The sequence below is a fragment of the Streptomyces sp. NPDC002513 genome, assembly GCF_053595355.1.
On the sequence record NZ_JBSFXK010000001.1, the window covers coordinates 110,586 to 300,454 of the forward strand.

The 189,869-nt window shown below is 70.9% G+C and carries 162 protein-coding genes, 4 tRNA genes and 10 pseudogenes (1 of these 176 only partly in view); 100 read left to right on the forward strand and 76 right to left on the reverse strand.

Going from position 1 to position 189,869, the window contains the following annotated elements; all coding sequences use genetic code 11:
• A protein-coding gene (locus ACWD5Q_RS00545; RefSeq protein ID WP_451424772.1) for a hypothetical protein crosses the window boundary here: on the forward strand, positions 1-68 show its final stretch. Its footprint begins 97 nt before the window's first position; 68 of the gene's 165 nt are visible here — the last part of the coding sequence; its start codon lies beyond the left edge, outside the window; it ends in the stop codon at positions 66-68.
• A gap of 235 nt (positions 69-303) precedes the next feature.
• Here the strand turns inward: ACWD5Q_RS00545 and ACWD5Q_RS00550 are convergent, their stop codons facing one another.
• Positions 304-1,179 carry a MaoC/PaaZ C-terminal domain-containing protein gene (locus tag ACWD5Q_RS00550; protein WP_451424773.1) on the reverse strand — a complete coding sequence of 292 codons (876 nt, stop codon included), beginning with the start codon at positions 1,177-1,179 and terminating at the stop codon, positions 304-306.
• A gap of 382 nt (positions 1,180-1,561) precedes the next feature.
• On the opposite strand from ACWD5Q_RS00550, the gene ACWD5Q_RS00555 reads away from it, so the two are divergent.
• From ACWD5Q_RS00555 to ACWD5Q_RS00575, 5 genes are all read left to right on the forward strand, one after another.
• The gene (locus tag ACWD5Q_RS00555; RefSeq protein WP_451424774.1) at positions 1,562-2,473 is read left to right on the forward strand and encodes an ABC transporter ATP-binding protein; all 912 of its coding nucleotides are present in this window, start codon (positions 1,562-1,564) and stop codon (positions 2,471-2,473) included.
• Complete coding sequence (locus ACWD5Q_RS00560; protein ID WP_451424775.1) at positions 2,473-3,189, forward strand: ABC transporter permease; 717 nt, start codon at positions 2,473-2,475, stop codon at positions 3,187-3,189. The genes ACWD5Q_RS00555 and ACWD5Q_RS00560 overlap by 1 nt, the downstream gene beginning before the upstream one ends.
• A 12-nt stretch (positions 3,190-3,201) precedes the next feature.
• Positions 3,202-4,497, forward strand: coding sequence for a sensor histidine kinase (locus ACWD5Q_RS00565; protein ID WP_451424776.1), 1,296 nt, complete (start codon positions 3,202-3,204; stop codon positions 4,495-4,497).
• A gap of 291 nt (positions 4,498-4,788) precedes the next feature.
• On the forward strand, positions 4,789-5,247 hold the full coding sequence (locus tag ACWD5Q_RS00570; RefSeq protein ID WP_451424777.1) for a hypothetical protein: 459 nt from the start codon (positions 4,789-4,791) through the stop codon (positions 5,245-5,247).
• Positions 5,244-5,558, forward strand: a complete 315-nt coding sequence (locus tag ACWD5Q_RS00575; protein WP_451424778.1) for a hypothetical protein — start codon at positions 5,244-5,246, stop codon at positions 5,556-5,558. The genes ACWD5Q_RS00570 and ACWD5Q_RS00575 overlap by 4 nt, the downstream gene beginning before the upstream one ends.
• Before the next feature lie 240 nt (positions 5,559-5,798).
• Here the strand turns inward: ACWD5Q_RS00575 and ACWD5Q_RS00580 are convergent, their stop codons facing one another.
• Complete coding sequence (locus ACWD5Q_RS00580; protein ID WP_451424779.1) at positions 5,799-7,052, reverse strand: helix-turn-helix domain-containing protein; 1,254 nt, start codon at positions 7,050-7,052, stop codon at positions 5,799-5,801.
• A gap of 399 nt (positions 7,053-7,451) precedes the next feature.
• Here ACWD5Q_RS00580 and ACWD5Q_RS00585 point away from each other — a divergent pair, with 399 nt between their 5' ends.
• The 8 genes from ACWD5Q_RS00585 (at position 7,452) to ACWD5Q_RS00620 (ending at position 14,054) form a co-directional block, all read left to right on the forward strand.
• The gene (locus tag ACWD5Q_RS00585) at positions 7,452-7,736 is read left to right on the forward strand and encodes a hypothetical protein (RefSeq protein ID WP_451424780.1); all 285 of its coding nucleotides are present in this window, start codon (positions 7,452-7,454) and stop codon (positions 7,734-7,736) included.
• A complete protein-coding gene (locus tag ACWD5Q_RS00590) occupies positions 7,733-7,960 on the forward strand; it encodes a DUF7848 domain-containing protein (protein ID WP_451424781.1) in 228 nt (75 codons plus the stop codon). The genes ACWD5Q_RS00585 and ACWD5Q_RS00590 overlap by 4 nt, the downstream gene beginning before the upstream one ends.
• 232 nt (positions 7,961-8,192) lie before the next feature.
• Positions 8,193-8,825, forward strand: a complete 633-nt coding sequence (locus ACWD5Q_RS00595) for a response regulator (RefSeq protein WP_451424929.1) — start codon at positions 8,193-8,195, stop codon at positions 8,823-8,825.
• Positions 8,826-9,037: 212 nt separating this feature from the next.
• Entirely contained in the window at positions 9,038-10,777 is a 1,740-nt protein-coding gene (locus ACWD5Q_RS00600) for an MFS transporter (protein WP_451424782.1), read from the forward strand.
• Between the two features lie 130 nt (positions 10,778-10,907).
• Positions 10,908-11,570, forward strand: coding sequence for a class I SAM-dependent methyltransferase (locus tag ACWD5Q_RS00605; RefSeq protein ID WP_451424783.1), 663 nt, complete (start codon positions 10,908-10,910; stop codon positions 11,568-11,570).
• Between the two features lie 10 nt (positions 11,571-11,580).
• Positions 11,581-12,483, forward strand: coding sequence for an N-acetylmuramoyl-L-alanine amidase (locus tag ACWD5Q_RS00610; RefSeq protein WP_451424784.1), 903 nt, complete (start codon positions 11,581-11,583; stop codon positions 12,481-12,483).
• A gap of 158 nt (positions 12,484-12,641) precedes the next feature.
• Entirely contained in the window at positions 12,642-13,412 is a 771-nt protein-coding gene (locus tag ACWD5Q_RS00615; RefSeq protein ID WP_451424785.1) for a DUF5336 domain-containing protein, read from the forward strand.
• 267 nt (positions 13,413-13,679) lie between these two features.
• Positions 13,680-14,054, forward strand: a complete 375-nt coding sequence (locus ACWD5Q_RS00620; protein WP_451424786.1) for a hypothetical protein — start codon at positions 13,680-13,682, stop codon at positions 14,052-14,054.
• A 14-nt stretch (positions 14,055-14,068) separates the two neighbouring features.
• Here the strand turns inward: ACWD5Q_RS00620 and ACWD5Q_RS00625 are convergent, their stop codons facing one another.
• Entirely contained in the window at positions 14,069-14,623 is a 555-nt protein-coding gene (locus ACWD5Q_RS00625) for a hypothetical protein (RefSeq protein WP_451424787.1), read from the reverse strand.
• A 162-nt stretch (positions 14,624-14,785) separates the two neighbouring features.
• On the opposite strand from ACWD5Q_RS00625, the gene ACWD5Q_RS00630 reads away from it, so the two are divergent.
• On the forward strand, positions 14,786-15,079 hold the full coding sequence (locus ACWD5Q_RS00630; protein WP_451424788.1) for a hypothetical protein: 294 nt from the start codon (positions 14,786-14,788) through the stop codon (positions 15,077-15,079).
• A 57-nt stretch (positions 15,080-15,136) separates the two neighbouring features.
• Here ACWD5Q_RS00630 and ACWD5Q_RS00635 read toward each other — a convergent pair whose 3' ends face one another.
• From ACWD5Q_RS00635 to ACWD5Q_RS00645, 3 genes are read right to left on the reverse strand one after another with little or no spacing between them, the layout of a single operon-like run.
• The gene (locus ACWD5Q_RS00635) at positions 15,137-16,207 is read right to left on the reverse strand and encodes a prenyltransferase/squalene oxidase repeat-containing protein (protein WP_451424789.1); all 1,071 of its coding nucleotides are present in this window, start codon (positions 16,205-16,207) and stop codon (positions 15,137-15,139) included.
• Entirely contained in the window at positions 16,204-17,004 is an 801-nt protein-coding gene (locus ACWD5Q_RS00640) for a class I SAM-dependent methyltransferase (protein WP_451424790.1), read from the reverse strand. The genes ACWD5Q_RS00635 and ACWD5Q_RS00640 overlap by 4 nt, the downstream gene beginning before the upstream one ends.
• Positions 16,998-18,509, reverse strand: coding sequence for a glycosyltransferase family 4 protein (locus tag ACWD5Q_RS00645; protein ID WP_451424791.1), 1,512 nt, complete (start codon positions 18,507-18,509; stop codon positions 16,998-17,000). Before ACWD5Q_RS00645 ends, ACWD5Q_RS00640 begins: the two co-directional genes overlap by 7 nt.
• A gap of 215 nt (positions 18,510-18,724) precedes the next feature.
• On the opposite strand from ACWD5Q_RS00645, the gene ACWD5Q_RS00650 reads away from it, so the two are divergent.
• From ACWD5Q_RS00650 to ACWD5Q_RS00690, 9 genes and pseudogenes are all read left to right on the forward strand, one after another.
• Positions 18,725-19,369 carry a TetR family transcriptional regulator gene (locus tag ACWD5Q_RS00650; RefSeq protein ID WP_451424792.1) on the forward strand — a complete coding sequence of 215 codons (645 nt, stop codon included), beginning with the start codon at positions 18,725-18,727 and terminating at the stop codon, positions 19,367-19,369.
• A gap of 696 nt (positions 19,370-20,065) precedes the next feature.
• Complete coding sequence (locus ACWD5Q_RS00655) at positions 20,066-21,301, forward strand: prenyltransferase/squalene oxidase repeat-containing protein (RefSeq protein WP_451424793.1); 1,236 nt, start codon at positions 20,066-20,068, stop codon at positions 21,299-21,301.
• A gap of 50 nt (positions 21,302-21,351) precedes the next feature.
• Positions 21,352-21,996, forward strand: a complete 645-nt coding sequence (locus tag ACWD5Q_RS00660; protein ID WP_451424930.1) for an SCO2322 family protein — start codon at positions 21,352-21,354, stop codon at positions 21,994-21,996.
• Entirely contained in the window at positions 21,993-23,090 is a 1,098-nt protein-coding gene (locus ACWD5Q_RS00665; RefSeq protein ID WP_451424794.1) for a CbiQ family ECF transporter T component, read from the forward strand. Before ACWD5Q_RS00660 ends, ACWD5Q_RS00665 begins: the two co-directional genes overlap by 4 nt.
• The gene (locus ACWD5Q_RS00670; protein ID WP_451424795.1) at positions 23,087-24,844 is read left to right on the forward strand and encodes an ABC transporter ATP-binding protein; all 1,758 of its coding nucleotides are present in this window, start codon (positions 23,087-23,089) and stop codon (positions 24,842-24,844) included. Before ACWD5Q_RS00665 ends, ACWD5Q_RS00670 begins: the two co-directional genes overlap by 4 nt.
• Positions 24,841-25,719, forward strand: a complete 879-nt coding sequence (locus ACWD5Q_RS00675) for an ECF transporter S component (protein ID WP_451424796.1) — start codon at positions 24,841-24,843, stop codon at positions 25,717-25,719. Before ACWD5Q_RS00670 ends, ACWD5Q_RS00675 begins: the two co-directional genes overlap by 4 nt.
• A 149-nt stretch (positions 25,720-25,868) precedes the next feature.
• The gene (locus ACWD5Q_RS00680) at positions 25,869-26,423 is read left to right on the forward strand and encodes a DoxX family membrane protein (RefSeq protein WP_451424797.1); all 555 of its coding nucleotides are present in this window, start codon (positions 25,869-25,871) and stop codon (positions 26,421-26,423) included.
• A 428-nt stretch (positions 26,424-26,851) separates the two neighbouring features.
• Positions 26,852-27,268, forward strand: a complete 417-nt coding sequence (locus tag ACWD5Q_RS00685) for an aggregation-promoting factor C-terminal-like domain-containing protein (protein WP_451424798.1) — start codon at positions 26,852-26,854, stop codon at positions 27,266-27,268.
• A 188-nt stretch (positions 27,269-27,456) separates the two neighbouring features.
• A pseudogene (locus ACWD5Q_RS00690) lies at positions 27,457-27,711 on the forward strand (hypothetical protein); the annotation flags it as partial.
• Here ACWD5Q_RS00690 and ACWD5Q_RS00695 read toward each other — a convergent pair.
• Complete coding sequence (locus ACWD5Q_RS00695; RefSeq protein ID WP_451424799.1) at positions 27,671-29,719, reverse strand: bifunctional glycosyltransferase 87/phosphatase PAP2 family protein; 2,049 nt, start codon at positions 29,717-29,719, stop codon at positions 27,671-27,673. The pseudogene ACWD5Q_RS00690 and the gene ACWD5Q_RS00695 overlap by 41 nt on opposite strands.
• A gap of 374 nt (positions 29,720-30,093) precedes the next feature.
• On the opposite strand from ACWD5Q_RS00695, the gene ACWD5Q_RS00700 reads away from it, so the two are divergent.
• Positions 30,094-31,521: an MFS transporter gene (locus ACWD5Q_RS00700; RefSeq protein WP_451424800.1), complete on the forward strand. Its 1,428-nt coding sequence runs from the start codon at positions 30,094-30,096 to the stop codon at positions 31,519-31,521.
• A gap of 248 nt (positions 31,522-31,769) precedes the next feature.
• Entirely contained in the window at positions 31,770-32,444 is a 675-nt protein-coding gene (locus ACWD5Q_RS00705) for an O-methyltransferase (protein ID WP_451424801.1), read from the forward strand.
• 97 nt (positions 32,445-32,541) lie between these two features.
• On the opposite strand, the gene ACWD5Q_RS00710 is transcribed toward ACWD5Q_RS00705, so the two are convergent.
• Positions 32,542-32,937, reverse strand: a complete 396-nt coding sequence (locus tag ACWD5Q_RS00710) for a hypothetical protein (protein ID WP_451424802.1) — start codon at positions 32,935-32,937, stop codon at positions 32,542-32,544.
• 120 nt (positions 32,938-33,057) lie between these two features.
• On the opposite strand from ACWD5Q_RS00710, the gene ACWD5Q_RS00715 reads away from it, so the two are divergent.
• Positions 33,058-33,483 carry a DnaJ family domain-containing protein gene (locus ACWD5Q_RS00715; RefSeq protein WP_451424803.1) on the forward strand — a complete coding sequence of 142 codons (426 nt, stop codon included), beginning with the start codon at positions 33,058-33,060 and terminating at the stop codon, positions 33,481-33,483.
• 168 nt (positions 33,484-33,651) lie between these two features.
• Here the strand turns inward: ACWD5Q_RS00715 and ACWD5Q_RS00720 are convergent, their stop codons facing one another.
• Positions 33,652-34,269 carry a hypothetical protein gene (locus ACWD5Q_RS00720; protein ID WP_451424804.1) on the reverse strand — a complete coding sequence of 206 codons (618 nt, stop codon included), beginning with the start codon at positions 34,267-34,269 and terminating at the stop codon, positions 33,652-33,654.
• 5 nt (positions 34,270-34,274) lie between these two features.
• Positions 34,275-34,952 (reverse strand): hypothetical protein, encoded by a 678-nt coding sequence (locus ACWD5Q_RS00725; RefSeq protein ID WP_451424805.1) that lies wholly within the window; start codon positions 34,950-34,952, stop codon positions 34,275-34,277.
• A gap of 321 nt (positions 34,953-35,273) precedes the next feature.
• On the opposite strand from ACWD5Q_RS00725, the gene ACWD5Q_RS00730 reads away from it, so the two are divergent.
• A complete protein-coding gene (locus tag ACWD5Q_RS00730; RefSeq protein WP_451424806.1) occupies positions 35,274-35,801 on the forward strand; it encodes a GNAT family N-acetyltransferase in 528 nt (175 codons plus the stop codon).
• Here the strand turns inward: ACWD5Q_RS00730 and ACWD5Q_RS00735 are convergent.
• The 3 genes from ACWD5Q_RS00735 to ACWD5Q_RS00745 form a co-directional block, all read right to left on the reverse strand.
• Positions 35,798-37,951 (reverse strand): DHA2 family efflux MFS transporter permease subunit, encoded by a 2,154-nt coding sequence (locus ACWD5Q_RS00735; RefSeq protein WP_451424807.1) that lies wholly within the window; start codon positions 37,949-37,951, stop codon positions 35,798-35,800. The two genes, ACWD5Q_RS00730 and ACWD5Q_RS00735, sit on opposite strands and share 4 nt — an antisense overlap.
• Positions 37,952-38,357: 406 nt before the next feature.
• Complete coding sequence (locus tag ACWD5Q_RS00740) at positions 38,358-39,023, reverse strand: HAD-IA family hydrolase (protein WP_451424808.1); 666 nt, start codon at positions 39,021-39,023, stop codon at positions 38,358-38,360.
• 210 nt (positions 39,024-39,233) lie between these two features.
• Positions 39,234-39,815: a TMEM165/GDT1 family protein gene (locus tag ACWD5Q_RS00745; protein WP_451424809.1), complete on the reverse strand. Its 582-nt coding sequence runs from the start codon at positions 39,813-39,815 to the stop codon at positions 39,234-39,236.
• Positions 39,816-40,635: 820 nt separating this feature from the next.
• Here ACWD5Q_RS00745 and ACWD5Q_RS00750 point away from each other — a divergent pair.
• The 4 genes from ACWD5Q_RS00750 (at position 40,636) to ACWD5Q_RS00765 (ending at position 44,928) form a co-directional block, all read left to right on the forward strand.
• Positions 40,636-41,166 (forward strand): hypothetical protein, encoded by a 531-nt coding sequence (locus ACWD5Q_RS00750; protein WP_451424810.1) that lies wholly within the window; start codon positions 40,636-40,638, stop codon positions 41,164-41,166.
• A gap of 273 nt (positions 41,167-41,439) precedes the next feature.
• Positions 41,440-43,515, forward strand: coding sequence for an FAD/NAD(P)-binding protein (locus ACWD5Q_RS00755; protein ID WP_451424931.1), 2,076 nt, complete (start codon positions 41,440-41,442; stop codon positions 43,513-43,515).
• A gap of 105 nt (positions 43,516-43,620) precedes the next feature.
• Positions 43,621-44,073: a DoxX family protein gene (locus ACWD5Q_RS00760; protein ID WP_451424811.1), complete on the forward strand. Its 453-nt coding sequence runs from the start codon at positions 43,621-43,623 to the stop codon at positions 44,071-44,073.
• A 255-nt stretch (positions 44,074-44,328) separates the two neighbouring features.
• A complete protein-coding gene (locus tag ACWD5Q_RS00765) occupies positions 44,329-44,928 on the forward strand; it encodes a DedA family protein (RefSeq protein ID WP_451424812.1) in 600 nt (199 codons plus the stop codon).
• A gap of 172 nt (positions 44,929-45,100) precedes the next feature.
• Here ACWD5Q_RS00765 and ACWD5Q_RS00770 read toward each other — a convergent pair whose 3' ends face one another.
• From ACWD5Q_RS00770 to ACWD5Q_RS00780, 3 genes are all read right to left on the reverse strand, one after another.
• A complete protein-coding gene (locus ACWD5Q_RS00770; RefSeq protein WP_451424813.1) occupies positions 45,101-45,349 on the reverse strand; it encodes a DUF2277 domain-containing protein in 249 nt (82 codons plus the stop codon).
• Positions 45,350-45,474: 125 nt separating this feature from the next.
• The gene (locus ACWD5Q_RS00775) at positions 45,475-46,062 is read right to left on the reverse strand and encodes a hydrolase (RefSeq protein ID WP_451424814.1); all 588 of its coding nucleotides are present in this window, start codon (positions 46,060-46,062) and stop codon (positions 45,475-45,477) included.
• Between the two features lie 251 nt (positions 46,063-46,313).
• Positions 46,314-46,763: a MarR family winged helix-turn-helix transcriptional regulator gene (locus tag ACWD5Q_RS00780; RefSeq protein ID WP_451424815.1), complete on the reverse strand. Its 450-nt coding sequence runs from the start codon at positions 46,761-46,763 to the stop codon at positions 46,314-46,316.
• A gap of 162 nt (positions 46,764-46,925) precedes the next feature.
• Here ACWD5Q_RS00780 and ACWD5Q_RS00785 point away from each other — a divergent pair, with 162 nt between their 5' ends.
• The 3 genes and pseudogenes from ACWD5Q_RS00785 to ACWD5Q_RS00795 all read left to right on the forward strand — a co-directional run bounded on the left by ACWD5Q_RS00785 (position 46,926) and on the right by ACWD5Q_RS00795 (position 49,749).
• Positions 46,926-47,270, forward strand: coding sequence for a hypothetical protein (locus ACWD5Q_RS00785; RefSeq protein WP_451424816.1), 345 nt, complete (start codon positions 46,926-46,928; stop codon positions 47,268-47,270).
• Positions 47,271-47,308: 38 nt separating this feature from the next.
• A pseudogene (locus tag ACWD5Q_RS00790) lies at positions 47,309-47,776 on the forward strand (alpha/beta fold hydrolase); the annotation flags it as partial.
• Positions 47,777-48,303: 527 nt separating this feature from the next.
• Positions 48,304-49,749, forward strand: a complete 1,446-nt coding sequence (locus ACWD5Q_RS00795; protein ID WP_451424817.1) for a DUF7405 family protein — start codon at positions 48,304-48,306, stop codon at positions 49,747-49,749.
• A gap of 83 nt (positions 49,750-49,832) precedes the next feature.
• Here the strand turns inward: ACWD5Q_RS00795 and ACWD5Q_RS00800 are convergent, their stop codons facing one another.
• From ACWD5Q_RS00800 to ACWD5Q_RS00810, 3 genes are all read right to left on the reverse strand, one after another.
• Positions 49,833-51,374 carry a beta-propeller fold lactonase family protein gene (locus tag ACWD5Q_RS00800; RefSeq protein WP_451424818.1) on the reverse strand — a complete coding sequence of 514 codons (1,542 nt, stop codon included), beginning with the start codon at positions 51,372-51,374 and terminating at the stop codon, positions 49,833-49,835.
• Between the two features lie 1,233 nt (positions 51,375-52,607).
• On the reverse strand, positions 52,608-52,952 hold the full coding sequence (locus tag ACWD5Q_RS00805; protein ID WP_451424819.1) for a hypothetical protein: 345 nt from the start codon (positions 52,950-52,952) through the stop codon (positions 52,608-52,610).
• A gap of 49 nt (positions 52,953-53,001) precedes the next feature.
• The gene (locus ACWD5Q_RS00810) at positions 53,002-53,400 is read right to left on the reverse strand and encodes a hypothetical protein (protein WP_451424820.1); all 399 of its coding nucleotides are present in this window, start codon (positions 53,398-53,400) and stop codon (positions 53,002-53,004) included.
• 305 nt (positions 53,401-53,705) lie between these two features.
• Between ACWD5Q_RS00810 and ACWD5Q_RS00815 the strand changes: the two are divergent.
• A pseudogene (locus ACWD5Q_RS00815) lies at positions 53,706-54,140 on the forward strand (tyrosine-type recombinase/integrase); the annotation flags it as partial.
• 66 nt (positions 54,141-54,206) lie between these two features.
• Here ACWD5Q_RS00815 and ACWD5Q_RS00820 read toward each other — a convergent pair.
• Both ACWD5Q_RS00820 and ACWD5Q_RS00825 read right to left on the reverse strand, forming a co-directional pair.
• Positions 54,207-54,281, reverse strand: a tRNA-Val gene (locus tag ACWD5Q_RS00820).
• Positions 54,282-54,430: 149 nt separating this feature from the next.
• Positions 54,431-55,204, reverse strand: a complete 774-nt coding sequence (locus tag ACWD5Q_RS00825) for an IclR family transcriptional regulator (RefSeq protein WP_451424821.1) — start codon at positions 55,202-55,204, stop codon at positions 54,431-54,433.
• A 129-nt stretch (positions 55,205-55,333) separates the two neighbouring features.
• On the opposite strand from ACWD5Q_RS00825, the gene hutH reads away from it, so the two are divergent.
• The 4 genes from hutH to ACWD5Q_RS00845 all read left to right on the forward strand — a co-directional run bounded on the left by hutH (position 55,334) and on the right by ACWD5Q_RS00845 (position 61,630).
• Positions 55,334-56,869: a histidine ammonia-lyase gene (hutH, locus tag ACWD5Q_RS00830; protein ID WP_451424822.1), complete on the forward strand. Its 1,536-nt coding sequence runs from the start codon at positions 55,334-55,336 to the stop codon at positions 56,867-56,869.
• A 147-nt stretch (positions 56,870-57,016) separates the two neighbouring features.
• Entirely contained in the window at positions 57,017-58,219 is a 1,203-nt protein-coding gene (gene hutI / locus ACWD5Q_RS00835; RefSeq protein WP_451424823.1) for an imidazolonepropionase, read from the forward strand.
• Complete coding sequence (locus tag ACWD5Q_RS00840) at positions 58,212-60,977, forward strand: aminotransferase class I/II-fold pyridoxal phosphate-dependent enzyme (RefSeq protein WP_451424824.1); 2,766 nt, start codon at positions 58,212-58,214, stop codon at positions 60,975-60,977. Before hutI ends, ACWD5Q_RS00840 begins: the two co-directional genes overlap by 8 nt.
• Positions 60,978-61,120: 143 nt before the next feature.
• Complete coding sequence (locus tag ACWD5Q_RS00845) at positions 61,121-61,630, forward strand: HutD/Ves family protein (RefSeq protein ID WP_451424825.1); 510 nt, start codon at positions 61,121-61,123, stop codon at positions 61,628-61,630.
• Between the two features lie 127 nt (positions 61,631-61,757).
• On the opposite strand, the gene hutG is transcribed toward ACWD5Q_RS00845, so the two are convergent.
• Both hutG and hutU read right to left on the reverse strand, forming a co-directional pair.
• On the reverse strand, positions 61,758-62,738 hold the full coding sequence (gene hutG / locus ACWD5Q_RS00850) for a formimidoylglutamase (RefSeq protein ID WP_451424826.1): 981 nt from the start codon (positions 62,736-62,738) through the stop codon (positions 61,758-61,760).
• Positions 62,739-62,743: 5 nt separating this feature from the next.
• Positions 62,744-64,429, reverse strand: a complete 1,686-nt coding sequence (gene hutU / locus ACWD5Q_RS00855) for a urocanate hydratase (RefSeq protein ID WP_451424827.1) — start codon at positions 64,427-64,429, stop codon at positions 62,744-62,746.
• A gap of 215 nt (positions 64,430-64,644) precedes the next feature.
• On the opposite strand from hutU, the gene hutC reads away from it, so the two are divergent.
• Positions 64,645-65,400 (forward strand): histidine utilization repressor, encoded by a 756-nt coding sequence (gene hutC, locus ACWD5Q_RS00860; protein ID WP_451424828.1) that lies wholly within the window; start codon positions 64,645-64,647, stop codon positions 65,398-65,400.
• 3 nt (positions 65,401-65,403) lie between these two features.
• Here the strand turns inward: hutC and ACWD5Q_RS00865 are convergent, their stop codons facing one another.
• Positions 65,404-66,249, reverse strand: coding sequence for an IclR family transcriptional regulator (locus ACWD5Q_RS00865; protein ID WP_451424829.1), 846 nt, complete (start codon positions 66,247-66,249; stop codon positions 65,404-65,406).
• A gap of 150 nt (positions 66,250-66,399) precedes the next feature.
• Between ACWD5Q_RS00865 and ACWD5Q_RS00870 the strand changes: the two genes are divergently transcribed.
• On the forward strand, positions 66,400-67,854 hold the full coding sequence (locus tag ACWD5Q_RS00870) for an amino acid permease (RefSeq protein ID WP_451424830.1): 1,455 nt from the start codon (positions 66,400-66,402) through the stop codon (positions 67,852-67,854).
• Between the two features lie 169 nt (positions 67,855-68,023).
• Positions 68,024-69,550 carry a hypothetical protein gene (locus ACWD5Q_RS00875; RefSeq protein ID WP_451424831.1) on the forward strand — a complete coding sequence of 509 codons (1,527 nt, stop codon included), beginning with the start codon at positions 68,024-68,026 and terminating at the stop codon, positions 69,548-69,550.
• Between the two features lie 67 nt (positions 69,551-69,617).
• Here the strand turns inward: ACWD5Q_RS00875 and ACWD5Q_RS00880 are convergent, their stop codons facing one another.
• The 3 genes from ACWD5Q_RS00880 to ACWD5Q_RS00890 all read right to left on the reverse strand — a co-directional run bounded on the left by ACWD5Q_RS00880 (position 69,618) and on the right by ACWD5Q_RS00890 (position 74,389).
• A complete protein-coding gene (locus ACWD5Q_RS00880; RefSeq protein ID WP_451424932.1) occupies positions 69,618-70,736 on the reverse strand; it encodes an amidase domain-containing protein in 1,119 nt (372 codons plus the stop codon).
• A 176-nt stretch (positions 70,737-70,912) separates the two neighbouring features.
• Entirely contained in the window at positions 70,913-72,229 is a 1,317-nt protein-coding gene (locus ACWD5Q_RS00885) for a hypothetical protein (RefSeq protein ID WP_451424832.1), read from the reverse strand.
• Positions 72,230-72,286: 57 nt separating this feature from the next.
• Positions 72,287-74,389 (reverse strand): transglycosylase domain-containing protein, encoded by a 2,103-nt coding sequence (locus tag ACWD5Q_RS00890; protein ID WP_451424933.1) that lies wholly within the window; start codon positions 74,387-74,389, stop codon positions 72,287-72,289.
• 846 nt (positions 74,390-75,235) lie between these two features.
• Between ACWD5Q_RS00890 and ACWD5Q_RS00895 the strand changes: the two genes are divergently transcribed.
• Entirely contained in the window at positions 75,236-75,457 is a 222-nt protein-coding gene (locus tag ACWD5Q_RS00895) for an FmdB family zinc ribbon protein (RefSeq protein ID WP_451424833.1), read from the forward strand.
• Between the two features lie 115 nt (positions 75,458-75,572).
• Here ACWD5Q_RS00895 and ACWD5Q_RS00900 read toward each other — a convergent pair whose 3' ends face one another.
• The 3 genes from ACWD5Q_RS00900 to ACWD5Q_RS00910 all read right to left on the reverse strand — a co-directional run bounded on the left by ACWD5Q_RS00900 (position 75,573) and on the right by ACWD5Q_RS00910 (position 80,046).
• Entirely contained in the window at positions 75,573-76,385 is an 813-nt protein-coding gene (locus tag ACWD5Q_RS00900) for an HAD family hydrolase (RefSeq protein WP_451424834.1), read from the reverse strand.
• The gene (locus ACWD5Q_RS00905) at positions 76,382-78,805 is read right to left on the reverse strand and encodes a phosphoribosyltransferase (protein WP_451424835.1); all 2,424 of its coding nucleotides are present in this window, start codon (positions 78,803-78,805) and stop codon (positions 76,382-76,384) included. Before ACWD5Q_RS00905 ends, ACWD5Q_RS00900 begins: the two co-directional genes overlap by 4 nt.
• A gap of 74 nt (positions 78,806-78,879) precedes the next feature.
• Entirely contained in the window at positions 78,880-80,046 is a 1,167-nt protein-coding gene (locus ACWD5Q_RS00910; RefSeq protein ID WP_451424836.1) for an HpcH/HpaI aldolase/citrate lyase family protein, read from the reverse strand.
• A 232-nt stretch (positions 80,047-80,278) separates the two neighbouring features.
• Between ACWD5Q_RS00910 and ACWD5Q_RS00915 the strand changes: the two genes are divergently transcribed.
• Positions 80,279-81,151: a TerD family protein gene (locus tag ACWD5Q_RS00915; RefSeq protein ID WP_451424837.1), complete on the forward strand. Its 873-nt coding sequence runs from the start codon at positions 80,279-80,281 to the stop codon at positions 81,149-81,151.
• Positions 81,152-81,187: 36 nt separating this feature from the next.
• Here ACWD5Q_RS00915 and ACWD5Q_RS00920 read toward each other — a convergent pair whose 3' ends face one another.
• The 6 genes from ACWD5Q_RS00920 to ACWD5Q_RS00945 form a co-directional block, all read right to left on the reverse strand.
• Complete coding sequence (locus ACWD5Q_RS00920) at positions 81,188-81,919, reverse strand: TerD family protein (protein ID WP_451424838.1); 732 nt, start codon at positions 81,917-81,919, stop codon at positions 81,188-81,190.
• 187 nt (positions 81,920-82,106) lie between these two features.
• Positions 82,107-83,255, reverse strand: coding sequence for a DUF475 domain-containing protein (locus tag ACWD5Q_RS00925; RefSeq protein ID WP_451424839.1), 1,149 nt, complete (start codon positions 83,253-83,255; stop codon positions 82,107-82,109).
• Between the two features lie 50 nt (positions 83,256-83,305).
• Positions 83,306-83,881 (reverse strand): TerD family protein, encoded by a 576-nt coding sequence (locus tag ACWD5Q_RS00930; protein WP_451424840.1) that lies wholly within the window; start codon positions 83,879-83,881, stop codon positions 83,306-83,308.
• A gap of 798 nt (positions 83,882-84,679) precedes the next feature.
• Positions 84,680-85,255, reverse strand: coding sequence for a TerD family protein (locus tag ACWD5Q_RS00935; RefSeq protein ID WP_451424841.1), 576 nt, complete (start codon positions 85,253-85,255; stop codon positions 84,680-84,682).
• Between the two features lie 112 nt (positions 85,256-85,367).
• Positions 85,368-85,826, reverse strand: a complete 459-nt coding sequence (locus ACWD5Q_RS00940) for a peroxiredoxin (protein WP_451424842.1) — start codon at positions 85,824-85,826, stop codon at positions 85,368-85,370.
• Positions 85,827-86,021: 195 nt separating this feature from the next.
• Entirely contained in the window at positions 86,022-86,459 is a 438-nt protein-coding gene (locus tag ACWD5Q_RS00945; protein WP_451424843.1) for a DUF3052 domain-containing protein, read from the reverse strand.
• A gap of 456 nt (positions 86,460-86,915) precedes the next feature.
• On the opposite strand from ACWD5Q_RS00945, the gene aceE reads away from it, so the two are divergent.
• Together aceE and ACWD5Q_RS00955 are read left to right on the forward strand one after the other, a co-directional pair.
• Complete coding sequence (aceE, locus tag ACWD5Q_RS00950) at positions 86,916-89,663, forward strand: pyruvate dehydrogenase (acetyl-transferring), homodimeric type (protein ID WP_451424844.1); 2,748 nt, start codon at positions 86,916-86,918, stop codon at positions 89,661-89,663.
• An 86-nt stretch (positions 89,664-89,749) separates the two neighbouring features.
• Entirely contained in the window at positions 89,750-89,878 is a 129-nt protein-coding gene (locus ACWD5Q_RS00955) for a hypothetical protein (RefSeq protein ID WP_451424845.1), read from the forward strand.
• Between the two features lie 183 nt (positions 89,879-90,061).
• Here ACWD5Q_RS00955 and ACWD5Q_RS00960 read toward each other — a convergent pair whose 3' ends face one another.
• Positions 90,062-91,690: an MFS transporter gene (locus ACWD5Q_RS00960; protein WP_451424846.1), complete on the reverse strand. Its 1,629-nt coding sequence runs from the start codon at positions 91,688-91,690 to the stop codon at positions 90,062-90,064.
• Positions 91,691-91,802: 112 nt separating this feature from the next.
• Here ACWD5Q_RS00960 and ACWD5Q_RS00965 point away from each other — a divergent pair, with 112 nt between their 5' ends.
• From ACWD5Q_RS00965 to ACWD5Q_RS00975, 3 genes are all read left to right on the forward strand, one after another.
• Positions 91,803-92,447: a TetR family transcriptional regulator gene (locus ACWD5Q_RS00965; RefSeq protein ID WP_451424847.1), complete on the forward strand. Its 645-nt coding sequence runs from the start codon at positions 91,803-91,805 to the stop codon at positions 92,445-92,447.
• Positions 92,448-92,685: 238 nt separating this feature from the next.
• Positions 92,686-93,903, forward strand: a complete 1,218-nt coding sequence (locus tag ACWD5Q_RS00970) for an alpha/beta hydrolase (protein WP_451424848.1) — start codon at positions 92,686-92,688, stop codon at positions 93,901-93,903.
• Between the two features lie 66 nt (positions 93,904-93,969).
• The gene (locus tag ACWD5Q_RS00975; protein ID WP_451424849.1) at positions 93,970-94,830 is read left to right on the forward strand and encodes a DUF4429 domain-containing protein; all 861 of its coding nucleotides are present in this window, start codon (positions 93,970-93,972) and stop codon (positions 94,828-94,830) included.
• Between the two features lie 33 nt (positions 94,831-94,863).
• Here ACWD5Q_RS00975 and ACWD5Q_RS00980 read toward each other — a convergent pair whose 3' ends face one another.
• On the reverse strand, positions 94,864-95,880 hold the full coding sequence (locus tag ACWD5Q_RS00980; RefSeq protein ID WP_451424850.1) for an aldo/keto reductase: 1,017 nt from the start codon (positions 95,878-95,880) through the stop codon (positions 94,864-94,866).
• Complete coding sequence (locus tag ACWD5Q_RS00985) at positions 95,877-96,353, reverse strand: MerR family transcriptional regulator (RefSeq protein WP_451424851.1); 477 nt, start codon at positions 96,351-96,353, stop codon at positions 95,877-95,879. Before ACWD5Q_RS00985 ends, ACWD5Q_RS00980 begins: the two co-directional genes overlap by 4 nt.
• 95 nt (positions 96,354-96,448) lie before the next feature.
• Here ACWD5Q_RS00985 and ACWD5Q_RS00990 point away from each other — a divergent pair, with 95 nt between their 5' ends.
• The 5 genes from ACWD5Q_RS00990 to ACWD5Q_RS01010 all read left to right on the forward strand — a co-directional run bounded on the left by ACWD5Q_RS00990 (position 96,449) and on the right by ACWD5Q_RS01010 (position 101,424).
• Positions 96,449-96,919, forward strand: coding sequence for a GNAT family N-acetyltransferase (locus ACWD5Q_RS00990; protein ID WP_451424852.1), 471 nt, complete (start codon positions 96,449-96,451; stop codon positions 96,917-96,919).
• A 162-nt stretch (positions 96,920-97,081) separates the two neighbouring features.
• Positions 97,082-97,621 carry a hypothetical protein gene (locus tag ACWD5Q_RS00995; protein WP_451424853.1) on the forward strand — a complete coding sequence of 180 codons (540 nt, stop codon included), beginning with the start codon at positions 97,082-97,084 and terminating at the stop codon, positions 97,619-97,621.
• Positions 97,618-99,003, forward strand: coding sequence for a KGGVGR-motif variant AAA ATPase (locus ACWD5Q_RS01000; RefSeq protein WP_451424854.1), 1,386 nt, complete (start codon positions 97,618-97,620; stop codon positions 99,001-99,003). Before ACWD5Q_RS00995 ends, ACWD5Q_RS01000 begins: the two co-directional genes overlap by 4 nt.
• The gene (locus ACWD5Q_RS01005) at positions 99,003-100,475 is read left to right on the forward strand and encodes a hypothetical protein (RefSeq protein ID WP_451424855.1); all 1,473 of its coding nucleotides are present in this window, start codon (positions 99,003-99,005) and stop codon (positions 100,473-100,475) included. The genes ACWD5Q_RS01000 and ACWD5Q_RS01005 overlap by 1 nt, the downstream gene beginning before the upstream one ends.
• A gap of 127 nt (positions 100,476-100,602) precedes the next feature.
• Positions 100,603-101,424: a serine hydrolase domain-containing protein gene (locus tag ACWD5Q_RS01010; protein ID WP_451424856.1), complete on the forward strand. Its 822-nt coding sequence runs from the start codon at positions 100,603-100,605 to the stop codon at positions 101,422-101,424.
• On the opposite strand, the gene ACWD5Q_RS01015 is transcribed toward ACWD5Q_RS01010, so the two are convergent.
• Positions 101,390-101,866, reverse strand: coding sequence for an ATP-binding protein (locus ACWD5Q_RS01015; RefSeq protein ID WP_451424857.1), 477 nt, complete (start codon positions 101,864-101,866; stop codon positions 101,390-101,392). The two genes, ACWD5Q_RS01010 and ACWD5Q_RS01015, sit on opposite strands and share 35 nt — an antisense overlap.
• Before the next feature lie 83 nt (positions 101,867-101,949).
• Between ACWD5Q_RS01015 and ACWD5Q_RS01020 the strand changes: the two genes are divergently transcribed.
• Complete coding sequence (locus tag ACWD5Q_RS01020) at positions 101,950-102,789, forward strand: helix-turn-helix domain-containing protein (RefSeq protein WP_451424858.1); 840 nt, start codon at positions 101,950-101,952, stop codon at positions 102,787-102,789.
• Positions 102,758-103,021, forward strand: a pseudogene (locus ACWD5Q_RS01025) (DUF397 domain-containing protein); the annotation flags it as partial. The gene ACWD5Q_RS01020 and the pseudogene ACWD5Q_RS01025, both read left to right, overlap by 32 nt.
• Positions 103,022-103,287: 266 nt before the next feature.
• Here ACWD5Q_RS01025 and ACWD5Q_RS01030 read toward each other — a convergent pair.
• Together ACWD5Q_RS01030 and ACWD5Q_RS01035 are read right to left on the reverse strand one after the other, a co-directional pair.
• Complete coding sequence (locus ACWD5Q_RS01030; protein WP_451424859.1) at positions 103,288-104,316, reverse strand: zinc ribbon domain-containing protein; 1,029 nt, start codon at positions 104,314-104,316, stop codon at positions 103,288-103,290.
• A gap of 501 nt (positions 104,317-104,817) precedes the next feature.
• The gene (locus ACWD5Q_RS01035) at positions 104,818-105,516 is read right to left on the reverse strand and encodes an IS607 family transposase (protein ID WP_451424860.1); all 699 of its coding nucleotides are present in this window, start codon (positions 105,514-105,516) and stop codon (positions 104,818-104,820) included.
• A gap of 799 nt (positions 105,517-106,315) precedes the next feature.
• Between ACWD5Q_RS01035 and ACWD5Q_RS01040 the strand changes: the two genes are divergently transcribed.
• A complete protein-coding gene (locus tag ACWD5Q_RS01040) occupies positions 106,316-106,543 on the forward strand; it encodes a hypothetical protein (protein ID WP_451424861.1) in 228 nt (75 codons plus the stop codon).
• Positions 106,544-106,662: 119 nt separating this feature from the next.
• Positions 106,663-106,937 (forward strand): annotated as a pseudogene (locus tag ACWD5Q_RS01045) (IS5 family transposase); the annotation flags it as partial.
• Positions 106,938-107,047: 110 nt separating this feature from the next.
• Here ACWD5Q_RS01045 and ACWD5Q_RS01050 read toward each other — a convergent pair.
• Positions 107,048-107,704 carry a pirin family protein gene (locus tag ACWD5Q_RS01050; RefSeq protein WP_451424934.1) on the reverse strand — a complete coding sequence of 219 codons (657 nt, stop codon included), beginning with the start codon at positions 107,702-107,704 and terminating at the stop codon, positions 107,048-107,050.
• 85 nt (positions 107,705-107,789) lie between these two features.
• Here ACWD5Q_RS01050 and fasR point away from each other — a divergent pair, with 85 nt between their 5' ends.
• The 5 genes from fasR to fabF all read left to right on the forward strand — a co-directional run bounded on the left by fasR (position 107,790) and on the right by fabF (position 112,792).
• Positions 107,790-108,995, forward strand: a complete 1,206-nt coding sequence (gene fasR / locus ACWD5Q_RS01055; RefSeq protein WP_451424862.1) for a fatty acid biosynthesis transcriptional regulator FasR — start codon at positions 107,790-107,792, stop codon at positions 108,993-108,995.
• An 89-nt stretch (positions 108,996-109,084) separates the two neighbouring features.
• Positions 109,085-109,999, forward strand: coding sequence for an ACP S-malonyltransferase (locus ACWD5Q_RS01060; RefSeq protein ID WP_451424863.1), 915 nt, complete (start codon positions 109,085-109,087; stop codon positions 109,997-109,999).
• A 16-nt stretch (positions 110,000-110,015) separates the two neighbouring features.
• Complete coding sequence (locus tag ACWD5Q_RS01065) at positions 110,016-111,047, forward strand: beta-ketoacyl-ACP synthase 3 (protein WP_451424864.1); 1,032 nt, start codon at positions 110,016-110,018, stop codon at positions 111,045-111,047.
• Between the two features lie 104 nt (positions 111,048-111,151).
• Complete coding sequence (locus ACWD5Q_RS01070) at positions 111,152-111,400, forward strand: acyl carrier protein (RefSeq protein WP_451424865.1); 249 nt, start codon at positions 111,152-111,154, stop codon at positions 111,398-111,400.
• A gap of 120 nt (positions 111,401-111,520) precedes the next feature.
• Complete coding sequence (gene fabF, locus ACWD5Q_RS01075; protein WP_451424866.1) at positions 111,521-112,792, forward strand: beta-ketoacyl-ACP synthase II; 1,272 nt, start codon at positions 111,521-111,523, stop codon at positions 112,790-112,792.
• 148 nt (positions 112,793-112,940) lie between these two features.
• Here fabF and ACWD5Q_RS01080 read toward each other — a convergent pair whose 3' ends face one another.
• Positions 112,941-113,435: a DUF3145 domain-containing protein gene (locus tag ACWD5Q_RS01080; RefSeq protein ID WP_451424867.1), complete on the reverse strand. Its 495-nt coding sequence runs from the start codon at positions 113,433-113,435 to the stop codon at positions 112,941-112,943.
• A gap of 250 nt (positions 113,436-113,685) precedes the next feature.
• Between ACWD5Q_RS01080 and ACWD5Q_RS01085 the strand changes: the two genes are divergently transcribed.
• Entirely contained in the window at positions 113,686-114,582 is an 897-nt protein-coding gene (locus ACWD5Q_RS01085; protein WP_451424935.1) for an SGNH/GDSL hydrolase family protein, read from the forward strand.
• A 121-nt stretch (positions 114,583-114,703) separates the two neighbouring features.
• On the opposite strand, the gene ACWD5Q_RS01090 is transcribed toward ACWD5Q_RS01085, so the two are convergent.
• Positions 114,704-117,157: a beta-glucosidase gene (locus tag ACWD5Q_RS01090; RefSeq protein ID WP_451424868.1), complete on the reverse strand. Its 2,454-nt coding sequence runs from the start codon at positions 117,155-117,157 to the stop codon at positions 114,704-114,706.
• A gap of 101 nt (positions 117,158-117,258) precedes the next feature.
• Here ACWD5Q_RS01090 and ACWD5Q_RS01095 point away from each other — a divergent pair, with 101 nt between their 5' ends.
• Positions 117,259-117,840, forward strand: coding sequence for a TetR/AcrR family transcriptional regulator (locus tag ACWD5Q_RS01095; RefSeq protein ID WP_451424869.1), 582 nt, complete (start codon positions 117,259-117,261; stop codon positions 117,838-117,840).
• 35 nt (positions 117,841-117,875) lie between these two features.
• On the opposite strand, the gene ACWD5Q_RS01100 is transcribed toward ACWD5Q_RS01095, so the two are convergent.
• Both ACWD5Q_RS01100 and ACWD5Q_RS01105 read right to left on the reverse strand, forming a co-directional pair.
• Positions 117,876-118,685 carry an EI24 domain-containing protein gene (locus ACWD5Q_RS01100; protein WP_451424870.1) on the reverse strand — a complete coding sequence of 270 codons (810 nt, stop codon included), beginning with the start codon at positions 118,683-118,685 and terminating at the stop codon, positions 117,876-117,878.
• A 133-nt stretch (positions 118,686-118,818) separates the two neighbouring features.
• Entirely contained in the window at positions 118,819-119,841 is a 1,023-nt protein-coding gene (locus ACWD5Q_RS01105) for an NADP-dependent oxidoreductase (RefSeq protein WP_451424871.1), read from the reverse strand.
• Between the two features lie 162 nt (positions 119,842-120,003).
• On the opposite strand from ACWD5Q_RS01105, the gene ACWD5Q_RS01110 reads away from it, so the two are divergent.
• Entirely contained in the window at positions 120,004-120,456 is a 453-nt protein-coding gene (locus tag ACWD5Q_RS01110; RefSeq protein WP_451424872.1) for a MarR family winged helix-turn-helix transcriptional regulator, read from the forward strand.
• Positions 120,457-120,492: 36 nt separating this feature from the next.
• Here the strand turns inward: ACWD5Q_RS01110 and ACWD5Q_RS01115 are convergent, their stop codons facing one another.
• Positions 120,493-121,290 carry an SCO2400 family protein gene (locus tag ACWD5Q_RS01115; protein WP_451424873.1) on the reverse strand — a complete coding sequence of 266 codons (798 nt, stop codon included), beginning with the start codon at positions 121,288-121,290 and terminating at the stop codon, positions 120,493-120,495.
• Between the two features lie 208 nt (positions 121,291-121,498).
• Positions 121,499-121,742 (reverse strand): annotated as a pseudogene (locus ACWD5Q_RS01120) (NADP-dependent oxidoreductase); the annotation flags it as partial.
• On the opposite strand from ACWD5Q_RS01120, the pseudogene ACWD5Q_RS01125 reads away from it, so the two are divergent.
• A pseudogene (locus ACWD5Q_RS01125) lies at positions 121,723-122,108 on the forward strand (MarR family transcriptional regulator). The pseudogenes ACWD5Q_RS01120 and ACWD5Q_RS01125 sit on opposite strands and share 20 nt — an antisense overlap.
• A 310-nt stretch (positions 122,109-122,418) precedes the next feature.
• Here the strand turns inward: ACWD5Q_RS01125 and ACWD5Q_RS01130 are convergent.
• The 7 genes from ACWD5Q_RS01130 to ACWD5Q_RS01160 all read right to left on the reverse strand — a co-directional run bounded on the left by ACWD5Q_RS01130 (position 122,419) and on the right by ACWD5Q_RS01160 (position 129,309).
• Positions 122,419-122,655: an acyl carrier protein gene (locus ACWD5Q_RS01130; RefSeq protein WP_451424874.1), complete on the reverse strand. Its 237-nt coding sequence runs from the start codon at positions 122,653-122,655 to the stop codon at positions 122,419-122,421.
• Positions 122,656-122,673: 18 nt separating this feature from the next.
• A complete protein-coding gene (locus ACWD5Q_RS01135; protein ID WP_451424936.1) occupies positions 122,674-123,930 on the reverse strand; it encodes a type III PLP-dependent enzyme in 1,257 nt (418 codons plus the stop codon).
• A 23-nt stretch (positions 123,931-123,953) separates the two neighbouring features.
• A complete protein-coding gene (locus tag ACWD5Q_RS01140; RefSeq protein ID WP_451424875.1) occupies positions 123,954-125,330 on the reverse strand; it encodes a preATP grasp domain-containing protein in 1,377 nt (458 codons plus the stop codon).
• Positions 125,331-125,658: 328 nt separating this feature from the next.
• Entirely contained in the window at positions 125,659-126,804 is a 1,146-nt protein-coding gene (locus ACWD5Q_RS01145; protein ID WP_451424876.1) for an acyl-CoA dehydrogenase family protein, read from the reverse strand.
• Positions 126,791-127,504, reverse strand: a complete 714-nt coding sequence (locus ACWD5Q_RS01150) for a hypothetical protein (protein ID WP_451424877.1) — start codon at positions 127,502-127,504, stop codon at positions 126,791-126,793. The genes ACWD5Q_RS01145 and ACWD5Q_RS01150 overlap by 14 nt, the downstream gene beginning before the upstream one ends.
• A complete protein-coding gene (locus tag ACWD5Q_RS01155; protein ID WP_451424878.1) occupies positions 127,501-128,355 on the reverse strand; it encodes a hypothetical protein in 855 nt (284 codons plus the stop codon). Before ACWD5Q_RS01155 ends, ACWD5Q_RS01150 begins: the two co-directional genes overlap by 4 nt.
• A gap of 18 nt (positions 128,356-128,373) precedes the next feature.
• Entirely contained in the window at positions 128,374-129,309 is a 936-nt protein-coding gene (locus tag ACWD5Q_RS01160) for a 3-oxoacyl-[acyl-carrier-protein] synthase III C-terminal domain-containing protein (RefSeq protein ID WP_451424879.1), read from the reverse strand.
• A gap of 459 nt (positions 129,310-129,768) precedes the next feature.
• Here ACWD5Q_RS01160 and ACWD5Q_RS01165 point away from each other — a divergent pair, with 459 nt between their 5' ends.
• Complete coding sequence (locus ACWD5Q_RS01165; protein ID WP_451424880.1) at positions 129,769-131,100, forward strand: MATE family efflux transporter; 1,332 nt, start codon at positions 129,769-129,771, stop codon at positions 131,098-131,100.
• Between the two features lie 117 nt (positions 131,101-131,217).
• Here the strand turns inward: ACWD5Q_RS01165 and ACWD5Q_RS01170 are convergent, their stop codons facing one another.
• Positions 131,218-131,922, reverse strand: coding sequence for a 4'-phosphopantetheinyl transferase family protein (locus tag ACWD5Q_RS01170; protein ID WP_451424881.1), 705 nt, complete (start codon positions 131,920-131,922; stop codon positions 131,218-131,220).
• Positions 131,923-132,402: 480 nt separating this feature from the next.
• Here ACWD5Q_RS01170 and ACWD5Q_RS01175 point away from each other — a divergent pair, with 480 nt between their 5' ends.
• The 14 genes and pseudogenes from ACWD5Q_RS01175 (at position 132,403) to ACWD5Q_RS01240 (ending at position 149,806) form a co-directional block, all read left to right on the forward strand.
• On the forward strand, positions 132,403-133,419 hold the full coding sequence (locus ACWD5Q_RS01175) for a beta-ketoacyl-ACP synthase III (protein WP_451424882.1): 1,017 nt from the start codon (positions 132,403-132,405) through the stop codon (positions 133,417-133,419).
• Between the two features lie 45 nt (positions 133,420-133,464).
• A complete protein-coding gene (locus ACWD5Q_RS01180; RefSeq protein WP_451424883.1) occupies positions 133,465-133,695 on the forward strand; it encodes an acyl carrier protein in 231 nt (76 codons plus the stop codon).
• The gene (locus tag ACWD5Q_RS01185; RefSeq protein WP_451424884.1) at positions 133,695-134,915 is read left to right on the forward strand and encodes a beta-ketoacyl-[acyl-carrier-protein] synthase family protein; all 1,221 of its coding nucleotides are present in this window, start codon (positions 133,695-133,697) and stop codon (positions 134,913-134,915) included. The genes ACWD5Q_RS01180 and ACWD5Q_RS01185 overlap by 1 nt, the downstream gene beginning before the upstream one ends.
• A gap of 362 nt (positions 134,916-135,277) precedes the next feature.
• Positions 135,278-136,572: pseudogene (locus tag ACWD5Q_RS01190) on the forward strand (DUF1015 family protein).
• An 813-nt stretch (positions 136,573-137,385) separates the two neighbouring features.
• Complete coding sequence (locus ACWD5Q_RS01195) at positions 137,386-138,078, forward strand: DNRLRE domain-containing protein (protein ID WP_451424885.1); 693 nt, start codon at positions 137,386-137,388, stop codon at positions 138,076-138,078.
• 97 nt (positions 138,079-138,175) lie between these two features.
• Positions 138,176-138,430: a hypothetical protein gene (locus ACWD5Q_RS01200; RefSeq protein ID WP_451424886.1), complete on the forward strand. Its 255-nt coding sequence runs from the start codon at positions 138,176-138,178 to the stop codon at positions 138,428-138,430.
• Between the two features lie 618 nt (positions 138,431-139,048).
• Positions 139,049-140,761: an exo-alpha-sialidase gene (locus ACWD5Q_RS01205; protein WP_451424887.1), complete on the forward strand. Its 1,713-nt coding sequence runs from the start codon at positions 139,049-139,051 to the stop codon at positions 140,759-140,761.
• Positions 140,758-142,449: a LamG-like jellyroll fold domain-containing protein gene (locus tag ACWD5Q_RS01210; protein ID WP_451424888.1), complete on the forward strand. Its 1,692-nt coding sequence runs from the start codon at positions 140,758-140,760 to the stop codon at positions 142,447-142,449. The genes ACWD5Q_RS01205 and ACWD5Q_RS01210 overlap by 4 nt, the downstream gene beginning before the upstream one ends.
• Positions 142,450-143,189: 740 nt before the next feature.
• Positions 143,190-144,056 (forward strand): alpha/beta fold hydrolase, encoded by an 867-nt coding sequence (locus ACWD5Q_RS01215; protein ID WP_451424889.1) that lies wholly within the window; start codon positions 143,190-143,192, stop codon positions 144,054-144,056.
• A gap of 55 nt (positions 144,057-144,111) precedes the next feature.
• The gene (locus tag ACWD5Q_RS01220) at positions 144,112-145,374 is read left to right on the forward strand and encodes an ATP-grasp domain-containing protein (protein ID WP_451424890.1); all 1,263 of its coding nucleotides are present in this window, start codon (positions 144,112-144,114) and stop codon (positions 145,372-145,374) included.
• Between the two features lie 280 nt (positions 145,375-145,654).
• Positions 145,655-145,948, forward strand: coding sequence for a phosphopantetheine-binding protein (locus tag ACWD5Q_RS01225; RefSeq protein WP_451424891.1), 294 nt, complete (start codon positions 145,655-145,657; stop codon positions 145,946-145,948).
• Positions 145,949-146,022: 74 nt separating this feature from the next.
• On the forward strand, positions 146,023-147,009 hold the full coding sequence (sbnA, locus tag ACWD5Q_RS01230; RefSeq protein ID WP_451424892.1) for a 2,3-diaminopropionate biosynthesis protein SbnA: 987 nt from the start codon (positions 146,023-146,025) through the stop codon (positions 147,007-147,009).
• Positions 147,006-148,073, forward strand: coding sequence for a 2,3-diaminopropionate biosynthesis protein SbnB (gene sbnB / locus ACWD5Q_RS01235; RefSeq protein ID WP_451424893.1), 1,068 nt, complete (start codon positions 147,006-147,008; stop codon positions 148,071-148,073). Before sbnA ends, sbnB begins: the two co-directional genes overlap by 4 nt.
• A complete protein-coding gene (locus ACWD5Q_RS01240) occupies positions 148,070-149,806 on the forward strand; it encodes an AMP-binding protein (protein ID WP_451424894.1) in 1,737 nt (578 codons plus the stop codon). Before sbnB ends, ACWD5Q_RS01240 begins: the two co-directional genes overlap by 4 nt.
• A gap of 275 nt (positions 149,807-150,081) precedes the next feature.
• On the opposite strand, the gene ACWD5Q_RS01245 is transcribed toward ACWD5Q_RS01240, so the two are convergent.
• On the reverse strand, positions 150,082-150,729 hold the full coding sequence (locus tag ACWD5Q_RS01245) for a response regulator transcription factor (protein ID WP_451424895.1): 648 nt from the start codon (positions 150,727-150,729) through the stop codon (positions 150,082-150,084).
• 1,068 nt (positions 150,730-151,797) lie between these two features.
• Here ACWD5Q_RS01245 and ACWD5Q_RS01250 point away from each other — a divergent pair.
• The 3 genes from ACWD5Q_RS01250 (at position 151,798) to ACWD5Q_RS01260 (ending at position 156,124) form a co-directional block, all read left to right on the forward strand.
• Positions 151,798-152,841, forward strand: a complete 1,044-nt coding sequence (locus ACWD5Q_RS01250) for a LuxR C-terminal-related transcriptional regulator (protein WP_451424896.1) — start codon at positions 151,798-151,800, stop codon at positions 152,839-152,841.
• 363 nt (positions 152,842-153,204) lie between these two features.
• Positions 153,205-154,911, forward strand: coding sequence for a pyridoxal phosphate-dependent aminotransferase (locus ACWD5Q_RS01255; RefSeq protein WP_451424897.1), 1,707 nt, complete (start codon positions 153,205-153,207; stop codon positions 154,909-154,911).
• Positions 154,912-155,404: 493 nt separating this feature from the next.
• The gene (locus tag ACWD5Q_RS01260; RefSeq protein ID WP_451424898.1) at positions 155,405-156,124 is read left to right on the forward strand and encodes a transglycosylase SLT domain-containing protein; all 720 of its coding nucleotides are present in this window, start codon (positions 155,405-155,407) and stop codon (positions 156,122-156,124) included.
• Between the two features lie 129 nt (positions 156,125-156,253).
• Here ACWD5Q_RS01260 and ACWD5Q_RS01265 read toward each other — a convergent pair whose 3' ends face one another.
• The 3 genes from ACWD5Q_RS01265 to ACWD5Q_RS01275 all read right to left on the reverse strand — a co-directional run bounded on the left by ACWD5Q_RS01265 (position 156,254) and on the right by ACWD5Q_RS01275 (position 158,844).
• Complete coding sequence (locus ACWD5Q_RS01265; protein ID WP_451424899.1) at positions 156,254-156,760, reverse strand: ATP-binding protein; 507 nt, start codon at positions 156,758-156,760, stop codon at positions 156,254-156,256.
• A 177-nt stretch (positions 156,761-156,937) separates the two neighbouring features.
• Positions 156,938-158,155 carry a PP2C family protein-serine/threonine phosphatase gene (locus ACWD5Q_RS01270; RefSeq protein WP_451424937.1) on the reverse strand — a complete coding sequence of 406 codons (1,218 nt, stop codon included), beginning with the start codon at positions 158,153-158,155 and terminating at the stop codon, positions 156,938-156,940.
• A 230-nt stretch (positions 158,156-158,385) separates the two neighbouring features.
• Positions 158,386-158,844 (reverse strand): RrF2 family transcriptional regulator, encoded by a 459-nt coding sequence (locus ACWD5Q_RS01275; protein ID WP_451424900.1) that lies wholly within the window; start codon positions 158,842-158,844, stop codon positions 158,386-158,388.
• 64 nt (positions 158,845-158,908) lie between these two features.
• Between ACWD5Q_RS01275 and ACWD5Q_RS01280 the strand changes: the two genes are divergently transcribed.
• Complete coding sequence (locus ACWD5Q_RS01280; RefSeq protein ID WP_451424901.1) at positions 158,909-161,878, forward strand: beta-galactosidase; 2,970 nt, start codon at positions 158,909-158,911, stop codon at positions 161,876-161,878.
• A 177-nt stretch (positions 161,879-162,055) separates the two neighbouring features.
• Here ACWD5Q_RS01280 and ACWD5Q_RS01285 read toward each other — a convergent pair whose 3' ends face one another.
• Together ACWD5Q_RS01285 and ACWD5Q_RS01290 are read right to left on the reverse strand one after the other, a co-directional pair.
• Entirely contained in the window at positions 162,056-162,901 is an 846-nt protein-coding gene (locus tag ACWD5Q_RS01285) for an SMP-30/gluconolactonase/LRE family protein (protein WP_451424902.1), read from the reverse strand.
• Positions 162,898-163,671: an IclR family transcriptional regulator gene (locus ACWD5Q_RS01290; protein WP_451424903.1), complete on the reverse strand. Its 774-nt coding sequence runs from the start codon at positions 163,669-163,671 to the stop codon at positions 162,898-162,900. Before ACWD5Q_RS01290 ends, ACWD5Q_RS01285 begins: the two co-directional genes overlap by 4 nt.
• 388 nt (positions 163,672-164,059) lie before the next feature.
• On the opposite strand from ACWD5Q_RS01290, the gene ACWD5Q_RS01295 reads away from it, so the two are divergent.
• The gene (locus ACWD5Q_RS01295) at positions 164,060-164,653 is read left to right on the forward strand and encodes a hypothetical protein (protein ID WP_451424904.1); all 594 of its coding nucleotides are present in this window, start codon (positions 164,060-164,062) and stop codon (positions 164,651-164,653) included.
• A gap of 44 nt (positions 164,654-164,697) precedes the next feature.
• Here ACWD5Q_RS01295 and ACWD5Q_RS01300 read toward each other — a convergent pair whose 3' ends face one another.
• Both ACWD5Q_RS01300 and ACWD5Q_RS01305 read right to left on the reverse strand, forming a co-directional pair.
• Positions 164,698-165,378 carry an ABC transporter ATP-binding protein gene (locus ACWD5Q_RS01300; protein WP_451424905.1) on the reverse strand — a complete coding sequence of 227 codons (681 nt, stop codon included), beginning with the start codon at positions 165,376-165,378 and terminating at the stop codon, positions 164,698-164,700.
• Positions 165,375-166,502, reverse strand: coding sequence for an FtsX-like permease family protein (locus ACWD5Q_RS01305; protein WP_451424906.1), 1,128 nt, complete (start codon positions 166,500-166,502; stop codon positions 165,375-165,377). The genes ACWD5Q_RS01300 and ACWD5Q_RS01305 overlap by 4 nt, the downstream gene beginning before the upstream one ends.
• An 88-nt stretch (positions 166,503-166,590) precedes the next feature.
• On the opposite strand from ACWD5Q_RS01305, the gene ACWD5Q_RS01310 reads away from it, so the two are divergent.
• Positions 166,591-167,193 carry a TetR/AcrR family transcriptional regulator gene (locus ACWD5Q_RS01310; protein ID WP_451424907.1) on the forward strand — a complete coding sequence of 201 codons (603 nt, stop codon included), beginning with the start codon at positions 166,591-166,593 and terminating at the stop codon, positions 167,191-167,193.
• 75 nt (positions 167,194-167,268) lie between these two features.
• Here the strand turns inward: ACWD5Q_RS01310 and ACWD5Q_RS01315 are convergent, their stop codons facing one another.
• Complete coding sequence (locus ACWD5Q_RS01315) at positions 167,269-168,156, reverse strand: ATP-grasp domain-containing protein (protein ID WP_451424908.1); 888 nt, start codon at positions 168,154-168,156, stop codon at positions 167,269-167,271.
• 200 nt (positions 168,157-168,356) lie between these two features.
• On the opposite strand from ACWD5Q_RS01315, the gene ACWD5Q_RS01320 reads away from it, so the two are divergent.
• The 3 genes from ACWD5Q_RS01320 (at position 168,357) to ACWD5Q_RS01330 (ending at position 172,432) form a co-directional block, all read left to right on the forward strand.
• Entirely contained in the window at positions 168,357-169,844 is a 1,488-nt protein-coding gene (locus tag ACWD5Q_RS01320) for an acyl-CoA synthetase (protein ID WP_451424909.1), read from the forward strand.
• Positions 169,837-171,198 (forward strand): carboxyl transferase domain-containing protein, encoded by a 1,362-nt coding sequence (locus tag ACWD5Q_RS01325; protein WP_451424910.1) that lies wholly within the window; start codon positions 169,837-169,839, stop codon positions 171,196-171,198. Before ACWD5Q_RS01320 ends, ACWD5Q_RS01325 begins: the two co-directional genes overlap by 8 nt.
• A gap of 196 nt (positions 171,199-171,394) precedes the next feature.
• Positions 171,395-172,432: a rod shape-determining protein gene (locus tag ACWD5Q_RS01330; RefSeq protein ID WP_451424911.1), complete on the forward strand. Its 1,038-nt coding sequence runs from the start codon at positions 171,395-171,397 to the stop codon at positions 172,430-172,432.
• A 210-nt stretch (positions 172,433-172,642) separates the two neighbouring features.
• On the opposite strand, the gene ACWD5Q_RS01335 is transcribed toward ACWD5Q_RS01330, so the two are convergent.
• The 4 genes from ACWD5Q_RS01335 to ACWD5Q_RS01350 are packed head-to-tail and all read right to left on the reverse strand — an operon-like array spanning position 172,643 to position 176,642.
• On the reverse strand, positions 172,643-173,599 hold the full coding sequence (locus ACWD5Q_RS01335) for an amidohydrolase family protein (protein ID WP_451424912.1): 957 nt from the start codon (positions 173,597-173,599) through the stop codon (positions 172,643-172,645).
• A complete protein-coding gene (locus tag ACWD5Q_RS01340; RefSeq protein WP_451424913.1) occupies positions 173,596-174,030 on the reverse strand; it encodes a hypothetical protein in 435 nt (144 codons plus the stop codon). The genes ACWD5Q_RS01335 and ACWD5Q_RS01340 overlap by 4 nt, the downstream gene beginning before the upstream one ends.
• Before the next feature lie 21 nt (positions 174,031-174,051).
• On the reverse strand, positions 174,052-175,242 hold the full coding sequence (locus ACWD5Q_RS01345) for an FAD binding domain-containing protein (RefSeq protein WP_451424914.1): 1,191 nt from the start codon (positions 175,240-175,242) through the stop codon (positions 174,052-174,054).
• Positions 175,242-176,642 carry an MFS transporter gene (locus ACWD5Q_RS01350; RefSeq protein ID WP_451424915.1) on the reverse strand — a complete coding sequence of 467 codons (1,401 nt, stop codon included), beginning with the start codon at positions 176,640-176,642 and terminating at the stop codon, positions 175,242-175,244. Before ACWD5Q_RS01350 ends, ACWD5Q_RS01345 begins: the two co-directional genes overlap by 1 nt.
• Positions 176,643-177,103: 461 nt before the next feature.
• Between ACWD5Q_RS01350 and ACWD5Q_RS01355 the strand changes: the two genes are divergently transcribed.
• Entirely contained in the window at positions 177,104-178,852 is a 1,749-nt protein-coding gene (locus ACWD5Q_RS01355; protein ID WP_451424916.1) for a helix-turn-helix domain-containing protein, read from the forward strand.
• A 344-nt stretch (positions 178,853-179,196) separates the two neighbouring features.
• On the opposite strand, the pseudogene ACWD5Q_RS01360 reads toward ACWD5Q_RS01355, so the two are convergent.
• Positions 179,197-179,612: pseudogene (locus ACWD5Q_RS01360) on the reverse strand (MFS transporter); the annotation flags it as partial.
• Between ACWD5Q_RS01360 and ACWD5Q_RS01365 the strand changes: the two are divergent.
• From ACWD5Q_RS01365 to ACWD5Q_RS01375, 3 genes and pseudogenes are all read left to right on the forward strand, one after another.
• Positions 179,594-179,899: pseudogene (locus ACWD5Q_RS01365) on the forward strand (transposase); the annotation flags it as partial. The pseudogenes ACWD5Q_RS01360 and ACWD5Q_RS01365 overlap by 19 nt on opposite strands.
• A 457-nt stretch (positions 179,900-180,356) precedes the next feature.
• Positions 180,357-180,626, forward strand: a complete 270-nt coding sequence (locus tag ACWD5Q_RS01370; protein WP_451424917.1) for a type II toxin-antitoxin system Phd/YefM family antitoxin — start codon at positions 180,357-180,359, stop codon at positions 180,624-180,626.
• Positions 180,616-181,086 (forward strand): PIN domain-containing protein, encoded by a 471-nt coding sequence (locus ACWD5Q_RS01375; protein WP_451424918.1) that lies wholly within the window; start codon positions 180,616-180,618, stop codon positions 181,084-181,086. The genes ACWD5Q_RS01370 and ACWD5Q_RS01375 overlap by 11 nt, the downstream gene beginning before the upstream one ends.
• A gap of 347 nt (positions 181,087-181,433) precedes the next feature.
• On the opposite strand, the gene ACWD5Q_RS01380 is transcribed toward ACWD5Q_RS01375, so the two are convergent.
• The 4 genes from ACWD5Q_RS01380 to ACWD5Q_RS01395 form a co-directional block, all read right to left on the reverse strand.
• Positions 181,434-181,955 carry an LLM class flavin-dependent oxidoreductase gene (locus tag ACWD5Q_RS01380; RefSeq protein ID WP_451424919.1) on the reverse strand — a complete coding sequence of 174 codons (522 nt, stop codon included), beginning with the start codon at positions 181,953-181,955 and terminating at the stop codon, positions 181,434-181,436.
• Positions 181,931-182,004, reverse strand: a tRNA-Ile gene (locus ACWD5Q_RS01385). Before ACWD5Q_RS01385 ends, ACWD5Q_RS01380 begins: the two co-directional genes overlap by 25 nt.
• A 166-nt stretch (positions 182,005-182,170) precedes the next feature.
• A tRNA-Asn gene (locus tag ACWD5Q_RS01390) sits at positions 182,171-182,243 on the reverse strand.
• Between the two features lie 5 nt (positions 182,244-182,248).
• Positions 182,249-182,321, reverse strand: a tRNA-Asn gene (locus ACWD5Q_RS01395).
• 164 nt (positions 182,322-182,485) lie between these two features.
• On the opposite strand from ACWD5Q_RS01395, the gene ACWD5Q_RS01400 reads away from it, so the two are divergent.
• The 4 genes from ACWD5Q_RS01400 (at position 182,486) to ACWD5Q_RS01415 (ending at position 188,451) form a co-directional block, all read left to right on the forward strand.
• Positions 182,486-182,791 (forward strand): YtxH domain-containing protein, encoded by a 306-nt coding sequence (locus ACWD5Q_RS01400; RefSeq protein ID WP_451424920.1) that lies wholly within the window; start codon positions 182,486-182,488, stop codon positions 182,789-182,791.
• Positions 182,792-182,997: 206 nt separating this feature from the next.
• Positions 182,998-184,452 carry a xylulokinase gene (locus ACWD5Q_RS01405; RefSeq protein ID WP_451424921.1) on the forward strand — a complete coding sequence of 485 codons (1,455 nt, stop codon included), beginning with the start codon at positions 182,998-183,000 and terminating at the stop codon, positions 184,450-184,452.
• A gap of 337 nt (positions 184,453-184,789) precedes the next feature.
• Positions 184,790-186,523, forward strand: coding sequence for an ABC transporter ATP-binding protein (locus ACWD5Q_RS01410; RefSeq protein WP_451424922.1), 1,734 nt, complete (start codon positions 184,790-184,792; stop codon positions 186,521-186,523).
• Positions 186,523-188,451 (forward strand): ABC transporter ATP-binding protein, encoded by a 1,929-nt coding sequence (locus ACWD5Q_RS01415; RefSeq protein WP_451424923.1) that lies wholly within the window; start codon positions 186,523-186,525, stop codon positions 188,449-188,451. The genes ACWD5Q_RS01410 and ACWD5Q_RS01415 overlap by 1 nt, the downstream gene beginning before the upstream one ends.
• Positions 188,452-188,484: 33 nt before the next feature.
• Here ACWD5Q_RS01415 and ACWD5Q_RS01420 read toward each other — a convergent pair whose 3' ends face one another.
• A complete protein-coding gene (locus ACWD5Q_RS01420; RefSeq protein ID WP_451424924.1) occupies positions 188,485-189,702 on the reverse strand; it encodes an RNA polymerase sigma factor in 1,218 nt (405 codons plus the stop codon).
• Positions 189,703-189,869: the final 167 nt, after the last annotated feature.

The window sequence follows — 189,869 nt, forward strand, 5'->3', positions numbered from 1 at the left end:
AGGAGGCCACGCACGGCCGGCACCGCAAGCCGTCCGGGCAGGCGGAGGACACCGGCACCGCGTTCTGACCGGCACGAGGAAGCGCGAACCGACGGCGCCCATCACGGTGGGCGCGCCGGTACCACGGTGAGCGCACCGGTCGCCGGACCGGACACGGCCCCGCACGTCGCATGACGTGCGGGGCCTTTCCGTGCGGGGGCTCACCCGGGCCCCGGCGGTGGCGGCGGACGGACGGCTGTTCAGCGATCCGTCGGCCGTCACCCCGTGCCGGCACTCGGACGTGCCGGACGACGGTGCCGGCACTCAGGCGTGCCGGACGACGGTGTCGGCGAGGACGGGCGCGTCGTCCCGCTCGACGGCGCTCACGGCCACCCGCACCGCGCCGTCCTGCCGCCACACGCGGATGCGCAGGGTCTCGCCGGGATACACGACTCCGGCGAAGCGCGTGGCGTAGGAGCGCACCCGGGTCACATCGCCGCCGAGCAGGGTGTCGACGACGGCCTTGAGCGTGATGCCGTAGGTGCACAGGCCGTGCAGGACGGGCCGTTCGAATCCGGCGAGCTTCGCGAACTCGGGGTCGGCGTGCAGCGGGTTCCAGTCGCCGGAGAGGCGGTAGAGGAGGGCCTGGTCCTCGCGCAGCGGCCGTTCGACGGTCCTGTCCGGCTCGCCCAAGGGCGCGGGGAGCCGGGTGGAGGGGCCGCGGTCGCCGCCCCAGCCGCCCTCTCCTCGTACGAAGATCTGGGCGTCGTCGGTCCACAGCGGGCCGTCGGCGTCGGCGACCTCGGTGCGCATCACGAGGACCGCCGCCGTGCCCTTGTCGTACACGGCGGCGATGCGGGCGGTGGCGGTCGCGGTGCCCGCGACGGGGAGGGCACGGTACACGGTCAGGGACTGGCCGCCGTGCAGGACGCGGGCGAGGTCGACCTCGACACCGGGCATGGACAGTCCGCCGATCACGCCGGGCGCGCCGGCGCCGGCGACGGTGGCGAAGCTCGGCAGGACGTGCAGCCGGGACTCCAGGGTGTAGCGCAGCTCGTGGGGGTCGGTCGCGGGGCTGTCCCGGTCGGGGCGGGTGCCCGCGCCGATGCCGAGGTGGTACAGCAGGACGTCCTTGCGGTCCCAGGTGATCTCGCCGGAGCGGGGTTCGGCGGCGAGGGCCTTGGCTGCGTCGATGGGCATGGGGCTCCTGACACGGGCGGGTAGGACCCCGGTGCGGCCGTCCGCGCCGTCGGCCGCACCGGGGTCGTCACGGGGCCGCGGGAACCGCCCGTACCGGAACGCGTTCCAGTACGGCGACCCCCTGTATAGCCCAGGGCTCCTCGCTCGTGAAGGCTCCTGACGGTGCGTCAGTTCCATGGGTGGCCAGAGCGTCGGTTCCGTGGACGGCACCTCGTCGGCACGGCGCCGGTTCCGTCGGGAGCCGCGCCGGACCCGTGGACGGCACCGCACCGGTTCCGTGGGCGGGCCCGTACCGGTCCCGCCCGGCCGTGACATTTGTCCTGCCCGAACCCGTACAAGCGCATCTGCCGGACGGGCACCCTCCGCCCGTAGTGTCGGGCGCATGACGAAAACGACCGGGACACCACCAGCCGTGTCCTTCACGGGGGCGGTCAAGACCTACGGCACGGTACGCGCCGTCGACGGCATCGACCTGGAGATCGGGGCCGGCGAGACGGTCGCCCTGCTCGGCCGCAACGGCGCCGGCAAGTCGACCGCGATCTCACTGCTGCTCGGCCTGAACGAGCCCGACACCGGCATGGTGGATCTGTTCGGCGCCTCCCCCGAACAGGCCGTACGCGCGGGCCGGGTGGGCGCCATGCTCCAGGAGGCGCGGGCCGTGCCCCGGGTCACCGTCCGCGAGCTGGTGTCCTTCGTGGCCGGACGCTACCCCGACCCGCTGCCCGTGGCCCGGGCGCTGGAGCTGGCCGGGATCACCGCGCTGGCGGGCCGGCGCGTGGACCGGCTCTCCGGAGGACAGACGCAGCGGGTGCGGTTCGCGGTCGCGCTCGCCGGGAACCCGTCGCTGCTCGTGCTGGACGAGCCGACGGCGGCCCTGGACGTGGAGGCGCGCCACGCCTTCTGGGACTCGATGCGGACCTACGCCCGCGGTGGCCGCACCGTGCTGTTCTCCACGCACTACCTGGAGGAGGCGGACGCGTACGCCGACCGGATCGTCGTCATCGACGGCGGCCGGATCGTGGCGGACGGCACGGGCGAGGACCTGCGGCGGTCCGCGGGCGGCAACCTGGTCTCGATCGACCTGGCGGGCCGGGGCACCGACGGGCTGGACCTGCTGCCCGGGGTGCGGTCGGTCCAGGTGCGCGGGGACCGTGCGCTGCTGCGCACCGACGACTCGGACGCGACGGTGATCGCTCTCGCCCGCCTGGGCGCGATACGCGGCCTGGAGGTCGCCCCGGCGTCGCTGGACGACGCGTTCCTGGCCCTGACGGCACGCGAGAAGGAGACCGTGTGATGGGGGACTATCTGCGGCTCGAGGTGCGCCGGACCCTGCGCGACGTCGGCTTTGTGATCGGCGGGGTCGCGATGCCGGTGATGATGTACCTGCTGTTCACCAACATCGGTGCCGCCGACGGCGTCTGGAAGACGGCGTCCATGGTGAGCATGGCGGCCTACGGCGCGGTCGGCTCGGCACTGAACACCGGCGGCGGGGTCGCCGAGGACCGGGCCATCGGCTGGCTGCGGCAGCTCAGGGTGACGCCGATGACCCCGCGCCAGGTCGTCGTCGGCCGGGCCCTGACCGGTGGGGTGACCGTCCTGCCCGCGATCGTCGCGGTGCTCGCGGCGGGCGGCCTGGTCAACGGGGTACGGCTGGCCGCCTGGCAGTGGGCGGCGATCGCCCTGCTGCTGTGGCTCGGCTCGGTCCCCTTCACCCTGCTCGGCCTCGGCAACGGCTACCGGATGACCGCGCAGACCACGGGCGTGACCAACATGGTGTGCAGTCTGGGGCTCGCGGTGCTCGGCGGCCTGTGGTTCCCGGTCGCCCTGTTCCCCGGCTGGCTGCGCACCCTGTCCGCGTACACCCCCACCCGTCGCTTCGCGCAGCTCGGCACGGCGGTCGCCGAGGGGCACGCCCCGGCGCTCACCGCGGTCGTGATCCTGGCCGCTTGGCTGGGGGCCTTCGGTTCCTACGCCGTGCTGTCGTACCGCCGAAGCGCGGCGACCGTCTGAACGGGGAAAGAGATGTCCTGGACACACAAGATCTCACGAGGATGGGACGCGTGGCGGTCGGCTGCGCGGGAGGGCCGAGAGGTCCAGCGGTGGTACCAGGAGAACAAGACACGTCTGAACGCCGAGTGCCGCGCGGCGCGCAAGGCCGGGAAGCTCCCGGAGAACCCGGGCCCGCCGCCCAGCGGCTTCACCCTGCTGCCCTGGCTGCTGATGGGGATGGGCGCCTTCTCGAACATCTTCCAGGGCAAGACCCCGAACCCGTGGATCGGCGTCCTCGGCCTGTTCACCTTCAACTCGCTCTATATCCATGTGGCGTTCCGCGTCTTCTCGAAGGAGGCGCGCGAGGCCCGCTCCACCCGGGTGGCCCTCGGCCTGATGGCCGTGGTGACCTGCGGACTCGCCATCGGCTACGGCGGCACGTGGCTGCTGTTCTTCCCGCTGCTCGGGCTCGCGACGGGTGCGGTCCTGCGCGGGCACCTGCGTGCCTACGGCACGGCGGTCGCCCTGCTGGCAGGGGGCGTCAGCTGCTTCCGTGACGGCTGGAACGGCCTGAACATCGGCTACGCCACCTGGATCTCGACCATGGTGACGGCCGCGATCCTCTCCCTGTCCGAAGCCGTACGGGAACTGCGCGCCGCCCGCGAGGAGCTGGCCCGGCGCGCGGTGGAGGAGGAGCGGCTGCGCTTCTCCCGCGACCTGCACGATCTGCTCGGCCACACCCTCTCGGTGATCGTCGTGAAGTCGGAGGCGGCCCGCCGGCTGGCCCCCCGGGACCTGGAGGCGGCGCTCGCGCAGGTCACGGACATCGAGTCGGTCGGCCGCCAGGCGCTCACCGAGATCCGTGAGGCGGTGACGGGCTACCGCGAGGGCAGCCTGGCCACGGAACTGGACCGGGCCCGCTCGGCCCTGGCCGCCGCCGGCATCGAACCCCGCGTACGCCGGTCGGGCCCTCCCCTGACCCCCCGGACGGAGGCCCTGCTCGGCTGGGTGGTGCGCGAGGCGGTCACCAACGCCGTGCGCCACAGCGGTGCCGCCCACTGCGACCTCACCATCGAGGGCACCCCCGAGCGCGTCCGTCTGACGGTCGAGGACGACGGGGACGGGGCGCCCGTGCGGCCCGCCCCGGAGGGCGTCGGAGGCACGGGTCTCAAGGGCCTGACCGAGCGCCTCGCGGCGGCGGGCGGCTCCCTGCGGGCCGGCCCGTCACCGCACGGCGGCTTCACGGTCACCGCCGAACTCCCCGTGGACGCCGAGGACCCCGCCGAGCCGGTGGAGGTACCGCTGGCCACGGCGCCCAGGGCGACGTGAGCGACCAACTCACGTCGTCCGCCCGTGGCCGCTGTCCCAGGTGTGGGGCCGCCGTCGCGTGCTGTGCAGGGGCCGTGGCCACAGTGGCGGAGGCATCCCGCGCGCCGGTTTCCGGCTCGTGGCGGTGCGCACCGCTGATCAAGCCAAGGGGTAGGCGGCAATCAGACGGGCTGAGTAACGGCCAGGGTGATCACGACGGATGGTGATCTTTTCGTAACCAAGCTCCTTGTCCGATAAGTGCCTTTTGTTCATCGGTGAGCTGATGATGTGATCGCCTCAATGAAGAAGATCATGAGACTCACTGCCGCCATGGCGTTCGCCGCTTCGCTGATGTCGGGGACTGCCAGTGCCGCTCCGATGCCCGCGCAGCCGCACCCGTGGGACCATCGGGTCAAGTGCCAGACAGACGACCCGGAGGGCAGGCACATCGTCACCCGCTACGGGAACTCGGAGCTGGGCTGGTATCACTTCACAGGCCGTCACAACATCAAGAAATGCTCCACCCTGTACGCAGCCCTGCACGGCCGTGTGGACCGAGACGATCACCACGGACACCTGGAGTACGACGGGGTCGAATTCGAGACAGGCGTCCCCAGGCCGCGGCAGGTGAAGTTCACGGTGGTCGTGCAGTACACGCGCAAGACCACGGACGGCCGCTATGATGCCGGTCGCGGTCAGAAGATCGGCGTCATCACGGCGTACTGCCACAACCAACCGGGGAACAAGTGTCCGGCATGGGCCAAGCTGTGAACTCTCCTGAACCAGGCGTCGAGCAGGCAGCCACCGGCCGTCTGCTCGATCTCGCCCGCTCCTTTATCACCACGCACGTGTCGTGGAAACCACTGTTCATCGGCGCGGTCATCACGGGCGACGACCGCATGCGCCTCTATTTCCGTTCACCTGAGCGGGACCGCACCTATGGTGTGGACGTGCTGATCAGCAATACGGGGCCCGGTCTGACCGGCGCTCTGGTATCCCCGGCGTTCCTGGCCAACGAGCACTTGCATCTGCCTTCCGACGATCCGCACTGCGATGTGATCGTGGATCTCACCGACTACTGACGGATGGGATGCGTCACGCTCACTCGCTGGTCAGCGCAAGGCGGTGGGGGCCAGCCGGATTGTCTGTGGCTGCATCCGGATGCGTATGGTCTTGGGCTTGTCGGCCGCTTTCACCGGTTCAACGGGGTAAGGAACGTGTTCAGGTGCCGTCCCGACAGCTTTTTACTGTCGGGACAACCTTATTAAATTCCCCGACGCCATAACCCTGGACCTGCCCGTCGCATTCTCGTAACGCTCGAATCAGAACACGTAGGGATCCTCGTTGATCAAGTGCCCCATGTGCTCCAAGGTGTCACGCATGCTAGTAGGGGATTCCGTAAGAGAAATTCCTTTTTGTGAAGTGCGATCGAGAAGCTTGAGCGTCCTAGCCGAGGTAGTCTCGCCGACCGTGGGGATTATGGACTCGGATAGCTCCTGAGCCTCGCGCCAGGCATGAACTTCTAGGTAGCAGTCGAGCAGACGCACCGCTGAGATGTTCCGGTATCCGACTTTGGCTCCCGCTTCCTGGCGTAGGGCCCGCAGGAGATACGGGATCGCACTCTTCCACTGCTCGGACTCCTGGAGGGCAAACCCCTGATTCCCGTCGATCTCGTCAACGGTGACCCACCAGGACCAGAAAGGATCACTGTTACGATCACTTTCTTGCGCCAGTGAACGCGCGCGATTGAAAGTTATTGCAGCTTCCGCGCCCTGTCCCGATTGAGCAAGACCCTTTGCTTCTCGCACTCGGAAGATGGCTTCGATGCGCGGGGAAAGGGTGCCGTAGTCGAGGATAGATCGCGAAATTGCCAATTCTTCACGCGACCTCCCCAGCCAGCCGGCCTGCATAGCCATGTTCTGCAAAATCAACAGCTCAATGGCTCGGTCCCCCGACAACTTCGCCAAGAACAACGCTTCTTGGTTGAACCGCCGGGCGGCGCTGTGATTTTCCGCATCAAACAGCGCCCATCCGGCTACTTCTGCCAACTCGGCGGCAGCAGCTCGAATGTCTTGTTCGTAGCGAGGTTCATAGTCTCCCTCCCCCAGCCTCCTGTGTACAGCCTTGAATGCCCGGGCCGCCATTTCGGCGATAGGGAGTCCGCTTAGTTCGTTATCGAGGACGATTAGCCGCTTTGACGTATCGCGGATTGCCTGTGCGTATGTATCGCCTCTTCCCTCGACCAGCAGAGGCAGGCGTTCAGATTCGACCTCCGACGCCGACTGAGCATACGACATTTCCCAGGGGCGAGGCGCAAGGCGGAGATAGTGGCCGGGGATACGGAACGCGTCTGCGATGTGCTCGATCTTCGCTATGGTGGAAATTACAGCTTCGCCGCGAGCGATCTGACTCACGCGAGACGACTTGATGTCGCAGGCTTCCGCGATCCGATTGAAGCTGATTCCGGTCCACTTGCGAATCAGCTTGAAGAGGGTACCGAATTCATGTGCCGCTAAGGCGTGCCGTACATCGTCCCTCTCAAGCACGTCTCGCGGAATTGCTGTCAGCGGTTCCACACGCGCCCCCGTTTATCAGCCGGTGACCATTCATTCTAGACCCGTGATGGGTCACCCATCGTGGGCTAGGCAGCAGTTGCCCCAACCGGAAGGTTTGGAGAAGCAGCAAGGACCCCCGCGACGCAGCGAACGTCCGGGGGCGTGGCCACCAACCCCATGGAGGTTGACGACAGTGCACAAAACTACAGCCGGACTCCCCGAAGGGCACCAGCCAGCGGGGGCTGAAACCGACGCGCGGCAGTGGGAATACACGACTTACGCGCCCACTGGTGAGACATGCCCGGCGTGCGGGAAAACGATCAAGAGCCTTGAGAGTTGCCGCCGGGCGATGCTGGCCCGGCCTGACACGGCTCCGATCGTGGCGTACTGGCATACGGCGTGCGCCCCGAAGGTGGGACAGTGACCGCCGCGCGCCAGTGCGGCAGCGCTGCGGAACCCCGCGCGAACTTGCCTGAGGGGTGGACCTCGTTCCCGTCGCAGCCGGACAGCGAAGGCCAGGCCCACTGGTACGCGACGGCGCCGTACGACGTGAGCGCGATCAGGGAGCCGTTCGACCAGTGGCCTGATCACCCGGCAAGGCGCCTGTGCCACACGATCGTTGGCAAATCCTGGGACGAACTGTGCTCCGCGGCGACCGCTCAGGTGGAGTTGTACGAGGAACTGACTGGCGGTAAGCAGCCGTGACCCGCGCCGCCCTCCGATACGTTCCCCACACGATCCGGCACGCTCCGGATCTTGAGTCGACTCGTGAGGCCTTCTGCACTTCGAACGCCTGCGGGGAGTCATCCCGTCCCGGCGACGAGGAACAGATCCAGCTCTGGTGCCTTCGCCACACGGGCCGCAACCCGACACACAACGTCTTTCGGCGCGTGTTCACCGACCATGCGCGCGTGATCCGCGACGAGTAGATCCCCGCCCCTTCCGTGACCGTGGCGACGCGGGGCGGAGGGGCGGGTCGCAAAACGGCGCGGGGACCGATTCCCCGCAGGAGCATCACGAAGGGGTGGGCACATGACCGCAGCCCCTGAGTCACAAACGCCCCGTCCGGTCACATGCCGGGCGGGGCTTTCGGCTGCCCGCAGATCCGCCTGACGCGTCCCGGCAAGCACCCCGCTCTATAGCCTGTCCCGCGTGAACGAGATGCCACGGGACCACCGGCCCGCCCCGTCCATCCGCGTCCTGCTCGCCGAGGACCAGGGCATGATGCGCGGCGCCCTCGCCCTGCTGCTCGGCATGGAGGCGGACATCGAGGTCGTCGCGCAGGTCGCGACGGGTGACGCCATCGTGGACGCCGTGCTGACCCATCGCCCCGACGTGGCCCTGCTGGACATCGAGCTGCCGGGCATGAGCGGGCTGGACGCGGCGGTCGAGCTGGGCCGGCAGGCGCCGGACTGCCGGGTACTGATCCTCACCACCTTCGGGCGCCCCGGCTATCTGCGTCGCGCCATGGAAGCGGGCGCCGCCGGTTTCCTGGTCAAGGACGGCCCGGTGGAGGAGCTGGCCGCGGCGATCCGGCGGGTTCTCACCGGGGAGAGGGTCGTCGACCCGGCTCTGGCCACGGCCGCCCTCAGCGCCGGTCCCAACCCGCTGACCGCCCGCGAGTGCGACGTACTGAACGCCTCCGTGGACGGGGCGACGGTCGCGGACATCGCCGCGAGGCTCCGCCTCTCGGAGTCCACCGTGCGCAACTACCTCTCCTCCGCGATCGGCAAGACGGGCACCCGCAACCGCATGGAGGCGATGCGGGAGGCCCGCCGGCAGGGGTGGCTGTAGGGGACGGCGGGAGCCGGTGGGGCATCCGGTCCCCGAGGCCGTTTCCCTGACGACGGATCAGTTCATCACGGGATGGTCACGGATTCCTTAGCGGGTCGAAGCATCGGAATAGTTGCCCGTGCATACAAGGTTTACCCGGCACTTATCCGGCGCGGATCCCGTCGAACGACCTCATCCGTACCTCGTCACTTCCGGCCTGGAGGCCTCACCTCATGACGCACACGACGACCGACCAGGCCCCGCGGAGGCCGTCCGGCGCGATCGTGCCGGTGCTCGCCTTCGCGGGCATCGTGGTCGCGGTGATGCAGACGCTGCTGGTCCCGGTCATCAAGGATCTGCCCCAGTTGCTGAGCACCGCGCCCAGCAACGCCACCTGGGTCCTGACCTCCACCCTCCTCTCGGGCGCCGTGGCCACCCCGATCATGGGCCGCCTCGGCGACCTCTACGGCAAGCGGCGGATGCTGCTCACCAGCCTGGCCGTGATGGTGATCGGCGCACTGGTCAGCGCGCTCACCGACGCCCTGCTGCCGATGATCGTCGGCCGTACGCTCCAGGGCTTCGCGATGGGCGCGATACCGCTCGGCATCGGCCTGATGCGCGACATGCTGCCCCGTGAGCGGCTGGGCTCGGCGATGGCCCTGATGAGTTCCTCGATCGGCGTCGGCGGCGGACTCGCCCTGCCCGCGGCGGCCCTGGTCGCCCAGCACGCCGACTGGCACACCCTGTTCTTCGGCGCCGCCGGGCTCGGCGTCCTCTCGATCGTCCTCACCCTGCTCGTCGTGCCGGAGTCCGCGGCGCGCGCCGGTGGCTCCTTCGACCTGCCGGGCGCCCTCGGCCTGTCCGCCGGTCTGGTACTGCTCCTGCTGCCGGTCACCAAGGGCAGCAACTGGGGCTGGGCCTCGGGCACCACGCTCGGCCTGTTCGGCGCGGCCGTCGTGGTCCTCCTCCTGTGGGGCCTGTTCGAACTGCGGGTGGCCGCCCCGCTGGTCGACCTGCGCACCACCGCCCGCCGCGAGGTGCTGCTCACCAACCTCGCCTCGATCATGGTCGGCGTCTCGTTCTACGTCGTCTCGCTCGTGCTGCCGCAACTGCTCCAGCTTCCCGCCGCCACCGGCTACGGCCTCGGCCAGTCGATGGTCGTCGCGGGCCTGTCCGTGGCCCCGCTCGGCCTGACGATGATGTTCACCGCGCCGGTCTACGCCCGTCTCTCCGCCCGCTACGGCCCCAAGGTCACCCTGATCACCGGCCTGGTGATCATCGCGATCGGCTACGGCGGCGGCCTCGGCCTGATGAACGCCGCCTGGCAGACCGTCGTGACCTCGGTGATCCTCGGCGCGGGCATCGGCCTCGCCTACTCCTCGCTGCCCGCGCTGATCGTCGGCGCGGTCCCGGCCTCGGAGACGGGCGCGGCCAACGGTCTCAACACCCTGATGCGGTCCATCGGCACCTCGGTCTCCAGCGCCGTCATCGGCATGGTGCTCACCAACACCGCACAGCAGGTGAACGGGGTGGCGATCCCGACCATGCACGGCTTCCGCGTCTCGTTCCTCATCGCGACCGGCGCGGTGGCGCTCGGCCTGCTGCTCGCCCTGTTCCTGCCCCGGCAGCGCCCCTCGGCCCGGACCCGGTTGCGCGCGAGCAGCGAGGAGGACGCCAACCTGGAGCGGGCGGAGGAGGTCCTGCGGGGCTTCCGCGGCCGGGTCCTGGACGCCGGGGGCGCCCCGGTCGCCCGCGCCAAGGTCACCCTGATCGACCGCCGGGGGCGCCAGGCCGGTGCCACCCTCTCCTCGGAGGACGGCAGCTATGTGCTGGCCGTACCGGCGCGGGGCCCCTACGTCGTGGCCGCCCGGGCGACGGGCCACGCCCCGCGCGCGGCGTCGGCCACCCACACGGGCGACGACCGCCCGGTCGACCTGGATCTGTCCCTGCCGGGCGAGACCGTCCCGGCCTGACCGGCTCCGCCACTGCCGCACCCCCGGTCGCCGCCGCGGCGGGGGGTGCGGCAGCATGGGGCGCCTACAGGTCCGTACGGCGCCTTCGCCGCGGTACGCGCCTGCCCGCACCGACGACGAAAGGACCCCCATGCCCGCGGCGCCCTCCCCCGAGATCCAGGCCTCGTTCGAGGCCGCGAAGGGGTTCATGCCGCTGCGCGAGGGGCTCGCGCTGTACGAGGCCGCCGTCGAGGCCGGACGGCTGGGGCTGCCCCTGCTGGAGGTCGGCACCTACTGCGGGCGCTCCACGATCCTGCTCGCCGACGCGGCCCGCGCCGCCGGGGTCACCGCGCTCACGGTCGACCACCACCGCGGCAGCGAGGAGCAGCAGCCGGGCTGGGACTACCACGACCCCGCGACGGTCGACGCCGAGGTCGGCCTGATGGACACGCTGCCCACCTTCCGGCGCACCCTGCACAGGGCGGGCCTGGAGGACCACGTGGTCGCGCTCGTGGGCCGTTCGCCGCAGGTGGCCGCGGTCTGGAACAGCCCGCTCGGCCTGGTCTTCGTCGACGGCGGTCACACCGACGAGCACGCGAACGCCGACTACGAGGGCTGGGCCCCCCATCTGGCCGTAGGCGGCCTGCTCGTCATTCACGACGTCTTCCCGGAGCCGGAGGACGAGTTCACCGGCCAGGCCCCTTACCGCGTCTACCTCAGGGCCCTTGAATCCGGCGGGTTCACGGAGGTCTCGGCGACCGACTCGCTGCGCGTCCTGAGGCGAACAGGGGCGACGGACGCGGGGCGCGGTTAGGGTCGCAGGCATGTCGAACGCTGGACCGGACCTCGATGCCCCCGAACCGCGCCGCCCCCGGCGCGGGCCGCTGATGGTCGCGGCCGCCGCGCTGGTGCCGGCCGCCGTGCTCGGCTGGCTGGTCTACGAGGCGGTGGCCGACAGCGGCGGCGGACCGGCCGGGGCGGCGTCCCGGACGCTCCCGCCCGCCACCGCGGGCTCCCCGGCACAGGACGGCAAGCTCTCCCCCGCCGGGTCCGGCTCGCTCAAGGGCAAGGTCGTCCTCGTCGACCCGGGACACAACCCCGGCAACTTCCGGCACACCACCGAGATCAACCGCACGGTGGACATCGGAACCACCCGCAAGGAGTGCGACACCACCGGCACGTCCACCAACTCCGGGTACACCGAGGCCCAGTTCACGCTGGACGTGGCGCACAGACTGCGCACGATCCTCGAACGGCAGGGCGCGACCGTGAAGTTCACCCAGGACGGCGACCGGCCCTGGGGGCCGTGCGTGGACGAGCGGGCGCACATCGGCAACACCGCGCACGCGGACGCGGCCGTCTCCGTCCACGCCGACGGCGCGGCACAGGGCGACCGAGGCTTCCACGTCATCCTTCCGGCCTCGGTGCACCAGGGCTCCGCGGACACCCGCCCCATCGTGGGTCCCTCGCACGACCTGGGCACCCGCATCAAGGACGGCTTCAGCCACGTCACCGGCAGCCCGCTCTCGAACTACCAGGGAAACGGCACCGGTCTCGTCGTCCGCGGCGATCTCGGCGGCCTCAACCTGTCCACGGTTCCGAAGGTGTTCATCGAGTGCGGCAACATGCGCGACAGCAAGGATGCCGCACTGCTGACCAGCGGGGCGTGGCGGCAGAAGGCGGCGCAGGGGATCTCTGAGGGAATCGTGAGTTTCCTGCGCGGGTAGTGCTCACCCGCCCGGGCCCGGCGGACACCCAGGCCGGGCGGACGATAGGGTCGTCACTGCGATGAGGGCCCGCCCGCGCGCTTCACACCGCGGCCCGAGGGCGACATGGCGACAGCGACGCCTCCACCGACCACGAGACGACAGACGAAGGACCCGTAGTGAATATCCGCTCCCTCACGAGAGGCGACGGCGTGGTGATCGGAGCAGCGGTCGTGCTGTTCATCGCCTCGTTCCTCGACCTCGCCGGCTGCGGCAACGCCGGCGCGATCTGCGCCCAGCTCAACCTGCCCAACGCCTGGGACGATCTCGGACTCGGGCTCGGCACGTACACGGCCGGGGTGATCGGGGGCGCGCTCGTCGTGTTCACCCGGCTGCTCCCCGCGCCGCGCAAGGTCGCGGGCCTGGAGCTGGGAGCCTTCGGGGCCGTGCTGACCGTCGCCGCCGCCTGGGTGCTGCTGTGGACGCTGATCGACACCAGCCAGGCGGGCGCCGGTCTCGTCCTCGGCTTCATCGCCGCCCTGGTGCTGGCCGCCGCCGCCATCGCCACCCCGCTCGTCCCGGCCCTGCAGACCGCCCTCATCCCCGCCCCCAAGCCCGCCGCGCCCCAGCCCTACGGCGCGCAGCCGGGGACCAACTACGGCTACCCGGGCGCCCAGCAGCCCTACGGCGGCCAGCCCCAGCAGCCCCAGCCGTACGGCGGCCAGCCGCAGCCCGCGCCCGCGCCCGCCGCGGAGTTCTCCCCGTTCTGGTTCGCCGTGCCGGTGCCGCGCCCGCTGTACGCGGAGGACGGCACCCCCGCGCCGATCGCCGAACTCGCCCCGGGCATCTGGTACCTGGCCGTCGAACAGCGCGGCCCCGGCCTGGTGGCGCAGACGCAGGACGGCCGCCGTGGCGTGCTCCAGGACACGAGCGGCATCCAGCGCGGCTGAGTCGCGCGGCCGGACCGCTTCCGCACGGCCCCCCGCCCTTCCGGGCGGGGGGCCGTCGTCGTAGCCGAACACGTAAAGCTCCGAGCAACGGCCCGGCCCACCGTTGACCGACCGCTCCAGGTCGCTCGACGGCTGTCTCATCCGTGCCGGTCCCGACAGTGGCCATGGTTCCGGCCGCCCCCTCGCCTCACCTTTCGCAGGCCCGCGTCGTCGGGGTGGTGAGACCTTATCGATCTGCTGCCCGAGGGCGGAAAAGGGGACCGTGACATGGCCACTCAGGTGACGACGACGGTGAAAGTACAGCGCAGTTCCTCGTTCCTTCAGATCGCGATCGCCCTGCAGACCCTGACCATCTTCCTTCAGGCGGTCTCCGCCGGACTGCTGCTGACCTCGTCCTACGGAGAGACGCTGCACGGTGTCGGAGCCCGTGTGATGTACGGGGCGTCGATGCTGTACGTGCTCGCGGCGGTGCTGGCGTGGAAGCCGGGCGGCGGCTCGCCCCGGCCCGTCTGGCACGCGTCAGGTTTCCTCGTACTCGCCTCGGTCCAGGTCGTGCTCGGCATCGCGCACGTCCCGTCGGTCCATCTCCCCCTGGGCGTCTTGATGTTCGGTCTGAGTGTGCTGGCGCTGGCCCGGCGCTGAGCTCCGCCCCGGGGTCAGCCCCGTGCGAGCTGGGGACCCGACGGCACCTGGTCGTGTACGCGGGCGCCCGCGCTCTTCCCCGCGGCCTTCACCTTGCGGATGACCGCGTCGAAGGCGGCGACGGCCGTCGCGTCGCCCTTGCGGAGCTTGCCCGGCAGATGCTTGAGGGAGTCGATGGACGCGCCGAGCGGGGCGAGGGCCCGGGACAGCGCCGGGTCACTCCGGGCCTGGTGCTGCGCGCTCTTGAGCCGGCTGTAGGCGAAGGTGCCCGCGACGCCCGCCTTGAGCAGCGTGGAGGTGCGTCCCTCGGCGCCGTCGGCGAACGCACCGGCCTTCCACGGCTTCACGATCCACTGGCGGACCGCCCCGGCCGCGAGGCCCGCGTTCAGCGCGTACCGGGCCTTGGCGAGTTTCTGCCGCTGCGCCGGGGTGGACGGGGCCGGCGAGGGGACCGTGATGTAGGCGGCCACCTCCCGGGTGACGCTGCCGCTCCCGCAGGCGGTGGCACCGGCGAACAGGGCGCCGCACAGGGCGAGCGCGAGGGCGAGGGCGCGTATCGGCACGGGCACGGGGTCCTCCGGGTCGAGCGAGGCGACTGCTCCACCGGCAGCCTCTCCCACCCCGCCCGGCCGCGCCGCCCCACAGGGGCCGGGCGGGTGAATCCCCTGTCCCGCACGGTCTTCGCAGGCCCCGGCGCGTTTCGGCGGAAGGCGACGGGCAATCCGGAGGGCATGTCCCCTCGATATCGCAACGGTGCCGGTCACATCGGCACGCTCATAGCGGTCGTCGCCGATGTCATGGCCCTCATCCTGGGCCTGTGGATCCTGATGTACCTGCTGGACGCGAACCTGGGCAACGGCCTGGTGCGGTTCGTCCACGACACCGCGCAGTGGCTCGCGGGCTGGTCGCGTGACCTGTTCACGTTCCACGAGGCCTGGGCCCGCGTGGTCGCCGGGTACGGTCTGGCCGCGGTGGTGTACCTCTTCATCGGCCACACCATCGCCGACCGCATCCAGCGCCACTGAGAGCCGCCGGCGCCACCGGGACCGCGGTCGCGGTCCCGGTGGCAGGCAGGCCCGGCCTCAGGCGCAGCAGTCGGGGTCCAGGCCCCGGGGCAGGCGTTCGCCGCCGAAGACCGCGCAGGTCGGCTCGTCGCCGCCGAGCGCCGCCACGGCCAGCAGGAGCGAACCCGCCGTCCAGGTGGTGAGTTCCCGCGGCCAGATCGCCTGGTCCTCGAAGACGTAGCCCGTCCAGTACAGGCCCGTCTCCGGGTCCCTCAGGTGCTGGATCGACTGGAGGATCTCCAGCGCGCGGTCGGACTCGCCCATCACCCACAGCGCCAGGGCGAGTTCGGCTGACTCGCCCCCGGTCACCCACGGGTTGGGGACGACGCAGCGCACTCCGAACCCGGGCACCACGAAGCGGTCCCAGTCCCCCTCGATGCGTTCCTTGGCCTCCGCGCCGGTCACGGCACCGCCGAGGACGGGGTAGTACCAGTCCATCGAGTAACGGGCCTTGTCCAGGAACCGTTCGGGGTGCCGGCGTATCGCGTGCCGCAGCGCGCCCACCGCCAGCTCCCAGTCCGGCTGCGGCTCCTCCCGCTGCTCGGCGATGGCGAGGGCGCAGCGCAGCGCGTGGTGGATGGACGAGCACCCGGTCAGCAGCGCGTCCGCGACGTCCGTGCCGTCCTCCAGACGCTTCCAGCCGATCTGCCCGCCGGGCTGCTGCAACCGCAGCACGAACTCCACGGCCGCGTACACCGTCGGCCACATCCGGTCCAGGAACGTGTCGTCGCCGGTGGCCAGATAGTGGTGCCAGACGCCGACGGCCACATACGCGACGAAGTTCGTCTCGCGACCGCGGTCGGTGATGTGCTCCGGGTCTCCGTCGGCGTACGCCGCGTACCAGGAGCCGTCCTCGTTCTGGTGCCGGGCCAGCCAGTCGTACGCCCGCTCGGCCGCCGTGTGCTCCCCGGCCGCGTCGAGCGCCATGGCCGCCTCTATGTGGTCCCACGGGTCGAGGTGGTGCCCGCGGAACCACGGTATGGCCCCGTCCTCCCGCTGTACGGCGAGGACCCCGCCGACGGTCGCGGCGGCCTGCTCGGCGGTGAGGACCCCGGGCAGGACGAGGTGCTCCGTCCGGGGCGTCGTCACTGGGCGGCCGCCTCGGTGGACTCGGAAGACCCGGCGGACTCAGAAGACCCGGCGGACTCGGCGGACGGCTCGGCGAGCCGCGGCAGGTGCGGCTTGGTCGCGTAGGCCACGAAGCTCTTGCCGATCACCGGGTTCAGGGCCTGTTCGGCGACCCGGGTGGCGAGCGGCTTCTTCATGATGTCCCAGACGAGGAGCTTGTGGTACGCGCGGACCGGCGGCGCCTTGTCGTTGTCGACGCCGAACGCGCACTTCAGCCACCAGTACGGCGAGTGCAGCGCGTGCGCGTGGTGCGTGCCGTACGGCCTCAGGCCCGCCTCCCGCATCTTCGCCAGGAGTTCGTCCGCCTTGTAGATGCGGATGTGGCCGCCCTCGACCTCGTGGTAGGCGTCGGACAGGGCCCAGCAGATCTTCTCGGGGCCGTAGCGCGGCACGGTGATCGCGATGCGGCCGCCCGGCTTGAGCACCCGGACCATCTCGGCGAGGACGCCCTTGTCGTCCGGGATGTGCTCCATGACCTCGGAGATGATCACGACGTCGAAGGACGCGTCCGGGAAAGGGAGCGCGAGGGCGTCCCCTTCCATGGCGGTCGCGGTGGCGCCCGCGGGGGCCTCACCGGCCTCCTTCATCGCGGCGAACCACTTGGCGACCTCGCGGATCTCCTCGCCGTTGCGGTCCAGGGCCACGACCCGGGCGCCGCGCCGGTAGCACTCGAACGCGTGCCGTCCGGCACCGCAGCCGAGGTCCAGGACACGGTCGCCCGGGGCGAGCGGGAACCGGGAGAAGTCGACGGTCAGCACGTGGCCCTGCTTTCGCGGTTGGATTCGACGTCGGACACTCGAGCGGCAGCCGCCCCGACGGCGGCCGCCCCGACGGCGGCTGCGCCGCCGACGGCGTCCGTGGCGGCGGCGACACCTGTGGCCGCCGCGGTCGTGGCGGCGGCTCCGCTCCCCGCCGCAGCCGCCGAGGCGGAGACGGGGGAAGGCGATCCCGGACCGGCACAGGCGGCGATCGCCTCGCGGTACCGCGCCACCGTGCCCTGTGCCGCCTTGGCCCAGGTGAAGTGGCGCAGCACCCGCTGACGGCCCGCCATGCCGAGCCGCGCCCGCAGTTCCGGGTCCCCGAGCAGCCGGCTCAGGCCCGCGGCCAGCGCGCCGGCGTCACCGGGCGGCACCGCCAGGCAGGTCTCGCCGTCGGGCCCGGCGACCTCCGGTATCGCGCCACCGGTCGTGGCGAGAAGCGGCGTACCGGTCGCCATCGCCTCGGCGGCCGGCAGCGAGAAGCCCTCGTACAGCGACGGCACGCACGCCACCTCGGCCGAGCGCACCAGGTCGACCAGTTCCGCGTCCGAGATGCCCTTGACGAACTCGACGGCGCCGTCGAGCCCGTACCGCTCGATCGCCTGCGCGACCGGGCCGTCCTGCGCGCGCTTGCCGACGACGACGAGGTGCGCCCCGGGGTGCTCGGTCCGCACCTTGGCGAGCGCCTCGACCAGGAAGACGAGTCCCTTGAGCGGCACGTCCGCGCTGGACGTGGTCACGATCCGGCCCGGCACCTGCGGCACGGAGGGATCCGGCGAGAAGAGGTCGGTGTCGGCGCCGATGTGCACGACGTGGACACGGTCCGGGGAGACACCCAGGTGGTCCACGATCTCCTGGCGGGAGGTGCCGGAGACGGTGAGCACCGACGGCAGCCGGCGCGCGACCCGCTTCTGCATGCGGGTGAACGCGTACCAGCGCCGGACGGACGCCCGCCGCTTCCAGCCCTCGGCCGCGTCCAGCTCCAACTGCCGGTCCACGGTGATGGGGTGATGGATCGTGGTGACCAGCGGCGCGCCCACGTCGTCCAACAGGCCGTAGCCGAGCGTCTGGTTGTCGTGCACGACATCGAAGTCGCCGCGCCGGGCGCGCAGATGGCGGCGGGCGCGCAGCGAGAACGTCAGCGGCTCGGGAAAGCCGCCGGTCCACATCGTCGCGACCTCGACGGTGTCGATCCAGTCCCGGAACTCCTCGCGCCGCGGGGTGCGGAAGGGGTCGGGCTGGCGGTACAGGTCGAGGCTCGGCAGTTCGGTCAGGGACAGGCCCTGAAGGCCGTCGCCCTCGTCGAGCACGGGGTAGGGCTGGGCGCCGATGACCTCGACCCGGTGGCCGAGCCGGGTCAGTTCGCGTGAGAGGTGCCGTACGTACACGCCCTGGCCGCCGCAGAACGGGTTCCCCTTGTACGTCAGGAGCGCGATGCGCAGCGGGTGGTCCCCGTCCGCGGCCGAGCCCTCCTCGGAGCCTGACTCCCTGGCCTCAGCGGTCACTCCCGGCCCCTTCTCCCTGCGATTTCCCGCGAGATTACGACGGGACGGTAATCTAGAACAAGTTTCAGACTTGATCGTTGAAGAGGCTCTGAATCTACCGGCAGGTAAGGGCAGTGTGAGCAGTGGATCAGGTGATTCGCGCCACGGCGCGGACCCCTGCCAAGCTGTCTGATCACTCGCCCTCACCGACTGTCACGGAACATGGAACGGGAACCATGCCAGCGGAAGCCAAGGTGCCGGCCAGTACCGCGCGACCGGCGGCGCAGCCGGCCTCACCGGCGCTCACCGAGCGGCAGGAGGCGCGCCGCCGCCGGATCCTGCAGGCGAGCGCGCAACTGGCCGGCCGGGGCGGCTTCGACGCGGTGCAGATGCGCGAGGTCGCCGAGTCCTCGCAGGTGGCCCTCGGCACGCTGTACCGCTACTTCCCGTCGAAGGTGCATCTGCTGGTCGCGACCATGCAGGACCAGTTGGAGCAGCTGCACCGCACGCTCGGAAAGAAGCCGCCGGCCGGGCGGACGGCGGCCGAGCGGGTGGCGGAGACCCTGATGCGCGCCTTCCGGGCGTTGCAGCGCGAGCCTCATCTCGCCGACGCCATGGTGCGGGCCCTGACCTTCGCGGACCGCAGTGTCTCGCCGGAGGTGGACCAGGTGTCCCGTCAGACGACGGCGATCATCCTGGACGCGATGGGCCTGGAGGATCCGACCCCGGATCAGCTCGCCGCGGTCCGCGTCATCGAGCACACCTGGCACTCGGCGCTGATCACCTGGCTCTCCGGCCGCGCCTCCATCGCCCAGGTCAGGATCGACATCGAGACGGCCTGCCGGCTGATCGACCCCACGGATCCGGCGGGACGGGACTAGGCACCCCACGGAGCCCAACGGGCCCAAGGAGACCAAGGAGCCCTCGGGCCCCGCACATCCGACAGGTCTCACGCGTCCCGGGGCATGAAAAAGACCTACGAGACAAGGTCCGACCGTCTTCCGATCTCTCGATCTTCCGACGCTTTGCTCGACCGTCGATGTCGGCCCAAGCGGAAATCGAAACTTCACGCCGGAGTCGGCTACTCCGGTTGAGCGTCTTCGCTCATCCCGTAGGCACTTTTTAGTGTAATGCCCGACCTTCAGGATGGAAGACCCTGAACCATGATTTTTTGAATATTCCGGACATTCGACCCCCGGTACTCCACCCCTCCGCTCAAGGCCCTCGCACTCCGCGTCCCGCCCCTGGCACCAAGCCCCGTGGACCCCTGCCCCAGGTCCGGCGACCGCCCGGCCGCCCCCGGCTCCCGCTCACAGGGTCCGCTTCTGCCTGCGGGTACAGTAGCCGGGTCGTACTCACACCCGTACGGGGGAAAGCCGGTGCAAATCCGGCGCTGACCCGCAACCGTAAGCCGCCTTGAGGCAGCGAGCCGGAACGCCGCGTACGGGACGTGACCGGCTCACGCGCACCGGCGGCCCGCCGGTGTACGGCACCGTCGAGGTCTACGGAGCCGAGCCGCCCGGGGACGCCCCGTGCCGCCCTGCTCCCGGACACCAAGGGAGAGGCATCCGCCGATCATGATCGTTCGCCGCAGTGCCACGGTACTGGCCGCCATAGCCGCCGTCGCCGGCGCGCCCGCCACGGCGGCCTTCGCCGCCTCCCCCTCCCCGTCCGCCTCGCCGTCACTGCCGTCCGGCCTCTACGGCACCGCGGACCCCGCCTACGACGGCGTCTGGCGCCAGTCGCTCGCCCTGCTCGCCCAGCACACGGCCGGTGTGCGGCCGGCCGCCGCGGCGGTGGGCTGGCTGACGGGGCAGCAGTGCGCGAGCGGCGCGTTCGCCCCGTACCGCGCGCAGCCGGCCGCGACGTGCGACGCGAAGACGCCCGTCGACACGAACAACACCGCGGCGGCCGTCCAGGCCCTGGCCGCGCTCGGCGGCCACGGACCGGAGACCGGCAAGGCGGTGGCCTGGCTGAAGTCCGTGCAGAACAAGGACGGCGGCTGGGGCTACACCGCGGGCGGCGCGAGCGACGCGAACTCGACGTCCGTCGTGATCGGGGCGCTCACGGCGGCGGGCGAGCGGCCCGAGGACGTCCGCAAGGACGGCAGGTCCCCGTACGACGCGCTGCTGAAGCTCGCGCTGCCCTGCGACGGCGACGGGGCGGGCGCCTTCGCCTACCAGCCCGACAAGAAGGGCGCGCTCACGGCCAACGCGGACGCGACGGCGGCGGCCGTGACCGGCGCGCTGGGCAAGGGTCTCGCCGGAGCTGCGACACCGGCGGACAGCGCCGCCCCGGCGTGCGGGAAGGCCACCGATGTGCGCCAGGCCGCGCGCAACGGCGCCGCGTACCTCCGCACGGCCCTGGCCAAGGACCAGCACCTCACCTCGGCCCTGCCCGGCGCCAAGGACCAGCCCGACTACGGCAACACGGCGGACGCGGTGGTCGCCCTCGCCACCGCCGGCCAGAGCGAGCAGGCGTCCGGCGCCCTGCACTGGCTCCAGGCCAACTCCGGACCGTGGGCGAAGCAGAGCGGCCCGGCCGCGTACGCCCAGCTCATCCTCGCCGCGCACGCGACGGGCGCCGACCCGCGGCACTTCGGCGGGTCCGACCTGGTCGCCGCACTCAACGCGACGGGCCCGGCGCCGCAGGCGGCCGACGCGGCCCAGAAGACCGACACGGCCGAGAAGCCCGGCAAGAAGGCCGACTCCGGTTCCGGCTTCGGCATGTGGTGGATCGTCGGCGTCTTCCTCGTCGCCGGCATCGGCATCGGCTTCCTGCTCAGCGGCCGCGGCAAGCGGCAGCAGCCGTGACCCGCGTCCGCGCGGGCGCCCCGCGCCCGGCCGCGCCGCTCCTGCTGGTCATGGCGGTGTGCGTGCTGCTGGTCGGCGCGGCCCCGGCCCAGGCCGTCGGCTACCGCTACTGGTCCTTCTGGGAGCGCAGCGGCAGCGCCTGGACGTACGCCACCGAGGGCCCCTCGACCGCCCGCCCCGCCGACGGGGACGTCCAGGGCTTCCGGTTCGCGGTGAGCGAGGACTCCGCGGACGCCACGACGCCGCGCGGCAGCGCGGACTTCGCGACGATCTGCGCCGGCACACCCGCACGGGACGGTGCCAAGCGCGTGGCCCTGGTCCTGGACTTCGGCACGGCGGCGGACGCCCCCTCCGGCGAACGGCCGCCGGCCGCGCGCACGGCCTGCGCCCGGGTGCCCGGGGACGCGACCACGGCGGACGCGCTGGCCGCGGTCGCGGGCCCGCTGCGCTACGACACCAACGCCCTGCTGTGCGCGATCGCGGGGTATCCGGCCAACGGCTGCGGCGAACAGGTGACGGCCGGGCAGGACCGGAACCCGGCGAAGGGCACGGACGGGAAGGCACAGGCGAAGGAGCGGACGCCGGCGCGGAGCACGGCGGACCACGGCCCGTCGGTGGGCGTCCTCGCGGGCGCCGTCGTCGTGGCCGCGCTGGGCGCGGCGGCGGTGTGGCAGGCGCGCCGCCGCAGGGGATGACGGTGGCGCCCCCTCCCGGCCGCGGCCGGCCGGCCGTGCACCCGGGCGCCTGGTGGCTGTGGGCGCTCGGTCTCGCCACCGCCGCCACCCGCACCACCAACCCCCTGCTGCTGGCCCTCCTCGTCGCCGTGTCCGCCTACGTGGTCGCGGCCCGCCGCACCACCGCCCCCTGGTCCCGTTCCTACGCCGCCTTCGCCCGGCTCGGCCTCGCCGTCCTCGCCATCCGTCTGCTGTTCACGGTGGTCCTCGGCTCACCCGTCCCCGGCACCCACACCCTGTTCACCCTCCCCGAGGTCCCGCTCCCGCACTGGGCGCAGGGCATCCGCCTCGGCGGCCGGGTCACCGCCGAAAGCCTCGTCTTCGCCCTGTACGACGGTCTGCGGCTGGCCACCCTGCTCCTCTGCGTGGGCGCCGCGAACGCCCTCGCGAACCCGGCCCGGCTGCTGAAGGCCCTCCCGGGCGCGCTGTACGAGGCGGGCGTGGCGGTCGTCGTCGCGCTCACCTTCGCCCCGCATCTCGTCGCCGATGTGCGGCGGCTGCGCGCCGCGCGCCGGCTGCGCGGCCGGCCCGACCGGGGTCTGCGCGGTCTGCTCCAGGTCGGACTTCCGGTCCTGGAGGGCGCGTTGGAACGCTCGGTGGCGCTCGCCGCCGCGATGGACGCGCGTGGCTTCGGCCGCACCGCCGCCGTCCCGCCGGCCGTCCGCCGCACCACCACCGCCCTCACGCTGGGCGGGCTGCTCGGCGTGTGCGCGGGCACGTACGGACTGCTGACCGCGGAAGGGACCGCCTACGGTCTGCCCGTCCTGCTCGGGGGTCTTCTCGCCGCGCTCGCCGGGCTGCGGCTCGGCGGCCGCCGCTCTCCGCGCACCCGGTACCGGCCCGACGCGTGGGGCGCGCGGGCGTGGCTGGTCGCCGGCTCCGGGATCGCCGCCGCCGCGGTCCCGGCCCTGTGGTCCGCCTACGACCCCGCCGCCCTGCACCCCGGTGTCGTCCCCCTGACCGCCCCGGCGCTGCCGCTGCTGCCCGCGGCGGCGGTGCTGCTCGGTCTGCTGCCCGCGTTCGTCACCCCCGCCCCCGAGGAGGCCGCCGCGTGATCCGCTTCGAGAAGGTCTCCGTGACATACGACGGGGCGGCCGAACCCGTGGTGCGGGACGTCGACTTCGAGGTCCCGGAGGGTGAACTGGTGCTGCTGGTCGGCCCGTCCGGGGTCGGCAAGTCGACGGTGCTCGGCGCGGTGAGCGGGCTGGTCCCGCACTTCACGGGCGGCACCCTGCGCGGCCGGGTCACGGTGGCCGGCCGCGACACCCGTACGCACAAGCCGCGCGAACTCGCCGACGTGGTGGGCTCGGTGGGGCAGGACCCGCTGTCCCACTTCGTGACGGACACCGTCGAGGACGAACTCGCCTACGGGATGGAGTCGTTGGGGCTCGCCCCGGACGTGATGCGGCGGCGGGTCGAGGAGACCCTGGACCTGCTCGGGCTGGCGGATCTGAGGGACCGGCCGATCGCCACCCTCTCCGGCGGTCAGCAGCAGCGCGTGGCGATCGGTTCGGTGCTCACCCCGCATCCGCGGGTCCTCGTCCTCGACGAGCCGACGTCCGCGCTGGACCCGGCGGCGGCCGAGGAGGTCCTCGCCGTCCTGCAACGGCTCGTCCACGACCTCGGCACGACGGTCCTGCTGGCCGAGCACCGCCTGGAGCGGGTCGTGCACTACGCCGACCAGGTCCTGCTCCTCCCGGCCCCCGGCGCCCGCCCGGTCCTCGGCACCCCGGCGGAGGTGATGGCGGTCTCCCCGGTGTACCCGCCGGTGGTGGACCTCGGCCGACTGGCGGGCTGGTCCCCGCTGCCCCTGACCGTCCGCGACGCCCGCCGCCGCGCGACCGCCCTGCGCGAGCGACTGAGTCACCGACTGGTGCCCCGGCAGGCGACGTCTGCCGGGGCACCGGCGAAGGCGGCGCCCGCGCCGCGCGAGACCGGGAGCCCGCGCCGGACCGTGAGCCCCCGTCCCGTGGCCGTCCCCGCCCCGCGCCGCTTTCTGCGCCGGCGCACATCGGCACCCGTCGTCGAGGAAGCGGACGCCGCCGCGACGCCCCGCGCCACCGCGGTCGTCGAGGCCCTCTCCGTCCGGCGGGGCCGCGTCGAGGCCCTGCGCCATGTCGACCTCACCGTCGGCCCGGGCGAGACCGTCGCCCTCATGGGCCGCAACGGCGCCGGGAAGTCCACGCTGCTCGCCGCGCTCGTCGGACTCGTCGAACCGGCCCGCGGCCGGGTGCGGGCCGGCGGCGCGGTGCCGCACCGCACCACCCCGCGCGACCTGGTGCGCCGCGTGGGCCTCGTACCGCAGGAGCCGCGGGATCTGCTGTACGCGGACACGGTGGCCGCCGAGTGCGCGGCGGCCGACCGGGACGCGGGCGCCACCCCGGGAAGCTGCCGGGCCCTGGTGTCCGGCCTGCTGCCGGGCGTCGCGGACGACACTCACCCCAGGGACCTGTCGGAGGGGCAGCGGCTGGCGCTCGCGCTCGCCGTCGTGCTCACGGCGCGGCCCCCGCTGCTGCTCCTGGACGAGCCGACGCGCGGTCTCGACTACGCGGCGAAGGCCCGTCTGGTGGCCGTGCTGCGCGGGCTCGTCGCCGAGGGCCACTCCCTCGTCCTGGCCACCCACGACGTGGAACTGGCCGCCGAACTCGCGCACCGCGTGGTGATCCTCGCGGACGGCGAGGTCGTCGCCGACGGCCCCACCGCCGACGTGGTCGTCGCCTCCCCGTCCTTCGCCCCGCAGGTGGCGAAGGTGCTCGCCCCGCAGCCGTGGCTCACGGTCGCCCAGGTCCGCGAGGCGCTGTCGTCATGAGCCGCCTCACCCCGGATCCGGTCACCGCCTCCGGGCCGCGGGCCGCCGCCCCGGCCCCGGGAGCCCGTCCCGTCCGCCTCGGCCCCCGTTCCGTCGCCGCCCTGCTCCTGGTGAGCGCGGTCGGCGCCGTCGGTTTCACCTGGCCCCTGTTCGCCGACCCCGCCTCGGGGCTCGGCGCGCACGCCCAGGATGCCCCCTGGCTCTTCGCCGGGCTGCTCGTCCTGCTCGTCGCCGTCGCGGCGGCGGCGGTCTCCGAGTCGGGGCTCGGCCCGAAGGCCGTCGCCATGCTCGGCGTGCTCGCCGCGACCGGCGCCGCCCTGCGGCCGATCGGGGCCGGTACCGCTGGCCTGGAGCCGATGTTCTTCCTGATGGTGCTGAGCGGGCGGGTGCTCGGGCCGGGCTTCGGGTTCGTGCTCGGCAACGTGACCATGTTCGCGTCCGCGCTGCTGACGGGCGGGGTCGGCCCCTGGCTGCCGTTCCAGATGCTGGCCATGGGGTGGTTCACGCTGGGCGCGGGGCTGCTGCCGGGCCAGGCTCGGGTGCGGGGACGGGGCGAGGTGGCGCTGCTCGCCGGGTACGGGTTCCTCGCCGCGTTCGCCTACGGCACGGTGATGAACCTGGCGGGCTGGCCCTTCATGGGGGCACTCGCCTCGAACATCGCCTACGACCCGCACGCCCCTCTCACCGCCAACCTCGCCCGCTTCCTCGCGTACTGCCTGGCCACCTCCCTGGGCTGGGACCTGGGCCGGGCCGTCCTCACGGTCGTGCTGACCTGCTTCCTCGGCCCGGCCGTCCTCAAGGCTCTGCGCCGGGCCACCCGGCGCGCGGCCTTCGAGAGCCCGGTCGCCTTCGCACCTCACGAGCCCGGCGCCTGAGGAGGTGCAGGAGCGGCGCGTGTGCGGAAGGATCGAATCGAACGGGGTGGCCCGACGCCCGCGACGACGCGCGGACCCGGCCCTCGACCGGTGACTCGGCAGCAGCCCGAGCTGGGGTCAGCGCCCGGCGTCCTCACCGGAGCAGTCCGATGGCACAGCGCAGCACGGACCCGCTGTCGGTTCCCAGGGAACCGGCGGCCCATCCCAGGCCGTGGCCGCATTCGTGGGCCGGCGACGGGGGACTTCTGCTCCTCAGACTGGTCTTCGGACTGCTGATGGCGGCGCACGGCGCCCAGAAGCTCTTCGGGATCTTCGGGGGCGGGGGCCTGACGGCCACCGGCGCGTACTTGGCCTCCCTCGGCTTCCATCCGGGCAAGGTCTTCGCCCTGATCTGCGGCCTCTCCGAGCTTCTCGGCGGTCTCGGCCTGGCGCTCGGGCTGCTCACCCCGCTCGCCTCCGCCGCCCTGATCGGCGTGATGATCAACGCCATGGCGACCCAGACCGCCCCCCATGGCCTGTGGGACACACAGGGTGGCATGGAGTACAACCTCGGCATCGCCGCCGTCGCCCTCGCCGTGGCCGCTCTGGGTCCGGGCCGGCTGGCCCTCGACCGGTTCTTCCCCTGGGGCAGGGGCGGCTGGATCCCGGCCTCCCTCGCCCTCGGCCTGGGCGGCATCGGCGCCGCGATCACGCTGAGCCTGTGAGGGGGCTCGCGGCTCGTACGCGTGCGGCGCCGGTCACATCGCACCCCGATGCGTGCGGTGCGGCTCACACCGCCCGCTTCCTCCCTGTACGACCGCCGCACACACCCCGTCACCCCAACCGTGACGACCCCCACGTGACCATCGTCACCTACGACGCGGGGCCGTAGTCCCAATTCGTCGCCATGTCCTCGCCCATCAGCCGCCTGACCTGCGGTTTGAGAGCCACGTCACACGAGGTGCCTTCTTCGCGGATACGAACACAACTAATAAAAAGGGGCATTGCGGACGGATTTCCCGCCTGCTTCTCTGGATGACGTCGCAGGGCGCCACGAACCCACCCGGGTCGCGGCGCCGACGCATACCCCCACCGCCTCCGCGTGGTTCCGGCATGTCTGCGACGCCCGTGTCCCCGACGAAAAGGTTTCTCTGTGTCCGTCTCCTTCATCCGCCGCATCGCCAGCCCGAAGAAGGCCGTCGCCGCCACCGCTCTCGCCGCCGCCGCGGCCGGCCTGGCCATGACCTCGGCGCCCGCTCAGGCCGCCACCCCCACGTCGGCCTCCAACGCCAGGGTGATCGCGCGCCAGATGATCCCGGACGCCACGCAGTTCGAAGCGTTCAACAAGATCGTCACCCACGAGAGCGGCTGGAACGTCCACGCCACCAACGCCTCCTCCGGCGCCTACGGCCTGGTCCAGGCGCTGCCGGGCTCCAAGATGGCGTCCGCCGGCGCCGACTGGAAGACGAACCCGGCCACCCAGATCAAGTGGGGCCTGAACTACATGAACTCCCGCTACGGCAGCCCCGCCGCCGCGTGGAACTTCTGGTCCACCCACCACTGGTACTGACAGGGCCGAACCCCCTGACCGCGAAGGCGGCGACCCCGACCCGGGGCCGCCGCCTTCGCCGCGTTCACCACGTTCACCGGGTGGACCGCAGCCGCAAGCTGCCCGGTGGTGCCGTGATGGGCGGACAGGGGCCACGCGCGGCCGGAAGAAGGCCCGGTGACGCGCGCCGGCGTGGCCCAATTCCGCCCATCAACCGGGTGCGCGGCGCGGTGCCGCTGGTGACGGCACCCGCGACGGTCCTGCGCACGACGAGCGCCGAGGTGGCCGTACGGGTGCCGCGACCCGGCCCGGTCACCGTGCGGATCGCCTACTCGCCGTGGCTGCACGCCGACGGCGGTGGCTGCCTCGCCCGGGACGGCGAGTTCACCCGGCTGACGGTCATCGCGCCGGGCGTGTACCGGATCAGCTCGCGGTACGGGCCGTCACCGGGACGGGGGCGGCGCCGACCTCCGCGGGAGCGTGCGCCGCCCGGGCGCGCGGCCCCTGGAGCAGGAAGGCCAGTGCGAAGCCCGCGCCGACCACGGCCGCGCCGCCGACCGCGTCCAGCACCCAGTGGTTGCCGGTCGCCACGATGGCCGAGACCGTGAAGAGGGGGTGCAGCAGGCCGAGGGCCTTCATCCACCACCGGGGTGCGAGGAGCGCGATGGTGAGCCCGCACCACAGGGACCAGCCGAAGTGCAGCGAGGGCATCGCGGCGTACTGGTTCGTCAGCGCGGTCAGGGTGCCGTAGTCCGGCTCGGAGAAGTCCTGGACGCCGTGCACGGTGTCGATGATGCCGAGGTGCGGCATCAGGCGCGGCGGGGCGAGCGGGTAGAGCCAGAAGCCGGCCAGGGCGATCAGGGTGGTGAGGCCGAGCACCGAGCGCGCCCACCGGTAGTCGACCGGGCGGCGCCGGTAGAGCACGGCGAGCACGGCGAGCGGGACCACGAAGTGGAAGGACTCGTAGTAGAAGTCGAAGAAGCCGCGCAGCCAGCCGACCGTGACGACGGCGTGGTTGACCCCGTGCTCGATGTCGATCCCGAGGAACCGCTCCAGCCCGAGGATCTGGTCGCCGTGGTGTTCGGCGGTGGCCCGGCCCGTCGCGCTGTCGTCGCCGGTCGCCGCGAGCCGGACCTGGGAGTAGGCGGCGTAGGTGACCCGGATCAGCAGCAGTTCCAGCAGCAGGTTGGGGCGGGTGAGGACCCGGCGCAGGAACGGCAGGAGCGGGACGTACCGCCGGCGGGTGGGAACGGGGGGCGCGTACCGCGTGGGCACGGGGGCCCGGTAGAAGGGGGAGGTGCGGGACAGGAACGGGACGAAGGTGGCGGCGGCGAGGGCCGCCAGCAGCACCAGGTTGTCGCGGAGCGGCTCGACCACCCTCACGTTGGGCAGCATCATCTGCGCGGGCAGCGTCATCACCAGGACGACGGCGACCGGCCAGAGGTACCGGTCCGACGCCTTCGTGCCGACCCGGCCGGCCACCGTGAGCAGCACCCACAGCAGTTGGTGCTGCCAGCTCGTGGGCGAGACGGCGACCGCGACGCAGCCGGTGACCGCGACGGCGAGCAGCAGTTGCCCGTCCCGCGCGTACCGGATCGCGCGGCGCAGCCCGAGGGCCGCGACGGCGGCGCCCAGGACGAGGAACAGGCCGATCTCCAGCGGCCCGGACAGCCCCAGCCTGAGCAGGGCGCCGTGCAGGGACTGGTTGGTGTGGTCGTCGGCCTCGCCGCCGAGACCGGTGCCGGCCAGGTGGTGCACCCAGTAGGTGTACGAGTCGTGCGGCATCGCGGCCCAGGCGAGCACGGTGCACGCGGCGAAGGTGGAGGCGGTGGAGGCGGCGGCGCGGCGGCGGCCGGTGAACCACAGCAGGGGCGCGAACAGCAGGAGGGTCGGCTGGAGCGCGGCACCGAGACCGATCAGCAGCCCCCCGGCCCGCTGCCCGCGCACGACGAAGCAGCCGAGCAGGACCAGGAGCACCGGGATGATGCTGGTCTGGCCGAGAGAGAGGGTGGTGCGCACCGGCAGCGACAGCATCAGCAGGCTGATCGCGACGGGCGCGGCGAGCAGGGAGCTGCGCCGGGTCACCGGCTGGGGCAGGGCGCGGGCGGCGATCAGGCCGAGCGCGACGACCAGGAGGAGCGTGCCGAAGGTCCAGCTCCAGCCGAGGGCCTGCTGGGCCGCGCGGGTGAGGGGTTTGAGGACGAGCCCGGCGAACGGTGTGCCGGCGAACCGCGTCGAGTCGTACAGCGACCCGTTCACATGGAGGACCCCGTGCGGGCCGACCCAGGTCTCCAGGTCCGTCAGCCGCTCGCCCTCAGGGGTGCCGAGGACGACGGCCATCTGCCGTACCGCGAGGACCGCGGCGATCAGCCAGAGGCCCACCCGGGCCGCTCTCAGCCGCGCCTTCGCCTGCTGTGGGGCCCCCGCCCCGTAGACACCGGCCACCTGCCCGCTGTGCTCGACGTTCCCCACGCCTCGTCGGCCCTCCCGCCCCGTTCATCCCGTACGTCCCATACGCCCCATGCGTCCCGTACGCATGCACCTGTCCGGACCCGCATGAGGTTCGCAGACCCCGTGGCAAGACGCAGGCAACCCCCTCTTCACCCGAGGTCCGCCAGGCTTTTGTCCGCATGACCATAGCGGGGCGGACGGTCCGGTTCCCTCCCGGGTGCGCGAGATGGGTCACAAATGTGGCGACGTCGGGCTGCTCGCCCGCACTGCGTCGTACCTGCACACAGCGCATTTACGCACGGTTCGCCGCCCTCCCGTCACTCCACGTGATGGAGACACATGCCCCTATGGTCGGTTTTCGGACCCGCCCCCGTGGCGGGTCACCGGCCCGCCGCATGCCGGCGAGCCCTGTCCTAGTCCCCGTCGAAAGGCAGGCGAGCGGAATCTTGTCGACCGTCGCATCGCCCACAGCATCCGTCGCATCCGGGTCCCCGGCTCACCCCGGGCCCATCGTCACCGATCCCGCACTGGTCAGGCGTGCCGTGAAGGCCGCCGCACTCGGCAACGCGATGGAGTGGTTCGACTTCGGCGTCTACAGCTACATCGCGGTGACGCTCGGCAAGGTCTTCTTCCCGTCCGGCAACCCCACCGCGCAGTTGCTGTCGACCTTCGGCGCCTTCGCCGCGGCCTTCCTGGTCCGCCCGCTCGGCGGGCTGGTCTTCGGCCCGCTGGGCGACCGGATCGGGCGGCAGAAGGTGCTCGCCCTCACCATGATCATGATGGCGGTCGGCACGTTCGCGATCGGCCTGATCCCGTCCTACGCGGCGATCGGCGTCGGCGCGCCGATCCTGCTGCTGGCGGCCCGCCTGGTCCAGGGCTTCTCGACCGGCGGCGAGTACGCGGGCGCGTCCACGTTCATCGCGGAGTACGCGCCGGACAAGAAGCGCGGCTTCTTCGGCAGTTGGCTGGAGTTCGGCACGCTGGCCGGATACATCGGCGGCGCGGGCCTGGTCACCCTGATGACGGCGCTGCTGTCCACCGAGGACCTGGTGGCCTGGGGCTGGCGCGTCCCGTTCCTGATCGCGGGCCCGATGGGCATCATCGGCCTGTACCTGCGGATGCGTCTGGAGGAGACCCCGGCGTTCGCCGCGGAGGTGGCGAAGGCCGGGGCGGACCGCCCCAAGGTGCCGCTGCGCGAGATGATCAGCGGCCAGTGGAAGGCGCTGCTGCTGTGCATGGGCCTGGTGCTCGTCTTCAACGTCACCGACTACATGCTGCTGTCGTACATGCCGAGCTACCTCACCAGTGAGCTGAAGTACGACGAGACCCACGGGCTGCTGGTCGTGCTCGGCGTGATGGCGCTCATGATGGTGGCGCAGCCGTTCGCGGGCGCGCTGACGGACCGGATCGGCCGCCGTCCGGTGATCGCCGCGGGCTGCGCGGGCTTCCTGTTCCTGTCGATCCCGGCGGTGCTGCTGATCCGCCAGGGCAGCCTGATCGCGGTCGCGCTCGGCATGGGGGCGCTGGGGCTGCTGCTGGTCTGCTTCACGGCGGCGATGCCGGCGGCGCTCCCCGCCCTCTTCCCGACCCGGGTCCGCTACGGCTCGCTCTCGATCGGCTTCAACGTCTCCGTGTCGCTGTTCGGCGGCACGACCCCGCTGGTGGTGACGGCACTGATCGGCGCGACCGGGAACATGATGATGCCCGCCTACTACATGATGGCGGCGGCCGTGATCGGCGGCGCCTCGGTGTGGTTCATGGCGGAGTCGGCGGGCCGCCCGCTGCCGGGGTCGGCTCCGTCACTGGAGCGCGCGGAGGACTGACGCGCCGGCAGCCGAGAGCCGACACGCCGGGCGGATGCCCGAGCGCGCGCCCTCCCACTGACGTGGGGGCGCGCGCTCGCCCGTTTCCGTGACCTTCCGCTGATCCCCGGCCCCCGCCCTCCTTCCCTGATCCCCCGATCCCCCGATCGGCTGAGTTCTCGCCCCGTCGCCGCATATCCGCTGACAGCGCACCCCGCCCCGGCTATATTCGTTAGGTAAGCTAACTAGATTCAGGGAAGGAACGGCGTATGAGCACAGCGCAGCAGCTCTGGGACGACGTGGACGCGTATTTCACCACCCTCCTCTCCCCCTCCGACGAGGTGCTCACCGCGGCCCTGCGGGACAGCGAGGCGGCCGGGCTCCCGGCCATCAACGTCGCGCCGAACCAGGGGAAGCTGCTCCAGCTCCTCGCGCAGCTCCAGGGTGCGCGCCGCGTCCTGGAGATCGGCACGCTCGGCGGGTACAGCACGATCTGGCTGGGCCGCGCGCTTCCCGCGGACGGCCGGCTGATCACGCTGGAGTACAGCGCCACGCACGCGGAGGTCGCCCGCCGCAACCTGGCCCGGGCGGGCCTGGACCGGATCACCGAGGTCCGCGTCGGCCCCGCGCTGGAGTCGCTGCCGAAGCTGGCCGAGGAGCACCCGGAGCCGTTCGACCTGGTCTTCCTCGACGCGGACAAGGCCAACAACGCGCACTATGTCGAGTGGGCCCTCAAGCTGACCCGCCCCGGCAGCCTCATCGTCCTCGACAACGTGGTGCGCGGCGGCCGGGTCATCGAGGCGGACAGCGACGACCCGGACCTGCGGGGCACCCGCGCCGCGCTCGACCTGATGGCCACTCACCCCAGGTTGAGCGGGACGGCGGTGCAGACGGTGGGTGTCAAGGGGCACGACGGGTTCGCGCTGGCGCGGGTGGTGGCCTGACGGCGCCCTCTACCCAGGGGCCCCGCGCCTCGTGGTCCTCCACCTCGTGGTCCTCCACCTCGTGGTCCTCCACCTCGTGGTCCTGCACCTCGTGGTCCTACACCTCGTGGTAGAAGCCCACGTTCACGCTGCGCGGCGCGGTGCGGTCGCGGATGACCAGTTCGCCCGAGCCGCCGTGCGGGAGCGGGACCGTTCCGCCGTAGGGCAGGGCCTGGGCGGGCTGTCCCGCCAGGGTCAGCGCCACCTCGCAGGACGGCTCGGCCAGGGAGCCGCGCAGCCAGCTCACTTGCCAGCCGCCCTCGGGACCGCACAGGAACTCCAGGTGGACACGCGAGACGAACAGCCAGTCGTCCGGGGTCACCAGCCGGCACACGGACGCGTCCCGGCCCACCCGCAGCACGGTTCCCGGGTCGCTGGGCGCGTCGGCCATCAGCATGCCTGCCGTCGCCCCGGTGTCCGCCGCGGAGACCGAGGCCATGGTGAGTTCGAGCACGTGCGCTCCTCCTGGGTGCGGCGATTCAAGTGTCCTGCCGGCGGGGCCCGTTTGGCGTTCCGCGGCGGAATGATAATGCGCACGATCGCCGCGTAGGGTGACGTCCGGCACAATGGACCCATGACCGAACGCAAGCCACCCGGCGTCAGCTTCGAGTCTTTCGTCGACAAACAGATCCGGGATGCCCAGGAGCGCGGAGAATTCGCGAACCTCCCCGGCGCGGGGAGACCCTCGGCCCTGGTCGCCGAGACGGCGTACGACGAACTGTGGTGGATCAAGCGGAAGATGGCCCGCGAGGGCCTCGCGGTCCTGCCGCCGACGCTGGCCCTGCGCAAGGAGGCCGAGGACACGCTCGTCGCGGCCTTGGCGGCTCCGTCCGAGCGGGTGGTACGCCGGATGGTCGAGGACCTCAATGTGAAGATCCGCGACATGATGTTCAAGCCGCCGCCGGGCCCGCCGCTGGGCCTCAAGCCGTACGACGTCGAGGAGGTCGTACGGCAGTGGCACGAGCGCCGCGCGGGCACCCGGGGACAGGGCGCGGACTGAGAGCCCCACGGCCCGCCCACCGGGCCCCACCCACATCCGACGGCCTCCGTCGACCCGGCCACCGGTCCGACGGCCGGCAGTCCCACGATCACCGGTCTCACGGCCGACGGTCCTACGGCCACCGGCCATACGGCCGACGGGCCTTCCGTCGGCCTCACGGCCGACGCCTCACAGACTCAGCAGCCGCTCGACGGTCACACGGTAGTCACGCAGGGCGAGCCGTAGCTGTTCGGTGTCGGCGCCGCCGTGTGCGTCGTCGCTCGTGTCCTGCCACGACCTCTTCAGGGTCCGTCGCCGCGAGGACACGGCCTCCGAGAGCCTGGCGACGACCTCCTGCGCCACCTGGTCGGCCTCCTGGACGGCGTCCCGCGGCTCGTCGACGAACTCGCCGATCGCGTGCTGCAGGCGCTGCGCGAACCGCTCGCACTCGTCCCGCGGCAGCAGCCGTGCCTGCCCCGGAGCGCCCTCCGGCCGGAACGCCGCGGGCTCCCGGGACCCGGCTGTTCCCGGACCTGCGGCCTCCGGGGGCCGGGCCCCCTCGGGGCGTAGACCGGCGGCCTCGCGGTACGTCTCCTCCGACCGCATGTCGGCCTCCTCCCGGTATCCGACGCCCGCGGGCCGCACATCGGCGGCATCCCGGGGGTCGGTCCCCTCCGGCCGCAGGTCCCTGCGGCGCGCGATCGCCTCGGACCGCGCGTCGGCGGTGTCCCGTCGCTCGGCGCGCTCGGGCGGCATCCCGCCCTCCGTCCGGCGTTCGTCGCCTCCGCCCGCTACCCGATCAGTCATCACCCTCAACTCCCCTTCGCATGCTGCCGGCGGAAGCCCCACGGAGGACGGGACGGTCCCTCGCCGCGCCCGGCGGCGCGCCCGGGTGTGTCCGCCCCGCTGTCGGCCCGCTGCCGGCGCGCGGGGACGACGAGGTCCTCGAAGAGCGCGCGGGCCTCCAGCAGGGCCTCCCGCATCTCCTCCGTGTCCGCACGGCCGTCGCCGGCACCGGTGGCCGTGGCCTGGGCGATCCGGTGCAGCCGCCGGTAGCCGTGGACATGGTCGGCGTGGTGCACGGACAGCGCGTCCGCCTGCTCCTCGTGGCGCCCGCCGTCGGGGAAGCCCAGCGCGCCCGCCAGCTCGGCGAGGAGCCGGTCCGCCTCGGCCACCGCGTCCCTCGGGGAGTCGACGAAGCGCGCCTGAGCGGCCGTCCAGCGTGCCGTGTACCGCTCACGCTCGGCCGGTTCCAGCGGCTGCTCCCGCAGCGAGCCGTACCTTTTCAGCCGTTCGGTGAGTTCCCGTTCGGCGGCCTCGGTGTCGCCGTCGTGCCGGGCCACGGTGCGCTCGTACTCGGGCCCGAAGCTGTGCCTCAGCCCCGGCCCGGCCCGCGCGCCCCGGGCACGCGGGGAGACGGCGGCCGCGCCCGCGATGGCAGCCGCCACGATCACGATCACGATCAAAGCGATGATCAGACCAGTGGACATGGATGCCTTCCGTTCTCCCGGCCCGGCGGGCCGTCCTTTGCCCGGGTTGCCCGCAGGACGGCCGCCAAACGAGCCACGCACCACCCAAGACGCCCCCACCGGGCGTGCGTCACGGCGCGAACCGGCGCGGCCCTGCCACCGACCGGACAGTCCTGATCCGGCCGTCCACCACGTCGGACGGAGCGATCCCGCTCTTCTCGGCCGGCGCACCGGACGGGTCCTCCCGCCGGCGCACCGGACGGGTCCTCCCGCACCAGTGGTCGTGGGCGGCGATGCCCCGTCCGCATATCCGGTTGTGGGCCCCTCCCGGCGGTCCGGACAATGGCCGGCGTGAACTGGACCGTCGCCCCCGAGCCCCCTGCCTCACCCGTCGCCGCCGCGCTGTGGCGCGCGTACTACACGGAGGTCAGCGACCGCTGGTATCGGCTGCACGAGGGGCGCTTCACCGACCCGGACGAGCTGGCGCGCGAGATCGCCGCCGAGACCGGCGCCGATCTGGCGCCGCCCGGCGGAGTGCTGCTGGTGGCGCGGTACGCGGGCGAGCCGGCGGGGACCGCGGGCGTACGGCTGACGGAACCGGCCACAGCCGAGCTCAAGCGGGTCTTCCTGCGCGGGGACATGCGCGGCAAGGGCGGGGCCCGGCTCCTGGTGACCGCGGCGGAGGCCCACGCGCGGGCGCTCGGCGCACGGCGGATGGTCCTGGACACCCGCCACGACCTGGTGGAGGCGCGCGCCCTGTACGCCCGCCTGGGGTATGTCGAGACCGAGCCGCACAACGACAGCCTGTACGCGGAGCACTGGTTCAGCAAGCGGCTGACCCCGCTCCCCGAGCCCGGGTCCGGGGCCTAGAGGGGCCGTCCGGGCGTCCTCGTCCTCGGGGTCCTCGGGCCCGAACCGTCGTGCGGGCGTTCCGCGTCGCAGCCGCACATCTCGGCGTTCAGCTCCTGGACCAGGCTGCGCAGGTCGGTCGGGCGGTCCGGCCCCCACCAGTCGCCGAGCAGTTCGGCCAGGGACGCCTCCCGGGCCTCGTACAGGCGCTCGGCGACCTCACGGCCCTGCTCGGTGAGCAGCAGGTCGAGCCCCTCGCGCACCGCGAGACCCCGCTCCTCCACCTGCCGCGCGGCATGGAGGATGACGTTCAGCGGGACCGTACTGCGCTCCGCGAGGATCGCCGGCTCGGCCCAGCCGTACTTCTTGATCCGCAGCAGCAGCCAGCTCGCGCCGGGCAGCAGGTCGTAGCCCGCCCGCTGGGCGATCTTCTGGTAGATCTCGCGCCGTCCCTCCCGCGAACCGAGCACGGACAGCGCCCGGCACACCTCGTCGTACGACGAACGCTCCACCGGATTGCTCGCCAGCGTCTCCGTCACGTCCGGCGCCGTCACCGAACCGCGCAGGGCGTCCTCGCGCAGGAACCACGCCAGGACGAAACCGAGGAGGACGATCGGGGCGGCGTAGAGGAAGACATCGGTGATGGAGGTGGCGAACGCGTGCAGGACGGTGGGCCGCACGGTCGCCGGGAGGGCCGCGATACCGCGCGGATCGGCCTTCAGGCTGTCGGGGGTGACGCCCGCCGGGAGGGGGCGTCCGGTGAGCGCCGCCGCCAGCTCGCCCCCCAGACGGTTCGCGAAGATCGCGCCGAAGACGGCCACCCCGACCGAGGCGCCGATGGAGCGGAAGAAGGTGGCGCCGGAGGTGGCGACGCCGAGGTCCTCGTAGCTGACGGCGTTCTGCACGATCAGCACCAGGACCTGCATGACCAGGCCGAGCCCCAGGCCGAAGACGAAGAAGAAGACGCTCATCTCGGTGGTGCCGGTGAACTCGTCGAGCCGGTGCAGCAGGAGCAGGCCGATCACGGTGACGCCGGTGCCGACGAGGGGGAAGACCTTCCAATGGCCGGTGCGGCTGACGATCTGGCCGGAGCCGGTGGACGACAGCAGCATCCCGGCCACCATCGGCAGCATGTGCACCCCGGACAGGGTGGGACTGATGCCGTGGACGACCTGGAGGAAGGTCGGCAGATACGTCATCGCGCCGAACATCGCGAAGCCGACGATGAAGCTGATGACGGCGGAGAGCGTGAAGGTGCGGACGCGGAAGAGCTTCAGCGGCAGGACGGGTTCGGCGGCCCGGCGCTCCACGAACGGGAAGGCGACGAGCAGGACGGCACCGAGGACCGCGAGGCCGATGATCTGCGGTGAGCCCCAGGCCCAGCTGGTGCCGCCGAGCGAGGCGACCAGGACCAGACAGGTGGCGACGGCGGCGATGAGGAAGGTGCCGAGGTAGTCGATGACGTGCCGCTCCGGCTTCCTCGGGATGCGCAGGACGGCCGCGATCACGGCGAGGGCGACGATCCCGACGGGCAGATTGACGTAGAACACCCAGCGCCAGCTCAGGTGCTCGGTGAACAGTCCGCCGAGGAGCGGCCCGAGCACGCTGGTCGTGCCGAAGACGGCACCGAAGAGTCCCTGGTAGCGGCCCCGTTCCCGGGGCGGGACGATATCGCCGACGATCGCCATCGACAGCACCATGAGCCCGCCGCCGCCCAGTCCCTGGACCGCCCGGAAGGCGATCAACTCGGGCATGTTCCGCGCCATGCCGCACAGCGCGGAGCCGGCCAGGAAGATCACGATCGCGGCCTGGAACAGCTTCTTGCGGCCGTACTGGTCGCCGAGCTTGCCCCACAGCGGTGTCGCCGCGGTCGAGGCGAGCAGATAGGCCGTGACCACCCACGACAGATGCTCCAGACCGCCGAGGTCGCTGACGATGGTGGGCAGCGCGGTCGCCACGATCGTCTGGTCCAGGGCGGCCAGGAACATGCCCAGCAGCAGCGCGCCGATGGAGACCAGGACGCCGCCGTGCACGATCTCGTCGGCGGGCACGGTGCGGCGCCCGCCGAACGGGCCGGCGGGACCGCTGCCGGGTGACTCCGTCCCGCTCGGGTCCGCCGCGTCCGTCACCTCCGCGGCCTCTCCCGCCCTGCCCTGCGCGTCGCTGGTCATGAAGGCCTCCCGCCTCCCGTGGACGGTCGTCGGCCTCTGGGGCTCTCGTCCATCGTGCACTCCCATCGTGGATGGTGTGGCCGGTTATGGCCCGTCGAGTTCCGAGGGGAGGCGGGGATTCCGGGGGCCGTTGCGCCGTCCGGCGGTACCGGAGCGGGACGCGGAGCCCGCGGACGAGACGACCCGGCTCCCGGCGGCCGGTACGGGACAGCCCGGGGCCACCGCGGACGAGACGGTGCGCAGGGCGGCTGCGGCAGAGGGAACCGCGGGCAGGGGCACCCGTACTGGGCGGGGTGGACGCGACCCTGCCGCCCGGCGCCGTATCAGGTGGGGTGGACGCGACCATGCGACTCGGAGCCCGGTAGCCGGCCCGGCCAACCCGCGAAGGGCCCGGCAGCCGGCCCGGTCAGCCGAGGTGCAGCCGGATCGCGCCCTTCGGTGTGGACTCCACACGGACCCGCGTGAGGTCCTGGACCAGTGCGTCGGGGCGGTGCAGCCCGGCCCGGGGGCCGACGCCGACCACCCGCATCCCGGCGGCGCGCCCCGCGGCGATGCCCGCGCCGGAGTCCTCGAAGACCACGCAGTCGCCCGGGTCGACGCCCAGCTCGGCGGCCGCCTTGAGGAACCCCTCGGGGTCCGGCTTGCTCGCGCCCACGCTCTCGGCGGTGATCCGCAGCTCCGGCAGCGGCAGTCCCGCGGCGGCCATGCGCGCGGTGGACAGCGCCACGTCCGCCGACGTCACCAGGGCGTGCGGGAGCCCGGCGAGGGAGGCGAGGAACGCGGCGGCGCCGGGAACCTCGACCACCCCGTCCATGTCGGCGGTCTCCTCGGCGAGCATGCGGGCGTTGTCGGCGTGGTTCTGCTCCATGGGGCGGTCGGGCAGCAGTACGGCCATCGAGGCGTACCCCTGGCGGCCGTGCACGACCTTCATGACCTCGTCGCCGTCCAGCCCGTGCCGGTCGGCCCACCGCCGCCAGCACCGCTCCACCACGGCATCGGAATTGACGAGGGTGCCGTCCATGTCCAGCAGCAGGGCGCGGGCGGTGAGAACGGTCGTGGCCGGCATCGGCATGGCTCCAGGGCGCGGGGAAGGGGCCGGGTGCGCCCCAGGGGACAAGGCGGCCCCGCCCGCCGGTCAGGGAAAGCGGGCGGGAGCCACTTTGTTTCTCTACGGTACAAAACGAGCCGCCTTCACGCCACCGATCCGGCGAAGCCTTCCGCACCCCGCCTTCGGCCGTTCACCGCCCGGCCACCGCCCCCGCCCGCCCTTTCACGCCCGTCGTCACGCCGCCACGGCCTCGAACAGGCTCCACACCCCGAGCCCGAGCATCAGCAGCGCCGCGATCTTCGTGATCAGCCTCAGCGGCACCCTCTTCATCAGCGCCTTGCCGCCGACGATACCGAGCCCCGCGACCGCCCACAGGGCGAGAACCGCGCCGAGGCCCACGGACAGCGGGTCGTCGTAACGCGCCGCGAGGTTCGCGGTCATGATCTGGGTCAGGTCGCCGAACTCGGCGACGAGGATGAGCATGAAGCCCGTCGAGGCCACCTTCCAGAAGCTCTGGTTCTCCGGCCGGCGGATCTCCTCGTCGCCGTCGTCCTTCTTCAGCAGCAGCACGGCGGCGCCACCGAGGAAGAGCACACCGGTGATGCCGTGCACGATCTGCCGCGGCAGCAGGGTCAGCAGGCTGCCCGCCGCGACGGCGAGCACGACATGGAGCAGGAAGGCGGCGGCGACACCGGCGAAGACGTACGAGGCACGGTAGCGCGTGCCGAGGACGAGTCCGGCGAGAGCCGTCTTGTCCGGCAGCTCGGCCAGGAAGACGACGCCGAAGACGAGCGCCAGGACAGTGATGCTGATCAAGATTCCTCAATCGGTCGGGGCCGCCCCGCCGAGAGTGCGTGATCTGCGCGGACACCTCGGCACGGCAGCACACGGATCACCCGTGCCGTGGGGCACGGGCGTGCACTGCTTGCCGAAGGTCTCGCTGGCCGGTCCTCTGACAAGGACCCGCCTCCGGGCGCCGGCTCAGACGTGCTGAGCAGTGTGTCGACGGTCCGGCGAAGAGCTACTCCCCTTCTGCGCCCCCCATGCTACGTGACCGCCGGACGGGATCCCGGGGGCCGTCAGCGATGTCACACCTCTTGCTATGTCATGCACGCGTCACTAGCGTCTTACCGCGAACATACCTCCGGCAACAACCCCTCGCGACCATGTCCTGGTTCACGCCCAACGTCCCCACGCACGGGTGCCTCGCGAGTCGCGCACGCCGCCGACGTCACGGACGCCCTCAAGGCCACGACGGCCACTACGCAACCGGCACCCTCCCCTCCGGCACGGCAGTGCTGGACCTTCACACCCACGCGCCCGACGCGAGCCTCTCGGGCAACGGCGCGCGCCGGCTCCCTCACCCTGCCACCTGGACAGCTCTCCAGGCCCAGATCCCCGGCGAGAGCCCGCCATCGCCCGATCCAGCAGCACACACCCGTCACGGCGAGACACCGTGGACGCTCCCGCCTGGCGGCATGACGTAGCTCGCACCACCCCATGCGACGTTGGCCCGTCAGAAACCGTTCGATTACAACGAATTCACGTTCTAGATCTACCCGCGTAGCCCTCGAAGGAGTGTCATGGACACGACCTCGGTGACCTCACCGTGCTTCGTGCCTCAGGAGGCTCCCTCATGCGCTCCATCATCCGAATACCGGCTGCGGCGGGTTGCGCTTTCGCCCTGGCGTTCAGCGGTCTCATCCTCGGCGTCAGCGCCGGTACCGCGCAGGCAAGCAGCTGCTCCCAGGCTTACCTGCCGCTGCCCGACTCCAGCTGTACGCCGGGTGCGTACAACCCCGACGTCACTCAGTCCACCATCAACAGCACCATCTGCGTCTCCGGCTGGACGGCCACCGTTCGCCCGCCCACGTCCTACACCAACCCGCTCAAGGCGCAGGGCATCATCGACTACGGCTACTCCGACACCAACATGTCGGACTACGAGGAGGACCACCTGGTGCCCCTCGAACTGGGCGGCGCCCCCCGCGATCCCCGCAATCTGTGGCCCGAACCGCACTACGGGACCAAGACCGCATACACCAAGGACGGCGTCGAGACCAAGCTCAAGAATGCCGTCTGCAACGGCACCATCACCTTGTCCTCCGCCCGCAGCGCCATCGGGACCAACTGGACCACCGCACTTCAGGTCACCGGCATCGGCTGAGGAGACCGGACCGTGGCCGGTGACGTCCGGCACCGGCCACGGTCCGTATCCACGTCCGGGGCGACAACCCACCCCGGCAGGGGTTCAGAGACCGGGAACGGCCCGGCTCGCGACCGCGGCGGAGTCATCCCTCACCTCCCCACAAGGGACATCCGAGGAGCATCCGAGAGACGCCCGAGGAACACCCAGGGGACATCCCGGCGTTGGAGCGCGCGTCGGTTTCTCCTGATCCTTGGGGCATCCCCTGCTCGAAGAGCCCCCGGGGAAGGCATGATGAGGCCGACCATCCGCGTCCAGCGCGCGGTGCACTGCCCCGCGCCCCCACACACCCGCCCGGGAGTCACCCTTTTGTCTGCCGCGACCGTGGAACCGTCCGCCACGCCCCCGGAACGCCCGCCCGTCTCCGTAGCCCTCGTCGGTGCGGGTCCCCGCGGCACGAGCGTTCTGGAACGCCTCTGCGCCTCCGCACCGGAACTGCTCCCGCCGGGCGCCCGGCTGACCGTCCATGTCGTCGACCCGGCGCCGCCGGGCGCGGGCCGCGTCTGGCGCACCGCGCAGTCCCCGGAACTGCTGATGAACACGGTGGCCTGCCAGGTGACGCTGTTCACCGACGAGAGCGTGGAGTGCGCGGGGCCGATCCGGCCGGGGCCGAGTCTGTACGAGTGGGCGCGGGACCCCCGGCCGGGCGCGTCCGGGGAGTCGGGGCCGGGCGGCGAACAGGCGGCCGGCGGGCCCGGGCTGCCGGTGCGGGAGCACGGGGCGCCGGGTCCGGACGACTACCCGACCCGGGCCCAGTACGGCCGTTACCTGGAGTGGGTGTTCGCCCGGGTGGTGGACGGCGCGCCGGAGGCGGTCCGGGTGGAGGTGCACACCGCCCGTGCGATACGCCTGCGGGACTCCGCCGACGGCGGGCAGACGCTCACCCTGTCCACCGGCCGCGCCCTGACCGGCCTGTCCGCGGTGGTCCTCGCCCAGGGTCATCTCCCCGTGGTCGCGGACCCCGAGCAGCGCCGGCACTCCGCCGACGCGGCCCGTCACGGTCTGCGCCACATCCCCCCGGCCAACCCGGCGGACGTCGACCTCACCCCGCTCGCGCCCGGGGAGCCGGTGCTGCTGCGCGGTCTCGGCCTCAACTTCTTCGACCACATGGCCCTGCTGACGACGGGGCGCGGCGGCCGCTTCGACCGCACCCCCGACGGTCTGCGCTACCGGCCGTCGGGCCGCGAGCCGCGCCTGTACGCCGGCTCCCGCCGCGGGATCCCGCACCAGGCGCGCGGCGACAACGCGAAGGGCCCGTACGGCCGTCACACGCCCCTGCTGCTGACCGACGACGTGATCGCCGCCTTCCGCAAGCGCGCGGACTCCGGGGACGCCCCGGACTTCCTGGCCGAGATATGGCCGTTGGTGGCGAAGGAGGTGGAAACGGTCTACTACGAGGCCCTGTTGGCCGACCGCAGTGCCCAACGCCCTGGTTTCCGCGACCGCTTCCTCGCCCTGGCCCACGACGGGGCCGGGGAGGACGCCCTGCTCGACGCGTACGGCGTACCGGCCGCGGACCGCTGGCGCTGGGACCGCGTCGCGCGACCGTATACGGGCCGCGCCTTCGCCTCGCCGGCCGACTGGCGCGGCTGGCTCCTCGGCCACCTCCGCGAGGACGCCGCCCAGGCCGCCCTCGGCAATGTCGGGGGCCCGCTCAAGGCCGCCCTGGACGTACTGCGCGACCTGCGCAACGAGGTGCGGCTGATCGTCGACCACGGCGGCCTGTCCGGCACCTCCCGCCGGGATCATCTGGACCGCTGGTACACCCCGCTCAACGCCTTCCTGTCCATCGGTCCGCCCCGGCGGCGCGTCGAGGAGCTGACCGCCCTGATCGAGGCGGGGGTCCTGGAGGTCCTCGGCCCGCGTCTGGAGGTGCGCGCCGAGGACGGCGCGTGGGTCGCGCACTCCCCGGATGTGCCGGGCTCGGCCGTACGCGTCCGCACACTCCTCGAGGCGCGGCTGCCGGAACCGGATCTGCGGCGCAGCGCCGACGCCCTCCTCGCCGACCTGCTCCGGACCGAGGGGTGCCGTCCGCACATCGTGGACGGTTACGAAACCGGAGGGCTGGACGTAACACCGCGCCCGTACCGTCTGATCGACCGTCAGGGGGCCCCGCACGCACGGCGGTTCGCGTTCGGGGTGCCCACGGAGGGCGTGCACTGGGTGACCGCGGCGGGGGCCCGGCCGGGCGTGGACTCGGTGACGCTGTCGGACGCGGACGCGGTGGCGCGCGCGGTCCTGCGTACGGCCGCGGCGGAAGCGGAACCGTCGGCGGGGCGCCGGCGGGGCGGAACCATGGCCGAATGTTGAACTTGCAAGTATTCATTAGGTTCACCTAATCTGGCGGCTCAGTCGGTTTCCGTCCCCTAAGACCGGTCCGTTCGCGGACCGAAACCAGACCGAAGGAGCCCCCACATGTCCGCTCGCCTCAACAGCGCGCAACCGTATGCGATCGGGATCTTCCGGATCGTGACCGGCCTGCTCTTCACCTGCCACGGCGCCGCCTCCCTCTTCGGCATCCTCGGCGGAGCCGCGGGCACCCGCGGCGGGACCGTGCCGGCCGGCACCTGGCCGTTCTGGTACGCCGCCGTGATCCAACTGGTGGCCGGCGTCCTGGTGCTGCTCGGCCTCGGCACCCGCGGCGCCGCCCTCATCGCGTCGGGCTCGATGGCGTACGCGTACTTCGACGTCCACCAGTCGGCGGCCCTGTGGCCGATCCAGAACGGCGGCGAAATGCCGGTCCTCTTCTGCTGGGCCTTCCTGCTGCTGGTGTTCACCGGCTCCGGCGCGTTCGGCCTCGACCGTCTGGTCGCCTCCCGCTCGGCCGCGGCCGACGAGGAACGGGCCTCGCAGCCCGTCGCGGCCTGATCCGTCCCGCGCCTACGACGGCGCCCGCTCCCGGGATCGAGGAGCGGGCGCCGTCCGTGTGCGGTGGCCACCGCGCGCGGCGGTCACCGGACGCGCGCCGGGCGCGGCGGTCACCGTGCGCGCCACAGGGCCCCCGCCGCCCCTGCTGTCACAGCCGCCGCGTACGCTGTACGGCTGTCGATGGGCCGCTCCTGCCGCTCCCCCGCGCTGTCGCGGCACGCAGTTGCCTCCGGGGAGTCGGACGGGGAGTTCCGGGTGTTGGAGAGTGTGGGGTCGCTGGCCGGCAGCCCCTGGATCTACCCGGTGGTGGCCGCGTCGGTCCTGCTGGACGTCTTCCTGCCCCTGCTGCCGAGCGGCATCCTGGTCATCACGGCGGCGACCGCGGCGGCCGCGGGTTCGGCGGTGGCGCGCCTGCCGGACGTCTTCTGGCTCATGGTGTGCGCGGCGGCGGCCTCGGTCCTGGGCGACCTGGCGGCCTACCGCCTGGCCTGGCACGGCGGCGCCCGCCTGCACCGCGCGATCGCCCGCTCCCGTCGGCTGTCCAGCGCGGAGGAACGGCTGGGCGCCGCCCTCGCCCACGGTGGTGCCGCGCTGGTGATCCTCGCCCGGTTCGCGCCCGCGGGCCGCTCGGTCGTCTCCCTCGGCGCGGGCGCCGCCCGCCGCCGGGCCCGCGAGTTCCTGCCCTGGTCGGCGCTGGCGGGCGTCGCCTGGGCCGCGTACAGCGTGGCGCTCGGCTACTTCGGCGGGCAGTGGCTGGGCGCGAGCTGGCTGGCGACGGGCGTCTCGGTGGCGGCCCTGTGCGCGGCGGGCGTGGCCGCGACCTGCCTGATGCGCCGCCCGGTGACACGGGGGTAGCGGGGCCGGGCGGGGTCGCCCGGGAACGGCGGGGCCGCATACGCCGCGCAGGAGGCTGCACAGGCCACGTAGGCCACGTAGGCCACGTAGGCCACATACAGGGAGCGGACCCTGCGACCGGTCGCCCCTTGCCGGAACGCCTGCCACGCCGTCGGTCCCGTGCCGGAAGGCCTCACCCGCCGTGCGGCGCCACGGGCGCGGCCTCGCGGCCGCTGCCCCGTACCTCCAGCCCGGCCAGCAGCTCCGCGGTGGCCGCGGCGACCGCGTCCACGGCCCGGTCGAACACCTCACGGTTGTGGGCGGCGGGGGCACGGAAGCCGGAGACCTTGCGCACGAACTGGAGCGCGGCGGCCCTGATCTCCTCCTCCGTGGCGTCGTCGGGGATGGCGGGCGGACGGAGCGTCTTGATGCTGCGGCACATGGGTCAAGTGTCGCGCGTGCGCCGTCCACCGCCCGCCCGCCCCCGAATGCCGGGGGACGGGGGACGGACGCGCACCCGCCCCTGCGCACCACGCCCGCCCCTCCGTCCGCCGCGGATCAGAGGGATCAGACCGCGTGGGTCTTGGCCAGCAGTTCCAGGACCTCGGCCGTCGTACCCGTCTCGCCGAGACGCGGGAAGATCCGCTCGACACTGCTCCGGTGGGCCTCGGGGTCGGCGTCGGCCATCGCGTCGGTGACGAGCGTGACGTGGTAGCCGTGCTCGTACGCGGCCCGCGCCGTGGACTCGACACCGATGCTGGTGGCGATGCCGGTCAGCACGATCTGCGTGATCCCGCGGCGGCGCAGCTGGACGTCGAGGCCGGTGCCGTGGAAGGCGCCCCAGTTGCGCTTGGTGATGTGGATGTCGCCCGGGTGGCCGGACAGTTCGTCGACGATGACGTCCCAGCCCTCGGGGAGGCCACGGGCGCCGAGCTGCTGCTCGGTGCGGCCCGGCACGACGTCGGATCCGTCGGGGGCGAAGGAGACCCGGACGAGGACGACCGGGAGGTTCCGGGCCCGGAAGGCGTCCGCGAGTTCGGCGGTGCGGGCCACCACCTCGGGGCCGCTGTGGGGCTGCGTGGGCAGGCCCGCGATGCCGTTCTGCAGGTCGATCACGACCAGGGCGGTGCGCGGGTCGAGCGTGGTGAGAGCCATGATTCAGGCCTTTCGGACGTGGGGGTGAGGGTGAACGGGGAACGGTCGAGCAGACCGGCCGGCAGGAGCGGGACGGATCCCGCCGCCATGAACAGGGCCAGTGCGTACAGCCCGGCCGGGTCGGCGTCGTGGGCGACAAAGGCGCGCGTCGGCGGCGTAGACGCCCGGTGCGCCGAGGTACATGAAGGTGCGCGGCGGCCCGGCGGCGGAGGCGGTCGGCTCGGGGGCGGACCTGCGGCCGGCCGGGGGCGTCACGGGCGTGTGAGCCGTTCCAGCAGGGAAAGCCCCTCGAGAACGGTGTGCCGCTCGTCCTCCGTGAAGCGGTCCTCCAGGGCGCGGGCCAGCCACTCCTGTCGCGCCTGCCGGTTGCCCTCGACACGCTCGCGCCCGGCGTCGGTGAGGGTGACGAGCTGGCGGCGGCCGTCGTCGGGGTCGGGGCTGCGGCGGATGAGGCCGTGCTGTTCGAGGGCGGCGAGCGTGGCGGCCATCGACTGGGGACGCACGCCCTCGGCGGACGCCAGGGTGCTGGCGGTGGCGGCGCCGCCCTTGCCGACCAGGGTGAGCGCGGACACCTGGGAGGGCGTCAGGTCGTCGTCCCCCGCGACCTCGCTGATACGGCGCCGCAGCCGGCTGAACAGCACCCTCAGATCACGGGCCGCACGAGCGGCGGACTCGGAGACGCCTTCGGGGTTCTGGTCCATGCCGACACGGTAAATCCTTCAGGTAAGCCTGTCCAGTTTCACCTGAACAGCTTCCCCTGCCGAGGACCGGCCGCCGGCCACGGTCCACGAGACAGACATCCGTACGAGTGAAGCGGGAGAAGTGACTCGCCCTGGAAAATCGAACAGGCGTAGCATTGTGGCGTGGTTGTGAGCTACGACTTTCCGAGTGACCTCCTGGCCGGCCAGGAGGAGCTGCACCAGGTCCGGGCAGAGCTTCTGGCCCTCCTGAAGCGGCTCCCCTGGTCGGTGGAACCGCTGGACGCGTTCAGCGACGACAACGGCTGGCGCAAGGTGGAACGCCCCGCCTCCCCGGGCTGGAGCGCGGACGAACAGGCGGAGGTGGAAAAGCTCCGCCAACGCGAGCGGGAACTGGCGGTCTTCGTCTCCTGCCACCGCTTCTGGTCGGAGGTGGCGACCGAGAACACGGTGGAAGCACGCATGCGCCTGAAGCACACCCACGACCCCGACGCCGGGAGTGGATCCTAGGAGCCCAACAGGTCGTCGGCCCGTTCCGTGCGCAGATGGCCGTCGGTGTGACGATCACCGGGGAGGACCGGCGCGAGACCGCACGGCTGCGCCGTCACGAGCCGTGGTTCCCCGACGCGTTCACGGCCCTGGAGACGATCGTCGCCGGGCAGGGGACCGCTGACTCCTGGCAGGCCGTCGCGCCCTTCTTCTACGGAAGATGGGACCGGACGGCCCGGGCCCACCGGGCCGCCGAGGACGGGCAGAAGAACGAGGAGGCCGCGAGGGTCTTCGCCGCCGACGGCGCCTTCGACCCGGGCGCCACCCGCGCGGCACTCGCGCGGTTCGGCTCGCCCGTGCTGCTGCTCGCCGGGGAGGTCGATCTGGCGGCCCCGCCCCGCGCAATGGCCGAGTTCGCCGAACTGTTCCCGCACGCCGAACTGGTCGTTCAGCCCGGCGCCGGACACTTCCCGTGGCTCGACGACGCGGACCGGTTCGTCGCGACCACCGCGGCGTTCCTGGGGTGAGCCACCGCGCCGGGGATCTCCCGCAGGCGCGCGTCTGGCATCCGGAGTCTGAGCCGTATCCAGGCCGCCGCGCACGCCGGGCTGGAGGTGCCGAGCATCCGTCCATATCTCGGGAAAACCTCAGACAGCCGCTGACCACCGCACCGGATCGGTATTGACTTAAATGACCCGGGCCGCGTGTTGGCTTCAATGACCCAGGCCGCGTGTGGTTATATCGCGTGGCCGTATCGGCGCTGGGCGCTAATCGGGCGACGGTCCTCAGCGACGGCGCACTCACCTAGCTTTCAACCCCTGTCCCACGCGATACGCATGAGTGGCAGAAGGTCAATCACGGTCATTCGAGCAGTCAGACCTCGATGCCAGGCGATGGCGGACATCTACTCCACAGTTGGGGAATACGTTTCATGACAGATGGCAACGAAAATGCGAGCGGGGGGCGGCCACGCGGGAATCTGGGCAGGCGGCGCCTTCTTCAAGGGACAGCGGGCACTTTGGGTGCCGCTCTGGCATCCGCCGGCATCTACAAGATGATCGACACCCTTGCAAAACCGCCGGACCGACCCGCCGCCGGCGCCGGCAGCCCACCCGTCCAGGAACAATACATCCTGCAGAATGAGCAGGTGGTCATGGTCGGCGACTCGGGCGTGAAGAGCAGCAAGGGAACGATCGCGGTCCGGGTACCGGCCCTGCACGATCATGTCATTACCGCACGGCTGAATGTGCCGGCGAACGTCAAGGCGTTGCAGGAGGCGCAGCACCACCTCGAGTCCGCCCTCCTGGATCTGGAACGCCAATTTCCGCCCACTCCCACAGGAGTGGCCACCACGGTAGCCTGGGGACTTCCCTACTTCCACCACTACATCCCAACCCTGGGCAAGGCGTCGGCCTTCTTCAAGGCGGGAACACCTTACCCAGAGTATCTGCCGGTCGATGTGATGACCTCCAAGACGGAGGGCCGTACCGTATATGCGCTGCAGGAGGCCAGGACGTTCCCCAGCGACCAGCCCCCGCCTGGCTTCGGGCCGGTCCGCTTGGAACAGAACGACGTGGCCGTACTACTCCGCAGTGACTCGCTCGCCCATATCAAGGCAGCCCAAAACGCCCTCTTCGGGCCCGGAGGCAACCAGACGGGCAGCCTGTTCAAGGTGACGAGTATCCGCCAGGGCTTCTCCGGGGGCGGTTTCTACGGGCAACAGGGCCTGCCGAGCAAGCTGGCGCTGGCAGCTGATATCCCCGGTGCCCGGTCGATTCCCCGACAGGCGCAGGGCTTCCTCGGCTTCGCCACCACCCTGGACTCGAACATGGGACCCGGCAACATCGCCAATCTGGAGACCCTGCCCGGCCTCACCGACCAGTGGCCCAACGGTTACTTCAAACAGGGCACCACCATGCATCTCTCGCACCTGTTTCAAGATCTGGTGACCTGGTACGAACAGAACTTCCCTCGGTACGCGGATCGCGTCCAGGCGATGCTCCAGCCCGGCCTCTCGCCCGCACCCGCGCCGGGTACGCTCGCCCTCCAACCGCCAGGTCAAAGTGAGGCCGAAGTGGCGCAAGGGGTCCAGCGGTACCACGCCTACGGCCACACGGGGAGCATGTCGCAGGTGGACAGCACCACATCACCGACGACCAGCAACTACGGGAAGGCCTACCCCGCGGGGACGACCATCCCCGTGCGCGGCGATTTCGACACGCTGGACAATCCGTTCCACTACACATCCGATCCGACGGCAGACCACTACAGCGAGAAGCCGGCGGCCGGACTGCACTTCATTTCGTTCCAGCCGACGATTGCGCTCTTCAATCTCGTTCGGCTCTCGATGGACGGCCACTATCCCGATATGACACTCCCTGTCGCACCGCGCAGCCCCCACGCCGGCATCAACTCGGTCCTGCACACGACCCACCGGCAGAACTATCTGGTTCCACCACGTCGCCATCGCTCCTTCCCGCTCGCCGAGTTCCTTGTCTGACACGAGCCGCGCGCCCTTTGCCCCACCCCGTGCCACCATCGCCGGTTGCCGCACCGACCGCGCCGCCCTGCGCCCTTGGTCCGTCACGCCATGGGCATGGCCGGGCCTGGCTCGTGCTCGCCGGGTGGAGTTCCAGGCTTGAGGATGACGGAGGTGTAGTGGTTGGCGAAGAAGTACGAGTAGGACAGTCCTTCGTCGATCCTGCCGAACTCGTTGCTCATCATGGTCATCAGCGCTGTCGTGCGGGTGCCGTCGCCGGCGTAGGCGGTGAACATCTGGTGGGGCGGCAGCCCGGTGGCTCCGATGGTGACTTCGTTGATGCCGGGGAGTGCCCGGATCAGGGCCGTGCCCTCGCCGGAGCTACCGGTGACACGCAGGGGGAGGTTCTGTATGCGCATGCCCAGACCCTGCCGGCCCAGGTTTTCTGTGCTGGTGGCCGGAGTGTTGCGGGCCACGTACACCAGCGCCATGGGCGACTGGCCGATGGGGAGGGTCTTGATCACCGAGTTCGTGTGCGTGTCGATGACGTCGACCGCGTCGGAGTTCTGCAGGGCGACGTAGATCCTGGTGTTGTCGGGGCTCGGCCAGATGCCGTGGGGGCCGTGGCCGTTGTTGTGGACGGTCTTCACCAGCGTGGGCGGCGCCCCGGTTCTCGATCGGCGGTACACCAAGGTCTCGTCCAGTCCGCCCACGGTCTGGTAGGCGTAGTCGACGCCGTCGACCGTGACGAAGTTGGGGTGGTTGGTGCGCGGCCCCGTGTTCATCACCGCCTCCACACGGAAGGTTTGTGCATTGACCACAGCGGTGGTCACGCCGTTGACGGGCATGCCGAGCCAGATGTCCCGGCCGTCGGGCGAGACGGCCTCGTCGGAGGACCCACCAGCCTGTTCGGGGATCGGCAGGCGCTTGATGATCCGGCGGGAGGCCACATCGATCATGTCCAGCCTCGAGGCGCGCAGGTGGTTGACGTAGGCGAGTCTGCCGTCGGGGCTGAAGACCACCTTCGACGGCCCGTCCTCGCTGTAGATCCGGTCGACCTCCTTGCCGGCCCGCCAGTCGAGCACCGAGATGTAGTCCTGGCCGCGCACCGCCACCCACAGGCGCGTGCCGTCCGGTGAGAAGAATCCCTCGTGCGGCGCCCGGCCGACGTACATGGTGCGCACCACTTTGTTGGTCGCGGTGTCGATGACATGGACGGCGTTGGTGGTCACGTCGATCACGTCGAGCCACTTTCCGTCCCGGGAGAAGCCCAGGCCGTGTACGTCGATCTCCCCGTCGTACATGGCCCCCAGCACGTCCGCGCTGGGGTCCAACCGCGGCTTGCCCAGAGCGATCGTGCCCAGCACCGTGTTCGTCGCCGGATTGATGACACTGACCGTGTTGGAACTCTGGTCGGCGGTGTACACCCGGTCGTTCCCCGAGATCGGCTGCGCCCCGGGCAGCGCCGGAGCCTGGATCAGCGTGCCCGGCACTGAGGGGCCGGCGGTCGACCCCACGGTGGGGGCCGGTACCGGACCCAGGTGGGAGGACGCGGATTCCTGCGTTCCGGGCATCGTGCAAGCGGCGACGGACGCGTACACGACCGCCGCCACGAACGCACGGGCAAAGCAGGGTCTTATACCCATGTCCACTCCTTGTGGTCACGTCGCCGGCGGATAGCCCGCGTCGCAAGCTGCCACTGGCGCTCGGCTTGTGGAGGCTGTGCCGTGGTGGCTGTGCCGCGTGGCGTGAGAGGTTGCGGCAGGAACTGGTCGCTGCGTTCGCCAATGGCCGCCGGCGAGAGCAGCGCCTGCCATCGTGGCGCCGAGGTCACCTCTTCCGAATGCGGTCACGCATCCCCGAACACGTGACCGATGACGCCTGGCGCCGGTCGCCCGGATCACCGCCGAGCCATAAAGGAATCTACCGGACACTTTCGACATGCTCACCTCGGCCGGAGGTTTTCACTCGGACAGCCCGTCTGCCGGCGAACGGCGGGGAAATACACGGCCGTTCAGGCTTCGTGCGGTGTACGCCGAACGGGTTCACGACGGTTCACGACGGGCCGACCACCCCTGCGATCGCAGCCACACGGAGCAGTGGTCCGCGCGGGGCGACGGAGCGGGTTTGGCCGCCGGCCTGCCCGGTCCCCGTTCGCCCGGGGTGGTGTCCTGCGGCGGAACGACTTCCGGCGGTTCTGGCTCCATGCCCTCGCCGCGACCGTCCTCGGCGGCGTCCGCTTCCATGATCTCCGGCACACCGGCCACACCCCGGCCGCGACCACCGGATCGCCGACTGCGTCGACGGTCGGATCACAAGGGTGAAGCAGCCCCCTCGCGGCCCATCCGGCACGGAAGGGGCACGACGGCTGCGAGCGGCCGAGAAAGATCGAGGCCCAGGTCTCCGGGTTCTCCCCCGCCGACCTGGGCCTTTGACATGTCCTGGGACTGGTGGGCGCGGACGGTTTCGAACCGCCGACATCCGCCTTGTAAGTTCGGTCCGCGCCTGCTCCGGCTGCTACGGGCGACTGGTGCGACGGCCGGACAGAGTCACTGGTGTGCGCCCCCGTCCGGCGTCGTTGATGTCAGCCGTGGATGTCAGAAGCCTTCTGATCCGTAGCTCTGGAGAGATCGGTTGCTGACGGTCAAACCGATTGCGCTACGGCTCTGAGAGGGCACTACGAGACGGGGACGGTCGCTGTGGTTGCTGTACTTCGCTGCTGTACTGCGGTGTGCCTGTCTGTTGCGCGCGGCTACTCCGCCAAGTTGGAAGATCCGGCACTACGGCTCACCGCTGCGGGAGGACGGACGCGACCGGGCCCTGCCCCCTTCGATCTGGGTGCGGGGCCCGGTCGCGTGTGAGCCGCGAAGCCGATGGCTTCAGAGAAGTCGGCGTCCCATCTTCGCTGACCGCCGATTGTGGCCCTTGGTGTCCCACCACTCCTCTAGCAGGGCGTGGACTAGGTGCACGAGCTGGAGCAGTCGGTCAGGATCGGGTGCGGAGGAGGCCAACACGTCCGCGAAGGACCGGTCGTCCAAGGGCAGAGTGACCGCCCAACGTTCGTCCTGCCAGCCCTTGCGCTCCACGGTGATCTGGTATGTCAGCACTGCATGGCCATTCGGGCGGTGGTCCACCGACAGATCGGCGATGCTGAACCTGACGCTGCCGTCACCGGTGGTGTACGAGCGAGCCAAGGCCTGCTCGGCCGGCGTCTGGGTCGTCATATGCGCCCCGTCCTTTCCCTGGGCCACGACTCCAGCTCTAACTTAGGCGTTAGCACCTGGCGACGGCGACGGCGGGCCGATCGACCTTGTACGCGGTCAGGAGATCGTTGGTTCCGGCAGGGGTTCCGATGATCGTGCGGAACTTCTCGATGCGCGGGCAGGTGTTTTGGTAGGTGGAGAATCCGCCCCGGCCGTTGGGCTCCCCGGACCAGATGGCGGCGGATATCTTCCTGTCCATGGTGCTGTTCCAGCCATGGCCAGCCTTGATGTGCTTCCAACCCCACGTCTGGGTACCGCAGCGCAGCGTGTAGAACTTCGGCCCACGGTAGTACTCCCGGACGACGTAGTTGCGGGGGTGGCTCCTGCATGTAGCGTCGATGCTGTCGGCGGCGACGCCGACGGCCCTGCCGCTCGAAGCGGGCGTGGCGGACGCGGAAGCGGTCGGCATCAGCAGAGTCGAGCTGGTGACGGCGACAGCCAGTGCCGCGTTGATTGCATACGAAGTTTTGCGACGCAAGTTTCCCCCTGATGAAATGTCCCCCGTGGTCGGCGGGGGGCATGGCGACGTGGGTCTTGTTCCCACGCCGTCTTCACCACACCATGCAGGGTTGTGCGCGAGCAAGGGATATTTTGCGTCTGAAGTTCCCCCCCCTGATCATGGACAGCGGATGCTTACGCTGCGGGGGTGAAGTCTCGCCGAAGCCTGGCTCGGGTTTCGAGAGGGGTGAGGTACCCGAACGGGTCGGAGGGGAGGCGTACGAGGACGATCCCAAGGGGCGACGCCGTAGGCAGGTGCTGCCGCTGCCGGCCATCTGCGTGGCCCCTCTGCGGTACCAGCGCATGCGGCAGACCGCGATGCGTGAGCGTGCGGGTGATCGCTGGGAGGAGAGCGGATACGTCTTCACCACGCGTAGGGGACGGCCGATCGAACCACGCAACGTGTACCGCTCCTTCACCCGAGTCGCCAAGAACGCGGACCTACGGGTCATCCGACTGCACGACGCCCGGCACGGCTGCGCGACCCTGCTCACCGCGGCCGGCGTGGCGCCCCGCGTCGTGATGGAGATCCTGGGGCACAGCCAGATCGCTGTCACGATGAACGTGTACGCCCACGTCGTCCAGGACACGCAGCGCGAGGCCGTCAGCCACATGGACCGGCTGCTCACGAAGCGTCTCCAGCGCGAGTAGACCGGCGCTGATGTCAGATCCGGATGTCAAAGACCCCCAGTCATGATCGACTGGGGGTCTTTGTCCTGGTGGGCGCGGACGGTTTCGAACCGCCGACATCCGCCTTGTAAGGGCGGCGCTCTACCGCTGAGCTACGCGCCCGGACAAGCCGACAGCCTACCTTGCCCTGGGGGATACCCCGCAAACCCGTATGAGGGGCCGATGCAGGGGCAGCCCCAGCGGCGATCCGGTGGTCTGCCGCATCCGCGGCCCGCGCAGACGACGGCCCGCCCACCAGCCTCTGGGGTGTGTCAGCGCCCTGCCGTGGTGGTGCCTCCTACCCGGCGGGTCAGCTCCCGCGCTGTCTGCGCGACGTGGCCTGCGATCCGGTGGCCTTCGGCCTCGTCGGCCGATTCGCCGGGGAAGGTGACGGAGACCCCGGCGATCGGGTGGGCGTGGTGGTCCAGTACGGGCGCGGCGACGGAGCAGAGGCCGGGGGTGACTTCGCCTTCTTCCGTCGCGTAGCCACGGCGTCGCGCCTGGGCCAGCAGGCCGCGCAGCGCCGTCAGCGACGCGGGACCGCCACCGTGTCGCTGTACGAAGGCCGATCGGTCCGGGAAGATCGCTCGGACCTGTGCGGGCGGCAGCAGCGCCAGTACCGCCCGGCCGCTGGCGGTCAGGTGGGCCGGCAGCCGCACTCCCACCTCGCTGATGAGCGGTGGCCGGCCCGGGGCGCGTTCCTCGATGACGTAGATGACCTCGCGGCCGTGCAGCACGGCGAGGTTGGCGTTGTGCCCGGTACGGTCCACGAGTGCGGCCAGCGGGCCCCGCGCCAGCCGCTGGAACGGTGCTTGGCGCTCGTACCCGGAGGCCAGTTCGAAGGCGCTGACGCCGAGGCCGTAGCGCCGTTCCTCCGGCAGGTGGACGACGAAGCCGTCCGCGGCGAGGGTGTCGAGCAGGTGGTAGGTCGTCGAGCGGGGCAGACCGACGTCGCGGCTGATGGCGGCTGCGGGCACGGGTGCGGCCTGCCGCGCCAGATAGCGAAGCACGGCCAGTACCTGGGCGGCGGCCGGGACGATGCTCATGGGCCGAGCGTAATCCAGTGAGGGCGTAAACCGAGTGTCTGGCATCCCAGACATTCCCGTCTGGGATACCAGACACTATCGACCCGGCCCCTCTCGCAGACCCCCGTCGGCCTGCGGCTTCATAGGGACATGACCGTTGTTGTTGGTGTCGGCGCCCTCTCCGCCGACGAAGTCGTGTCCGTTGCCCGTCTCGGAACCCCCGTGGCTCTCGCCCCGGAGGCGCTCAAGGAGATCGCCCGCAGTCGTGAGGTCGTCCAGGCCCTCGCCGACGACGCCAAGCCCCACTACGGCGTCTCCACCGGTTTCGGTGCCCTGGCCACCCGCCACATCCCCACCGAGCTGCGTGTCCAGCTCCAGCGCAGCCTGGTGCGTTCGCACGCTGCGGGCTCGGGTCCCGAGGTCGAGCGGGAGGTCGTCCGCGCACTGATGCTGCTGCGCCTTTCCACTCTCGCCACCGGCCGTACGGGCGTACGGACGCAGACCGCGGAGGCGTACGCGGCGCTGCTGAACGCCGGCATCACCCCGATCGTCCACGAATACGGCTCGCTCGGCTGCTCCGGCGACCTCGCCCCTCTCGCGCACTGTGCGCTCGCCGTCATGGGCGAGGGCGAGGTCCGCACCGCCGAGGGCGTACGCAAGCCCGCCGCCGAGGCGCTCGCCGACGCGGGCATCACCCCGGTCGTCCTGGAGGAGAAGGAGGGCCTCGCCCTGATCAACGGCACGGACGGCATGCTCGGCATGCTCGTTCTCGCCGCCCACGACCTGCGTCTCCTGCTGAGTACGGCCGACATCGCCGCCGCGATGAGCGTCGAGGGCCAGCTCGGCACCGACGCCGTGTTCGCCGGCGACCTGCAGGCGCTGCGTCCGCACCCGGGCCAGGCGGACAGCGCCGGCAACCTGCGCTCCCTGCTCGCCGACTCGGCGATCGTCGCCAGCCACAAGGGGCCGGAGTGCACCCGCGTCCAGGACGCGTACTCGCTGCGCTGCACGCCACAGGTCCACGGCACGGCCCGCGACACCCTCGCCCACGCCGCGCTGGTGGCCTCCCGGGAGCTGGCCAGCGCCGTCGACAACCCCGTCGTCACCCTCGACGGCCGGGTGGAGAGCAACGGCAACTTCCACGGCGCCCCGGTCGCCGCCGTGCTCGACTTCCTGGCCATCTCGGTCGCCGACCTCGCCTCGATCTCCGAGCGCCGCACCGACCGGTTCCTGGACCCCGCCCGCAATCGCGGCCTCAACGCCTTCCTGGCCGACGACCCCGGCGTCGACTCCGGCCACATGATCGCGCAGTACACGCAGGCCGCGATCGTCTCCGAGCTCAAGCGGCTCGCCGTACCGGCCTCCACCGACTCGATCCCCTCCAGCGCCATGCAGGAGGACCACGTCTCCATGGGCTGGGCCGCCGCCCGCAAGCTGCGCCGCGCCATCGACGGACTCGGCCGCGTCCTCGCGGTGGAGCTCTGCACCGCGGCCCGCGCCCTCGACCTCAGGGCCCCGCTGACCCCGGCGCCGGCCACGGCCGCGGTGCGCGACGGGCTGCGCGAGACGGTCGACGGCCCCGGCACGGACCGCTGGCTCGCCCCCGAGATCGAGGCGACCGTCCAGTACGTGACCTCCGGCCGCGCCCTGGCCGCCGCGGAGTCGGTCACCGGCCGGCTGGTCTGACCGGTTCGTCCTGCCGGGCCCAGGGGCCCGGCAGGTCCGCCGGCCCCCTGTCGGATGCGTTCGGACATGGTCCTTTTCCTTTCGGCGGGACCGCCCGCGCACCCTGCCTCGCAACGGCCGACTCCACGCCCACCCAGGAGTACCCGCATGGATTCGCACCATCCATCAAGCACCCTCGTCACCAACATCGGCTCGCTGGTCACCAACGACCCCGCCCTCGGTGAGGGTCCGCTCGGCCTTCTCACCGACGCCGCGCTCCTCATCGACGGGACCGACATCGTCTGGGCCGGCCCCGCCGCCCACGCCCCGGTGGCCGACGAGCGGGTCGACGCCCGTGGCCGGGCCGTGATCCCCGGCTACGTGGACTCCCACTCCCACCTCGTCTTCGCCGGGGACCGCACGGCCGAGTTCAACGCCCGCATGTCGGGGCGCCCGTACTCGGCCGGCGGTATCCAGACCACCGTCGACGCCACCCGCGCCGCCGACGACGACCACCTGCATGCGACGGTCGAGCGTCACGTGCGCGAGGCGCTCCGGCAGGGCACCACCACCCTGGAGACCAAGTCCGGTTACGGCCTGACGGTTCAGGACGAGGCGCGCGCCGTGTCCGTCGCCGCCGCCCACACCGACGAGGTCACCTATCTCGGCGCCCACCTCGTGCCATCGGAGTTCGCCGACGACCCGGGCGGCTACGTCGACCTCGTCACCGGCCCCATGCTCGACGCCTGCGCGCCGCACGCCCGCTGGGCGGACGTCTTCTGCGAGCAGGGCGCCTTCGACGGCGATCAGGCGCGGGCGGTCCTCACCGCGGCGGCGGCCAGAGGGCTCGCGCCGCGGGTCCACGCCAACCAGCTCACCTACGGGCCGGGCGTCCAGCTCGCCGTCGAACTGGGGGCCGCCTCGGCCGACCACTGCACCTATCTCACCGACGCCGACGTCGACGCCCTCGCCCAGGGCGAAACCGTCGCCACCCTGCTGCCGGGATCGGACTTCTCCACCCGCTCGCCCTACCCCGACGCCCGCCGTCTCCTCGACGCGGGCGCCACCGTCGCCCTCTCGCCCAACTGCAACCCCGGCTCCTCCTACACGAGTTCCATGGCCTTCTGCATCGCGCTGGCCGTACGGGAGATGCGCATGACGCCCGACGAGGCGCTGTGGGCGGCGACAGCCGGGGGCGCGCGTGCCCTGCGCCGTACGGACGTCGGCCGCCTCTCCCCGGGGGCGCGGGCCGACCTCGTCGTCCTGGACGCTCCCTCTCACGTGCATCTGGCCTACCGCCCGGGAGTGCCGCTGGTGTCGGCGGTCTGGCGAGCGGGCCGTTCGTACGAAGGGGCCCTTCCCGGTGAATGACCTGCCGACCGCCAGTGTGCACAACAGCGTCGGGCAGTTGCGTGCCGACGCCTGGAGTTCGCTGGCGGACCTCACCCACCAGCTCTCGGACCAGGGCGCGGACGCGTGTCCGCGGGCAGCCGCGCGGCTCGAGGAGCTGTTCCGGCTGCTGGCACCGATCGAGAACTGCTGGGCCTTTCCCGGTACGGCCGGGCTCGAGGCGCTGCGCCGACTGTACGAGAACGGGGAGCACCAGCGACTGGCCAGGCGCGCCGAGGACCTCAACCGCGCACTGGGCAGCGACAGTCACCGCAACACCACAACCCCTGCGCCTTCTCCCACCGCCTCTCCGGCGGCCCTCGATGCGCTCGACGCCGGCGAGGCGGCCAACGACCCGGCGGCCCGGCCCCTGGTGACGAGGCCGTACTTCGAAGTCCTCGTCGTCGGTGACCTGGACCCGGCCGAGGAGGAGGCGCTCCGCAAGGAGCTGCACCAACAGCGCCGTGCCGAGGACGAGTTCGTGTACGAGATCGTCGTGGCGCCGAGTTTCGAGGACGCGGTCATCGCGTCGCTGGTGAATTCCAGTCTCCAGGCCGTCGTGATCCGCCACCGCTTCGCCGACCGGTCCCGGCACGACCTGCGCGTGGTGAGGCGGTTCTTCGAGGGCGCCGCCGCGGGCCCCGCCCTGGCCGACGTCGGCGAGGAGAGTCGTCGGCACAGCGAGGAGCGGGCGCAGGCCCTGGGCGACCGGCTGCTCGCGCTCCGTCCCGAGCTGGATCTGTACCTGGTGTCCGAGGCGTCCGTGGAGATGACCGCGGGCCGGCTCAGCCGGTGCTTCCAGCGGGTCTTCCACGCCCGTGAAGGGCTCCTCGAACTGCACCTGTCCATCCTGCACGGCATCGGCGAACGCTTCCGCGCGCCGTTCTTCACAGCGCTGCGCGCCTACAGCCGGCGGCCGACCGGCGTCTTCCACGCGCTGCCCATCTCCCGGGGCACCTCGGTGGTCAACTCCCACTGGATACCGGAGATGGCCCGCTTCTACGGGCTGAACATCTTCCTCGCCGAGACCTCCGCCACCTCCGGCGGCCTGGACTCCCTCCTCGCGCCCACCGGCCCGCTGCGGGAGGCTCAGGACCTGGCGGCCACGGCGTTCGGCGCCCGGCAGACGTACTTCGTCACCAACGGCACGTCCACCGCCAACAAGATCGTCGTGCAGGCCATGGTGCGGCCCGGCGACATCGTGCTGGTGGACCGCAACTGCCACAAGTCCCATCACTACGGACTGGTGCTGGCCGGCGCCCACGTCGTCTACCTCGACGCCTATCCCCTCGACGAGTACGGCATGTACGGAGCCGTGCCGGTGGAGGAGATCAAGCGGAAGCTGCTGATGCTGAAGAGGGAGGGCGTCCTCCACCGCGTCAAGCTGCTCATGCTCACCAACTGCACGTTCGACGGGATCGTCTACAACCCCTCCCGGGTGATGGAGGAGTGCCTGGCACTCAAGCCGGATCTGGCGTTCCTGTGGGACGAGGCGTGGTTCGCCTTCGCCCGCTTCCACCCCGTCTACCGCCGCCGCACCGCGATGGACGCGGCCCGCGCGCTGACCGACCGCTACCGCCAGGCGCGGTACGCCGAGGAGTACGCCGCGCACCGGGAGCGGCTCGGCGACGACCCGGACGACGAGACGCTCCTCGGTCACCGGCTGATGCCCGACCCGGAGAAGGTCCGGGTGAGGGTCTACGCCACCCAGTCGACGCACAAGACACTGACGTCCCTGCGTCAGGGCTCCATGGTCCACGTCTTCGACCAGGACTTCCGCCACAAGGTGGCGGAGACCTTCCACGAGGCGTACATGACGCACACGTCGACGTCGCCCAACTACCAGATCCTCGCCTCCATGGACCTCGGCCGCCGGCAGGCGGTGCTGGAGGGCTTCGAGCTGGTCCAGAAGCAGCTCGAACAGGCCGGCGTGCTGAGGGACGCCATCGAGCAGCACCCGCTGCTCAGCCGTTACCTGCGTTTCCTCACCACTCCGGAGCTCATCCCACGGCGCTTCCGTTCCTCCGGGATCGAGCAGCCGCTGCGTACCGGTCTGGCGCGGATGGCTCAGGCGTGGGAGGAGGACGAGTTCGTCCTCGACCCCACCCGCGCGACCCTGCACATCGGGCGTACGGGTGTCGACGGAGACACCTTCAAGCACGAACTCCTGATGGACCGGTACGGCGTGCAGGTCAACAAGACCACCCGCAACACGCTGCTGTTCATGACCAACATCGGTACGACGCGCAGCGCGGTCGCCTATCTCATCGAGGTGCTCGTCAAGATCGCCGAGGATCTTCAGGAGCGCGTCGGGGAGATGAGCCCCCGCGAACGCGCCGCGCACCACCGGATGGTGAACGGCCTCGGCATCGGGTCCGCCACCCTGCCGGACTTCAGTGAATTCCATCCGGCCTTCCGTCCGAGCGCCCGTACGCCCGAGGGGGACATGCGCGCGGCGTTCTTCCTCGCCTACGACGACACCGAATGCGAGTACCTCTCCGCGCGGGAGATCACCGACGCGATGGCCGAGGGCCGGTCGGTCGTGTCCGCCACGTTCGTCACCCCCTACCCTCCGGGGTTCCCGGTGCTCGTTCCGGGCCAGGTGGTCAGCAAGGACGTCCTGGCCTACATGACGGCGCTGGACACCCGCGAGATCCACGGATACGCCCCGGAGACCGGATACCGGGTCTTCACCGCAGCCGCGCTGAAGGCACGGCTCGTCGGGGCCCGCCAGGCGTGAACCGGGAACAGACGTCCCTTCTCCCGGGTCCTGGCGTTCCAGGGGAAGGTTGTGCGGCCGTTCGACCAGAAGGGAACCACATGGCACCGCGGATTCTGCGTGCTGAGGAGACAACGCCCGCGCCGTGGAAGAACGGTGGGGGCGTGACATGGGAGGTCGCCGTCCACCCGGAGGGGGCGGGGCTGGACGATTTCGCCTGGCGGGTCAGCATCGCCGATGTCGCTCGCGGCGGACCGTTCTCCGCCTTCGAGGGCGTCGACAGGGTCATCACCGTCGTCGACGGGCCGGGCATGGCCCTCACGGTCGACGGGGTGGCGCACGTGATGGACGCTCCGTACGAGCCGTTCTCCTTCTCCGGTGACGCCGCCACGGAGTGTGAGCTGCTCGACGGGCCGATCGTCGACTTCAACGTGATGGTCCGGCGCTCCCGGATGAGGGCACAGGTCCGGATCGAACGCGCGCCCACCTCCGTACGCTCTTCTCCCGGAACCCGCGTCCTCGCAGTCGTCCTGGAGGGATGGGCCGTGCTCCACCAGGCTTTCGTACCCCTCGGCCGGTTCGACGCGGTCCTGCTCTCCGATGAGGACCACGCCTCTTTCAGCGTCGACGGCGTCCTGGCCGTCGTCACCCTCACCGACCTGCCCGGCCGCTGACCGGTCGGGCCGGGCCGGGTCGCTCGGCCTCGTCAAGAAAGCCGCGGCCGCCAGGCCGCGGCTTTCATCAGCTTCGCACGGCCTGGCGGCCTGTTCAGGGACGGGCCGGTCGCCCGCCCGCGGGGTGTCACACCCGCGCGGTCGCCATGCGGTGGATCAGGCGTGCGCCGGCGCGGGCCGTGCGCTGGTCCACGTCGAAGTCCGGGTTCAGCTCGGCGATGTCGCAGACCGCGAGCTTGCCGCTCGCCGCCACTCGGTGACAGACGCGCTCGATGACCTCCATCGGCACCCCGTAGGCGGCGGGGGCGCTGACGCCCGGTGCGACGGCGGCGGGCAGTACGTCGAGGTCGATGCTCAGATGCACGACGTCACAGCTCGCGAGGAACTCGTCGACGAACCTCTCGGTGCGCGCCAGGTCGAGCAGACCGCACTCGGTGTCCGGCAGATAGCGGACCCCGAGCGTGTCCGCGGTGCGGAACAGCCGCTCCGTGTTGCTCGGCTGGCTGACACCCAGCACCCAGTAGTTGAACTCCCGGCCGTGCCGCTCCTCGCTCTGCGCCATCTGCAGGAACGGCGTGCCGGAGCTGGGGCGGACGTCGTCGCGCAGGTCGAAGTGCGCGTCGAGGTTCAGCACCCCGAGACGGCCGCCCTCACGCAGCGCCCGCGTCTGTTCCAGCCCGCTGTAGCTGCCGTACGCGACCTCGTGCCCGCCGCCCAGCACCATCACCGGGTGACCGCGGTCGACGAGCGCCGCGACCGCGCGTCCCAGGCGCTGCTGCCCCGCCTCGAGGCCGTCCTCGCCGTCCCCGGCGACCTCGATGTCACCGGCGTCGTACGCCCGCAGCGGCTTCGGCAGCGCCATCGACGCGAGGGCGCGGCGCAGGGCGTCCGGGCCGTTCGCGGCGCCCTGCCGGCCCTTGTTGCGGCGTACGCCCTCGTCGCTGCGGAAGCCGACGAAGGCGACATCCGCCGGTTCTGCCGTGGCCGGGTCGAGGTGAACGGCCTTGTGCCAGCGCAGGTTCTCGGCGCCGGGGCCGTCGTCCCGTCCGGTCCACGGCGTGGCCGGGACGTCCGTGCGAACGTGCGGGGCCTCCGGGTGCGTCTGCACGACACTCACGCTGCGCCGCCCTCGGTCTCCGTCATCGGGATGCGCACGCCGCGCTCCTTGGCCACCGAGGTGGCGTGCTCGTAACCGGCGTCGACGTGCCGGATGACGCCCATGCCCGGGTCGTTGGTCAGGACGCGGGCGAGCTTTTGGGCCGCGAGCTCGGTGCCGTCGGCGATGCAGACCTGGCCGGCGTGGATGGAGCGGCCCATGCCGACACCGCCGCCGTGGTGGATGGAGACCCAGGAGGCACCGGAGGAGGTGTTCACCAGGGCGTTGAGCAGCGGCCAGTCGGCGATGGCGTCGGAACCGTCGAGCATGGACTCGGTCTCGCGGTAGGGCGACGCCACCGAGCCGGAGTCGAGGTGGTCGCGGCCGATGGCCACGGGGGCGGACAGCTCGCCGGAGGCGACCATCTCGTTGAAGCGCAGACCGGCGCGGTGCCGCTCGCCGTAGCCCAGCCAGCAGATGCGGGCGGGCAGACCCTCGAACGCCACGCGCTCGCCGGCCATCTTCAGCCAGCGGTGCAGGTGCTCGTTCTCCGGGAAAAGCTCCATGATCGCCTTGTCGGTGGCTTCGATGTCCTTCGGGTCACCGGAGAGGGCGGCCCAGCGGAAGGGGCCGAGGCCCTCCTCGAACAGCGGCCGGATGTGCGCCGGCACGAAACCGGGGAAGTCGAACGCCCGCTGGTAGCCGGCCTTGCGGGCCTCGTCGCGGATCGAGTTGCCGTAGTCGAAGACCTCGGCGCCGGCGTCGAGGAAGCCGACCATCGCCTCGACATGCCGGGCCATGGACTGACGGGACCGCTCGGTGAAGTGCGCCGGGTCCTTGCGGGCCTGCTCGTGCCACTCCTCCACGCTCACGCCGATCGGGAGGTAGGCCAGCGGGTCGTGGGCGCTGGTCTGGTCGGTGACGATGTCGATGGGCGCGCCCCGCCGAAGCAGCTCCGGGAAGACCTCGGCGGCGTTCCCGGCCAGCCCGATGGAGAGCGGCCTGCGGGCGTCGCGGGCCTCGACGGCGAGGCGAAGGGCGTGGTCCAGGTCGTCGGCGGCGACATCGAGGTAGCGGTGGGCGATGCGGCGCTCGATGCGGGTCGGGTCGCAGTCGACACAGATGGCCACGCCGTCGTTCATGGTGACGGCGAGCGGCTGGGCGCCGCCCATGCCGCCGAGGCCGGCGGTGAGGGTGATGGTGCCGGCCAGGCTGCCGCCGAACTTCTTGCGGGCGACGGCGCCGAAGGTCTCGTACGTGCCCTGCAGGATGCCCTGGCTGCCGATGTAGATCCACGACCCGGCCGTCATCTGGCCGTACATGATGAGTCCCCGGGCCTCCAGCGAGCGGAACTCCTCCCAGTTGGCCCAGTCGCCGACCAGGTTGGAGTTGGCCAGCAGCACGCGCGGCGCCCACTCGCTGGTGCGCATCACGCCGACGGGCTTGCCGGACTGCACCAGCAGCGTCTCGTCGTCCTTCAGCGTCTTCAGCGTACGGACGATGGCGTCGTACGACTCCCAGTTGCGGGCGGCCTTCCCGGTGCCGCCGTAGACGACGAGGTTCTCAGGGTGCTCGGCGACCTCGGGGTCGAGGTTGTTCATGAGCATCCGCAGGGCGCCTTCCTGCTGCCAGCCCAGGCAGTTCAGTTCGGTGCCGCGCGGGGCCCGGACGACGCCCGGTACTTCGCTGGAAACGCTGGTCATGTTCACTCCTCGGGGAGGTTTCGAGCCGTTGCCCTCCCATGACACGGGAGCGGCGGACGCGGAACCAGCGGCGCCCTCAGGGTTTCTCGGATCCGAGACCCTTCCTTGCCTCCCACGGCATCGGCCCTTCTATGAGGTGAGGAGCACCTCTCCCTTAGGATCCACATCGGTACGAGGCGGCGGCAGCGGAGCCGATGACGAGGACGGTGGCAGGCGTGGTCGTGGATCCAGCGGAGCTCGGCCGGTTGTACGAGCAGCGCACGGCCGGTTCCGCTCCCGCCTACCAGCGCGTCAAGGACCTCGTCGCCCAGCAGATCACGGGCGGCCACTGGCGTGAGGACGACGCCCTGCCGTCGGAGAGCCAGTTCGGCGAAGCGCTCGGCCTGTCCCGTATGACGGTCAACCGTGCCCTGCGCGAGCTGGCCACCGAGGGCGTCATCCGGCGGGTCGTGGGGGTGGGCAGCTTCGTCGCCCCGAGGAAGGCCAGCTCCGCGCTGCTCGAGGTGCACAACATCGCCGACGAGGTACACCACCGCGGCCACCGGTACGAGGCCCGTGTGCTGTCCGTGCGGGAGGAGCGGGCCGACGAGAAGACCGCCGCGCACCTCGGTCTCGGCGAGGGACAGCCGGTCTTCCACTCGCGGGTGGTGCACTACGAGGACGGGGTGGCGCTCCAACTGGAGGACCGCTACGTCAATCCGGCCTTCGCACCGGGCTATCTCGAGCAGGACTTCACCCGGCAGACGCCGTTCACGTTCCTCTCCAAGGTCGCGCCGCTGGGCAGGGGCGAGCACATCGTGGAGGCGGTGCTGGCGTCGTCGGAGGAGTGCGCGATCCTGGGGATCGCGCCGTCCGAGCCGTGCCTGCTGATCCACCGCCGCACCTGGTCACGGGACGCGCTCGTCAGCATCGTCCGGCTGCTGCACCCCGGCTCCCGCTACCGCCTCGAAGGCGCGTTCGCCGCGCACTGACGCTCACGCGGCCGCCGCCCCCGCCCCGGTGGCCGGCGCATGACCCGAGACAGCCGCGGTGAGCCGTGCGGCACCCTGCCGCAGGATGTCCCGCACCTGCTCCGTGTCGTGCCGGCAGTGGTGACGACGCCAGGTGCTGCTGATCGCCGCGACGGGCCGCGCGTTGTGGTCGAACGCCGCCACCCCCATCGAGCAGAACCCCTGGGTGACCAGTTCGACCTCCTGCGACCAGCCGCGCTCCCGCTCCTGTGCCAGCTCGCCGACCAGCCCCGGTAGCGTCCGGGGCCCCTTGCCCGTGCGGGTGGTCAGGTCGCCCGGCCGGGGAAACAACGCCCGGAGCTGTGCCTCGGAGGTGTGGGCGAGGATGGCGCGCCCGTTGGCCGTGAGGTGGGCCGGCAGGCGGACGCCGATGTCGGTGACGAGGGCGATGTCGATGTCACCGGCCCGGCCCGTGGGCGGCTGTTCCTTGAGCAGGTAGACCGTCTCCGCGCCGTGCAGGATCCCCAGGTGCACGGTCTGGCCGAGGCGGCTCGCGAGGGTGCGCAGGACGGGGCGGGCGAGCCGTTCCAGGGGCTCATGGCGCAGATAGGCGGAGCCCACCTCGAAGGAGGTGACGCCCAGTCCGTAGGCCTGCTCCGCCGGCACGTAGGTGACGAAGCCGCGGTCGGCCAGAACGGTGAGGATGTGGTACGCCGACGACCGTGGAATGCCCAGGTCACGGGCGAGCGTCGCGGCCTGGACCAGCCCGGGGCGCCCGGCGAGATACACCAGGATGTCCAGCGCCCGGCCGACGGCCGGTGACGCGCTCGATGTCGGCGCCGTACCCGGCGCCACCCCGCGTTCACTCATGGGACCACCTCTTGACGCTCCTGTATAGACAGGAATATACAGGCTGCCATCCGCCGCCGGGAGCCCTGACGACGGGACCGGCGCGCTCGACGAGACGGACGTCGCTCCGTCATGCCTTCCGGCGCACACCCCGAAGAGGGAGACACTCGTTTGCGTACCGACACCGCCGGCCTGAGCAGAGGGCTCCGTTCCCGGCACATCCGCTTCATCGCCCTCGGCTCCGCGATCGGCACCGGGCTCTTCTACGGCTCCTCCGAGTCCATCCGGGCCGGCGGGCCCGCGGTCCTCCTGGCCTATCTGATCGGCGGAGCCGCCGTCTTCCTGGTGCTGCGGTCCCTCGGCGAGATGGCCGTGGCCTCCCCGAGCGCCGGCTCCTTCGGCGAGTACGCGACCAAGCACCTCGGGCCGCTCGCCGGATTCACCACGGGCTGGACGTACGCCTTCGAAATGGTGATCGTCTGCGTGGCGGACATCACCGCGGTCGGCATCTACATGGGCTTCTGGTTCCCCGACGTGCCACGGTGGATCTGGGTGCTGGCCGCCGTCCTCCTCATCGGCGCGCTCAACCTCGTCAGCGTCAAAGTCTTCGGCGAGCTGGAGTTCTGGCTCTCCCTGGTGAAGATCGTCGCCATCGTCGCGATGATTCTGGCCGGCATCGCCGTGATCGTCTTCGGCCTCGGCAACGGCCACGGCCACATCGGCCTGTCGAACCTGTGGAGCAACGGCGGCTTCTTCGCCGGCGGCGCCGACGGGTTCGTCTTCTCCTTCGCCGTGGTCATGTTCGCCTTCGGCGGCACGGAGATCATCGGTGTCACGGCGGGTGAGGCCCAGTCCCCCGAGAAGACCATCCCGAGCGCGGTCAACTCCATCCCCCTGCGGATCATCCTCTTCTACGTCCTGACACTGGCTGTGATCATGTCGATCACCCCCTGGCAGAACATCGGCGCCTCGGGCAGCCCCTTCGTCGAGATCTTCGCCGGCGTCGGGCTCAAGTCCGCGGCCGCCGTGCTGAACCTGGTCGTCCTCACCGCCGCTCTGTCGGCGATCAACAGCGACATCTTCGCCGCGGGCCGCACGATGTTCGGCCTGGCACAGCAGCGACAGGGCCCCGCGGTCATGCTGCGCGTCACCCGCAACGGCGTGCCGTGGGTGACCACCCTCGTCATGATCGGGGCCCTGCTGCTCGGCGTGCTGATGAACGTCCTCATGCCCGGCGAGATCTTCCTCGTCATCGCCTCGATCGCCACCTTCGCCACCGTCTGGGTGTGGCTGATGATCCTGCTCACCCACGTCAAGGCGCGCAAGGCGATGTCCGCCGAGGAGACGGCGGCCCTGAAGTTCCCTGCCCCTTTCTGGCCCTACGGTCAGATCGCCGCCATCGTCTTCATGACCGCGGTCCTGGTGTTGCTCGGCTTCCAGGAGAGCACGCGTGTCGCCCTGGTCGTCGGCGCCGTCTGGCTGGCACTCCTCGCGAGCGTCTACGCACTCTGGGTCCGACCGCGGCGTCCCGCCCCCCGGCCCGGGACCGTCCGGGAGCAGACGGCGGACACGCCCCGGGACGCGGACCTGGCGAATCTGGAGGGGCCGGCCGGCGTACCGCGATGAACAGCCACCGGGGAGCGCCCTCGGCCTGCTCACGGACGTCGGACGGCTCGGTCACCGTACGGGCGGCGCAGTAGCCGGGCGGGAGACGGCGGTGGACCGGGCGCACCGTGAACCGACCGGCCCGTGTGTTCGTCCTCAACCGGTGGGAGAATGACACCGGGCAGGGCGGATGACAGCACGGGAGAGGGATGTGACGGCCACACCACCACAGGCCACACCACCGCAGCCGTGCACGCCTTTCGCGCCATGCGGCGTTCACCGGCCCGCCCCCGGCGGCCCCTCACCGTCGTCCGCCTCGCCGTCCACCGGTCGCACCACCACGCCGCGCCCGGTCACCGCGCCCACGGCCCGCGCCACCTGCCCCGTCACCGCACCCACCCCCGTCCGCGAGACCCTCGTGCTTCTCGCCCTCCCCCTCGTCGCCGCCCTGGTGCTTCCCGCCGCGTTCGCCGGGGGCGGCACGCGACGGTGGTTCGGAGGGCGGGCCGAGGGGCTGCGGGCCGAGGCGCAGGCCGCCAAGGACGCCGCGGCGGCCGCGTTCTACGAGCTCGACACCGCCCAGCGGGATCTGAGGATCTCGATCGAGACCATCACCGCCGTCGACGACTCCCCCGCCGCCCGCCGCGTCGTCGCCGACTTCGAGGCGCTCGGGCGGCGCATCGACGAGGCCAGTCACCGGTACATCGAGGCCGTCGACGCCCACGATCTCGACCGGGTGGATCTCGAAGCCTCCGTGGCCTCCCGCGCCCGGGCCGATCTCGTCGCCGCCACGGACGAACTCGGCCGGGTCAAGCAGGAGCTGGAACGTTTCGGCGAGAGCCTCGGTCCGCTGCTCGGCAAGGCCGAGACCCGGCTGGCCCGGGTCGCCCCGGCCGTGGAGCGCGCCCGCCAGGCGCTGCTCGCCGCGAGCAACGCCCTGGACGGCACCCGGGCATCCGGGCTCAGGGCCGACGACCTCGCGGCCCGGCTGGCCGCCCTGGCCCCGGAGCTGACCAAGCTCAACCAGGGCGCGGGACAGCACGGTGTGACGCAGACCCTGGAGCGCGCCGAGCGGGTCGCGCGGGAGGCCGAGGCCGTGCGGGTGGAGGCCGAGCGGCTGCCGGAGCAGGTCGCCGAGATCGATCACCGGCTTGTGTCCCTGCGCACCCGGGCGCAGGCGCTCACCACGCGCGCCGGGCAGGTGCAGCCCGTACTGAGCGAGTTGCGGCGGCGGTTCGTGGCCGCCTGCTGGCAGGACCTCCAGCGGGTGCCGGAGCAGGCCGCCGAGGCCGTGCGGCAGGCGGAGCAGAAGCTGAACGAGGCGCAGACGGCGCGGGACGCCCAGCGCTGGGCGGACGCGATGTCGCTGCTCGCGACCGTACGGGCGCTGCTGAACACGACGGACGAGGCCGTGTCCGCCGCCGGGGACCGCCTCACGAGGCTGAACGCCGTGCAGAAGGATCCGCAGCAGGAGATCGACCGGACCCGGTTCGCGATCCGGGACGCGCAGCGGCTGGCCATGGCGGGCCGGACGACGCCCGATCCGCGCGATGCCCGCCCGCTGGACGACGCCGTGGCCCGGCTGGACCGCGCGGTCGCCTCGCTCCAGGGCCGTCACCCCGACTACTGGCACTTCCTGACGGAGACCGAGGCGGTGCGGCAGACGGTGGCCGGGGTGGTCACGCAGATCCGGCAGGAGCGGGGGGCCGGCCACTGAGCCCGTCCCCCTGACAGGGAGGGGGCCGTCACCGTCCGGGGCCGGCCCCCGCTCCGGCAGGCACCGCTCAGGTGCGGTAGGCGTAGTACGCCGCGTTGGGGTAGGACGCGATGATGCTTGCCACCGACCGGTTGTAGGTGTTGGTGGAGTGGTACGTCACGTACGGCACACCCTGCGGGCTGCGATAGGTGACGATCATGGAGTGGTCCTTCGACCCGTCCTTGTTGAAGTCCATCTGCAGCACGTCACCGACGTCCAGCTGGTAGACGTTGGCGAGGCTGGTGACCCGCTTGGAGGACAGGGCGAACCACGAGAACTCGTTGACGCCGACGAACGAGTCCGACTGGATGTCGGCGTTGCCGAACCACTTGTGGAAGTCCGACGTGTAGCCGGGGACGTGCTTCCAGCCGCCCGCCTTCAGGGACTGGCTGACGAAGTTGGTGCAGTCACCGCCACCGCCCTGCCCGTTGAAGTCGGGGTAGTCGGGGTTGTACTGCTTCCAGTACTTCTGCGCGTACGCCGCCATGGCCTTGTAGTCGTAGCCGGTGGCGGAGAAGTTCTTCGGCTTGGCGGGCGCGGGCAGCGTGGTGGCCGAGCGGGGCGCCACGGGCGGAGCGTCGTCGGCGGCGGTCTTCGGCTCGGCGACGGCCGGCTTGGCCACCTGGTTCACCGCGAGGTAGCCGTCGTCGGTGTCACGGATACCGGTCAGCTGCCAGTCCCCGTGCCGGTCGGCCTTGAAGGTCAGCTCGTGGTGGGCCTGGAAGCCGGTGGTCTTCGGCTCGGAGCCCTTGGTCTTCGCGTACGTCAGGGTGGTGGTCTCGGTGACGTCGACCGTGGCGCGCCGGCCCTTCACCTGCGTCGCGTCCAGCGTGACGCCGGTGCTGCCCGCGCTGTACTTCTCGCCCAGCTTCGCGAGGCGGGTCTTGCGGCCGCGCAGTTCGGACAGCGCCGAGTTCTCCTGGTGCGACTGCGTGCCGGACAGGCGCACCCTGCCGGAGAAGCCGGACGTGAGCTGGGGCCCCTCCCCCTGCCCGCCCTTGGCGTCCACCAGAGCGTTGGTGCGGTCGGTGAAGACCGCGTCGGCCAGCCGCTGGAAGGTGGCCTTGGTCGCCGGGTCCACCGTCGGGTCGTCGGTCACCGCCGCGCCCGCGCTCCAGTTGGGCACCAGGGCCACTCCGGCAGCCACCGAGGCGGCCGCCGCGGTGATGATGGTGGCCCGACGCCTCTTACGGCTCAATCTTCTTGATTTCAATGCTGTTTCCCCTCTACACCGGTACACCTACCGGGCGACGGCATCTTCGCACGGCGTGTGCGCCTGTTGTGAAGAGGGGACGCGCAAGTGGAACCAAGCGGTTACCGGGGTCACTTGACCACCGTCGACCAGTCCGGCGACTGCGCCGGGTCCAGGCCGCGCAGCCGTTGCAGGGTCTCGGGCTTCTGCACGTCGAGCCAGTCGGCCAACTCCCTGAAGGACACGCATTTGACGCCCTTCTTGGTGCACACGTTCTTCACGACCTGGTCGATGGCCTTCATGTAGATGCTGCCGTTCCAGTCCTCGAAGTGGTTGCCGATGAACAGGGGTGCCCGGCTGCCGTAGTAGACGCGGTTGAAGCCGGCCAGGTAGGAGTCCACGGTCATCTGCTCCCACTGGGGATACTTCGCGGGTTTGCCGTGGGTCTCGCCGCCCGACTGGTTGTAGAGGAAGTTGAAGTCCATGGACAGGCCCTGGTACTTGCCGCCCTCGTACGGGAGCATCTGCAGCGGGAAGTCCCAGACGCCGTTCTTCTTGGCCGGCCATATCTGGAAGTCGCCCGGGGAGCTGGCGTCGTAGCGCCAGCCGTAGCTCTTCATGGCCTTCAGCAGGTTCTTCTGGCCCTCCAGGCAGGGCGCGCGCCCGCCGGTGACCTCCTTCTTGAAGTCGAAGGGCAGGGCCGGGATGTCCTTGTAGCCGGTGTTGGTCTTCCAGTTCTCGACGAAGGAGTAGAACTGGTCGATCTCGCTCTTCCACTCGTCGACACTCCAGTCGCCGCCGCCCTTGGCGCCGCAGAAGTGTCCGTTGAAGTGGGTGCCGATCTCGTTGCCCTCGTCGTAGGCCTTGCGGAGCTGTTCCAGCGTGGTGCGGATGTGCTCGTCGGTGGCGTAGTCGATGGCGGCGGCACCCACCGGGTGCTGCGGCGGGTGGTAGAGGTTCTTCTTGTCCTTGGGCAGCAGGTAGATGCCCGTGAGGAAGAACGTCATGTGGGCGTTGTACTGCTTCGCCATCTCGCGGTAGTGGGAGAAGAGATGGTCGTCGCCCTCCAGGGCGCCGTCCCAGGAGAACACGACGAACTGCGGCGGTTTCTCACCGGGCTTGAGCGGCTCCGCCTTCAACTCGCCTTGCTGCGGACCGGTGTACGAGGTGGAGCCGTCCCCGATGATCTGTGTCTTGCCGTCCCACGCGGGTTCCTCGGTGGCCTTGACGCCGGCGCTGCCGCCTCCGTTCCTGGCGGTACCGGAATCGGCGGAGGCGGTCGCGGCGGTGCTGTCCGGCCAAGACACCACGAGGCAGGTGATCGTCACGGAGGCCACGGCGAGGAGGACCGCCAGGGTCACCCGGCCGTTGATACGGCCGTTGGTACGCGAGAGACGGGAGAAGCGGGACGGGCGTGCTCGGCGGCGACGAGCGTTTCTCGTGGTCATGGGCGGCTCGTTCTGCGAGGAGGGGGGTGGCTGCGTGCGGTGTCCCGGCCGTCGGCGTCAGCCGAGGGGCTTCAGGGCGTTCGACCAGATGCCGTAGGGGACGGCGGCTGCGGTGCCGTCGAGTCCCTCGAGCGGCAGTGGTTCGAGGCTCTTGGACAGGTCCATGCGGTAGACGACGACCGCGGTCGACACGGACGCGGTCGTTCCGACGTACCAGGAGGCGGTGTCGTTCTGCGTCGTGCCGGCCTTCCCGGCCACCGGGGCCGAGGCGGAGACCGCGTCCGGATGGGCGCGGCGGAAGGACTCGGTGAGCGCCTCGGTGACCTGGCGGGCCACCGTGGAGCCGACCGCCCGTCCGGCCGTCGGCGTCTTCAGGGCGACCGCGGCACCGTTGCGGGTCATCCGGAGCACCGAGTAGGGCTCGGTGTGGGTACCGTCCGCGGCGAAGGTGGCGTACCCGCTCGCCATGCGGATGGCGCTGGGCGTGGAGTTGCCGAGGGACAGCATGGGCACCTGGGAGCCCATGCTGGAGGAGAGCAGCCCGGCCGCCTGCGCCGTCCGGCGCACCTCGGCCAGTCCGGTGTCCATCCCGAGCTGCATGAACGGGGTGTTCACGGAGCGGACGAGCGCCTGGCTCAGGGTGATCTGACCATAGGACTTGGCGCCGTCGTTGTGGGCCGAGACCTTCTTGCCGCTGCGGTCCCAGTACGGCCCCTCGGGCGTGGTGACGGGGATGCCGTCGTCGCCGTCGTACACCGTCTCCGGGGTGACCGGAGTCGCGGGACCGCCACGGGTCTTGTGGACTCCGTGCTCCAGGCCGGCGGCGTAGACGAACGGCAGGAACGCCGAACCCGCGGGCACCGTCGCCGCGTTGGACTCGTTGTAGCCCTGCGTACGGTGGTCGGGGCCGCCGTACACGGCGAGGATCCGTCCGTCGTCGGCCACCGAGGCGGCGCCGTAGTGGGCGGTCTTCACCAGGGCGGCGTGGTCCTGCGCCGCCTGCTCGCGGGCCTTGGTCACGGCGTCCGTGAGCGCGTTTTCCCGCTTGCGGTCCAAGGTCGTGTAGATCTGGTAGCCGCCCAGGTCGAACTGCTTGTCCGAGATGTGCGCGGACTTCTTCGCGTACTGCGTCACCAGTTCCACCAGGTAGTCGCTCTGCTTGCCGGTGTCGTAGAGCGGGTTCTGCTTGAGCGGCTCGGGGAACGTCTTGTACTTCGCCCGCTCGGCCGGCGACAGCTTGCCGATCTTGACCATGCGGTCGAGGATCCAGGACCAGCGTTCCACCGCCCGGTGGTGGTTCGCCTTGTTCAGCGTGGGGTCGTAGAGACCGGCGCCCTTCAGCAGGGAGGCGAGGAAGGCGGCCTCCGAGGCGTTGAGCCGGCTGACGTCCTTGCCGTAGTAGGCCTGGGAGGCACGCTGGATGCCGTAGGTGCCGCGGCCGAACCAGCTCGTGTTGAGGTAGCCCTCGAGGATCTCGTCCTTGCTCATCCTGTTGTCGAGCTTGAGGGCGATCATCGCCTCGGTGAACTTGCGGCTGACCGTCTGGTTCTGCGTCAGATAGACGTTCTTGACGTACTGCTGGGTGATCGTGGAGCCGCCCTCGGTGTCGCCCTCGCCGACCGTGCGCCACAGGGCGCGGGAGAGGCCTTTGACGGAAATGCCCGGGTCGGTGTAGAAGCTCTCGTTCTCCGCCGCGAGCACCGCCCACCGCACCTGCACCGGTATGTCCTTCAGGGGCATCGCCTGCCGCTGCACCCATCCGGTACGGGCCATGGGGGTGCCGTCGGACCAGAAGTAGACGTTGTCCTGCTGGGTGGCGTACGAGTTGAGGTTGTTCGGTATGTCCGTGGCGGCGTAGGCGACGACGAGGAACGCGCCGCTCAGCCCGATCGACGCCAGCACCGCCCCGAGCCACTGGCGCCAGGAGGGCGCCCAGCGCCGCCAGCCGACGCGGCCCGGCCGCGGATACACCGGCTTGAGCTTGCGGGCGTAGGGCGCGGCCTTCCGGGCGTAGGGCGCGAGTTGCCGGGTGACGGGTTCGAGCTTCCCGGCCAACGGCGCGAGGGCGGCGGTGACACGAGTGAGGGCCGACGGCGGCGCTGCCTTCTTGCGGGTGGCGCGCCGGCCGGGTATCTCCGGCTTGAGGACGCGCAGTTGCATGGTGGCGTCCGGCGCTTGCGGCGCGGGAGCGTCCGCCTGGCCGGGTGCCGTGGCGCCCTTGCGCGGTCGCGTGACGGCATCCTCACCCGGCCGCGCGGCGGCATCCGGCCGCGCCCGCCCGCCGGCCCCCCGGACCGGTGGCGTCACGGCCTTCAACTGCATGGTGGTGTCCGGGGGCAGGGGCACCCCGGCCTTCAACTGCGGGGTGCCTTCCGGAGGCAGAGGTACCCCGGCCTTCGGCTGCGGGGTGGCTTCCGGGGGCAGCGGCGTCCCGGCCTTCAACTGCATGGTGGTGTCCGGGGGCAGGGGCACCCCGGCTTTCGGCTGCACGGTGATGTCCGGGGGCAGGGGCATCCCGGCCCTCAACTGCATGGTGGTGTCCGGATCGAAGGACCCTTCGGCCCGGGCGTCGTCGCCGGACCCCCCGGCCCGGGACTCACCCTCGGTGGGGCGCTGTCCGGACTGATGCGACGCTGCCCGACGGTGCGGACGGTCCCCGTCTTCGCTAGCCACGACGCCCCCGGTGTGCACACGGGCCCGGCAACACCGGCCCCCATTTCGCTGCCATGCCTCGGTCACGACTGCGTCTCCCTCGCACTCGGTCTTGCGCGCGGGCAGATACAGCGGCCACGCATGGTGCAGCGAGCCCCCCTCACGACCTCGCGGCTCATCGTGGCGCATATAAATTATCAGCGACTTCTGTGCTGTCTCGGCCCAGGAGCGGCACTGAAGTGTCCGCGCCGAGAATATTGAGGAGATCTTAAGAAGGCTCTCCGGTCGCCCTTCAGGAGCACGTCTGCCGTCGGCGTCCTGGGACCAGCGGGAACCCCCGGTTAGTCTGTGCGTATGCCTCGCTACGAGTACCGCTGCCGTACCTGCGGCGACACATTCGAACTGAGCCGCCCCATGGCGGAGTCCTCGGCCCCCGCGGCCTGCCCCTCGGGCCATGACGACACGGTGAAGCTGCTGTCCACGGTGGCGGTGGGCGGCACGTCCTCCGCCCCCGCACCGGCCCCCCGGGCCGGCGGCTCGGGCGGCGGATGCTGCGGCGGGGGCTGCTGCGGCTGAGCCAAGAGGCTTTGCCGGCGGCCTTTGTCGGCACCCTTTGTCCGCCGGTCGTCCCGGTTCCGGCTGTCCGAGCCGACCCGGCCCGTCCCCGGACCGAGGGCGGCCCGGGGGCGCCCTACACCTGACGCGCCGCCTTCAGGAACTCCCGCAGGATCCGCTCCCCGGCCGCCACGCCCCGCTCCGGCAGGGCGCTGATCCCCGGCGCCGTCCAGTCGGCGTCGGCGAGTTCGCCGTGGCCCGGGCGCCAGCCGAGGTCCGCCGCGAGCAGCAGGTCCGCGTCCAGCAGGGAGTCCCCGGCGGCCAGCGTCAGCGAGGCACCGGTGCGGCGGGCGACCTCGCGCACGGCCGCGCTCTTGGTGAGCGGCTTCGGCACGGCGTAGATCTTCCGGCCCTGCAACGACACGGTCCAGCCGCGGTTCTCCGCCCAGATTGTCAGTTCCTTCACCCACTCCTCGGGCAGCAGCTCACGCTCCACGACGAGATAGGCGAACAGGTCCTCGGCGAGGCGGTGCTTGCGCACCCAGACCGGGTCCGCGGTGGCCGCCAGATGGTCCCGCACCTCGGCCAGCGGCGCGCACTCCGCCGCGAGCCGCGTGAGGACCGCCGTGTGCCAGTCGGGGTCGGAGACACCGTCGACCAGCAGATGCCCGCCGTTGGCGCAGATCGCGTACGGCGGGGTGGGGCCGGGCAGGTTGATGCGCTGGTACTGCTTGCGGGTGCGGGTCGTGGTGGGCACGAACACCGCCCGGTCGGCGAGTTCGGTGAGCAGCGCCGCCGCGGTCTCGGTCAGGTACGACAGCGGCTTGCTCTCGTGCACCTCGACGCACAGCAGCCGGGGCGCCCGCGCGTCGGGCATGGTGAGTGCGAGCGCCGCGGCCGAGTAGATCAGCGTACGGTCGAGGTCGCTGGCGACCAGCACGGGGTTCATACGGTCACCGCCCGGCCGTCGGCGCCGGTGGCGCCCCGCGTGTACTGAGGGTGGATCAGCCCCACACAGCTGTACGGGAGCCCGTCGGTCTCCTCCACGGGCACGCCCCGCTGCTCCGCCAGCAGGCGTATATGGCCGAGGTCGGCGCCGGCCCCGGACCGGGCCAGGATCTTCCAGGGCACCCGGCGGAGCAGCACGCGCGTGGTCTCGCCGACGCCCGGCTTCACGAGGTTCACATCGTGGATGCCGTACTCCTCGCTGATGCGTTCCACCGCCGCCCAGCCCTCCCAGGTCGGGGTGCGGTCACCGCAGAGCAGTTCCTTGGCCTGCGCGTCGACGGCCTCCTCGACCTCTCCGAAGCGGGCGGAGACGGCGTCCAGGAAGACGGCCGAGACATCCGCCGCGGCGAGTTCGCGGTAGAACTTGGCGCCGTGGTAGTCGTGCGGTCCGACCAGGTCGGCGCGCAGCACGGTGCGTGAGATCAGCCCGGACACCGTCGAGTTGAGGCAGGCGGACGGGATGAGGAAGTCCTCCCGGGTGCCGTAGGTCCGCACGCACGAGCCCGGGTCGGCGAGCACCGCGATCTCCGGGTCGAAGCCGGTGACGCCCTCGGATTCCTCGAAGCGGCGTACGGCTTCGGCGAGTTCCCGGGTGATGGCGCCCTTGCCGGTCCAGCCGTCGACGAAGACGACGTCGGAGGGGTCGTGGTGGTGGGCCAGATAGCGCAGCGCGTTGGCGTCGATGCCCCGGCCGCGGACGATCGACACGGCGTAGTGCGGCAGGTCGAGGCCGTGCCGGTGCTTCGCCCACCGGCGCATCAGGACGCCGACGGGGGTGCCGGCCCGGGCGAGCGAGACGAGGACCGGCATCGGTGACCGCTCGGCGAGGACGGTCTCGGTGACCACTCCGACGGCCTGCGCGAGCCGCGCGGCCGAGGCGTCCAGGGCCGCGTGGAACAGCTCCTGGTACTGCTCGCTGGGCTGGTACTCCACCGGCAGCGACTCGGCGTAGTGCGCGCCGCCGCTCTGGATCGCCTCCTCGCGCTCCTCGGTGGGCGCCTCCAGGGTGACGTCCGAGAGGTCCTGGAGCAGCCAGCCGACCTCGTCGGGCGCGTACGAGGAGAAGGCGGGGCCGCGAAGGGGCTCGGGCAGCATGGCGGGCCTTTCGGGGGCGTACGCAGGCGCGGGGACGTAACTCGGGACGACCGCGAGCAGGACGTGCGGGGTGTGGGCGGCGAGCCGGTCGAGGAGGCCGCCGGGGGCGTGCAGTGCGGGGGTGTCGGCCGCCGAGTCCACGACGGCGACGACGGCGTCGAAGCCGGCGTCCGCGACGTTGTAGGCGTAGCGTTCGCCGGGGCCGTCGGCCGGGTCGTCGTGGGCGGGGAAGACGATCCGGGTGCGTATCGCGTAGCCGGGGTCGTCGACCGCGAGGACGGGCGAGCGGGTGGTCGTGGAGTAGCGGACCTCGGCGGCCTGGAGCCGCTCCAGCTCGCGGGCGAGCCTGAGCGGCGCGTACATCAGCTCCTCGGTGCCGAGCACGAGTACGCGCCGGGCTTCGGCGGGCAGCGCCCCGGCGAGCCGCCCGGCCATGGCGGGCAGCGCGCGCTCCAGACGCTCCCGGTGTCCGGGGGTGAACCCGTGCCGTCCGCCGTCGGGCAGACCGCGGGGCCAGCCGAGCGCGACCCGGGTGACCGTCCCGTGCGCCGGCCGGTCGGAAACCGCCGACTCGTGCCGGGCCACCAGCTCCCGTCCCTTCTCCAGGACCCCCTGGGGCAGCCGTACGGTCCCGGTGGCGGCCGTGACCAGGTCCACCCGGGCACCGATCTCCCGGGCGAAGTCCTCGAGCCGCCCCAGGTCCGCGGGCGAGCGCAGGTCGACGAGGGTGACGACGACGTACCGCCGCCGCGGATGGCGCTCGTGCAGGTCGCGGATCGTGTTCATGACCGTGTTGCCGGTGGAGAACTCGTCGTCGACCAGGACCAGCGGGCCGTCGCCCGCCAGCAGCGCCGGGTCCTTGGGGAGCAGCAGATGCGAGGTGGCGTGGGAGTGGGACTCCTCGAAGCCGCCCGCGCGCGCGACGCCCTCGACGGGGCGGCGGGTGGAGTGCAGATAGGGCGCGAGACCGAGGCCGTCCGCCACACAGTGGCCGAGACCAGTGGCCGTCTCCGCGTACCCGAGCACGACCGCGCGCCCGGCCTCGTCGGCGCCCAGCAGGTCCCTGACCCGGCGGCCGAGCGCGACCCCGTGGCCGTGGACGACGGACGGGGACTGCGGGACGTGCTTGCCCAGCACGTTGGAGACGAGCAGGTGTGCCCGCTTGGGGTTGCGCCTGAGCGCGAGTCCCAGCAGTTCGGGCAGCCGCTCGTCACCGACGAGTTCCACCCCGAGCCGCTCGGCGACCCAGGTCCCGGACCAGACCACGTTCTTCCTCGGTTCCTTCTCAGTACGACGGTTGGGCGGCGGTTTCGGCGCTGGGAGCTCGGAGCTCGGAGCTCTCAGTGCGGCACCCCGGCCGCCAGCAGTTCCACGAAGCCGATGTCCTCGTTCGCGACGCCGAAGACCTCGGCGCGCTGGAGGGTGCGCTCGGCCCAGGCGCGGTGCGGCTTCACCTCGTTCATCTTGTTCGTGTACGCGGAGCGCAGGACGCCCCCGCCGAGGCGCTCGGGCCGCAGGATGTCCTGTGCGTCGCTGTACTCCTCGTGACTGACCACGGACAGCGCGTGGACGGGCATCACATGCGAGGGGTGGATGCAGGTCTTGCCGAGCAGGCCGTTGGTGCGGTCGAGGGCGATCTCCCGCAGCAGCCCGTCCATGTCGTGCTCGATCAGCGCCTCGCGCAGTTCCTCGACCTCGCCCTCCAGGAACGGGCTGCGGCGCAACTGCGGCTTGAACATCCGCTCCTGGACCCGGAAGTACTCCCACACCGGGCCGGTCACCGTGAACCCGGTGCCGTCGGCGCGCCCCAGCACGTTGACGACGTCGGCGATCACGGAGGCCACGATCTGGACGTCGTAGGCCGTCATGTCGGGCGCTCTGCGCAGGCCGTAGGAGGAGCAGAAGTCGGTGACGCCGAGGCGCAGTGCGAGGACCCGGTCGCGCCACTTGTCGACCGTGCGGAAGATGCCGTCCAGGGTCTCCCGGCGTGTCTCCAGGTAGAGCAGGTCGGGGGACTCGAGGACCGGCATGGCGAACAGTCTGCGCCCGCTCGCCGTCTCCGCCGCGGTCAGGGCCTCCAGGAACGGCACGCCCCGGTCCTCGGTGAACTTCGGGAGCACGAACCCGGACAGCAGCCGCACGGCCGGGCCGAGCCGGGCCACCAGGTCCGGGATCTGCTCGGGGGCACGGACGCGGACGAACAGCAGCGGCGGTTCCGCGTCCGGGAGGGCCGCGAGGCCGGTGAACTGCCGGACCAGGTTCTCCTCGGCGTCCACGACGTCCGCGTCGTCGATGGAGTCCTCCAGGCACAGCACCATGGAGACCACTCCGCGGCCCGCCTGCTTGAGCACGTCGTCGGCCAGGTGCGGCCGGGTCGCCGGGCTGTACAGGGTGGCGCCGAGGGCCGCCGCGAGCACGCGGGCGGGCGAGTCGGCGGTGAAGACGGCCGGCTCCCGATGGAAGAGACGCCGCCGCCCCTCAGGGGCGATATGCCCGAAATGACGCATGAAACTCCCCCGTGCTGCCGGACGGCCCGAACCTTGGTGCTGGACGCCCCGAAAAGAGGCGGCCGGTAATAGTACGTAGAACTCCATGTCGGGGGTTCCCGTCGGGCGTGAAGTTCAGGTAACCCGGCTGTGTCGATGACCGGTCGGTGGTATGCGGGGGTGGGTGGGGCGGCCACGCCGGGGCGCCACCCCCACGTTGTCGTGACCAGGACGGAGAGGGCAGGATGACGCCATGACGCACGCGATGCTGAAGGGGTCGAACGTACCGCTCGAGGCCGCCGCGGTACGGGCGGTGCTGCGCTGGGCGCCGGGACAGAGCGTCCCGGACGTCGACGCCTCGGCGCTGCTCCTCGGTCCCGACGGACGGGTGCGGTCCGACGAGGACTTCGTCTTCTACAACCAGCCCCGGCATCCGTCGGGGGCGGTCCGGCTGCTCGGCAAGAAGCGGGAGCCGGAGGGGCTGACCGACACGATCCAGACGGATCTGACGGGCGTCGAGCCCGGCGTGGGCCAGATCCTGCTGGTCGCCTCGGCGGACGACGTCCCCTTCGACCGGGTGCGGGCCCTGCGTGTGCTGCTGTACGACGCCTCCGCCGCCGACGCCGAACCGCTCGCGTACTTCGACATCAAGCCGGAGACGGGCGCGGAGACGGCGCTGATCTGCGGGGAGCTGTACCGGCGGGGCGAGGGCTGGAAGTTCCGGGCGCTCGGCGAGGGCTACTCCAACGGGCTCAAGGGCCTCGCGAACGACTTCGGCATCTCGGTGGACGAGTCCGAGACCCCGCCGGCCGGCACCGGGCAGGTGCCGACGGGGGCCACGGCCCCGGTACCCGCCGTGGCCACGGCGTCCGTGCCCGCGCCGCCCGAGGTGTCGGTGCCGCTGCCGCCGGAGCAGCCGGCGCCCTCCTACGGATATCCGCCGGAGTCGGCGACGCAGCCCGCCTACGGCTACCCCCAGCCGACCGGTCAGCCGGCTTACGGCTACCCGCAGCCGGAGACCGCCGCGGTGCCCGCGCCCGCCTACGGCTATCCGCCCACGGCGGCGCCCGTCCCGGACCCGGACTTCGAGCTGCCGCCGCAGGGGCCGCAGTTCATCGGGCGGTAGCGGCGGCGGGGGTGGTGGGCACAGGGCAGCCGCCGGTCACGCCTTGGCCTTGTAGCCCCGGCCCCACTGCAGGCCCCACCCGTACAGCCGGTCCAGTTCCGCCTGGAAGCCGTACACGAACTTCACCTCGCGGCGGACGACCAGCTCGCCCTTGATGTTCTCTATCAGGACGACGGCGCAGGAGCGGGCCTGCGGGTGGCGTTCGTCGAGGCTGATCTCGATGCGCGGGCCGTTGCTGGGGTAGAGCGTGACGATGGCGTGCGTACGGTCGAACGCCGGCGTCTGGTCGTAGATGTAGACGAAGATCAGCAGCCGCTTGAAGTCGTCCCGGTGGTCCAGGTTGACGAAGATCGTCTCACCGGTGCCGGAGCCGAACCGGTCGTCGCCGCTGAGCTTGATGTAGGGCGGGTCGTTCAGCTCCCCGAAGAAGTTGCCCAGCGGCTGCACCACGCCCTTGGAGCCGTCGGCCAGCTCGTACATGCAGCCCAGGTCGAGGTCGACGTTGACCATGCTCTGGGTGTGGGCCTGCACCACCTCCGGGGTGAACAGCCGCAGAGGGTGGCGCAGCAGGCTGACCCGCTCGGGGGCGCCTATGTCAGAGGTCCGCATCCGCCACGACAGGTTGATGCGCAGATTGCCGGTCGCCGCCCCCTGCTTGGTGAGCGAGACCCGGTGGTGCCGTTTGGTCAGTTCGATCGCGTTGGTCGCCGCGCTGCCCGAGTCGAAGTCGGTGGCGCGCCCGCGCCACACGCCGTCCCAGAAGCCCATGTCCGCCCCCAGTGCCAGTGGTTCAACAGCCGCGGGGCGGCCGCCGAGGGCGACGAGTCCTCACGGCCGCCCCGAAAGAGCGTTCCTCGTCGGAACCCGGTCCACACCACGCTGCGGCCGCGTTCGGCGAGTGAGCCGAAGGGGCCTGTGCGTCCTGGAGGCGAACCGAGCCCCGAAGAGGAGGGTGCTAGACGGCGGACGAGACCTCAGCCCGTTCGTCCGAGGCCGCGCCCTTTCCCTCGGCCGCGGCGAGCGCCTGGTTGCGGCGCACCGAGGACCAGAAGGACCAGCCGATCAGGACGACACCGACGAGACCGGTGATCACCTCGTTGATCTCGTACTGGATGGTGACCATGAGGATCACGGACAGCGCGCCGATCGCGTAGTGCGCGCCGTGCTCCAGGTAGACGTACTCGTCGAGGGTGCCCTGGCGGACGAGGTAGACGGTCAGCGACCGGACGTACATCGCGCCGATGCCGAGGCCGAGTGCCATCAGCACGATGTCGTTGGTGATGGCGAAGGCGCCGATCACGCCGTCGAAGGAGAAGGACGCGTCCAGGACCTCCAGGTAGAGGAACATGAAGAACGCGGCCTTGCCCGCGAGCAGCACCGCCGAGCGGTTCTTGCCGGTGCGCCGGGCCTCTTCTTCCTCCTCCTGCTCGCGCTCCTCCTCTTCCTCCAGCCGGCCCTCGAAGAAGCCGGACAGGCCCCCCACGACCAGGTAGGTGATCAGGCCGGCGATACCGGAGATCAGGACCGTCTGCGCCTTGTCGACGTGCGCGCCGCCGTGCTGGTGGGCGTGGGTGGCGAAGGTGAAGGAGGTGATCAGCAGGACGATCAGCGCGATGCAGACCGACAGCATGTCGACCTTGCCGAGCTTGGCGAGCGGGCGCTCGATCCAGCGCAGCCACTGGATGTCCCGCTCCTCGAAGATGAAGTCCAGGAAGATCATCAGCAGGAACATCCCGCCGAACGCGGCGATCGCGGGGTGTGCGTCGGTCACGAGCTGCTGGTACTGGTTCTTGTCGGTCAGCGCCAGATCGACCGCGTCTATCGGGCTCTTCTTCGCGGTGACGGCGACGATCACGACCGGGAAGACCAGTCGCATACCGAAGACCGCGATCAGTACGCCCACCGTGAGGAAGATTCTCTGCCAGAAGGCATTCATCCGCTTCAGGATTCCGGCGTTGACCACGGCGTTGTCGAAGGACAGCGAGATCTCGAGGACGGACAGGATCGCCACGATGCCAAAGGCGGTCCACCCCCCGTAGAGGACCGCTGCGGCGAGGCCGATCGCGGTGACCACGAACGACCAGCCGAAGGTTTTCAAAAGCACTGGATACCCAATCCGTACGTGTAGGGGTTCCCCCCTCGCCGTACCCGGCTTTACGAAACGTTGACTCCGAAGTCTAGAGCGATCCCGCGAAGCCCGGACGCATACCCCTGACCCACGGCTCGGAACTTCCATTCGCCGCCGTGGCGGTAGACCTCGCCGAAGATCATGGCGGTCTCGGTGGAGGCGTCCTCGCTCAGGTCGTAGCGGGCGAGTTCCTGGCCGTCGGCCTGGTTGACGACACGGATGAAGGCGTTGCTGACCTGGCCGAAAGTCTGGCCGCGCTCGTCGGCCAGATGGATGGAGACCGGGAAGACGATCTTGTCGCACCGGGCGGGCACCTTGGCGAGATCGACCAGGATGGTCTCGTCGTCACCCTCGCCGTCACCCGTGAGGTTGTCGCCGGTGTGTTCGACCGAGCCGTCGGGGCTCTTGAGCTGGTTGTAGAAGACGAACCACTCGTCGCCCAGGACCCGGCCGCCGTGGCACAGCAGCGCGCTGGCGTCGAGGTCGAAGGGGGCTCCGGTGGTGGAGCGCGCGTCCCAGCCGAGCCCGATCATCACATGTGCGAGGTTCGGCGCGGCCTTGGAGAGGGAGACATTGCCTCCCTTGGCGAGTGTGACGCCCATGATGCTGGTCCTCCCCGAGATACTGCGATATCGCGTCGTCCCGGGGGCGGAGACCCCCGGCGGTGGGGGCCGGTCCCCCCGTGGTCATCCTGGCGGTACGAGGGCGGAACCCTCGGCGGTCGGGGGGTGGCTCCCCCGAGGACCGGAGGCGGAAACCCCCTGGCGAGCCGAGACGGCTCCCCTCCGGCGGTCGGAGACGCACACCGCCCGACGAGCGGAGCGGGCTCCTCCCTTTGCGTGGGTCGGCCGATGCCGATCCGTGGGCGGGACGGCGGACGCCGATCCGTGGGCGGGGCAGCCACCCCCCGTCCTGCGGGCCAGGACGGCCGACGCCCGGCCTACGGGCGGGTACGGCCGACTCCCGGTCGACGGAGACGGGTACCGCCCGGCGGACGGAGACGGCCACTCCCCCGGGCGGGGCGGGGCCGGCCGACACCCGGCCGACCGAGGGGGACGGCTGCCCCCGCCGGCAGAGACGGGCACCACGCGACAGCCGGAGACAACTCCTCCCCTGCGCGGAGACGGTCGCCGCCCGGCCGGCAGTGGGGAACGGCCGCCTCCCCGCAGCCGGAGACGGAGACCACCCGACGGACGGAGACGACTCCTCCCCTTGCGTGGGAGACAGCCGACGCCCGGCCGAGGGGCGGAAACGGCCGCCTCCCGCCGACGGAGCGCCGACGGAGACGGACACCGCCCGGCGGACGGAATCGGCCATTCCCCCTGTGTCCGGCGCCATGACCCTGACGGGACGGCGCCGGACGTCGGTGAATCCGGGTCCGGGACCGTGGCCGGCCCGGATCAGACGTTCACGCCGAAGTCCTGCGCGATACCGCGCAGTCCCGAGGCGTAGCCCTGGCCGATGGCACGGAACTTCCACTCCGCGCCGTGGCGGTACAGCTCGCCGAAGACCATGGCGGTCTCCGTGGAGGCGTCCTCGCTCAGGTCGTACCGTGCGATCTCCTGCTGGTTGGCCTGGTTGACGACGCGGATGAACGCGTTGCGCACCTGCCCGAAGGACTGCTGGCGGTTCTCGGCGTCGTAGATCGAGACCGGGAAGACGATCTTGTCGACGTCGGCCGGGACCGTGGCGAGGTTGACCTTGATCACCTCGTCGTCGCCCTCGCCCTCACCGGTGAGGTTGTCACCGGTGTGCTCCACCGAGCCGTCGGGGCTCTTGAGATTGTTGAAGAACACGAAGTGCTGGTCGCTGCCGACCTTGCCGGACGGGTTCAGCAGCAGGGCGCTGGCGTCCAGGTCGAAGTCGGTGCCGGTCGTGGTGCGGACGTCCCAGCCCAGACCGACGAGGACCGCGGTCAGACCGGGGGCCTCCTTGGTCAGCGATACGTTGCCGCCCTTGCTGAGGCTGACTCCCACGAGTCCTCCCTTGGTGTCCAGGGGCGGAGAGCCCCGTCGTGCGTTGATATCGGAACAACGACTCGATCCTAGTGACGGGTTCCCATGCCCCGCAGGCCTTGGAACCGAAGAATCACAGGGTGTCGAGCGCCTTCACGTACTCGTTCAGGTCACGGGCGTCCGGCAGATCGTTGACGACGGTCCACCGCACCACGCCCTCCTTGTCGATGATGAAGGTCCCGCGCACCGCGCAACCCTTCTCCTCGTCGAAGACGCCGTAGGCGCGCGAAGTGTTGCCATGCGGCCAGAAGTCGGACACCAGGGGGTACTCCAGGCCCTCCTGCTCGCCGAAGACGCGCAGGGTGTGGATGGAGTCGTTGGAGAGGGCGAGCAGCTGCGTGTCGTCGTTGACGAACTTCGGCAGGTTGTCGCGCAGCGCGCACAGCTCGCCGGTGCACACGCCGGTGAAGGCGAACGGGTAGAAGAGCAGCACCACGTTCTTGTGACCACGGAAGTCCGAGAGCCGCACGGTCGCGCCGTGGTTGTCCCGGAGTTCGAAGTCGGGGGCCTTGTCGCCGACCTGGATCGCCATGGTCCTGCTTCCCTTCGGTGGGGCTGTTCGGGTGGGAACCACCCTACGCAGCGCTCACCGAGGGCCACGGACGGGCTGAGCGGTGTCAGCCCGTCCGGCGTTCACGGACGAGGCCGTTCGGGCGGCCGGTACGGGGCCCGGGGGCGAGGCCCCCGGGTGCGGCCGCCGCGGTGCGGGGTCACGGCCGGCGGAGCGTCACCGCTTGGACTTGGCCGCCTTCGGCGTCACCAGCCGGGAGCCGCTCCAGTCCTTGCCCACGCTGACGCTCTTGGACGCCGACAGACCCGCCGTCGTCGCGGCTTCAGAGATGTCGCTCGGCTCCACGTAGCCCCTCCGGCCGGTCTTCGGCGTGAGGAGCAGGATCGAGCCGCCTTCCTCGATGTACGTGATGGCGTCCACCAGCACATCGGTCAGGTCGCCGTCCTCGTCGCGGAACCACAGCACCACGGCATCGGCGACGTCGTCGTACTCCTCGTCCACAAGCTCGCTGCCGACAACTTCCTCAATGGCCTCGCGGAGCTCCTGGTCGACGTCGTCGTCGTAGCCGATCTCCTGGACCACCTGCTCGGGCTGGAACCCCAGCCTCGCGGCAGGGTTCGTCCGCTCCTCCGCGTGGTCCGCGGTCGCGCTCACGGGTTGCCTCCTGATCATGTCTTGGATGGGGGTACCCCCTGCTCGTGAAGAGCTCGGGGGAATCTCAGCCACGCGCGTACGCGAAGCATTGGCCGTAGTCCACACGGGCGGGACGGATCGCGCAAGTACCCGGCCGTTCAGACCGCCGAAACGGTGACGATCCTGGCCGTGTCACCGCAACTTCAGGCACCGTATCGCGCCTCACGGTGATCTACACCACACCGTTCTGCCCGGTTTGCCCGTTCTGGAATCCTCTGCGGGTACGAGACTCGAATGGCTTTGCGGTACAGATCACGACCCGAGCGTATCGTTGCGTTTTGGCCGGACCCGCCCGCGAAGCCCCGTCCGCCGTCGTGGTTACCTCGCGGTAGAGATGACGTTTCGCTCGCCCCAGGTACACGATGGGGAGCGGCGCAGGCACATGCAGAAGTGGCCCTCTGACAGGTAAGGAACAGCGTGGCTTCCGGATCCGATCGCAATCCGATCATCATTGGCGGCCTTCCGAGTCAGGTTCCTGACTTCGATCCCGAGGAAACCCAGGAGTGGCTCGATTCCCTCGACGCCGCCGTGGACGAGCGCGGCCGTGAGCGGGCCCGCTACCTGATGCTCCGTCTGATCGAGCGGGCCCGCGAGAAGCGCGTGGCCGTGCCCGAGATGCGCAGCACGGACTACGTCAACACCATCCCCACCAAGAACGAGCCGTTCTTCCCCGGCAACGAGGAGATCGAACGCAAGATCCTCAACGCCACGCGGTGGAACGCCGCCGTCATGGTCTCCCGTGCCCAGCGGCCCGGCATCGGGGTCGGCGGGCACATCGCGACCTTCGCCTCCTCCGCCTCGCTGTACGACGTGGGCTTCAACCACTTCTTCCGCGGCAAGGACGAGGGCGACGGCGGTGACCAGGTCTTCTTCCAGGGCCACGCCTCGCCGGGCATCTACGCCCGCGCGTATCTGCTGGACCGGCTCAGCGAGAAACACCTGGACGGGTTCCGCCAGGAGAAGTCCAAGGCGCCCTACGGCCTGTCCAGCTACCCCCACCCGCGCTCGATGCCGGGCTTCTGGGAGTTCCCGACGGTCTCCATGGGCCTCGGCTCGATCTCGGCGATCTACCAGGCCCGGATGAACCGCTACATGCAGGCGCGGGGCATCGCGGACACCTCCCGGTCGCATGTGTGGGCGTTCCTCGGCGACGGCGAGATGGACGAGCCGGAGTCGCTCGGCCAGCTCACCCTCGCCGCCCGCGAGGGCCTGGACAACCTGACCTTCGTCGTCAACTGCAACCTGCAGCGCCTGGACGGCCCGGTGCGCGGCAACGGCAAGATCATCCAGGAGCTGGAGTCGGTCTTCCGGGGTGCCGGCTGGAACGTGATCAAGCTCATCTGGGACCGCACCTGGGACCCGCTGCTGGCGCAGGACCGGGACGGGATCCTGGTCAACAAGATGAACACCACGCCGGACGGCCAGTTCCAGACGTACGCCACGGAGTCCGGCGCCTACATCCGTGAGCACTTCTTCGGCGACGACCAGCGGCTGCGCGCGATGGTCGAGAACATGACCGACGACCAGATCCTGCACCTGGGCCGTGGCGGTCACGACCACCGCAAGATCTACGCGGCGTTCACGGCGGCCAAGGAGCACAAGGGCCAGCCGACGGTGATCCTGGCCAAGACGATCAAGGGCTGGACGCTCGGCCCGAACTTCGAGGGCCGCAACGCGACCCACCAGATGAAGAAGCTGACGGTCGACGACCTGAAGCACTTCCGGGACCGTCTGCACCTGCCGATCTCCGACAAGGACCTGGAGTCCGGCCTGCCGCCGTACTACCACCCGGGGCGGGACTCGGAGGAGATCCAGTACATGCACGACCGGCGCACGTCGCTCGACGGGTATGTGCCGACACGCGTCGTGCGGTCCAAGCCGCTCCAGCTCCCGGGCGACACGACGTACGCGTCCGTGAAGAAGGGTTCGGGCCAGCAGTCGATCGCGACGACCATGGCCTTCGTCCGTCTCCTCAAGGACCTCATGCGGGACAAGGAGATCGGCAGGCGGTTCGTGCTGATCGCGCCGGACGAGTACCGCACGTTCGGCATGGACTCGTTCTTCCCGAGCGCGAAGATCTACAACCCGCTCGGCCAGCAGTACGAGGCGGTCGACCGCGATCTGCTGCTCGCCTACAAGGAGTCGCCGACCGGGCAGATGCTGCATGACGGCATCTCGGAGGCGGGCTGCACGGCCTCGCTGATCGCGGCCGGTTCGGCGTACGCGACACATGGCGAACCGCTGATCCCGGTGTACGTCTTCTACTCGATGTTCGGTTTCCAGCGGACCGGCGACCAGTTCTGGCAGATGGCCGACCAGCTCTCGCGCGGTTTCGCCCTGGGCGCGACCGCAGGCCGTACGACGCTGACCGGCGAGGGGCTCCAGCACGCGGACGGGCACTCTCAGCTGCTCGCCTCGACCAACCCGGCGTGCGTGGCCTACGACCCGGCGTACGGGTACGAGATCGCCCACATCGTGCAGGACGGTCTGCGCCGGATGTACGGCAGCTCGGCGGAGCACCCGCACGGCGAGGACGTCTTCTACTACCTCAGCGTCTACAACGAGCCGATCCAGCAGCCGGCCGAGCCCGCGAACGTGGACGTGGAGGGCATCCTCAAGGGCATCCACCGGCTCAGCGAGGGCACCTCGGGCGCGGTGCCGGCGCAGATCATGGCGTCGGGTGTGGCGGTGCCCTGGGCCCTTGAGGCGCAGCGGATCCTCGCCGAGGAGTGGAACGTCCGGGCGGACGTCTGGTCGGCGACCTCCTGGAACGAGCTGCGGCGCGAGGCCGTGGCCTGCGAGGAGCACAATCTGCTGCACCCGGAGGAGGAGCAGCAGGTGCCGTACGTCACGCGGAAGCTCAGCGGTGCCGAGGGCCCGTTCGTGGCCGTGTCCGACTGGATGCGGTCGGTTCCGGACCAGATCGCGCGCTGGGTGCCGGGTGCCTACCAGTCCCTGGGCGCGGACGGCTTCGGCTTCGCGGACACGCGCGGTGCGGCCCGCCGCTTCTTCCACATCGACGCCGAGTCGATCGTGGTCGCGGTGCTCACCGAGCTGGCCCGGGCGGGCAAGCTGGACCGCTCGGTGCTGAAGCAGGCCATCGACCGCTACCGGCTGCTCGATGTGACGGCGGCCGACCCCGGGGTGGCGGGCGGCGACGCCTGAGGCCGGGCCGGCCCTGAGCGGACCGGGGGCGGCGGGGACAACTGCCCCGCCGCCCCTGCCCGTTCCCTGCGGTGCGGGCGAGTCCCGTGCCGACGACCGCGTGCACGGTGGTGGAGTGGGTGGTGCGGGCCGCGTTCGCCGCCGGCCGTCCGGTGCGGCTCGCGATCAGCCATCGGCGCCGGCAGTTCGTCCGGACCCACGTCGTCCGGGCCTGATGAGCACGTACGCCCGTCCTGCCTGCGCGCTGCCCCCCTCCGGCAGCGCGCCGCAGTCCGGCCTCCTCCGTCGTCCGCCCGTGCCGTCCGGAGGACGTGATCCACTGTGACCCGCGCCGCGCGCCGGGCGGGACGGATCTTTAGCGCGTTCACCCTGATGGGTGACATCGCCCCGGAACGGTGTCAGATGTGCGCGGCCCCGGCGCCCGCCTCCGCGTTCTCGCCTCGCTTGGTGAGCAGCGCGACCAGCACCGCGACGGCGGCGACGCCCGCGGCGACCAGGCAGGCCAGGCTCATGCCGGAGATGAACGTGTCGTGCGCGACGCCCGCGATCTTCGCGGCGATCGCGGCCGGCGTGCCCTGCGGCACCGGAGCGACACCCTGCTGGACCCCCTGCGAGACCTGGTCGAGCTGGGCGGGGGTGAGCGGCGGCAGCTTGGCCGCGGCCCAGTTGCCCGGGAGGTCCCTGTCCACGCGGGAGGCCATCACCGCGCCCAGGACCGCCGTGCCGAGGCTTCCGCCGATCTGCATCGCGGCCTGCTGGAGCCCGCCGGCGACGCCGGACAGCTGCATGGCCGCGTTGCCCACGATCACCTCGGTGGCGCCGACCATCACGGGGGCGAGGCCGAGGCCCAGCAGCGCGAACCAGACGGACATGACGCCGCTGCCCGTGCCCGCCTCGAGCTTCGACATGCCGAACATGGCGACCGCGGTGAGGAGCATGCCGCCGGCCAGCGGGATGCGCGGTCCGGCCTTGGTGATCAGGATGCCCGCGAGGGGGGAGCCGACGATCATCATGCCGGTCAGGGGCAGCAGGTGCAGGCCCGCGTCGACGGGGCTCATCCCGTGCACGTTCTGAAGGTAGAAGGTGACGAAGAACAAGCCGCCCATGAAGGCGATCGCCATGAGGACCATCAGGACGACACCCGCCGACAGCGGCACCGAGCGGAACAGCCCGAGCGGGATCAGCGGTTCCCGCACCTTCGTCTCCCAGAAGGAGAAGAAGGCGAAGCCCAGCACGGACGCGCCGATGAACAGCCAGGTCTTGCCGTCGCCCCAGCCCCAGGCCGGCGCCTTGATGAGTGCCCAGACCAGACAGAACATGGCGCCCGACAGCAGCCCGATGCCGAGCAGGTCGAAGGAGCGCGGCGCGTTCTGGGCCCGGTGGTCCCTCAGGATCAGCAGGCCGAGGACGAGCGCGAGCACGCCGACCGGCACGTTGATGAAGAAGACGGACTGCCAGCTGACGTGCTGGACGAGCAGGCCGCCGAGGATCGGGCCGCCCGCGGTGGAGGCGCCGATGACCATGCCCCAGATGCCGATCGCCATGTTCAGCTTCTCGGCCGGGAAGGTGGCCCGCAGCAGGCCGAGCGCGGCCGGCATCAGCAGCGCGCCGAACAGGCCCTGGAAGACGCGGAAGGTCACGACGAGGGGGATGCTGTCCGACAGGCCGATGGCGCCGGAGGCGGCGGCGAAGCCGACCACGCCGATCAGGAACGTCTGCCGGTGGCCGAAGCGGTCGCCGAGCTTGCCCGCGGTGATCAGGGTGACCGCGAGGGCGAGGAAGTAGGCGTTGGTGATCCACTGGACGTCGGAGAAGCTGGCGCCGAGGTCCTTGGCGATGGCCGGGTTGGCGATGGCCACGATGGTGCCGTCCAGTGCGACCATCATCACGCCGATGGCGACCGAGACGAGGGTGAACCACGGATGTCCGCGCAGTCCGCTGCCCGGTGCGCGATCCGGTGGTGCTGGCGACGTCCCGGTTGTCCTGCCCCCCGGTTCCGTCGCGTCGACGGTGGTCTGACTAGTCATGTTTTCGAGGCTAGTGACAGCCACTGACAGTTGACAAATGAGTTCACAAGTCAGTAACTGTCACGCCATGTGCCGATTGCCCGAACCGGGCGGATGGACGGAAAGAGGACACATGGAGACGGCAGCGCGGCCCAGCCTGCGAGAACGCAAGAAGCAGCGCACCCGGGACGCACTGCTGCGGGCCGCCCTGGGACTGTTCACCACCCAGGGCTACGAGGCCACGACCGTCGACGAGATCACCGAGGCCGCGGACGTCTCGCAGCGCACCTTCTTCCGCTACTTCGCCGGCAAGGAGGACGCCGTCTTCTTCGTGTCGTCGCTGGCGGAGTCGCACTTCGTCGAGGCGGTGCGGGCTCGACCGCCCCACGAGCCGCCGCTGGAGGCGCTGCGGCAGGCGATCCTGGAGGGCTGGGACACCATCGGCGAGGCCGTCGAGGAGATCATCCCGGCCGAACTCCATCTGCGCACCTACCGGTTGATCGAGTCGACGCCGGCCCTGTTCGCGACCCATCTGCGCCGCTCGGCGGAGCTGGAGGAGGACATCGCCCGCATCATCGCCGAACGCGAGGGCCTCGACGTGGACGCGGACCCGCGCCCGCGCGTCGCGGTGGCCGCGTTCGGCGGAGTGATGCGTGTCACGGAACGGCTGTGGGGCGCGGGCCAGGACATCAGCGTGGCCGCGCTGCGCGAACTGACCGCCCGGCACCTCGACGCCCTACGCCCGGCCTTGGCCGAGAAGTGGCGCGCGGACCGCTGACGCACGGAGCGTGCGGATCCCGTACACGTCAAGTGAATTCCCGTCAGACCGGGCGCACACCACGGCCGATGGAGTGAAGGCTTGGTGACACGGCGTACCGAGTGGCGCGCATCTCGTCGACACAGTGTGACGATCAACCCTCAACCGCGCCCGGTTTGCCGGAATTGATGGGTGCGAAACGTGAGACGCATCACTCGGTTAACGCGAGACACTCTCGTTCTCCTAGTGTGTCCTTCCAGTGACTTCCTTCGATACCTCCCCGCAACTCAACGTCTGGCGCGCACTGCTCGCGCTGGCCGTTGTCTTCGTGATGCTCGCGACGACCGGCTGGACCGCCGTACGCAGCCACCCCGGCGCCACGCCCCTCGCGGCCTCGCGCTCCGCGTGGAAGCACGGCCTGATCGCCGGGCGCGAGCTGCCGGACCCCGAGGGTTCCCCCGCGCGGCTGGCCCGCTTCTTCGCCTCGCTCAGCACCCACCAGCGTTCCCGGCTCGCCCACCGCTACCCGCTCGCGGTCGGCAACATGAACGGGGCGCCGCTGCGGCTGCGCTACGAGGCCAACCGCATCGCCCTGGACCAGCAGCGCAAGGTCGAGCGCGCCCGGATGCACGACGACCGGCTGTCGTCGGTCGGACAGCAGGAGGCCGGCCGTCTCATGCACCGCTTCGAGACGCTGATGGCCAAGGGCCGGCAGATCCTCGCCTTCGACCCGGAGGGTTCGGGCCGGATCGCCGAGGTCCTCGGCGACCTGGACACCGCCCAGCGCGTCTCGGTCGTCGTCCCCGGCGTCGACACCGACCTGCTCACCTTCCAGCGCACCAGCCGCATATATTCGGCGCCGGTCGGCATGGCCAAGTCGCTGTACGCGGCGGAGCGCGCGGCGAGCCCCCGGACCCGTACGGCCGTGATCGCCTGGGCCGACTACACCGCGCCCGGGGGCCTCGGGATGGAGGCGGCGACCGCGATGCGCGCCGAGGAGGGTGCCATACGCCTCAACGCCCTCGTCCGCGCCCTGCCCGGCCGGGCGCCCGTCCAGCTCTACTGCCACAGCTACGGCTCGGTGGTCTGCGGCGTGGCCGCGCACACCCTGCCGTCACGGGTGTCCGACATCGCCGTGGCGGGCAGCCCCGGCATGCGCACCGAGTCGGCCGCCGGACTGCACACCACGGCCCGGGTATGGGCGATGCGGGACGCCGACGACTGGATCAAGGACGTGCCGTACCTGGAGGTCGGGGGCCTCGGCCACGGCGCCGATCCGGTCTCCCGCGGCTTCGGGGCGCGGGTGCTGTCCGCACGGGGAGCGAAGGGGCATCCCGGGTACTTCGAGCCGGGCACCGAGAGCCTGCGCAACTTCGCCGAGATCGGCGTCGGCGCGTACCACGCGGTGCGCTGCGCCGACGGCACCGACACCTGCCGGGCGGGTTTGTCCGGCACGGCGGCGGCCGGACGCGCGTAGAAATACGGGAATCGCGGTCGGCCCGGGGAGGCGACGGAGGAGCGCGTGCCGCATACGATGAGCCGCATGGGTGACGTACTGGCCGGATTTCATGCCGTCTGGGAGTTCGAGTCCGACTCCGTGCTCATCCGCTTCGAACGGGGGATTCGTTCACCGAAGCTGTTCCAGGCGCTCGGCGAACGCCGGGTCCCCCTGGAGGCGATCACGGGGGTGACGCTGACGCAGGGCAGGCGCGGAACCGTCGTCCTGCGCGCGGTGCCACGGCCCGGCGCCGATCCGCTGACGGAGGCGGCGGCGGGACAGCTCAAGGAGGCCTTGGACCCCTACCGGCTGGTGCTGCCCGCCGACCGCCACACCCTCGCCGAGTACTACGCCGACGAGCTGCGGGCCCTGATCACCGAGGACGACACCCCGGCCGAGCGGTTCCTGGTGGCGCCGCCCGAGGCGCCGCTGCACTTCAAGGCGTACGACGGGAAGGCGTCCTTCGACGGCCGGACGGTGTCCTTCCGGTGGTCCTGGACGGGCGCGTCCTCCGCCAAGTGGAAGGCCGGCGACCAGAGCTTCCCGGTCACCGCCCTCACCGGGGTCGAGTGGCGCTCCCCCGAGGCCCTGGAGGGTCATCTGCGGCTGCTGCGGCGGGACGCGGGTGCCGGAGCGCCGGTGCAGCCGGACCAGGACCCGGCCGCCGTCGTCTTCGGCCTCGGCTACGGCCCGGTGCACGAGTCGCTGCCGTTCGCCGCGGCGGTGCTGGCCGCGGTGCGGGCCGCCGGGCCCCAGGCCGGCCCCGCCGCCGTGATACCGGCGGCGCGCCGGGACCCGGCGGACATCGCCGAGCGGATCCGCCACCTCGGGGAACTGCACGAGGCGGGGCTCGTCACGGACGAGGAGTTCGCCACGAAGAAGGCGGAGCTGCTGGCGGAGCTTTAGGGCTCCGAACACACTGGGCTGCCGGGTGGGTCGCTACTCCCGCCCCGCCGACGCGAACGTCATGTCCGGGTAGCGGTCGCCCGCCACCTGGGCCGCGATCGGTTCCAGCAGCGCCAGTTCCTCGTCCGTCAGGACGATCCGGGTCGCCGCCGCGTTCTCCTCGACACGCGAGCGCCTGGTCGTGCCCGGGATCGGAACCACCGGGAGGCCGTGCACCGCGCTCTGCTGCTGCACCCAGGCCAGTGCGATCTGGGCCAGGGAGACACCGTGCGCCGCGGCGACCGTGCGGACCGGCTCCAGGAGCCTTTGGTTGACGGCCGCGTTCTCGCCGGTGAAGCGCGGCATCGTACGGCGGAAGTCCTGGCGGTCAAGGTCCGTGTCGGCGTCGGAGAAGGAGCCGGTGAGGAAACCGCGGCCCAGCGGCGAGTACGGCACCAGGGCCACGCCCAGCTCCTTGGCGGCCGGCACCACGTGCGCCTCGATGTCCCGGCTGAACAGGGACCACTCCGACTGCACGGCGGCGATCGGGTGGACGGCCTGGGCCGCGCGCAGCTCCCCGCCCGTGACCTCGCTCAGCCCGAGGTGCTTCACCTTGCCCTCGCGCACCAGCTCCGCCATGGTGCCGACGGTCTCCTCGATCGGCACCTTCAGATCACGGCGGTGCATGTAGTAGAGGTCGATCACCTCGACGTCCAGCCGCCTCAGGCTGGCCTCGACGCAACTGCGGATGTAGGGCGCGTCGTTGCGGATGATCCGCTTCGTGGGGTCGTCCGGCGAGGTCGAGATCGCGAACTTGGTGGCGATCACGACCTCGTCCCGGTGCGCCGTGAAGAACGGCGACAGGAACGTCTCGTTCTCCCCGGCACCGTAGGCGTCCGCGGTGTCGTAGAGCGTGACGCCCAGCTCCAGTGCCCGCTCCAGGGCGGCGCGCGACTCCCCGGCGTCCGAGGGACCGTACGCCCAGCTCATCCCCATGCAGCCGAGTCCCTGCACGCCCACCTCGGGGCCGTCGCCGCCGAGGTGCACCTTCGCGATCCTGCTGTCCGTCATCGGGGCCTCTCCGACGCCAGGGCGCGCCCGGCGTCCGCGTAGAAATCGATTTTGCGGTTGAGCACCGCGAGCGTGTCCTGGAGTTCCGTGATCCGGGCAAGCACATCCCGGCGGGTGGCCTCCAGGAGGTCGCGGCGTTCGCCGTACGTGTGGTCTCCGTCACGCACCAGTTCGGCGTAGCGCACCATGTCGGCGACGGGCATGCCGGTGAGCCTGAGCTTGCCGACCAGGTCGAGCCAGTCGAGGTCGGCGTTGCAGTAGCGGCGCTGTCCGGTGTGGGAGCGGTCGATGTGGGGCATCAGCCCGATCCGCTCGTACCAGCGCAGGGTGTGTGCGGTCAGGCCGGTGAAGGCGACGACCTCGCTGATCGTGTAGCTGTCCTGTCCGTCGGGACGGGGATGCCGTTTGGGCGGTACGGAGCAGATGTCGGTCCCGCGGTCGGCCGCCTCGGCCATGGTCTCCATCACCGTCATGACCTTTACGCTAAAACGTTGGAGTGCACTCCAAGCAAGCGGAATGCAGGGAAAACACTAAGACCCGGGCGGGCTCCTGTGATGAGCTGCACGCCATGAGTCTCGTACGCCGGGCCGTGCCCGAGGATGCCGAAGAAGTGCTGCGCCTGCGCCAGGTGATGCTGGATTCCGTGTTCTCCGCCGATTCCTCCACCCACTGGCATACGGAGTCCCTGCCGACCCTGCGCGGCCGGCTCGGCGGCCCGGACGACGGCTTCGTGGCGTTCGTGATCGACCATCCCGGGCGGCCGGGGGCGCTCGCCGCACTGGCGGCCGGCACGGTCGAGTACCGGATCGGGCGGGCGGGCAACCCGCACGGCCGGGTGGGACACGTCTTCAGCGTCGCCACCGATCCCGGCACGCGCCGTCGCGGTTATGCCCGCGCCTGCATGGAGAGCCTGCTGGACTGGTTCCGCGAGCAGGACGTCCGGCAGGTCGATCTGAACGCGTCCGCGCAGGCCGAGCCGCTGTACGCGGCGCTGGGCTTCGTCCGCAAGCCGGACCCCTCGATGCGGCTGAGCCTCTGAGCCGCTCAGGAGCGGGGCCCGGCGGCTGGGCCCGCACCGCGCACATCTCGCGGGACCCGGCGGGGCTCCTCACAAAAACACGCACAATGGCCTGCACAAGGAAAGGTGAACCAAGCGGCGGAACAAGGCCGTTCAGCCCAGTCCGGCCCTATGATCCCTTGCGTGTCGGGGACTTCATCAGGAACGTCACGTTCGGGTACGTCATCGGGGCCGTCGTCAGGGGCAGGGGCCCCGGCCGAGTACCACTACGCTCACGCCGCCGCGCGGCACTACAAGGACGCCGTCTACCTCCAGGACGGCGGCCGCCTGCCCAACGCGGACTACCACTTCGGCTTCGCGGTGGAGTGCGCGCTGAAGAGTCTGCTCCTCAGGTTCACGGTCGCCACCATGGCTCCCAAAAGGCAGGGGAAGCCGCCTGCGAAGGCCCCCTGGGTGCCGGATCCGGTGACGGGCAGGGTGAGCCTCGAGTACGGCCATCTGCCGTGGGTCGCCGCCGATGTCGCCCTGCTGACGCACGGCCGGTCCGCGGCCCGCTTATCGGCCTCGCTCGGCAACCTCACTGCGTTCGACTCGTGGTCTGTCGACCAGCGTTACCTCGACGGGACCGCGGTTGCCGAAGCCGACGTGTCGCAGCGGCGTACCGTGGCCCAAGAGATCCTCGCCCTGCACGAACAAGCCGTGATCACCGGAAGGCTCCAGTGACCCTGCCCCCTGTCCCGGTCCGGTTCGACGACGCCCGTCCCCGCGCCTTGGCCGTCGCCCACGACGTGGCCGCCGAGGGCCTGGACGTGCTGCTCGTACGTGACGTGCTGGGCCGTTTCGCCCTCGTTGTCGACGACCGCGCGAAGGACGCGCCGGCAAACCGGGCGGCCGCCTGGTGCGAGCGCCTGACCGAGGACCTGCAGCGGTACGCCGTCGACCGGCCCTTGTTGCTCGCCTCGAGCCTGTTTTCGGCAGACGACCTGCTCGGCTCCGAGCGCGCCCGGCCGGACCCGCTGCACCTCCCGGCCGCCGGACACGGCAGCGTCCGTCTCCTCGACAACACCGTGGTCGGGGAGGACTGGGCCCAGGTGTCCACTCCGGCCGTCGAGACCAATGGCTCACGCACCCACCGCACCGCCCTGTACGGCTTCAAGGGCGGCGTGGGCCGGACCACGGCCACCGCCGTCCTCGCCCGCCACCTCGCCGACCAGGGTCACGTCGTCCTCGTCGTCGACCTCGACCTGGAGTCTCCAGGTGTCGGCCCGCTCCTCGCCGACGGGGCGCTGCTGCCCCGCCACGGCATCGTCGACCAGCTCGTCGAGTCCGCCGTGGGCAACGCGGACGGCCTGGACCTGGTGGCCCCGACCGGGTATCGACCACGCACCGGCCGGGGTGAGCTGTGGGTGGCCCCGGCACGCGGCCGGGGCGCCAAGGACGTCCCGTACTCCTATGTCGACAAGCTCAACCGGGTGTACGCGGACATCCCCGGCAGAGACTTCGCCGACCGCCTGGCGGCCTCGGTCCGCGCCTGCGAGGACGCCGTGGCCCGCGAGGGCGAGAGCGGCCGCCGCCCCGATGTGGTCCTCCTCGACAGCCGGGCCGGCATCCACGACATCGCCGCCGTCACCATCTCCCGGCTGTGCGACCTGGCCCTGCTGTTCGGTGCGGACAACCGTCAGACCTGGGGCGGCTACGGCGACCTCTTCGCGGCCTGGCACTCCTCCGGGCAGGCCCGCGCGATCCGCGAGAAGCTGCGCATGGTCGCCTCCATGGTCCCGGACCCGCCGCAGCGCCCCATGGGTGCCTATCTGGAGTCGTTCCGCGAGCACTCCTGGGAGTGCTTCTCCGTCCTGTACGACGACGACGTGCCCGAACCCAAGACAGGCCGGCTGCTCCCGGGGGCCTTCTCCCCGTCACTGGAGGACGACTCTGCCCCGCACTACCCGATCCCCATCCTGTTCGAACCCGGCCTCGTCGGTCTGGACGCGGGCAGCGCGCCCGGCTGGCAGGACCGCGCATTCGTGCAGGCCGCGTACCGTGACTTCCTGACCACCGCCACCCTCCTGATCACCGCAGATCCGCAGAGCGACGAAGGACCGTGATGACGACCGCACTGGGCGCCGAGGAATACCGCGAGCTGCTCTCCGCAGTGCTGCCCGAGGCCACGGACGCCGACACGCTCCTTCCGGACGTGCACACCCTGTTCACCCCGGACAGCCACCGCGTTGCGCTCTACGTCGACAGCACCGTGGTGCGCGGCGGGCGGGGCGTCGGCAAGACCTTCTGGTATCGCTCACTGCTCGACGACACCCTGCGGGATGTCACCGCCGACGAGTACGGCATCGAGCGGCTGCGCCGACTCACCGTGTCGCCCGGGTACGGGGCGGCCGTCGAGCCGGACCTGTACCCGGGCACGGGCGTCCTGCGGCAGCTCGTCGAGGAGGGCGTGCGGCCCTACGACCTGTGGTACGCCGTCCTGCTGACCTCCCTCGGCCAGCCGGAGCTGCGCGCCCTTCCGGAGTGGCGCGACCGGGTCACCTGGGTGCGCGCCAACCCCGGCGTAGCGGAACGCACGGTGCAGCAGGCGGACCGGGAGGCACAGCAGTACGGCACCACGCACCTGCTCATCTTCGACGCCCTGGAACACCTCCACCGGGTCCGCGCCCAGGCGGACCGCCTGGTCGGCGGCATCCTGGAACTCGCTCTCGCCATGCGCCTGGGCACCCGGAACATCCGCTGCAAGGTGTTCATCCGCCCCGACATGTTCGACGGCGCGCTCCTCCACTTCCCCGACGCCTCCAAGCTCACGGCCAACGCTGCCAGCCTGACCTGGTCCAACGCCAACCTGTACGGGCTGCTCTTCCACTTCATGGGCAACCACGACGGTGAGTACGCGGAGCGCTTTCGCGACAGCACGGGCGGCTGGGAGACCGACGCCTTCGGTCGCCGCCACATCCCGCCCGCCCTGCTCAGGGGCGACGAGCGGTCCCAGGCTGAGCAGTTCGCGGAGATCGCAGGCCCCTACATGGGCGCCAACTACCGCAAGGGCAACACCTACACCTGGCTGCCCAACCATCTCATGGACGGCGTCGAGCAGGTCAGCCCGCGCAGCTTCCTCAGCGCGCTGAACAAGGCCGTCGCCGAGACCCGCGGCACGTACGCGGGGCATGAGTACGCCCTGCACCACGAAGGCATCCGCCGAGGGGTGCAGACAGCGTCCGAGACTCGGGTGCGGGAGGTCGGCGAGGACATGCCGTGGGTGCGTCTGGCCGTCGATCCGCTGGCCGGCCGACAGGTCCCCATGGAGCAGGACACCGTCACGGAGCTGTGGCGCGAGGCCCGGCTGACCGACGTCCTGCGCAAGGAGGCCGAGCGGTACGAAGTGGGGGTCGACGAGGACACCCTCGTCCGCACCGGCCCCCGTTATCCGGACGACCCGGACCGTCTGATCGAGGAGCTGATCGCCCTCGGCGTGATGCGCCGCCGCCGCGACGGGCGCATCGACCTGCCCGACGTGTACCGCATCGCCTTCAACATCGGCCGCAAGGGGGGAGTGCCGAGGGTCGCAGGCTGAGACGGGCCCGTCAGCACGCGGGAGTGCCGAGGGTCGCAGGCCGAGCCGCTGTACGCGGCGCTGGGCTTCGTCCGCAAGCCGGACCCCTCGATGCGGCTGAACCTCTGAGCGGCATAGTCTCGTGCCCATGTCCCTGCAGAGCCTGGCGCTGATCGAGAACTGGCCCGTCCCCACCGCCGCCGCGGCGGTCGTCCGCGCGGACGGCACCGTGCTCGGCACGTACGGGCCGGTCGGCCACCGCTTCCGGCTGGCCTCGGTCACCAAGCCGCTCGCCGCCTACGCGGTGCTCGTCGCCTACGAGGAGGGGGCGCTCGACCTGGACGAGCCCGCCGGACCGCCCGGCGCGACGGTGCGCCATCTGCTCGCGCACACCTCCGGCCTGGCGTTCGACGAGCACCGGGTCACGTCGGCGCCCGGGGAGCGGCGGCTGTACTCCAACGCCGGGTTCGAGGTGCTGGGCGACCATGTGGCGACGGCGACGGACATCCCCTTCGCCGAGTACGCCCGGCAGGCGGTGCTGAAGCCGCTCGGCATGACGTCCACGACCCTCGACGGCTCCCCGGCGAAGGACGGCGCCTCCACGGTGGCGGACCTGGCACGGTTCGCGGCGGAGGTGCAGGCACCGCGACTGCTGGACCCGCGCACGATGGCGGAGGCGATGACGGTGCAGTACCCCGGGACGAAGGGGGTGCTGCCCGGGTACGGTCACCAGAACCCCAACGACTGGGGGCTCGGCTTCGAGATACGCGCCTCCAAGTCGCCGCACTGGACGGGGAGTTCGTCCTCACCGAGGACCTTCGGGCACTTCGGGCAGTCGGGGACGTTCCTGTGGGTCGATCCGGACGCGGGCGCCGCGTGCGTGGCCCTGACGGACCGGGCGTTCGGACCTTGGGCGATCGAGGCGTGGCCTGTTTTCACGGATGCGGTGCTGGCGGAGCTGCGCGGCTGAGGACTCCCTGGCCCGGCTCGTCCGCCGTCTTGGCCAGACACTCGAACCACACCGTCTTCCCGCTTCCGTCCGGGCGCGGCGTCACACCCCACCGGTCGGTGACCGCCTCGACGAGGAGCAGCCCGCGCCCACCGTCGGCGAGCACGTCCCCGACCGCCCGGACGGGCAGCCGCGAGCAGCCGTCGGCCACCTCCACCCGCACCCCGTCGGGCATGAGCAGGAAGCAGGTGCGGCAGCGGCGCCCGGGCACGTGCCGCACGACGTTGGCGACGAGTTCCGTCAGCGCGAGCTCGGCCGCGTCGGCAACTTCCGGGAGCCCGGAGCCGGTGAGGTAGAGCCGCAGAATGCGGCGCAGGTGCCGCGCCGAGTGCTCGCCCAGTGCGAACTCGGCGCGGTAATCCGTGGCGAAGTCCGTCGTCTGCGGACCAGTTGCGTGATTCACATCACCAGCCTGCGACGTTGTGACTACGCTCGGCTACGCAACGAAACGAACGCCGCGAGGCGTTGCAGGCCGGAGGTACCGCCGTGGCCAACATCCAGTCGCTCGACCCCAGCGCTTCCCCGCTCGACTACTACGGCTGGGAACTGCGCCGCCAACGCGAGGCCCACGGCCTGAAGCAAGGACAGCTCGGCGAGATCATCTTCTGCACCGGCTCGCTGATCGGCCAGATCGAGACCACGAAGAAGATCCCCACCCGCGACTTCTCCGAGCGGGTCGACGCCGCCCTCGGCACGGACGGGCTGTTCTCCCGGCTGATCGGCCTGGTGCTGCGAAGCCAACTGCCCCACTGGTTCCAGCCGTACGCGGAGATGGAGGCGAAGGCGTCGTACATCTCCACGTATCAGGCGCAGTTGGTGTACGGGCTGCTGCAGACGGAGGAGTACGCGCGGGCGGTGCTCAGTGTCGACCGCCTCACCAAGGTGGACGAGATGGTGGCAGCCCGTATGGAGCGCCAGCGCATCCTCCAACGTGACGAGCCACCCGCGCTCTGGGTGATCCTGAGCGAGGCCGCGCTGCTCCTGGAGATCGGTGGACGCGACGTCATGCGCCGGCAACTCGCGTATCTGTTGGGCTTCCAGGAGGACCCATGGGTGCAGGTTCAGGTCCTTCCGTTCTCCACAGGGCAACACACTGGCATGATGGGGACGTTCACTCTGCTGAGGTTCGATGACGACCCTGATCTGTTCTACATGGACGGCTACGACCAGGGTCACATGACGGCCAATCCGGACGTGATCAAGGAACGCTCGGTCGGTTACGCTCGACTACAGGCCTCGGCCCTCTCCCCCGAGGATTCGGCGAGACTGATCACCCGCGTGATGGAGGAACGCTATGCGGCCCCGCACAGCACTGAGGAACGTTGAGTGGCGTAAGTCCAGTTACAGCGGCAGCAACGGCGGCGACTGCGTCGAATGCACCGTCACCGGCGGCGCGGCGTGGCGCACGTCCTCCTACAGCGGAAGCAACGGCGGCGAGTGCGTCGAGGTCGCCGACGGCTGCCCCGCCGGTGCCGTCCCGGTCCGTGACAGCAAGAACCCGTCCGGCCCGGTCCTGACCGTAGGCGCTGATGCCTGGCAGGCGTTCGTCGACAGCGTCTCGGAAACTCTGTGTGTGCCTGAGGGTTTCAGGCTTTTCGGGCGCGGCGTGGCCGTGTGTCGTCACGGTGGGGTCCAAACCTCGGGGTGAGGGGGTGGACTTCGGTGGCGTGCACGTGGTGGAAGCCGGTCCGCTCGGCGGCGTGGGTGCGCCGTCGACAGGTTTCGCGGGAGAGCCGCCCTGGCTTGGCTGGAGGAGGCTCCGGCCGGGGTGGGGCGGGTACCGCATGACCTGACACGGGCCTGTGAGGGGTGGGTGTCTGGGTGTCATGCCCCGCCGGACGCTTGACCGCCCTGGTGGGGGTGGTGGCGGGGACCGTACGCACATCGGGCATACGGCGGGAAGTCGGTGACCGGCGGGCCCGGGTGGGCCGGGCCGGGGTGGGGCAGCCCGGGGTGGGGCGGTTCTTGACCCGGGGTGGTTTTCGGTCCGCGTGGTCGGGTGGGGAGGGTGGCCGCGCGGCGGGCGCGGTGCAGGCGGCGGGTGGTCTTCTTCGGGCGGCGTACCACGGTGACGGTGGCGTCGATCGTGGTGCGGATGGTGCGGGTGGCGGTGGCGCGCTCGGTGATGGTGTGGGTCTGGGCGAGTAGGCCGCGGGAGACGATGCGGCGGGCTGCGGCGTGGTCGCGGTCCAGGGACAGCCCGCAACCGGTGCAGTGGGCCCATTTCCAGCCGCGCTCGGCCAGCCGGTCGGGCGCCGGGTGGTGGGTGAGCACGCCAAGGCACCGGGGGCACAGGGCGGAGGTGCCTCGGGCCGGGACGGTGATGCCGGTCTTGGCGGCCAGGTGCCGCATCGCCTCGGCCACGGTGCCGCGGACCTGTCCGGACAGCCGGGCATTGCCCCGGCGTTTGCCGCGGGCCTGAAGGGTGGCGAGGTCTTCGAGGTAGATCACGGACGCGCCGAGCGCGGCTGCCTGGTCGACGGCCCAGCGGGCGGCGGACCGGGCCAGCGCATCGTTCAGATGCCGGATGCGGGCGCACACCCGCTCATGCTCGCGCTCCAGCACCGCCGCCCGCTCCAGGAGCCGGTCCCGGTTGCGGTGCGGGGTGCCAGATGAGGCTGCGAGTGCCTGGTAGTGGTCGCGTTTGGCCGCGAGGTGTTCGCGGTGGGTGCGCAACCGGTGCACCTTCGCGCTCACCGCGGTGGCGTCGAAGATCAGGGGACGGCCGTCGGTGACCACCCGTGCCGCTTCACCCCGCCCGGTCAGGCGGCCCACGGCGCCGGTGAGCAGGGTGTTCACGCCCCAGTCGAAGCCGACCGCCACGGTGTGCCCGGTGGCCCGGGTGGAGGCCACCGGCCTGGAGTGCGGCAGGTCGACCGCGATGCGGCCGGCGGGGGTGGGACGCAGGGTCGGGCCAGCAGTGCCATGACCACGGCCCGGCGGTGCAGGGCCAGCCGCAGCATGCGGGCCGCCTGCTCCTGACCCGCCCGCCGCACCCGGTCCGACACATACACCCCAGCAGTCCCGCCCGCCCCGGCACACCCAGCAGAAGCAGAAGCAGAAGCCGGGGCGGGAACGTTCCAGCCCAGGCGGCGCAGGGCCATCCAGCCCTTGGACGGCAACGCCACGCCCCGCTCGTCAACCCCGGCGGCCAGCACATCCAGCGACGCCTCGTCCCACCTGGCAGCCACTAGCCCAGCCGCCAGATCCCGGCACAAGACACTGAGGAAACCCACTCGCTGGTACAACACCCGCTGCCCGACCGCCAGGCCGCTCTCCTCCAGGACGGCCCGGAAAGCGGTGCACGTCGCCGTCGCCATCAACCTAGCCACAGCCACCCCCCACCCACACGGCTTAGGCTCCGGCTCCGGCTCCGGCTCCGGCTCCGGCAGCAGGGCAGCGACCTGGACCTGCGCTGCCGGTACCGGCAGCGGTACTGGAGGCAGGATCGCCGATCCGCTCACCGGCCGCGGCCAGCAGCCGTCGCCGCGCCTCACGCGAACGCAGCCCGTACATCCGTCCGGCGAAGGTGGCCACCAGGAACATGAAATCGTCCAGCAACTCCTCCATGCCCCCAGCCGTGCCCTTGGCATGCAGGACCTCGACCGCCACCTGGCGATGAGCCAGCACCTCGACCAGCCAGCTCGCACCGAACCGGGCCAGACGGTCCCGATGAGTAACCCGCACATGGGTGAACTCACCCGCCGTGGCCCGCTTCAACAACCGGTCAAGTCCCGCACGCGACTCCCGCAGCCCCGAGGCCCGGTCCCGGAACACCGCGACCACCACACCCGACGCCGAGGCCCGCAACTCCGCCTCCTGCGCGGCCAAGAACGACTCCTGCCCACTGGCGCCCGAGACCCGCACATACAACGCCTCACGCCGCCCGGCCGACACCGCGCTCCCCGTCAACGCATCCAACGCCTCGACGGAGAAACGCCGTTCCCGGCTTACCCACACCACCGCACCCCGGCCCTCGTTCGCCCACAGCCGCAGCGCCCCCGGGTGCACACCCACCCTGCGCGCGGCCACCGCCAGACGAAGAAGCTCCACGACCACGGACCCTACGACCGCAACACCACCGAACACTCCAAACCGGTGTGAACCCCACACCATCGCATGACAGATCACCGGATTACCCACAAACCCACACCGACCCTGCTACACAGCATCCACAAGGACCCATAAGCGAAGCACCCAACAGTTGAAGACCCTGCGGTAGCCCACAGGGGAGAGCGACTGCCAGTGGCCCCCCATTGCCGTCTGCGGCTCGGGTGCGCGCGCCCGAGCCCACGAGCGCGCCTGTCACCTCACGCACCAGGTCCGGGTGGTACGGATCACCCTCACATGCCGGTGCAACAGATGTGGCTCCGTTGTTGCAGTTGCGGACGAGGACCGGCGTGCCCCCGCCAGCACACAGTACGTGTGCTACGCGGCGCCCCTCTACCTGCTTTTTCGCAGGTCAGGTCATATTTGTCAGTCCGGTGAAGTCCGTGGGTGTCCGTGGTTGCGCGGGGTTGCTGCCGCCAGCTACTGCCGTCAGCCGGCTCCATCTCTCCCGAGGCTGCCAAAATGCCTGAAAGACCCGGGCTGGACGAACATCGCGACGCTGGACCGCCGCCACTTCAGCATCGTCCGCCCCACCCACGTGCCCGCCTTCACTCCGCTTCCGTAGCGAGCCCCTTGCTGCCACGCCCCGCCCAATCGCAGGTGGTAGGCCTCAGCCACCCACCGTCAGATACTACGGCGGGTGCCCTCCCTGTCAGTCTATGGTGAGAAACCTGGAATGCCTTGACATGAAGGTGCAGCAGCCCCTCGACTGGCTGCCACGCTGCCGTTCTAACGTGTCGGGGTGATCCGACTCATCGCGCAGGACGACATCCTTGAGCTCAGTGAAGAGCAGGTGTCGAAGATCAAGTTCTGGCTGCTGGAGTTCCTGCCTGCTCGCACTTGCGAGGTCAGCGTGGGGCCTGGAGCCGCGATCGTGGTGCCGGACCAAGACCGCGGTCTTGAAGATCTCACGCCAGGTCTCCTCTCGCAGTTGGAAGCCATCGTCGGCTGTGCGCTGCTCGCCGACTGACTTCCTCGCAGGTTCCGCTCACCTGCTCAGCCGGCGGTGGCAGATGAGGGCTGCGGCAATCGGGCCGTCGGGAGCGACGGCCCACCGTCGCTTCGCCGAGTGGTCGAAGGCCCGGGTACGGGGATCTGCAGGTCGAGCCGCCCGGTGGTCTGTTCACCGAGCCCGACGACCACGGGCTCGGACGTTCCCGGGGCGGGCTGACCACCAAGCTCCACCTGGCGGTCGAGCAGGCTCAGAAGCCGATGTCGCTGGGTTCGACGCGGCCGATTACAAAGAGCGCCACGCGGTGGAGTGGGGCATCAACCGCCTCAAGCGCCACCGCGCGGTGGCGACGCGGTACGACAAGCTCGCCGTCCGCTACGGGGCGACCGTGCTGGTCGCAGCCATCAACGAGAGATCGACCGTAGAAGCTCAACTGAACTTGAGGTCAAGGGCGTACCGATCGACTCGTCCGCGAGGTCGCCTGCTTCCTGTGCCGCACCGGCCCCGACGCCACCCTGACGGTCACCGGTCCGCCATCTCCCACACCAGCAGTTCCGCCCCCGTCACCGCCACCGCCTCCAGCCCCTCGGCGTCCGTGATCCGCGCCGCATCCCCCGGCCCCAACTCCTGTCCGTCCAGCCGTACTTCGCCCCGTACCACATGTACGTACACGGATGCCGCGTCCGGCACCGCCGTGCGTTCCCCCGGTGCCAGCCGGCGGACATGGAGCATCGCGCCCGCCTCGGGGACCGCGTAGGGCGTGGAGTCCGCGATGCCGTGGACCACCTCGTAGGCGGGGTCGCCGCCCGGCTCCGTGGGGGCCAGCCACATCTGGACGAAGACCAGGGGGACGCCGGCGTCGTTGCGCTCCACATGGCGGACCCCGCCCGCCGCGCTCAGCCGCTGGACGTCGCCGGGGCGGACCACCGACCGGCGGCCGGTCGAGTCGCGGTGGGTCAGCTCCCCCTCGACCACCCATGTGACGATCTCGGTGTGGCTGTGCGGGTGCTCGTCGAAGCCCGCACCCGGTGCCAGCCGCTCCTCGTTGCAGGCGATCACCGCGCCGAACCGGAGGTTGTCCGGGTCGTAGTGCGGGCCGAAGCTGAAGGCGTGCAGGGACTCGATCCCCGCGGCCGGGTCCCCTCCGCGGTAGCGCTCACCGGCGCGCCGTACGTCCATCACAGGCCCCACCGTAGTCCCGTGCGGTTCGCCCTCCGGGACCCGACGCCGCACGGCCCCGTCCCGATAAGGCAGTCTTGTCCCCGTGCCCGAACCCGAAGCCATCCACCCCGAGCCCGCAGCGCACTCCGTTCATCCGCACGCCGCGACCCTGAAGCGGCTGGAGAAATCGTCCGGAAGCCTCGCCGCGCAGGCCATCGCGCGCATGGACGAGACGCTCCCGTGGTATCGGGCGATGCCCCCGGAGAACCGGTCCTGGATCGGCCTGGTGGCCCAGGCGGGTATCGCCGCGTTCACCGAGTGGTTCCGGCACCCGGACGCCCCGCAGGCCATCTCCACCGATGTCTTCGGCACCGCGCCGCGCGAGCTGACCCGCGCCATCACGCTGCGCCAGACCGTGGAGATGGTGCGGACGACCATCGAGGTCATGGAGTCCGCCATCGACGAGGTGGCCGCTCCCGGCGACGAGTCCGTGCTGCGTGAGGCGCTCCTCGTCTACGCCCGGGAGATCGCCTTCGCGACCGCCCAGGTCTACGCCCAGGCCGCCGAGGCACGCGGTGCCTGGGACGCCCGGCTGGAGTCGCTCGTGGTCAACGCCGTGCTCAGCGGGGAGGCCGACGAGGGGGCCGTCAGCCGGGCCGCCGCGCTCGGCTGGAACTCGCCCGAGCATGTGTGTGTGGTGCTGGGCACGGCACCCGACGGTGACAGCGAGCTGACCGTCGAGGCCATCCGGCGGGCCGCCCGGCACGCCAAGCTCCAGGTCCTCACGGGCGTGCTCGGCGACCGGCTCGTGGTGGTCGCGGGCGGCAGCGACAATCCGCTCGCCGTCGCCAAGTCGCTGATCGGCCCGTTCGCCGCCGGGCCCGTCGTCGCCGGGCCGATCGTGCCCGACCTGCTGGCCGCGACCCGGTCCGCGCAGGCCGCGGCGGCGGGCGTCAAGGCGTGTACCGCCTGGCAGGACGCACCGCGCCCGGTGCTGGCCGACGATCTGCTGCCGGAACGCGCGATCGCCGGTGATCCCAGCGCCCGCGAGCAACTGGTGGAGGAGATCTACAGACCGCTGGAGGAGGCGGGATCCGCGCTCCTGGAGACCCTCAGCGTGTATCTGGAGCAGGCGTCCAGTCTCGAAGGCGCCGCGCGCATGCTCTTCGTTCACCCGAACACCGTGCGCTACCGGCTCCGACGTGTGACTGATGTCACCGGATGGTCACCCTCTGATGTACGCTCCGCGTTCACGTTGCGGATCGCGCTGATCCTGGGGCGTCTGGCCGAGGGAGATCCCCAGGCCTAGCCTTTTGTCGAGGGCCCACAAATCCCCCTGCCGTTCTTCGTCCTTGTCCCCACGGGCGGTCCCGGCCGTCCCCAAGAGAGAGTGTGAGAGTGCTCGTACTCGTCGCTCCCGGCCAGGGCGCCCAGGCGCCCGGTTTTCTGACTCCCTGGCTCGACCTCCCCGGCGCCGCCGACCGCGTCGCGGCATGGTCGGACGCCGTCGGGCTCGACCTCGCCCACTACGGCACGCAGGCCGACGCCGACGCCATCCGTGACACCGCCGTCGCCCAGCCGCTGCTGGTCGCCGCGGGTCTGCTGTCCGCCGCGGCACTGGGTGACATCACCCCCGGCGCCGTCGCCGGGCACAGCGTCGGCGAGATCACCGCGGCCTGCTTCGCGGGCGTCCTCGACGACAACGCCGCGCTGATGCTCGTCCGCAAGCGGGGCCTGGCCATGGCCGAGGCCGCAGCGATCACGCCCACGGGCATGTCGGCGCTGCTCGGCGGCGAGCCCGCGACGACGATCCCGCACCTGGAGAAGCTGGGCCTGACCCCGGCGAACGTGAACGGCGCCGGGCAGATCGTGGCCGCCGGCACCCTGGAGCAGCTCGCCGCGCTGGCGGAGGACAAGCCCGAGGGCGTGCGCCGCGTGGTGCCGCTGAAGGTGGCCGGTGCGTTCCACACCCACCACATGGCGCCCGCGGTGGACCGTCTCGCGGAGGCGGCCCAGGCGCTCACGCCCGCCGACCCGCGGGTCACCTACGTCTCCAACAAGGACGGCCAGACCGTCGCCACCGGTACCGAGGTCCTCCAGCGCCTGATCGGGCAGGTCGCCAACCCGGTCCGCTGGGACCTGTGCATGGAGACCTTCGAGAAGCTGGGTGTCACGGCACTGATCGAGGTGTGCCCCGGCGGCACCCTCACGGGTATCGCCAAGCGCGCGCTGCCGGCTGTGAAGACCCTGGCCCTGAAGACCCCCGACGACCTCGATGCCGCTCGCGACCTCGTCGCCGAGCACAGTGCCTGATTAGGAGCCGTAGAGCATGTCGAAGATCAAGGCGCGGAAGGGTGCTCCGTACGCGCGCATTCTCGGGGTCGGCGGCTACCGTCCGGTCCGGGTGGTGCCCAACGAGGTGATCCTGGAGAAGATCGACTCCTCCGACGAGTGGATCCGCTCCCGCTCCGGCATCGAGACCCGGCACTGGGCGAACGACGACGAGACCGTCGCCGCGATGTCCATCGAGGCGGCGGGCAAGGCGATCGCCGACGCCGGGATCACCGCCGCGCAGGTCGGCGCGGTCGTCGTCTCCACCGTCTCGCACTTCAGCCAGACCCCGGCTATCGCCACCGAGATCGCCGACAAGCTCGGCACCGACAAGGCCGCCGCCTTCGACATCTCGGCCGGCTGTGCGGGCTTCGGCTACGGCCTCACGCTCGCCAAGGGCATGGTCGTCGAGGGGTCCGCGGAGTACGTCGTCGTCATCGGCGTGGAGCGCCTGTCGGACCTGACGGACCTTGAGGACCGGGCCACCGCCTTCCTGTTCGGCGACGGCGCGGGCGCGGTCGTCGTGGGCCCGTCCGAGGAGCCGCACATCGGCCCGACCGTGTGGGGCTCGGAGGGCGACAAGGCCGAGACCATCAAGCAGACCGTGCCGTGGAACGCGTTCAGGCTCGGCGATGTCTCCCAGCTCCCGGTGGACAGCGAGGGCAACGTCAAGTTCCCGGCCATCACGCAGGAGGGCCAGGCGGTGTTCCGCTGGGCCGTGTTCGAGATGGCGAAGGTCGCCCAGCAGGCGCTGGACGCGGCCGGGATCACCGCGGACGACCTGGACGTCTTCATCCCGCACCAGGCCAATGTGCGGATCATCGACTCGATGGTGAAGACTCTCAAGCTGCCGGAGCACGTCACGGTCGCCCGTGACATCCGCACCACCGGCAACACCTCGGCCGCCTCGATCCCGCTCGCGATGGAGCGGCTCCTGGCGACCGGCGAGGCGAAGAGCGGCGACACCGCGCTCGTCATCGGTTTCGGGGCGGGTCTCGTGTACGCCGCGACGGTCGTTACCCTCCCCTAGGCACTCCGTGCCGGATCATCCGGTCCGGCACGGGAGCTGCACACACCTGCCGCTGACGCGGCGGGCGCCACAACCTGACGGATATCTACGAAGGAGCGCCTGACATGGCCGCCACTCAGGAAGAGATCGTCGGCGGTCTCGCCGAGATCGTGAACGAGATCGCCGGGATCCCCACCGAGGACGTCCAGCTGGACAAGTCCTTCACCGACGACCTGGACGTCGACTCGCTGTCCATGGTCGAGGTCGTCGTCGCCGCCGAGGAGCGCTTCGACGTCAAGATCCCGGATGACGACGTGAAGAACCTCAAGACCGTCGGCGACGCCGCCGAGTACATCCTCAAGCACCAGGCCTGATCGACCGATCACCTGGGCTGACAGCCCAGCGCCGGGCCCCGGCCCGGCGACGCGGGCCGTTGCCCCGCCACCCGGCGGTGGCGCCGCTTCATCCTCGCATCCGTTGGAGAAAGAATTCCCGTGAACTCGACCAATCGCACCGTGGTCGTCACCGGTATCGGCGCAACCACACCGCTGGGTGGCGACGCGGCCTCTACCTGGGAAGGCCTGGTCGCCGGCAAGTCCGGAGTCCGTCCCCTAGAGCAGGACTGGGCCGCCGAGCAGGCGGTCCGCATCGCCGCGCAGATCGCCGTGGAGCCGTCGGAGGTCATCCCGCGGCCCCAGGCCCGCCGACTGGACCGCTCGGCGCAGTTCGCGCTGATCGCGGCCAAGGAGGCCTGGGCGGACGCCGGTTTCACCGCCAGGGCGGGCGAGGACACCACCGTCGACCCCGACCGGCTCGGCACGGTCATCGCCTCCGGTATCGGCGGTGTGACGACCCTGCTCGACCAGTACGACGTGCTCAAGGAGAAGGGCGTCCGCCGTGTCTCCCCGCACACGGTGCCGATGCTGATGCCGAACGGCCCGTCCGCCAACGTGGGCCTGCTCGTCGGCGCCCGCGCCGGTGTGCACACCCCGGTCTCCGCCTGCGCGTCGGGCGCCGAGGCCATCGGCTACGCCATCGAGATGATCCGTACCGGCCGCGCCGACGTCGTCGTCGCCGGCGGCACGGAGGCGGCCATCCACCCGCTGCCGATCGCCGCGTTCGGCAACATGATGGCGATGTCCAAGAACAACGACGACCCGCAGGGCGCCTCGCGTCCCTACGACGTCGGCCGCGACGGCTTCGTCCTCGGCGAGGGCGCGGGCGTCCTGATCCTGGAGTCGGCCGAGCACGCCGCCCAGCGCGGCGCCCGCGTCTACGCGGAGGCGGTCGGCCAGGGCATCTCCGCCGACGCCCACGACATCGTGCAGCCGGAGCCCGAGGGCCGCGGCATCGCGCACGCCCTGCAGAACCTGCTGGAGCACACCGACCTGGACCCGGCGGAGATCGTGCACGTGAACGCGCACGCCACCTCCACGCCGGCCGGTGACGTCGCCGAGCTGAAGGCGCTGCGCAAGGTCTTCGGCGACGACGTGGACCACTTCGCGGTCTCCGCGACCAAGTCGATGACCGGTCATCTGCTCGGCGGTGCGGGCGGTGTGGAGTCGGTGGCGACCGTCCTCGCGCTGTACTACCGCGTCGCCCCGCCGACGATCAACGTCGAGAACATCGACCCGGAGGCCGAGGCCAGCGCGGACATCGTCCGCGGCGAGGCCCGCAAGCTGCCGGTCGAGGGCCGAGTCGCCGCGCTGAACGACTCGTTCGGCTTCGGTGGGCACAACGTGGTCCTGGCGTTCCGCACGATGTGATCCCGGCCGCCCCCTCAGCCATGCGAAAGGGCCCCCACCACGGTGGGGGCCCTTTCGTACGAACGGGGGACGGACGAGAACGGGTGACGGCGTACGACGGGGTGACGGTCTACGACGGGGTGACGGTCTACGACGGGGTGAGGGCCGGTCAGACGACCTGGTGCAGCCACCGCACCGGCGCGCCCTCGCCCGCGTAGCGGAACGGCTCCAGTTCGTCGTCCCAGGGCTTGCCGAGCAGCTTGGCGAGTTCGGCCTCCAGCTCGCTCTCGCCGCGCTGGGAGCGCACCAGGGCCGCGCGCAGCCGGTCCTCGGGGATCAGGATGTCGCCGTGGATGCCGGTGACCGCGTGGAAGATCCCGAGGTCGGGGGTGCAGCTGTAGCGCTCGCCCTCGGCGGTCGCGCACGGTTCCGCGGTGACCTCGAAGCGCAGCAGGTGCCAGCCGCGCAGCGCGGAGGCGAGCTTGGAGGCGGTGCCGGCCTCCCCTTGCCACGAGAACTCGGATCTCCAGGTGCCGGGCGCGGCGGGCTGCCGGATCCAGTCGAGGCTGACGCGCGTCCCCAGCACGCCCGCGACCGCCCACTCGACGTGCGGGCACAGTGCGCGTGGCGCGGAGTGCACGTACAGGACTCCACGTGTCGTCACCTGAACCTCCGGGCATACCGCGACATCTTGTAACTTTACGGAACGGGCGTGGCAGGGCTGCCACGGGGCTGAGGCTACCGTGCGGCGGCGCAAGGAGTGTGACGTACCGTCGGTCCCGCTGCTCCCAAACTCCGAGGTTTCACCCAAGGGGACGCGGAGCTGACCCAGCGTGTTCGAAGCGCTGCCGAACGACCGCGGAGGAACCGTGCGCGGACCGACCGCCGGGTACGACGAACGAGGGGACCAGGGGATGCGGGAACGGGGCCGTGGCGCTCGGGCCGTCGTCGCGATGGCGGCGGCGGCCGTCGTGGGGCTCGCCGGCTGTGACGCCTCCGGCGGGGCCGCTCCGCAGGGCGGCACCGCGCAGGCGCATCCGTCGCCGAGGCCCACCCCGGTCTGGAACCGCGCCCCCGGCTCGATCGCCGCCGTGGGCGACTCCATCACGCGCGGCTTCGACGCCTGCACGGTGCTGTCCGACTGCCCCGAGGTGTCGTGGGCGACGGGTGGCGACACCACGGTGGACAGTGTCGCCGTACGGCTGCTCGGGGTGACCGGGGCCGCGGACCACAGCTGGAACTACGCGGTGACCGGGGCCCGGATGGCGGATCTGCCCGGGCAGATCGCACAGGCCGTGCCGCAGAAGCCGGAGCTGGTGACGGTGATGGTGGGCGCCAACGACGCCTGCCGTTCCACCGTCTCCGCGATGACCCCGGTGGCCGGCTTCCGCAAGCAGTTCCAGACGGCGATGGGCACCCTGCGCGCGTCGCTGCCGAAGACACAGGTGTACGTGTCCAGCGTGCCGAACCTGAAGCGGCTGTGGTCGCAGGGGCGGACCAGCCAGCTCGGCAAGCAGGTGTGGAAGCTGGGCATCTGCCCGTCGATGCTGGGGGACGCGGACGCGCTGGACGCGAGGGCGAACAGGCGGCGCGACGCGGTGCAGACGCGGGTGGAGGCGTACAACCGGGTCCTGCGGGAGGTGTGCGCCAAGGACCGGCGGTGCCGTTTCGACGGGAACGCGGTCTTCGACTACCGCTTCGGGACCGGGCAGTTGAGCCAGTGGGACTGGTTCCATCCGAGCCGGGACGGCCAGGCCCGGCTGGCCGAGATCGCCTACCGCACCATCACCGCGAAGAACCCCGTGACCTAGGGCCTGTTCCGCCTCGGCAGGCACCGCCGGCGTCCCTCGCTGGACGCCGGAGCGGGCCATAAGCCCCGGTCCGGGGGTCAGGTCCCGGACCGGGGCTGCTCGTGGGGAGGCCTGTCCCGGGTCAGACGTTAATCGTCGTGGTGACGCGGCGGTCGGCGATCGAGCGTCCGGCCGCAACCTCGTACGAACCCTTCACACACGCCCATGAGTCCGCCGTCTCGTCCCAGACCTCGAAGGCCCGGCGGTCCAGCTCGACCACGGCTTCGACCCACTCGCCCGGGGCCGCCTCGACCCCCGCGAACCCGGCCAGGACGCGCGCCGGGCGCTCCGCGTCGGGCGCGGCGGGCGCCGCGTACACCTGGACGACCTCCCGGCCCGGGCGTGCCCCGGAGTTGCGCAGGCGGACGGTCGCCGTCGTGCCCTCGACCTCGATGGACTCGTAGGTCCAGTCGGTGTAGCCGAGGCCGTGGCCGAAGGGGTACGTGGGGGTCCGCCCCGCCTTCTCCCAGGCCCGGTAGCCGATGAAGACGCCCTCGCGGTAGACCAGTTCGCCGTCGACGGGGACCACCTGGGTGACCGGGGCGTCGTCCAGCGGGCCCCAGGTGGTGGGCAGCCGGCCGCCCGGCTCGTGTGCGCCGGTCAGCACGTCCGCGAGGGCGGCGCCGCCCTCCTGGCCGGGGAACCAGCTCAGCAGCACGGCCGCGACCTCGTCGCGCCACGGCAGCTCCACCGGGGAGCCGGAGTTGACGACCACCACCGTGTTCGGGTTGGCGGCGGCGACGGCCCGGACCAGGTCGTCCTGGCGGCCGGGGAGCCTCAGGTCCGTGCGGTCGAACCCCTCGGACTCGACGCGCTCGGTGGTGGCGACCACGACGACGGCCGTGCCGGCGGCCCGGGCGGCCCGGACGGCCTCGGCGATCAGCTCGTCGGGGTCGCGCTGCGGCTCCTGGTGGGCGAGCGTGAAGCGGACGCCTCTCAGGGGCAAGTCGTCGGGGAGGTCGACGACCTGGGTGAGGGAGATCTCGACCGGCTCACCCGCGGTGAGTCCGGCCGTGGCGCGGGGCACCGGAGGTCCGAAGAACGACCCGAAGGGGTCGACCTGGGCGGGGCGCTGGACGTCGTCGTAGTACGGGGTGCCGTCGACGACGAGGCGGAAGGCGCCGATGCCCTTGATGCCGAAGGTGTGCGGGCCCGATACGCGGGGCGTGAAGGTGCCGGTCAGCTCGACCGTGTGCAGACGGCCGTAGGTGACGCCGTCGGGGAGATCCGAGCCCGTCCACTGGATCTGTCCGCTGGGGGCGGGGCGGGTGCCGATGACGTTCCCGGCGGCGTCGCGGCAGACGGCGCGCAGCGCGAAGCCCTGGCGGGCGACGCCGAGTTCGGTGCTGGGGTCGGCGCCGACGGCGTACGTCAGGCTGCCCTCCGGGAGGGCGGCGGTGAGGCCGTCGAGCGGGGAGACGACCCGCGGCGGGAAGACGAGGGCGGAGCCGCCGCCGAGGATCCGGGCGTCGCGGGCGGCGGCCCCGATGAGGGCGACCGTGCCGCCCGGCCTCAGCGGCAGGGCGGCGTTCTCGTTGCGGACGAGGACGAAGGCGCGGCGGGCGATCTCGCGGGCCAGCGCCTCGCCATCGACCTCCCCGGGGAGGTCCGCCACGACGGGCTCGGCGCCCTCCAGGACCCCGACGCGGGCGGCGAGCCACAGGACGTTGCGGACGGCCTCGTCGACCTCCGCCTCCGTCACCCTGCCGTCGTGCACGGCCCGGGCGAGGGCCTCGCCGTACACGGTGACCGGGCCGGGCATCGCGATGTCGAGGCCGCCCCGCAGGCAGGCGACGGTGGAGCGGGCGGCCGTCCAGTCGGAGACGTTGACGCCGTCGAAGCCCCAGGTGCCGCGCAGCACCTCGCCCACCAGGTGGCGGTGCTCGGTCATCGTCGTGCCGTTGACCGTGTTGTAGGCGGTCATGACGCCCCAGGGGCGGGCGTCCCTGACGATGGCCTCGAAGGGGGCCAGATACAGCTCGTGCAGGGCGCGGGCGCCGATGACGTTGTCCACCGTGAAGCGCTCGGTCTCCGCGTCGTTGGCGACGTAGTGCTTGACGGTGGTGCCGACGCCGCCGGACTGGACGCCCCGGACATAGCCGCTGCCGATCCTGCCGGTCAGATACGGGTCCTCGCTGTACGCCTCGAAGTGGCGGCCGCCGAGCGGGGAGCGGTGCAGGTTGACCGTGGGCGCGAGGAGGACGTGGACGCCCTTGCGGCGGGCCTCCTGCGCGAGGAGGACACCGGCGCGGTGGGCCAGGTCCGGGTCCCAGGTGGCGGCGAGGGCGGTCGGGGAGGGCAGCGCGACGGACGGGTCGTCGGCGGTCCAGCGCACTCCGCGGACGCCGATCGGGCCGTCGGACATCACCAGGGACGCCAGGCCGATCTCCGGCAACGCGGGCAGTGACCAGGTGTCCTGACCGGCCAGCAGCCGGGTCTTCGCCGCCAGGCCGAGTCGGGCGAGGGCCGCCTCGACGACGGCCTCACGGTTCTCGTCCTGCGGGTTCTTCGCGGTGCCGGCTGCCGTTGTCGTCACGGCGGACCTCCTCGTCGAAAGCCGTTGGCGTCCTCATCGTGCACCCGGCCCTTGTAGAGAGGTAGGTTTCGTGACTCTTCCGTTACATATGAACGCGGCGCATGCCGTACGGTGACGCCATGACGGCCAGGGCCAGAAGTGGGGAACGGCGCGCGGAGATCGTGCGGGCGGCCCTGGAGGTGATCGCCGAGCGCGGCTACCGCGGCGCGAGCATGGCGGCGGTCGCCGAACGGGTGGGCCTGACCCAGCAGGGGCTGCTGCACTACTTCCCGACCAAGGACGCGCTGCTGGTCGCCCTGCTCAAGGAGCGGGACCGCTGGGACGCGGTGCCGGACAGCCGGTGGCGCCTGGAACTGCTCGCCGCGCTCGTCGAGTACAACGCGATGCGGCCCGCGATCGTGCAGACCTTCTCGGCCCTGCTCGGCGAGAGCGTCACCGAAGAGCATCCGGCGCGCGGCTACTTCACCGAACGGTACCGCGAGGTGCGGGCGAGCATGGCGGCCATGCTGCGCGCCGAGTACGGGGAGCGGCTGCCGAGCGGACTGACCCCGGAGCGTGCCGCCCCGCTGCTGGTGGCGGTGATGGACGGGCTGCAGTACCAGTGGCTGCTCGACCCGGAGTCGGTGGACATGCCGGGGGCGTTCCGGGACTTCCTGGTGCTGCTGGACGGGGCGGAGGAGTAGGGCGCTCCCCGCGGACGCGTCGTCCAACGCCGGGGTCAGGAGCCGCTGATCGGCTCGCCCTCGGGGGCGTCGGCACCCTCGGTGCCGGCGTCACCGGCCGTCTCCTCGCCCAGCAGCCGGCGGGCCAGCAGGGTGGCGCCCGCGACCGCGCCCGGCATCAGGAAGACCGCGACGACGGGGACGAGGAAGGCGATGCCGAGGGGGGTGCCGAAGCCCCAGACGAGCAGCTTGCGGGAGCGCAGCAGCGTGAGGCGCGCGCGGAGTTCGACGCCTCGGCGCTGGAGGGCGACGGCGGTGAGTTCCTCGGTGAGGAAGAAGCCGGTGACGAAGAAGCCGATCACCGGGACGACGGTCTGGCCGACGAACGGGAGGAGGCCGAGGGCGAAGAGCACAAGGCCCCAGAGCGCGGCGCGGACAAGGATGCGCAGGCTGTCGCGGCCCGATATCCACAGTTCGCGGTACAGGGGCAGGTCCGACCGCGGGGCGGTGCCGTCCGGGGAGACGTCCCTGTCGACCTGCTCCGAGAGGCTCTCGTAGAAGGGCTGGCCGACGAGGAGGGTGACGGCGGTGAAGGTGAGGACGGCGAGGAGCAGGGCGAGGGCGAACAGGACGACGGTGAGCAGTCCGCGGAAGAGGCCGAGCCAGGGGCTCGGCCAGCCGTCGGCGAACGGGGTGGCCCAGGTGACGGCATCCTCGCCCCAGAGGGCCAGGGCGATGAGTACGGCCGCGTAGAGCACGAGGGTGATCAACCCGGGCAGCAGGGCGAAGCCGTACCGCCTGCCGTGCCGGGCCACCCACCGCTGGCCTTCGATAAGTTGGCCGAATCCCACCCCGAGATCACGCATGGCGGAGACTTTACCGAGCCGGTCCGCACCGCCGTCGGCCCGGGCCCGGCAGCGGCGAAGGCCGCGCCCCACGTCCAAGGGCACGGCCTCCGTCGTACGCAACGACCCTGGTCGGCGTACGTCACGGGCTGCGTCAGAGCTTTACGATCATCTTGCCGATGTTGTCGCCGCGCAGGACCCCGAAGAACGCCTCCAGGTTGTTCTCGATGCCCTCGACGACGGTCTCGCGGTACTTCAGCTCGCCGGAGCGGACCCAGGCGCCGACCTCCTGGACGAACTGCGGCTGGAGGTCGAACTGGTCGCTGACGATGAAGCCCTCGATCCGGCCGCGGGTCTGGATGAGCCGGGCGAGGTTGTTCGGGCCGGGCGCGGGCTCGGTGTTGTTGTAGACGGAGATCATGCCGCAGACCGCGATGCGCCCACCCCGGTTGAGGGAGCCGATGGCGGCCTCGAGGTGGTCGCCGCCGACGTTGTCGAAGTAGACGTCGACGCCGTCCGGGGCGGCCTCGCGCAACTGCTGGCTGACCGGGCCGTTCTTGTAGTTGAAGGCCGCGTCGAAGCCGTACTCCTCGGTCAGGAGCTTGACCTTCTCGTCCGATCCCGCGGAGCCGATGACGCGGGAGGCGCCCTTCAGCTTCGCGATCTGCCCGACCTGGCTGCCGACGGCGCCCGCGGCACCCGACACGAAGACGGAGTCGCCCTCCTTGAAGGAGGCGACGCGCAGCAGGCCGGCGTACGCCGTGAGACCCGTCATGCCCAGGACGCCGAGGTACGCCGTCAGCGGCGCGGTCTGCGGATCCACCGTGACGGCGGTCTTGGCGTCCACGACCGCGTACTCACGCCAGCCGGAGAAGTGCAGGACGTGGTCGCCCGGCTTGATGCCTTCGGCGTGGGAGACGACGACCTCGCCGACCGCGCCGCCCTGCATGGGCTGGTTCAGCTCGTACGGGGCGACGTACGACTTGGCGGCGCTCATCCTGCCGCGCATGTAGGGGTCGACGGAGACGTACTCGTTCCGCACGAGCAGCTGCCCCTCGCCCGGCTGCGGCACCTCCGTCTCGACGAGGGCGAAGTCCTCGGGCTTGGGCCAGCCGACCGGGCGGCTGAGCAGGTGCCACTCGCGGCTGACGGCGGGGAGGGCGGGGGTCTCGGACATGGGGGCCTTTCCTCACGTGCGGTGTGCGGGGTGCTGGGCGCTGTGTGCCGTGCGTGGCGTCCCGGGTGCGGCTCGATCACTTCGGCACAAATACTTCACCACCTGAAACAACCATGCTCCTGAATATTTCAGGCTGTCAAGTAAAGAGGTAGCCTGGAGCGCATGGCCGCGCAGAAGACACCCCGCATGGACCCCCTGACGCTGGAGGTCGTGGACCTCATCGGCTCGGTCGTGGCCCGCTACCACGAGGAGTACGAGGAGGCGGCGGCCGAGCACACGCTGACCGGGGCACAGGCGCGGCTGCTGGGCCTGCTGTCGCTGGAGCCGCTGCCGATGCGGAGGGTGGCGCAGCGGCTCAAGTGCGAGCCGTCCAATGTCACCGGCATCGTGGACCGGCTGGAGGCGCGGGGGCTGGTGGAGCGCCGCCCGGACCCGGCGGACCGCCGGGTGAAGCTCGCGGCGCCGACGGAGGAGGGCCGCCGGGTGGCCCGCGGCCTGCGGGACTCCCTGAACTTCGCCCGCGAACCCCTCGCGGGACTGTCGCACGAGGAACAGCTGGTCCTGCGCGATCTGCTGCGCCGGATGGTGGGGCACTCCACTCGGGACGACGAGTGACGACTCCCTTGGCCGCTCCTGAGTGCTAGGACGGCCTCAAGTGCACCACCACAGGAACCGGTTGCACGTTTTCGTCGGCGACGGGGCGGGGGGCGGGCTCGTCGGTGCCGGATGCGCCGGCGGGGTCGCGCTCGGGGCCGTGGTCGCCGTCGAGGTCGGGGCCGGACGGCCCGGCAGCCCGGTCGGGGGCGCCGACGCAGTGACCCCGGCCTCCCCCTTGTCCTTGTCGTTGTTCTTGTCCTTCGCGGACGCGGACGCCGACGGGGACGCGGCGGACGAGGCCGACGACACCGAGGACGCGTCGGCGATCGCCTCGTCGGTGGCCTCGGACGGCGTGGTCGTCTCCCCCGGGAAGTCCCCGCCGCCCGGGGTCTCGCCTCCGGCGGTCGCGGTCTTCGGGGTGGATCCCGGTGCCTCGACGCCGAGTTCGGCCAGACTCAGCCCGCCCGCCGCCAGCAGCAGTCCGGCACCGGCGAACAGGATCCGCCGCCGGCGCCGCCGGTGCGCGGCGGCCTTGCGGTCGCGACGGCCGGACCGCGTCCCGCGCCCGTCGTCCCGCTCACCGGCCGAGCCGCGCCCCTGGGCGCGCCTGCGGTTCTGCGCCCGCCCGGGTCGCGCGGCGCGATCCCCCAAGGGTGCCTCGGCGCCGTCGGACCCGTGCGCGCCGCCGGACCCGTACGCGTCGTCGGGGCCCTCGTCTCCGTGGGGGGCGTGCTCGAAGGGGCGCGCGTCGCCGTCGTCGGCGTACGCGCCCAGGTGCTCGATCGGAGTGCCGCACCCCGGGCAGGCGTAGGCGCCGTTGAGGTGCCTTCGGCACGGGTGGCAGTAGTCCATGACGCGGGAAGACTAAGTTCCGCGGCGGTCACGTTCCTAGGCCCCGCGGTGAAGGTTCTGTGGGGGACCGGACATCCCGGGGCCGGCGCCGCGCGAGACGTGCTGGACAACGGCGTGGACCTCCTCGACGTCGGCACCGGCCGGCAGCAGGTCAGCACGAGCCGGGCGCCGGTAGTGATGCGCAAGCGCCAGTCATAAGGGGGCAGTTGCCGTCCACGTTCGAGGCGACGACCTCGCCGACCGGCGCCACCCTGCATCGGCTGGTTCAGCTCGTAGGGGGCGACGTAGGACTTCGCGGCGCTCATCCGGCCACGCATGTACGGGTCCACCGAGGGGTACTGGTTGCGCACCAGCACCTGGCCCTCACCCGTCTGCGGTACCTCGGTCTCGACGAGGGCGAAGTCCTCGCGCTGGGGCCGGCCGACGGGGCGGCTGAGCAGGTGCCAGTTCATCGGCACGGTCGTGGCCCGCTACCACGAGGAGTACGAGGAGGAGGCGGCCGAGCACGCGCTGACCGGGGCGCAGGCGCGGCTGCTGAGCCTGCTGTCGCTGGAGCCGCTGCCGATGCGGCGGCCGGCCCGGGAAACTGAAGTGCGAACCCTCCAACGTGACCGGGATCGTGGACCGGCTGGAGGCGCGGGGCTTGGTGGAACGCTGCCCGGAAACCGCCGGGTGAAACTGGCGGTGGCGAGGGGCGGCGGGTGGCCCGGAACCTGAGGGACGGGCTGCGTTTCGCGCGGGAGCCGCTGGCCGGGCTGTCGGAAGAGGAGCGACTGGCTTTGCGCAACCTGCTGCGGCAGACGCGGGACGGGAGCTGAGCCCCGGGTCGACGAGCCGGGCCGACCCTGGTCGCGTCCACGGCCGTGGTGTACAGCGACAGCGGGCAGGCAGTCGAATCCGCAGGTGCGACACATTTCTCGAATGTGTCGCAGTTCAGCCGGTACACCACCTCCGGGGCCGCGATTCGGCCTCGCGATCTCCGCGTCCGCAGGCGGCACCGTGGGGCACCGTCACACGGCCTTTGGCCATCTGTGCTCCACGGGTGCCACGACGTCCGCCCGCGTCCGGGCAGTGACCGCCCGGACGCGGGGGAGGCGCACCCTGCCGCCTGCGCGGCCGGGCTTCGGCTCAGTTCTGGGACCGGATGAACGCGGTGAGATGGCCCACGGTGTTCAGGTGTTCCGGCTCGAGGGATTCGGGGTCGAAGGCGATCCCCAGGTTCTCCTCGATCGCCATCAGCACCTCGAGGGCGGCCGTCGAGTCGAGGCTGAGGTCCTCGAACAGCCTCGTCTGCCCGGTGGCTTCGGGCAGGTCCTTGCCGAGGACCTTCTCCAGCACCTCGATGACGTCCTTTTCGTCTACCATCACAACTCCTTGGTCGAATTAGTCGATGTCCAGGGCTATTTGCTTGTCCAACAGGTCCTCGACCGTGTCCCGCCGCCGCACCAGATGAGCGGCCCCGTTCAGCACCATGACTTCTGCGGGATATCCGTGACTCAGGAAGAGCCCGGGGGACGCGGACGGACCGTAGGCGCCGGACCTGGTGACACCGATGAGGTCACCCGGCTCCAGCCGGGGCAGTGCCGCCTTCTTGACCAGCAGGTCATTGGGTGTGCACAGGGGTCCGGAGACGTTCCAGCCGCGATCGTCGACGTCCGCCGTCCGGTTCAGCAGCGCCACAGGGAAGTTCCGCCGGACGAACGAGCCCGTGCCGACGGCCGCCATGTGGTGGTTGGTCCCGCCGTCCGCCACGGCGAAGGGCTCCCCGAAGGACTCCTTGACGTACCTGACCTTCACGATGTACGTGCCGGCTGTCGCTGTGAGGTAACGGCCGAGTTCCATCAGCACCCGGGTGTCGGGATGGCGGCTGCGGAACGCCCGTACAACCGCGTTGATCTCCTCGGCCAGGACTTTCGTCTCGAGGTCCCGCTCGCCCTCGAAATAGGCGACGCCGAGACCTCCGCCGATGTCGACGATGTCCATCGGGCAGCCGAGTTGCCCGGTCACCCGCTCGGCGAGTTCGAGGATGCGCTCGGTGTTGGTGCTGATCACCGACTCGTCCAGGATGCGGGTGCCCATGTACGCCTGGATACCGACGACCCTGAGGTGCGGCCACCGGCCGTCCACCGGCCCGCAGGCCATCAGTTCCGCCTCGTCGATACCGAACTGGCGTGGCTTACCGCCCATCGTCAGGCCGGCCCCCTTGATGGAGAACTCGGGGTTCACCCGCAACAGCACCTGTGCGGGTCCCGTGCCCTGGGCCGCCACCAGGGCGTCGTACCGGTCGAGTTCCACCAGGGATTCCGCGATCAGCAGTCCGACCTCCCCTCGGGCGCAGGCAGCCAGTTCCTCCGCGCTCTTGGCAGGGCCGAGGAAGATGATGCGGTCGGCGGGGACTCCCGCCAGCCTGGCGGTGGTCAACTCCGCGAGTGACGACACCTCCGCACCGGCCCCGAGCCGATGCAGCACCTGGCAGACGCCGATGTTCGGATTGGCCTTCATCGAGAAGAAGATCTCGACCGATTCGTCCAGCACCGATCGGAGACCGTCGAACTGGGCCGCCAATGTGTCCGCGTCGTAGACGTACAACGGAGTGCCGAACCGGTCGGCCAGTTCCTCCGCAGATATTCCCTGAAACATTCCTGCGTCGGGTGAACTGCCGCTCACGCTGATTCACCCTCCTGCCACTGGACCAATGCCTCGGTCACCTGCTTGTCCAACGTATTCACCTGATCCAGATCGGAGCCGAGCACGATTCCGTACAGCCGCCCGGAGCCCCCCGCACTGAGCCCGGAGCCGACCGTCGCGAAGTTGTTGACGATCAGACCCGCGCCGTCGCTGTCCGGACCGAGCAGCAGGTCGCCGAGAACGCTCCGCAGTTCGGCGAAGGGCAGGGGCCGGCGCAGGACGACGTCGTAGTGCCGGGCCAGGGCGGTCACGCCCGCCGGGGCAAGCATTTCCAGGAGCGACTCCTGGTAGGTGGACATGTTGTTGCGCGCATTGATCTCCGTGAGCGGGTACAGGCCCCCCTCGGGGTCGACCATCGCGTCGATCCCGACCACGCCGAAGTACCCGTCGGCGGCCAGCGCCTCCCCGACGCGCCGGGCGACGGAATCGATCTCCTTGTGATCCGTCTCCGTGATCCGCGCGGGAACGAGATGTCCCTTGTGCACTCCCCTCTCAGTGAGTGCTTCCTTCACGAAGTCGAGCCGCGTGGAGCCGTCGCGGCCGACGGTGAACTGGTAGTTGAGATCGGCCGCCTTCGGCACCCATTCCTCGACGACCACGCTGAGCCGGTCGTCGGAACGCCGCTCGCTCCGGGTGGCGAACATCCGGCCGAGCTGGTCGAGCCTGGCCTCCTCGGTGATCTGGAGGATGCCCTTGCCCGAGACACCGTAGGCGTCCTTCACAGCGACCTTGCCGCCGTCCCGCAGCACACCCCGAGCCCATTCCGCCGCCTCCTGCCAGCGCTCCAGGCTGTCGCACCACCGCCCGGCGGGCTGGCGCAACTGGAGGCGGTCGGCCAGCTTCCTGCTGTAGATCTTGCTGTTGACGGCCTTGCACACCGCCGCGGAGGGAGCTGCCAGGGGGAGTCCGGTCTGCTCGGCCAGCCGCTCCTCGCGGTCCGACACCCCGTGGGCGATGATCACCGCTCCCTGGTCCCGCAGGCCGGCCAGCTCCTCCAGCAACACGCTGTCAGCGAGGGCGTCCGCGGTGACGTCCTGCCTCGGATCGCTGACTGCGGGAACCAGGGGCCGAGGCGACCGCCAGCCGAGCGATTCCAGATACGCGACGTAGTCGGGGTCCGGCCGCTGCTTGAGGATCACAGCGTCGCCGGGCCCGGCCAGCGTCAGCGCAAACTCGTCCATCCGGTTGACCAGCACATCGGAGGACGGAGAATTGAAAGTGGGCAGACCGAGTTCGTTTGCTCCCCACTGACGTTCGACCTCGAAATTCCCGAGGAATACCAGTGGCGCGGTGGACGCCACACCGAATGCTTTGCGCAGGCGGGCGAGAAATGCAGGCTCTCTATCACGCATGTTCAGGACGATAAGCCTCTCGATTCCGGTGTGACAATCGGCCGGTTCGGGCATGGATTTTTTTCTACTCCGAAATTGTTCGGGGCGCGCTCGCGGTATTCGTGACGCGCAAGGGCCCGCTCCGGCGTGTGTGTTGGGGTGCCCTCGGGCGAGCGCACAGCCCGCATTCCGGTGCCAGGCGGGGGGCGGAAGAGGGCGCGGCGACGGCGGCTGTCCGCCGCGCCGCACGGCCGATGACGGCCGCGGTACTCCCTTGGACATGCGCCACGGCACGGTCGCCTCCGCACCACTTGCGCCCTCGGTGCGGCGTCGGTCGGGTCCTTGCGTCCTACCGCCGGAGAACGCCGTTGACGACGTTCATGCGCTGTATGTTGCCGGTGCCCTCCATGAACTCGATAGCTCGGGCGTCTCGGACGAGCTTCTCGAGGTAGGGATGGTCCAGCAGCCCTCCTGGGCCGAAACAGTCGACCGCGTACCGCGTCGCGCGTTCGGCCAGCGCCGCGGATCGGGCCTTCGCCGCCGCGCCCAGTTCGCCGCGGGACGGATCCCGGTCGACTGCCGCAGCGGCGCGCATCGTCAGCCTCCGTACCGAATCGATCTCCCGACGCATCCGGTCCAGTCCGTCGCTGTGGACCGTTCCCAGTCCCTTTCGGTGTTCGACCACGTAGTCGTATGCGGCCTGGGCCATGGCCACGCCGTGGCCGGCCACGATGGGACGGAACAGATTGAAGGCTCGGAGCCAGCCCCACAACCCGCCCCGGGTCCCCGACAGGTGGGTACCGAGCAGCCTTTCGGGGGTGATGTGCAGCCCTTCGAAGGTGAGCTGGCTCAGCTCGGCAGCCCGCAGCCCGAGTGTGGGAACCGGGACGGCGTGGAATCCGGGATCGGAGGTGTCGATCAAGACCGGGGTCGCCGCGAGAAGGCCACGGCCGCGCATGGCGAACGTCACGCCGATCTGAGCTCGTGCACCGTTCCCGATGTACCGCTTCACCCCGTCGAGCACATATCCGCCCCGCTCCGCGTCAGGGGTGAGGCGTGTTGTCATACCACTGGCGTCGGAGCCACCACGCGGCTCGGTGAGGGCGAAGAAGGTCCAGGTCGGCCTGGCGGCCAACCGACCGAAGAACCACTCATGCTGACGGTCGTCACCCAGCGCGGTGACGATGGGACCGGAGAGCGAGGATCCGGGGGCACCAAGCAGGAACCCGAGGTCGCCACGTGCCGCCTCCATCAGGAAGACGACCTTCTCCAGCGTCGTCTCGAGAGGGAAGCGGCGCTTCCCGGCGACGAGTGGTGCGGGCCGGTAGGCAGGTGGCGCGTGCAGGAAGGCCAGCTGCCGCGTGAAGGGTGTGTCGGCGTACTTGTAGATCAGCGAGGGGTCCCTGTCGAGGTCCAGCCCGTAGGGACGGATCGCATCGGCGAACTCACGGCCCAGTCCTCGCAGCGCGTCCAGATGGCTGTCAAGTTCGATCATGATCAGCCCTCTCGATGTAGGTATTGGCGAGCAGTTCCGAAAGGTGTGCCGTACGTCCCGGGCTTGCCACGGTGAAGCCGTGGGCGCCGAGCAGCCTCAGGAGGATGCGGTCGGTCTCGGTGATCCTGTCGTGAAGCAGTGCCAGGTCACCGAAGTCGGCCTGGGCCTCGGCGAGGACGGCCTCTGTCTCCCATTGCCCGATGGTGGCATCGGCCAGCGCGCCCTTCACCAACTGCTGGTCCAGCAGCCGCCCACTGCTATTGCTCCGTCCGGCCAGATGCGAGGCGGCCGCCTTGAAAAGCTGCCGCGACCACGCGAGTCGCAGCCTGCCCAGCTCCACCGCACTGTGCGGATCGGCCTCGTCACCCGTGCGCGGTGTCGCGCGCAGACGGATCACGGCGACGTCGTCCAGTACGGGCAGGATGCTGACCGTCTCGATATCACTCTTGCGCGCCACCCATCCGGTCCCGGTGCGCAGGCGGCCGATGGTGCCGAGCAGGCAGACCGGTACCAGGGCCTGTCCGTTCGGCCCGCACAGCGCGGCATCGGCACCAGCCAGGCGGCCGTGGAAGGCGGCGAGGTCCCGGATCGGTCCGCTGTCGCCCCCGTCGTGCTCGGCGTCGTCCGGCGCCCAGTCGCCATAGCCGAGCAGGTCATGGTCCCCGTCGGCGGTCACGGCATCGCGGGCCTCGGTCGTCACTGCGGGCCCCCGGTGTTCAGGACACAGGTGCTCACGTATCCGAAGCGCTCGTCGTAGTCCGCAAGGAGGATGCTCTGATCGTGCGCCGGCCGCTGCTCGTAGAAGTCGGCGAGCGTGGCCCACAGCCCGGTGCACGGCTGGCCCTCGGGCGCGTGAAGAACGTCCGCCTTCACCCCCGTCTTGGCCCAGTACGGGGCTACGTCCGCCCGGCAGACAACAGTGAGGGACTCACCGTCGGCGGCCTGGGCGGCCTCACGGAACCAGTCGACGACCTCGGTCGCGGACGTGGAGACGTGCTGCCGGATCTCCGGGGCGCCGAACCGGCCGTCACGCTCCAGGAGCAGCGTCACGGCCGTGTCCTTCGTCGGCCTCAGGTCCTGTGGAATCGACGGCCCGGACAGCACGGCCGTCTGGTCCATGATGAGGATCAGACTCCGTCCGTTGTCGCCGGGGGCGAGGGTGGAGGACGCCAGCCGAAGGCTGGTGAAGGGCGCGGCACCGCCCTGGTCGGAAACCGCGAAGACCGTGCCGACGCCCCCCACCGTGTGCTCGAAGTAGGGGAGTGCGAAGGTCGTCTGCGAGTCGGGGACGGAATTGGCCAGCACCGCCACGTCGAGACCTTCTGTCAGCGGACCGAGGCGGTCCGCCACAGCGTTCATCATGTCCAGAAACGAAACACGGCCGCCGTCGAAGGACGAGTCGTCCCAATGGAAACCATAGAGTTCCCAGAGATCCTTGAAGTAATGGCGATCGATTTCATCGAAGGAGCCGCGTTCGTCAAACGTCAGGTGGTCCATGCGGGCGATACGCAGTCCGGCCCGTTCGTTGTCCGGCTTCGGTCCGATGTACACGTCTGCGTTTCCTTTCGGTCAGTGCTCGAAAACCATGGCAGAGAACGTGGCACCCAGTCCTACTGCGGTCATCAGATAACGGTTGCCCGGCTTCAGTCGGCCGTCCGCACGAAGCGTGCTGTAGTTGATGAAGGGGTCGGCGCCGAAGCAGTGCCCCACCAAGGAGAGGTTCTCCGTGAAGAGCCGCTCCCGGTCCTTCACCCCGAGGGCCGCCAGTACTTTCAGCCAGGAGAGCCGGTTCACGTGGTGCGGCAGGATGTAGTCGATCTCGTTGATGTCCAGCCCAGCCCGGTCGAGCGCTTCCTCGATCACCTCGGTCAGCGCGGGGGTGTAGTGAATCCCCCACTCCTCGTGGTCCTCCGGGGTCATCCGCGCACCCCGGTAGTACTGCCCGTAGGTACGGGTGGCGAAGCCGAGCACCGTGTCCCGGCCGCCTCCGGCGCGCACGAGGATCGCCGCCACCCCTTCACCCATCACCGCGGTGACACCGAGGACCTGTGCGTCGTCGGTGAACGTCTTCTCCCCGACGAAGACCAGTGCGAGGGCATCCGGGTCGCCGTCCTCGGCGAGCAGCCGGCCAGCGAGTTCCACGGACATCAGCACGGACGCGCACGCCTGCTGGTTGAGTGCGAAAGCCTGCGCGTGGGACAGCCCCAGGGCATCCCGTGCCTCGTGCAGCGGATTGATCGGATAGGGCGCGACCACCGGAACGGTCCTCGCCTGCACGATGTAGCGGACCAAGTGCTCTCGGCCTTGCAGCTCCGGCAACGACCGTGCCGCTGCAATGAGTTGACCGGCCAGGCCGAGATCGGGATCCGAGCGGACCTCACCGAAGCCGTAGTAATGCTTGTAGATCTTGATTTCCCGGTCGCTGAGACCGAAGCGCTTGAGGTACTCCACCACGGGCTCAACGTGGGCAGGCAGATAGGCGGATACCGCAGCTAGGGATGTCACTCGTGCCTCCTGGTGGTCATGAACGTACGCCCGCTCCAGGATCCGAGAGTCCTTCCGGGCGTGGAAGCAGCCCACGGGCGGTCCAAATGCCTGCACATTCGGCTAGGTCGATTTACTCCCGACCGGCAGCGGGGCGCGAGCGCCGAGCTCCTGCGGCGGTGGTCCACCGCTCCGTACCCGTCCCGGCATACCCATTTCCGCAGGCCCTTCGACCGGACAATGGGCATTGGATCGGATCGGCGGACCCGAGAGGATTCCACGTATGAGCGTCGGCTGAGGCCACCGGCCCTGCGTCACCACACCGTTTCCCGCAGCGGTGGGAGCCGCAACGCACCCGGCACAAGCCACCGGGTTCGCGGTGCCCGCGGACGGCGCCTTTCTCCCTCATCGAAAACCATGAAAGATGGGCCGGCAGCATCCAGGGTCATCTCCCGGACGTGTGCCCCCCGGGAGGTTCATGTGCGCAGCTCCGCTCGACTCGAACGAGTGCAGGCACGGCGGGACATCACCACCATGGCGCTGCCCTTCTTCGCCGCCCAGGTCACGAACTTCCTGGCGCAGCTGGGTGTTGTGGCGATCCTGGGCCGCATGGGTGGCAACGCCGTCTATGTGAGATCCCTGTATCAGCCCATCGGCTATCTCCTGCTGGCTCTCACCGTGGCGTTCGCCGTCACCAACCAGGCCGCCGCCGCGATCAGCAAAGGGAAGCGTGGCCCGGAAGAGGTCATGACCCATGCGGTCGCCCTGGCCCGTGTCTGGTTCGTCTGCGGAACTCCGCTGTGCGCCGCGCTCGCCATCGCCGCCCCGTGGCTGGCCGACGTGCTGGACGTCGACGCACAGGTGCAGCCCACCTTTGTCACGTTCCTGCGCTGGATGAGCGTAGCCGGACTCGTGAGCATCGGACCGGAGTTGTGCGCCTCCAGCCTGCGCGGCTACGGCCACGTGCGGCAGGCCACGCTCCTCACCGTCTCCGCCGCGACGCTGCAGGTCATGTGCGTCGCGGGTCTCGGGCTCGGCGCGGGGATCGGCGTCGCCGCCGTCCCCATCGGCCAGGGCACGGCAGCCATCGTGGGTCTGGGCGTGGGTCTGTTCATGGTGCGGCGTACCGAGCTGTGGAATCCGCGCGCCGCGGCGCCGGGGCGGCTCGACGACGCGCTGTCCGGACTGAGGCGGATAGGCCTGCCGGTGGCCGCGTCCCTGTTGGTGATATCCGGATACAACTTCGCGGTCCTGGGTGTCCTCACACGCTACGGCGCGAACGTCGTGGCCGGATTCTCGGTGGCGACGGCGCTGCAGAATTTCGTGTTGCTGCCGGGCACGGTCATCGGAACGGCGACCGCGATTGCCATCAACCAGCAGCGGGGGGCCGGTGAAGGAGCCCGCGCCCGCGACTCGCTGCGCGGCGGTCTCGAGGTCTCGGCGGTGGCCTACGTGGTGATCGCCGTGGCGGTGTGGTCGGTGGCCCACCCGGTGGCTCGTCTGCTGAGCAGCGATCCGGCCGTGTCCGCGTCGGCCGGTTCCTACTTGAGCATCATCGCGCTCACCTACGCCTTCCAGGGGCCGGTGCTGACGGCGCTGACCGCGCTGGAGGAGATCGGCGCCGGGGTGCGGGCCATCGTGCTCAACGTCGTCTATTTCGGCGCGATCGTCGTGGTGAGTGCGTCGCTCGCGGGGAGCCTGGGGGGTGCTGACGGATTCTTCGAAGTGGTGGCCTGCTGCAACTTCATGGGCATCTCGGTCCCGTTCTACATATTGCGGTACATGCGGCGGATCACGGCTCCGAGCAGCTGAGCGAACGGACCACCAGCCGGGCCGGCCGAAGTTCTCGTCGAACACCGAACCCGACCAGGACACCCCGCACACCCGCCCCAGCACGGCCGATCGCCGACGGACCCCCGGTGAGGCGTCTCACGTAACCCCGCGCCGGGCCGGGACCGTGGGCGACCACGGTCGTACCCGGACATCGAACTCCTCGGGCCCGGCGAGTGCCACGGAGGCACCGTAGCCCTCGGCGACAGGGACGTCCCGCACGTGCCACCGCTCGTTCTTGGGCCCGGTCACCACCAGCGGAGCCTCCCCTGCCGTGTGCAGTTGGACCCCGTGCGGCAGCAGGCTGCCGCCGGCTGCCTTGACGCACGCCTCCTTGCGGGTGAACAACCGCACGAACAGGGCCGCGCGTTCGGCCGGAGGCACCGCAGCGACGGCCGCGGCCTCTGCTGCGGGGAAGAACCGGACGGGGGGCTTCCTGCTCCAACGCGCGGCGATCCGCTCGACGTCCACACCCACCTCGCGACCGGCCACCGCCAGCAACGCCAGCCCGTCCGAGTGACTCAGGCTGGTGTGCAGGCCGTCCGCGACACCGACGAGACGCGGCTTTCCCTGAATGCCCCGGTGCCAGGTGAGGGAGTCGGGCGACACATCGAGTTCGCTCGCCAGGATCAGTCTCACGGATCCGTGGGCCACCGCGTAGCGGTCGCGGCCCTCCTGATCGACGATACGCCTCCAGCGGCCCCGTTCATCGTCGCTCAACAGCTCCGCGAATTCCCGTACGTCGATGCCCGGCGGGCGCAAGTCGACGCTCCAGATCTCCACATGGTCGAAGCATGGGTCCATCTTGCCAAACTAGATCCGCCCAGCAAATCCTGACAATCAACCGCTTTGGGCCTGGCAATCTGTCCAGGTTCTTCGAGCGAACTCCCGGTGTTGGCAGGCACCGTGCGGTTGCGTCATTTTGATTGACGACAACCACCTGTCCGTCGAAGGGAGACGTGGCCGCGACCGTCCGTACGGGCGCAGAAAAGCTCCGGGAAAGCCGAAGACAGCTCGCCCCCGACCAGTGGCACCTGGTACTCGGCCGCCGCTTCTGACGCCCGAACGCAACGGCTGGGGCACGGCCGCCGCGCGACGAGCGGACTGAATGAATGCCGGCCATGCCGGTGCACAGCGACCACATCCCCGACCACCGGCTCACCGTCCATTACCTGTCGACGCGGGCGCTAGTACCGCCCGGCCACCCCCTGTGTCGTAGCGGCATTCGGCGCGCACCGCGCGAGTGGGTCCGCGCGCCGATCACCGGCCATATGAGGACGAGACATGAACTCCCCATCGAACTGCAATGCGGTGCTCGCCGGTATCGGGGCCTATGTGCCGCCGGACCGAGTGAGCAACGCGGACCTCATCGCCGGTGGACTGGACACGAGCGATGAATGGATCCGCACCCGCACGGGCATCGCCACCCGGCACATCGTGCGGGCGGGCGTGGCGACGTCGGACCTTGCCGTCCAGGCGGCCCAGCAGGCGCTGAAATCCGCCGGAACCAGCGAGGTCGACGCCTTGGTTCTGGCGACCACGACACCGGACAGGCCCTGCCCGGCCACGGCGCCCGGCGTGGCCGCCCGGCTCGGACTGCACGAGGTGCCGGCCTTCGACATCGCCGCTGTGTGTTCCGGCTTCCTGTACGGACTGGCCACGGCGTCGGGACTGATCGCCTCCGGCATCGCCGGTCGGGTCCTCCTGGTGACGGCTGACGCCTTCTCCACCCTCATCGATCCGGCCGACCGCTCCACCGCCGTCATCTTCGGCGACGGAGCGGGGGCCGTCGTGCTCCGGGCAGGCCGCGCCGACGAACCGGGCGCCATAGGCCCGTTAGTGCTGCGCAGCGACGGGGCGCACAGCGACCTGATCGAGGTCCCCGCGGGCGGCTCGCGCCAACGAGCGTCCCGCACGGAGCCGCCCGCGGAGGACTTCTTCTTCCGTATGCAGGGAAGCGCGACCTACCGGCACGCCGTCGCACGCATGACGGAAGCATCCGCCCTGGCCGTGCGGATGGCTGGATGGAACATCACGGACGTCGACCGATTCGCCGCCCACCAGGCCAACGCCCGCATTCTCGATGCAGTGGCCAAACGACTGGGCGTTCCGCCGCAACGGCGGTTGTCCAACATCGAACACGTGGGGAACACCGGGGCCGCCTCCCTCGCCCTTCTGCTGGCCCAGTCAGCAGAGGCCCGTCGCCTGAGCACCGGCGACAAGGTCCTGCTCACCGCCTTCGGTGGCGGTCTGACCTGGGGCGCGGCCACGTTGGTATGGCCCGATCTCCCCGCTGCCTGACCACGGCACCGAAATCGTATGACCGTAAGAGAAGAAGGAATCGCGATGTTCGAAGAACTCAAGAACCTACTCGTCACCAGGCTCGGGGTCGAACCCGAGGTGATCCAGCCCACGACAACCCTGCAGGACACCGACCTCGACTCGCTGGCCATCGTCGAGATCTGCATGTTCCTGGAGAACGACCTGAACATTTCCATCAGCGACAGCGAGATATTCGGCATGAACAACATCGGGGATCTCGCCGGTCTGATGGAACAGCGGAGCGCGAACGTCTGATGGCTACCAAGGATGTGGCTGTGACCGGTCTCGGCCTGGTCACACCCGGTGGAGTAGGGGTCGACACCGGCTGGGACGCTGTGACGAACGGAAAGCCCGCAGCTGCCATCGACCCGTCACTCGACGGCTGCCCCGTGCAAATCTACTGTCGTGTTCCCGGTTTCGATGCCGACGAGCTGCTGGGAAGCCGTAAGTCGCGGCGCATGGACCCTGTCACCCAACTCGCCGTCGTCGCCGCCCGGGAGGCGATCCAGGACGCCGGTCTCGATCCCCTCACGTGGGACGGGGCCCGGGTGGCCGTGGTCCTCGGCTGCGGCGCGGGCGGACTGACGACCCTCCACGAGCAGTACGGCCTGTTCACCCAGAAGGGGCCCGGGCAGGTCTCCCCGCTGCTCCTGCCCAAGCAACTGCTCAACATGGTCGCCGGCATCGTCTCCATAGAATTCAACACCGCCGGCCCGAGCCTGGTGACGACAACAGCCTGCGCCTCCGGGACCACAGCCATCGGCCTGGCCCGCGACCTGCTCAACCTGGACCGCTGTGACATCGCCATCGCCGGCGCCAGCGAGGCCTGGATAGCTCCCGTGTACATGTCGGCTTTCGCGAAGATGAAAGCCCTCTCCCAGCGTCATGACGACCCGGCCACCGCATCCCGCCCCTTCGACGCCGACCGGGACGGTTTCGTCGCGGGGGAGGGAGCCGGGATTCTCATTCTCGAACGGCTCGCGGACGCACGAGCACGGAACGCTCATGTCCGGGCTCTCGTCACGGGCTACGGCGCCTCCTCGGACGGCCACCACATCACATCCCCGCATCCCGAGGGCCTAGGTGCGCAAGCCGCGGTCCATGCCGCGCTCAAGGATGCCGGCGCGACACCGGGCGACGTCGCACACATCAACGCGCATGGCACCGCGACCCGCCAGAACGATCTGGCCGAAGCAACCATGCTCGAGCGCACCTTCCCCCACCGCCCCTATGTCACCTCGACGAAGGGTGTCACCGGGCATCTGCTCGGCGCTGCGGGGGCGGTGGAAGCCGCCTTCACCGTCCTCACTGTCGAGCAAGGGCTCATCCCGCCGACCGCCAATCTGCACACGATGGACCCTGACATCCACATCAATGTGCCGACCACAAGCATCTCCGCTCGCGTGCCCTTCGCGCTCAGCAACTCCTTCGGCTTCGGCGGACACAACGCCGTACTCGCCATCACCCCGCCCTGAGGTCCCGTCAGTGAATCGCGCGTCGAACCGCGGGCCCGATGGTCCCATGGCTGAAGCCCTCTGTTGACGGACGGGCTGTTGCCGCAGTACATGGCGCCGTCAGCGGTGGTCCTGCACGGGCCACCGTTGACGGCGAACAGCAAGCCGGACCGCAGGGCGCGCTGTCTGCGGACCAGTTGGACGACCAGTCGATCGGACAACTGGTCGACCGCGCTCGCTCGAGCGGCCTGCGACTGGTCGGCGAGGGCGGACCCTTGTACGGGTCGGCCACGCCGCATCGGAACGGACATGCTGACCGGCGGCAGCCCCCGCGCCGACGATGCTGAGGACGGGCTGCCGCTGCGGCCGGAGGAGACGACCACGTGACGGCTGCTTCTGTCCCCTTCGGGACTCCAGGACCCGGGCTGCGGCTCACGCCATTTCGCGGGCTGCGTTACGTCCCGGAGCGAGTCGGTGGCCTCTCCGCCGTCATCTCGCCGCCGTACGACGTCGTCGCACAGCCGGAGGGGGTATGCGCGCTGCGGGGCGCGAACCCGTACAACGTCGTCGGGCTGACTCTCCCCCAGGACGGCGAGCCGGCGGCCCGCCACACCCGGGCTGCAAGGGCCCTGCATCGCTGGCGCGCTGAAGGTGTGCTGGTGCCGGACTCCGTACCCGCGCTGTACGTGTACGAACAGGTAAGCCCGGACAGCGTCCTGCAACGCGGCCTCATCGGCGCGCTCCGCCTCACCGCGGCGGACGAGAGGTGGTACTCCCCCACGAGAACGTGACGCCCGCTTCCCTGGCCGACCGTGCCGGGCTGATGCGGGCCACAGCCGCCCATCTGGAACCGTTGCTGCTCGCCTACCAGGGCGAGCACGACGACGCGGCGGCGCGTGTCGTCGAGCGCGCGGCGCAGCAGCCTCCGCTGCTCTCCACCACCACCGAAATCGGAGTCAGACACCGGCTGTGGGCCATCACCGACGCTGCCGAGATAGCGGCGGTTGACGCCTCCCTCGCCCCGCGCCAGGCGATGATCGCCGACGGCCACCACCGCTGGCTGACGTATCTGCGTCTGCGCGACGAGCAGCGCGGACCGGGGCCGTGGGACTACGGACTGGTGCTGCTCGTCGATACGGCGCGATTCCCGTTGCGGCTTCGGGCGATCCATCGGGTGCTGCGGCGCCTGCCGTCGGCCGCCGCGCTCGACGCCGTGCGGGACGTCTTCGAAGTGGAGAGCGTTGAGGGGCCACTGCCGACGGCCCTGCGCGCACTGGACGCGGCGGCGAACGGCGGTGGCCGGAATTCCTATCTGCTCGCCGGCGACGGACGCTTCCATCTGGTGACCCGCCCCGATGAGCTGCATGTCGACGAAGCGGTACAGCACGACCGGCCGGAGGAATGGCGGCGGCTCGACGCGACCGTCTTGCACAGCCTGCTCATCGACCGCCTGTGGAAGATCCCCGACACGCCGGAGGACATCTGCTACGTGCACGACGCCTCAGCCGCAGTGCACCAGGCGGAACGCCTCGGCGGGACGGCTGTGCTGATGCACCCGGTGCCCGAGGCCACTGTGCTCGCACTGGCACGGCAGGGCGTGATGATGCCACACAAAACGACGTCCTTCGGTCCGAAGCCCGCGGCAGGACTGGTGCTGCGAGGCCTCGATCTCAGCTGACCCCCGCTATTTCAGCGGAATTGACGAGCTGACGCCGCTGACCTTCCGCCGGTTGTGGCGGGTCGACATCCCGGGCTCGCGCCCTGCTCGGCGAGGTCGGCGATGCTCTCCTCCGGACGCCGAGCTCATGCCGTATGCCACTTGCGTCCTCGCTCTTCACAGCCTCACATGTTCAACCGGACGTATGAGGCGAACGCCGAAGCCCTGAGGACGAGGGGCAGTGGGGCAGGGCCCTCGGCAGTCTCGTGCTCGCGCGCGACTGTGATTGTACGGCGAATACGGATCATCCGTCACTCATGCCTCGCACACACGGGCGCTGTTGACCGACTTCTACGTAGCCATAAGATGAACAGGGAAAGTCTGAGTGAACTCATTGAAACTGGTGAGTGTTCAGGTGCAGTGGGCACGCAAGGTGCCCTGGCAAGCCTTTTGTCGCTTTCCCGCTGATTGATCCAATTCTTCTCTCATCTTTTGGCAAATCCCTGAAGTGGAACAGAAGCCGCCCCTGCACCCCCGACCTGGGGTAACGCGGGGAATGGAAGTATGTGAAACGTGCAATAATGCCGCTGTCAAAAGATTGCGCCCTGCAACTACTTTCCGGTGTCTTGTTGATCCTTTGGTTTTAACGCGTGCACCCCGTGCATCTGCCGCGGGTGAGTTGTGTACCACCCTGGAAGATCAGTTCGTTTCTGTTGACATCTCAACGCTGAGGGTCAAAGGGAGCTGATCGTGCGTCACAGACATGTGACTCATGGCAGTGCAAGGAAGAGACGGTCGAGCCAGAAGCGACGGCTGGGCCAGATAGCCATCGGCGTGCTGCTCGCAATGGCGGCCGAGACCGCGCTGGTGTCGCAGGACACCGGGCTGGCGTTCGCCGACACGGCCTCGGGTGTGACCGCCAAGCCGGCGCATACGCACTCCCGCAAGGCTACCGGGCCTGCACAGGCGCAGGACGAGGTATCGGCGGTGCTGATGGCTCGCCAGCAGCACCGGAAGATCGAGGTGTTGTCGAAGCGGACGGCGGACTCGACGACGTACGCGCTGCCCAGCGGTGAGCTGGAGACCGACGCGTACGCGGGGCCGGTCCGGGTGAAGCAGGGCGGGGCATGGAAGGACATCGACACGACTCCCTACGACGGCGGCGGGCACACGGCACGGTCGTATCTGAAGTTCGACATGTCGAACTTCAAGGGCAAGCACATCACGTCGGCGACGATGTCGCTGTACTCCTACTACTCCGCAAGCTGCTCCAGCACCGCTAACACCCAGGCCAAGCGGGTCACCTCCACGCTGGACACCAACACCCTCACCTGGGGTGCGCAGCCGTCGACCACGACGACCAACATGGCCACCAACACCGGTCACTGGGGCTATGACTACCTGGAGAAGTACGGCCCCAAGATCGCGGTATGGGTCGAGAAGGTCGCCGGCAAGACGGTCGGCAAGTGGATCCTGGAAGCCTTGTCTCACGTGGAAAGTTGGGTGCACAGCAAAATCAAGAAATAACCGCACGCCCATGAACTGACCGACACCAGGGGGCGGACACCGGCCCGCCCCCTGGTCCTGCCACGAACACCGCTCCATCCGACCGAGGGCCACTCCCATGCTGAAGCTGATCTGTTCCATCGCCGTCGCCGTACTCCTGCTCTGCGCCTATGCCGGCGTCCGCGGCGCCCTACGCCGACGGCACGCCCCGACAGTCGCCCCTACCTCCGCCACCTCCCACGAGGCCGTCCTGTCCTTGCTGCGCTCCGGCCACCGAGTGGCCGCCGTACGCCGGGCCAGGGAACTCACCGACGGTGACACCGAAGCCGCACTCGCCCTCGTCGAACGACTGGAGGCCGACGACAGCGAATGATCCCGGTCCGCCCCTCCCTCATTATCTTTTCGCGGTCCTGCAAGAAGGCCGCTGGCCTCCGGGCCCGGCACGACTGTTGCCCCCCGTCGAACGGATGACCTGGGGGACACCGGGCCCGAGGGATGTCATCGGAGACGCTGATCAGAGGCCCGACCACCTCCCAGCCGGGCGCAATGAACGGGCTTCCGGCGCGGGTGTGGCAGTTGCTCTGGTCGTCACCACCGTCCAACTCATGTGGGCGAGAACCGAGTCGGGGCTGAAGGCTGATGCCGTCCAACGCCTTTCGGCACTTCAGCGACGATTCACTTGCGTTCGTCTCCTCGGTCCCCACCTGACGCCTCATCGGCGCCTTCTCCTCGTCGCTCACCACGACGGTCGTCAACCAACGCAGCACGAGGTGGTAGGGGCAAACCGGGCAGTCAACCGCTCACGGCCACGCCGCCGCGACGCAGCTCAAGAAGATCAGGCGGAACGGCCGCTCCACCGGCACGATTCCGCCTGCGCGGACTCCTCCTGGCCCTCACGCTCACCACGAGCCTTGCCGGAGTCGTCGGCGGCGCGTCCCAGGCCGCGGCGAGCGGGACCGCGGAGTCCTCCACCGCCTCCTCGATCAGCGGGGTGCAGCAGCAGGTTCTCTTCCAGGCGGGCACGGGCGGGTACGGGTGTTACCGGATACCCGCACTGGTGCGCACGAAGGGGGGCTCGCTCCTCGCCTTCGCCGAGGGCCGCAAGGCACCGTCCTGCGGAGATCGCGGCGATATCGACATCGTTGAACGACGATCCACCAACGACGGTCGAACCTGGGGCCCGATCAAGGTCGTCCCTAGCGGGGCCACCGCACTCGGGGCGTACGGAACCGGACCGGTGCCGACCGGGGTCCAGGCCGGATCGCCGGTCACGCGCGGCAATGCCGCACCCGTGGTCGACCTGATTCACGGGATCGTCTACCTTGTCTCCACCTCCAACCCGGTCAACTCCAGCTATCCCAGAATTCCGTGGGTTCAGGAAAGCAAGGACGACGGGCTCACCTGGAGCCGGCCCGCGAAAATGAACGTCGCACTCGACCCGGCCGCCACGTCCTCGGACTGGTTCGCGACTGGGCCCGGCCACGGCGTGCAGCTCACCGGGGGGCCGCATCCCGGCCGACTCGTGGTGGGCGCCGTGCAGAAGTCGTCGAGCGGCAAGGACTATGCCGGGTACCTTTACATGGACCCGAACGACAACGACACCGCCACCTGGCAGGCCCTGCAGGCTGTGGACTCCAGTGCCTCGGCCAGCCCGACCACGCCCGCCGAGGTGAGCGTGACGGAGGTGTCGGGCGGCTCCGTCTATGCGGCGGCACGCAACGAGGGCGGTACCCAGCGGGTCTCCGCCACCATCCCCACGCCTGCCGGCACCGCGGTCCCGTCGGCGCCCGCCTTCACCACCTCCTCGTTGCCCTCGCCCGGCGACATCCAGGGCTCCGTCCTGACACTCCACCCGGGAGACAGCACCCACACGCAGGAAGTCCTGCTGTCGGCCCCCGCCGGCGTCGACGCGGGCGGGAAGCCCACCAGGACCAACATGACCGTCTGGTCCCAGTGCGGCACAACATGGAACGCCGGCAAGCTGATCAGCGGCGGCCGGGCCGGCTACTCCGACCTGGAGCTGCTGGCGAGCAACGAGATCGGCCTGCTCTACGAGGGCGGGGCCACCTACTCCGCCGACGAGATCCGCTTCACCAGATTCACCCAGGCCCAACTCGGTACCGGCTGCAACACCCCGGACCCGAGCACCTCGGTGCAGACGGCCCCGGACCCGGGCCCCACGACCCCGGACGCCACCGCGCAGGCGAATGACGGGTACCTCGAGGGCAATGCGGGCATGGTCGTCGGTCAGCTCTCCGGGACGTCCGACAAGGGTCTCCACCTCGACGGCACCGGTGACTACGTCGACATCCCCTATGCCCGGTCCCTGGACACGGGGTCAGGCGACTTCACCTACTCGATGTGGTTCAAGTACACAGCGACGAGCACCGACCCGGACCGGGTCCTGTTCTGGTCCTACGGGGTCGGCACCAGCAAACCGGAGGTCTGGCTCAGGACGCAGCCGAGCCAGAACCGCATCTACGCCTGGGTGCAGGGCTCCACCGGGACGGCCACCACGGCCTTGCAGGACAGTGGCTGCGGCTGCGCCTTCGGCGACAACACCTGGCACTTCGTGTCGCTCACCCGGAGCGGAGGCCAAATCAGCCTCCAGGTCACCGGCGCCCCGTCCCCTGCCGTCGCCAGCGGCGTCGCGGGCAACGTAGCCGACACCCCGGCCAACCCGCCAAGTCCGACACCGCAGTGAGCAACGCCTTCCCCGGCATGATCGACGAGTTCCGCCTCTTCACGACCGCGCTGACCGCCCCCCAGCTGACCGCGCTGGCCTCCCCTGCCTCCAGCGACGGCCCGGTGGACGGCTACCCCGACGGCTCCGCCGACCAGTCGCTCGACGACTCGGCCAATGCCGCTCAGGTCGTGCACATGCCGTTCCAGGCTGTCGACTGGGTCACCACGGTGACCCGCACCACCATTTCAGGCGTCGACGACGAGTCGGGGCACTGCACCGACGCCACACTCCTCGGCCCGCGGGCCACCGCCGTGGCCGGCAAGTTCGGCGCCGCGATGGCGGTCAACACCAGTGCACCCGGCGTCGCTGCGCCCCTCACCCCCGCCCTGGACGTCGCAGACCACGACTTCACCTACTCGATGTGGTTCAACTACTCATCCGCCACCGACACCTCGCCGCGAGCCCTCCTGTGGGCCTACGGGGCCGGGACAACGCAGCCGCAGGTCTGGGTACAGGCGGAGCCCACGACCGCCGGCTCACCGCTGCGTGCCTGGGTCCAGACGGACACGGCCTCGATCTATCTGGACGTCCCGGACTCCAGCGGCCGGGCCTTCGGTGACGGGGCCTGGCACCACTTCACGCTGGAGCGCCAGGGCGGCCAGCTCCAGTTCTCGGTGGACAGCCAGACGGTCACCGCCACTGGTCTGACCGGCTCGCTCACCGGTGACAAGGCGACCGGCATCGAGGGCCTGCGGCTGGGGTCCAAGCCTGACGGGACCAAGATCCTGGGAGGCAGCATCGACGACTTCCGACTCTTCGACCATGCCCTCGACGCCTCCGAGCTCAGCCAGCTCGCCGGTGGCGGACTGCTGGACCCGACATCCGGTATGTCGGTGCACTACAGCTTCGAGGACAAGTACACCTACTCGATGCCCGCGACCAGACCCGAGCCGGACAGCACCCCCGCGACCCCCGATCACTCGGGGCTGTGCAACAACGCCTATGTGCTGAACGGGGCGACACTCGACCCGAGCGGCAGGGACGGCACCGCCCTGCAACTCGACGGGACGGACGACACCGCGCTCGTTCCGTACAGTGCCAGCCTCGCACTGGCACCCGAGGCCCTGCAGCAACCGGCGGCCGCACCCCGCGCGGGCGAGACCTCGGACTTCACCATCTCCATGTGGTTCAAGTACTCCGCGACGGCGTCCAGCGCGGACCAGGTGCTCTTCTGGGCCTACGGAGTCGGCTCCACGGAACGCCAGATCTGGATCCGCGCCAGCCCTGCCGCCAACGGGATCCACGCAGACGTCCAGACCGGAACCAACGAGGCCAACCTGCTGGCCGTGGACGGCGCTCCAGGCCGGACCGCCTTCGGGGACAACACGTGGCACCAGGTGACCCTGGTGCGCTCCGGTGATTCGCTGACCATCTCCGTGGATGCCGTCCAGAAGGCCAGCGCGACACTCGGAGACGGTTCGCCGATCGCCACCGACACTTTCGCGATCGACGGCTTCAGCCTGGGAAGCAAGCCGGACGACACCCAGCCGCTGAAGGGCTCGCTCGACGAGGTGCGCGTCTATCGGCAGGCCCTCAGCGCCGGCGACATGACGTCGCTGCAGAACGGCACCGCTCCCACCGACGCGACCCCGGCGCTCTGGCTGTCCTTCGACACGATCACTGCCACAAGCTACGCGCGGATGTAGCCGCCGCAGGGGTCGCGGGCCTGGCCGCCGTTCGGCGGCCAGGCCCGCGACTGGCACTCAATCGGCCTCGGTCCGCCAGCCGCCGGAACAATCAACGAGTTCCCGCGGCCGAAGGACCGAGGTCAAGGACCCGAGTTCCAGCCGGCCGCCGTAGACAAAGCGCCATGCCCGAATCGGTTGATTGTCACGTCGGGGCGATTCGAATACGGTTGACTTAATGCGCTACAAGATATCTTTCTTTCTTTCCCGGCTGCGAGCGGCACTCGACGTACGGCCCACCGCACCCGTGATTTTTCTGGGGCACTTCGAACTCGAACACGAATAAGATGAGGACGAACCGAGTCTGCCGAAATTCAACTCCCTTTCATCCGGCCTGGCGGTCAACCGGAAGGACGAGTTCGCGTTGACCCTGGCCGGACCGGGGTGACGTCGTCGTCCTCAAGAAAAAGCTGGATTCCGGATACGTCGAATACCTCGCCGCGCCGGGCTTGCGGAACCCGCAGGTCCTGGTGACTGCGGAGAGCGGACCCACCCACGACGTGACGGGAGACGCACCGGCGGACAAAGGGCTGATGGAACACCTGGCCGGGCTGCGGGACCAGGAAGCGTCGATCGTCACGCACGGAGCCCCGGAGCAGGTGAGCGGCTTCCCGGGAGAGCGGTCCGCCGTCGGCCGCACGGGCGGCGGATGTCCGCATACACGACAACGACAAAGTCAACTCGTACCGACGGGAAGCGAGATGAGCAACTGTGTGACGGCGTCCGACGGATGCCGGCTGTGGACCGCGTCCGAGGGCACGGGCCCCCCGATCGTCTTCGTGCACGGCGGACCGGGTCTGTGGGACATGTTCGGCGATCTGGCGGAGGCGCTGTCCCCCGCCTTCACCACTCATCGCTGGGACCAGCGCGGCTGCGGCCGCTCCCCGTGGCCGGGCCCGTACAGCCTGGAGCGGACCCTGGACGACCTCGACGAGGTGCGCCGGCACTTCGCCCACGAGCGGGTCATCCTGATCGGCCACTCCTGGGGCGCCGACCTGGCGTTGCGCTACGCCCTGCGCAGTCCCGAACGCGTGGCCCGCCTGGTCTACATGTCCGGCACCGGCCTCGGGCGGCCGAAGGACACCGACTGGCGCCGGATGCGCCGTGTCATGGGCCCTTACCTGGACCGCATCGACAGCGTGCTGCGCTCCGCCCCGTCGCCGGAGCGCGACCGGCAGTTGCTGGCGTGGCGTCTGTCGTTCGGGTTCGCCGACCGCGAGGCCGGCCAGGACCTCGCCGCCCGGCTGACCGACCCGTGCTTCACGCTCAACCAGGACTACGAGAAAGTGCTGTCCGGCGAGACGGCTCGGCTCACCGAGGAGCAGGGAATGGCCGCCTGCTCCGCGCTGCGGGTGCCGACGCTGGTGCTGCACGGCACGCACGACAGCCAGCCCCCAGCGGTGACCGACACTCTGGTGGAGGCGCTCCCGCTGGTGCGGCGAATACTGATCGACCAAGCCGGGCACTACCCATGGCTGGAGCAGCCGTCGGTGACCGAGAAGGCCCTGCGGTCCTTCCTGGCGGAGGACACCATGGCCGACTTCTCCGCGACGTCCGGACGAGTCTGACCGGCCGCCCGATCGCGCGTTCCCCTTCCCCGCCCACCCCTCGGAGCGAAATCCAGTGTCCACGCAGCCCACTCAGCCCAAGCCCCGAATCGGCATCTTCTATGACGGTGGGTCGGCAAGTCCGGTCGACATCGTCAAGGCGAGCAGAAGGCTCTGCGAGCCGGTCTTCGTGGTGGACCGGGACCCAGCGGACCCGGACGCCGCCGCCGTGCCCGGTGATGTCGTCAACCTCGCGGGCGCCGACCACGCGAGTGCCGCCAAGGCCCTGCTGGACCTGGGCATCGAGCACATCATCACGTTCAGCGACCGTCAGTTGGTACGTACCGCGGAGGTCGCCGCCGCGGCGGGGTACCGGTTCCTGTCGGTCGCGGCTGCCACCGCGTGCCGTGACAAGCTGGAGCTGCGGCGGACCCTGACCGAAGCCGGCGTCGACGCGGTGCGCTCAGCCGGCCTGGACGACCTGTCCGAACTGCCGGCCGTGGTGCAGGAGATCGGGCTGCCTGTGGTGGTCAAGCCCCGCCAGGGTGCGGGCAGCGTCGACACCGTGCGCCTGGACACCGTGGCCCAGGCGGAGCGGTGGAGCGCCGAGCAGGTCGAGCGCATCGCGACGGTTCCCGGCACTTTCCGCGAGTTCGTCGTGGAGGAGTTGCTTGTGGGCGACAGCACGTACGCGGGCCCCGACTTCGGCGACTTCCTGTCGGTGGAGTCGGTGGTGGAGGGCACAAGCATCCGTCACCTGTGCGTCACGGGGAAGTTCCCGCTCACCTCGCCGTTCCGGGAGTGCGGCCTGTTCGTGCCCAGCACGGTGGCCGCCGACGTGGAGGAACGCTGCCGCGAACTGGCCGAGGCGGCCATCCGGGCACTCGGCATCGACCTCGGCGTCGTCCACACCGAGATGAAGCTGACGCCCACGGGGCCCAGGATCATCGAGGTCAACGGCCGGCCTCCCGGCTACATGACGGACCTCCTCCGCCGGGCAACGGGAGGGCGCTACGACATGACCGCCGCTGCCCTGCGCATGGCGCTGGGGCTGCCGGCCGGCGACCTGCCGGCGCTGCTCGACCAGGTCACGTACGTGTACTTCGTCCAGCCGCCGCAGGACGCCACCCGGCTGGTCTCCATCGCCGGGCCGGACGCGGTCGCCCCGATTCCCCATGTGCGCCGGTACCAGCCGTTCGTGGAGGCGGGGTCGCCGATCGACTGGCGCTGGGGCACGAGCGGGCACATCGGGCTGATCCTCGGTGAGGCGGCCGACCACCGGGCCGCCCTCACAGACATCGACACCGCCCTGACAGCGCTGAGGATCAGTTACGCGTAGGCACGGACCCCGCCGTCGGCCCCCGACCCTACCGTGACGGGTATGCCGTGTTGTGGAGATCCCGCGCGATGCACGACGCGACTAGATTGACGTCCATGGGCGTCAATTGACCGGTTCCCTCGTCCGACAAAAGTGGCCCGACCAAGCCGAAGTTCGGCGTTCTCACGTGCACCTCGGCCGGCCTGTACGGACCGGACTCGGCAGGCTTTTCCGTCCCGGTACTGTCCGCCTGTTTGACAATTTTGCACTCTCACCATTCGGCTGGAAGAAGGTACGTCGCATGCATGACGAGTTTCGGCCCGCTGCGGATGGCTCGACCGAGCCCGCACTGGAATATGGAAGGTACGAAGAGGTCCTTCGTCGGAACCTGCCCTACATCGAGGACCGTCCCCTCACCGGTGACAGCGTTCTGGCGGACCTGGGACTTGACTCTCTGGGCACGGTTCGCCTTCTGGCCGAGCTGGAGGAGGCGTTCGGCAGGGAGTTGCCCGACGAGGCACTCGACGAGGCCACCTTCGCAACCGTCGACTCGCTGTGGCAGGCGTTCCGCGACACCGCGGTTCCCGTCGCCTGAGAGATTGCCGCCCCGGCTGGCTGGGCCGTCTCGCCGGCCGGTCACATTCCGTGGCCCAGGAGGTAGGCCAGAAAATGCCCATTCTATCCGCGGCACACGAACTCATCGACTCCGACGTATACGTTGACCTGTACCCCATGCTGCGCCGCAGGCTGTACATGAAGTGCGACGGTTTCAACTTCGGCGGCTCCCTCAAACTTCGTGCCGCCATTTCCATGGTTTCGGCGGCCGAGCGCGATGGTCTCATCAAAGAGGACACGGTTCTCGTGGAGTCGTCCTCCGGAAATCTTGGCGTCGCGCTCAGCGTGGTGGCCGCCGGCAAGGGACTCCGCTTCGTCTGTGTGACGGATCCACGCTGCAACGAGGCGACCGTCAAGATGATGCGTGCGCTCGGTGCGGACGTCGTGGTGATCGAAGAAATGCACCCCACGGGTGGCTTCCTTCGGGCCCGCAAGGACTATGTGGCCAAGATCTGTGCCGAGGACCCTCGTTGCGTGTGGCTCAACCAGTACACCAACGACGCCCATTGGCAGGCGCACTACGAGACCACAGCGCCCGGAATCGCCAAGCAGTTCCCCGAACTGGACGTGCTGTTCGTGGGAGTCGGCACCGGCGGCACCGCCATGGGCTGCGCTCGCTATTTCCGCGACAACGGCGCGTCCGTGAGGATCGTCGGCGTGGACTCCGTGGGCTCGGTCACGTTCGGGATGCAGCCGTCTCCTCGCTACATTCCCGGCCTCGGATCCAGCGAGCGGCCCCCGCTCGTCGATCCGTCCCTGATCGACGACACCGTGCATGTCACGGAGGCCGACACCGTCAGAACGTGCCGCATGCTGTCCCAGCACGGCTACCTGCTCGGCGGCTCCAGCGGAACCGTGCTGAGCGGCGCGAGGAGTTGGCTGGACCGCAATGACCCGAACGGACGGCTCACCGCCGTGACGATCGCCCCCGACATGGGCGAACGATATGTCGACACGATCTACAACGACGCATGGGTGCGCGACCACATAGGCGAGGACGCGCTGCTCCCCAAGGGCGAGGAAAAGGAAAGCGCGCTGTGAACAATCTCGAATCGCCGTCTTTCGCGGTCGTGCCGGGCATTTCGGTGCAGCGGACGCTGGCCGGACGTGAACGCGACGTCATCGACCTGGTCGAATCGGCGTACCTGCTGCACGGGGCAGGCGGCACGGTCAATCCTCCCTCCTACTTCCTGCGCTTTCCGGATCGGCCGAATGCCCGCATCATCGCGCTCCCCGCCAGTGCGGGAGGCGACGTCGACACCGCCGGGCTGAAGTGGATTTCCAGCTTTCCGGACAACATCGGCGCGGGTCTGCCCCGGGCTTCCGCCGTCCTGATCCTCAACGACCTCACCACCGGCTACCCGTACGCCTGCCTGGAAAGTTCCGTCATCAGCGCGAGCCGCACCGCCGCGTCGGCGGCACTCGCCGCCGTCGCTCTGGGGCGCGGCCGAAGCTCGCTCGGCCAGGTCGGTTTCATCGGTACCGGGCTGATAGCCCGGTACATCCACACCTACTTGGCCGCCGCCGACTGGCCGTTCGAGCGAATCCGGGTGTTCGACACCTCGGCGGAGCGGGCAGGCGTCTTCACCGAACGCCTGCGCGAGGCCACGGACGCTGCCGTAGAAGTGGCCACCAGCGCGGAGGAACTGATCCGCTCCAGCGATGTCGTCGTGTTCGCCACGACGGCCGGAACTCCTCACGTCACCGACCCCTCGTGGTTCGAGCACGCACCGCTGGTCCTGCACGTCTCGCTGCGTGATGTGTCACCGGAGGTGGTGCTCGCCTCGACGAACATCGTTGACGACGTCGAGCACTGCCTGAAGGCGAACACCTCGGTCCATTTGACCGAACAGCTCACGGGCAACCGCGACTTCGTGCACGGAACACTGCACGAGGTGCTCACCGGCGCCGTCGAACCGCCCGCCGACCGGACCGTGCTGTTCTCCCCGTTCGGCCTCGGCGTGCTGGACCTGGCGCTGGGCTCGTACGTCTACCAGGAGTGCCTGCGCACCGGCGACCTCTCGCTGATCGAGGGTTTCTTCAGCGAGCTGGACACACTGACCACCACGGCCCGTCCCGCGGCGGAAGGCACCGCAGCGTCATGAACGAGACAACCGGCGCAACGACCGGATCCGGCGTACGCGATCTCGTCCCCTCACTCGGCACCCTGCGGATCTCCCCGGCCGAAGCGCGGCTTGCCGTACAGCTGAGCCAGCGTCGCGGCCGGCCACAGGACCTGCCGGCCGATGTCGCGGACACCGTTGTGGGGCACGTGTCGCAGTGGGCCGACCGCACCCCCGACGCCTTGGCCGTGACCGGTGCGAGCGGGGACATCACCTACCGGGACCTGGCGCGCAGGGTCGCGGCCGTGTGCGGGTGGCTGACGGCGAGCGGTCTTCGTCCGGACACCGTGGCCGCGGCCACCGGACCCCGGAGCGCGGACTCGGTGATCGTACTCCTGGCGCTGGAGAGCCTGGGCATCACCTACGTACCGCTGGACGCGAACTGGCCGTCCGACAGGATGACCGACGTCATTCGCCGCAGCGGCGCGCGTCATCTGATCTCGTACCACCGGGGTCCCTCGGCGAAGGACCTCGCCGAGGCGGCGGCCCATGCGGCCGAGGTCACCGGTGTACCGCTGATGGAGCTTCCGGAGCCCGGGGGGCTCGTCGACGTCGTGCAGCCGACAGAGCTGCGCGTACGGTGCGAGGACCCGGGCGAGCCCCGCTACGCGTACTTCACCTCCGGCACCACGGGCGCCCCGAAAGGTGCTCTGACAGAACACCAGGGCATGATCAACCACTTGTGGGCGAAGATCGTGGACCTTGAACTGACGCAGGCGGATGTGGTGGCCCTGACCGCGCCGCTCACCTTCGACATCGCCATCTGGCAGATGACGGCCCCCCTGCTGACCGGCGGACGCATCGCGGTGTTCGACGACCGGGACATGGCGTTCCCCCGATCCCTCGTCAAGCGTCTGTGGGACCGGAAGGTCACCGTCGTGGAGCTGGTGCCGACCGTCCTGGAGTGGCTGGCGACGGCGGCCGAGGCCCGGCAGGACACGTCTCTTCAGCGGCTGCGCTGCCTCGTCTCCACCGGAGAGGAACTGACTCCGCAGCTGGCGGGCCGACTGCTGTCCGCGCTGCCGCAGGTGCTGCTGGTCAACGCCTACGGTTTCACGGAGACGTCCGACGACGTGACCCATCACGTGGTGCGGCCGGCCGACCTTGCCGCACCGCGGCTGCCGGTGGGCTCGGCCGTGATCAACACCGTGCTGTACGTGCTGATCGCCGACGGCGAGGGAGAGGACGAATGGCGTGCCGCACGTCCGGGGGAGAGCGGCGAGCTGTTCGTCGGCGGGCTGCCGCCCGGGCTCGGTTACCTCGGTGACGTCCAGGCCACGCAGGGAGCCTTCTTCCCCGACGTGCTCGACCCTCACTCCCCGACCGGCCGTCTGTATCGCAGTGGTGACAGTGTGCTCATCGAGGACGGACTCGTGCGTTACCTCGGCCGGCTGGACCGCCAGGTCAAGGTGGCCGGGGTCCGCATGGAACTCGGCGAGATCGAGGCCGCGCTACGACAGCACGAAGCGGTGGCGGACTGCGCCGTCGTCGCGGTGAACAGCGAAGCGGGTGGCACTCACAGGCGGGAACTGGTCGGGCACGTGGTCCTGCGGGAGAACGCCCCGACGGTGGAGGACCTGCACTCGTTCCTGAGTGCGCGTCTGCCTTCCGCCATGGTTCCGCGCCGGTGGCGTACGCACAGCACTCTGCCCGTCACCGCCAACGGGAAAACCGATTACCGAACCCTTGCGAACCTCACGGCACACGACGCGTGACGGCTGACCGTCGCTGACGATGTGCTCGACGGCGACGTGCTGGTTGTCGGAGGAGTGGTGTGAGACGACCCCGGCGGCCCTGAGGCTGCCGGGGTCGACCGGACCCCTCTTCGACGTGGCTGACTTTCTGCGCGTCGCCGCGCGACATCGTCGAACGGCGGACTCTGGCGAACCGGGTCAGGTGCGAGGCGGCAGGCTCTCGACCACGACCGTGCCCGGCGCTGCCGATCCGGGCCGCAAGAACCTTCCGGCGCCGGGCCCTGGGACGGAAGGGATCACACCAACCCTTCATTCATCGCGATGATCACCGCGGTCGTCCGGTTCGGCGCGCCCAGTTTCAGCATTACCGCCCCCACCAGCCTCTTCACACCGTGTGCGGAGATCGCCAGTGCTTTCGCGATCTGCTTGTTACTGTATCCATGGGCCAGCAGATCCAGTGTTTCCTTTTCCCTGGCTGTGAGCAGAACCGACGAGCCCGCAGCCGAACCCGGCACCCGCCCGTGACCGACAGCCAGCAGTTGCCGTGCCAATTTCGCAGGCATGGGAAGCTCACCCGCTACGACCCGCTCCAAGGCCGTTTTGAGGGACGCGGCAGTGGCATCTGCCATCGAGATGACGCCGTCACAGGGCACCTCTCCATGAAGGCCGATGTCCCTGCTCGAGACATCGCTGTCCACAAGTACGACAAAGGGGCGGTTCTCCTGCGAGAAGGATACGCTCGCCAGTCTCCTGCACTGCGGTGGAGTGGCCAACAGGATGCGCGCACACCCCGCCGCACCACTCCCGTCCTCCAGCAGCTCCCTCTCGCTCACAAGAGTGACCTGAGGAATGCCCGCAAGCATCGCTGTGAATCCCCAGCGAATCACTTCGGTCTCCACCGAGAGCGCAACAAGATATTGTTGGGTTCTGGTCTCGATTTCCATAGATTGCACGTGTAACTCCGTTCGGGCTGAGCCAGTCTTGCGGGAACGGCAAGACTGTGGGATGCGGCCCACGGCGGCATCACCATCGCGTCACTTCGGATGCGGTCGGGTGCCCGGTCGCACCGGGCGTTGCCCCTGAAGGCCGAGTCGGCCACGCCGGCCCCCGAGAACTGCGGTTCCTGGGGGATGCGGCGATGTCACAGCCGGGATCTTCGCCGACGAGCCGCCGGGGACACGGCGTCGACATCACCGTCGCGCCCGCGAACTGTGCTTGGTACGACTGCCTTCGCAGGCCTCGGCCGTGGCCGGACCATCTGCCGGAAGCCTCGCTGCGCTGGACTTCGTCTCAGCAGATCGTCAGCAAGTGACCGCAGCGGGCTTCGCTAGAACCTTGCACAACAAGCCGCATACCAAACCTCTCGGCACGTCACCCCCCGCCATCCGCGCTGAGCTTGGCTGCGTGAAGGCGCGAGGAGAGGGATCAGGCGTCAGGACGTGTGAAGCGTCTTCACCGGTGCGAGAGCGGCACCGGGTCCGGGCCGACCCGCGGTTTCAGCGCCAAGGCCTCTTCCGGAACGGCCATGGCCGGGGGCAGCCCAACCAGGCGGCGTGGCCGTGAGTTGGGGGTGGCTGGCAACGCCTGTACTCTGCAAGCACATGACGGTACACCTTTGGGTAGGGGTGGAGGAGAGCTGAGAATCGCGGGGCCCACGGGACGGGCGGTCCCGCCGCCCGCTCGGAGACTGCTCAGCCTCCCCAGGAGCTGTCGTCGCACCGCAGCGAAAGCGGGCAAGTCAGTGCTGATACGTCGTCGGATGCCGTGGACCGGGACGGCTCACTGCCAGGTACCGCGACGGACAACGACGCGCCGGCAACGGCGGCGACAGTGACAGCCAGGAGAACTTTGAGCTTCCGGCGGAACATGATCCAACCCCTTGAAGTTGCAGGTAGAGGCAGCACCCGGCGTGCGTTTCCGGGCGCAGGACCAGGATGTGAGGTAGCCCAGCCATGCGGCTAGCGAGGCACCCCTCATGAAGTGGCCCGACAGCAAAGCGACAGGGGACCAAAATGGACAATGCCCAGACACCTCGGTCGATGTTCCCCACCGGAGAGCTCACCGACGTCGATGCCACCATTTACGCCTGGGTGCTGCGACGTCGCTCGCTCTCCTCGAGTGAAGCGGCGGACGAGCTGGGACTGTCCGAACAAGCCGCAGCCGACAGTCTGAAGCGGCTGATCGTGGCGAGACTCGTGTATCCGAGCCCGGACGATCCGAGTGCCGGATTCGCCGTCGCCCCCGAGGCCGCCCTGCACCACCTGTCCGCCCCGATCGAGGCCGACATCCGTGAGCTCCAGGACCAACTGACCCTGGTCCATCAGGAACTGGACCGGTTCACGGCGCCCTTCCACCAGTCCAAGAACCCGACCTCTCGCACGATCGAGGTCATCGACAACCTTCACGAGGTGCGCGCCGCCTTGGCCCAGACCGCCAAACGCTGCAGCACCGAGATGATCAGCTGTCAGCCCGGGGGGAACGCCCGCGTGCCCGAGGCGATGCGGGAGGCCATGACACGCGACCACGAGCTTCTCGAACGCGGGGTCAAGATCCGTACGCTCTATCACCATACCGCGCGGTTCAACGCGGCCAGCCAGGAGTACGTGGCCACCGCCTCCGCGCTGGGCGCCCAGTACCGCACCGCCCACTCCCTGTTCGGCCGGTTAATCGTCTTTGACCGTGAAACCGCTTTCATACCGGTTCAGGACGCCTCCTGGGGGGCGGTCGTGATCCGCGAGCCGAACACCGTCGCCTACCTCTGCGGTCTCTTCGAGCAGGCCTGGGACCTTGCCACGCCGTTCGCCGATGCCGCGAGCCAAGGACTGGAACAGGTGTCCCGCGAGACCCACACGACGATCCTCAGGCTGCTGGCAGCCGGGTTGAAGGACGATACCATCGCCCGCCGACTGGGCATGTCGCTGCGCACGGTCCGGCGCCACATCGCCGACATATTGGAGGGGTTGGACGCCACCAGCCGCTTCCAGGCCGGAGCCGCCGCCGCCCGCTTGGGGCTTCTCGACGGGCAGGAGCCCGCGATGGAGCGGCCGACAGGCTGATCCGCCACTGCCGCCGACTCTGCGCCCGCCCGGGCCGCACCTCGCCGTCGTCCACGGGCGACGCCTCGGTGACACCGGAGCCGTCGAACCCCTCGGTGGCGAGGCCCACATCGCCCTCGTCCACGTACGTCTCCGTGTCCGCGTACGCGCGTAGCTCTTCGACCGGCGTGCCGCACCCCGGGCGGGCAAGGGCGCCCCGCAGGTCGTCGACGGCTACTTCCACCTCTCCGACGCCCCCGCGAGTCGCTGGGCACGAGTGGAACCCACCGCGATTTCCGAGGAGTTGAACAACGCCACCTCCGTATCCGTACGGTGGGTGGCCCGCGCTCCCCCGCACGGGCCACCCACCGTACGGAGGTTGCCTTGGCAGACAACGTCACCTCGCTGTTCCGCAGCTCCACGGCGCACCACCCCTCAATGGCGGCGCTGACACGGGAGAGTGACGGAGCCGGCCCGGTGGACTTCTGCATCCCGGGCAATCCCTACTTCCCCACGCCCGCCATGTTCGACGAGTTGGCAGGCCGGCTGCGCGAGATCGTCACCTACTACCCGAGCAGCGCCGACACGATCACGACCGAGCTGTGCGACCTGCTCCAGCTTCCGGCGCAGTGTGTGGCCATGGGCAACGGCGCGACCGAGCTGATCACCTGGATCGACCATCTGCTGGTCCGCGAGTCCCTCGCCGTCCCCGTCCCCGCCTTCGGCCGCTGGACCGACCAGCCCATGGAGACCGGCAAGCGCGTCGACATGTTCCCGCTCCAGGAGTCCAGCGGCTTCGCCCTGGACCTGGCCCGGTACTCCGAGTTCCTCCGCAAGCGCGGCACGCGGGTCGCCGTCGTCTGCAACCCGAACAACCCCGACGGCGGGTTCGTGCCCCGGCAGACGCTGGTGCAGTTCATGGACACGATGGCGGACCTGGACCTGATCGTGATCGACGAGTCGTTCCTGGAGTTCGCCGACGCCGAGAGCGAGCCCAGCGTCGTCCGGGACGCCGTGCTGCGCCCCAATGTCATCGTGCTGCGCAGCCTCGGCAAGAGCTTCGGCCTGCACGGCATCCGCTTCGGCTATCTGGTCGCCAACCCCGCGCTCGCGCACACGATCCGCTCGATGCTGCCGAAGTGGAATCTCAACTCGTTCGCCGAGCACGTGGTCTTCATGCTGAAGGAGTACGGCGCCGAGTACCTGGAGAGCCTGCACCAGGTCCGCCGGGACCGCCTGGACATGGCCCGCCGGCTCTCCCGGCTTCCCGGTCTGACCGTCTACCCGTCCCAGGGCAATTTCCTCTTCGTGCGCCTCCCGGTGGGCGCCGAGGGCACCGTGGTCCGCGACCGGCTGCTGTCCGAGCACCGGATCCTGGTCCGCGAGTGCGGCGACAAGATCGGTTCGTCCAGCCGCTTCCTGCGCCTCGTGGTGCGCCCCGAGGTGGACGTGCGTCGCCTGGCGTCCGCCCTGGAGCAGGTGTTCTACGGGGCCGGGAAGGGAACCGCCGTGCCCGAGCCGAGCACGGGGACCGGCTACAGCTCGGGCACGGCGGCCGTGGACCGGCTGGTCAGCGAGACCAACGGGGCGGGGTTCTCGGGGCTCGCCGCCCAGGCCTCGGCGATGCCGAGGCTGGCCCCGGGCTCGGCCCCCGCGCCGGCCCCGGCACCCGCCGCCGCCCCGCCCCCGATGCCCGCACCGGCTCCGCTGCCGCTCCCCGCACCCGCCCCCATGCCCGCACCAGTCCCTGCGCCGATGCCCACCCCCATGCCCGCACCAGCCCCCGCGCCGATGCCCGCCCCCGCGGCGTCGGCACCGGTCTCCGCCCCCGCTCCGCTCCCGGCGACTCCGCCGTGGATCACTCCGGCCGCCGCCATGCCGCCGGGGATCGCCCCGGCGCCCGCGGCCGGTCTGCAGGCCGTACCGCAGACGGGTCTGCCCGGACTCGCGGCGGCCGCCCGGAACCGGCTCGGCATGCCCGCCGCGGGCGGCCTCACGGCCGCCCAGGTGCGCGGCCGCACCCAGCCGGAAGCGGCCCCGGAGCCGATGGGCTGGCCGGCGGCGGGCGCGATGTACAACCAGGTCGGCTGAGCCGCCCGGGCCACGCCCGGCCCAGGCACCCGTAGGACCGGACCGGACGCCGTCGGCGGCCACGAGGACAGCCTCGTGGCCGCCGACGGCGTCGTCGTATGCGTTCGACCGATCGCCACCATATGCCCGATTTAAACCAAAAGTCAGAAAACTTAACTTTTACTCCACTGGGCACCATTAAGCCCTTTAATCCAAATTGCTCGTTAAGTGCAATCGCAAAGCCAACATTCCCATTCCAGAACCGGGGTGATGCACTTCACTTACGAAGCGCCTTAGTTCTTTACCTGGCTCTTAACCTCTGGGATTCAGCACTCGAATCCGGTCGGAGAGGCCCACGACAACTATCCGGCTTAGTGCGGACGGTAATTGTTTAGTTATTCGGGGCGGCTAAGAATGACTCCGCCGCAGGGCACCGCAGAAAGAAATGCGGTGCTGTTTGTCGAGGGGAACCGGCAACTGCGCACGATGCAATCCCTGGAATGAGGACCGCACCATGCACCGTCACGCCGCTCAGCGCCCGTCCCGGACACGCCGGTTCTCCGCCGGTGGCGCCGTCACCGTCGGCACCTTCGCCCTGGCCTGCACGGCCCTGTTCGGAACGGCCGAGTCCGCTCACGCCGCCCCGGCCACCCCGGCCGCCGCCACCACTGCGGCCCGCCCCGCCGCGACCACCTACACGGTCCAGCAGGGCGACCACCTCGCCTCGATCGCCCGCGCCCTCAAGGTGCCGGGCGGCTGGCAGGCCATCGCGTCGGCCAACAGCCTCTCCAGCCCGTACGCCCTCCAGCCGGGCCAGGTCCTGACCCTGCCCGCCGGGTCGGCCGCCACCGGGCCGGCCAAGACCGCCGCACCGGCCACGACCCCCGCGACGTCCGCCGGCCTCCAGACCTACGCGAACAACCTGGACGGCTGGATCAAGCAATCGCTGGCGGTCATGAAGCAGCGCGGCATTCCGGGCAGCTACAACGGCATTTACCGCAATGTCATCCGTGAGTCCTCGGGCAACCCGAAGGCCATCAACCTGTGGGACTCCAACGCCGCCGCCGGCATCCCCTCCAAGGGACTGCTCCAGGTGATCCAGCCGACGTTCAACACGTACCACGTGTCGGGTACCTCGTGGAACATCTACGACCCGGTCGCCAACATCACCGCCGCGTGCAACTACGCGTACCACCGCTACGGTTCGATCGACAACGTGAACGGCCCCTACTGACAGGCCTGAACCGTGATACGGGTGGTGGCGGCCCAGTGCCGCCACCACCCCGTTGCATCTGAAAAGGCTGGTGGTCACACCTCGCTGCGGCCCTACGACGAGGCGACACGGGCGACGAGACGGGACCGGTCAGACCGGGGCACCCGGACACGCACCCGTCGTCCGATTCCCGACCAGGGACAGCCACCTCGGCACGTCCACCTCGGCCCGCACGGTCTTGCCCGGCGGCGGGTCCCGGTCCAGTACCTCCCACCGCGCGGCGAGCGCGTCGATGAGGACGAATCCGCGGCCGGATTCCTCCAGGGCCGCCGGGGGCGCCACGTCACCCGGGACCGGCGGGCGGGGCGGCCCGCTGCGGGTGTCGCTGACCTCGATGCGGACGCTGCCCGTGACGAGGGAGAGCCGCAGCTCGAAGTCCCGCCCCGGTACACGGCCGTGGGTGACCGCGTTGGCGGCCAGTTCGGCGATGACCGCGGCGACGGCGTCGGAGGCGTCCGCGCCGTGCGGGACGCCCCAGGCGTGCAGTTGGTGCAGGGCGAGATGCCGGGCCAGGCGTGCGCCGCGCGGGGTGGCGCTGAAGCGCTGGGAGAACACACTTACGGTAACCGGGCGTTGGGGGCTGGAAGGTACGGTCATACGCTCAATCTGACGGCCTAGAAGGGTGTTTCACCAGGTCGACGCCGCGTACGCCACGACAGCGTACGCGCTCACATGCTGGACAGTACCCGTGACTACCCGTGACCATGCCTGGAAGAGGTGACGGACAGTGGTGGATTGCGTGGCGGAAACGGGCGGGAAGCGGCGCCCTGCCCGTCACCGGTGCGGCGGGCACCATTCGAAGAGCAGGATGGTCACGTCGTCCCGCAGCCGGTTGCGCTGGTGGTCGAGGATGGCGTGGATGAGCAGCCGCAGCGCCTCGGCCGGGCGCTGGCCGGCGGCGGAACAGCGGATGACGAAGTCGGTGAACCGGTCGAGGCCGAACTCCACTCCGTCCGCGTCGCGTGCCTCCACGACGCCGTCGGTGTAGAGCAGGACGTGGTCGCCCGGTTCGAGTGTCGTCTCGTGCACCTGCCGGGCCGCCGGGGCGAGTTGGCCGGCCAGGCCGAGGGGGGGTTGCGGGGGACTGTCCAGCGCCCCGCAGAGCACCCGCTCGCCGCGGATCAGCAGCGGAGAGGGGTGACCGCAGTTGACCCAGTGCAGCACCCCGGTCTCCGCGTCGAGCCGGCACAGCACTCCTGTGCAGAAATGGTCGGGCAGCCACCGGGCGAGCGCCTGGTCGACGGAGCCGACGGCGTCGGCCGGGCCGCCACCGCCGCGGCGGGTGTTCCGGACCGCCGCCATGACGACCGACGTGGTCAGACCGGAGGCCAGGTCGTGCCCCATGGAGTCGAGGATCATGGTGTGCAGCACGTTCTTGACCACCGCGTGGTCGAACGCGTCACCGGCGATGTCGTACGCCGGTTCCAGGACCGCGGTCGAGACGCACCTGCTGGTGCCGATGGTGCGGGGTGGCAGGAAAGCCCGCACCATCTCGGCGGGCAACCCCATGGTCGCGGTGCGGGTGCGGGCGGCGAGCCAGTCGCTGTAGGCGCGCTTGGAGGTGATCAGCATGGCGAACAGATGGGCCAGCATCCGGCTGCGGCGCATCCGCACCCCGTCGAGCGAGGCGGTCCGCACCGCCAGCACGCCCAGCCGCTCCGCACCGTCGACCAGAGGCATCCAGACGATCACGCCGTCGTCGGCCTCGGCCACCCGCGAGGAGACCGTGCGGTACGCCCAGCCGGCCAACGAGTCGACCACCGGCAGCGGCTCCAAGGCCTCGTCGAGGGGGATGAGCAGCCGTTGCTGCAGGTCGACGAGGTAGATCAGCACGGTGTCCAGGCCGAGGGCCGCAGCGCACCGGACCGCCAGGGCGGACAGTTCGAACGGCAGGGCCGTCTGCGCCTCGGCGATCAGCTCTTCCAGCAGGCTCTCGTCGACAGCGGCGGCGGGACCGGCGGACACGTGCGGTGGATCCGGCACGGGGATCACCCCTTCCCCGCCCAGTCTCACACCGATCCCGGCCTCCCTCACGTCCGCACGATCGCGCTGAGTGCGTCCGCGGCGAGGGCTGTTCCGTGTCACCACGGGTACCGGTCCGCTCGCACACGGCGCAGCTCTGCCTGGAAGCTCCACCCGGATGAGACGCGAACGTACAAGCGAAATCCCGTCCCGCTGAGGCTCCTGCCCTGCCCGCGACCGGACGGGCGCGCCCGTCTCGCCTACGGGTTCTCCCAGGCCGCCGGCTCCTCCGCCAGCTCCCGTACCGGTGCCGGCAGCGTGCCCGACGCGACGTCCGCGAGGGTGACGCCCTCCAGGATGCGGCGGACGTTCGCCCGGACCGCCACCCACAGCGGCAGCAGCGGCTCGGCGGGACCGGTGTAGGCGAGCTGGGTGGGGCGTTCGCCGCGTACGGAGACGATCGGACCGTCCACCGCGCGGATGACGTCCGCGACCGTGATCGCGTCGGCGGGACGGGCCAGCCGGTATCCGCCGTTGCCTCCGCGCCTGCTGTCGACCAGGCCCCCACGGCGCAGATCGCCGAGGATGCCCTCCAGGAACTTGTGCGGAATGCCCTGCGCGGAGGCGACCGTCTCCGCCTTGACCGGACCGCTTTCCTGCCGGACGGTCACCTCCAGCGCCGCCCTGACCGCGTAATCCGCCCGCGCCGAGATCCTCATGGCCCCATTGTCGGGCCTGCCCCCGTGCACAATGGCCGCATCCGCGCCCGTCGAGGAGACTGTCTTGGAGCTGAGCAGACGTACCTTCAGCGCGATCACCGGCACCGTCGCGCTCGGGCTCTCGCTCGGCGGGAGCGGCGCGATGTGCGCGGCGGCCGCCGCCGCGCCGACCGGCCCACCGCCGGACACCCCGGCCACGGACGGGCGGACGCACCGGGTGGGCTTCGACCGGTACTCGATGATCGTCGACGGCCGGCGGGTCGTGCTGTGGTCGGGCGAGATGCACCCGTTCCGGCTGCCGAGCCCGTCCCTGTGGCGGGACGTGCTGCACAAACTCCGGGCGCACGGCTACAACACGGTCAGCGTCTACGTCTCCTGGAACTACCACTCCCCGGCCCCGGGCTCCTACGACTTCACGGGCGTGCGCGACCTGGACCTGTTCCTGCGCACGGCCGCCGAGACCGGGCTGTACGTGACCCTGCGCCCGGGCCCGTACATCAACGCCGAGGTCGACGCGGGCGGCTTCCCCGGCTGGCTGACCGCCACCCAGGGCACGGCCCGCACCTCCGATCCCACCTATCTGCGCCACGTCGACGCGTGGCTGACCGCCGTGAACCGGATCGCGGTACGGCACCTGTACACCAGGGGCACCGGCACGATCGTCCTCTACCAACTGGAGAACGAGTACGCCGACCACGTCACCGAGCCCACCGGCCGCGACTACATGGCCCACCTGTACCGCAAGGTGCGCGCCGACGGCATCGACGTGCCGCTGTTCCACAACGACAAGGGCAGAAACGGCCACTGGGCGCCCGGCACGTTCGACACGGGCGGCGAGCGGGGCCGCTGGCTGTACGGCTTCGACGGCTATCCGTCGCCGCTGCGGACACCGCCGGACTGGGGGTACTTCGGTCCCGGCGGACTCAAGGGCGGATCCACGGCCAGCCCCGAAACCCCCGGCTTCCTCGCCGAGTTCGGGGGCGGCTGGTTCGATCCGTGGGGCGGCGCGGAGTTCGGCGGGCAGGGGTACGCCGGATCCCGCCGCACCCGTGACGCGGCGTACGAGCGGCGCTTCTACCTGACCAACCTCGCCAACGGCATCAAGGTCCACAACGTCTACATGGCCTTCGGCGGCACCTCGTGGGGCTGGCTGCCCGCGCCCGTCGTCTACACGTCGTACGACTACGGGGCCGCCCTCGACGAGGCCCGGCAGCCGACCGCCAAGCTCGTCCCCATGCACCAGATCGGGCATCTGCTGCACAGCTTCCCCGACCTGGCCAAGCTGGACCGGGCGGCGGACGTCTCCGTCGGCGCGCCGGACATCCGGGCCTACCACCTCGTCAATCCCGACACCGGGGCGCACGTGTACGTGCTGCGCAACGACGGGTCCGCCGACACCGTCGCCGCCGTGCCGCTCGCCGGGACGGCCGTCCCCGTACCGGTCCCCGGCCGGGACGCCCGGCTGCTGGCCGCCGGGATCTCCCTCGGCCGGTGGACGCTGCGCCACTCCACCGCGCAGCCGATGCTGCGCCTGGCCGCCGGACGCCAGGACATCGCCGTGTTCACGGGCCGCGCGGGCGAGGCGACGGAGACCGTCCTGGAGTGCGCGAGCGAGCCGGCCGTCTCCGTGCTGGAGGGGACGGCCGACTGCGCGTACGACAACGGACTGCTGCGCGTGCGCGCCCGGCTGAACGGCCTCACCAGGGTCGCGGTGACGGGCGGCGGAGCGGCGGCCCCCCTGCTTCTGCTGCTCGCCGACGACGCGGCCTCCGTACGGCTGTGGCCGTACACCACCCCCGCGGGGCCGGTCCTGGTGCACGGGCCCGCCCTGCTGCGCACCGCCGTGCTGCGCGGTGCGACCGCCGAGCTGACCGGCGACACGGTCGAGGAGGCGGACCTGGAGGTGTGGGCGGCGCGCGGAGTGACCGAGGTCGCCTGGAACGGGGTCCGGCTGCGGACGCACCTCACCCGCTCCGGCAGCCTGCGCGCCGAGCGGCGGCTGCCCGGCGCCGGTGCCGTGCGGCTGCCCCGGCTGACGGGGTGGCGCCGCAAGGCCGAGAACCCGGAGTCCGCCGCCGGCTTCGACGACTCGGCGTGGCGGACGGCCGACCTGACCACGTCCTTCAGCACGACCCCCGTGCCCGCCGGGGGGCCGGTCCTCTTCGCCGACGACTACGGCTTCCACTACGGGGACGTCTGGTACCGGGGCCGGGTCGAGGGCGCGGCCGGGGCCGGGTCGGTGTCCCTCTCCTATGTCACCGGCACCCAGGGCCTGCTGATGGCGTGGCTGGACGGCAGAGCGCTGGGCACGCACCGGATGCCCGTACCGGACACGAGCACCGTCCGGCAGGCGACATGGACGGCGACGACGACGTTCCCGCTCGCACCGCAGGGCCGGTCCCTGCGGGGAGACGGCCCCCATGTCCTCTCCGTCCTCGTCCGCCGTATGCAGCACGACCAGGACGGCCGGGCGAACGACACCCACAAGGCGGGCCGGGGACTGGCCTCGGTCGCCTTCGACGGCGCCACCCCCACCGTCCGCTGGCGGATCCAGGGGGCGGCCGCCCCCGACCCCGTACGCGGCCCGCTCAACAACGGCGGTCTGTACGGCGAACGCAACGGCTGGCACCTGCCCGGCTTCCACGACCACGACTGGCGGCCCGCGTCCTTCCCGCGCGCCGAGCGCCGGCAGGGCGTGGACTGGTACCGGACCGGCTTCCGGCTGTCGGTCGACCCCGGCACGGACGCGTCGATCGGCCTGACCCTCACGGACGACCCGTCCCGCGCCTACCGGGTGCAGATCTTCCTCAACGGCTGGAACATGGGCCAGTACATCAACGACGTGGGCCCCCAGCACACCTTCGTCCTGCCGAACGGCATTCTGCGCACCCGGGACGTCAACACCCTCGCACTCGCCGTCCTGTCCGACGGAACCACACCGTCCGGCCCGGGAACGGTGACCCTGACCCTGCTCGGCCGGGCATCCGGAGGAGTCCCGGTGCCCCCGGTGAACTCCCCTGGCCCGGCGCGCTAAGTGTTCTGTCCACGGACGCCGGCCGGTCCTGCGCGACGGGCGTCCATCCGACCGCGCGACTGGCGGATCTGGGCCACGCCGACACGCACGACCGGGGCTTGTCCGGATCGTCGCCGGCCCAAATCCTCCACACACCCCGCTACCAGGTCGGCGGCCGGGCGGGGACTCGGGCGGGTGTCAGCCTCCGAACGCGGGCTGTGGCAGGCCCTGGCCGGCGCCCGGGACGACGAGGAGCGAGCCGGAGAGCGGATGCGGTGCCTCCAGCCCCGTACGGGCCGTGGTGACATAGAGGTCCGACAGGTCCGTGCCGCCGAACGCGCACGCGGTGGGGCGGCGCACCGGCAGCCTGAGGACGCGGTCCAGCTCGCCGGAGGGGGTGTAGCGGTGGACCGCGCCGCCGTCCCACAGGGCGACCCAGACACAGCCGTCGGCGTCGACGGTGAGCCCGTCGGGGAATCCGTGGCCGACCTGGGCGAGCGGTCGCCGGCCGGCCGGAAGACCGTCCTCGCCGACGTCGAGGACGTCGATCCGGCGGGTCGGCGAGTCGATGTAGTACATCGACCGGCCGTCGGGGCTCCACCCCGTGCCGTTGCTGACGGTGACGTCGTCCAGCACGGTCAGGACGGTGCCGTCCGGGGTGATACGGGTCAGGGTGCCGCCGCCCGGCGCCTCGTCGTAGCGCATGGTGCCCGCCCACAGCGAGCCGTCGGGGGCCACGGCCGCGTCGTTGCCGCGGCGGCCGGGGACCGGTTCGTGGTGCAGCCAGCGGAAGTCGCCCCCGCCCGGCCCGTACAGGCCGACGCCGTCCTGGAGGTTGACCACCAGTCCCCCGCCCGCGCGCGGCTTGGCGGCGCCCACGTGCTGCCCGGTCGCCATGACCGTGCGGCGCCCGGTGGCCGGGTCGTAGGTGTGCACCCGTGATCCGAGGATGTCGACCCAGATCAGCCGCCCGGCGGCGGCGTCCCACGTCGGGCCCTCGCCGAGCTCCGCGTACTCCCGTACGGCGATCTCGTACGCCGTCATGCGGCGATCCGGTGGCCGAGCCGCTCCGACAGTTCCAGGGCGCCCTTCACCACGAGCCGCTCCAGTTCGGCGCGGCGCTCCTCGCACCAGCGGATCATCGGCACGGAGATGGAGAGCGCGGCGACGACCTGTCCGGTGCGGTCGCGCACCGGGGCCGCGACACAGCTGACGTCGGGGGTGGACTCGCAGGTGTCCACGGCGATGCCGCGGGCGCGGACCTCTCTCAGCGCCTCGTGCAGAACCGCCGGGTCGGTGACGCTGCCGGGGGTCATGGCGACCAGCTCGGCGTCGTCCGGGACGCGCGCGGCCAGCTCCGGCTCGGGGAGGGACGCGAGGAGCACCTTGCCGCCGGAGGTGCAGTGGGCGGGCAGCCGGCGGCCGACGGCCGACACCATGCGCACGGCGTACGTGGAGTCGACCTTGGCGATGTAGATGACGTCGGTGCCGTCGAGGATGGCCACATGCACCGTCTCGTCGCAGGTCTCGGCGACCGAACGGGCGATCTGCCGGCCCTCGGCGGCGAGGTCGAGCTGCTCGGCGTAGCGGCTGCCGAGCTGGTACGGGCGTACGCCGAGCCGGTAGCGTCCCGGCTGCCCCGGCACCGGGACGATGTACGAGCGGGCGGAGAGCGTGGTGACCAGCTCGTGCACGGTGGTGCGCGGCAGGTGGAGCCTGCGCACGATGTCGGGGGCGGAGAGCGTCCCGTCCCCGTCGAGGAAGAGCTCGAGGATGTCGAGAGCCCGGGTCACGGCAGGTACGAGGCGTCCCACGACCGGCCCCCTCCTTGCGTTCGGTATGTCAACCGGCGATCGGCACGGCGAACACAGGCTAGCCATACGGGGCTTGGCCGGGCAATGGGCATACGGGGCGTGCGACGTGGCCCCCGAGCCCGGCGTCGGCGGTGGTGGGGGCCGGAGGTCCCCGGTTCCCCTCTGAGGCGCTTTGCGCGCAGGACCGGTTCCGGCTCGAAGCGGCGGTCCGGGTCGTCGATCCCGTCCCCCACATGCTGTGTGCGCGGTCCGGGCCGGAGCCGGCCGCAGACGTCGTACGCCGTCTCCCAGTGCCCGCTCACGGGCTCCTGTTCCGCCGTGTCCGGCCACGGGCAGTACGGTGGGGCGCGTAGCCCCTCCCCCAGACCCAAGGCTGTCGGCAGCGCCCGTGAACCGGACTCCCCCACGCCCCTTCGGCGCCCTGGACTTCCAGCTCGTCCTGCTGCGCCGGATGGCCGACCACCAGCCGGACCTGGTGGAGGACGCCCGCCGCACGCTGGGCGTGTCCATCGCCGACATGCGCGAGGCCAACAAGCGCTGGCAGGCGATGGTCCGGTCGCCGCGCGCCCGGTCGGCCGCCGCCCGCATCCGCTCGGTCCTCGGCGAACCCGAGTCCACAACCGTCCGCCGGATCGGGGACCTGGACTGCGAGGCCCGGCTGTGGCCCGTCCCGCTCTGGCCCGACCTGCGCTTCGAGGTGCTGGCCGGCCCGGACGGGCAGGTCTGGAACGAGTGGCTGGTCCGCGCCCCCGGCGCACCGGCCCCGAGGCTGGAGACCCTCGACGACCTGATCCCCTGGTCCTGCACGGTCGACGAGGCCGCCCGCGCCTTCGCCCCGGTCCGCCCCCTGGAGGGCACGGCCCCCACCCGCTGGGGCCTCGCCTTCGACGCCCCGGACGCGCAGGGCACACGGCGGACGGTGGTCGCCGAGTTCACCTGGGGGCTGTTGCAGCGGGTGGCGGTCGGCGGCATGCGGCCTTGATCTACGCGTTCCCGATTCGGATCACGCGCCGGAGGCCGGCCCGCCTACCCGATCGCGGTAGCCGCAGGGGTGTGGTCCAGCATGTCGATCGTGCTGTCGGCCGCCTCGACGACCACCGGGTCGTGGGTGGCGACGATGGTGACGCAGCCGTGCCGGTGTGTGGTGCGTGCGATGAGTCCGGTCAGGTCGTCGGCGCGGGTTCGGTCGACGGCGGCTGTCGGCTCGTCGACGAGGAGGAGCTCGGGCTGGGCGAGGAGGGCGCGGGCCAGGGCGACGCGTTGGCGTTCGCCGCCGGAGAGCTGGTCGGGACGGTGGCGAAGTCGGTGCGCGAGTCCGACCTCGGCGAGGAGGTCGCGGGCCGGGCCCCGTAGGGCGCGAGGTCTGTGGCCGGCCAGGGAGGCGGCGGCGAGCAGTTGTTCCTCGGCGGTGAGGCCGGTGAGGAGGTTGCCGCTCTGGAACATGTAGCCGATCCGCGTCCGGCGGGCACGGGCGCGTTCGCTGTCGGTGAGGGCCGCCAGGTCGGTGTCGCCGAGCAGGACCTGTCCCTCGTCCGGGCGCAGCAGGGCGCCGGCGACGGCGAGGAGGGTGGACTTGCCTGAGCCGGAGGGGCCGACGAGGGCGGTGAGGGCGCCTGGCCGGAAGGTCGCGGTCAGCGCGTGCAGGGCGGTCGTACGGGATGCGCCACGGCCGAGGGTGACGGTGATGTCGTTGAGGCGGAGGGTCATCGTGCGGCTCCCAGCATGGTCATCGGGTCGACGGTGGTGACGCGGCGCAGGGTGAACGCGGAGCCCGCGAGGCCGACCAGGGTGACGGCGGCCATGGTGGTGACGAGGGTGGTGGCGGGGAGGCTGAACGGCACCTGCTCGCCGACCACCAGGCCGACGGTGGAGGCGAGGGCGGCTCCGACGGCCGTTCCGGCGGCGACGACCACGGCGGCCTGCGCGAGGGTGTGGCCGAGGAGGCGCCGCCGGGAGGCGCCCATGGCGCGCAGCAAGGCGAGTTCCGGGGTGCGCTGGACCGTCCAGACGGCGAAGAAGGCTCCGACGACCAGCGGGGCGATGAGGAAGAGGAAGGTCTGGATGGAGGTCATCGTCAGGCGCTCGCCCTTGTAGCCGGGGGCTGCGGCGAAGGCGTCCTGGAGCGGGACGGTTGCCGTGTGGTGGCGGTGGTCCGCGTCGGCGAGTGCTTTCTCGCCGGGGTCTGCGGGGACGTCGAGGGCCATCGCGCTGTACTGGCGGGGGAGGTCGTCGGGGCGGGCGTCGGTGCCGGGTGTGGTGAAGCGGATCCGGCGCCAGGTGTCGGTGGTGACGTAGGCGGCGGGGACGTGGCCGTAGGAGGAGCGGCCGGTGGTGCCGACGACCTTCAGACGGATGCCGAGCCGGTCGACGGTGAGGGTGTCGCCGATGCGGACGCCGTCGCTCACGAGCTGACGGGAGACCACGATGCCCTGCGGTTCGGCCGTGTTCAGGGGTGTGCCGTGGTCGGCTCCGGGATCGGTGAAGGCGCCGGGTTCCACGCCGAACGCGGCGAGGTCCACCTCGATGTCGCGGTCGGTGGTGCCGCGGGTGATGGCGACGCCGAGCGGGGTGGCCTCGATGCCTCTTTCCCGCTTCCAGCCGTCGGCGGTCCGCTCGTCGATCAGACCGCGGGCGAACTGGTCGGAGTCGGAGCCTGCGGCAAAGGCGATGTGGGTTGCGTGCAGTCTGCGCAGGGCGGAGACGGTGTCGTCACCGAGACCGGTGGTGAACCCGGAGACGATACCGACGAGCGCGGCGACGAGGACGACGACGCTGCCCATCAGCAGGAAGCGGCCGCGGGCCGCTTTGAGTTCCAGCAGGGCGAGGAACACAGCACTCCTTCCAAGATATGGGGACGTTGCGTCCCTAAGATAGAAGATGGCGACGCCGCGTCCCCAACCGGGGCCCTAAACTGGCTCTGTGCCCAAGATCCACGCCGCATCGGTCGCCGATCACCGCGCCCAGCAGCGTGCCGCCCTGCTCGACGCGGCACGGGAACTGCTCGCCGAGGGCGACGCTTCCAAGGTCACGTTCGCGGCGGTCGCCCGCCGCACCGGGCTGGCCCGCAACAGCGTCTACAAGTACTTCACCGACCGCCGTGAACTGCTGACCGAGGTGGCCCGACAGGCCGCGCCGCGCTGGATCGAGCGCATCCACACATCCCTCGCCGCTGCCGGGCACTCACCCGAGGAGCGGGTTGCCGCCTACGTCACCGCGCAACTGGAGATGGTCCGCGACGGTGAGCACCGCATCGCCCGCGCCCGTGCGGACGCGCAGGACACCGCGGCCCTGCGGGAGGGCGCGGACGCGGCGCACCGCGCGCTGCTCGCGCCCCTTGTGGAGGCCTTGGCGGACCTCGGTGACGACGCCCCCCTCAGGACGGCGCGTCTGCTGCAGGGGTTGGTCAACGCCGCGACCACGGCTCTGGAGGCGGGCGACGACTACGCCGCGGTGACGGACCGGGCGGTGCGACTGGCCGTCGCAGCCATCGCGGGAGTCACTGCCGACCTGCCGTCCCGGTGACCGCGTGAGGCACAGTGCCCTTGCTCGGGCTCCTCGGCCTGGAACCGACACTTCGAGGCCCGGCGGCGCCCGGGGTCACCGGCCGGAGGCGGCCAGGACGGCGTCCACCACCTGCGGCACGGACTCCGGGTGGAGGAAGAGGAACAGATTCGGCTCGATCAGTTCCAGCTCCATCACACACGGCTGCCCGTCCGCGCCGTCCACGAGGTCGACGCGGGCGTAGAGCAGTTCGGGAGCGCCCGGTACGGCGGCCAGGGCACGCTCGGCGACGGCGCCTTCGGCCGGGGTCGGGGTCCAGGGCTCCAGGCCGGGGTGGGCCACCTTCCGCTCGTCGTAGGGAGTGCCGGGCGCCAGGACGGCCCTCTTCCGGCTGGCGTGCAGCAGCCGCCCGCCGAAGAACTGAAGCGCCCGCTCCCCGCCCACGTCTATGCCCCGCACATAGGGCTGCACGATCGCCGTGAACCCCTCCGCGTGCATCCGCGCGAGCTGCCGTACGGCGGTGTCGTGCTCCTTAGGCGTGTACCGGGCGGCGAACCGGGCGCCCGCGCCCGAGGTGGGCTTGACGACGTACTCGTGGTCGTCGGGCAGGTCGACGGGATCGCCCGGGGCCAGGTACCGGGTGGGCACGACCGGGACGCCCGCGGCGGCCAGTTCCCCGAGGTAGCGCTTGTCGGTGTTCCAGCGCACGACGGACGCCGGATTGGCCAGCCGCGTAAGCCTCCCGCACCGCTCGGCCCAGGCGGTGAACTCCGCGGCCCGCCAGCTGTAGTCCCAGGTGGAGCGGATCACGGCCAGGTCGTACGCCGCCCAGTCGACGTCCGGGTCGTCCCAGTACACGGCGTCGGCACCCGCTCCGGCCGCCCGCATCTCCCGTACGAGAACCGGAAGATCGCCGTCGGCCGTCACCTCGGGACCGGGGCGGCAGGTGACGAGCGCGACGCGGGCGGCGGGGATGCGGGGCACGTCTGGACTCCTGTTCGCGGGACGGCACGTGCGCGCAGGCTAACAACGGCCCGGCACGCCACGGCACCCCGCCAGCGGACGTCACCGCCCCGGGCGGAGTGAGGTCTCCGTCACGGTGGCGGCGGGTTTCGCTCGCTCTGGTGTAGGAACGGATTCGATGTCCGCACCACGTCCGTCCGCTTCGACGCGAGGAGTCCCGCGTGTCCTCCCTCTTTCCGGCCCTGACCGACCCCGGGGCGGCGCGGCGGCCCGCGCTGCGGTTCGGGGAGCGTGCCCTGACCTATGCCGGGCTGGCCGCGGCGGCGGGAGCGCTCGCCGGACGACTGGGCGGGACGGTCCCCCGTGAAGCGGAACCGACCGGAACAGAAGCGTCCCGGAGGGTCGCCCTGTGGGCCACGCCCTCGCTGGAGACCGCCGTCGCGGTGGTGGCCGCACTGACCGCCGGGGTGCCCGTCGTCCCGCTCAACCCGAAGTCCGGGGAGCGCGAGCTGGGGCACATCCTGGCGGACAGCGCGCCGTCGCTCGTCCTGGCCGCTCCCGGAGACGAACTGCCCGAGACGGTACGGGCGTTGGAGCGCGTCGACGTCGACGTACGCGGCACGGGAGCGTACGCGCCCGCCGAGGCCGACGACGAGAGCACCGCCCTCGTCGTCTACACCTCCGGGACCACCGGCCCGCCCAAGGGCGCCCTCATCCCCCGCAGGGCCGTGGCCGCCACCCTCGACGCGCTCGCGGACGCCTGGCAGTGGACCGCGGACGACGTCCTCGTGCACGCGCTCCCGCTGTTCCACGTGCACGGGCTGGTGCTCGGCGTCCTGGGCCCGCTGCGGCGCGGCGGCTCCGTGCGGCACCTGGGACGCTTCGACACGGACGGCGTGGCCCGCGAACTGGGCGCGGGGGCGACCATGCTGTTCGGGGTGCCGACGATGTACCACCGGATCGCGGAGGCGCTGCCCGGCGACCCGGAGCTGGCCAAGGCGCTGGGCGGGGCCCGGCTGCTGGTCTCCGGGTCCGCCGCGCTGCCGGTGCACGACCACGAGCGGATCGCCGCCGCGACCGGACGCCGGGTCATCGAGCGGTACGGCATGACGGAGACACTGATGAACACCAGCGTCCGCGCGGACGGGGAGCCCCGCGCGGGAACGGTGGGCGTGCCGCTGCCGGGGGTGGACCTGCGGCTCGTCGAGGAGGACGGCACCCCGATCCCGGCGTACGACGGGGAGACGGTCGGCGAGATCCAGGTGCGCGGCCCGAACCTGTTCACCGGCTACCTCGACCGGCCCGACGCCACCGCCGCCGCCTTCACCGCCGACGGCTGGTTCCGCACCGGGGACATGGCGGTGCGCGAGCCCGACGGCTCCGTGCGCATCGTGGGCCGCAAGGCCACCGACCTGATCAAGAGCGGCGGATACAAGATCGGGGCGGGCGAGATCGAGAACGCGCTCCTGGAACACCCGGGAGTGCGGGAGGCCGCCGTCACCGGCGAACCCGACGACGATCTGGGCGAGCGGATCGTGGCCTGGGTGGTGCCGGCCGACCCCGGGGCCCGGCCCGGCGCCGACGAACTGGCCGACCATGTGGCCCGCCGGCTCGCCCCGCACAAGCGGCCCCGCACGGTCCGCTACCTCGACGCCCTGCCCCGCAACGACATGGGGAAGATCATGAAGCGGGCGCTGGGCGATGCCTGAGCGCTTCTCCGCACGGGAGGCGCTCGCCCTCGTCACCGACGACTTCACCGAGCTGCCGGGCCCGGCAGCTCCCCGAACCGGCCCGGACGGCCCGCTCGCCTGGACGGGCTACGACGCCTCGCGCGCCCGCGCCACCGCGCGCACCGGCGAGCAGGAGTCCGTGGTCGTCGGGCATGGAACCGTCGGCTCCGCCCCGGCCGTGCTGATCGCGTTCGAGTTCGGCTTCCTGGGCGGCTCGCTCGGCGAGCGCACCGGCGACCGGCTTCAGGCGGCGCACGCGTACGCCCGTGCGCACCGGCTGCCGGTCGTCTCACTGGTCGCGACGGGCGGCAGCCGGATGCAGGAGGGCATGTTCGCGCTGACCCAGCTCCAGCGCGTGGCCCGGCAGTCGGCGCTCACCCGTGCGGCCGGGCTCGCGCAGCTCGCGGTCCTGCGGGACCCGACGACCGGCGGCGGCTGGGCCACGCTGGGCGCGGGCGCCGACGTGGTGCTGGCCCTGCCGGGCGCCCAGGTGGGCTTCGCGGGCTCCCGGGTGCGCCCGCCGGACGCGGATCCGGCGGCGTACACGGCTCAGGCACAGCTGGCGGCGGGCACGGTCGACGCGGTCGTACCGCCCGGGGAGCTGCGGGCGGCGGTGGGCCTGTGGCTGGAGCTGCTGACGGCGCCCTCGGCCGAACCCGCCCCGGTGCCCCGGGCGCTGGGCCCGGCGGACCTCCCGGCGACCGGCTGGGACGCCGTGCGGCGCGCCCGGGATCCGGGGCGGCCCCGCGCCCGCGCGTACCTGGACGCGTACTTCACCCGCCGGACGGCGCTCGGCGGCGACCGCGCCGGCGGCCGGGACACGGACGGCATGCTGTGCGGCTTCGGCCGCCATGACGGCCGTACGATCGCGTACGCCGCCCAGACCGGCACCGCGACCCGCCCCGCCGGCTACCGCACGGCCGCCCGGCTGATCCGGCTGGCCGACGCCCTGTCCGTCCCCGTGCTGACGCTGGTGGACACGCCGGGCGCCGCCAACGACGCGGAGGCCGAGCGGCAGGGCGTGGGCGCGGCCGTCGCGGACCTGTTCACCGCCGTGGCGACGGCCCGTACACCGCTGACCACCCTGGTGATCGGGGAGGGCGGCTCGGGCGGTGCGCTGGCCCTGGCCGCACCGGACAACACCTGGGCCACCCCGGACAGCTACTTCTCGGTCATCGCGCCGGAGCTGGCCGCCGCGATACTCAAGCGTCCGGCGGACCAGGTGCGGGCGACGGCGGACCAGCTCCGGGTGCGCCCCCAGGATCTGGTGGCCCTCGGGGTGGTACGGGGGATCGCGGGCGCGAAGACCGTCGCACCCCCGCCGCCCGGGTGACCCGCCGGGGCACCGGTGCGGGCGGGCACGGGGCTCCGCGGGAGGGCGGGCACCGGTTTCCCGGGACGCGTTCACCCGATGGGGTGAACCCGCCTGGCCCTCTTCAAGGGGCGGGGTCCCCCGGGCCGGGCGACGATGCTGAGGGAGAGGCCCGCCACCCGGCGGCCTCCCGCGGTCCGTTCTCGGGAGGTACCGCATGACCGTCAGCCTGGACCAGCTGCGCCGTTGCCACTTCGCTGTCGACCTGGGCGCGGCCAGGACCCGCGTGTACGTCAAGGGCTCGGGGCTGGTCGTCGACCAGCCGAGCGCCGCGGCGGTGAACACCCGGAACGGTGCGCTGATAGCGGTCGGCGAGCTGGCCGAGAAGATGGCGGGACGCACCCCCTCGTACATCCGTGTGATGCGTCCGGTGTCCGGCGGTACGGTCGTCGACATCGAGATGGCCCAGCGCATGCTGCGTCAACTGCTCGGTGAGAAACTCCGCCGCGCCCTGCGCCGCAAGCCCCGGCTACGGGCCGCCGCCTGCACCCCGCACGACGCGGACCCGCTGGCCCAGCGCGCGGCGGTGGAGACGCTCGTCGGGCTGGGGGCGCGCCGGGTGGAGCTGGTCGACACGCTGGTCGCCGCCGCCGTGGGCTGCGGGCTGCCCGTGGAGCAGCCCGAGGCCTCCATGATCATGGTGTGCGGTGCCGCCGCCACCCAGATCGCCGTCCTGTCGCTGGGGAACATCGTGACCGCGGAACGGGTCCCGGTGGGCGGCGAGGCCGTCGACCACGCGATCGTCCAGCATCTGCGCCACGAGCACGCGTTGATGCTGCCGAGCCAGTCCGTACGCCCACTGCGGCTCGCCCTCTCCGGGACCGGGGCCGCCGCCGACGAGCCGTCCGCCACCGAGATCCTCGGCCGGGACGTGGCGACCGGGCTGGCGCGCTCGGTGCGGGTCGACACGGCGGCCGTGCGGGAGGCGATCGAGACCCCGCTGACGGCCATGCTCGACGGCATCGGCAAGGTGCTGCGGGACTGCCCGCCCGATCTGGTGGCCGACCTCGCCGACCGCGGCATCATGATGGTCGGCGGCAGCGCCCTGCTGCCGGGCCTCGACCAGATGCTGCGCCAGTGGACCGGCATGCCGGTACGCATCGCCGAACGCCCCGACATCTGCGCCGTGCAGGGCCTGGGCGCCATGCTGGAGGGCAAGATCAAACCCCTGACCCTGAACCCGCTGGCGGCCTGACCCGGGACCACCGCGCGACGCGTGCCCGCGGTTCGGACGGGGGCTCGGGCGCCCGCCGGCGGCGCCCGCGCACGCCCGGGGCGCCGCCCCCGAGGCGCGTACGCCGCGCCCCGCGCGGGGAACTCGGCGCGGTGGCCGCCGAGTTCTCACCCGTCCTCGAGCGGTGCGCGGCCGTCCGGCGGGCGGGGTACGGCGCTTTTGCCCGCGTGATCAGAGGCCGTGCTCGCCTCCCAGGCCCAGGAACGCCCGGGCGTTGGCGGTGAGGTCCGCGGTGTCGAGGCCGCCCCCCGTGGCGAAGCCGACCGGGTCGGCCTCGGCCATGTCGAAGGGATGGTCGCTGCCGCAGACGATCGCGGTCTTGCCGGCCCGGGCGGTGAGCAGGCCGAGCAGGTCGGGATCGTGGGTCACGGTGTCGAACCACAGGCCCCGCACGGCCTCACCCGGCGGGCGGGAGGAGCCGCTGCGGACGTCGGAGCGGGCCCGCCAGCCGTGGTCCCAGCGGCCCAGCAGACCCGGCGTGCACCCGCCGCCGTGCACGAAACAGACCCGCAGGCCCGGCAGTTCGTCGAGGACGCCGCCGAGCAGCAGCGCGGCCACTGCGGTGGCCGTCTCGACCGGATTGCCGATGAGGTTCGCCAGGTAGTGGTCCCGCCATTCGGGACGGGGCAGTTGCATGGGGTGGACCAGCACGGACAGCCCCGTCCGGGCCGCCTCGCCGAGGACCGCGCGCAGCACGCCGCGGTCGAGGGACTCCCCGCCGAGCAGCGGCGGGATCGCGATGCCGACGATCCCGGGCGTCGCGGCCAGCGCGTCCAGCGGGGCCGGGTGGTCGAGCGCGGCCAGGCCGAACCCGAGCAGCGCGCCGTCCGAGGAGGCGACGACCTGAGCGAGCGCGGTGTTGAACGCGTCGACGTAGTCCGTGGCAGGCCCGCCGACCGGGAAGGCGAAGGGCGGCGCCGACAGCACCCGTACCCCGATCCCGGCGGCGGCCATGTCGGCGCGGATCGCGGCGACGTCGCTCATGGCCCGGGTGGCGATGGACAGCCGCACGTCACCGAGGTGCAGCTCCCCGTCCCGGTCGTTCAGCGGCCCGTACGGAGCTCCCGGCGGGAGGCCGAACAGCTCCTGGGGCAGCCAGTGGGCGTGGACGTCGATCGGTCCGGTCACTTCAGCTCCAGGGGCGCGTTCGCGCTGTCCAGGTGCTCGACGGTGGTGAAGACCAGCTCGGTGTCCCCGATGTTCTCGATGTCGTGCAGCAGGTACTGGCCCTCGGCGAAGGTGAAGTGGCGGGTCTCGCCCTGGGAGTACGAGACCTCCCGGGTGGTGCCGTCGCTGGTGTGCTGGCGGCTGTTGCCGGCGTTCACGGCGGTCCAGAAGTAGTCCAGAACATGCCGGTGGGCGTGCCAGCGCTCGCCGGGGGCGAGCCGGATCTCCCAGACACGGACCCGCTCGTTGCTGCTGAGCAGCCGGGAGCCGACCTCGCCGTCGTAGGCACGGGCCTCGAACTCGGCGCGCAGCTCGTCGGACCAGCCGGCGAAGTCGGAGCCGACGAGCGTGCCGGCGAGCGGGAGGTCGGAGAGGAAACCGGTGTCGTTCATGTCGTGTCCTTTTCGCGTCGGTCAGCGGCCGGGGGCGTAGAGCCCGAACCGCAGGCTGGGGTCGCCGGGGGTCCAGGTGTTGTGGAACTGCGAGCGTTCGCCCATGTTCTTTACCCGGTCCATCAGCTGCGCGCTGAGCTCCAACTGCGTGGGCTCCCATTTGCGCAGGGCGGCGGAGATGTCGCCGTCGGCGGCGGTGAGCGCGTCGGCGAGGGCCCACGCGTCGGCGGCGGCCTTGGCCGTGCCCGCGGCGGCGTGCGGGCGGGCCGCGGCGGCGCCGTCGCCGATCAGGGCGATCCGGCCCCCGGCCATCCGGGAGGACCGGACGTCGGAGACGACCTGGATGTAGGGCTGCCCGGTCGAGGTGACGACCTCCGCCGCCGCCGGGGCGAGCAGTCCGGCCGCGGTCTCGCGCATCTCGTCGACGTAGCGGTCCTGCACCTGCCCGGGGTGCACCGAGACGGTGGCGCTGATGCCGCGCTTGTCGATCAGCATCTCGGCCAGCTCGCTGCCGGCCGGGACGTTGCGGTACCAGACGTAGTTCATCAGCCGGTCGCGCGGGCCGGTGCCGCCCTCCCCGGGGATCGGGTAGAGCGTGATGTGCGAGTTCGGCACCACGCTGTAGGAGACCGCGTTCCCGAGCAGCTCGCGGGTCTCCTCGCTGAGCTCGTGCTCGGGCACGGTGCCGCGCCAGCCGATGTAGCCGGAGTACTCCAGTGCCGCGCCGGGGTCGAGCAGGGACCGGCCGATCGAGTTGATGCCGTCGGCGAAGACCACCAGGTCCGCCTCGACCCGGCGCCCGGTCACGAACCGGACGGTGGCGATGTCGCCGCTCTGTCCGACGCCGCAGGCGAACTCGCCGAGGTGGTACCGCTCCGTGCCGAAGTCGGCCAGCAGGGCACGGTAGAAGGTGCCCCACGAGGTGTAGGTCCAGCGGCGCTCGTCGCGGTGCAGGATCTCGTTGGCGTTGCCGAGGTACTGGACGTAGTCGGTCGAGGTGGACAGCGCCTCCGGGTTCTGGGTGCTGCGCTCGGCGAACCAGCGGACGGTGTCGGGCTGCAGCACGATTCCACCGCCACGGCCGTCGAGCGCGGTGGGGGTGCGCTCGTAGACGTCGACGTCGAAGCCGAGGTCGCGCAGCAGCAGGGCAGTGGTCAGGCCGCCGATGGAACCCCCGATCACGGCGGCGCGGGCGTTTGCGTAAGGGGCCATCAGTGGATCTCCTGTGTGGTCGGGACGGGGCCCGCGTCGGCGGTGCCGTCGGTGGTGCCGTCGGTGGTCGCTGCGACGGGATCGGTCGGCAGGGGCTCGCCGCGGGTCTCGTGTGCGAAGGCCAGCCCGATCGCGCCGAGCATGCCGACGCCGACGACGCAGGTGGTGGCCAGCGCGAGGTTCCCGCCGAACCAGGACGCGGCGATCACGCCCGCGACCATGGGGCCGGCCGCTGTGAAGTAGCGGCCGATGCCGTTGTAGAGCGCGACGCCGGTGGCGCGCACCGATGTGGGGTAGAGCTCGGGGCCGTAGACCAGCAGTCCGCCCAGCGCGCCGTAGAGGCCGAACCCGGCGACCGGCAGCACGGCCAGGAACGCTGTCCAGCCGGGAGAGAGGGCGAACAGGAACACCACGCTCGCCGCGGAGATCACGAAACTGGCCAGGAAGGCCTTTTTCCGGCCTATGGCGTCGGCGAGGAAGCCCCAGCTCGCATAACCGAGGACGCCGCCGACGTTGAACAGCATCGACGCCGTCGCGACCCGGCCGTTGGCGATCTCCGCGGACAGCCCCGCGGCCGTCGTGGCCTGCCGGATGACCTGCGGGTACCAGGTCGAGACACTCCAGAACGCGACCAGCGAACCGGTGGCCAGCGCGGACAGCACCAGGGTCGGCCGCAGCAGCGGGGGGCTGAGCAGGCGGCGCAGGACGAACCGGTCCTCGGCCGTGTGGTGTCCGCGGGCCTTGCGCTGCCGGCGTGCGGCGATCCCGTGGCTCACCTCCGGCGGCTCCGGGACGTGACGTCGCAGGAAGTACACCAGCAGCGCGGGGAGTACGGCGATGGCCATGATCACCCGCCAGCCCTGGTTCTGCAGCAGCGCGTAGGCCAGGGCGGCGAGGAAGAACCCGGCCGCGTAGCCGGACATCATCACCCCGCTGGCGCGGGCCCGGTACCGGTTGCGCCAGGCCTCGGCGATCAGCGCCGCGCCGACCGGCGCCTCCACACCGGAGCCGAACCCGGCGATGAACCGCATGATGCCGAGCTGCCACCAGGTGTCGGCGACCGCGGCGAGCGCGGTGAACACCGCGTAGGTGAGGACGCCGAGCGAGAGCACCCGGACACGGCCGAAGTAGTCGGCGAGGATCCCGAACAGGATTCCGCCGGTGCCCCAGCCGAGCAGGAACACGGCGACGGTGATGCCGCCGTAGAGCCCGATCGTGTCGGTGCCGACCTTGATGCCGCTGTGCGGCAGCAACTCGGTCATCGCCGGACCGAGGATCAGCGAGTACAGGCTGCTCGCGAAGCCGTCCAGGGCCCAGCCCATGGTGGTGCCCGCGAGCACCAGCCACTGGACTCGGGTGATCGTGGAGCGCCACGAGGGCGCGACGAGTGTGTCCGACATGTACGGCTCCTTTGCCGGAGGTCGGGGAACAGGGGGCGACGTCGGGACAGGGACTGTGGGGGGTGGAGACGGGAACTGTGGGGAGGGGAACTGTGCGGAGGGGACGGGGGCTGTGGAGGACGGGACTGCCCGTGACGGGGCTGCCCGTGCGGGGACCGTTCCGTGGCCGGGGCCGCGGAAGCGGGTGCGGACCGTGCCCCGGCCGCCGGACCGGCCGGGAACAGGCACCGTCGCGCCGTCAGGCGCGGTCTGGCTCACCGGTCGATGCCGGGACGGAGGGGAAACCGACTCCCCGCACACGTGAGGCCGAGGCCGGCGAGGCGACGAGGTCGTCGTCGACACGCCGTGGTCCTTCAGTCGAACCGGTGCGAGTGAGACGAGTCTGGCTATCCGAATCCGCGTCGTCGATGTCTGGAGCAACACCATTCCGCTTCAGCGATGTCCCGTGCCACACTCGAACGATGAGTGATGGTTCGGACGACGCCCTGCGCACCTGGCTGTCGGCGATCGGGGACCTGACGGCGGCGGTCAATGCCGGGCGCAGTCTCCGAGAGGTACTCGACCTCGTGGCCAGGAAGGCCCGGGAACTGCTCGCGCTCGATTTCTGCGGCGTGCTCGTGCCGGACGAGGACCACCGGAAACTGATCATCGCCGGCTGGAGCGGCCTCAGTGAGCAGTACGTGGAGCGGGTGAACACCGACCGACCGGTCCGGCTGGAGGCCGACGCCGACAGCGGAGCGCCGTCCAGCAGGGCGTTCCGCTCCGGCCTGCCGTGCGCGGTCGTCGACATCGAGAAAGAGCCCGGCTTCATATGGGGCGGAGTCGCCCGGGAGCAGGGCTATCGGTCGATGCTGTCGGTACCGCTGGTCACGGCCTCCGGGGTGATCGGGACGTTGAACAGCTACCGCACCTCGGTCCACGTCTTCGGCGCGGACGAGGTGGAACGGCTGCAACTCCTCGCCGAGCACGCGGCCATAGCGACCACGTCGGCGCGGCACCTGGAGGACCTCCGCCTCCAGCACGAGCTCGTCACCCGCTCCGAGGAGATCCACGACCGGCTGTTGCGCGTGTCCGTCCGCGCGGGTGGTGTGGCCGGCATCGTCGACGCCCTGCATGAGCTGCTCGGGTCTACGGTGCTCGTGCACGACGCGCGAGGGGAGCTTCTGGCGGCGGCGGGCGAGGAGCCGACGGGCCGTCCAGACTGGGGTGAGACCGGGGAGGACCGTCCCGCCGGGTCCGAGCTGGTACGCGACGAGGGCAGCGATGTCGTCGTCGACGTCGTGCTGGCCGGGGCGGTCGCCGCCCGGGTCCGGATCCCCGGCCGGGCGGGCACACTCGCGGCCCTCGACCGTCGCGCTCTGGAGCACGCCGCCGTCGTGCTCGCCCTCGAACTGTTCCGGCGCCGCACCGCCGCGGAGGCGGAGCAGAGCGTCCGCGGGGAACTGCTCGCCGATCTGCTCGCGGGCGCCGACCCGGCCGCCCCGTCCATCCGGGACCGGGCGGCCCTCCTGGGCCACGACCTCGGTCGGCCCCACGCGGTGCTCGTCGCGCGGGTGACCGCACAGGACGGGGCCGCCGCCGCGGGAGACACCCTGAAGCGGGCGGTGACCGCGGCCTCGCGACTGACCGCGGGAGTACGGCCGCGCCCGCTGATCTCCGGCCATCACGACCTGGTGATCACGCTGTGGCCGCAGGGGGCGACCGAACCGGTCCCGGGCGACGCGCTGCGCTCCGCGCTCGCCTCCGTTCCCGGGGTCGAGGAAGCCACCGTCGTCGTCTCGGACGGCACCGCGGACCTCGTGGACGCCTACCGCACCGCGCGCGGAGCGGTCCTCCTCGCCACCCGGAGCGGTCGTCGCGGCAAGACGGTGACCCTCGACGACCTCGGTGTGGGGGGCCTGCTCCTTCAGCTCGGCGACTCGGCCCGCCTGCGTGCCTTCGCCGAACGCACCCTCGGTGCTCTCGTGCGGTACGACGAGGAGCACGGAGCGGAGTTGTTGAGAACACTGCGCGTCTACCTCGACGCCGGCCTCGACCGGAATGCGACAGCGGACCTGCTCACGGTCCATCCGAACACGGTGAGCCAGCGCATGCGCCGCATCTTTGAACTCACCGGCCTCGACTGGCGTGACGCACACACGATGGTCGACGCGCGCTCGGCGCTGGTGGTGCTCGACGTGGCGGCAGGAAGCGAGCAGGCGATCAACTGACGGCGCCGTGCGGCCGGATGAGGGGCCGCCGATGGCCGAGGGCGCTCACGGCGAGTGAGCCGCCTGCCGCGGCCTGCCCGCGCGACCGGTGCCATGCACTCTTCGACACTCCGGAGAGCCGGCGCAGCGCCGCCAACTCCTCGGCGAGTTCGTCACGTTGGGCCGGACTGGCGGCCGAGTGGAGGAACTCCGCCCGGATGGGCTCGCAGATGTGGAAAACGCCGGGGGCAGCGGCCCCCGTCCTCACGTTTCCCGATGTGCGGCACCCGCCCTGTCATGGGTGGTCAGGCTGTCGCGGGGCTCGTACCGCCGTGAGTTGCTGTGCACTCGACCGGGCCCCACGGGTCGGCCAGCCCGGAGGTCGCGGTGACCATGAAGCCGACGATGACGAGCATGTTGCCGATCCCGCCGGCGAAGGTGGCCACGAGCAGCAGCCACATCCAGGAGCGGTCGTCGCCGAGGCCGAGCAGGGCGGCTGTGAACACGGTCTGCAGGATGCCGCCGGTGATCAGCGTCTGCTGGCTGCCGATCTTCCCGATGACCTTCGGGGCGGCGGAGCCGCCGACGACCGTTCCGAGGCCCAGCACGCCGAAGGACAGACCGGCGGCGAGCGGGGAGAAGCCGAGCACCTTTGGAGGTACAGAGTCAGCAGGAAGACGAGGGACGTCTCGGTGAGGAACGCGAGCAGACCGGCGACATTGCCCCAGGCCACCGATCGCTTGCCGAGCACGCCGAGCGGCACCAGCGGCGCGGCCAAGCGACACCGGTCTGCGTAACCTCCCCTTCCACGGTTTCGCGCAGAACCAGATCTGGCTGGAGATCCTCCAGCTCGCCCTGGACCTGCTGGCTTGGATGCCGATGCTCGCCCTCACCGGCCCCGCCAGGCTGTGGGAGCCCAAACGCCTGCGGCTGCGGCTGTTCTCCGCAGCCGCCCAGCTCGTCACCACCGGCCGCCGCCGCATCCTCCGCCTCCCAGCACACTGGCCCTGGACCGACACCCTCACCAGTGCGCTCGACCGCCTCCAAGTCCTGCCCAACCCCGGCTGACCAGCAGCTTTCCTGTCCCTACGAGCATCACCACCCCCAGAGCAGTGGAAACCGGCGCCCACCCGACGCGACAGCCGGGCCACCAACCTGCCCACAACCAGAAATCCCCGCCCCGAACGAGCGTGAGGGAGGCGAAGAGGCCCCCGCCGAAGCAGGGGCCTTGCCGTTTGTGCTGGTCAAACGGTTCTGCACGCGTAGGTGGTGGTGGGGCGGGTGGGACTCGAACCCACGGCCGACGGATTATGAGTCTTTCCCGGATCTTCCGGTCGCTCCCCGGTCTTGCCGTGACCTTCCCGTATTCGCAGGTCAGAGCATGATTGGCCGCCGTCCGGCTCGGCGACTTCCTGATTCTTCCGGTCCTTCCGTCCACCGCGGGTCCGCTGCGGGTCCCCTCGTGCCAGAGGGCCACGGTGCTACAGGGTGGCACCGAATAGCACGGGACAGCTACCGTGGACGTATGACTGCCCAGCCCGAGATCACGCAGCGCGACCTGCGCACCCGGTCCAGAGAAATCATGGACGCTGTCCAGAGCGGCCAGGCGTTCACTGTCACTCGCGACGGACACCGCATCGGCGAGCTCATCCCGCTGCGCCGTCGACGCCGCTTCGTCCCGCGCGGCGAATTCGCCGCCATGTCCCGCACGGCGCCCGACATCTCCCTGGACACCTTCCGTGCCGACCAGCACGCCACCGTCGAGCAGGAACTGGACGATCCCTATGCCCGCTGAGCACCAGCAGGGCCTCCTCGACACCAACATCATGATCCTGCGCAAGTGGATCGCTCCGGAGGAACTACCCGCCGAGATGGCCATCACCGCCATCACCCTGGCCGAACTCTCCGCAGGACCTCACCAGGTACGCAGCAACACGGAACAGAGCGACTACGACGAACACGCCGAACGAGCTCGCCGCACGGACATCCTCCAGCGCGCCGAGAACGAGTTCGACCCCATCCCCTTCGACGCGGAAGCCGCCCGTATCTACGGCCGCGTCTGCGCCGCCGTCATCAGCGCCGGCCGCCAGCCCCGGCGTCGTATCGCCGACTTGATGATCGCCTCCATCGCCATCGCGGAGAACCTTCCCCTCTTCACCACCAACCCCGATGACTTCAAGGGCCTCGACGGCCTGCTCACCATCGTCCCCGTCACACGACCGCAGGTGCTCCACGACCAGTGGACAACGGCATAGAACAAGCCAAGTCTTCGTGGCGCCGATCTCACTCGACCGGTCCGCTTCTGCAACTCACCATCTGCTTCGGGCACGCGTGCAGAAAGGAGCGGCGCAGTCGGGGCCCAAAGGTGGATGGGCCAACGCCTGGGCCGCGAGCGGTTGGTTCCGGTCGCGGTGTACTTGCTGTAGCGCTTGCGGACGCGCGCTTTCAGCCGCCATCGTCGCCCCGGTGGCAGGCGGCCGGCCAGGACGGCACGGCCGATCGCTCCGACGAGCCTCACCGGGCCGGGCCGGCCGGGGCGATGCCGCGGGCGGCCACGATCTGGTCGGCGCCAGCATTGAGTAGCACGGTGAGGCTGACGCGTTCAGCCGACAACCCAGGCTGGGCGGTGGCCAGGTCGCCCGCGATACGGACCAGCGCCTGGAGGAGGGCGAGTATCTGCTTGCCGAGCGCGTCCTCGATAGCGGTGGTTGGTGGGCCCGCTCGTCGCGCCAGACGTCACGAACGCGGACAGCCTCCGCCTTGACAGCGAGAAGGGCATCCGCTGGGGCGAACGCCCTCTCGTCGCGAACTCGTCAGGGTTCCAGCCGGCGCCGACACCCAGGATCAGACGGCCGCCGGACACCACGTCCAGGGTGGCCGCCTGGTTGGCGAGCACCAGCGCCGGGTAGTACGGCGCGACGAGTACGGACGTCTGCGGTCGCAGGTGCGTGGTCGCGCCTGCGACCACAGACAGCAGAACAAGCGGGTCCGTGTCGAGTCCGAAACCGCTGTCCAAGAGGCGGTTGCCGACCGCACCGTGATCGAAGCCCAGATCTTCGGCGTGGCGCGCGACGCGGAGCACGCTGGACCTGCGCTCGGTGGGGCGGGTGGGACTCGAACCCACGGCCGACGGATTATGAGTCCGCTGCTCTAACCGGCTGAGCTACCGCCCCATCGCGGCGCGTCGCGTACACGTGTGCGCGCCGTCTGCCGCAGCATAGCCGCTCATACGATCTCCTGCTTCGGATGGTCGGCTACACGTGACCTTGAGGACTCCGCCGTGGGCGTGACGGTTCCTGCGGGCATGAAAAAGGACCCCTGAGGGGTCCTCTTCAGACGCTCCCCCGACTGGACTCGAACCAGTAACCTGCCGGTTAACAGCCGGCTGCTCTGCCAATTGAGCTACGGAGGACCGAGCTCCCCCGACTGGACTCGAACCAGTAACCTGCCGGTTAACAGCCGGCTGCTCTGCCAATTGAGCTACGGAGGAATGCCTCGTTGCATCGAACGCACCCACCTGGGCATCCCCCAGGGGGCGCGCGCTCGCTGCGACACATACATTAGCGCAAGCAGAGGGGTGCTCCGCCAATCGGTACCCGCCACGCCGGACGCCCGCGCAAGGGGCGACGCAGACGCAAGGGAAGGATGGCCGCCATGCGCTATCGGCTCACGTTCGCCGCCGGGCTCGCCCTGGGCTATGTGCTCGGCACCCGAGCCGGACGCGAACGTTACGAGCAGCTGAAGAAGTCCACCTGCCGGTTCGCGCAGAACCCGGCCGTGCGCAACACCGCCGAGACGGCCGTCCAGCAGGGGCGCGAGATCGCCGGCAAGGCGCTCCACGCGGTGAGCGACAAGGTCGGCGACCATATGCCCGACTCGGTCGCCGGCCGGGTGCGCTCGCTGCGGGAGCGGAACGCGAACGGCCACGGCGCGGACGACTGGGGCACCAGCAACACCTGAACGCGGCCTTTTCGGCGGCGGGTGGTCGCACCGGCATCACCTGCCCCTCCCACCCCGGCGGCACCTGACCCGCGCCCGCCTTTCCCGACCGCCGGGGAAGGCGGGTCCACCACCCTCCCGGGGCGAGTCCACTCCTCTCACCGGGCCGGTGCTCCGCCCTCCGGGAAGGACACGGTCACCCCTCTCCGTACGGCAGAATTTCCGCCATGGGGATAGTCGCCGGGTTGGACAGTTCGCCCGATTTCACTCGTATTGTCGTCTGTGACGCGGACACCGGGGCCGTACTCAGGCAGGGCTACGCACCGCATCCGGTGGAGAGTTCCGAGGGTGGCGGCCGTCCCTCCGACATCGATCCGCAGGCCTGGCTGCTGTCCCTGGGGGAGGCGGCGGGCGGGGGACTCCTGGAGGGCGTGCAGGCCATCGGTGTCTCGGCACAGCAGAACGCGCTGGTCCCCCTCGACGCCCAGGGCGCCACCGTGCGGCCCGCACTGGTCGGCGGCGACAGGCGGGCGCAGGTCGCGGCGGCCGACCTCATCGACGCCCTCGGCGGACGGCAGGCCTGGGTCGAGGCCGTCGGGTGCGTCCCGCAGGCCGGGCAGCCCTTGACCAAGCTGCGCTGGCTCGCCAGGAGCGAACCCGACAACGCGCGGCGCACCGCGCTGCTGCTGCAGGCCCACGACTGGCTCGTGTGGCAGTTGCTCGGACGGCCCCTGAGAAGGACCACCGATCGCGGCGGGGCCTCCGGGACCGGGTACTGGTCGGCGATGACCGGCACCTACCGCACCGACCTCGTCGAGCTGGCGCTCGGCCACCAGGCCGCGCTCCCCGAGGTCCTCGGCCCCTCGGAGGCGGCGGGTACGACACCGGAGGGGCTGCTGATCTCCGCGGGCACCGGCGAGACCATGGCCGCCGCCCTGGGTCTCGGCATGGGGCTCGGCGACGCGGTCGTCTCGCTCGGCGCCTCCGGGTCCGTGATGGCCGTACACCCCGAGGCGCTCGTCGACTCCACCGGGATGATCACCTCGCTGGCGGACGCGACGGGCATGCACCTGCCGGTGGTGACCACGCTCAACGCCGTGCGCACCCTGCGCGGCACCGCCGAACTGCTCGGCCTGCCCGACCTGGAGGCTCTGTCGGAGCTGGCCATGAAGTCGACGCCCGGCTCCCACGGACTGGTGTTCCTGCCCTATCTGGAGGGCGAGCGGACCCCGAACCTGCCGCACACCGCGGGCACCCTGGCCGGGCTGCGGCGCGAGTCGATGAAGCCCGAGCATCTCGCGCGCGCCGCGTTCGAGGGGATGCTGTGCGGGCTCGCGGACGCCCTGGACGTGCTGCGCGGACGCGGCGTCGAGGTGCGGCGGATCTTCCTGCTCGGTGCCGCCGCGGAGCTGCCCGCCGTGCAGGCGGCGGCACCCGCGCTGTTCGGCGTGCAAGTGGTGGTGCCGCAGCCCGCCGACTACGCGGCGATCGGCGCGGCCCGGCAGGCGGCCTGGTCCCTCGGCGTGTCGCAGGGCACCCTCGACCCGCGCACCCCGCCGGCCTGGCAGGGCGCGGTGGCGCAGGTCCTGGAGCCCGGCGAGGAGCTGGCCGTAGGCCAGGCGGTGCGTCAGCAGTACGTGTCGGTACGCGAGCAGACGCATCCGGGGGCGTTCAGGTCGTAGTGCCGTAGCCCGCGGGTCGTAGGCCGTCGGGCGCGCGTACGACCTCGTACGCCCCCTGACCCGGACGGACCCATGACGTCGGCCACGGCGTACCGAACGCCCCCGTGTCCTGCGCCTTGTCCCGCTCCCGGTGTCGTGCACGTCACACCACCGGGTGTCCCCGTACCGCTTCCCCACGTCACCGCCCCTTCCCGCGCCCCGCGGCTGAGGCCGAGTCAGCCCGGCGGCTCCGCTGTCGGATTAATCGGTTGAGGTAACGCGGGTGGAGTGTCCGACGATAGGGGGTGGTGCATCACCGCCCGCCCCGCCGTCCGTCTGCGACTCCGAGAGACCTCGCGTGCTCATACGACTTCTGAGGGCCTACCTGGCCCCCTATCGCAAACCCATCACCCTGCTGGTGCTGCTGCAGTTGCTGCAGACCTGCGCCACGCTCTATCTGCCCACCCTCAACGCGCACATCATCGACCGCGGTGTCGTGCAGGGGGACACGGGCTACATCCTGACCTTCGGCGGCCTGATGATCGCGGTCTCGCTCGGCCAGGTCCTCTGCAACATGGGCGCCGTCTACTTCGGCGCCCGTACCGCGTCGGCCGTCGGCCGGGACATGCGGGCCGCCGTCTTCGACCGGGTGCAGTCGTTCTCCTCGCGTGAGGTGGGCCACTTCGGGGCGCCTTCGCTGATCACCCGCACCACGAACGACGTGCAGCAGGTGCAGATGCTCACCCTGATGACGTTCACCCTGATGGTGTCGGCGCCGATCATGTGCGTGGGCGGCATCGTCATGGCGCTCGGTCTGGACGTGCCGCTGTCCGCCGTCCTGGTGGCCGTGGTGCCCGTGCTCGGCATCTCCGTGGCGCTGATCGTGCACCGGCTGCGTCCGCTGTTCCGCACCATGCAGGACCGCCTCGACACGGTGAACCGGGTGCTGCGCGAGCAGATCTCGGGCAACCGGGTGATCCGCGCCTTCGTCCGCGACGACTACGAGAAGGACCGTTTCCGGGGTGCCAACACCGAGCTGACCGAGGTGTCCCTGGGCACCGGCCGCACGCTCGCGCTGATGTTTCCCCTGGTGATGACCGTGGTGAACCTCTCGTCGATCGCCGTGCTCTGGTTCGGCGCGCACCGCATCGCCAGCGGCGGCATGCAGATCGGCGACCTGACCGCGTTCCTCACCTATCTCATGCAGATCGTGATGTCCGTCATGATGGCGACCTTCATGTTCATGATGGTGCCGCGCGCGGAGGTGTGCGCCGAGCGCATCGAGGAGGTGCTCGGCACCGAGTCGAGCGTCGTGCCGCCCACCGCGCCGGTGGTCGAGCTGCGACGCCATGGACATCTGGAGATCCGCGGCGCCGGATTCCGCTACCCGGGTGCCGAGGAGCCGGTCCTCAAGGGCATCGACGTGATGGCGCGACCGGGTGAGGTGACGGCCGTCATCGGGTCCACCGGCAGCGGCAAGTCGACCCTGCTCGGACTGATCCCCCGCCTGTTCGACGCCACCGAGGGCGAGGTGCTCGTGGACGACGTGAACGTCCAGGAGATCGACCCCGCGCTGCTCGCGAAGACGGTCGGACTCGTCCCCCAGAAGCCGTACCTGTTCGCCGGAACGGTCGCCACCAATCTGCGCTACGGCAACCCGGACGCCACCGACGAGGAGCTGTGGCACGCGCTGGAGGTGGCGCAGGCCAAGGAGTTCGTCTCGAAGCTGGAGAACGGCCTCGACTCCCCCATCGCACAGGGCGGGACGAACGTCTCGGGCGGCCAGCGGCAGCGCCTCGCCATCGCCCGCACCCTCGTGCAGCGTCCCGAGATCTACCTCTTCGACGACTCCTTCTCCGCGCTCGACTACGCGACCGACGCCGCCCTGCGCGCCGCGCTCGCGCGGGAGACCGCCGAGGCGACCGTCGTCATCGTCGCCCAGCGCGTGGCGACCATCCGGGACGCCGACCGGATCCTGGTCCTCGACGAGGGCCGGGTCGTCGGCACCGGCCGTCACCACGAGCTGATGGCAAGCAACGAGACCTACCGGGAGATCGTGCTCTCCCAGCTGACGGAAGCGGAGGCCGCCTGATGGCCGGGCCCATGGGACGCATGATGGGCGCGGGCGGCCCCGACCAGCGCTCGATGGACTTCAAGGGGTCCGGAAAACGGCTCCTCGCCCAGTTCAAGCCCGAACGCACCACCATGATCGCGATGCTGCTCTGCGGTGTGCTGAGCGTGGCGCTCTCCGTGCTCGGGCCGAAGATCCTCGGCAAGGCCACCGACCTGGTCTTCGCCGGGATCATCGGCCGGCAGATGCCCGCCGGGCTCAGCAAGGCACAGGTGCTCGCGTCCCTGCGCAAGCGGGGCGAGGGCGGCATGGCGGACATGCTCTCCGGCACGGACTTCACCCCGGGCAAGGGCATCGACTTCGGTGCCGTCGGGAACGTCCTGCTGATCGCGCTGGGCACGTTCCTGGTGGCCGGCCTGCTGATGGCGGTCACCACCCGGCTGTCCAACCGGGCCATCAACAAGACCGTCTACCGGCTGCGCGAGGACGTGCAGGCGAAGCTGTCGCGGCTCCCGCTGTCGTACTTCGACAAGCGGCAGCGCGGTGAGGTGCTCAGCCGCGCCACCAACGACATCGACAACATCGGGCAGACGCTCCAGCAGTCGATGGGGCAGCTCGTCAACTCGCTGCTGACGATCGTGGGCGTGCTCGTGATGATGTTCTGGGTGTCGTGGCTGCTGGCGCTGGTCGCGCTGGTGACCGTGCCGCTGTCCTTCGTCGTGGCCACCCGGGTCGGCAAGCGCTCCCAGCCGCACTTCGTGCAGCAGTGGCGCACCACCGGCCAGTTGAACGCGCACATCGAGGAGATGTACACCGGGCACACCCTGGTGAAGGTGTTCGGGCGCCAGAAGGAGTCGGCACGGCAGTTCGCCGAGCAGAACGAGCAGCTCTACGAGGCCGGGTTCCGGGCCCAGTTGAACAGCGGCGTCATGCAGCCGCTGATGATGTTCGTGTCGAACCTGAACTATGTGCTGGTGGCCGTGGTGGGCGGTCTGCGGGTGGCGTCGGGTGCGCTGTCCATCGGTGATGTGCAGGCCTTCATCCAGTACTCGCGGCAGTTCTCGATGCCGCTGACGCAGGTCGCGTCGATGGCGAACCTCGTGCAGTCGGGCGTCGCCTCGGCGGAGCGGGTCTTCGAGCTGCTGGACGCGGAGGAGCAGACGGCGGACCCGGTGCCGGGCCTGCGTCCCGAGAAGCTGCGCGGGCGGGTCGCACTGGAGAACGTGTCGTTCCGCTACGACCCGGACAAGCCGCTCATCGAGAACCTGTCGCTGACGGTGGAGCCGGGCCGGACGGTCGCGATCGTCGGCCCGACCGGAGCCGGCAAGACGACGCTCGTGAACCTGCTGATGCGGTTCTACGACGTCACCGGCGGGCGGATCACACTCGACGGGGTCGACATCGCGAAGATGTCCCGGGACGAACTGCGCGCCAGGATCGGGATGGTCCTCCAGGACACCTGGCTGTTCGGGGGGACCATCGCGGAGAACATCGCCTACGGGGCCCCGCGCGCGGTCACGCGGGCGGAGATCGAGGAGGCGGCGCGGGCGGCACTCGCGGACCGGTTCATCCGTACGCTGCCGGACGGCTACGACACCGTGATCGACGACGAGGGCACCGGCGTCAGCGCGGGCGAGAAGCAACTCATCACCATCGCGCGGGCGTTCCTGTCGGACCCGGTGATCCTGGTCCTCGACGAGGCGACGAGTTCCGTCGACACCCGGACCGAGGTGCTGATCCAGAAGGCGATGGCGAAGCTGGCGCACGGACGGACGTCCTTCGTCATCGCGCACCGGCTGTCGACGATCCGGGACGCGGACACGATCCTCGTGATGGAGAACGGCTCCATCGTGGAGCAGGGCTCGCACGAGGAGCTGCTGGCGGCCGACGGGGCGTACGCGCGGCTGTACAAGGCGCAGTTCGCGCAGGCGGTCGCGGAGATCGACTGAGCCCCTGGGGCCGCTCCTCGCGAGCGGCCCCGCTCAGTCCAGATAGCCCCTGAGCTGATCCGCCAACGCGTGGTCCCGCAGCTTGTTCAGGGTCTTGGACTCGATCTGGCGGATGCGTTCGCGGGTCACGCCGAAGATGCGGCCGATCTCCTCGAGGGTGCGAGGACGGCCGTCGGCGAGGCCGTAGCGCAGCTGGACGACCTTGCGTTCGCGTTCGCCGAGGGTGGAGAGCACGGCCTCCAGATGCTCCCGCAGCAGCAGGAACGCGGCCGACTCCACCGGGCTCGCGGCGTCCCCGTCCTCGATGAGGTCGCCGAGGGCCACGTCGTCCTCCTCGCCGACGGGGGCGTGCAGCGAGACGGGTTCCTGGGCGAGCCGCAGTATCTCGACGACCCGCTCGCCGGGCAGTTCCAGATACGCGGCGACCTCGTCCGGTGTCGGTTCGTAGCCGCGTTCCTGGAGCATGCGGCGCTGGGCGCGGACGACACGGTTGATGAGTTCGACGACGTGCACGGGGACGCGGATGGTGCGGGCCTGGTCGGCCAGGGCGCGGGACATGGCCTGGCGGATCCACCAGGTCGCGTACGTCGAGAACTTGTAGCCGCGGGCGTAGTCGAACTTCTCGACGGCCCTGATCAGGCCGAGGTTTCCCTCCTGGACGAGGTCCAGCATCGTCAGCCCGCGGCCGATGTACCGCTTGGCGACGGAGACGACGAGCCGGAGGTTGGCCTCGATCAGCCGCCGCTTGGCCATCCGGCCCATGACCACCAGCCGGTCCAGGTCCAGGGCGAGTTCGGTGTCGAGGTCGGGGGTGCGGACGAGCTTGTCCTCGGCGAACAGGCCGGCCTCGACGCGGCGGGCGAGTTCGACCTCCTCGGCCGCCGTGAGCAGGGGGACGCGGCCGATCTCGCGCAGATACTGGCGGAACAGATCCGAGGAGGGACCGCCGGTGTCGGCGTGCCCGCGGAACGGCTCGACGGGCTCGGGCTCCGCGGCCTCCAGGGCGTCGGGCAGTCGCGGCTCCTCCGTCCCGGGCGGGCCCTGCGGTTCCGCGTCCGTCTCGGGGTGGTGCGCGAGCCGGCTCTGCGGGGGCACCGCCCCGAGGACGTCGCTGTCGGCGTCCGGATCGTCGTGGGCGGTCTCGGTCTCGCTCAGGGTCTGGGTCTGCACGGGGGCGACCTCCAGGAATGTCGCTGCCGAGGGGTGCGGCAGCAGTACGTCGGGGATGCCGGTGGTCCGCCCGCCGGCCATCCCGTAGTCGTCGAACGGAACCGCGGGGGTGTCGGACCCGCCAGGGACGGGCCGGCCGCGCTCCGGGGACTCAGAGCTCCGGACAAAATGGGAGTCCGATCAGCTCGCGGCGTCTGGCGCGTGCGATCGCAAGGCGCCGGAAGGTCCTCGTAGCGGAGCTACTTGGG

Bases quoted from the DNA above. Each gene is read 5' to 3' on its own strand.
- ACWD5Q_RS00550 (WP_451424773.1), bottom strand. From the start codon at position 1,179: ATGCCCATCGACGCAGCCAAGGCCCTCGCCGCCGAACCCCGCTCCGGC.
- ACWD5Q_RS00555 (WP_451424774.1), top strand. From the start codon at position 1,562: ATGACGAAAACGACCGGGACACCACCAGCCGTGTCCTTCACGGGGGCG.
- ACWD5Q_RS00560 (WP_451424775.1), top strand. From the start codon at position 2,473: ATGGGGGACTATCTGCGGCTCGAGGTGCGCCGGACCCTGCGCGACGTC.
- ACWD5Q_RS00565 (WP_451424776.1), top strand. From the start codon at position 3,202: ATGTCCTGGACACACAAGATCTCACGAGGATGGGACGCGTGGCGGTCG.
- ACWD5Q_RS00570 (WP_451424777.1), top strand. From the start codon at position 4,789: ATGAGACTCACTGCCGCCATGGCGTTCGCCGCTTCGCTGATGTCGGGG.
- ACWD5Q_RS00595 (WP_451424929.1), top strand. From the start codon at position 8,193: ATGCCACGGGACCACCGGCCCGCCCCGTCCATCCGCGTCCTGCTCGCC.
- ACWD5Q_RS00600 (WP_451424782.1), top strand. From the start codon at position 9,038: ATGACGCACACGACGACCGACCAGGCCCCGCGGAGGCCGTCCGGCGCG.
- ACWD5Q_RS00605 (WP_451424783.1), top strand. From the start codon at position 10,908: ATGCCCGCGGCGCCCTCCCCCGAGATCCAGGCCTCGTTCGAGGCCGCG.
- ACWD5Q_RS00610 (WP_451424784.1), top strand. From the start codon at position 11,581: ATGTCGAACGCTGGACCGGACCTCGATGCCCCCGAACCGCGCCGCCCC.
- ACWD5Q_RS00620 (WP_451424786.1), top strand. From the start codon at position 13,680: ATGGCCACTCAGGTGACGACGACGGTGAAAGTACAGCGCAGTTCCTCG.
- ACWD5Q_RS00630 (WP_451424788.1), top strand. From the start codon at position 14,786: ATGTCCCCTCGATATCGCAACGGTGCCGGTCACATCGGCACGCTCATA.
- ACWD5Q_RS00650 (WP_451424792.1), top strand. From the start codon at position 18,725: ATGCCAGCGGAAGCCAAGGTGCCGGCCAGTACCGCGCGACCGGCGGCG.
- ACWD5Q_RS00655 (WP_451424793.1), top strand. From the start codon at position 20,066: ATGATCGTTCGCCGCAGTGCCACGGTACTGGCCGCCATAGCCGCCGTC.
- ACWD5Q_RS00660 (WP_451424930.1), top strand. From the start codon at position 21,352: ATGGCGGTGTGCGTGCTGCTGGTCGGCGCGGCCCCGGCCCAGGCCGTC.
- ACWD5Q_RS00665 (WP_451424794.1), top strand. From the start codon at position 21,993: ATGACGGTGGCGCCCCCTCCCGGCCGCGGCCGGCCGGCCGTGCACCCG.
- ACWD5Q_RS00675 (WP_451424796.1), top strand. From the start codon at position 24,841: ATGAGCCGCCTCACCCCGGATCCGGTCACCGCCTCCGGGCCGCGGGCC.
- ACWD5Q_RS00680 (WP_451424797.1), top strand. From the start codon at position 25,869: ATGGCACAGCGCAGCACGGACCCGCTGTCGGTTCCCAGGGAACCGGCG.
- ACWD5Q_RS00700 (WP_451424800.1), top strand. From the start codon at position 30,094: ATGCCGGCGAGCCCTGTCCTAGTCCCCGTCGAAAGGCAGGCGAGCGGA.
- ACWD5Q_RS00705 (WP_451424801.1), top strand. From the start codon at position 31,770: ATGAGCACAGCGCAGCAGCTCTGGGACGACGTGGACGCGTATTTCACC.
- ACWD5Q_RS00715 (WP_451424803.1), top strand. From the start codon at position 33,058: ATGACCGAACGCAAGCCACCCGGCGTCAGCTTCGAGTCTTTCGTCGAC.
- ACWD5Q_RS00720 (WP_451424804.1), bottom strand. From the start codon at position 34,269: ATGACTGATCGGGTAGCGGGCGGAGGCGACGAACGCCGGACGGAGGGC.
- ACWD5Q_RS00725 (WP_451424805.1), bottom strand. From the start codon at position 34,952: ATGTCCACTGGTCTGATCATCGCTTTGATCGTGATCGTGATCGTGGCG.
- ACWD5Q_RS00730 (WP_451424806.1), top strand. From the start codon at position 35,274: ATGGCCGGCGTGAACTGGACCGTCGCCCCCGAGCCCCCTGCCTCACCC.
- ACWD5Q_RS00735 (WP_451424807.1), bottom strand. From the start codon at position 37,951: ATGACCAGCGACGCGCAGGGCAGGGCGGGAGAGGCCGCGGAGGTGACG.
- ACWD5Q_RS00740 (WP_451424808.1), bottom strand. From the start codon at position 39,023: ATGCCGATGCCGGCCACGACCGTTCTCACCGCCCGCGCCCTGCTGCTG.
- ACWD5Q_RS00750 (WP_451424810.1), top strand. From the start codon at position 40,636: ATGCGCTCCATCATCCGAATACCGGCTGCGGCGGGTTGCGCTTTCGCC.
- ACWD5Q_RS00755 (WP_451424931.1), top strand. From the start codon at position 41,440: ATGAGGCCGACCATCCGCGTCCAGCGCGCGGTGCACTGCCCCGCGCCC.
- ACWD5Q_RS00760 (WP_451424811.1), top strand. From the start codon at position 43,621: ATGTCCGCTCGCCTCAACAGCGCGCAACCGTATGCGATCGGGATCTTC.
- ACWD5Q_RS00770 (WP_451424813.1), bottom strand. From the start codon at position 45,349: ATGTGCCGCAGCATCAAGACGCTCCGTCCGCCCGCCATCCCCGACGAC.
- ACWD5Q_RS00775 (WP_451424814.1), bottom strand. From the start codon at position 46,062: ATGGCTCTCACCACGCTCGACCCGCGCACCGCCCTGGTCGTGATCGAC.
- ACWD5Q_RS00780 (WP_451424815.1), bottom strand. From the start codon at position 46,763: ATGGACCAGAACCCCGAAGGCGTCTCCGAGTCCGCCGCTCGTGCGGCC.
- ACWD5Q_RS00795 (WP_451424817.1), top strand. From the start codon at position 48,304: ATGATCGACACCCTTGCAAAACCGCCGGACCGACCCGCCGCCGGCGCC.
- ACWD5Q_RS00800 (WP_451424818.1), bottom strand. From the start codon at position 51,374: ATGGGTATAAGACCCTGCTTTGCCCGTGCGTTCGTGGCGGCGGTCGTG.
- ACWD5Q_RS00805 (WP_451424819.1), bottom strand. From the start codon at position 52,952: ATGACGACCCAGACGCCGGCCGAGCAGGCCTTGGCTCGCTCGTACACC.
- ACWD5Q_RS00810 (WP_451424820.1), bottom strand. From the start codon at position 53,400: ATGCCGACCGCTTCCGCGTCCGCCACGCCCGCTTCGAGCGGCAGGGCC.
- ACWD5Q_RS00825 (WP_451424821.1), bottom strand. From the start codon at position 55,204: ATGAGCATCGTCCCGGCCGCCGCCCAGGTACTGGCCGTGCTTCGCTAT.
- hutH (WP_451424822.1), top strand. From the start codon at position 55,334: ATGACCGTTGTTGTTGGTGTCGGCGCCCTCTCCGCCGACGAAGTCGTG.
- hutI (WP_451424823.1), top strand. From the start codon at position 57,017: ATGGATTCGCACCATCCATCAAGCACCCTCGTCACCAACATCGGCTCG.
- hutU (WP_451424827.1), bottom strand. From the start codon at position 64,429: ATGACCAGCGTTTCCAGCGAAGTACCGGGCGTCGTCCGGGCCCCGCGC.
- ACWD5Q_RS00865 (WP_451424829.1), bottom strand. From the start codon at position 66,249: ATGAGTGAACGCGGGGTGGCGCCGGGTACGGCGCCGACATCGAGCGCG.
- ACWD5Q_RS00875 (WP_451424831.1), top strand. From the start codon at position 68,024: ATGACAGCACGGGAGAGGGATGTGACGGCCACACCACCACAGGCCACA.
- ACWD5Q_RS00885 (WP_451424832.1), bottom strand. From the start codon at position 72,229: ATGACCACGAGAAACGCTCGTCGCCGCCGAGCACGCCCGTCCCGCTTC.
- ACWD5Q_RS00890 (WP_451424933.1), bottom strand. From the start codon at position 74,389: ATGCAACTGCGCGTCCTCAAGCCGGAGATACCCGGCCGGCGCGCCACC.
- ACWD5Q_RS00895 (WP_451424833.1), top strand. From the start codon at position 75,236: ATGCCTCGCTACGAGTACCGCTGCCGTACCTGCGGCGACACATTCGAA.
- ACWD5Q_RS00900 (WP_451424834.1), bottom strand. From the start codon at position 76,385: ATGAACCCCGTGCTGGTCGCCAGCGACCTCGACCGTACGCTGATCTAC.
- ACWD5Q_RS00910 (WP_451424836.1), bottom strand. From the start codon at position 80,046: ATGCGTCATTTCGGGCATATCGCCCCTGAGGGGCGGCGGCGTCTCTTC.
- ACWD5Q_RS00915 (WP_451424837.1), top strand. From the start codon at position 80,279: ATGACGCACGCGATGCTGAAGGGGTCGAACGTACCGCTCGAGGCCGCC.
- ACWD5Q_RS00920 (WP_451424838.1), bottom strand. From the start codon at position 81,919: ATGGGCTTCTGGGACGGCGTGTGGCGCGGGCGCGCCACCGACTTCGAC.
- ACWD5Q_RS00930 (WP_451424840.1), bottom strand. From the start codon at position 83,881: ATGGGCGTCACACTCGCCAAGGGAGGCAATGTCTCCCTCTCCAAGGCC.
- ACWD5Q_RS00940 (WP_451424842.1), bottom strand. From the start codon at position 85,826: ATGGCGATCCAGGTCGGCGACAAGGCCCCCGACTTCGAACTCCGGGAC.
- ACWD5Q_RS00960 (WP_451424846.1), bottom strand. From the start codon at position 91,690: ATGACTAGTCAGACCACCGTCGACGCGACGGAACCGGGGGGCAGGACA.
- ACWD5Q_RS00965 (WP_451424847.1), top strand. From the start codon at position 91,803: ATGGAGACGGCAGCGCGGCCCAGCCTGCGAGAACGCAAGAAGCAGCGC.
- ACWD5Q_RS00975 (WP_451424849.1), top strand. From the start codon at position 93,970: ATGGGTGACGTACTGGCCGGATTTCATGCCGTCTGGGAGTTCGAGTCC.
- ACWD5Q_RS00980 (WP_451424850.1), bottom strand. From the start codon at position 95,880: ATGACGGACAGCAGGATCGCGAAGGTGCACCTCGGCGGCGACGGCCCC.
- ACWD5Q_RS00985 (WP_451424851.1), bottom strand. From the start codon at position 96,353: ATGACGGTGATGGAGACCATGGCCGAGGCGGCCGACCGCGGGACCGAC.
- ACWD5Q_RS00990 (WP_451424852.1), top strand. From the start codon at position 96,449: ATGAGTCTCGTACGCCGGGCCGTGCCCGAGGATGCCGAAGAAGTGCTG.
- ACWD5Q_RS01005 (WP_451424855.1), top strand. From the start codon at position 99,003: ATGACGACCGCACTGGGCGCCGAGGAATACCGCGAGCTGCTCTCCGCA.
- ACWD5Q_RS01010 (WP_451424856.1), top strand. From the start codon at position 100,603: ATGTCCCTGCAGAGCCTGGCGCTGATCGAGAACTGGCCCGTCCCCACC.
- ACWD5Q_RS01050 (WP_451424934.1), bottom strand. From the start codon at position 107,704: ATGGACGTACGGCGCGCCGGTGAGCGCTACCGCGGAGGGGACCCGGCC.
- ACWD5Q_RS01065 (WP_451424864.1), top strand. From the start codon at position 110,016: ATGTCGAAGATCAAGGCGCGGAAGGGTGCTCCGTACGCGCGCATTCTC.
- ACWD5Q_RS01070 (WP_451424865.1), top strand. From the start codon at position 111,152: ATGGCCGCCACTCAGGAAGAGATCGTCGGCGGTCTCGCCGAGATCGTG.
- ACWD5Q_RS01085 (WP_451424935.1), top strand. From the start codon at position 113,686: ATGCGGGAACGGGGCCGTGGCGCTCGGGCCGTCGTCGCGATGGCGGCG.
- ACWD5Q_RS01095 (WP_451424869.1), top strand. From the start codon at position 117,259: ATGCCGTACGGTGACGCCATGACGGCCAGGGCCAGAAGTGGGGAACGG.
- ACWD5Q_RS01100 (WP_451424870.1), bottom strand. From the start codon at position 118,685: ATGCGTGATCTCGGGGTGGGATTCGGCCAACTTATCGAAGGCCAGCGG.
- ACWD5Q_RS01105 (WP_451424871.1), bottom strand. From the start codon at position 119,841: ATGTCCGAGACCCCCGCCCTCCCCGCCGTCAGCCGCGAGTGGCACCTG.
- ACWD5Q_RS01110 (WP_451424872.1), top strand. From the start codon at position 120,004: ATGGCCGCGCAGAAGACACCCCGCATGGACCCCCTGACGCTGGAGGTC.
- ACWD5Q_RS01115 (WP_451424873.1), bottom strand. From the start codon at position 121,290: ATGGACTACTGCCACCCGTGCCGAAGGCACCTCAACGGCGCCTACGCC.
- ACWD5Q_RS01130 (WP_451424874.1), bottom strand. From the start codon at position 122,655: ATGGTAGACGAAAAGGACGTCATCGAGGTGCTGGAGAAGGTCCTCGGC.
- ACWD5Q_RS01135 (WP_451424936.1), bottom strand. From the start codon at position 123,930: ATGTTTCAGGGAATATCTGCGGAGGAACTGGCCGACCGGTTCGGCACT.
- ACWD5Q_RS01140 (WP_451424875.1), bottom strand. From the start codon at position 125,330: ATGCGTGATAGAGAGCCTGCATTTCTCGCCCGCCTGCGCAAAGCATTC.
- ACWD5Q_RS01145 (WP_451424876.1), bottom strand. From the start codon at position 126,804: ATGATCGAACTTGACAGCCATCTGGACGCGCTGCGAGGACTGGGCCGT.
- ACWD5Q_RS01170 (WP_451424881.1), bottom strand. From the start codon at position 131,922: ATGGACCCATGCTTCGACCATGTGGAGATCTGGAGCGTCGACTTGCGC.
- ACWD5Q_RS01175 (WP_451424882.1), top strand. From the start codon at position 132,403: ATGAACTCCCCATCGAACTGCAATGCGGTGCTCGCCGGTATCGGGGCC.
- ACWD5Q_RS01180 (WP_451424883.1), top strand. From the start codon at position 133,465: ATGTTCGAAGAACTCAAGAACCTACTCGTCACCAGGCTCGGGGTCGAA.
- ACWD5Q_RS01185 (WP_451424884.1), top strand. From the start codon at position 133,695: ATGGCTACCAAGGATGTGGCTGTGACCGGTCTCGGCCTGGTCACACCC.
- ACWD5Q_RS01200 (WP_451424886.1), top strand. From the start codon at position 138,176: ATGCTGAAGCTGATCTGTTCCATCGCCGTCGCCGTACTCCTGCTCTGC.
- ACWD5Q_RS01215 (WP_451424889.1), top strand. From the start codon at position 143,190: ATGAGCAACTGTGTGACGGCGTCCGACGGATGCCGGCTGTGGACCGCG.
- ACWD5Q_RS01225 (WP_451424891.1), top strand. From the start codon at position 145,655: ATGCATGACGAGTTTCGGCCCGCTGCGGATGGCTCGACCGAGCCCGCA.
- sbnA (WP_451424892.1), top strand. From the start codon at position 146,023: ATGCCCATTCTATCCGCGGCACACGAACTCATCGACTCCGACGTATAC.
- ACWD5Q_RS01240 (WP_451424894.1), top strand. From the start codon at position 148,070: ATGAACGAGACAACCGGCGCAACGACCGGATCCGGCGTACGCGATCTC.
- ACWD5Q_RS01245 (WP_451424895.1), bottom strand. From the start codon at position 150,729: ATGGAAATCGAGACCAGAACCCAACAATATCTTGTTGCGCTCTCGGTG.
- ACWD5Q_RS01250 (WP_451424896.1), top strand. From the start codon at position 151,798: ATGGACAATGCCCAGACACCTCGGTCGATGTTCCCCACCGGAGAGCTC.
- ACWD5Q_RS01260 (WP_451424898.1), top strand. From the start codon at position 155,405: ATGCACCGTCACGCCGCTCAGCGCCCGTCCCGGACACGCCGGTTCTCC.
- ACWD5Q_RS01265 (WP_451424899.1), bottom strand. From the start codon at position 156,760: ATGACCGTACCTTCCAGCCCCCAACGCCCGGTTACCGTAAGTGTGTTC.
- ACWD5Q_RS01275 (WP_451424900.1), bottom strand. From the start codon at position 158,844: ATGAGGATCTCGGCGCGGGCGGATTACGCGGTCAGGGCGGCGCTGGAG.
- ACWD5Q_RS01285 (WP_451424902.1), bottom strand. From the start codon at position 162,901: ATGACGGCGTACGAGATCGCCGTACGGGAGTACGCGGAGCTCGGCGAG.
- ACWD5Q_RS01300 (WP_451424905.1), bottom strand. From the start codon at position 165,378: ATGACCCTCCGCCTCAACGACATCACCGTCACCCTCGGCCGTGGCGCA.
- ACWD5Q_RS01325 (WP_451424910.1), top strand. From the start codon at position 169,837: ATGCCTGAGCGCTTCTCCGCACGGGAGGCGCTCGCCCTCGTCACCGAC.
- ACWD5Q_RS01330 (WP_451424911.1), top strand. From the start codon at position 171,395: ATGACCGTCAGCCTGGACCAGCTGCGCCGTTGCCACTTCGCTGTCGAC.
- ACWD5Q_RS01340 (WP_451424913.1), bottom strand. From the start codon at position 174,030: ATGAACGACACCGGTTTCCTCTCCGACCTCCCGCTCGCCGGCACGCTC.
- ACWD5Q_RS01345 (WP_451424914.1), bottom strand. From the start codon at position 175,242: ATGGCCCCTTACGCAAACGCCCGCGCCGCCGTGATCGGGGGTTCCATC.
- ACWD5Q_RS01350 (WP_451424915.1), bottom strand. From the start codon at position 176,642: ATGTCGGACACACTCGTCGCGCCCTCGTGGCGCTCCACGATCACCCGA.
- ACWD5Q_RS01355 (WP_451424916.1), top strand. From the start codon at position 177,104: ATGAGTGATGGTTCGGACGACGCCCTGCGCACCTGGCTGTCGGCGATC.
- ACWD5Q_RS01370 (WP_451424917.1), top strand. From the start codon at position 180,357: ATGACTGCCCAGCCCGAGATCACGCAGCGCGACCTGCGCACCCGGTCC.
- ACWD5Q_RS01375 (WP_451424918.1), top strand. From the start codon at position 180,616: ATGCCCGCTGAGCACCAGCAGGGCCTCCTCGACACCAACATCATGATC.
- ACWD5Q_RS01400 (WP_451424920.1), top strand. From the start codon at position 182,486: ATGCGCTATCGGCTCACGTTCGCCGCCGGGCTCGCCCTGGGCTATGTG.
- ACWD5Q_RS01405 (WP_451424921.1), top strand. From the start codon at position 182,998: ATGGGGATAGTCGCCGGGTTGGACAGTTCGCCCGATTTCACTCGTATT.
- ACWD5Q_RS01415 (WP_451424923.1), top strand. From the start codon at position 186,523: ATGGCCGGGCCCATGGGACGCATGATGGGCGCGGGCGGCCCCGACCAG.
- ACWD5Q_RS01420 (WP_451424924.1), bottom strand. From the start codon at position 189,702: ATGGCCGGCGGGCGGACCACCGGCATCCCCGACGTACTGCTGCCGCAC.